General features: G+C 60.8%; 212 protein-coding genes and 2 pseudogenes (3 of these 214 cut by a window edge). 93 read left to right on the top strand and 121 right to left on the bottom strand.

Features of this window, described 5'->3' with window-relative positions; genetic code table 11:
• Positions 1 to 2: a 2-nt sliver of an ABC transporter permease gene (locus C5J22_RS02210; protein ID WP_007762107.1), read on the top strand. The gene continues 1,006 nt to the left of window position 1, outside the view; only 2 of the gene's 1,008 nt are visible here; its start codon lies beyond the left edge, outside the window; only part of the stop codon is in view: it crosses the left edge, with 2 bases visible at positions 1 to 2.
• Positions 1 to 895, top strand: partial view of an ABC transporter permease gene (locus C5J22_RS02205; RefSeq protein WP_172746480.1) — the 3' portion only. The gene continues 2 nt to the left of window position 1, outside the view; only the last 895 of its 897 coding nucleotides appear in the window; its start codon straddles the left edge of the window (only 1 of its three bases is visible, at position 1); its stop codon occupies positions 893 to 895. Before C5J22_RS02210 ends, C5J22_RS02205 begins: the two co-directional genes overlap by 4 nt.
• A 13-nt stretch (positions 896 to 908) precedes the next feature.
• Complete coding sequence (locus C5J22_RS02200; protein ID WP_105436961.1) at positions 909 to 1,796, top strand: ABC transporter ATP-binding protein; 888 nt, start codon at positions 909 to 911, stop codon at positions 1,794 to 1,796.
• The gene (locus tag C5J22_RS02195) at positions 1,793 to 2,620 is read left to right on the top strand and encodes an ATP-binding cassette domain-containing protein (protein WP_105436960.1); all 828 of its coding nucleotides are present in this window, start codon (positions 1,793 to 1,795) and stop codon (positions 2,618 to 2,620) included. The genes C5J22_RS02200 and C5J22_RS02195 overlap by 4 nt, the downstream gene beginning before the upstream one ends.
• A 559-nt stretch (positions 2,621 to 3,179) precedes the next feature.
• On the opposite strand, the gene C5J22_RS02190 is transcribed toward C5J22_RS02195, so the two are convergent.
• Positions 3,180 to 3,332 (bottom strand): cold-shock protein, encoded by a 153-nt coding sequence (locus tag C5J22_RS02190; protein ID WP_105436959.1) that lies wholly within the window; start codon positions 3,330 to 3,332, stop codon positions 3,180 to 3,182.
• Between C5J22_RS02190 and C5J22_RS02185 the strand changes: the two genes are divergently transcribed.
• Positions 3,328 to 3,744: a hypothetical protein gene (locus tag C5J22_RS02185; RefSeq protein ID WP_371412526.1), complete on the top strand. Its 417-nt coding sequence runs from the start codon at positions 3,328 to 3,330 to the stop codon at positions 3,742 to 3,744. The genes C5J22_RS02190 and C5J22_RS02185 overlap by 5 nt on opposite strands.
• Positions 3,745 to 3,786: 42 nt before the next feature.
• On the opposite strand, the gene otnC is transcribed toward C5J22_RS02185, so the two are convergent.
• Genes otnC through otnI form a run of 3 tightly spaced genes read right to left on the bottom strand, consistent with a single transcriptional unit; the run spans position 3,787 to position 6,511 of the window.
• Positions 3,787 to 4,455 (bottom strand): 3-oxo-tetronate 4-phosphate decarboxylase, encoded by a 669-nt coding sequence (gene otnC / locus C5J22_RS02180; RefSeq protein ID WP_105436958.1) that lies wholly within the window; start codon positions 4,453 to 4,455, stop codon positions 3,787 to 3,789.
• The gene (otnK, locus tag C5J22_RS02175) at positions 4,452 to 5,714 is read right to left on the bottom strand and encodes a 3-oxo-tetronate kinase (RefSeq protein ID WP_105436957.1); all 1,263 of its coding nucleotides are present in this window, start codon (positions 5,712 to 5,714) and stop codon (positions 4,452 to 4,454) included. Before otnK ends, otnC begins: the two co-directional genes overlap by 4 nt.
• A complete protein-coding gene (gene otnI / locus C5J22_RS02170; protein WP_105436956.1) occupies positions 5,714 to 6,511 on the bottom strand; it encodes a 2-oxo-tetronate isomerase in 798 nt (265 codons plus the stop codon). The genes otnK and otnI overlap by 1 nt, the downstream gene beginning before the upstream one ends.
• Before the next feature lie 247 nt (positions 6,512 to 6,758).
• Between otnI and C5J22_RS02165 the strand changes: the two genes are divergently transcribed.
• Genes C5J22_RS02165 through C5J22_RS02155 form a run of 3 tightly spaced genes read left to right on the top strand, consistent with a single transcriptional unit; the run spans position 6,759 to position 8,847 of the window.
• Entirely contained in the window at positions 6,759 to 7,442 is a 684-nt protein-coding gene (locus C5J22_RS02165) for an RraA family protein (protein WP_105436955.1), read from the top strand.
• Between the two features lie 10 nt (positions 7,443 to 7,452).
• On the top strand, positions 7,453 to 8,166 hold the full coding sequence (locus C5J22_RS02160) for a substrate-binding domain-containing protein (protein ID WP_105436954.1): 714 nt from the start codon (positions 7,453 to 7,455) through the stop codon (positions 8,164 to 8,166).
• Between the two features lie 18 nt (positions 8,167 to 8,184).
• Complete coding sequence (locus C5J22_RS02155; RefSeq protein WP_105436953.1) at positions 8,185 to 8,847, top strand: aspartate/glutamate racemase family protein; 663 nt, start codon at positions 8,185 to 8,187, stop codon at positions 8,845 to 8,847.
• 49 nt (positions 8,848 to 8,896) lie between these two features.
• Here the strand turns inward: C5J22_RS02155 and C5J22_RS30960 are convergent, their stop codons facing one another.
• The 10 genes from C5J22_RS30960 to C5J22_RS02110 form a co-directional block, all read right to left on the bottom strand.
• On the bottom strand, positions 8,897 to 9,157 hold the full coding sequence (locus C5J22_RS30960; RefSeq protein WP_172746479.1) for a hypothetical protein: 261 nt from the start codon (positions 9,155 to 9,157) through the stop codon (positions 8,897 to 8,899).
• Positions 9,158 to 9,186: 29 nt separating this feature from the next.
• The gene (locus C5J22_RS30955) at positions 9,187 to 9,366 is read right to left on the bottom strand and encodes a DJ-1/PfpI family protein (RefSeq protein WP_172746478.1); all 180 of its coding nucleotides are present in this window, start codon (positions 9,364 to 9,366) and stop codon (positions 9,187 to 9,189) included.
• Between the two features lie 317 nt (positions 9,367 to 9,683).
• The gene (locus tag C5J22_RS02145) at positions 9,684 to 10,538 is read right to left on the bottom strand and encodes an ABC transporter permease (protein WP_105436952.1); all 855 of its coding nucleotides are present in this window, start codon (positions 10,536 to 10,538) and stop codon (positions 9,684 to 9,686) included.
• Positions 10,539 to 10,550: 12 nt separating this feature from the next.
• Positions 10,551 to 11,474 (bottom strand): ABC transporter permease, encoded by a 924-nt coding sequence (locus C5J22_RS02140; RefSeq protein ID WP_105436951.1) that lies wholly within the window; start codon positions 11,472 to 11,474, stop codon positions 10,551 to 10,553.
• A gap of 2 nt (positions 11,475 to 11,476) precedes the next feature.
• Positions 11,477 to 13,129 (bottom strand): ABC transporter ATP-binding protein, encoded by a 1,653-nt coding sequence (locus C5J22_RS02135; RefSeq protein WP_105436950.1) that lies wholly within the window; start codon positions 13,127 to 13,129, stop codon positions 11,477 to 11,479.
• 127 nt (positions 13,130 to 13,256) lie between these two features.
• Positions 13,257 to 14,792, bottom strand: a complete 1,536-nt coding sequence (locus C5J22_RS02130; protein ID WP_105436949.1) for an ABC transporter substrate-binding protein — start codon at positions 14,790 to 14,792, stop codon at positions 13,257 to 13,259.
• A 302-nt stretch (positions 14,793 to 15,094) separates the two neighbouring features.
• Positions 15,095 to 15,535 (bottom strand): hypothetical protein, encoded by a 441-nt coding sequence (locus tag C5J22_RS02125; RefSeq protein ID WP_105436948.1) that lies wholly within the window; start codon positions 15,533 to 15,535, stop codon positions 15,095 to 15,097.
• Between the two features lie 30 nt (positions 15,536 to 15,565).
• Entirely contained in the window at positions 15,566 to 16,288 is a 723-nt protein-coding gene (locus C5J22_RS02120) for an SDR family NAD(P)-dependent oxidoreductase (protein ID WP_105436947.1), read from the bottom strand.
• A gap of 3 nt (positions 16,289 to 16,291) precedes the next feature.
• Positions 16,292 to 17,521: an NAD(P)/FAD-dependent oxidoreductase gene (locus tag C5J22_RS02115; protein WP_105436946.1), complete on the bottom strand. Its 1,230-nt coding sequence runs from the start codon at positions 17,519 to 17,521 to the stop codon at positions 16,292 to 16,294.
• Positions 17,522 to 17,538: 17 nt separating this feature from the next.
• Positions 17,539 to 18,822, bottom strand: a complete 1,284-nt coding sequence (locus tag C5J22_RS02110; protein WP_105436945.1) for a Rieske 2Fe-2S domain-containing protein — start codon at positions 18,820 to 18,822, stop codon at positions 17,539 to 17,541.
• A gap of 130 nt (positions 18,823 to 18,952) precedes the next feature.
• Here C5J22_RS02110 and C5J22_RS02105 point away from each other — a divergent pair, with 130 nt between their 5' ends.
• Positions 18,953 to 19,870, top strand: coding sequence for a LysR substrate-binding domain-containing protein (locus C5J22_RS02105; RefSeq protein WP_105436944.1), 918 nt, complete (start codon positions 18,953 to 18,955; stop codon positions 19,868 to 19,870).
• On the opposite strand, the gene C5J22_RS02100 is transcribed toward C5J22_RS02105, so the two are convergent.
• Positions 19,851 to 20,183 (bottom strand): non-heme iron oxygenase ferredoxin subunit, encoded by a 333-nt coding sequence (locus C5J22_RS02100; protein ID WP_105436943.1) that lies wholly within the window; start codon positions 20,181 to 20,183, stop codon positions 19,851 to 19,853. The genes C5J22_RS02105 and C5J22_RS02100 overlap by 20 nt on opposite strands.
• Before the next feature lie 69 nt (positions 20,184 to 20,252).
• Positions 20,253 to 21,731, bottom strand: coding sequence for an MmgE/PrpD family protein (locus tag C5J22_RS02095; protein WP_105436942.1), 1,479 nt, complete (start codon positions 21,729 to 21,731; stop codon positions 20,253 to 20,255).
• A 378-nt stretch (positions 21,732 to 22,109) separates the two neighbouring features.
• On the opposite strand from C5J22_RS02095, the gene C5J22_RS02090 reads away from it, so the two are divergent.
• On the top strand, positions 22,110 to 23,006 hold the full coding sequence (locus C5J22_RS02090; RefSeq protein ID WP_245440264.1) for a 2-hydroxyacid dehydrogenase: 897 nt from the start codon (positions 22,110 to 22,112) through the stop codon (positions 23,004 to 23,006).
• Between the two features lie 524 nt (positions 23,007 to 23,530).
• Here the strand turns inward: C5J22_RS02090 and C5J22_RS02085 are convergent.
• The 3 genes and pseudogenes from C5J22_RS02085 to C5J22_RS31535 form a co-directional block, all read right to left on the bottom strand.
• Complete coding sequence (locus tag C5J22_RS02085; protein ID WP_105436940.1) at positions 23,531 to 23,869, bottom strand: short-chain dehydrogenase; 339 nt, start codon at positions 23,867 to 23,869, stop codon at positions 23,531 to 23,533.
• A gap of 80 nt (positions 23,870 to 23,949) precedes the next feature.
• Entirely contained in the window at positions 23,950 to 24,363 is a 414-nt protein-coding gene (locus tag C5J22_RS31540) for a helix-turn-helix transcriptional regulator (protein WP_245440285.1), read from the bottom strand.
• Between the two features lie 15 nt (positions 24,364 to 24,378).
• Positions 24,379 to 24,809: pseudogene (locus tag C5J22_RS31535) on the bottom strand (cupin domain-containing protein); the annotation flags it as partial.
• Positions 24,810 to 25,008: 199 nt separating this feature from the next.
• On the opposite strand from C5J22_RS31535, the pseudogene C5J22_RS02075 reads away from it, so the two are divergent.
• Positions 25,009 to 25,596: pseudogene (locus C5J22_RS02075) on the top strand (ABC transporter ATP-binding protein); the annotation flags it as partial.
• A 14-nt stretch (positions 25,597 to 25,610) separates the two neighbouring features.
• Here the strand turns inward: C5J22_RS02075 and C5J22_RS02070 are convergent.
• The 14 genes from C5J22_RS02070 to adhP form a co-directional block, all read right to left on the bottom strand.
• Entirely contained in the window at positions 25,611 to 26,408 is a 798-nt protein-coding gene (locus C5J22_RS02070; protein ID WP_105436939.1) for a sulfite exporter TauE/SafE family protein, read from the bottom strand.
• Positions 26,390 to 26,821 carry a YeeE/YedE family protein gene (locus C5J22_RS02065; protein ID WP_105436938.1) on the bottom strand — a complete coding sequence of 144 codons (432 nt, stop codon included), beginning with the start codon at positions 26,819 to 26,821 and terminating at the stop codon, positions 26,390 to 26,392. Before C5J22_RS02065 ends, C5J22_RS02070 begins: the two co-directional genes overlap by 19 nt.
• Positions 26,818 to 27,228, bottom strand: a complete 411-nt coding sequence (locus C5J22_RS02060) for a YeeE/YedE family protein (protein WP_105436937.1) — start codon at positions 27,226 to 27,228, stop codon at positions 26,818 to 26,820. Before C5J22_RS02060 ends, C5J22_RS02065 begins: the two co-directional genes overlap by 4 nt.
• A complete protein-coding gene (bigR, locus tag C5J22_RS02055; RefSeq protein ID WP_105436936.1) occupies positions 27,225 to 27,572 on the bottom strand; it encodes a sulfite-sensing transcriptional repressor BigR in 348 nt (115 codons plus the stop codon). Before bigR ends, C5J22_RS02060 begins: the two co-directional genes overlap by 4 nt.
• Positions 27,563 to 28,861 carry a bifunctional sulfur transferase/dioxygenase Blh gene (blh, locus tag C5J22_RS02050; RefSeq protein WP_105436935.1) on the bottom strand — a complete coding sequence of 433 codons (1,299 nt, stop codon included), beginning with the start codon at positions 28,859 to 28,861 and terminating at the stop codon, positions 27,563 to 27,565. The genes bigR and blh overlap by 10 nt, the downstream gene beginning before the upstream one ends.
• Before the next feature lie 142 nt (positions 28,862 to 29,003).
• Entirely contained in the window at positions 29,004 to 29,735 is a 732-nt protein-coding gene (locus tag C5J22_RS02045; protein WP_105436934.1) for an ABC transporter ATP-binding protein, read from the bottom strand.
• A gap of 4 nt (positions 29,736 to 29,739) precedes the next feature.
• On the bottom strand, positions 29,740 to 30,885 hold the full coding sequence (locus tag C5J22_RS02040) for an ABC transporter permease (RefSeq protein ID WP_105436933.1): 1,146 nt from the start codon (positions 30,883 to 30,885) through the stop codon (positions 29,740 to 29,742).
• Positions 30,882 to 32,129, bottom strand: a complete 1,248-nt coding sequence (locus C5J22_RS02035) for an efflux RND transporter periplasmic adaptor subunit (protein ID WP_105436932.1) — start codon at positions 32,127 to 32,129, stop codon at positions 30,882 to 30,884. The genes C5J22_RS02040 and C5J22_RS02035 overlap by 4 nt, the downstream gene beginning before the upstream one ends.
• A 131-nt stretch (positions 32,130 to 32,260) precedes the next feature.
• Positions 32,261 to 32,611 carry a hypothetical protein gene (locus C5J22_RS02030; RefSeq protein ID WP_371412525.1) on the bottom strand — a complete coding sequence of 117 codons (351 nt, stop codon included), beginning with the start codon at positions 32,609 to 32,611 and terminating at the stop codon, positions 32,261 to 32,263.
• Positions 32,612 to 32,801: 190 nt separating this feature from the next.
• Positions 32,802 to 33,914, bottom strand: a complete 1,113-nt coding sequence (locus C5J22_RS02025) for an ABC transporter permease (RefSeq protein WP_105436930.1) — start codon at positions 33,912 to 33,914, stop codon at positions 32,802 to 32,804.
• 3 nt (positions 33,915 to 33,917) lie between these two features.
• Positions 33,918 to 36,686, bottom strand: coding sequence for a ribosome-associated ATPase/putative transporter RbbA (gene rbbA, locus C5J22_RS02020; RefSeq protein WP_105437183.1), 2,769 nt, complete (start codon positions 36,684 to 36,686; stop codon positions 33,918 to 33,920).
• Positions 36,683 to 37,792, bottom strand: coding sequence for an HlyD family secretion protein (locus C5J22_RS02015; RefSeq protein ID WP_371412524.1), 1,110 nt, complete (start codon positions 37,790 to 37,792; stop codon positions 36,683 to 36,685). The genes rbbA and C5J22_RS02015 overlap by 4 nt, the downstream gene beginning before the upstream one ends.
• A gap of 137 nt (positions 37,793 to 37,929) precedes the next feature.
• Positions 37,930 to 38,907 (bottom strand): bifunctional enoyl-CoA hydratase/phosphate acetyltransferase, encoded by a 978-nt coding sequence (locus C5J22_RS02010; RefSeq protein ID WP_105436928.1) that lies wholly within the window; start codon positions 38,905 to 38,907, stop codon positions 37,930 to 37,932.
• Between the two features lie 110 nt (positions 38,908 to 39,017).
• The gene (adhP, locus tag C5J22_RS02005) at positions 39,018 to 40,055 is read right to left on the bottom strand and encodes an alcohol dehydrogenase AdhP (protein ID WP_105436927.1); all 1,038 of its coding nucleotides are present in this window, start codon (positions 40,053 to 40,055) and stop codon (positions 39,018 to 39,020) included.
• A gap of 172 nt (positions 40,056 to 40,227) precedes the next feature.
• On the opposite strand from adhP, the gene C5J22_RS02000 reads away from it, so the two are divergent.
• Both C5J22_RS02000 and C5J22_RS01995 read left to right on the top strand, forming a co-directional pair.
• Positions 40,228 to 40,818: a TetR/AcrR family transcriptional regulator gene (locus tag C5J22_RS02000; protein ID WP_105436926.1), complete on the top strand. Its 591-nt coding sequence runs from the start codon at positions 40,228 to 40,230 to the stop codon at positions 40,816 to 40,818.
• Between the two features lie 284 nt (positions 40,819 to 41,102).
• Positions 41,103 to 41,678, top strand: coding sequence for a DUF308 domain-containing protein (locus C5J22_RS01995; protein WP_105436925.1), 576 nt, complete (start codon positions 41,103 to 41,105; stop codon positions 41,676 to 41,678).
• Positions 41,679 to 41,758: 80 nt separating this feature from the next.
• Here the strand turns inward: C5J22_RS01995 and C5J22_RS01990 are convergent, their stop codons facing one another.
• Positions 41,759 to 42,400 carry a dihydrofolate reductase family protein gene (locus C5J22_RS01990; RefSeq protein ID WP_105436924.1) on the bottom strand — a complete coding sequence of 214 codons (642 nt, stop codon included), beginning with the start codon at positions 42,398 to 42,400 and terminating at the stop codon, positions 41,759 to 41,761.
• A 148-nt stretch (positions 42,401 to 42,548) separates the two neighbouring features.
• Here C5J22_RS01990 and C5J22_RS01985 point away from each other — a divergent pair, with 148 nt between their 5' ends.
• Both C5J22_RS01985 and C5J22_RS01980 read left to right on the top strand, forming a co-directional pair.
• A complete protein-coding gene (locus tag C5J22_RS01985; RefSeq protein ID WP_105436923.1) occupies positions 42,549 to 42,905 on the top strand; it encodes a helix-turn-helix transcriptional regulator in 357 nt (118 codons plus the stop codon).
• Positions 42,889 to 43,368, top strand: coding sequence for an SRPBCC family protein (locus C5J22_RS01980; protein WP_105436922.1), 480 nt, complete (start codon positions 42,889 to 42,891; stop codon positions 43,366 to 43,368). Before C5J22_RS01985 ends, C5J22_RS01980 begins: the two co-directional genes overlap by 17 nt.
• A gap of 85 nt (positions 43,369 to 43,453) precedes the next feature.
• Here the strand turns inward: C5J22_RS01980 and C5J22_RS01975 are convergent, their stop codons facing one another.
• The 3 genes from C5J22_RS01975 to C5J22_RS01965 form a co-directional block, all read right to left on the bottom strand.
• Positions 43,454 to 43,945 (bottom strand): SRPBCC family protein, encoded by a 492-nt coding sequence (locus C5J22_RS01975; RefSeq protein ID WP_105436921.1) that lies wholly within the window; start codon positions 43,943 to 43,945, stop codon positions 43,454 to 43,456.
• A gap of 83 nt (positions 43,946 to 44,028) precedes the next feature.
• Positions 44,029 to 44,700, bottom strand: coding sequence for a hypothetical protein (locus C5J22_RS01970; RefSeq protein WP_105436920.1), 672 nt, complete (start codon positions 44,698 to 44,700; stop codon positions 44,029 to 44,031).
• Positions 44,697 to 45,275, bottom strand: coding sequence for a TetR/AcrR family transcriptional regulator (locus C5J22_RS01965; RefSeq protein ID WP_105436919.1), 579 nt, complete (start codon positions 45,273 to 45,275; stop codon positions 44,697 to 44,699). The genes C5J22_RS01970 and C5J22_RS01965 overlap by 4 nt, the downstream gene beginning before the upstream one ends.
• A 69-nt stretch (positions 45,276 to 45,344) precedes the next feature.
• On the opposite strand from C5J22_RS01965, the gene C5J22_RS01960 reads away from it, so the two are divergent.
• The 3 genes from C5J22_RS01960 to C5J22_RS01950 all read left to right on the top strand — a co-directional run bounded on the left by C5J22_RS01960 (position 45,345) and on the right by C5J22_RS01950 (position 46,599).
• Positions 45,345 to 45,722, top strand: coding sequence for a nuclear transport factor 2 family protein (locus tag C5J22_RS01960; protein WP_105436918.1), 378 nt, complete (start codon positions 45,345 to 45,347; stop codon positions 45,720 to 45,722).
• Positions 45,723 to 45,849: 127 nt separating this feature from the next.
• The gene (locus C5J22_RS01955; protein WP_105436917.1) at positions 45,850 to 46,215 is read left to right on the top strand and encodes a nuclear transport factor 2 family protein; all 366 of its coding nucleotides are present in this window, start codon (positions 45,850 to 45,852) and stop codon (positions 46,213 to 46,215) included.
• Between the two features lie 102 nt (positions 46,216 to 46,317).
• On the top strand, positions 46,318 to 46,599 hold the full coding sequence (locus C5J22_RS01950; RefSeq protein WP_105436916.1) for a putative quinol monooxygenase: 282 nt from the start codon (positions 46,318 to 46,320) through the stop codon (positions 46,597 to 46,599).
• 32 nt (positions 46,600 to 46,631) lie between these two features.
• Here the strand turns inward: C5J22_RS01950 and C5J22_RS01945 are convergent, their stop codons facing one another.
• Positions 46,632 to 47,366 carry a GntR family transcriptional regulator gene (locus C5J22_RS01945; protein WP_245440261.1) on the bottom strand — a complete coding sequence of 245 codons (735 nt, stop codon included), beginning with the start codon at positions 47,364 to 47,366 and terminating at the stop codon, positions 46,632 to 46,634.
• A gap of 145 nt (positions 47,367 to 47,511) precedes the next feature.
• On the opposite strand from C5J22_RS01945, the gene C5J22_RS01940 reads away from it, so the two are divergent.
• The 6 genes from C5J22_RS01940 to C5J22_RS01915 are packed head-to-tail and all read left to right on the top strand — an operon-like array spanning position 47,512 to position 55,103.
• Positions 47,512 to 48,825 (top strand): M20 family metallopeptidase, encoded by a 1,314-nt coding sequence (locus tag C5J22_RS01940; protein WP_105436914.1) that lies wholly within the window; start codon positions 47,512 to 47,514, stop codon positions 48,823 to 48,825.
• Between the two features lie 19 nt (positions 48,826 to 48,844).
• Positions 48,845 to 50,395 (top strand): ABC transporter substrate-binding protein, encoded by a 1,551-nt coding sequence (locus C5J22_RS01935; protein WP_105436913.1) that lies wholly within the window; start codon positions 48,845 to 48,847, stop codon positions 50,393 to 50,395.
• Positions 50,396 to 50,453: 58 nt separating this feature from the next.
• Positions 50,454 to 51,401 carry an ABC transporter permease gene (locus C5J22_RS01930; protein WP_105436912.1) on the top strand — a complete coding sequence of 316 codons (948 nt, stop codon included), beginning with the start codon at positions 50,454 to 50,456 and terminating at the stop codon, positions 51,399 to 51,401.
• The gene (locus C5J22_RS01925; protein WP_105402607.1) at positions 51,394 to 52,218 is read left to right on the top strand and encodes an ABC transporter permease; all 825 of its coding nucleotides are present in this window, start codon (positions 51,394 to 51,396) and stop codon (positions 52,216 to 52,218) included. Before C5J22_RS01930 ends, C5J22_RS01925 begins: the two co-directional genes overlap by 8 nt.
• A 10-nt stretch (positions 52,219 to 52,228) precedes the next feature.
• Entirely contained in the window at positions 52,229 to 53,860 is a 1,632-nt protein-coding gene (locus C5J22_RS01920) for an ABC transporter ATP-binding protein (protein ID WP_105437182.1), read from the top strand.
• 22 nt (positions 53,861 to 53,882) lie between these two features.
• The gene (locus C5J22_RS01915; RefSeq protein ID WP_105436911.1) at positions 53,883 to 55,103 is read left to right on the top strand and encodes a M20 family metallopeptidase; all 1,221 of its coding nucleotides are present in this window, start codon (positions 53,883 to 53,885) and stop codon (positions 55,101 to 55,103) included.
• A gap of 91 nt (positions 55,104 to 55,194) precedes the next feature.
• On the opposite strand, the gene C5J22_RS01910 is transcribed toward C5J22_RS01915, so the two are convergent.
• A complete protein-coding gene (locus C5J22_RS01910; protein WP_105436910.1) occupies positions 55,195 to 56,217 on the bottom strand; it encodes a LacI family DNA-binding transcriptional regulator in 1,023 nt (340 codons plus the stop codon).
• 166 nt (positions 56,218 to 56,383) lie between these two features.
• Here C5J22_RS01910 and iolG point away from each other — a divergent pair, with 166 nt between their 5' ends.
• The 6 genes from iolG to C5J22_RS01880 all read left to right on the top strand — a co-directional run bounded on the left by iolG (position 56,384) and on the right by C5J22_RS01880 (position 62,447).
• A complete protein-coding gene (gene iolG, locus C5J22_RS01905; RefSeq protein WP_105436909.1) occupies positions 56,384 to 57,376 on the top strand; it encodes an inositol 2-dehydrogenase in 993 nt (330 codons plus the stop codon).
• A 147-nt stretch (positions 57,377 to 57,523) separates the two neighbouring features.
• A complete protein-coding gene (locus C5J22_RS01900; RefSeq protein ID WP_105402613.1) occupies positions 57,524 to 58,447 on the top strand; it encodes a sugar ABC transporter substrate-binding protein in 924 nt (307 codons plus the stop codon).
• A 66-nt stretch (positions 58,448 to 58,513) separates the two neighbouring features.
• A complete protein-coding gene (locus C5J22_RS01895) occupies positions 58,514 to 59,620 on the top strand; it encodes an ABC transporter permease (protein ID WP_105436908.1) in 1,107 nt (368 codons plus the stop codon).
• Position 59,621: 1 nt separating this feature from the next.
• Positions 59,622 to 60,401: an ATP-binding cassette domain-containing protein gene (locus C5J22_RS01890; RefSeq protein WP_105436907.1), complete on the top strand. Its 780-nt coding sequence runs from the start codon at positions 59,622 to 59,624 to the stop codon at positions 60,399 to 60,401.
• A 10-nt stretch (positions 60,402 to 60,411) separates the two neighbouring features.
• Positions 60,412 to 61,545, top strand: coding sequence for a Gfo/Idh/MocA family protein (locus tag C5J22_RS01885; RefSeq protein ID WP_105436906.1), 1,134 nt, complete (start codon positions 60,412 to 60,414; stop codon positions 61,543 to 61,545).
• 113 nt (positions 61,546 to 61,658) lie between these two features.
• Positions 61,659 to 62,447 carry a TIM barrel protein gene (locus C5J22_RS01880; RefSeq protein WP_105436905.1) on the top strand — a complete coding sequence of 263 codons (789 nt, stop codon included), beginning with the start codon at positions 61,659 to 61,661 and terminating at the stop codon, positions 62,445 to 62,447.
• Between the two features lie 91 nt (positions 62,448 to 62,538).
• On the opposite strand, the gene C5J22_RS01875 is transcribed toward C5J22_RS01880, so the two are convergent.
• Positions 62,539 to 63,324 (bottom strand): AraC family transcriptional regulator, encoded by a 786-nt coding sequence (locus tag C5J22_RS01875; protein WP_105436904.1) that lies wholly within the window; start codon positions 63,322 to 63,324, stop codon positions 62,539 to 62,541.
• Between the two features lie 60 nt (positions 63,325 to 63,384).
• On the opposite strand from C5J22_RS01875, the gene C5J22_RS01870 reads away from it, so the two are divergent.
• Positions 63,385 to 63,921: a peroxiredoxin-like family protein gene (locus C5J22_RS01870; RefSeq protein WP_105436903.1), complete on the top strand. Its 537-nt coding sequence runs from the start codon at positions 63,385 to 63,387 to the stop codon at positions 63,919 to 63,921.
• A 162-nt stretch (positions 63,922 to 64,083) separates the two neighbouring features.
• On the opposite strand, the gene C5J22_RS01860 is transcribed toward C5J22_RS01870, so the two are convergent.
• The 9 genes from C5J22_RS01860 to C5J22_RS01820 form a co-directional block, all read right to left on the bottom strand.
• The gene (locus C5J22_RS01860) at positions 64,084 to 64,371 is read right to left on the bottom strand and encodes a YciI family protein (RefSeq protein WP_105436902.1); all 288 of its coding nucleotides are present in this window, start codon (positions 64,369 to 64,371) and stop codon (positions 64,084 to 64,086) included.
• Positions 64,372 to 64,407: 36 nt separating this feature from the next.
• Positions 64,408 to 64,989: a TetR/AcrR family transcriptional regulator gene (locus C5J22_RS01855; protein WP_105436901.1), complete on the bottom strand. Its 582-nt coding sequence runs from the start codon at positions 64,987 to 64,989 to the stop codon at positions 64,408 to 64,410.
• Between the two features lie 234 nt (positions 64,990 to 65,223).
• Positions 65,224 to 65,721, bottom strand: coding sequence for a DoxX family protein (locus tag C5J22_RS01850; RefSeq protein ID WP_105436900.1), 498 nt, complete (start codon positions 65,719 to 65,721; stop codon positions 65,224 to 65,226).
• Complete coding sequence (locus tag C5J22_RS01845) at positions 65,718 to 66,500, bottom strand: DUF2063 domain-containing protein (RefSeq protein ID WP_105436899.1); 783 nt, start codon at positions 66,498 to 66,500, stop codon at positions 65,718 to 65,720. Before C5J22_RS01845 ends, C5J22_RS01850 begins: the two co-directional genes overlap by 4 nt.
• Positions 66,497 to 67,378 (bottom strand): DUF692 domain-containing protein, encoded by an 882-nt coding sequence (locus tag C5J22_RS01840; protein WP_105436898.1) that lies wholly within the window; start codon positions 67,376 to 67,378, stop codon positions 66,497 to 66,499. Before C5J22_RS01840 ends, C5J22_RS01845 begins: the two co-directional genes overlap by 4 nt.
• A 63-nt stretch (positions 67,379 to 67,441) precedes the next feature.
• Entirely contained in the window at positions 67,442 to 67,729 is a 288-nt protein-coding gene (locus C5J22_RS01835; protein ID WP_046665609.1) for a DUF2282 domain-containing protein, read from the bottom strand.
• 199 nt (positions 67,730 to 67,928) lie between these two features.
• Positions 67,929 to 68,387 (bottom strand): hypothetical protein, encoded by a 459-nt coding sequence (locus C5J22_RS01830; RefSeq protein WP_105436897.1) that lies wholly within the window; start codon positions 68,385 to 68,387, stop codon positions 67,929 to 67,931.
• A 171-nt stretch (positions 68,388 to 68,558) separates the two neighbouring features.
• A complete protein-coding gene (locus C5J22_RS01825) occupies positions 68,559 to 70,607 on the bottom strand; it encodes a TRAP transporter permease (RefSeq protein WP_105436896.1) in 2,049 nt (682 codons plus the stop codon).
• Positions 70,608 to 70,702: 95 nt separating this feature from the next.
• Complete coding sequence (locus tag C5J22_RS01820) at positions 70,703 to 71,686, bottom strand: TAXI family TRAP transporter solute-binding subunit (RefSeq protein ID WP_105436895.1); 984 nt, start codon at positions 71,684 to 71,686, stop codon at positions 70,703 to 70,705.
• Positions 71,687 to 72,326: 640 nt separating this feature from the next.
• Here C5J22_RS01820 and C5J22_RS01815 point away from each other — a divergent pair.
• The 6 genes from C5J22_RS01815 to nhaA all read left to right on the top strand — a co-directional run bounded on the left by C5J22_RS01815 (position 72,327) and on the right by nhaA (position 79,442).
• Positions 72,327 to 73,709, top strand: a complete 1,383-nt coding sequence (locus C5J22_RS01815; protein ID WP_105436894.1) for a cache domain-containing protein — start codon at positions 72,327 to 72,329, stop codon at positions 73,707 to 73,709.
• Entirely contained in the window at positions 73,706 to 74,374 is a 669-nt protein-coding gene (locus tag C5J22_RS01810) for a response regulator transcription factor (protein ID WP_105417870.1), read from the top strand. The genes C5J22_RS01815 and C5J22_RS01810 overlap by 4 nt, the downstream gene beginning before the upstream one ends.
• Before the next feature lie 99 nt (positions 74,375 to 74,473).
• On the top strand, positions 74,474 to 75,022 hold the full coding sequence (locus tag C5J22_RS01805) for a TRAP transporter small permease subunit (protein WP_105402629.1): 549 nt from the start codon (positions 74,474 to 74,476) through the stop codon (positions 75,020 to 75,022).
• 15 nt (positions 75,023 to 75,037) lie between these two features.
• Entirely contained in the window at positions 75,038 to 76,600 is a 1,563-nt protein-coding gene (locus C5J22_RS01800; RefSeq protein WP_105436893.1) for a TRAP transporter large permease subunit, read from the top strand.
• A 78-nt stretch (positions 76,601 to 76,678) separates the two neighbouring features.
• On the top strand, positions 76,679 to 77,794 hold the full coding sequence (locus tag C5J22_RS01795; RefSeq protein ID WP_105436892.1) for a TRAP transporter substrate-binding protein: 1,116 nt from the start codon (positions 76,679 to 76,681) through the stop codon (positions 77,792 to 77,794).
• Positions 77,795 to 78,218: 424 nt separating this feature from the next.
• On the top strand, positions 78,219 to 79,442 hold the full coding sequence (nhaA, locus tag C5J22_RS01790) for a Na+/H+ antiporter NhaA (protein ID WP_105436891.1): 1,224 nt from the start codon (positions 78,219 to 78,221) through the stop codon (positions 79,440 to 79,442).
• 83 nt (positions 79,443 to 79,525) lie between these two features.
• Here nhaA and C5J22_RS01785 read toward each other — a convergent pair whose 3' ends face one another.
• From C5J22_RS01785 to C5J22_RS01775, 3 genes are all read right to left on the bottom strand, one after another.
• Positions 79,526 to 80,782, bottom strand: coding sequence for a glycosyltransferase (locus C5J22_RS01785; protein ID WP_105436890.1), 1,257 nt, complete (start codon positions 80,780 to 80,782; stop codon positions 79,526 to 79,528).
• A 168-nt stretch (positions 80,783 to 80,950) separates the two neighbouring features.
• Entirely contained in the window at positions 80,951 to 81,592 is a 642-nt protein-coding gene (locus C5J22_RS01780; protein ID WP_105402634.1) for a 3-oxoacid CoA-transferase subunit B, read from the bottom strand.
• Positions 81,592 to 82,305, bottom strand: a complete 714-nt coding sequence (locus tag C5J22_RS01775; protein WP_105436889.1) for a CoA transferase subunit A — start codon at positions 82,303 to 82,305, stop codon at positions 81,592 to 81,594. The genes C5J22_RS01780 and C5J22_RS01775 overlap by 1 nt, the downstream gene beginning before the upstream one ends.
• 77 nt (positions 82,306 to 82,382) lie before the next feature.
• Between C5J22_RS01775 and C5J22_RS01770 the strand changes: the two genes are divergently transcribed.
• The gene (locus C5J22_RS01770) at positions 82,383 to 82,973 is read left to right on the top strand and encodes a PAS and helix-turn-helix domain-containing protein (RefSeq protein WP_245440259.1); all 591 of its coding nucleotides are present in this window, start codon (positions 82,383 to 82,385) and stop codon (positions 82,971 to 82,973) included.
• Between the two features lie 141 nt (positions 82,974 to 83,114).
• Here the strand turns inward: C5J22_RS01770 and C5J22_RS01765 are convergent, their stop codons facing one another.
• From C5J22_RS01765 to C5J22_RS01740, 6 genes are all read right to left on the bottom strand, one after another.
• The gene (locus C5J22_RS01765; protein WP_371412523.1) at positions 83,115 to 84,788 is read right to left on the bottom strand and encodes an ABC transporter permease; all 1,674 of its coding nucleotides are present in this window, start codon (positions 84,786 to 84,788) and stop codon (positions 83,115 to 83,117) included.
• 53 nt (positions 84,789 to 84,841) lie between these two features.
• Positions 84,842 to 85,864, bottom strand: a complete 1,023-nt coding sequence (locus C5J22_RS01760) for an extracellular solute-binding protein (RefSeq protein ID WP_105436887.1) — start codon at positions 85,862 to 85,864, stop codon at positions 84,842 to 84,844.
• 124 nt (positions 85,865 to 85,988) lie between these two features.
• Entirely contained in the window at positions 85,989 to 87,044 is a 1,056-nt protein-coding gene (locus tag C5J22_RS01755; protein WP_105436886.1) for an ABC transporter ATP-binding protein, read from the bottom strand.
• Between the two features lie 330 nt (positions 87,045 to 87,374).
• Complete coding sequence (adh, locus tag C5J22_RS01750) at positions 87,375 to 88,886, bottom strand: aldehyde dehydrogenase (RefSeq protein ID WP_305778771.1); 1,512 nt, start codon at positions 88,884 to 88,886, stop codon at positions 87,375 to 87,377.
• Positions 88,887 to 89,024: 138 nt separating this feature from the next.
• A complete protein-coding gene (locus tag C5J22_RS01745; RefSeq protein WP_105436884.1) occupies positions 89,025 to 89,882 on the bottom strand; it encodes a helix-turn-helix domain-containing protein in 858 nt (285 codons plus the stop codon).
• 200 nt (positions 89,883 to 90,082) lie between these two features.
• Positions 90,083 to 90,997 (bottom strand): LysR family transcriptional regulator, encoded by a 915-nt coding sequence (locus C5J22_RS01740; protein WP_105436883.1) that lies wholly within the window; start codon positions 90,995 to 90,997, stop codon positions 90,083 to 90,085.
• Positions 90,998 to 91,103: 106 nt separating this feature from the next.
• On the opposite strand from C5J22_RS01740, the gene C5J22_RS01735 reads away from it, so the two are divergent.
• Complete coding sequence (locus C5J22_RS01735; protein ID WP_105436882.1) at positions 91,104 to 92,273, top strand: mandelate racemase/muconate lactonizing enzyme family protein; 1,170 nt, start codon at positions 91,104 to 91,106, stop codon at positions 92,271 to 92,273.
• Positions 92,274 to 92,282: 9 nt separating this feature from the next.
• Here C5J22_RS01735 and C5J22_RS01730 read toward each other — a convergent pair whose 3' ends face one another.
• Positions 92,283 to 93,263 (bottom strand): LacI family DNA-binding transcriptional regulator, encoded by a 981-nt coding sequence (locus tag C5J22_RS01730; protein WP_245440257.1) that lies wholly within the window; start codon positions 93,261 to 93,263, stop codon positions 92,283 to 92,285.
• A gap of 282 nt (positions 93,264 to 93,545) precedes the next feature.
• On the opposite strand from C5J22_RS01730, the gene C5J22_RS01725 reads away from it, so the two are divergent.
• From C5J22_RS01725 to C5J22_RS01715, 3 genes are all read left to right on the top strand, one after another.
• Positions 93,546 to 94,526, top strand: a complete 981-nt coding sequence (locus C5J22_RS01725; protein WP_105436881.1) for a tripartite tricarboxylate transporter substrate binding protein — start codon at positions 93,546 to 93,548, stop codon at positions 94,524 to 94,526.
• A gap of 61 nt (positions 94,527 to 94,587) precedes the next feature.
• On the top strand, positions 94,588 to 95,067 hold the full coding sequence (locus C5J22_RS01720; RefSeq protein ID WP_105437180.1) for a tripartite tricarboxylate transporter TctB family protein: 480 nt from the start codon (positions 94,588 to 94,590) through the stop codon (positions 95,065 to 95,067).
• Between the two features lie 39 nt (positions 95,068 to 95,106).
• Positions 95,107 to 96,606 carry a tripartite tricarboxylate transporter permease gene (locus tag C5J22_RS01715; RefSeq protein ID WP_172746476.1) on the top strand — a complete coding sequence of 500 codons (1,500 nt, stop codon included), beginning with the start codon at positions 95,107 to 95,109 and terminating at the stop codon, positions 96,604 to 96,606.
• Between the two features lie 229 nt (positions 96,607 to 96,835).
• Here the strand turns inward: C5J22_RS01715 and C5J22_RS01710 are convergent, their stop codons facing one another.
• From C5J22_RS01710 to C5J22_RS01700, 3 genes are read right to left on the bottom strand one after another with little or no spacing between them, the layout of a single operon-like run.
• Positions 96,836 to 97,723: an ABC transporter permease gene (locus tag C5J22_RS01710; protein ID WP_205837143.1), complete on the bottom strand. Its 888-nt coding sequence runs from the start codon at positions 97,721 to 97,723 to the stop codon at positions 96,836 to 96,838.
• A gap of 2 nt (positions 97,724 to 97,725) precedes the next feature.
• Positions 97,726 to 98,667, bottom strand: coding sequence for an ABC transporter permease (locus C5J22_RS01705; RefSeq protein WP_105436879.1), 942 nt, complete (start codon positions 98,665 to 98,667; stop codon positions 97,726 to 97,728).
• A 42-nt stretch (positions 98,668 to 98,709) separates the two neighbouring features.
• Complete coding sequence (locus C5J22_RS01700) at positions 98,710 to 99,435, bottom strand: FadR/GntR family transcriptional regulator (RefSeq protein ID WP_172746475.1); 726 nt, start codon at positions 99,433 to 99,435, stop codon at positions 98,710 to 98,712.
• Positions 99,436 to 99,550: 115 nt separating this feature from the next.
• Here C5J22_RS01700 and C5J22_RS01695 point away from each other — a divergent pair, with 115 nt between their 5' ends.
• From C5J22_RS01695 to C5J22_RS01630, 14 genes are all read left to right on the top strand, one after another.
• Complete coding sequence (locus tag C5J22_RS01695; RefSeq protein WP_105436877.1) at positions 99,551 to 101,095, top strand: ABC transporter substrate-binding protein; 1,545 nt, start codon at positions 99,551 to 99,553, stop codon at positions 101,093 to 101,095.
• Between the two features lies 1 nt (position 101,096).
• Positions 101,097 to 102,119: an ABC transporter ATP-binding protein gene (locus C5J22_RS01690; protein WP_105436876.1), complete on the top strand. Its 1,023-nt coding sequence runs from the start codon at positions 101,097 to 101,099 to the stop codon at positions 102,117 to 102,119.
• A complete protein-coding gene (locus tag C5J22_RS01685) occupies positions 102,106 to 103,137 on the top strand; it encodes an ABC transporter ATP-binding protein (protein WP_205837142.1) in 1,032 nt (343 codons plus the stop codon). The genes C5J22_RS01690 and C5J22_RS01685 overlap by 14 nt, the downstream gene beginning before the upstream one ends.
• Positions 103,134 to 103,898, top strand: a complete 765-nt coding sequence (locus tag C5J22_RS01680) for a ribonuclease activity regulator RraA (protein WP_105436874.1) — start codon at positions 103,134 to 103,136, stop codon at positions 103,896 to 103,898. The genes C5J22_RS01685 and C5J22_RS01680 overlap by 4 nt, the downstream gene beginning before the upstream one ends.
• Positions 103,895 to 105,085, top strand: coding sequence for an enolase C-terminal domain-like protein (locus C5J22_RS01675; protein WP_105436873.1), 1,191 nt, complete (start codon positions 103,895 to 103,897; stop codon positions 105,083 to 105,085). The genes C5J22_RS01680 and C5J22_RS01675 overlap by 4 nt, the downstream gene beginning before the upstream one ends.
• Entirely contained in the window at positions 105,024 to 105,410 is a 387-nt protein-coding gene (locus C5J22_RS01670) for an AGE family epimerase/isomerase (protein ID WP_172746474.1), read from the top strand. Before C5J22_RS01675 ends, C5J22_RS01670 begins: the two co-directional genes overlap by 62 nt.
• Positions 105,411 to 105,479: 69 nt before the next feature.
• A complete protein-coding gene (locus C5J22_RS01665; RefSeq protein WP_105436871.1) occupies positions 105,480 to 106,484 on the top strand; it encodes a LacI family DNA-binding transcriptional regulator in 1,005 nt (334 codons plus the stop codon).
• A 49-nt stretch (positions 106,485 to 106,533) separates the two neighbouring features.
• Complete coding sequence (locus tag C5J22_RS01660; protein WP_105436870.1) at positions 106,534 to 107,403, top strand: carbohydrate ABC transporter permease; 870 nt, start codon at positions 106,534 to 106,536, stop codon at positions 107,401 to 107,403.
• Positions 107,396 to 108,226, top strand: coding sequence for a carbohydrate ABC transporter permease (locus tag C5J22_RS01655; protein WP_105436869.1), 831 nt, complete (start codon positions 107,396 to 107,398; stop codon positions 108,224 to 108,226). Before C5J22_RS01660 ends, C5J22_RS01655 begins: the two co-directional genes overlap by 8 nt.
• Before the next feature lie 61 nt (positions 108,227 to 108,287).
• On the top strand, positions 108,288 to 109,574 hold the full coding sequence (locus C5J22_RS01650; protein ID WP_105436868.1) for an ABC transporter substrate-binding protein: 1,287 nt from the start codon (positions 108,288 to 108,290) through the stop codon (positions 109,572 to 109,574).
• A gap of 82 nt (positions 109,575 to 109,656) precedes the next feature.
• Entirely contained in the window at positions 109,657 to 111,096 is a 1,440-nt protein-coding gene (locus tag C5J22_RS01645) for an FAD-dependent oxidoreductase (RefSeq protein ID WP_105436867.1), read from the top strand.
• Positions 111,097 to 111,180: 84 nt separating this feature from the next.
• Complete coding sequence (locus C5J22_RS01640) at positions 111,181 to 112,248, top strand: ABC transporter ATP-binding protein (RefSeq protein WP_105436866.1); 1,068 nt, start codon at positions 111,181 to 111,183, stop codon at positions 112,246 to 112,248.
• A gap of 21 nt (positions 112,249 to 112,269) precedes the next feature.
• Positions 112,270 to 112,998, top strand: a complete 729-nt coding sequence (locus C5J22_RS01635; RefSeq protein WP_105436865.1) for an SDR family oxidoreductase — start codon at positions 112,270 to 112,272, stop codon at positions 112,996 to 112,998.
• Positions 112,999 to 113,008: 10 nt separating this feature from the next.
• Positions 113,009 to 114,616, top strand: a complete 1,608-nt coding sequence (locus C5J22_RS01630) for an FGGY-family carbohydrate kinase (protein ID WP_105436864.1) — start codon at positions 113,009 to 113,011, stop codon at positions 114,614 to 114,616.
• Between the two features lie 406 nt (positions 114,617 to 115,022).
• On the opposite strand, the gene ehuA is transcribed toward C5J22_RS01630, so the two are convergent.
• The 11 genes from ehuA to C5J22_RS01575 all read right to left on the bottom strand — a co-directional run bounded on the left by ehuA (position 115,023) and on the right by C5J22_RS01575 (position 126,960).
• Positions 115,023 to 115,805 (bottom strand): ectoine/hydroxyectoine ABC transporter ATP-binding protein EhuA, encoded by a 783-nt coding sequence (ehuA, locus tag C5J22_RS01625; RefSeq protein WP_105402646.1) that lies wholly within the window; start codon positions 115,803 to 115,805, stop codon positions 115,023 to 115,025.
• Entirely contained in the window at positions 115,802 to 116,494 is a 693-nt protein-coding gene (ehuD, locus tag C5J22_RS01620) for an ectoine/hydroxyectoine ABC transporter permease subunit EhuD (protein ID WP_105402647.1), read from the bottom strand. The genes ehuA and ehuD overlap by 4 nt, the downstream gene beginning before the upstream one ends.
• Before the next feature lie 13 nt (positions 116,495 to 116,507).
• On the bottom strand, positions 116,508 to 117,173 hold the full coding sequence (gene ehuC, locus C5J22_RS01615; protein ID WP_105402648.1) for an ectoine/hydroxyectoine ABC transporter permease subunit EhuC: 666 nt from the start codon (positions 117,171 to 117,173) through the stop codon (positions 116,508 to 116,510).
• 60 nt (positions 117,174 to 117,233) lie between these two features.
• Complete coding sequence (ehuB, locus tag C5J22_RS01610) at positions 117,234 to 118,085, bottom strand: ectoine/hydroxyectoine ABC transporter substrate-binding protein EhuB (RefSeq protein ID WP_105436863.1); 852 nt, start codon at positions 118,083 to 118,085, stop codon at positions 117,234 to 117,236.
• A gap of 59 nt (positions 118,086 to 118,144) precedes the next feature.
• A complete protein-coding gene (gene doeB / locus C5J22_RS01605) occupies positions 118,145 to 119,161 on the bottom strand; it encodes a N(2)-acetyl-L-2,4-diaminobutanoate deacetylase DoeB (RefSeq protein ID WP_105436862.1) in 1,017 nt (338 codons plus the stop codon).
• 4 nt (positions 119,162 to 119,165) lie between these two features.
• Complete coding sequence (doeA, locus tag C5J22_RS01600) at positions 119,166 to 120,344, bottom strand: ectoine hydrolase DoeA (protein WP_105436861.1); 1,179 nt, start codon at positions 120,342 to 120,344, stop codon at positions 119,166 to 119,168.
• A complete protein-coding gene (eutC, locus tag C5J22_RS01595) occupies positions 120,341 to 121,354 on the bottom strand; it encodes an ectoine utilization protein EutC (RefSeq protein WP_105436860.1) in 1,014 nt (337 codons plus the stop codon). The genes doeA and eutC overlap by 4 nt, the downstream gene beginning before the upstream one ends.
• The gene (gene eutB, locus C5J22_RS01590) at positions 121,351 to 122,370 is read right to left on the bottom strand and encodes a hydroxyectoine utilization dehydratase EutB (protein WP_105436859.1); all 1,020 of its coding nucleotides are present in this window, start codon (positions 122,368 to 122,370) and stop codon (positions 121,351 to 121,353) included. Before eutB ends, eutC begins: the two co-directional genes overlap by 4 nt.
• Before the next feature lie 68 nt (positions 122,371 to 122,438).
• Positions 122,439 to 123,887 carry a PLP-dependent aminotransferase family protein gene (locus C5J22_RS01585; RefSeq protein ID WP_105436858.1) on the bottom strand — a complete coding sequence of 483 codons (1,449 nt, stop codon included), beginning with the start codon at positions 123,885 to 123,887 and terminating at the stop codon, positions 122,439 to 122,441.
• A gap of 176 nt (positions 123,888 to 124,063) precedes the next feature.
• Positions 124,064 to 125,467: an aspartate aminotransferase family protein gene (locus tag C5J22_RS01580; protein WP_105436857.1), complete on the bottom strand. Its 1,404-nt coding sequence runs from the start codon at positions 125,465 to 125,467 to the stop codon at positions 124,064 to 124,066.
• Between the two features lie 14 nt (positions 125,468 to 125,481).
• On the bottom strand, positions 125,482 to 126,960 hold the full coding sequence (locus C5J22_RS01575; RefSeq protein WP_105436856.1) for an NAD-dependent succinate-semialdehyde dehydrogenase: 1,479 nt from the start codon (positions 126,958 to 126,960) through the stop codon (positions 125,482 to 125,484).
• A 121-nt stretch (positions 126,961 to 127,081) separates the two neighbouring features.
• Here C5J22_RS01575 and C5J22_RS01570 point away from each other — a divergent pair, with 121 nt between their 5' ends.
• The gene (locus C5J22_RS01570; protein ID WP_046666233.1) at positions 127,082 to 127,549 is read left to right on the top strand and encodes an Lrp/AsnC family transcriptional regulator; all 468 of its coding nucleotides are present in this window, start codon (positions 127,082 to 127,084) and stop codon (positions 127,547 to 127,549) included.
• Positions 127,550 to 127,706: 157 nt separating this feature from the next.
• Here C5J22_RS01570 and rfbA read toward each other — a convergent pair whose 3' ends face one another.
• The 4 genes from rfbA to rfbC are packed head-to-tail and all read right to left on the bottom strand — an operon-like array spanning position 127,707 to position 131,155.
• Positions 127,707 to 128,570: a glucose-1-phosphate thymidylyltransferase RfbA gene (rfbA, locus tag C5J22_RS01565; protein WP_105436855.1), complete on the bottom strand. Its 864-nt coding sequence runs from the start codon at positions 128,568 to 128,570 to the stop codon at positions 127,707 to 127,709.
• A complete protein-coding gene (gene rfbD / locus C5J22_RS01560; RefSeq protein ID WP_371412522.1) occupies positions 128,567 to 129,511 on the bottom strand; it encodes a dTDP-4-dehydrorhamnose reductase in 945 nt (314 codons plus the stop codon). The genes rfbA and rfbD overlap by 4 nt, the downstream gene beginning before the upstream one ends.
• Entirely contained in the window at positions 129,511 to 130,572 is a 1,062-nt protein-coding gene (rfbB, locus tag C5J22_RS01555; RefSeq protein WP_105436853.1) for a dTDP-glucose 4,6-dehydratase, read from the bottom strand. Before rfbB ends, rfbD begins: the two co-directional genes overlap by 1 nt.
• 10 nt (positions 130,573 to 130,582) lie before the next feature.
• Positions 130,583 to 131,155, bottom strand: coding sequence for a dTDP-4-dehydrorhamnose 3,5-epimerase (rfbC, locus tag C5J22_RS01550; protein ID WP_105436852.1), 573 nt, complete (start codon positions 131,153 to 131,155; stop codon positions 130,583 to 130,585).
• 319 nt (positions 131,156 to 131,474) lie between these two features.
• On the opposite strand from rfbC, the gene C5J22_RS01545 reads away from it, so the two are divergent.
• Positions 131,475 to 132,428 (top strand): hypothetical protein, encoded by a 954-nt coding sequence (locus C5J22_RS01545; protein WP_105436851.1) that lies wholly within the window; start codon positions 131,475 to 131,477, stop codon positions 132,426 to 132,428.
• Positions 132,429 to 132,505: 77 nt separating this feature from the next.
• Here C5J22_RS01545 and C5J22_RS01540 read toward each other — a convergent pair whose 3' ends face one another.
• From C5J22_RS01540 to C5J22_RS01500, 9 genes are all read right to left on the bottom strand, one after another.
• Positions 132,506 to 133,825, bottom strand: a complete 1,320-nt coding sequence (locus tag C5J22_RS01540) for a glycosyltransferase family 4 protein (protein ID WP_105436850.1) — start codon at positions 133,823 to 133,825, stop codon at positions 132,506 to 132,508.
• The gene (locus tag C5J22_RS01535) at positions 133,822 to 136,092 is read right to left on the bottom strand and encodes a glycosyltransferase family 2 protein (RefSeq protein ID WP_105436849.1); all 2,271 of its coding nucleotides are present in this window, start codon (positions 136,090 to 136,092) and stop codon (positions 133,822 to 133,824) included. Before C5J22_RS01535 ends, C5J22_RS01540 begins: the two co-directional genes overlap by 4 nt.
• Positions 136,093 to 136,109: 17 nt before the next feature.
• Positions 136,110 to 136,841 (bottom strand): hypothetical protein, encoded by a 732-nt coding sequence (locus tag C5J22_RS01530; RefSeq protein WP_105436848.1) that lies wholly within the window; start codon positions 136,839 to 136,841, stop codon positions 136,110 to 136,112.
• Entirely contained in the window at positions 136,838 to 138,100 is a 1,263-nt protein-coding gene (locus tag C5J22_RS01525; RefSeq protein WP_105436847.1) for a glycosyltransferase family 4 protein, read from the bottom strand. The genes C5J22_RS01530 and C5J22_RS01525 overlap by 4 nt, the downstream gene beginning before the upstream one ends.
• Positions 138,097 to 138,936, bottom strand: a complete 840-nt coding sequence (locus tag C5J22_RS01520) for a class I SAM-dependent methyltransferase (RefSeq protein WP_105436846.1) — start codon at positions 138,934 to 138,936, stop codon at positions 138,097 to 138,099. Before C5J22_RS01520 ends, C5J22_RS01525 begins: the two co-directional genes overlap by 4 nt.
• Positions 138,933 to 141,188, bottom strand: coding sequence for a glycosyltransferase family 2 protein (locus tag C5J22_RS01515; protein WP_105437178.1), 2,256 nt, complete (start codon positions 141,186 to 141,188; stop codon positions 138,933 to 138,935). The genes C5J22_RS01520 and C5J22_RS01515 overlap by 4 nt, the downstream gene beginning before the upstream one ends.
• Positions 141,189 to 141,253: 65 nt before the next feature.
• Positions 141,254 to 141,913, bottom strand: coding sequence for a calcium-binding protein (locus C5J22_RS01510; RefSeq protein WP_105436845.1), 660 nt, complete (start codon positions 141,911 to 141,913; stop codon positions 141,254 to 141,256).
• A 272-nt stretch (positions 141,914 to 142,185) separates the two neighbouring features.
• Positions 142,186 to 143,586, bottom strand: a complete 1,401-nt coding sequence (locus C5J22_RS01505; RefSeq protein WP_105437177.1) for an HlyD family type I secretion periplasmic adaptor subunit — start codon at positions 143,584 to 143,586, stop codon at positions 142,186 to 142,188.
• A gap of 17 nt (positions 143,587 to 143,603) precedes the next feature.
• A complete protein-coding gene (locus tag C5J22_RS01500; RefSeq protein WP_105436844.1) occupies positions 143,604 to 145,364 on the bottom strand; it encodes a type I secretion system permease/ATPase in 1,761 nt (586 codons plus the stop codon).
• A 195-nt stretch (positions 145,365 to 145,559) separates the two neighbouring features.
• Here C5J22_RS01500 and C5J22_RS01495 point away from each other — a divergent pair, with 195 nt between their 5' ends.
• The 7 genes from C5J22_RS01495 to C5J22_RS01465 all read left to right on the top strand — a co-directional run bounded on the left by C5J22_RS01495 (position 145,560) and on the right by C5J22_RS01465 (position 155,326).
• Positions 145,560 to 146,132: a MarR family transcriptional regulator gene (locus C5J22_RS01495; RefSeq protein ID WP_105436843.1), complete on the top strand. Its 573-nt coding sequence runs from the start codon at positions 145,560 to 145,562 to the stop codon at positions 146,130 to 146,132.
• Positions 146,133 to 146,175: 43 nt separating this feature from the next.
• On the top strand, positions 146,176 to 147,423 hold the full coding sequence (locus C5J22_RS01490; RefSeq protein ID WP_105436842.1) for a glycosyltransferase family 4 protein: 1,248 nt from the start codon (positions 146,176 to 146,178) through the stop codon (positions 147,421 to 147,423).
• A gap of 179 nt (positions 147,424 to 147,602) precedes the next feature.
• Positions 147,603 to 149,084, top strand: coding sequence for a DUF6212 domain-containing protein (locus C5J22_RS01485; RefSeq protein WP_105436841.1), 1,482 nt, complete (start codon positions 147,603 to 147,605; stop codon positions 149,082 to 149,084).
• Positions 149,074 to 151,752 (top strand): glycosyltransferase, encoded by a 2,679-nt coding sequence (locus C5J22_RS01480; protein ID WP_105436840.1) that lies wholly within the window; start codon positions 149,074 to 149,076, stop codon positions 151,750 to 151,752. Before C5J22_RS01485 ends, C5J22_RS01480 begins: the two co-directional genes overlap by 11 nt.
• 39 nt (positions 151,753 to 151,791) lie before the next feature.
• Positions 151,792 to 152,970 carry a polysaccharide pyruvyl transferase family protein gene (locus C5J22_RS01475; RefSeq protein WP_105436839.1) on the top strand — a complete coding sequence of 393 codons (1,179 nt, stop codon included), beginning with the start codon at positions 151,792 to 151,794 and terminating at the stop codon, positions 152,968 to 152,970.
• A gap of 54 nt (positions 152,971 to 153,024) precedes the next feature.
• Positions 153,025 to 154,197, top strand: a complete 1,173-nt coding sequence (locus C5J22_RS01470) for a polysaccharide pyruvyl transferase family protein (RefSeq protein ID WP_105436838.1) — start codon at positions 153,025 to 153,027, stop codon at positions 154,195 to 154,197.
• 4 nt (positions 154,198 to 154,201) lie between these two features.
• The gene (locus tag C5J22_RS01465; protein ID WP_105436837.1) at positions 154,202 to 155,326 is read left to right on the top strand and encodes a glycoside hydrolase; all 1,125 of its coding nucleotides are present in this window, start codon (positions 154,202 to 154,204) and stop codon (positions 155,324 to 155,326) included.
• 64 nt (positions 155,327 to 155,390) lie between these two features.
• On the opposite strand, the gene C5J22_RS01460 is transcribed toward C5J22_RS01465, so the two are convergent.
• From C5J22_RS01460 to C5J22_RS01415, 10 genes are all read right to left on the bottom strand, one after another.
• The gene (locus tag C5J22_RS01460) at positions 155,391 to 156,137 is read right to left on the bottom strand and encodes a GGDEF domain-containing protein (RefSeq protein WP_105436836.1); all 747 of its coding nucleotides are present in this window, start codon (positions 156,135 to 156,137) and stop codon (positions 155,391 to 155,393) included.
• A gap of 267 nt (positions 156,138 to 156,404) precedes the next feature.
• On the bottom strand, positions 156,405 to 157,781 hold the full coding sequence (locus C5J22_RS01455) for a M20/M25/M40 family metallo-hydrolase (protein ID WP_105436835.1): 1,377 nt from the start codon (positions 157,779 to 157,781) through the stop codon (positions 156,405 to 156,407).
• Position 157,782: 1 nt separating this feature from the next.
• Positions 157,783 to 159,831, bottom strand: coding sequence for a hydantoinase/oxoprolinase family protein (locus C5J22_RS01450; RefSeq protein WP_105436834.1), 2,049 nt, complete (start codon positions 159,829 to 159,831; stop codon positions 157,783 to 157,785).
• Entirely contained in the window at positions 159,818 to 161,704 is a 1,887-nt protein-coding gene (locus C5J22_RS01445) for a hydantoinase B/oxoprolinase family protein (protein WP_105436833.1), read from the bottom strand. The genes C5J22_RS01450 and C5J22_RS01445 overlap by 14 nt, the downstream gene beginning before the upstream one ends.
• Entirely contained in the window at positions 161,704 to 162,708 is a 1,005-nt protein-coding gene (locus C5J22_RS01440; RefSeq protein WP_105436832.1) for an NADPH:quinone reductase, read from the bottom strand. Before C5J22_RS01440 ends, C5J22_RS01445 begins: the two co-directional genes overlap by 1 nt.
• Positions 162,709 to 162,720: 12 nt before the next feature.
• Entirely contained in the window at positions 162,721 to 163,704 is a 984-nt protein-coding gene (locus C5J22_RS01435; protein ID WP_371412537.1) for an ABC transporter ATP-binding protein, read from the bottom strand.
• A 2-nt stretch (positions 163,705 to 163,706) separates the two neighbouring features.
• Positions 163,707 to 164,723 (bottom strand): ABC transporter ATP-binding protein, encoded by a 1,017-nt coding sequence (locus C5J22_RS01430; RefSeq protein WP_105436830.1) that lies wholly within the window; start codon positions 164,721 to 164,723, stop codon positions 163,707 to 163,709.
• A complete protein-coding gene (locus C5J22_RS01425; RefSeq protein ID WP_105436829.1) occupies positions 164,720 to 165,634 on the bottom strand; it encodes an ABC transporter permease in 915 nt (304 codons plus the stop codon). Before C5J22_RS01425 ends, C5J22_RS01430 begins: the two co-directional genes overlap by 4 nt.
• Positions 165,627 to 166,604, bottom strand: a complete 978-nt coding sequence (locus C5J22_RS01420) for an ABC transporter permease (RefSeq protein WP_105402691.1) — start codon at positions 166,602 to 166,604, stop codon at positions 165,627 to 165,629. Before C5J22_RS01420 ends, C5J22_RS01425 begins: the two co-directional genes overlap by 8 nt.
• 121 nt (positions 166,605 to 166,725) lie before the next feature.
• Positions 166,726 to 168,378, bottom strand: a complete 1,653-nt coding sequence (locus C5J22_RS01415; RefSeq protein WP_105436828.1) for an ABC transporter substrate-binding protein — start codon at positions 168,376 to 168,378, stop codon at positions 166,726 to 166,728.
• Positions 168,379 to 168,663: 285 nt separating this feature from the next.
• Between C5J22_RS01415 and C5J22_RS01410 the strand changes: the two genes are divergently transcribed.
• The 10 genes from C5J22_RS01410 to C5J22_RS01360 all read left to right on the top strand — a co-directional run bounded on the left by C5J22_RS01410 (position 168,664) and on the right by C5J22_RS01360 (position 181,278).
• The gene (locus tag C5J22_RS01410) at positions 168,664 to 169,464 is read left to right on the top strand and encodes an IclR family transcriptional regulator (protein ID WP_172746471.1); all 801 of its coding nucleotides are present in this window, start codon (positions 168,664 to 168,666) and stop codon (positions 169,462 to 169,464) included.
• Between the two features lie 176 nt (positions 169,465 to 169,640).
• Positions 169,641 to 171,362 (top strand): M28 family peptidase, encoded by a 1,722-nt coding sequence (locus C5J22_RS01405; protein WP_105436826.1) that lies wholly within the window; start codon positions 169,641 to 169,643, stop codon positions 171,360 to 171,362.
• 288 nt (positions 171,363 to 171,650) lie between these two features.
• Positions 171,651 to 173,603: an SARP family transcriptional regulator gene (locus C5J22_RS01400; RefSeq protein ID WP_205837141.1), complete on the top strand. Its 1,953-nt coding sequence runs from the start codon at positions 171,651 to 171,653 to the stop codon at positions 173,601 to 173,603.
• 39 nt (positions 173,604 to 173,642) lie between these two features.
• Positions 173,643 to 174,668, top strand: a complete 1,026-nt coding sequence (locus tag C5J22_RS01395; RefSeq protein ID WP_105436825.1) for a phosphatase PAP2 family protein — start codon at positions 173,643 to 173,645, stop codon at positions 174,666 to 174,668.
• A 33-nt stretch (positions 174,669 to 174,701) separates the two neighbouring features.
• A complete protein-coding gene (locus C5J22_RS01390) occupies positions 174,702 to 176,402 on the top strand; it encodes a S8 family serine peptidase (protein ID WP_245440255.1) in 1,701 nt (566 codons plus the stop codon).
• A 271-nt stretch (positions 176,403 to 176,673) separates the two neighbouring features.
• Positions 176,674 to 178,122, top strand: coding sequence for an HEXXH motif-containing putative peptide modification protein (locus tag C5J22_RS30950; RefSeq protein WP_172746470.1), 1,449 nt, complete (start codon positions 176,674 to 176,676; stop codon positions 178,120 to 178,122).
• A gap of 64 nt (positions 178,123 to 178,186) precedes the next feature.
• Positions 178,187 to 178,903, top strand: coding sequence for a ThiF family adenylyltransferase (locus tag C5J22_RS01375; RefSeq protein ID WP_105436822.1), 717 nt, complete (start codon positions 178,187 to 178,189; stop codon positions 178,901 to 178,903).
• Positions 178,900 to 179,811 carry a bifunctional 2-polyprenyl-6-hydroxyphenol methylase/3-demethylubiquinol 3-O-methyltransferase UbiG gene (locus tag C5J22_RS01370; RefSeq protein WP_105436821.1) on the top strand — a complete coding sequence of 304 codons (912 nt, stop codon included), beginning with the start codon at positions 178,900 to 178,902 and terminating at the stop codon, positions 179,809 to 179,811. Before C5J22_RS01375 ends, C5J22_RS01370 begins: the two co-directional genes overlap by 4 nt.
• An 871-nt stretch (positions 179,812 to 180,682) precedes the next feature.
• Positions 180,683 to 180,919, top strand: a complete 237-nt coding sequence (locus C5J22_RS01365; protein WP_105436820.1) for a hypothetical protein — start codon at positions 180,683 to 180,685, stop codon at positions 180,917 to 180,919.
• A gap of 92 nt (positions 180,920 to 181,011) precedes the next feature.
• The gene (locus C5J22_RS01360; RefSeq protein ID WP_105436819.1) at positions 181,012 to 181,278 is read left to right on the top strand and encodes a hypothetical protein; all 267 of its coding nucleotides are present in this window, start codon (positions 181,012 to 181,014) and stop codon (positions 181,276 to 181,278) included.
• A 143-nt stretch (positions 181,279 to 181,421) separates the two neighbouring features.
• Here C5J22_RS01360 and C5J22_RS01355 read toward each other — a convergent pair whose 3' ends face one another.
• From C5J22_RS01355 to C5J22_RS01335, 5 genes are read right to left on the bottom strand one after another with little or no spacing between them, the layout of a single operon-like run.
• On the bottom strand, positions 181,422 to 182,159 hold the full coding sequence (locus C5J22_RS01355; protein WP_105436818.1) for an ABC transporter ATP-binding protein: 738 nt from the start codon (positions 182,157 to 182,159) through the stop codon (positions 181,422 to 181,424).
• Positions 182,156 to 183,001: an ABC transporter ATP-binding protein gene (locus tag C5J22_RS01350; RefSeq protein ID WP_105436817.1), complete on the bottom strand. Its 846-nt coding sequence runs from the start codon at positions 182,999 to 183,001 to the stop codon at positions 182,156 to 182,158. Before C5J22_RS01350 ends, C5J22_RS01355 begins: the two co-directional genes overlap by 4 nt.
• On the bottom strand, positions 182,988 to 183,890 hold the full coding sequence (locus tag C5J22_RS01345; protein ID WP_037078977.1) for an ABC transporter permease: 903 nt from the start codon (positions 183,888 to 183,890) through the stop codon (positions 182,988 to 182,990). Before C5J22_RS01345 ends, C5J22_RS01350 begins: the two co-directional genes overlap by 14 nt.
• Complete coding sequence (locus tag C5J22_RS01340) at positions 183,887 to 184,915, bottom strand: ABC transporter permease (RefSeq protein WP_105436816.1); 1,029 nt, start codon at positions 184,913 to 184,915, stop codon at positions 183,887 to 183,889. Before C5J22_RS01340 ends, C5J22_RS01345 begins: the two co-directional genes overlap by 4 nt.
• Positions 184,916 to 184,941: 26 nt before the next feature.
• A complete protein-coding gene (locus C5J22_RS01335; protein ID WP_371412536.1) occupies positions 184,942 to 186,486 on the bottom strand; it encodes an ABC transporter substrate-binding protein in 1,545 nt (514 codons plus the stop codon).
• 385 nt (positions 186,487 to 186,871) lie between these two features.
• Here C5J22_RS01335 and C5J22_RS01330 point away from each other — a divergent pair, with 385 nt between their 5' ends.
• On the top strand, positions 186,872 to 187,840 hold the full coding sequence (locus tag C5J22_RS01330; RefSeq protein ID WP_105436814.1) for a mannonate dehydratase: 969 nt from the start codon (positions 186,872 to 186,874) through the stop codon (positions 187,838 to 187,840).
• Between the two features lie 113 nt (positions 187,841 to 187,953).
• Here C5J22_RS01330 and C5J22_RS01325 read toward each other — a convergent pair whose 3' ends face one another.
• The gene (locus C5J22_RS01325) at positions 187,954 to 189,525 is read right to left on the bottom strand and encodes a sorbosone dehydrogenase family protein (RefSeq protein WP_105436813.1); all 1,572 of its coding nucleotides are present in this window, start codon (positions 189,523 to 189,525) and stop codon (positions 187,954 to 187,956) included.
• Positions 189,525 to 189,962, bottom strand: a complete 438-nt coding sequence (locus C5J22_RS01320) for a DUF2231 domain-containing protein (protein ID WP_105436812.1) — start codon at positions 189,960 to 189,962, stop codon at positions 189,525 to 189,527. Before C5J22_RS01320 ends, C5J22_RS01325 begins: the two co-directional genes overlap by 1 nt.
• A gap of 258 nt (positions 189,963 to 190,220) precedes the next feature.
• Between C5J22_RS01320 and C5J22_RS01315 the strand changes: the two genes are divergently transcribed.
• From C5J22_RS01315 to C5J22_RS01300, 3 genes are all read left to right on the top strand, one after another.
• On the top strand, positions 190,221 to 190,472 hold the full coding sequence (locus C5J22_RS01315) for a glycine zipper family protein (protein WP_080955010.1): 252 nt from the start codon (positions 190,221 to 190,223) through the stop codon (positions 190,470 to 190,472).
• A gap of 278 nt (positions 190,473 to 190,750) precedes the next feature.
• The gene (locus tag C5J22_RS01310) at positions 190,751 to 190,936 is read left to right on the top strand and encodes a hypothetical protein (protein ID WP_205837139.1); all 186 of its coding nucleotides are present in this window, start codon (positions 190,751 to 190,753) and stop codon (positions 190,934 to 190,936) included.
• Between the two features lie 294 nt (positions 190,937 to 191,230).
• Entirely contained in the window at positions 191,231 to 193,225 is a 1,995-nt protein-coding gene (locus C5J22_RS01300) for a protein-L-isoaspartate(D-aspartate) O-methyltransferase (protein ID WP_105436809.1), read from the top strand.
• A 13-nt stretch (positions 193,226 to 193,238) separates the two neighbouring features.
• Here C5J22_RS01300 and C5J22_RS01295 read toward each other — a convergent pair whose 3' ends face one another.
• From C5J22_RS01295 to C5J22_RS01275, 5 genes are all read right to left on the bottom strand, one after another.
• Complete coding sequence (locus C5J22_RS01295) at positions 193,239 to 193,544, bottom strand: hypothetical protein (protein WP_172746468.1); 306 nt, start codon at positions 193,542 to 193,544, stop codon at positions 193,239 to 193,241.
• An 88-nt stretch (positions 193,545 to 193,632) separates the two neighbouring features.
• On the bottom strand, positions 193,633 to 195,603 hold the full coding sequence (gene fhuB / locus C5J22_RS01290; RefSeq protein WP_371412535.1) for a Fe(3+)-hydroxamate ABC transporter permease FhuB: 1,971 nt from the start codon (positions 195,601 to 195,603) through the stop codon (positions 193,633 to 193,635).
• 13 nt (positions 195,604 to 195,616) lie between these two features.
• Complete coding sequence (locus C5J22_RS01285) at positions 195,617 to 196,501, bottom strand: ABC transporter substrate-binding protein (protein ID WP_105436807.1); 885 nt, start codon at positions 196,499 to 196,501, stop codon at positions 195,617 to 195,619.
• 64 nt (positions 196,502 to 196,565) lie between these two features.
• A complete protein-coding gene (locus C5J22_RS01280; RefSeq protein ID WP_172746467.1) occupies positions 196,566 to 198,719 on the bottom strand; it encodes a TonB-dependent siderophore receptor in 2,154 nt (717 codons plus the stop codon).
• Between the two features lie 161 nt (positions 198,720 to 198,880).
• On the bottom strand, positions 198,881 to 199,765 hold the full coding sequence (locus C5J22_RS01275) for a helix-turn-helix domain-containing protein (protein ID WP_105436806.1): 885 nt from the start codon (positions 199,763 to 199,765) through the stop codon (positions 198,881 to 198,883).
• A 242-nt stretch (positions 199,766 to 200,007) separates the two neighbouring features.
• Between C5J22_RS01275 and C5J22_RS01270 the strand changes: the two genes are divergently transcribed.
• Complete coding sequence (locus tag C5J22_RS01270) at positions 200,008 to 200,823, top strand: ATP-binding cassette domain-containing protein (protein ID WP_105436805.1); 816 nt, start codon at positions 200,008 to 200,010, stop codon at positions 200,821 to 200,823.
• 98 nt (positions 200,824 to 200,921) lie between these two features.
• Here the strand turns inward: C5J22_RS01270 and C5J22_RS01265 are convergent, their stop codons facing one another.
• The 4 genes from C5J22_RS01265 to C5J22_RS01250 form a co-directional block, all read right to left on the bottom strand.
• Entirely contained in the window at positions 200,922 to 201,767 is an 846-nt protein-coding gene (locus C5J22_RS01265) for a MipA/OmpV family protein (protein WP_105437173.1), read from the bottom strand.
• A 403-nt stretch (positions 201,768 to 202,170) separates the two neighbouring features.
• The gene (locus tag C5J22_RS01260; protein WP_172746509.1) at positions 202,171 to 202,929 is read right to left on the bottom strand and encodes a DUF3313 domain-containing protein; all 759 of its coding nucleotides are present in this window, start codon (positions 202,927 to 202,929) and stop codon (positions 202,171 to 202,173) included.
• 230 nt (positions 202,930 to 203,159) lie between these two features.
• The gene (locus C5J22_RS01255; RefSeq protein WP_105436804.1) at positions 203,160 to 204,491 is read right to left on the bottom strand and encodes a HAMP domain-containing sensor histidine kinase; all 1,332 of its coding nucleotides are present in this window, start codon (positions 204,489 to 204,491) and stop codon (positions 203,160 to 203,162) included.
• Positions 204,491 to 205,162 (bottom strand): response regulator transcription factor, encoded by a 672-nt coding sequence (locus C5J22_RS01250; RefSeq protein WP_105436803.1) that lies wholly within the window; start codon positions 205,160 to 205,162, stop codon positions 204,491 to 204,493. The genes C5J22_RS01255 and C5J22_RS01250 overlap by 1 nt, the downstream gene beginning before the upstream one ends.
• A 202-nt stretch (positions 205,163 to 205,364) precedes the next feature.
• On the opposite strand from C5J22_RS01250, the gene C5J22_RS01245 reads away from it, so the two are divergent.
• Positions 205,365 to 206,495 (top strand): efflux RND transporter periplasmic adaptor subunit, encoded by a 1,131-nt coding sequence (locus tag C5J22_RS01245; protein WP_245440251.1) that lies wholly within the window; start codon positions 205,365 to 205,367, stop codon positions 206,493 to 206,495.
• 1 nt (position 206,496) lies between these two features.
• A complete protein-coding gene (locus C5J22_RS01240; RefSeq protein ID WP_105436801.1) occupies positions 206,497 to 209,637 on the top strand; it encodes an efflux RND transporter permease subunit in 3,141 nt (1,046 codons plus the stop codon).
• Between the two features lie 214 nt (positions 209,638 to 209,851).
• On the opposite strand, the gene C5J22_RS01235 is transcribed toward C5J22_RS01240, so the two are convergent.
• Together C5J22_RS01235 and C5J22_RS01230 are read right to left on the bottom strand one after the other, a co-directional pair.
• Complete coding sequence (locus C5J22_RS01235; protein WP_105436800.1) at positions 209,852 to 210,568, bottom strand: response regulator transcription factor; 717 nt, start codon at positions 210,566 to 210,568, stop codon at positions 209,852 to 209,854.
• On the bottom strand, positions 210,565 to 211,803 hold the full coding sequence (locus tag C5J22_RS01230; RefSeq protein WP_105437171.1) for a GAF domain-containing sensor histidine kinase: 1,239 nt from the start codon (positions 211,801 to 211,803) through the stop codon (positions 210,565 to 210,567). The genes C5J22_RS01235 and C5J22_RS01230 overlap by 4 nt, the downstream gene beginning before the upstream one ends.
• A gap of 237 nt (positions 211,804 to 212,040) precedes the next feature.
• Here C5J22_RS01230 and C5J22_RS01225 point away from each other — a divergent pair, with 237 nt between their 5' ends.
• The 5 genes from C5J22_RS01225 to C5J22_RS01205 all read left to right on the top strand — a co-directional run bounded on the left by C5J22_RS01225 (position 212,041) and on the right by C5J22_RS01205 (position 217,438).
• Entirely contained in the window at positions 212,041 to 213,057 is a 1,017-nt protein-coding gene (locus C5J22_RS01225) for an ABC transporter substrate-binding protein (RefSeq protein WP_105402723.1), read from the top strand.
• Positions 213,058 to 213,150: 93 nt separating this feature from the next.
• A complete protein-coding gene (locus C5J22_RS01220) occupies positions 213,151 to 214,614 on the top strand; it encodes a sugar ABC transporter ATP-binding protein (RefSeq protein WP_105436799.1) in 1,464 nt (487 codons plus the stop codon).
• The gene (locus C5J22_RS01215; RefSeq protein WP_105436798.1) at positions 214,611 to 215,552 is read left to right on the top strand and encodes an ABC transporter permease; all 942 of its coding nucleotides are present in this window, start codon (positions 214,611 to 214,613) and stop codon (positions 215,550 to 215,552) included. Before C5J22_RS01220 ends, C5J22_RS01215 begins: the two co-directional genes overlap by 4 nt.
• The gene (locus C5J22_RS01210; protein WP_105436797.1) at positions 215,549 to 216,496 is read left to right on the top strand and encodes an ABC transporter permease; all 948 of its coding nucleotides are present in this window, start codon (positions 215,549 to 215,551) and stop codon (positions 216,494 to 216,496) included. The genes C5J22_RS01215 and C5J22_RS01210 overlap by 4 nt, the downstream gene beginning before the upstream one ends.
• A gap of 24 nt (positions 216,497 to 216,520) precedes the next feature.
• Positions 216,521 to 217,438 carry an SMP-30/gluconolactonase/LRE family protein gene (locus C5J22_RS01205; RefSeq protein ID WP_105436796.1) on the top strand — a complete coding sequence of 306 codons (918 nt, stop codon included), beginning with the start codon at positions 216,521 to 216,523 and terminating at the stop codon, positions 217,436 to 217,438.
• Between the two features lie 291 nt (positions 217,439 to 217,729).
• Here C5J22_RS01205 and C5J22_RS01200 read toward each other — a convergent pair whose 3' ends face one another.
• Positions 217,730 to 217,933 (bottom strand): cold-shock protein, encoded by a 204-nt coding sequence (locus C5J22_RS01200; RefSeq protein ID WP_037079265.1) that lies wholly within the window; start codon positions 217,931 to 217,933, stop codon positions 217,730 to 217,732.
• A 300-nt stretch (positions 217,934 to 218,233) separates the two neighbouring features.
• Here C5J22_RS01200 and pstS point away from each other — a divergent pair, with 300 nt between their 5' ends.
• From pstS to C5J22_RS01185, 3 genes are all read left to right on the top strand, one after another.
• On the top strand, positions 218,234 to 219,319 hold the full coding sequence (pstS, locus tag C5J22_RS01195) for a phosphate ABC transporter substrate-binding protein PstS (protein ID WP_105436795.1): 1,086 nt from the start codon (positions 218,234 to 218,236) through the stop codon (positions 219,317 to 219,319).
• A 100-nt stretch (positions 219,320 to 219,419) separates the two neighbouring features.
• Positions 219,420 to 221,153: a Na/Pi cotransporter family protein gene (locus tag C5J22_RS01190; RefSeq protein WP_105436794.1), complete on the top strand. Its 1,734-nt coding sequence runs from the start codon at positions 219,420 to 219,422 to the stop codon at positions 221,151 to 221,153.
• 120 nt (positions 221,154 to 221,273) lie between these two features.
• Complete coding sequence (locus tag C5J22_RS01185) at positions 221,274 to 222,296, top strand: DUF808 domain-containing protein (protein WP_105436793.1); 1,023 nt, start codon at positions 221,274 to 221,276, stop codon at positions 222,294 to 222,296.
• A 58-nt stretch (positions 222,297 to 222,354) separates the two neighbouring features.
• Here C5J22_RS01185 and C5J22_RS01180 read toward each other — a convergent pair whose 3' ends face one another.
• On the bottom strand, positions 222,355 to 223,320 hold the full coding sequence (locus tag C5J22_RS01180; protein ID WP_105436792.1) for a magnesium and cobalt transport protein CorA: 966 nt from the start codon (positions 223,318 to 223,320) through the stop codon (positions 222,355 to 222,357).
• A 189-nt stretch (positions 223,321 to 223,509) separates the two neighbouring features.
• Between C5J22_RS01180 and C5J22_RS01175 the strand changes: the two genes are divergently transcribed.
• Positions 223,510 to 223,812: a YkgJ family cysteine cluster protein gene (locus C5J22_RS01175; protein WP_080955013.1), complete on the top strand. Its 303-nt coding sequence runs from the start codon at positions 223,510 to 223,512 to the stop codon at positions 223,810 to 223,812.
• Between the two features lie 112 nt (positions 223,813 to 223,924).
• On the opposite strand, the gene C5J22_RS01170 is transcribed toward C5J22_RS01175, so the two are convergent.
• From C5J22_RS01170 to C5J22_RS01155, 4 genes are all read right to left on the bottom strand, one after another.
• Positions 223,925 to 224,188: a hypothetical protein gene (locus tag C5J22_RS01170; protein ID WP_105428071.1), complete on the bottom strand. Its 264-nt coding sequence runs from the start codon at positions 224,186 to 224,188 to the stop codon at positions 223,925 to 223,927.
• A 175-nt stretch (positions 224,189 to 224,363) separates the two neighbouring features.
• Complete coding sequence (gene groL / locus C5J22_RS01165) at positions 224,364 to 225,998, bottom strand: chaperonin GroEL (protein ID WP_105436791.1); 1,635 nt, start codon at positions 225,996 to 225,998, stop codon at positions 224,364 to 224,366.
• 65 nt (positions 225,999 to 226,063) lie between these two features.
• Positions 226,064 to 226,360 (bottom strand): co-chaperone GroES, encoded by a 297-nt coding sequence (groES, locus tag C5J22_RS01160; RefSeq protein ID WP_105436790.1) that lies wholly within the window; start codon positions 226,358 to 226,360, stop codon positions 226,064 to 226,066.
• Positions 226,361 to 226,548: 188 nt separating this feature from the next.
• Positions 226,549 to 227,157 carry a J domain-containing protein gene (locus C5J22_RS01155; protein ID WP_105436789.1) on the bottom strand — a complete coding sequence of 203 codons (609 nt, stop codon included), beginning with the start codon at positions 227,155 to 227,157 and terminating at the stop codon, positions 226,549 to 226,551.
• Between the two features lie 352 nt (positions 227,158 to 227,509).
• Between C5J22_RS01155 and C5J22_RS01150 the strand changes: the two genes are divergently transcribed.
• Both C5J22_RS01150 and C5J22_RS01145 read left to right on the top strand, forming a co-directional pair.
• A complete protein-coding gene (locus C5J22_RS01150) occupies positions 227,510 to 227,719 on the top strand; it encodes a cold-shock protein (protein ID WP_105436788.1) in 210 nt (69 codons plus the stop codon).
• A gap of 395 nt (positions 227,720 to 228,114) precedes the next feature.
• Positions 228,115 to 228,336: a hypothetical protein gene (locus C5J22_RS01145; RefSeq protein ID WP_105437170.1), complete on the top strand. Its 222-nt coding sequence runs from the start codon at positions 228,115 to 228,117 to the stop codon at positions 228,334 to 228,336.
• A gap of 101 nt (positions 228,337 to 228,437) precedes the next feature.
• Here C5J22_RS01145 and C5J22_RS01140 read toward each other — a convergent pair whose 3' ends face one another.
• Positions 228,438 to 229,220, bottom strand: partial view of a dicarboxylate/amino acid:cation symporter gene (locus tag C5J22_RS01140; RefSeq protein WP_371412521.1) — the 3' portion only. The gene runs 564 nt beyond the window's last position; only the last 783 of its 1,347 coding nucleotides appear in the window; its start codon lies beyond the right edge, outside the window — the gene reads right to left on this strand; it ends in the stop codon at positions 228,438 to 228,440.

The following is a 229,220-nucleotide window of genomic DNA, read 5'->3' as shown; positions in this document are numbered from 1 at the left end:
GACCATGACGCCCATCGCTATTCCCAAGCGCACCCAGTCTGCACGGCTCGAAAACTGGAGCCGCGCTTTCTATCGCTTCCGGCAGAGCTGGCTTTCGATCATCGGACTTGCGATCGTCGTCCTGCTGGTGGTCATCGCCGTCTTCGCGCCCTGGATCGTGCCGTATCCGGAACATGTTGTTGGCGGCACCAATACCGGGGCAAGGTTCCAGCCACCCTCGGCAAACGCGTGGTTCGGTACCAATGCGCTGGGACAGGATATGTTCTCGCTCGTGGTGGTCGGCTCGCAGGTCTCGCTATTTTCCGGCCTTGCTGTGGTCTTCATCGCCATCGTCGTCGGCACGGCCGTCGGCGCCATTGCAGGTTACTTTGGCGGATGGGTGGATGAGGTCCTGATGCGCATCACCGACCTGCTGCTCACCATTCCAAGCCTCATCCTTGCCATGGCGGTGGCGGCGGCACTGGGAACCGGTGTCTGGAACATGATCATCGCCATTTCGATCACCTGGTGGCCGGCTTATGCCCGCCTCGTGCGTGGGGAGGTGATCGTCAAGAAGGAAGAGCAGTTCGTAATCGCAGCCCACGCGCTCGGCGCCAACTGGCTGCGCATCCTCGGCAAGCACATCCTGCCGAACATCGTCTCGCCGATCGTCATCAAGGCCTCGCTCGACATGGGCTTTGCGATCCTGACCGTCGCCTCGCTCGGCTTCGTCGGCATCGGCGTCAAGCCGCCGACGCCTGAATGGGGCACGCTGCTGTCCGGCGCGCGCAGCTATATGCCGGATTATTGGTGGACGGCGGTCGCGCCGGGTATCGCTATTTTCCTCGCGGTCCTTGCCTTCAATCTTCTCGGCGACGGATTGCGTGACGTGCTCGACCCGAAGGCGCGGCGTTGAGGGGAGGGATAAGATGACACTTCTCGACATCAAGAACCTCAATCTCGCAATGCGGAGCTACGAGGGCGAGACGCAGATCCTGCATGGTATCGACCTGAAGATCGAGCGCGGCGAGATCTGGGGCATGGTCGGCGAGACCGGCAGCGGCAAATCACTGACCGGCCTCTCGGTTTCGCGGCTGATCGCGTCGCCACCCGGGCGTTATCTCGCGGGCTCGATCGAGTTCCAGGGCCGGGATGTGTTGAAGGCGACCGACAAGGAGATGCGGATGCTGCGCGGCCGGCATATCGGCATGATCTTCCAGGATCCGACAACCAACCTCAATCCGGCCTTCCGGATCGGCACCCAGCTCGTCGACGTGGCGCTCCACGCCGGCCATGCGGACCCTTCGGTTCTGGGGCTCGTGGCCGGTGCCTCCCGTGGCGACTTCAAGAAAGCGGCCAAGCGCGTCGCCATCGACATGCTCGACAACGTCGGCATTGCGAAGGCGGCGGAGCGCATCGACGACTACCCGCACCAGTTTTCCGGCGGCATGCGGCAGCGCGTGCTGATTGCCATGGCGATGATCGGCAAGCCAGACCTCCTGATCGCCGACGAACCGACGACGGCGCTCGACGTCTCGGTGCAGGCCCAGATCCTGCGGCTGATCCACGATCTCGTCGCCGAGCGCAATATCGGCGTGCTGCTGATCACCCACAATCTCGGTATCGTCGCACAGATCTGCAGCCATGTGGCAGTCATGTATCGTGGTCGTATCCTCGAAGCCGGCAAGGTGGACGACGTGCTGAAACGGCCGGGCCACAGCTATACCCAGGCGCTCCTGAACTCCGTGCCGACTGCGCATACCAAGCGCGGCGAACTTATGGGGCTGAGCGGCGCGATGCCGGAGACATCTGCATGAGCCTCGACATCCAGAACGTCAGCAAGATCTTTCCCGGCCCGCGCAAGGGTTTCGTTGGTCGTGGCGAAGGTTTTACCGCGCTCGACGATGTCAGCCTGTCGATCAAGAAGGGCGCGAGCTTCGGGCTCGTCGGCGAATCCGGTTCGGGCAAAACGACGCTGACCCGCTGCATCCTGCGGCTCGAAAGCCTCTCGGCCGGCAATATCCTGTTCGATGGCTCAGACATCCACAAGCTGACGCCGGTTCGGATGCGCCGATTGCGTTCGCGGCTGCAGATCGTTTTCCAGGATCCTTACGCGTCGCTCGATCCGCGCATGACGGTCCATGACATCGTCGCTGAGCCGCTGGTGATCCATGGCGATGTCGTGAACATGACGGCGAGCCGGCGCACCGAGCGGGTGATGGAACTCCTGCTGCAGGTCGGCCTGCGTTCCGAGCATCTGTTCCGCTATCCGCACGAGTTCTCAGGCGGACAGCGGCAACGCATCGGCATTGCGCGGGCGCTGGCGGTCAAGCCGGAATTCCTGATCCTCGACGAGCCGACCTCGGCCTTGGACGTTTCGGTCCAAGCGGATGTGCTGAACCTTCTGCACCGGCTGCAGGTCGAGCTCGGCCTCACCTACTTTTTCATCAGCCACGATCTCGGCGTCATCCGCTATATCTGCGACGATGTCGCGGTGATCTATCGCGGCAAACTGGTCGAGCAGGGGCCCGTCGCTGCGATCTTCGACAACCCACAAAGCGATTATACGCGGATGCTTCTGGACGCGATGCCGGATCCGGATCCGGGCCGTTCGCCCTTCCGCAAGATCGCTGCTGTCTGATCGGCGGCGGCTTCGCATGAATTTTTGAGCAAATGTCGTTACCGTGATCACGAAGCTCTTGGAGGCAGAAGCGGAGATGGAGAGCCAGCCGTTATGCTTGCCATCACGGATTCTGGTCGCTGACTCCATCCGGGGACAACCTTCAGCTTGAGCGGACCGATGTTCCCGATACTGTCCGGGCCTGCCGTCGAACAGCGACGGCAACGCTGAAGCAATGGCTGGACGGACTGTATGCGCTCATTCACGAGGGGCGGCGAGAACTTGTCTGGCGGTGCCAGCGGCTGGGCCACGCCGCTTTTGCAATGTTCATCGCCCATCCCTTAAGCCAACCATTTTTGCACGCGCGTCCTATCGTGTGGGCAGCCTCGTAGAGCAGCTTTCGCGTCATGGCATTCTCGCGGCGAAAGATATGGTCATTCGCGGGCGATCAGCGACTAAGCCAAACAGCACGAAACGACGCTCAGATCAGCGAAGCACAGTTTCGGAATGAAGCTGCCGGAAAGCGAGGACCGGCGGCGCTGCAGCGGTTCATCAATTAGTTGAATGAAATCAGTAAGGCCTAGAGGGCGCGAACATTCTCCGCCTTTGATTTTCCCGTTTTCCGGTCCTGGCCGATTTCGTAACTCACGCTTTGCCCTTCTCTTAGAGTGCCTCCGCCCTGGACGGCCGACACGTGTACGAATACATCGGCCCCACCGTTCTCTGGCGTGATGAAGCCAAACCCTTTGTCGTCATTGAAAAGCCTGCAGGATGTAGATCGGCTTCAGTTGCGGATCGGCGCGGTCAAGGGAAGCGGCTACGAACTCTTCCTGTCGCGCAATGGTGGGGCAGGGCAGTTGACCCTGTTCGACAGCTTTCCTGAGGCGATGGCCACACTCGACCAGGGCGCTCTCGATGGTCTTGCAGGCGTCCGGCAGGCGATGAACCCGGTCGCAGCGAGCAATCCCGGCTTCGAGGTCATGGCCGAGCCTTTCATGGCTATTCCGCAAGCGGTCTGGGTCAGCGTCAAGCATGCGCTTGGTTCACAGCTTGTCGCGGCTTCTGTCCGTGAATTGAAGACGGCTGGCTTCGTTCGCCAGTCTCTCGATAAAAGCGGGCATCCAGACGTCAGTGTACCTGCTTAAAACAAAGCCGGTTTGCCTGTCACCCCTACACCAGCCCCTCGCTCAGCGGCGTGGTTGAACCTCAGGCGGGTTTGAACCGCGGAGCGTTGCGGCCTGCGTCGATGTCAGCGGGCGGATGTTTCTCCCGTGGAGAAGCAGGAAGAGCTTGGCCGTCTCCTCCAGTTCCTCGGTTGCGTATTGCGCCTCGAGAAGGGTCTTTCCGGCAACCACCGGGCCGTGATTGGCGAGCAAGACGGCATGGCTGCCGGTCGCCTTTTCGGCAACCGCCTCAGCCAAAGCCTCGTCGCCGGGCGGATAATAAGGCACCAACGGAAGTGTGCCGACCCGCATGACGTAGTAGGCCGTCAGCGGCGGCAGCACGTCGGCGGGGTCGATGTCGTCGAGGATGCTGACAGCCACCGCATGGGTCGAATGGAGATGAACGACCGCGCCGCTCATCGCCCGCTTGCAATACATGCATTGATGCAAGAAGGCTTCCTTGGTCGGCTTGTCGCCATCCTGCCAGATGCCCTCGGCCGAAAAGCGTGACAGACGCTGCGGTTCAAGGCTGCCGAGCGAGGCATTGGTCGGTGTCATCAGGATTTCGCCGCTCGAAAGCCGCGCACTGATATTGCCCGTCGAGCCGAAAGTGAGGCCGCGGTCGAACAGCGATTTGCCCACGGCGACGATCTGGTCGCGCAGCTTGGTCTCTTCGGAAAGGATCGCTGTCATGCCACCAGGCTCCAGGCCTTGAGGAAAAAATCGTCGGCGCCGAAATTGCCGGACTTGAGCGCCAGTGCAACGGGTCGGCTGCCGACACTCACCGTCCACGGCACGCCGGGATCGATTTCCGGCCCGATCCGCAAGGCGGGAACGCCGAGCGCGTTCACGACGGCACCGGACGTTTCCCCGCCGGCGACGATGAAACGGTGAAAACCCTGAGCGCGCAGTTCGGCGGCCACCTGGCCGAGCAGTTCCTCGACAATCTCGCCGGCTGCCTGCCTGCCGAGTGCTTCCTGAGCTGCGGTTACCTCGCTGGGATCGGCGCTGGAATAGACGAGCGGCAAGGGCTCCCTGCGTGATCTGATCCATTCGACTACCGCCTGAGCAGTAGTCTTCCCCGAGGCGATCGACAGCGGATCGATCTTGTGGGCTGGGACGCCGCTGGCTATCGCGGCTGCGACCTGCCGCCGCGTTGCCGCCGAACAGGAGCCGGCAAGGACAACGCCGCGGCCCGCAGGAACCTGGAAACCCATGGTGCCGGATGCCGCTCGCAGCTTGCCGGCCTTGCGAAAGTTCTCGGGCAGGCCAAGCGCGATGCCCGAGCCGCCGGTAATCAGTTTCATGTTGGCCGTGGCCTCGCCGATCAGGCGCAGATGGTCGTCGGTCAGTGCGTCGACGATCACGGCACGGTGGCCGTCTTCTATCGCTTTGTCGAAGGCAGCGCGGATCGCCGCCGCGCCGCGATCAACCGTTTTGAACGGCACCAGCCCGACGCTCGATTTCGACTGGCCGCCGAGAACCTGCACAAGGTTGGAGTCGGTCATCGGGGTCAGCGGATGGTCCTTCATCGGGCTGTCGGAGAGCAGCATGTCGCCGACGAAAAGGTGGCCCTGATAGACCGAGCGCCCATTGGCGGGAAAGGCGGGGCAGGCGATCGTGAGCGGTGCGGCGAGCCTTGTCTGCAGCGCGTCGAGAACCGGGCCGATATTGCCTTCGGGCGTCGAGTCGAAGGTCGAACAATATTTGAAGATGATCTGTTCCGCACCGCCAGCGATCAGCCATTCGGCGGCCGCAAGCGACTGGGCGACAGCGTCGGCCGCCGGAATGGTCCGCGACTTCAGCGCGACGACGATGGCATCCGCATCGCCGATATCGAGGTCTTCATCCGGAACAGCGACCACCTGGATGGTGCGCATGCCCTCGCGCGCCAGCATCAGGGCCAGATCGGTGGCACCGGTCAGATCGTCGGCCACGGCTCCAAGCAGCATTAGGCGGTCCTTTCCGGCTGCGGCACGAATGGCCGCATCCAGCCGAGCCCGTCACTGGTCCGGCCCTTTGGCACGTATTCGCAGCCGATCCAGCCGTGGTAACCAAGACGCTCCAGGGTCGAGAAAATGAAGGGATAGTTGATCTCGCCAGTGCCCGGTTCGTGGCGGCCGGGATTGTCGGCGATCTGGACATGGGCAATGCGCGGCTGCAGCCGCTCGAAATTGCGCACGAGATCGCCTTCCATGACCTGCAGGTGATAGAAATCATATTGCAGGAAGAGATTGTCCGAGCCGACACGCCTGGCTATCTCTTCGTATTTGGCGATGCTCGAGACGACGCAGCCCGGCGTGTCGTGCTGGTTGAGGATTTCCAGCAGAAGCTTGATGCCGTCCTTTGCGAACCGCTCGGCCGCATAACGCAGATTGCCGCAAAGCGTCTCCTCGGCTTCCTCATCCGACATGCCGGCCGGCTTCAGGCCGGCAAGGCAATTGAGCTGCCAGCCACCGAGCGCCTTGGCGTATTCGACAGCCGTTTCCAGTCCGTCGCGAAATTCCTCCTCGCGCCCCGGCAGGCAGGTTATGCCACGCTCGCCGGCATCCCAGTTGCCGAGCGGAAGGTTGAACAGCACCTGCTGCAGGCCATTCTTCTTCAGGCAGTCGGCGAGCACGTCCTTCGGGATATGATAGGCGGCACGGTATTCGACGCCCTTGAACCCATCCGCCGCCGCCGCTTCGAAGCGATCGAGAAAGTCATGCTCGGTATAGAGCTGCGTCAGGTTGGCATTAAATTTCAGCACAGGCGGTATCCTCGGTTCCCCTTAGCCTCAGGAGTAACGATAGGCGGCGCCTACGTCCAATTGCAACATCCTCGCCATTTATTCGATCGACATATTATTCGCGGGATAAAATCGGCCGCCTTTTATATGAGCGATCGAATAAGAGGTCGATCACTTTGAATTGGCGGAAGCGGGCTCCTGCCTCCTATTGTCTGGTGAAACTGACATTGAACCGGCGGGCGATCGGCCGCCGCCATAGGAGCGGGTGATGACGACTTTGAGAGTGTTCCAACAGCCCAGGAGACGCGTTTCACCGAAAACGGTCGATAAGTTCCGCACCGTGCCTGCGGCTGTCATCAGCGACTCGATGTCCCGGCTGGCGGCAGGCGGTGCGGCGCTGCGGCCGATGCATGCCGGCGGCAAGGTGCTCGCAGGACCGGCTTTCACGGTGAAGACACGTCCGGGCGACAATCTCTTCGTCCACAAGGCGATCGATACGGCGATGCCGGGCGATATCATCGTCGTCGATGCGGGCGGCGATCTCACCAATGCGATCGTCGGCGAGATGATGCTGACCCATGCCGAGACCCGCGGCATAGCCGGCGTGGTGATCTACGGCGCGATCCGCGATTACGGCCACGTCAAGAACCACACTTTCCCGGTGTTTGCGGCCGGCGTTACCCATCGCGGCCCGCTGCATGACGGCCCCGGCGAAATCAACGTGCCGATCGCCATCAACGGCATGGTGATCGAGCCCGGCGACCTGATGATCGGCGACGACGACGGCCTGATGTGCATTCCCTACGACGAAACCGAAATCGTCTACGGCCCCGCCGCCAAGCGCCTTGCCGGCGAGAATGCCCAGCGCGAACGGGTCCGCAACGGCACTGTCGACCGCCGCTGGATCGATGACTGCCTCGCCAAGATCGAGTACGCTGTCGAATACCTCTGAGGTCGAAATCATGTCCGCTGCCGTCGACACCAAGCCGGTGCCCGTCTCCATCATGAGCGCACTCATCCTGCGGGCGATCGTCGATGAGACGATCATGCCGGAGTTCGAAAAGACCGGCGGCGCGGCGCGGATGATCTGGGATCCGACAGTCGGCCTGATGCGGCGCATCGCAGAAGGCGAAAAGGCCGATGCGATCGTCGCGATCGATTGGGCGATCGACGATCTGCAGGCCAAGGGCCTCATCGACAATGCCTCGCGCCGACCGTTGGCGCAGGCCTCGGTCGGTGTCGCCGTGCTTGCCGGCGCCCCGAGGCCGGACATCTCCACTGCCGAAGCCCTGCGCCGGACGCTGATCGAGGCGCCGACGCTCGTCTATTCGCGCACCGGCGCTAGCGGCATTTTCTTCGAAAAGATGATCGACGATTTCGGCATCGGCGAAGAGATCAGGGCGAAGGCCCTGGTGGTCAATGCCGGCCTGACGGCGGAAAGGCTCGTGACCGGGGAGGTCGGGCTTGCTATCCAGCAGGTGAGCGAACTACTCGCCGTGCCGGGCACCGATCTTGTCGGCGCCTTTCCGGCGGAACTCAAGGCGACGACGGATTTCAGCCTGGCGGTGTTCGCCGACGCGTCTGATCGGCAAGCCGCCGGGCGGTTTCTCGACCAACTCTACACGCCGTATGCCCGCAAGGCCTATGAGGCGGCCGGGCTAGAACCCCGATTTTGACAGATATGCGAGAACCCCATGCCCGCTAAACCCCGCATCGTCCTGCTCCACGCGACGCCCGTTGCAATGCAGCCCGTCCAGGCCGCCTTCAAGGAGCTCTGGCCGGAGGCCGAACTCGTCAATCTCCTCGACGACTCTTTGAGCCCGGATCGCACGCGCGAACCCGAGCTGACCGAGGCGATGATCGACCGTTTCGTCAATCTCGGCCGTTACGGGCATTCGACCGGTGCCGACGGTATCCTCGTCACCTGCTCGGCCTTCGGCCCGGCGATCGAGAAGATGGCGGCTGAACTGCCAGTTCCGGTGCTGAAGCCGAACGAGGCGATGTTTCACGCGGCCGTCGCCAAAGGCAAGCGGATCGGCATGATCGCTACTTTCGGTCCTTCGGTCGGGACGATGACCGACGAATTCGACGAATACACCGCCGAGGTCGGCTCGTCGGCGAACCTGAAGACTATCCTCGTTGCGGATGCGATGACGGCGCTCAAGGCCGGCGACGCGGCGACCCACAACCGGCTGATCGCCGAGCGGGCACCGGAACTCGACGACGTCGACACGATCATGCTGGCCCATTTCTCGACGTCGCAGGCTGCCGAAGCGGTCCGACAGCGGGTCAGCATTCCGGTGCTGAGTGCACCTGGTGCCGCGGTCATCCGCATGCGGGAACTGATCGAGGGATAAGGCCTCGCCATCCCCGGCTCCGGAAAAGAGAGAAGGTGCCGTTGGCCTGTTATCGCGGACGCTCGGATTTCTGTGACAGTCTGGCGATGGCGGCAGCATCGACTTCCTGTATCCGCTTGGCGATCGCCGGCGGTATCTGCTGCAATGCATCGAGCGTCGCGATGTCGGCGGTTGCCGGAGAGCCGGAATAAGGAGGCTCCGGCTCATATTCCATCTGCAGCTGAATCCTGCGGGCGACGTCTTCTCCCGCGAGCCTCGCAACCAGCTCAAGCCCGAAGTTGATTCCGGCCGTGACCCCGCCTCTCGTCACTCGCTCTCTGTCGAATACGACCCGCCGGTCTATCGGCCTGCACCGTAGGCTGAAAGACGATGCCGCGCCGACCAGTGCGTGGTGCATTCGTAGCCCTTGAGGAGCCCCGCCGCTGCCAGGACCAGAGTGCCGGTGCAGACGGCCGTCATGAACTGGAAGCCGGGTTCGATATCGCGCAGGAACGAAAAGGCGATCGTTTTCCATCGCATCCAGATGCCCCGGGCCGCCCGGTACGACCACGATGTCAAGCCCGCCGCACTCGGCATAGGTCAGTGTCGGAAGAATGCTCAACCCCCCGCTGGCGCTGCGAACAGGAGCAAGATCGTTGCTCAGCAGATGGCAACTGTATTCGGAAGTCGCGTCGGGACCTCCAAGGTTCCGTCAAATCAAGCTGGGTCAGCCCGGCGAACAGGACGAAGCCTATGTGACGAACTGGTATGTTCTCGGACAAGATGCGCTCTCTCCAAACGATGCGATCCAGCATCAATACCCGGCGGTGGATGATCTATCCAGGTGAGGGGTGGTCCTATGCTCTGCCGATGACGTTGCGCGCCCAGTCGCCGATGATGCTGACCGTCAGCGTGCAGAGGAAGATGGTGATCCCAGGCACTACGGCGATCCACCAGCCGGTCAGGAGGTAGGAACGGCCGAAACCGAGCATGTTGCCGAGGCTGCTCATCGGCGGCTGGATGCCGAGGCCGAGGAAGCTCAGCGAGGTTTCGAGCAGGATCACTTCCGGAAAGTTGATGGTGGCGGTGACGAGCAGCGTGCTGGCGATATTGGGCAACACGTGGCGTAGGTAGATGCGCGGCCAGGGAAAGCCGAGCGTGTTCATTGCCAGCACATAACCGCGGCCGCGGGACGCAAGCGTCATGGCGCGCGACAGGCGGGCAAAACGCTCCCAGCCGAACATGCCGAGAATGAAGATGAACAGGAAGATATTGTTGCCGAAGAAAGCGGTCAGCGTCAGCGAGACGATGATGAACGGCACCGAGGCCTGGGCATCGACGGCGGCGACGATCAGCTGATCGACCCAGCCGCGGAAATGCGCGGCAAGGATGCCGAGCGTCGTGCCGATGAAGGCGGAGATGATCGTGGCACCGAGCGCCAGCGCCAGGCTGGTGCGCAGCGACGCCACGAGCCGCAGGAAGATGTCGCGGCCGAGGTCGTCGGTGCCGAGGAAATGTGCCCAGGTGCCGCCGAAGCCGACAGGCGGCTTGAGACGCGTCAGCAGGTTCACCTTGGCTTCGCTGACGCCGGGCAGGAAGGGCACGATGATGATCAGCGACAGACAGACGACGAGCCAGAGGATCGAAATCTGCGCCGCGAGCGGCATTCCCGGAAAGCGGCGGGCAGGTTTTTCTGAAGCGACGACGGACATGGCGGCCTCCGGTCAGTTGTTATGGGCAAGTGCGGTGCGCGGATCGAGCTTTGCATAGGCCAGATCGACGATGAGGTTGGTGGCGATCATCAGGAAGGCGACCATCATGATGATCACCTGCAGCACCGCCAAATCGCGCTGGGCGACGGAATCGACGATCAGCCGGCCGACACCGGGCCAGCCGAACACCGATTCCACCACCGAGCCGGCTGCGATCATGCTGCCGACCAGGAGAGGCGTGATGGTCACGAGCGGCAGCATCGCGTTCGGGATCACGTGGTGGAGAAAGATCTGGAATTCGCCGAGCCCGCGCGCTCGGGCTGAGGTGACGCAGCTGAGCCGCAGGGCATCAAGCACGGCCGAACGCACGAAGCGGGTGAAGATCGCAGCTTTCGCCAGGCCGATCGTCAGCACCGGCATGATCAGATTCTGCCACGAGCCGTAACCGTTCGAGGGCAGGAGGCGCAGGTTGACCGACAACAGCAGGATCAGCGCCAGGCCAAGCACGAAATTGGGGAGCGCGAAGCCGACCGTCGACAGCGACATGATCGTCCGGTCGAGCCGTCCGCCGTTGTCGATCGCGGCAAGCGCGCCGACCGGCACACCGACGACGATCATCACCACGGCGCTGCAGCCGACCAGCTGCAAGGTCGCCGGCAGGCGTTCCAGCACAACCGAAAGCGCGTCCCGATTGCTCATGTTCGAGATGCCGAAGGCGCCATGGAAGACGTTGTTCACATAGGTGAAATACTGCTGCAGGATTGTGCCGGTATAACCCCATTGCTCGCGATAGGCATCGAGCGCCGCCTGGGTCGTATCGTCCGGATTGAAGATCGCCAGGATCGGGTCGCCCGTGGCGCGCAGGGCCACGAAGACAAGCGTGACGATCACCCAGAGAGACACAGCCGCGCGCAGCAGGCGAGTGAGCAACAGCATGGTCAGATCCTCCCGTTGGTGGCGATGGCGCCATGCGGTTCGAGTTGCCGAACCTGCACGGCCGTCTTGCCAGGCATGGCGTCGATCAGCATCTGCGTATATGCGTGACGGTTGCCGTCGGTGAACAGCGACACCGGAATGTCCTCGATCACCTCGCCATTGCGCAGCACGACCACCTGGTCGGCGATCTCGAAGACGACGCGGAGATCGTGGGTGATCAAGAGGATGGCGATGCCGAGGCGTTCGCGCAGCCGCTGGAAACATTCGAGGATGTGCTTCTGGATCCGAACGTCGACCGCTGAAAGCGGTTCGTCGGCGATTAGCACATCGGGTTTCAAAAGAAGCGCGCGGGCGATGACGACGCGCTGCGCTTCGCCGCCGCTGAGATAGGTCGGCCGCCGTTCGAGCACATCGGCGCCGAGCCCGACATCCTGGATGATCTGGGCGATATGGGCCTTGCGGGCCGCGGCGTCCCACCAGCCATGCACCTTCAGCACCTCGTGGAGCTGGTCATCGACCTTCATCAGCGGGTCGAGGGAATCGCGCGGATGCTGGAAGACCATCTGGACGTTGAGCTTCGGCGAGCCGCTCTGCTCGGAGGCGTGGGTGGTGATGCGGCCGGAATCCGGCGAGACGAGGCCGAGCGCCATCTTGGCGGCGGTCGTCTTGCCGCTGCCGCTTTCGCCGACCAGCGCGACGATCTCGCCGCGATGGACGGTGAACGACATCGACTTGGCAGCCGGCACGCCGATCCCGGACTTGCGGTCGCGTGCGGTGGAATAAAAGGTCTTGTTGACGTCGTCGAAGGTCAGCGCCAGCGGGTTGTGGCGCAGCTTGCCGGTCTCGCGGTCGGGCCATTCGACACTCGCTGCATTGAAGAGCTCGCGGGAATATTCGGCCTTCGGCGCATTGACGATTTCGGCCGTCGGCCCCTGTTCGACCAGCCGGCCCTTGTGCATGACGGCGATATGGGTCGCCCGGTCGCGGACGATGCCGAGATCGTGAGTGACCAGCAGGACGGTCAGGTTGTTCTTGCGCCGCATTTCGTCGATCAGATCGAGCACTTCCGCCTGCACCGACATGTCGAGCGCGGTGGTTGGCTCGTCGGCGATCAGCAGCGCCGGATCGCCGAGCATGGCAAGCGCGATCATGACGCGCTGGTTGAGGCCGCCGGAAAGCTGGTGCGGATAGATGTCGAGCCGTTGCTCGGCCATCGGGATATGCACGCCCTTCAGTGCATCGATGGCGCGGGTGCGCAATTCGTCGCCGCGGGCCGAAGGATAATAGAGCCGGAGCGTTTCCAGCATCTGCGAGCCGATCGTCCGGACCGGGTTGAGGGCCGCCAGCGGATCCTGGAAGACCATGCCAACCGACTTGCGCCGGAACTGGATCAACTGCGATCTCGACAACGACCAGACGTCCTGGCCGTCGATGACGATCCTGCCCTTGAATTCCGGCTTGAACGGCAGAAGCCGTATCATGCTGTGACAGGTAATACTCTTTCCGCTTCCACTTTCGCCGACGAGCGCGAAATAGCCGCCCTTGGCGATTTCGAAGGACACGTCTTCGACCAGCGGGATGGGTTGGTCGCCGCCAAGGGCAATGCCCAGGTTCTCGACGCGGCAGACCCGCTCCGCAATCCTATCGGAATTCATCCGTTCAACCCTGCAGACAATTGACTTTCATGATGCAATCGCTGCGGTGCCCTCTGTCCAAGGGCGCCGCAGTATTCAAATGTGTGCATAAACAAACCCGGAAATCCATCCGTTTTGTGCAATGCACTCACGCAAGCGACGCTCCGCGGAAATCCATGTAGACCGACGGGATCGGCTTCCACTTGATGGACTTCTTCTTGCCGTAGAACACACCCATCGTATGCAGGATGATGCCCGGCGGGTCGGCGTCGAAAATGTCCATCATCTTGGCGAAGGCCTGCTTGCGTTCGTTGAGGTCGATGCTCGACTGGAGCTTGTCGCCGAGCGTGAAGAACTCCTCATTGGTCCAGACGTCCTTCTGCGACCGGTCGTAGGAACGCCACAGGCCGAAGAGCGGGTCGTTGACCAGAACCGGATCGACGCCGTTGCGCATGCCGACGCCGGGATAGGCCATCATCTGCGCGAAGTTTTCGACGATCTGCAGGTCGATCTTGACGCCGATCTGCTCCCACATCGACACGACGATCTGCGCCGTTGCGAGTTCCGGGCCGTAAGCCGCGGTGCGGATGCGGTAGGGGATGGCCTGTCCCTTGTAGCCGGCGGCGTCGAGAAGCTTCTTGGCTTCCGTCGGATCGTATTTGTAAGCCGGTCGTAACGCATCGAAGAACGGACCGTAGGCTGGCAGCTGGTGGCCGTGCGGCACGTCGACCTTGCCCTGCCAGAGCGCATCGACGATCGCCTGGCGGTCGACCGCAAGCCCAAGCGCCTTGCGGACACGGCCATCCTTCAGCACTTCGTTGCGGGTGTCGAACTTGATGATGCGCAGGCTAGCAACCGTGCCGCCGACGATTTCAAGGCTGCTGTCGCGGGTGACGGCATCGAACTGGTCGGCCGGCACGTCGGTAATGATGTCGAAATCGTTGCTGGCAAGGCCGGCGATACGCGACGACAGTTCCGGCGAGGAACTATAGGTCAGCGTCTCGATATTCGGCTTGCCGCCCCAATATTGCGCGAAAGCCTTGAGCCTTACGGCATCAGGTGAAAGGGATTCGACCGAAAACGGGCCGGTGCCGACCGGCTTGCGGGCAAAACCGGCAAAACCGCCGGCCGCTTCGAAGGCCTTCTTGCTGACGATCTGGCTGCCCCAGGCGGTCAGACGCAGTTCCAGTGCCGGGTCCGCAACCTTGGAGGTGACGCGAACGGTCTTGGCATCGACCGCATCGACCGCCTTGATGGTCGAGAGGAACTGCTGGGCAACGCCGTAGCCCGAGGACTTCGGGTCGAACATCCGGCCGAAGCTGAACGAAAAGACGACGTCGTCGACGGTCAGCGGCGAACCGTCGTGAAAGAGCACGCCCTGGCGGAGCACAAGTTCGATCGTCTGGGCATCGATACGCTTCCAGCTTTCGGCCAGCGCCGGCTTCAGGGCGCCATCACCGGCATAGTTCACCGTCAGCAGCGTGTCGTAGATGTTGAGCATGGTCCGGTAGCCCGGATTGGTTTGGTAGAGCAGGGGATCGAGCTGCTTCGGCAGTTCGTCGAGCGCGACCCTCAAAGTGCTGCTGCCGGCAGCCTGGGCGAAACAGATCGTCGGTGCGCCGAGCAGGCCGTAAGCTGCTCCCGCACCCAGGAGAGTCATGGCGGATCGTCTGGTGATTTGCATTTTTTGTTCCCCGAGAACGTGTTGGTCATTCATGACTGACATTTGTCAGGACTATTCTTATTGGATCTGTCTGCACGCGGCGGGCGTTCTGGCCATGCTGACCTGCCGGACCGCTGTCATTCTGGCTGTCGGCGGGGAACCCTGACGCTTATCGATGCGCCTTGTCCGGCTTGTCCGACGGTTGTTGATACTCACGTTAAGGGTACGGACTTATTCCAGTCCAATACGGATTGCTGCGCTTCTTATTGTCTCTCAATATATGTTCCGGGACGAAACCTCGATCGACCCAAATGAATGAGCGCCTAGCTCGCGAGATTCTCGATGAGCTCGCCGATGAATTCCTGGTCGGATGTGGTGACGAACAGATCGGCGACCTTCTGGATCGCCATCAGCGTCTTGTTCGGCTCGCCGTCGGATCGGGCGTCCGGTTCCTCCAGCACCACGAATGACAGCATCGAGGCGGTTCTTTCGGTCTGGAAGGGGAACCGGACGTCCTCGCCCTTCTGGTAGACGACGATCACCGCATTGGGCCGGATGCCGTTCACCGGCTCGTCCATCGGCTGGCGCCTGTCCGGATCGAGCGATCCGGTCGTCAGGATATTGTCACGCTTGCGGTTGAACTCGGCGATGAGGCTCTCGGCGCTCCTGCCGATCGCCAGCACCTTGACATAGCGCGGCTGCGAATTGCGGTAGTCTTCGATCCGTTGCCCCGGCCGTCCGCCGAGAAAGCTTTGTACGATCATCCATAGTCTCCCGGCGCAAGGCGCCAAATCTCAATCCATAAACCGGCCGCCCGATAGGTTCAGGCATTCACCCGTGACGAAACCGGCATTGCGCGCGGCAAGGAAAAGGACCGCATGCGCCGCTTCCTCGCTGCGGCCGAATCGGCCGACGGGAATGGCACCCTTCAGTCGCGTCCGCTTCTCCTCCGTCATAGTCTTCACCTGCGGCTCGAAAAGGGCCGTGGCGATGCCGTTGACGGTGACGCCATGCTCCGCCGTTTCCGCCGCAAGCACGCGCGCGAAGGCGAGCAGCCCGCCTTTCGCCGCCGCATAGGGCGCGACGTCGTGGTGAACGCCGGTCTTTGCCGACATGCTGGCAAACACGATGATGCGGCCATAACCCGCCTTCACCATGTGCCGGGCAGCTTCCTGCATCTGCAGCGCGGGGCTCACCATTTCCTCTTCGGCGACGCTGCGCATCTCCTCGGGCGTCATGTCGAGCACCGGCTTGTTCTTCACCGGGCGGGAGGAGACCACGAGGATATCGAGACCGCCAAGCTTTTCGATGCAGCTTTCGATGAGATCCGCAGGCAGACCAACGGAAGCGATATGCTCGCCGGCCGGCGCATTTGCGTCGTCAGTCAGCACTGTGGCTCCGGCCTCAGCAAGGGCAGAGACGACCGCAGGGCCGACGCCGTAACCCGCGCCGATGACCACGGCGCGCTGGCCGGTCAGGTCGGTTGTGGCGAGGTGGGCGATGTCGATGGCGTTCATGACTTAACCTTTTGCGAGCTGGGCGAGACTGGTCGCCGGATCGGCAAGCGCCGCATCCGGCACCGGCGTGCCGTTCAGGATCAGTTGCTTGATGAAGCGGATGTCGCGCGGATTGTTCATGCTGTTGCCGGCGACGACTTTTTCGCCGTGCATATAAATCGCCGTGAACTTGCCGCTATCGCGCTCCCCGCGCCAGACGATCCTGTCCCAGGTGGTAGGCGCACCGATGATCTGGAGATTGGTGTCGTATTGATCCGACCAGAACCACGGCAGATCCGCATAAGGGGTTGCCGTTCCGGCAATTGCCTTGGCAACCGCGATTCCCTGGTTCTGGGCGTTCTGCCAGCTTTCCAGCCGCAGGCTGCGGCCGAGCAGCGGGTTGAAGTGCCGCGTCACGTCGCCGACGGCGAAGATTTTCGGGTCGTCGGTGCGGCCGAAAGCGTTGACGATGATGCCGTCGTCGCAGGCAAGGTGGGCCGCTTCCGCCAGATCGGTATTGGGTACCGCGCCGATCCCGACGATGACGAGGTTGGCTGGAAGGCGTTCGCCCGAACCAAGCACCACGACAGCCTGCTCGCCCCCTGCCTCGATCTTTTCGATTGCCGCCGAGAAACGGAAGTCGACGCCGCGGGCGGAGTGGCCGGCTGCGATGATTTCCGCGACGGACCTATCGATCACCCGCCCCATCGCATGCGGGGCAGCATCGATGATCGTGACTGCACAGCCAGCCTCGATCGCGACCGCTGCAAATTCGAGACCGATGAAGCCGGCGCCGATCGCCACCACTTTACTCCCCGGCTTCAGCCAGGTGGCGATCTTTTCCACGTCCGCGATGGTGCGCAGCGTATGGACTTGCGGCAGGTCGGCGCCTTCGACGGGAAGCGGGCGCGGTCGACAACCCGTCGCCAGCACCAGCGTCCCGTAATCGAGGTTCGAACCGTCATCGAGCGTCAGGCTGTTGCGGTCGCGATTGATATGCCGAACCCGCCGGTTGAGCATCAGCTCGATGCGGTTGTCCGCGTAGAAGGTTTCCGGCTTGATATAGGCGCTTTCGATCCCGGCCTTGCCGGCGAGGATCGCCTTGGACAGCGGCGGGCGCTCATAGGGCGGATGGGCCTCGTCGCCGATCAGCACGATCCGCCGGTCGGGATCGAGGCTGCGCAGTGTGATTGCCACCCAGGCGCCGGCCTGTCCGGCGCCGACGATCACCACTGTTTCGCGGTCGCTTTGCATGGTGCTTTTCCGCGCGGTCAAACGGCGACGAAGGGTTCGCCCATGCGAACGACCGATGCGTCGAGTGCGGTTTCCTTGAACGGGCCGTCCTCGGGCAGGATGAAGGAGGCGGAGCGCACCTTCTGGGTTTCCGGCTCCAGGCCGGGCGGCGTGCCCTTGCCGGCTTCGAGCGCCTTGGCGGCCTTGCGCATCCGCATCCGGGCCATGATGATCGCGTTGTCGGTCGAAACCAGGTTTTCACGCGAACGGTCGGCGATGGCACCCATGCTTTCCTGCAGCGAGGAGTCCTGGATGGCGATGCCCTTGATGCCGCTATAGTGGATCTTCTGGCGCTGCGCCTCGCGGTTCATCAGGTAGTCGTTGTCGATATTGGCAGTCGGGCGGAACGTGCCGGGGATCAGGGTCGGGTGGACGCCGGCGCCGTTCTCCATCAGGTCCAGTTCCGCAGGTGTCAGCGCCCGGGTCGGATGGAAGGTCATGGTCCAGGCCATGCAGTTGTTGTCGTCCATCGGCACCCAGGCATGGCCGTTCAGCGCATTGCCCTTGTAGGGTGGGATCAGCGTGTAGAAGGGCATCATCCACTGGGTGACGCGCCAGTAATGGAAACCGGGCTCGGCCGGGCGGCGGGCGCCGATCAGGAGGCCGGCGGTCGATTCATGGATGTCGAAGGTCGTCGAGGTGCTGCGCGCATATTTCGAACCGTCGGTGCCCTTGTGCAGCGGATCGCGATGCAGGTCGCCGCTGTGCAGGAAGGAGACGTGGCTGGAATCGATGCCGCCTTCCACCGCTTGCAGATAGTTGCTTTCCTGCCAGCGCTTGGAGAGATAGCGCTGCTCCGGCGCGACCTGGGTCCATTCGAAGGCCGGCATTTCCGGCTGTTCCTCCGGCGGCCCCATATAGGTCCAGATGACCCCGCCGAGTTCGACGCAGGGGTAGGACTTGAGCTTGATCTTCTGACAGAAGCCGGAAGAGGCCGGTTCCGATGGAACTTCGACACATTGGCCCGTCGTGTCGTATTTCCAACCGTGATAGGGGCAGCGCAGGCCGCCTTCCTCGTTGCGGCCGAACCACAGCGAGACGCCGCGATGGGCGCAGAATTCGTCCATCATGCCGATCTTGCCACTGCTGTCCTTGAAGGCGATCAGCCGTTCGGAGAGAAGAGATACGCGAACCGGATCGCAGTCCGGACCGGGCAGTTCGGTCGCCATCAATGCGGGGAGCCAGTACCGGCGAAACAGGTTGCCCATCGGCGTGCCCGGGCCTGTGCGGCACAGATACTCGTTTTGCTCGGCAGTGATCATGGCGTCCATCCTCTTTGGTTGTATCGGCCCCAAGTGACCATTCGGACCTCATTCTGAACGCAGGTTGACACCCCAACACATATGTCGTCCAATATGAATTATGGATTTTTTGATTGAGCTGGAGATATAAGTGGAGCTACGTCAATTTCGCTATTTCGTCGCCGTCGCTGAAGAACTCCACTTCACAAGGGCCGCCGAACGGCTCCATATCGGCCAGCCGCCGCTTAGCCTGCAGATCCAGGCGATCGAGCGCGAGCTCGGTGTCCTGCTCCTCAAGCGCACCCGTCGCAAGGTGGAATTGACGCCTGCCGGCGAGCTTTTCCTCCAGGAGGCGCGTCTCGCGCTGATGCAGGCGGCGCGTGCCATCGATACCGCCAAGCGCGCCGCGCGCGGCGAGATGGGTACGCTCAGGGTCAACTTCATCACCTCGGTCCCGCTGGTGAATGCTTTCACCACGGCGGTGCGCCGTTTCCGCATCGCCATGCCCGACGTGCACCTCGAACTGAAGATCAAGCCGTCGCCCGAAATCATCGACGACGTGCTGCTGAGCACGATCGATATCGGCTTCACCCGACCGGCCCTGCAGGCGGTGCTGCCGTCGAAACTGAAGGCGACGCCCGTCCATCGCGACAAACTGATGCTGGTCTTGCCGATCGACCATCCCTTGAGCCGCGAGGAAGGCCCGATCCCGATCGGCCGGCTGAAAGCGGAACGTTTCGTGCTGCGCCCGCTCGGAACCGGTGCCGGTTTCTACGAGCAGGTGTTTTCGATGTGCACGGAGGCCGGTTTCACACCGCTGATCGTGCAGGAGGCGACGGAAGCGGCGACCATTCTCGGCCTCGTGGCCGCGGGTGTCGGCATCACCATCGCTCCGCAGGCGCTCCAGAGCATCATGGTTCACGACGTGGTCTGGCGGCATCTTTCGGATGCGCAGACGGACAGCGAGGTGGTGATGATCCACAACAAGACCACCTCGAACCTGCTTCGGGACCAGTTCATCGCCGGCCTGAAGCCGCTGCCGGATTCGATCAGGATCGACCGGCGCTGATATCGATGAAGATCGCCTCGTCGCTGACGATGGGCGTCCAGACCTTGATCGGGACTTCGCAAGGCGGTGCGGTCGGCTGGCCGGTCCGCACGTCGAACCGTCCCTGGTGGAAGGGGCATTCCACCTCGCATCCCTCAATGAAGCCGTCCGACAGGTAGCCCGGGCCGTGTGAGCAGAGATCGGCGGTGACGTAATACTGGTCGCCCGCCTGGAAGATCGCATAGCCGAAACCGTCGATTTCAGCGCGGAACGGAAGATCCTCGCTGACATCGGCGGTTTCGCAAAGTTTCGTCAATGTACCGATTTCAGTCATTTTCCTACCTCGAAGACCGGCAGCCGCTTCAGGGCGACTGCCGGCTCAAGCCAAGGCCTCAAATAGTCTTCAGGCCGCCGCGCTCACTTTCTGGGATTTCCAGTCGAAGGTGAGAATATCGGTGAACTCGCGCACGTTCGCCAGCGTCTCGAAGCGGGCAAGCGTCGAGACGATCTTGTCGGTGATCTCCTTGCCGGCAAACGGCAAAGCGTTGGCGGTGACCTTGTCGGCAATCTCGGCATCCGTGAACGGCGCCTTCGGATGGCCGGGGAAGGGCAGCGCCTCGCCATGCACGACAGTGCCGTCGGCAAGTTCGATCTCGACGCGCGAGAGGTAACCCGCCGCCGCACGGGCAAGCTTGCCGCCCGCAATCGTGCCGAGTTCGGGCGCCGGTACACACTTCACCTTCTCGCCTACGAATTTCTGGCGATCCGGGGCGAGCACCTTCTCAAGGTCGAAGCTGTCGACCTGGATATAACCGTCGAGCACGGCAGCGCCGACGATATAGGGCATCGAATGATCGGCGGTTTCGCGCGAAATCGGATGGTAGGGGTCCTGCCGGATGGCGACCAGGTGGTCATAGGCGCCTTCTTCGGAGAACACGCGAACTTCCTTGATCTTCGAAAGGTCGGAGATCTTGGCGCGGGCTTCGAGTGCTGCACGGATGGCGCTGAGGCCGACGGAACCGACCGGCCAGAGCTTCATGTAGGTATCGGCGATGCGCGACAGCTTGACGTCGTCGCCGAGCAGTTTCTGCAGGATCGGCAGCGGGTCGTGCTTGTTGGCGAGCTTGACGACAAAGCCGTTATTGCCGGTGAACGGGCGCACGACGCTTTCGACGCCGGCCTTGGCGAGCAGGCAGGCCTGCAGCGCGTTGCGCACGGAATCGCTGCCGTTGAAGCGCTTCCACAGCGTCAGGTCGCCGCGGCGGTTGAGCTCGCAGGACTCGACCTCGTCGCTGGCGAAATGCGAGGTGACGGTCATGCCCAAGGCTTCGCGGGCCTGGGTGGCATCGAGGCCGATGACGCGGGCGATCGCGGCACAGGCGCCGATCTGCGTCAGGTTGGTGTAGTCCCAACCGCCAGGGGCAGTGGAGAAGGCATCGAACACGGCGGCGACGACTTCGTAGCCGACGGCGAGCGCCCCAAGCAGTTCTTCACCGGACGCGTTGACCCATTCGGCGGCGGCGATGACGCCGGCGACCATGTCGCTCGGATGGCCGCTGTTCTTCTGGCCGACGAAGAAGTCGTTGTAATCGTAACAGCGCAACAGCGAACCGTTGACGAGTGCGGCCAGATCCGGGTTGACGCGCATCGACGTGCCCCAGATGACGCTGCCATTCGGATTGGCGAACTGCGAGACATATTTGCGGGCGATATGAGAGGCCGGATGGTCGAAGGCGCCCAGTGCCACGGCGATGGAATCGCTCAAAGCCCGCTTTGCCGCATGGCGCGTCATATCGCTCAGATCCGTCGAGACGGACGCGGTGAACTTGCCCAAGAGCTCTGCGATCGCGTCGCGATAGATGATGTTATCTTCTGTCGACATGCTACTCCCTTTTCGTCGCTGTCCGTTCGAAAAGGCGGTCCGGCTGCTTGACCGACAAGCCGCGCTCTCGAATATTATGTAGGTTGCGATGGAAAGAGGTATCGGCGGAAACTGAGTGTGTCCAATATCAATGCCCCGGTAAATTATTCGCCAATTTAAATATGTCTGATCGGAAAGACACGTTCAGCCCCGGCTTTCCGGCATTTCCGCCCGCGCGCCGCCTTTCGGCCGTGATTGCAAATATCGAATAAGTCTGCTGCCTGTTTATATTGGACGCAGATGACAGCCTCGTTTTAGCAATAGGACATCTTGTCCTTGAAGCGGCCGCATGGCGGGAGGCAGACCATTTCGACTCATATCCTGATTACGCAGCCTCAGGTGAAAAGCTGCATCGACGCGTTGAAGCAGCGGTTCACGGTTCACAATCTCGCCACAGCCACCGACCCGGAAGCGCTGCTCAGGGAAGTCGGGCCTGAAATCCGCGGCATTGCGGGCGGCAAGGTGTCCGCTGCTCTTCTCGAAAAGCTGCCGAAGCTGGAAATCATCGCGGTATCGGGCGTCGGTTACGATTCCGTCGATGCCGCAGCCGTCAAGGCGCGCAACATCCGCCTCACCAATACGCCGGGCGTCCTGACCGACGCGGTAGCTGAGCTGACGATCGGCATGATGATCGCGCTGTCGCGCCGCATCCCGCAGGGCGACCGTTTCATTCGCGACCGCAAATGGCTGGACGGTGCCTTCGGCAATTGGTCAGAGCTGAAGGGCAAGACACTCGGCATCCTCGGCCTCGGCCGGATCGGCAAGGAAATAGCTAATCTCGCCGCCGCGTTGAAAATGCATGTCGTCTATCACGGGCGCACCGAACAGAAGGGCGCGCCCTATCCCTATTTCGAAAACGTCGTCGCCATGGCGCGCGCTTCCGACTGGCTGGTGGTGATCGCTCCGGGCAACGCATCGACGACCGGGATCATCTCCCGCGAGGTCCTGGAGGCGCTCGGCCCCAAAGGCGTGCTCGTCAACATGGCCCGCGGCAACATGGTCGATCAGGACGCACTGGTCGAAATGCTGGTGTCGAAGCAGCTCGGCGGCGCGGCGCTCGACGTCTTCGACAAGGAACCGGCCGTGCCCGACGCGCTTCTCGATCTCGACAATGTCGTGCTTTCACCGCACCAGGGCAGCCGGACGGAGGAAACCCGCGCCGCCGTCGGCGATATGGTCGTCGCAAACCTGACGGCGCATTTCGCCGGCAAGCCGCTGATCTCGGCAATTTTTTAGCTTAGCGCTTAGCTCCCGCGGTTTGGCTCCAGATGTCAGCCCATGCGATGGCGGTCCGGCAGTCTAGTCGCGAACCTTGCCAGAGCGAGACGCATCATCGGGCAGTGTCGCTGCTCTGCTGCAGCCGTCTGGCACGCCACGGCTCAGATATGATGCGTTCACTCATGGAAAAAGATTGGTATTATAGCCTCAAACCCGACCTCTTGACCTGCGATACGCTCACTAGGGCGTCAATGAGCACCCGGACCTTGGGAAGCATGTAGGGGGACTGCGGCCATACCGCGCGGATCGGCATCTCCCCTCCGGCCGGAACCGACAGGACAGGCACCAACGCTCCGCTCTTCAGGTGATCAGCAATAAGCCATGTCGTCCCCTGAGTGCCGCGCAGCCGACAATGCAGTCCCGGCGCGTCAGCTCCTCCGGACTGGTCGGTTCGCCCTCCCGACGGAGGTAGGCAGGCGAGGCGCAAATCAGAAGTCGCTGCGAGCCGAGACGTCGGGCTCGCCTGGCCCTTTGGCGCACTTTTAGATAATTCCGCCAGCGCGTGCCAATTCTACTGCATCCGGCCCAGCCGGGAAACGAAGCTGCCCAGAGCTGTCGTTGACCGCGGCCCAGATCGCTTCGGCCACGTCTGTTTCCTTCGTTGTCAGAGCCGGCTTCGCGAATGCCGCAAAGATCGGAGCTGCAAAGTCAGCATAGGCTGGCGGGATCAGATCCTCGAGCACGGAGGAATTCTTGGCGAAACGTGTCGTTGGCGCGTATTCTGGCTCGACGAGCCGGTGATCAAGATCGTTTGCATGAGAACCTCCATTGTTTCGGATGGCCCCTTCTATGCATTTGTTGTTAGACGATCCATAATCCATCGTCCACCATTCGTCTTTAATCGTCTAAACTGACGCGTGTTTGGATCTGGATGACAACAAGCCAGACATACGGCGACGCCCTAGGCCGGCGTCGCCATCTTTGCGAATTCGCTTGGCGGGCAACCGACTCTTTGGCTGAAGGCGGTACTGAAGGCGCTGGCAGATCGGTAGCCGACCTTTTCGGCGATTTCCTTGAGCGAGCCTCGGCTATGGCGCAGCGTGTCCTTCGCGATCGCCATTCGCCATCTAAGCAGGTACTCGACAGGGGCAAGGCCGACAGCCGCTGAAAACTTTTTCGCGAAGGCGGAGCGCGACATCCCGGCGCGCTGTGCAAGTTCGGCGACCGTCCAGCCACGGCGCACATCCAAGTGAATGTCGCTGATTGCTCGAGCAAGTTGGGGATCGGAAAGCCCGCGTAACATTCCGGGGTTTGGAAGCTTCGATGCTTCTCGTCGCAATGTCTCGATCAGAAGGACTTCCAGCAATCGTGACAAAATGAGGTCGCTCCCAGCCCGCGAGTTGATTGCTTCATCGCGAATATAGGAATCAAGTTGCCGAGCCTCGCTCCAATCCCCTCTTCAGCACTGACGTGGACAAGCGTGGGCAGAAGCTCGGACAAGAGTTCACCATTCGTCGGATCGCACAGGATGCAGCCGCCAATGATGCGCGTCGGATTTCCTAACTCGACGCGGCCGACCTGAACTTCTCCATCGACTGAGTTGCGCGCTTTGAATTCCTCATCCGACAGAACGATCTCTTGGCCAGAATGGCTGAAAAATATGTCGGCAACTGGATTTCCGGATAGAATGAAGTCACCGGTTTCCAACTGCGTCGTCTCGCCTTTGTCGGCACGAAACAGCGTGGAACCTTCCATGATGAAATACAGCATAGGACCGGGCTGAGACGGAACTTGCACTCCCCAATCTCCATAGGCGGCCATGCTGCCCATGAGGACTGTCTTCGGCCTAAGGAGTTGAACGACGTCGGTCAGAGCATCCATGCTGCACGATCCATAAAATTGGATGCCAATTTAGTTATTAAACAGACTTATCGCATTATCTAGCGTGGCTGGAACATCGTCGCAACAATGCGGCGCCCTGACCCTGCGACTTTCGGCGGTGCATCCGACCGGCGCGAAGCTCTCGAACCTCGATGCAGCACTGCGTGTCCACATGCGCAAGGAGATCAGGGCACTGCATGATCGCCTGGGCGCGACCTCGGTCTATGTGACCCATGACCAGGTCGAGGCGATGACGATGGCGGATCATGTCGTCGTGATGCGCAATGGCGTTATTGAGCAGCAGGGCAGGCCGCTCGATCTATACGACCGGCCAAGCAATCGCTTCGTCGCCGGCTTCATCGGCTCGCCGGCGATGAACTTCATTCCGGCGCGATCGACCCCTGACGGTAGAGCCCTTGTTCTGGATCTTGCCGAACCGCAAACCATTCCTTTCGATTGCCCGCTGCCGGCCGGGCGTGCCTTGATCGTCGGCATCCGCCCGGAGCATCTTACGTTAGCCGCGCCTGATGCCGCCGGCTTCAAGGTCGACGTCGCGGCAGTTGAAACGACCGGCGCGGTGACGTTCATCACGACTGCGACAACGCCTGAGATCGTCATTGCCTTGAACGGCAGGAGCGTTGTGGTGGCGGGCGAAACCATTCGTCTGACGTTTTCCGGAGACCATGTCCATCTGTTCGACGCCGAGACCGAACAGCGTGTCAAATGATTGCGCCCGTGCGCTCACCTTGACACCATAGGTCCCCAGTTCTGATACAAGATGTAAGCGGCGACCACGAGGATGAGCGCGGCGAACAGGCGGTTGAGGATGTTCTTGTAGGCACTGAGCCGTGTGGCGAGGAGCATGCCGAGCACGCCCCCGACGATGCCGCCGCTGATGAACTCGATGGCGAGCCTCCAGTCCACCAGGCCTGAACTGGCATAGTTCAGGGCCGTTGCCAGCCCGAATGCCCCGACGGAGAGGAGCGAGGTGCCGATCGCGTTGATCATCGGCATGCCCGTCGCCAGCATCAGGCCCGGAACGATCAGGAAGCCCCCGCCGATGCCGAAGAAGCCGGAGGCAGCGCCGGCGGCGAGCGCCACGGCCGCTGTTGAGAGACACATCCTGAGGTCGACGGGGCGGCCCTCCACCGCCATAGCCTTCCTGGGCTTCAGCATCAGGATGTCGACGACGATCATGAGGAAGCCGAACAGGAAGATCAGGCGATCCCCATCCATCGCCTTACCAAGGCTGGAGCCGCCGAGGGCGCCAAGGACTCCGAGGGCGGAGAAGACGGCTGCGCAGCGCCACCAGACGTGACCCTTGATCGCGTGGCTTGCAAAGTTGGCGAAGGCGTTGGCCGAGACGGCAAGCGCACCCGTACCGATGGCAACATGCGGCTGTGTCACGCCAACGACATAGAGGAGCAGCGGCGTCGCCAGGATGGATCCGCCACCGCCGAGCAGACCGAGCATGAAGCCGACGATTCCGCCGGAGCCGACTGCCGCCAAGATGGAGGTGCTCACGTCCGCCTGCTCCATACTCTGTCATACAAGGTCATGCCCACGAGCATGGCGATGACGAACAGTGCTGTCTGCGGGATTCCGACCGACAGGGACGCGACCGCCGGGCCGGGACAGAAGCCACCGATACCCCAGCCCAGGCCGAACAAGGCCGAGCCGATCACCAGCGGCGCGTCGATCCGAGGGTTCGTCGGCACATGGAAGCTGTCGTCGAAGGCCGGATGGCGCATCCGCTTCATCCCCTGCACGCCGATGAAGGCGACGACGACGGCGCCACCGAGAACGAAGGCAAGGCTCGGATCCCACGCGCCGAACACGTCGAGGAAGCCCTGGACGCGGGCCGGGTTCAGCATGCCAGACAGGGACAGGCCGAAACCGAAGACGATGCCCGAGGCGAGAGCCGCCCCGAATTGGCAGATGTTCCTATTCATAGTCCCAGACCTCGAAGAACTGCGACGGCAACCACGCCGGCCGTCAGGAACGTGGCGACCGCTACCATGGAGCGCGGCGACAGGCGGGCAAGCCCGACCACGCCGTGTCCGCTTGTGCAGCCCGATCCCATACGCGAGCCGAAGCCGACGAGCAGCCCCGCGACGATGATCAGCGGCCAGCCGGCGGTGATCTGCACGGCAGGCCAGCCACCGAACGCGAACAGGTAGGTGAGCGGCCCGAGCAGCAGCCCGAGCACGAACGCAAGATTGGTGGTCAATCCGACGCCTTGGGCGAGACGCCCGACGATCCCGCTGATCCCGGCAATCCGGCCGTTGAGGAGCAGGAGCATGACGGCCGATGCGCCGATCAGCATGCCCCCGGCCAATGAGGGGAGATATGCGTTCATTTGTCTTCCTTCACGCAGAAGATGTCATAGAGGGCGGCAACCAGCAGGGCGGTCTTCTCCTCCGTCAGGCTATAGAAGATCTGTTTTCCCTCCCGCCGGGTTTCGACGATGCCGGAGCCACGCAGCACCGTCAGGTGCTGCGACAGATGCGGCTGGTGGACGTCGACCTTCTCTTCAAGCTCGCCAACCGAATACTCGCCTTCCACGAGCGTGCAGACGATCATCAGGCGCGCCGGATGGGACAACGTCTTCAGGAGGTTCGCTACCTCTCCGGCCCGGCTGGCCATCTCGGCAGGGGAAAGCCCCGCTTTTGTCATCGGCTTCAGATCGGTCGTCATTCCCATGCAGCTCCCTGCAATGCATCGAGCGGAAACTTGAGGTAGCGCTTGCCGTTGGCTTCCGGCTCCGGCAGACGTCCGCCGCGGATGTTCACCTGCAGGGCGTGCAGGATGAGCTTCGGCATTGGCAGCGTCTTGTCGCGCGTCGTCCTGAGCGCCACGAACTCTTCCTCCGTCACACCGGCAAGATGCGGGTTGAACTTCTTCTGATCAGCGACGGTGCTTTCCCAGCGAGGTGCCCGACCGTCCGGCTGGTAGTCGTGACCCGTGAAGATTCGAGTCTCGTCCGGGAGCGCAAGAATCTCCTGGATCGACTTCCATAGAACGCGGGCATCGCCACCGGGGAAGTCGGCGCGCGCCGTACCGCTGTCGGGCATGAAAAGGGTATCGTGCACGAAGGCTGCGTCGCCGATCACATAGGTGATGGAGGCGAGCGTATGTCCGGGCGAGAGCAGCACCGTCGCATCGATCGAGCCGACCTTGAAGGTCTCACCATGGGCGAACAAACGGTCCCATAGCGAGCCGTCGACCGCAAGCTCAGGCCAATTGTAGATGTCCTTCCATAGTTTCTGGACATTGACGACACGCGTGCCGATCGCTGTTTGCGCGCCTGTCTTCTCCTTCAGATATTGAGACGCCGAGAAATGATCGGCATGCGGATGGGTGTCGAGGATCCACTCGACCGTCAACTGGTTGTCGCGGACGTAGTCGAGGATCGCGTCGGCGTTGATTGTCGCCGTTGCTCCAGCCTTCTCGTCGAAGTCGAGCACAGGGTCGATGATGGCGCACTTGCGCGTGGCCGGATCCGAGACCACGTACTGAACACTCCAGGTGCGCTTGTCGAAGAGGCCCTTCACCTGCGGCCTGCGGGCAGCATGTTGCTTGAGCCAGGCAGCAGCGCCGCTGGTATCAAAGCCGCGGCTGCGTCCGAACTCGATGACGTTCTCTGCAGGCATGCGGCCGTCAAGAACCTCGCCGATCAAGTAGAGGTTCAGTGAGCGCGTTCCGGATTGGCAGTGGGCAAACACTGGACCTTCCGATTCATCGACCGCCCGCTGGAAGGCACGCACATCCGCCTCGGTGATGGTGCCGGCCGTGACTGGAATGAAGGCGTAGGAGAGATCGCAGTGCTTCGCTTCCAGGCTTTCGGCTTGGGTTCCCGGCTGGGCAGGATCCTCGTTGTCCGGTCGGTTGTTGATGAGTGTTTTGAATCCTTTGTCGCGAAGCGATAGGATGTCGTCGATGCTCGGCTGCGGCGAGACAGAAAGCTTCTCGGATATTGCGGTGACAGGCATGACTCGCTCCGTGTCTGAGATCAATATACAATATAACATATTATATATTATTACTCTTTCAAGGCGAGGCACGGAATTTTATACGTTTTGCCGCTGCCGTGATCCGGCGAGTTCGCCGATCACGGCAGCGGCAAAACGAACATCAGTAGCCAACTCCCACCGAAGCGCGCGAAAGATCGTCGCTTTCCAGCCGACCGTCGCGCAGCCGGTAAATATGGTCGAAGCGGTCGAGGATCATCTCGTCGTGTGTGACGACGATAATAGCCGCGCTCTGGTCGATTGCGATCCGTCGTAACAAATCCATCACTATACGGGCGCGGGCGGAATCGAGCGGCGCGGTCGGTTCGTCGGCGAGGATGATGCGCGGCCGATTGGCGAGCGCGCGAGCAATGGCCACCCGTTGGGCTTCGCCTCCGGACAGTTGCGCGGGCATTGCGTGCTTGCGGTGGCCGACCTCGAGATAATCGAGCAGTTCGATAGCATGCTGATGCGCTGCAGCGGCGCCCAATCCTGCAAGGTGGAGCACCACGGCGACATTGTCGGTGGCGTTGAGGAACGGCAGCAGATTGGGATACTGGAAAATGAAGCCGATCTTGTCGAGCCGCAACCGGCGCAGGTCCGCCTTGAGCCAATGGTCGTCGTAGACGGCTTCGCCGTCGAGCCTGAGCCGGCCGCCGCTTGGCTCCAGAATGCAGGCCATGCAGTTGAGAAGCGTGGTCTTGCCCGAACCGCTCGGCCCCATAAGACCGACGACCTGGCCGGGAAAGACTTCCATGTTGATATCAATAAGCGCGTCGACCCGCGCACTTCCCGAACCGAAATGCTTCGAGAGGTGTTCGACACATACAACCGCTTGTGTGCCTGTCTCGATCATGATCCTACCCTGCAGCGGAGAGTGCTTCGGCGGGGTCCACTTTCAGCGCGAGCCGAATGCCCAGGGTGCTTGCGGCAAGGCAGACCACGATCGTGATAGCGAACACGGCCATAACGCTCTCCGGGTCGAACACGAGCCGCCGCGGGAAAAAGGGCCTGAAGGTAAAGACAAGCGCGAGCCCGGCGATGTAGCCGGTAATCCCCAATGACAGGGATTGCTGAACGATGAGGCCGATGATGGTGCGATCAGGCGCTCCGACAAATTTGAGCGTGGCGATCGACCGCACCTTGTCCATGGTCATCGTGTAAATGATCAGCGCGATGATGACGGCCGAAACGATGACCAGCAGAACCATGATCAGAAGCTGCTGCTTGCGCGCTTTTTCGATCACGAACTTGCTCAGAAGGGTCTCCTGCTGAGCCTGCGTGAGGGCCGTCAGGTGTTTCCACCGCGAGAGTGCCGCTGCCGTCTCGGTGACCGGGATATGGGGTGACACCTTGGCGATGACGGCATTGATCTGATCGTTGGTTTCCGTGGATCCGCTGCGCGCCTGCTCGCGCCGCGAAGCCGGGGGCGCCAGTTCGAACTGGAGCGCTTGCGCGTCGCGCAGGGTGACATAGGCGACGGGATCGCCGGATGATGTGAGTTCGTTCCGCATCAGGCCGACAACGGAAAACTTGTGATCTCGGGTTCCCAGCAGGACCTCCTGGCCCAGCGCCAGACCGGCGGAACCATCGACGATCATTTCGTAGTGGCCGCGCAAGATGTCGCGGCCGGCCGAGAGTTGACGTGGCCCACCGGGTCTGCCCGGCTCAAAGCCGATGAGAAAGAGGCGGTGTGGAACGCCGTTCAACTCGGTCTGGACCGACTGGTAGGTGACAGACCCGGCGCGCTGGACGCCATAGAGCCGGCTAACCAGTTCTCTGGTGTCGCCCGGAATACGCGAGGATTCGGCGAACGGCCCATTGGTCCCGGCCTCGACCACCCAGAGATCTGCATTGGCCGCGCGGGCCTGACGCAATGCGTCATCGATCAGGCCGCCATAGACGCCGCTCATCATGATTACGATGCCAAGGAGCAAGCTTAAGCCGACGTTGGTCAGCAAAAAACGCAGGAGATTGTGCTTGATGTCCCGGTAGGCCAGATTCATCGACTTGTCCCTTCGGCGACCTTCGCGGCACGGCCGATGCGCAGTCCACTGCGCAATGTCGTGAGGACGAGGGCGTGCTCGGGGACACCACCGGTGATCTCAATACGACCGTCGAGCAGCCGGTGCCCAAGTGTCACGTTGCGCTGCTCCAGGGATCCATCCTCGACGGTCCATATGGTTCCCTGATTTTTGCCGAGGCCGATGATGGCCGCCTCCGGGACCAATAGGGCCTGCGGAAGCCGAACGGTCGTGATGTGGGCCTCAGCCTGCTCACCGAGATACAAATCGGCGGGCGGCGTGTCGAACGTGATCTCGACCCGCCGCTCCTCGTTGACCCGGTCGCTTTCCGGCTGGATGCGCGCGACGTGGCCGGCGATACGCTTCCCAGGCTGAGAACGCAGCACGATCTCGGCGGGCTCGCCGACGGTGATCTCGCCGGCCTTGCTCTCGTCGACGTAAGCGAGCGCCCACACGGTCTTTGGGTCGATCAGCGTGAACACCGGTTCACCGGCGCCGAGCGCCGAGCCGAGTTCCCTGAGGCGCGTGGTCACCATGGCATCGTAGGGTGCCATGAGGGTGTAGAAGTCCAATATGGTTGATTGCAGTTGCTGTTGCGCCTTGGCGTCGCCAATATTGGCCTTGGCCACCAGGAGATCGCTTTCCGCCAGGTTCACATCGGCCAAGGCTGCGTCCTCTGCCGCTTCTGCCGTCTGCGCGGCTTCAAGCGAGGTGGTATTGCCCTTTAGCAGCGATTGCCGGCGCTCATTGATGCTCCTGGCATTCGCATGGTTCACCTGAGCCTTTTCGACGCTTGCGGTCGCTCTTTGAAGATTGGCTTCGGCCTGTTGGACCACCGCGTTTGCCCGAGCGACCTGTGCGTTCTGCTCACGGTCATCAAGACGGGCCAGAACCGCGCCCTTGGAAACGCGATCGCCGACATCGGCGCGCAAATCGACCACTACGCCAGACACCTTGAAGCCAATCCTCGATGTCACCCGCGCCTCGACCGTCCCGAGGCCGAAGACCTGCACGGGCACGTCTTGCTCGGTGCTTGCGACTTGAACTTCGATCGGGCGCAGGAACATCGCCCATGCGCCGAAACCTGCGCCCATGGCAACGACCAGCAAGATAGAGAACGCGTAGACACGAGCGGATAGTCGCAGCGTCTTTCCGATGGCTTGGACCTGTGCCTTTTCGACGACTGAAGGGATCTCCTTCATGATCGGCTTTGGAACTTCAAGCATATGCGTTCCCTGCGGTAAGGATGGAGACAGCTCATGCTATCTTTGCTGCGCCTTGGCCGCGGTACTCGCAATGATCTCGATCAACTGCGGCGTCTGTTTGGTTGGCGGGATTGCGGCGCGCCTGCTGCCGCTTACCTTGGCGGGAACGCCGCATGCCAGGTTCGGACGTCCTCCGACGTCACGTGGACGTGCCCACGGGAATCGAGCAACCTTTCATCGAATTTCGCACTGGCGATCCGGCTGAAGACGTCGATGTATTCCTGTAATCTGAATTCGTCCACGCGAGGGGGATCGGCAACTGCCTCAAGCGCCTCGCGGGCAACGATGACGATTTGATCGCCGACGCCCGAATCCATCACGAGCCGGCCTTCGTCGCCGGACGACATCAGGAATCCGGATTTCAGTTTCAGTGGCATGACACCCTCCTTCTCTGTTTCCTGCAGAGTAGTGATTGGGAAGGTATTGGCAGTGACGTAGATCAACGCTCAATTTTCGAAGCCGCAAAAGCCCTTCTCGAAGGCTTCCACGCCGTCGCCGTACTCGCCGAGGCCTGGCCGGGTCACAATCGGCTCTAAGGGTCACGATCGATCCCACTGTCAGCACCGTCTCTTGGGTTAGGTCCAGTGTAGGGCCGCGGCAGGGCTGTCCTCGATGTTCGTCAACGAACCGCTGTCATCGCAACGACCGACGAAATCCGAGCAGCGAAAACACGAAGAGGCCGGCAGAGATGCTCGCGAGCCAGAGGAACTGCGGCCAGACCACGGAGAACCCGGCGCCGCGATAAAGGATCGCCTGGGCGAGCAGGATGAAATGCGTGTTCGGCGCGGCAAGCATGATCGTCTGGATCGCTTCCGGCATGCTTTCGCGGGGCGTGGTCGCGCCGGAGAGGATTTGCAGCGGCAGGAGCACCAGCATCAGCAGCAGGCCGAACTGCGGCATTGAGCCCGCAAGCGTTGCAAGCGCTATCCCCATGGCGGTCGCCGCCAGCAGGTGGAGCGCCGCCCCCGCCATGAACAGCACGATCGATCCTTCGATCGGAACCTTCAGCAATCCCTGCACCACGAAGATCAGCGAAAGCAGAGTGGCAACGAACACCACCAGCCCCATCGACCACACTTTTGCGGCCATGATTTCGAACGGCGTCAAAGGCATCACCAGAAGATGCTCCACCGTCCCGTGTTCCCGCTCGCGGATGAGCGCGGTGCCGGTCAGGATGATCGCCAGCATGGTGACGTTGTTGATCACGTTCATCACCGATGCGAACCACATCTGGTTGAGTTGGGGATTGAACCGGGCGCGCAATGCCAGATCCACCGACGGTATACGATCATCAATATCCGCGGCGGCAAAACCGGCGACTTCGGTCGAGACGATGTTCTGCACATATCCGGATCCCGAAAACGCCTGGGTCATTCGGGTCGCATCGACATTGAGCTGGACGACCGGTGCCTTGCCGGCGATCAGGTCGCTCTGGAAATTCGGCGGGATATCGAGCGCGAACGTGTCGGTGCCGGCATCCATGCGAGCATCCATCTCGCCCGAGGTGATCATTGCCGGCGGCTTGAAATAGGGCGTCAGGAAAGAGTCAGCGATCCGGCGCGAGACTGGCGAATTGTCCTCGTCGACGATTGCGATCGGCGCATTGTTCAATGTTTCGGGAACGGCTTTTGCTTCGGTATAGACCGCGATCGTGAAGGAATAGACGATCAGCCCGAGCAATATCGGATCGCGCAGCAGGCCGCGCAGTTCCTTGATCCCGAGGTGGAAGATATTGGCGAGCCGCATGCGTCACCGTGCCTGCTTCTTGAGAAAGACGGTGCTTGCCGCAATCAGCAGCGGAGCGGCGACAAGGAGCGGCAGGAAAGCCTCGAAGAGGTTTTCGAAGCCGAGGCCCTTCGAGAAAGTGCCGCGGGAGATAATGTTGAAATAGGTGGTCGGATAGATCTGGCCGATGACCGCCCCGATGCCCTGAAGCGAGGAGACCGGATCGATCATGCCGGCAAACTGCACCGCCGGTATGATCGTCATCAGCGTCGTCCCGAAGATCGCGGCGATCTGGCTCGACATGAAAGTCGAAACAAGCAGGCCGAAGGCGGTCGCGAAAGCGACATAGAGAAGGGCTGCCGCCGTGAAGGCAGCTAGGCTGCCGGTGAACGGCACCTGGAACACCAGGACTGCAAACAGCCACAGGAGCACCGCGTTCATCATGCCGAGTGCCAGATAGGGAAGCTGCTTGCCGATGAGGAATTCGAGCCTCGTCACCGGCGTCACGTAGAAATTGACGATCGAGCCGAGTTCCTTCTCCCGCACCACCGACAGCGCCGCCAGCATCGCCGGGATCAGCAGAAGCAGCAACGGAATGACGGCCGGCACCATCGCCACCAGACTTTCGATGCCGGGATTGTAGCGGAAACGGGTCTCGATCGAGAACTGTCCCTTGGCGGCATCGCCGTAGATCTCGCGCGCCTTTTGCGCCAGCCAGTGGGCGTGCATGCCCTGCACATAACCGCGCGTCGTTTCCGCCCGTTGCGGCATGGCGCCGTCGATCCACGCGCCGATTTCCACGTCGTGGCCGCGTGCGACATGTTCGGCAAAGCCGGCGGGAATCTCGATCGCCAGCTTCAGCGAGCCGTCGCGCATGCGCCTGTCGAGGTCGGCGTAATCGCCGAGCGGCGGCTGCTCGATGAAATAGCGGGAACCGGCGATGTCGGCGGTATAGTCGCGGCTGGCGACCGTGTCGTCCCGGTCGAGAACCGCGAATGTCAGGTCCTTGACGTCCATGTTGATGCCGTAGCCGATCACGAACATCAGGATGACGCTGCCGATCAGCGCCAGGGTGGCCCGGATGGGGTCGCGGCGGATCTCCAGGGTCTCGCGAAGACTGTAGCTCCAGATGCGGCGCAGGTCGAAGGAACGGTGCGGCCGTGCTCCGGCGAACTTGCGTCTGTCGTCCGCCGTCGAGGGCGTCGATGCGGATGAGGAGGCGGCCGTCCCGCCGATCGCATCTTCGAGATAGGCGATGAACGCCTCCTCCAGCGTCGTGGCATAGCGGTTTTTGCGGATCGCATCGGGCGTATCGCTCACCAGCACCTTGCCGGCATGCATCAGCGATATGCGGTCGCAGCGCTCAGCCTCGTTCATGAAATGGGTGGAGATGAATATGGTGACATGGTCTTTGCGCGACAGCTCGATCAGCGCGGCCCACAGCTGGTCGCGGGCGATCGGGTCGACGCCCGAAGTCGGTTCGTCGAGGATCAGCACTTCCGGCGAATGGATCAGTGCTACCGCCAGCGAGAGCCGCTGCCGGACGCCGAGCGGCAAAGCGTCAGGGAGCGTGTCCATGACCTCCGTAAGCTCGAAACGCCGGCCCATTTCCTCGATCCGGGCCGGGATCGTGTCGGCCGGCAGCTGGAACAGCCGCGCATGCAGGTCGAGGTTCTGCCGGACCGTCAGCTCTGTATAGAGCGAAAAGGCCTGGCTCATGTAGCCGACACGTCTCCGGACATCCATGTCCTTCGGATCAACCGTCCTGCCGAACAGCTTCGCCGTGCCCGCGCTTGCCGGCAGTAGGCCGGTCAGCATCTTCATCGTCGTGGACTTGCCGCAGCCGTTGGAGCCGAGGAAGCCAAAAATCTCGCCCCGGCGGATGCGGAAGCTGACGTTATCTACTGCGGTGAAATCGCCAAAGCGCATCGTGAGGCCTTCCGCCTCGATGGCGAAATCAGCCTCGGTGAAGTCCGCAGGCTGGATCGCGACCGCGTGGTGGGCAGCGCGTTTCTCTTCGGGCATAAGCTGGATGAAGGCCTCGTCGAGAGTATGCGCGCGGGTACGGGTCAGAATCTGGCGCGGCGTTCCGGTCGCCAGCACCTTGCCGGCATCCATGGCCGCCAGCCAGTCGAAACGCGCCGCTTCCTCCATATAGGCGGTTGCGACAATCACGCTCATCTCCGGCCGCTCCCTCCGAATATCGTCGACGAGGCTCCAGAACTGCCGGCGCGACAGCGGGTCGACGCCGGTGGTCGGCTCGTCGAGGATCAAGAGGTCCGGATCGTGGATGAGCGCGCAGCAGAGGCCGAGCTTCTGTTTCATGCCGCCCGAAAGCTTGCCGGCTGGGCGGTCCTCGAAGCCCGACAGGCCGGTGCGCTTCAGCAAGTTGGCGATGCGGTATTCCCGCTCCTCGCGGCCCTGGCCGAACAGGCGGGCGAAGAAATCGGCATTTTCGAACACCGATAGCGTCGGATAGAGGTTCTTGCCGAGCCCCTGCGGCATATAGGCGATGGCCGGGCAGGTGCGGTCGCGGTGACGGGCGTTGCGCATGTCGCCGCCAAGCACTTCGACCTCGCCCGTCTGGACCTGGCGTGCGCCGGAAATCAGCGAAAGCAGCGAGGATTTGCCTACCCCGTCCGGGCCGATCAGGCCGATCATCCGCCCTGCCGGCAGATCGAGGGTTATGCCGTCGATCGCGCGCGTCCCGCCGTACGAATGGCTGACGTCCCTCAACCGCGCCACATAGGCGGGTTCCGCCGGGGTGCCCTTCGCCTGCTGCTCCGGGCTCATGGGGTAATCGGCCGTGACAGGGCCGCCGGCCACTCTGCGGCGGGATCGAGCTTCACATAGGTCCGGCCCGGCAACCCGGTCTTAACCTGCGCGATATATTTCTGAAGCAGTTCCGGAGAGACGCGCGCCCGCAGGCGGAACATCAGCTTCTGTCGTTCCTCCTCGGTCTCCACCGTCTTCGGCGTGAATTGCGCGACATCGGACACGAAGGATATCCGGGCCGGAATGACATATTGAGGGGCGGCATCGAGAACGATGCGAGCTTCGCCGCCGATCGGGACGCGCCCGGCCTCCCCGGTCGGCAGGAAGAAGGTCATGTAGACATCGCCGACATCGAGGATGTTGAGCACGCGGCCGCCGGCGGCGACCACTTCGCCCGGCTGCGCCACGAGATATTGCACCCGTCCGTCGCGCGGAGCCTTAAGTTCGGAATCGCGCAGATCGGCGTCGATCCGCGCGACGGTTGCCTGTACCGCCTCGACCGCGGCCTCGGCATCCACGACCTGAGACTGCGCCGCACCGATTGCCGCATCGGTCGCCGCAAGGTTGGCTTTGGCGGCCGAGACGGTCGCCACTCCTCCCTCGACCCTGGCGCGGTCGTCGTCCAGCAATTGTTCGGAAACCGATCCGCTGCGGCTCATCTGCTCGCTGCGGGCAAGTCGCTTGCGGGCCGATTGCAGCTGGACCTCGTTCTGGGAGACGGTTGCGGCCGCGGCTTCCTTTTCCGCCTGGCGCTGGACGACGAGGCTTTTCGCGGTTTCGATGGCGATCCTGGCCCTAGCAAGCTGGGCCTCCGCTTCCCGCTTCTGGGCGGCGAGCTGTTCGATATCCATGCGGGCGACGACTGCGCCGGCTTTGACCACGTTGCCTTCCTTCACCAGAATATCGGAAAGCCGTCCGGCCGTCCGCGCCGCGATATCAATCTCGACTGCCTCGATGCGGCCGTTTCCACTGGCGATGCCCGGCATCGCCTCTGCCGAAAGTCGCATGTCGTAGTAGCGCCACGCGAAATACCCAATACCCGCAGCGGCGATGATGGCGAGGCCAAATCTCAATTTACGGCTCAACACAGGCTCTATTCCTTTCCGGTGGGAACAGGTGTTCATCGGCCATTCCCGGAGGAGCCACCTTGACCGCGATCAATCTAAGGCGGGCCGGCTCGCTTCGAGGCGCGTTTGCAGTTGGCGCTGCCGTTGAACAAGGATCAAATTCCACGTCCAGCTCGACCGCCACTCCCTTTGCATCACAGAGGCATCCTCGCTTCAAGTCGTTTCGCAGCGCTGAGCCTCGCAAGAGCGGCCGACGCCGTTCGAACCTTTGCCGGGTCTGCGCGGCTTGTCAGTATGATCGGAACCCGGGCGCCGAGGACCAGTCCCGCAGCGTCTGCACCGGCGAAATAAATGAGCTGCTTGGCCAGCATGTTGCCGGCTTCCAGATCGGGAACCAGCAGGATGTCTGCATGCCCGGCAACTGGAGAGGTGATGGATTTCGCCTGCGCGGCCTCGATGCTGATTGCGTTGTCGAAGGCGAGCGGCCCGTCGACAACCGCGCCTTCGATCTGCCCGCGCGCGGCCATGACGGTCAAGGCCGCCGCGTCCAGCGTCGAAGGCATCTTGCTGTTGACGGTCTCGACGGCGGCCAGCACCGCCACCAGCGGTCTTTCGACGCCGAGAAGATGCATCAGGTCGACGGCATTCTGGCAGATATCGCGCTTCTGATCGAGGTCCGGCTGGATGTTGATTGCCGCGTCGGTGACGATTAGCAGCTTGTCATAGGCCGGAATGTCCATGACGTAGACGTGGCTCATGCGCCGGCCGGTCTTCAGTCTTGACGCCGGCGCGACCACGGCCGACAGCAGTTCATCGCTGTGCAGGCTGCCTTTCATCAGGGCGGCGACTTTGCCGATTGCGGCAAGTTCGACGCTGCGGTCGGCTGCGGCATGGCTGTGCTCGACAGGCTCGATGTCGATGCCGGCGAGTGAAAGTTCGGCGGTGTCGGCTATCGCCCTGATCTTGTGCTCCGGGCCGACCAGGACGGGATCAAGAAAGCCCTGTTCCTTGAGTTCCACGGCGGAACGCAGGGTTTCCGTCGAACACGGATGGACCACCGCCGTCCGCATCGCTGGCAGTGAAATCGCTTCGCGGATGATGGCCTCGTAACGGCCGTGATGTCTGAGCATGATATCCACGGGATCGACCTGTTCCTCTCTCCGAGAGCGCATGAGAGGGCGCCCACGGTGGCCTATGTCGCCTGGAATGGCGTCGCTTTCCTTGACGCAGCTCAATGTGCCGACGCCGCGATCCGCGAACTGTCGTGTATCGTGTATGATGATCAGGATGCAGATGAGAAATCCAGCACCATACGCCCGTCAATCTTACCGTCCTTCAGGCGTGCGAAGATGTCGTTGATGTCTTCGAGCGGCGCCTTGTGGATCTCCGCCTTGACCTTGCCCTCGGTGGCAAAGGCGATAGCCTCATCGAGATCACGTCTTGTCCCGACAATCGAGCCGCGCACCGTGATGCGTTTGAGTACGACGTCGAAGATCGGCGTCGGGAAGTCGCCGGGCGGTAGGCCGACCAGGCTGACCGTTCCCTTGCGTCTTACCATCCGGATTGCCTGGGAGAAAGCCGGCGGCGAGACGGCGGTGACCAGCACGCCATGCGCGCCGCCACCGGTTGCCTCCAGCGTTTCCTCAACGGCGTTCAACGAGCGGGCATCGACGGCGAGATCGGCGCCGAGGCGGCGGGCAAGCTCCAGCTTTTCCGGGCTGACGTCGAGCGCCGCCACATGGAAGCCCATCGCCTTGGCATATTGAATTGCGACATGGCCGAGCCCGCCGATGCCGGAGATTGCCACCCACTCGCCGGGTTTCGCCTCGGTTTCCTTGAGGCCTTTGTAGGTGGTCACGCCGGCGCAGAGGATCGGCGAGATCGCCGCAAAATCGACGTTCTGCGGCAGTCTTGCGGCGAAGGCGGCGGATGCAATGACATATTCGGCAAATCCGCCGTTGCAGCTATAGCCGGTATTGTGCTGGTGCTCGCAAAGCGTCTCCCAGCCGGTCTCGCAATATTCGCACGCGAGACATGCGTCGTGCAGCCAGGCAACACCGACGGCGTCACCTTCCTTCAATCCCGTCACGCCCGGGCCGAGCTCGACGACAATGCCGGCCGCCTCGTGTCCGGGAATGAACGGCGGGCTTGGCTTGACGGGCCAGTCGCCATCGGCGGCGTGAAGGTCGGTGTGGCAGACGCCGCAGGCCATGACCTTGACGAGGATTTCGCCTGGGCCCGGTACGGGCACCGGCACGCATTCGATCGCAAGTGGCCTGCCGAATTGATGCACAACAGCGGCTTTCATCGTTCGCGTCATGTTCGTCTCCTGTCGTGGAAGGCATGAATGCCGCAACGATTATCCCGGGTAAGGGCCGTTTCATTGACCCAACGCAATCGCGGGGCCGATGGTTTGGCCTTGGGCGGGGGCATCAGGAAATTGATGACACCATGCCGTTGACAGACTCCCTACTAGAAGGTAGACAAAAGGAATGAGCAACCTTTTGACAACCGCCGACGAAATCCTTGCTTCTGCGCGAACCTTGATCATGAGCGGAGGCTATAACGGTTTTAGCTATGCCGATATCGCTGAGACCGTTGGAATCCGGAAGGCCAGTATCCATCACCATTTTCCGAGCAAGGTCGATTTGGTTCGCACGCTTGTACAGCGATACCGTGAGGAGGGGGAGGCAGGCGTGGCGGCGCTGGAGCAGAACGTGCAGAACCCGCTCGAACTCCTCAAGATCTACGCGGGCTATTGGGCCCAATGCATTGAGGACGCGAGCAGGCCTTTTTGTGTTTGCGCTCTGCTTGCGAGCGAGCTGCCGTCTCTACCGCCGGAAGTCGCAGCAGAAGTAAGAGCTTTTTTCCGCTTTGTCTCGACGTGGCTGACCTCGGTCATGGAGCGCGGCTCACAGCAGGGGGCTTTGAGGCTTTCGAGCGAGCCTCGCGTTGAAGCGGAAGCGTTCATGGCATCCGTCCACGGAGCTATGCTGTCCGCGCGTGCCTACGGCGCTCCGGAAATGTTTGCCGCCATTCTGGCGCCCACTCTGGAGCGTCTGTCTCCAGCGGTCGTCCAATAACGTTCCGGGCGGAGACAAACCGCCCGGCGGATTTCTACGGCAAAGAAAACTACCAACTAGTAGGAAGGATTGGCATGATGAAGAATATTCTCCCCGAGAAGGCAGCAACCGGCCTCGTCGCTCACCAGCTCCTTGTCGGAAAGAATGGCGTGGTTCCCTCAATGTAAACCACATCGTCGTCGCTGGTCGGATCGGCCCGCCCTACCGGTTCGACCGGCTGGTTGCGATCTCCAATACAACTCGGCGTGTAAGCCAACTTATTCAAATCAGATAAGGATTTCACCATGGCACACTACCAAACGAGCTTCGCCGTGAACGGCAAGGATTATTGGTTGAAGCGATACTATTTTGCGCGAGCCGCCTTCTCCGTCATCTGGGTCGCGGCAGCATTGACGGTTGGCCGCCAGTCCTTCTCCGCAGCGGCGGTCTTGCTGATCATCTATCCCGCCTGGGATGCTGCCGCCAACTACGTCGATGCCAAACGAAACGGCGGTCTGGCACATAACAGGAGCCAGGCGATCAACGTGGCGGTCAGTTCGGTGATGACCGTTGCGGTCGTCGTCGCTCTCACAATGAGCATGAACTGGGTGCTTGGCGTTTTCGGTCTCTGGGCAATATTTTCCGGCCTGTCGCAGCTCAGCACAGCGGTTCGGCGGTGGAAAACAAGCGGGGGACAGTGGGCAATGATCCTGAGCGGCGGTCAGTCCGCCGTGGCGGGCACATTCTTCATCGCGCAAGCGCTGAAGCCCGACACACCTTCGATTGCCAATGTTGCGGGTTATGCTGGTCTCGGTGCCTTCTATTTTCTTGTCTCAGCCGTTTGGCTCACCGTCAGTCATATGCGGCAGAAGAGTGCCTGACACGGTTGTGCCTGCCGATTGCTGAACAGGTGCATCCTCGAACATCCACTTCGCAAATCGCCGAGGTCACAGGCGAGCGGCTAGCGTTGGAAGGTCAGGTGGACGGTGCCACTCGGTGCCGTTTCTGCCTTGACTGTACAGCCAGCTTCCAAGCCGCGCAGATCGTCCCACAGGCGAATGCCGCGCCCCAGCAAAATCGGAGCGATGGCAACATGAAGACGATCGACAAGGCCCGCCCTGAGGAAGTCGCGAACGATGGTGGGGCCGCCGCCAACCCGCACGTCCTTGCCGCCCGCTACACTAACAGCCCGCTGGAGCGCATCAGCAGGCGTGGTGTCGATGAAATGAAAAGTCGTCCCGCCGGCCATCTCCAAGGAAGGCCGTGGCCTGTGAGTAAGGACGAAGACCGGAACCCGGAACGGTGGCTCGCCGCCCCACCAGCCACGCCAGTTCGGATCATCGGGAAAGTTGTGGAGTCCGAACATGCCAGCACCCATGATCTCGGCACCCACGTTATCGAAATACTCCTTCGCGTATTCGTCGTCGACACCTGTGGTCCCCGCTCCCGTCGTATCCTTTAGCACGCGCTCGCGGAACGTTCGCGTTGCAGCATATGCTCCGACGAGACGCGGCCAGTCCTCGCCGAACGGGGCTTCGGGCGTCTGGTCCGTCGTTGTCGCGAAACCATCGAGCGAGATCATGAGGTCGACACGAACTACCACTGGAGTCCTCCTTGTGAGTGGCTGCATAACCGCCTCATTATCAAGTGGGGCCGGATACTAAGGTATGTACCTTTGTATCTAAGGCCGAACAGTAAGGCAAGTGCCTTCCTGTTCTTGACCGGAACCCCAGGCTGTTTTAATAAGTCGCATGCCTTACCATTCGACTCCGCTCGACCTCGCCTTTCATGCTCTCAGCGACCCGACCCGCCGCGCGGTGGTATCGCGGCTGGCTGAGGGCGAGGTGCCGGTCAGCGTCTTGGCAGAGCCTTTCGACATGGCACTGCCCTCCTTCGCCCAGCATCTCAAGGTGCTGGAAGATTGCGGACTGATCGTCAGCCAGAAGCGCGGGCGCAGCCGCTGGTGCCGGCTGGTGCAGGCGCGCTTCGACGAGGCGGCGGACTGGATGGTATCGGAGCGCCGGCGCTGGACTGAGCGGTTGGATCGGCTCGAAGTTTACCTGGAAAAAACCGAAGAGGACGGTGAAGGACATGGCAAGCCTGTTTGAGACATGGTCGCTCGACCGCGAAATCGTGCTGGTGAAGCTGCTGAATCACCCCCGCGAGAAGGTCTTTGCCGCCTGGATGGACCCCAAGGCGCTTGGCGAATGGTACGGCCCGGCCGGCCTCAGCATCGAGACCCACGAAGCCGATATCCGCGAGGGCGGGGTCTGGCGGTTCGACATGGTGGGCGTGTTCGAAGGCAAGGAGCAGCGCTTCCCGAACCTCATGCGCTTTCTGGAGATCGTGCCGAACGAGCGGATCGTGATGGACTATGGCACGCCCGACCCCGATGACCCCGATCGCTTCCGCGCCACGGTGACCTTCGATGAGCAGGCCGACGGCAAGACCGTGCTGACAATGCGCCAACTCCACCCCAGCGCCAAGCGGCGTCAGGTGGTCATCGGCTTCGGCGCGGTGGAATACGGGCTGCAGACGCTGGACGGCCTCGCCGCTTGGCTAGAGGGCTGACGAGATCTTTCTCAAAATGCCCTTTCGCGGAGGTAAAATTCTGAGATTCTGTAATCGCGTCCGCCGCGACCAATTCCGCTCGGCCTCATTCAAACTGTTGGTCTTCGATACCCTTCGGATAACGATCGAGCGTCAGGTTCAACTGGATACCGTGCTCAAGCCATGCCTTTAACCCCGCAAGCAAAAGCGTGAAGCCTTGCGTGGAATCAGCGACGTAGCGCATGAGCTTATCGGCATCTCCCGTCCATCCGGACTCCTGGACGCGTACAAAAGTCGTACCATCCGGAATGGATTGAAACGTCCATTCCACGGTCGTCGGGCCGCTATAACCGGGCCATTCTATCACGACGCGCTTGTTGGGCTCTACGACCTTCGGCGTGACCTCGATGGAGACGTCGTGGCTCTCCCAATCCCACTTGGCGGCCTTACCAGTCTCCAGCCTTCCGCTACCTTTGCTGAACCAGAATTTCGTCGTGATGTCCGGGTTCACGATCGCTTCGAACACATGCTCGACCGGCTTGCGGACGAGCATTCCGGTCTTGGCGATCGGTATACGCGTGATCTGAGGATTGTTCATCACTCTCTCCCACTATCTAGCGAAAACACTATTTCATATGGCTGGCTCCTCTTCGCAGCCAAGGGTCTGTCCTGGGCGGTTATTCAGTTTTGCTCATCGCTCAGCATGTGATCCGCCAGGCTGTAGCAATGGCTTGCCTGATAGGCGTTCCGGCCCCGGTTCATGTGCGTGAGGTTGAAAGCCCGGATGGCCTGCAACGCACGGCGCGTCGTCAGGAACTTGCTGATTGAGGAGAAACCGCGGACCTTGATGCCGAACATGTCCTCGCCGCGGGGGAAGAAATAGCTGACATCTTCCGGCGTCACGACACTGCTCTCAAGAAAAGCTTCGTCCACCCGGCCGTGATCGAGCGAACGATCGGTGGTGAAATCGGAAAGGTGCACCACGAAAAGCGCGCGGATGTCCTCGCCGTCTGCATAGAGCGAGAACAGCTCCATCCAGCTCGCATTGATGCGAATGAGAGCCTTGCCCGCCGTCGAGGGCAGGCAGGAAACGGACCAATAATATCGCTCGGTCCGGCGCGGGATGGGAATGCAGTCGCGGCCGTAGCGCCTGAGGATCTCCAGAACCTCCGGCGCTTGTGGGCGGCGCAGCAGCTTCTCAAATCGCGCGATATACTTGAAACGCAGTTCGAGGGATTCCAAGCGCTCGTCGGCGTCGCGCAGCATCGTTTTGCCCTCCATCCAATCGTGCTGGAGCTGGAGATCCAGAAACTGGCGCAGGCCGGTGCTGCTTGGGCTGCGAGCGGCGCTCATCGGCGGTCCAGCAGTCTCGCCACCGCCTCGCGGACAAGGGCGGGGACGCTTTCGGCGTCATCCAGATAGGCCCTTTCCAGCAGGCCGTCAGAAAGCGCGACGAGGAGGGAAGCGGTGACGGAAGGAGCGGGATCACCGTCCTCCGCGAGAAGGTCTTTAAGGCTGTTGTGATACCAAACGCGGCGCGCATTGATCGCCTGCCGCACAGGGCTGGCTGGATCGGGGTATTCGGCCGCCGCGTTGAGGAACGGACAACCCCGCCAGCCTCCCGCGGTCACAGCTTCGCTGATACGCCCCATGATAGCCGAGATCATTTTCCGAGGCGGTTGCTTCGGAAGCGCGGCCACTGCCGCCCGCCCGAGCCGGTCTATCTCTTCGAGATAGGCGACGACGAGGTCATCCTTCGACGGAAAATGCTTGTAGAACGTCGCCTTGGCCACGCCGGCTTCCGCGATGATGCGGTCGATGCCGACAGCGTGGATGCCTCCCTGGTAAAAGAGCCGGGTCGCAGTGTCGAGCAAACGGCGCCGTGCGGAACCTGTTTCGGGAGGGTTGAGAGAAGTTTTCTGATCCATCGGTTGACTATAACAGACAGGTCTGTATATTGCAACTTACAGACAGACCTGTCTGTATAGGAGGATATTATGAAAATCGGCAAAACATCTGAAATCGTTCACCGGTTCAATCGGGCCTTTGAGGAGCACGATCCTGAACTCCTCGATGACATCATCGGCCAGAACTGCGTCATGGAGTCGATCCAGCCAGCACCGGATGGCACCCGGTACGAGGGCTACGATGTGAATCTGGCATTCTGGCGGGCCATGGCGGCCGACCGCGCCAACCGCTTCGAGTCGGAAGAAATCTTCGTGATGGGTGATCGCGCCAACATCCGCTGGCGCTTCCATTTCGGCGACGGCGGCTCGCTGCGCGGGGTCAGCCTGATCCGTGTCCGTGACGGTCGGATCGTCGAAGCCCTGGCTTATGCCAAAATACCCGGTCAGTCGGCGCCCTTGCCTGAGTAGTTGTGGCAAGGACGACAAGACGAACGAGAGTCGCAATCATCTTCATTTTTTGTTCAACCGGAGCCTGGTTCATCATCGGCCACACGCAGGCGATCGACGGCGGCTCCATCGCTCTATGAGGTGAGAAATGACCAGTGACAGCAAAGTTACCCGCCAAATCGTGGAACGCTTCCACAACGCATTTGAGAAGCATCGCCCCGAAGACCTTGATGATCTCATCGGCGACGGCTGTGTTCTCGAAAATACGGCGCCGGCCCCGGATGGAGCGCGCTACGAAGGACGTGAGGCTTGCCTCACCTTCTGGAAGGGTGTTGCGTCCTCCGCCAACCTTGTCTTCAAAGCTGAGGAAATCTTCGTGATGGGCGATCGCGGGATCGTCCGCTGGCAGCTTCGCTGGAGCGATCGCGAAGCGGACCGGGTTCGAGGCGTCAACATCATGCGCGTCCGGGACGGAAAGATCATCGAGGGTCTGGGGTACGTGAAGGGGGGCTGACGTTCCGATCACGAACCGGCGATCCCAGCGGGTCGCTATCCAGGACCACGCACTGCGGCGTGCTGCCCGAGCAAGGCGCCAGCCCAAAGGAGGAGTAGACCCATGATCATCATAGCCGGCTACACCCGCACCGATGCCAAGAAGCGGGACAGCACCGTGGAAGCCTTCAGGGGCATGGTCGAACGCGCGAGGGCGTATGACGGCTGTCTCGACTTCTCCATAAGCGCGGACGCGGTCGATCAGGAGCGCGTCAACCTCTTCGAATGCTGGCGCGACCAGACCACGCTGGACGCCTGGCGCAAGATCGCGAAGGGGCCGCGCGGGAAACCTCGAGAGGTCGCCGTGAGCCTCTATCGCGCGGACAAGGCCGAAAAACCTTTCTGAGGACCAGCCATGTCGACTGCGAAGACACCGCCTTACTGCACCTCGTTGACATAGCGGTGGTTGGCGGTGGTTGCCCGGTGCGCTGAAATCAAAACCGGTACAGCCATCTGGTCATAGGCCACTTCGTCGATCGTTAGGACCGCTGCTGGCCGGCTCAGGTCCAGCCAATGGGCATCGCACTCGGCCGCAAGGTCGGCACCGATCTGCTCGCGTATGGCCGAGATGCGGATCCCATAATTTTCCAGCAGATGCAGGTAGAAGAGCTGAGGGATTTCCTCCGGCGTTTCCGGGAAGTCGGGGACCCGTTCGCGGGAAAGCGTCAGTGTCTCGTGCATGATCGGCCGCTCGTCGACGTAACGCACCCTGTGGAAAGTGACGATCGGCGATCCTTCGTCGATCTGAAGTTTTCGCGCATCGGCAGCGGAAGCAGCGCTCCTGTCGAGCGAAGTCACCTTCGTGACCGATTTGCTGAGCGAACCATCCAGCCCGTGCAGTCGAAAATACTGAAAAAACAGGCGCAGGCTGTGCTGCGGCTTGCGGCCGGTCACGACGGTGCCGGTCTTGCGACGGCGGCTGAGAAGGCCGTCATTGGTGAGATCCATCAGCGCCCGCCGGATCGTGCCCACGGCCACGCCGTAGGTTTGCGACAGCGCCACTTCGCTCGGCAGAACCGCACCCGGTTCCAGTTTGCCAAGCATGATCGCTTCGGTGATCTGTCGTTTGACCACTTCATAGAGCGGCAACGACAATTCCGTCAACTTGATCACTCCTGATGAATTATTGGGCAGTTCCGGCAATGATTTGCCTCTTCTTTGGAGTTGACTCGGGGTCTCGATCTACGCAGTATTACTATATAGTTTATATTAAAGCGCAAGCTGGGAGGCTGGCGCGACGGGTACCGAGGACACTGCCATGAACGCGCCGCAGCCACCTTCTTCGCAACAGATCCTTGGACCTGCCATGGCAGCGATTGAGCGGGATGTCGAGGTTGCTGTCGATGATCTGGCCCGGATGATCGAAGTTGACACCTCATTCCCGCCGGGTCTGGGCTATGACGCTTTTGCCGATCTGATGGCCGAACTCCTTTCGCCCTTGGGGTTTGCGTTTGAGCGGGTCGTCGTGCCGCGTGATCTTTGGTACGTGGCCGGTGGGCCGGCATCCGGCGAGCGGGCCAACCTCATTGCCGCCCGCGAAACGGGAAAGCCTGTCTGCGGTCTTTATTATCATGTCGATACGGTCCCGGCCGCGCCTGGCTGGGCACGCGATCCGCTGAAACTGACGGTCGAGGGTGACGATCTGTTTGGGCTCGGCGCAGCGGATATGAAGGGCACGATCGCAGCAACTCTGCTGGCGTTGCGCGCCGCCAAAAAATGCGGGCTGCCTCTCTATTACGATCCGATGCTGCTGCTGTGCACCGATGAGGAAGGGGGCCTATATCCCGGCATTCGCTATCTGGCGGAGCAGGGCAAGTTGAAAGGTCATATCCTCAATTTCAACGGGTCCGCGGCGCCGCGCATCTGGGCGGGCTGCTTCGGCGTCTTCCATCTGCAGGTGACGATCAGGGGGCACGCCGTTCATGCAGGCGAAGGCAATCGCACCGGCGCCGGCATCAATGCTATCGAAGGTGCCTTGCCCTTGCTCAATGCCTTGATGGCATTGAAGCCGGACGTGGCAAGCCGGGCATCCGCACTGACGCCGCCGCCGCACGCGTCAGGTCCGCTGCGACCGCAGCTTTCGATTTCGGCCGTCAACGGCGGCACCGCCGGCGGACAGGTGCCGGCGGAGATCAAGATTCTCGTAAGCCGGCGTTACGCTCCGGAAGAAAGCTATGAGGATGCGCGCGCCGAGATCGAAAGCGTGATCCGCGACAGCGTTGCCGACACGGGGCTGGGGTTCGAGATGGATCTTGTCGGCCACCTTATCCCGACGAACGATCCGGAAGGTCCGCATTGGCCACGCTGGCAAAAGGCGCTGTCGCTGGGCTTCGGCTACAAGCCGGAAGACTTTCAAAAATGGGGCGCCGCAAGCTGCTCCGATTTCGGCTACGTGCAGAAGTCCGGCTTTGCACAGGAGGTGCTGCTGGGCGGGCTCGGCCGCCCGGAAAGCTGCATCCACAGTCCTGAAGAGCATACCACCCGTCAGGACATCATCGCCTTGGCGAAAAGCATACTGGCCTATCTCGCGGCGGACTTCGCCGCCGACGCCATTCCTGAAAACCGCGCCTGAACCATAAGGGAACTGAAAAATGCTGGAAATGAAACGTCGCTTCTTCCTCGCCGGCACCGCCGCCGTCTTTGCTGCACCGGCGCTTGGCCTGGCGCAGACCGCAAAGCCGGCCAAGGGCGGCACGCTGCGCATCTCCGTTGACCAGGCTGCAAGCGTCATCCATCCGCTTTTGACCCGCGTCAATCCGGAATACCTGGTGACCGAACTGCTCTACAGCAACCTGACGCGCCTGAAGGTCGACATGTCGGTCGAGCCGGATCTGGCCGAAAGCTGGACGCCCAATGACGGACTGACCGAATGGACGTTCAAGCTGCGCAAGGGCGTCACCTTCCATGACGGCTCGCCGTTCACGGCAAAGGACGTCGTCGCCACCTTCAAGGCAATCCTTAATCCGGCAACCGCGTCGCCCGGCCGCAACAATGTCGGCCCGATCTCCGATATCGTCGCCGTCGACGATACGACCGTGCTGTTCAAGCTCTCCGGCGCCTATGCCGACTTGCCGGTCGCCATGGCCTACACCAACGCTCGCATCATTCCGGCCTCGATCGCCACCGGCGATCTCAAGAGCCTCTCCACCAAGGCTGTCGGCACCGGCCCGTTCAAGCTGGTATCCTACGAGCCGGACCGCCTGATCGTCGTCGAACGCAACCCGAACTATTACGACCCGGCCCGCCCTTATCTCGATCGTATCGAGGTCCAGGTATTCCCGGATATCTCCGCCGAAGGCTCGGCGATGATCGCCGGCAATGTCGACATCATCTCGACGCTGCAGCCGACCGAATACCTGCGGCTTGACGGCAATGACGGGGTCGAGGTCCTGCGCACGCCGTCCGGCCAGTTCTGCAACATCAACTTCGGTTGCGACACCGCACCGTTCAACGACGCGCGCGTCCGCCGTGCGATCGCGCTCGCGGTCGATCGCGAGGCGATGGTCAACTTCGTTACCGAAGGATTTGGCACGCCGGGCAACGACACGCCGCTGAACCCGTCCTACCAGTTCTTCAAGGCTGCCAAACAGCGCCAGAAGAATATCCAAGAAGCCAAGAAGCTGCTTGCGGAAGCCGGTTTCCCGAATGGCCTGCAAGCGACGCTCATCGCCTCCGACCGCCCGGCGGTGCGCACCCAGCTTGCCGTCGCCCTCAAGGAAATGGCCAAGGAAGCCGGCATCACCATCAACGTCCAGACGATGCCACATGCCACCTATCTGGAGCAGGTGTGGAAGAAGGGCAGTTTCTACGTCGGCTTCTACAACATGCAGCCGACCCCGGACGGAATCTTCAAGCTTCTCTATACTTCGGATGCCTCCTGGAACGAGACTCGCTGGAACAACAAGGTCTTCGACGCCCTGGTCGCCGAAGCTCGCGGCACGATCGACGCGGCCAAGCGTACCGAGCTTTACACCAAGGCCCAGGAACTGATGAACGAGGAAGTGCCCTCGATCATCCCGTCCTTCTTCGACGTGCTGTCGGCCAAGCGTAGCTGGGTCAGCGGTTATCAGGCGCATCCGCGCGCCTCGGTCTTCCGCCTCGATTACGCCTCCCTGACCGACAAGGCGCCCAAGCGCGGCTGACCCCGAACAATGCCGGGCGCCCTTTGGGCGTCCGGCTGGTGGAACAAGGAACACGACCGTGTCCCCGAACTATATAGCCAAGCGGCTGGTGATGATCGTCTATACGCTCTTCATCGTATCGCTCATCGTCTTCGCCATCACCCAGATCCTGCCGGCCGATGCCGCCGTCATGATGCTGGGCGAGAATGCGACACAGGACGCCCTCGCGGCGTTGCGCGAAAACATGGGGCTCAATGCCCCGGTGTGGCAGCAATATGCAGCGTGGCTCGGTCACGTGCTGCAGGGCGATCTAGGCACCTCGCTGCGCACCGGCCAGCCCGTCGGCCCGGTCATGTTCGAGGCGCTCGGGCGGTCGCTGCTTTTGGCCTTCCTGTCGATCGGGCTGATGCTGGTTCTTGCCATTCCGCTCGGCATCATCGCCGCCGTCCGTCGCGGCAAGATCGCCGACATGGTCGTCAGCCTGATCTCCTATGCCGGCGTGGCGCTACCCGAATTCGTCACCGCAACGGTCGCCGTCCTCGTCTTCGCCGACCTGATGAAATGGTTGCCGCCGACCGGTTATGTGCCGCTCACCGAAAATTTTGCCAGCGGCATCGCGCATCTGGTCCTGCCGGTCTGCGTCATTTCGGTGATCCTGATCGCCCACGTCTCGCGGATGGTTCGCTCGGAACTCGTCGATGTGCTGCACACCGATTATATCCGCGCCGCCCGGCTGAAGGGGATTTCACGCGGGCAAGTCCTGCGTCGCCACGCGCTGCGCAATGCGCTGTTGCCGACCATCACCATCGTTGCGCTCGATGTGGGTTACCTGCTCGGTGGCGTCATTGTCGTCGAAGAGATCTTTACCATTCCCGGCATCGGCCGCCAGTTGATCGTGGCGATCCAGGCGCGTGACCTGCCGGCCATCCAGGCCGGCGTGCTGATCATGGCGGCCACCTATTCGATCGTCAATTTCATCGCCGACATCCTCTATGCCTGGCTCGACAAGAGGATCCAGTATGACTGATTTCATCAAACGCCTCCTGCGCACGCCGCAGGGCGCGATCGGCGTGTTGCTTGTTCTGCTGGTGCTGGTGATCGTGCTGTTCGGACCAATGCTCGCGCCGCACGACCCGGAAACTCTTGCACCGCTTACGCGATACAAGGGCCCGAGCGCTGCCTATTGGCTGGGAACTGATCAATACGGCCGCGACATCTTCAGCCGCCTGCTGATCGGCGCCCGCGCCACCGTCGTCATGGCCGTGCTCGCAACCATCGCCGGCACGCTGCTCGGCGCCTTCGTCGGCACCACCTCCGCCTTCCTCGGCGGCCGGGCGGACGAACTGATCATGCGCACCATCGACGCCGTCATGTCGATCCCGAGCCTGCTGTTTGCGCTTCTGGTGGTCAACCTCCTGGGGTCCAGCACGGTCAACGCACTGATCGCCGTTGCCATCGCGTTCGCGCCGGGCATGGCCCGCATTACCCGCAGCGTCGCGCTGTCGGTGCGCAAGCAGGATTATGTCAATGCGGCGGTCGCTCGTGGCGAAAGCTCTGCCTACATCATCCTGCGGGAAATGCTGCCGAACGTCATTGCGCCGATCATCGTCGAGATGACAATCCGCATTTCCTTTGCGGTCATGCTGTTTGCGACGCTCAGCTTTCTCGGTCTCGGTGCACAGCCGCCGGCGGCCGAATGGGGCCTGATGGTCTCGGAGGCGCGCCGCTACATGCATCTGAGTGCCGGTATCCTGATCTGGCCGAGTGTGGCGATCGCCGTTGTCGCCGTCGGCTTCAACCTTCTGGGCGACGGTCTTCGCGATGCCCTCAATCCGCGAACCTGAGGCCGCCATCATGACAACAAAACCAGAAACTCCGGTTCTCGCGATCGAGAATTACTCGTTGGATTACGACACGCCCTCCGGCGTCTTCCATGCGCTCAAGAACATCGACCTTTCCGTCCACCGGGGCGAAATCCTCGGCCTGGTCGGTGAATCCGGTTCCGGCAAGACCTCGCTTGCCTGGTCGATCATGCGCTATCTGCCCAAGAACGCGCGCGAACCAGGCGGCCGCATCCTGCTGAGCGGCGAGAACCTTCTCGAAAAGACCGATGCCCAGATCGAGGCCTTTCGCGGCCGGCGCATCAGCATGGTGTTCCAGGATCCGAGCACGTCGCTCAACCCGACCCTGTCGCTCGGCACGCAGCTCGCCGAAGTGCTGGTCCGTCACCGCGGGCTGACGCGGCAGCAGGCCTGGAAGGAAGGCGAGGCGATGCTTCACCGCGTCGGCCTGAAGACGCCGGCCGCGATGATGAACCGCATGCCGCACGAGGCATCGGGCGGTGAGAAGCAGCGCGTCGTCATCGCATCGGCATTTGCGTGCAATCCCGAATGCATCATCTTCGACGAACCGACGACGGCGCTCGACGTCATCACCTCATGCCAGATCCTCGACCTGTTCGTGGAACTGCAGGCCGAGACCGGTGTCGCCTCGCTCTACATTTCCCACGATCTGGCGCTGGTGTCGCGCACGGCCAGCCGCGTCGCCGTCATCCGTCGCGGCGACATCGTAGAGCAGGGTGCGGTGCGTGATATCTTTGCCAATCCGCAGCAGGATTATACCCGCGAGCTGATCGCGGCGGTTCCCGATCCGGCCCGCAGGCTGGTTGGCGACATTGTCGTTGACGCGGACAAGCCGCTGGTGCGTATCGAAAACGTCAGTGTCCATTATGGGCGCAAGCCGTTTCTGGCGGCGCTGACCGGCCGCGCCAACGAACGCGTTGCTGGCAACAATGCCATCAGCCTCAGCATCAATCCGGGGGAAATTCTCGGCATCGTCGGTGAATCCGGCTCCGGCAAGTCGACCCTGGCAAAAGCGATGACCGGTCTCAACCGCTTCGAGGGCAAGATCTGGTTCGACGGTCGCGAGATCAGGAACCTTGGCGACATGGACAATGCCTATCGCAAGGACGTGCAGATCATCTTCCAGCACCCCGACGCCTCGCTCAATCCCCGCCAGAAGATCAGCGAAATCCTGTCGCGGCCGCTAAAGCTGTTCGGGGACGCGTCTCATCTCGACCAGAAGGTCGGCGACATGCTGGAGCAAGTGCGCCTGCCGCGCACCCATGCCCAGCGGTATCCGCATCAGCTGTCGGGCGGCGAGAAACAGCGTGTGGCGATCGCCCGTGCGTTTGCCTCCAAGCCGAAATTGGTGATCTGCGACGAGATCACCTCGGCGCTCGACGTATCGGTGCAGGCGTCCATCGTCCAGCTGCTGCTGGAACTGCAGAAGGCCAGCGGCACCGCCTACCTGTTCATTACCCACGACCTCAACCTTATCCGCCAGATCGCTCACCGGATCGCCGTGATGTATCGCGGCAATCTCGTCGAGATCGCACCCGCAGCAGACATCGATAGCCAGGATCGCGCCGAATATACCCGCCGCCTGATCGAGGCGGTGCCGCGCGCGGCCGGCCAATACCTATGACAATGCATCAAGGAGTATGACAATGGACCCGAAATCCCTGGTGGATCGGATCGACGAAAAAGCCTGCATCGATTTCCTGTCGAAGATGGTCCAGCACAAGAGCCATTCGGAAACCGATGGCGAGCGTGATCTTGCGCGCTACATGGCCGGCGAACTGGAAAAGATCGGGGTTGAAGCCGAATTGCAGCCGTTCGACGAAGGCCGCCGCTTCAACACGATCGGACGTCTCAGGGGCGCCGGCGGCGGCAAGAGCCTGCTGTTCAACGGTCATCTCGACACCAACCCGGTCACCGAAGGCTGGACGGTCGATCCCTATGCCGGCCTCGTCGATGACAAGTTCATCTACGGTATCGGCGTGTCGAACATGAAGGCCGGCGATGCCGCCTATTTCTGCGCGGTCAAGACGCTGCTCGATGCCGGCGTCAGGCTCAAGGGCGACGTTATCCTGACCTTCGTGGTCGGCGAACTGCAGGGCGGCGTCGGCACGCTTGCGGCGATCAGGCACGGCGTCAAGGCGGACTATTTCATCAACAGCGAGCCAAGCGATCTCGTCGCCGTCACCATGCATGCGGCAGCTCTCAGCTACGTCATCGAACTGACCGGCGACACGCGCCATCTCTCCAAGCGCGAGGAATCCGTCGACGCGATCGCTGCAGCTTGCGACATCATCCCGCGCATCAACGCCATGACCTTCAGCGGCGCCAGGAGCGACGTGCACCGGTCGATCAACCGCGGCCATGTCGGCGTCGTCCATGGTGCGCTCGGGCGCGGTCTCGAAGAATGGCGCCCGCCGCAGGTCGCGGATTTCGTCCGCCTCAAGGGCTCGTGCCGTTATGCGCCGGGGCAGACGCAGGAGGGCGTGCTGGCCGATCTCGAAAAGGAACTGGTGGCTCTCGAAGGCCGCTTCCCCGGCCTCAAGGCAAAGCTGGTTCCGGAACTGATCGAGGGGCGCCCGCTGATGCCGCCCTTCGAGGTCTCGCCGACATCGCGCATCGTCAAGTCGATCAACGCGGCCTATGAAGCCGTGCGCGGCGAAAAACAGCCGACCGGCGCGATCACGCCAACCCGGTTCTACGGTACCGATGCCGGCCATCTCTACAAGGAGCTGGGCATGGAAGGCATCGTGTGCGGCCCCGGCGGCCGTTACAACACCATGCCCGACGAGCGTGTTGACATCGTCGACTATCTCGACATGATCCGCGTCTACATGCTGACCATCCTCGATATCTGCGAGGTTGCCTGACCATGTTCTCCCGGGCGGAATTCGATCGCCGTATCGCATGCGCCCGGGACGCCATGGCGTCCGCCGGCGCCTCTTACTCTCAAGCTAGTCCCTAAGCGCTGTGTCGCGGTATCAATCTTCCCGTGAAAAGACGATTGAGATCCCGCTCTTCCGGATCCGCCAAGACCTTGACGAGGCATTCAACCATTTCCGTAAGGGGCTGCCGATAGGTGGTGAGGCGGTAGTTTGGATTGTCCGCCTGGGGCACGTCGTCGAAGCCCGTAATGGCAATATCCTTGGGAATTTCCAGTCCCAGCTGGTGCCGGATAACGTCGCTTGCCCCCATGGCGAGGGCGTCATTCTCGCAAACGATAACATCCGGCAAGTCTGATGGCCCTCGATGGCTTAACGTTTCCATCACGATAGTTCCGGCCAGCGCGGGATCGTAGGCAGGAACCGTCACCGACTCGGGTCGGAACGAGAAATGTTTTCCCCAGTATTCGAGAAATGTTTCTTTCCGGAGCAGATGTGCCGAATAGCTTTGCGGCCCTGCAAGGAATAGAGGACGTCGATATCCACGTTGATGCACGTAACGCGCCAGTTCGGTCATTGCTCCGACATCATCGACCGCGATCGAGATAGTGTTCGGATTCTCCGAACTGCGGGCGAAGACGATCAGCTTGCGGAAGCGGCGAGCCTGGAGCGCGGTTTCCAGTACGTCGTCGTCAAACTGGATGCCGATCAGGATTACTGCGTCGACGCGCCGCTGGCTTGCATTCAAGAGCGCATGGCCTGCATCGTCTCTGTTCAGCGTATTTACCAGCAGGATATCCCAGCCCTCGCGCCGCAGGATACGGGTGAGGTGCTCCATCATGACCAGTTTGTGCGGATTGGCGAAGTCGTCGATCAGCAGCGCTACCAGGTTGGATCGGTCCGAGGCAAGGCTTGCGGCACGCAGATCAGGCAGATAGCCGAGGCGTTCTGCCGCAACCATCACCTTCTGGAGGCTTTTCGGCGAGATGGATGCATCCTTGCGGAAGGCGCGATTGACCGTCCAGCGCGACACGCCTGCGGCGATTGCGACATCGTCCGCCGTGACGTTTTCGGCAAAAGGGTGTCTCTTTTCGTTTGGCATTCCGATCTCCCGCCTCTGTTTTGTATTGGTTTAGCCTCCATTGATAGCGCCTTTTTTGTTTATCCCATCTTTTTTGCTCGCGAGAGCAGATTTTTCTTGCTCGCGCGAGCAAATGTAGAGATAGTCCATTCCAAGGCGGCGGGAGGCCGCTTTCAGGAGGATATCAGTGCTGAGAATTGGACTGCTGGGTGCCGGCCGCATTGGCCGCGTGCACGCCATTAATATTGCCGGTCATGCCAGGAGCGAACTGGTCGCCGTGTCGGACGTTAACGAAGAGGCTGCCCAGTCTCTGGCCAGCTCCTATGGTGCGAAGGCACTGAGTTCCGAGGCGATCCTCAAGGACACCTCGATCGACGCCGTGCTGATCGCGACCTCGACCGATACCCATTCCGACTTGATCGAGGAGGCCGCAAAGGCCGGCAAAGCCGTGCTCTGCGAAAAGCCGGTGGATCTCTCGCTGCAGCGGGCCAAGGCATGCTTGGCCGTGGCTTCGGCCACCGGTGTCCCGGTCATGATCGGCTTTAATCGTCGCTTCGATCCGAATTTCGCGAGGATCAAGGCGGCATTGGACGCCGGCGAAATCGGCAAGCCGGAATTGCTTTCGATTACCTCGTTCGACCCGGCACCGCCGCCGGTCAGCTATATAAAGGTGTCGGGCGGGCTGTTTCGCGACATGATGATCCACGACTTCGACATGGCGAATTTCTTGATGGGAGATGCGCCGAAGACCATTCACGCGACTGGCACGTCGATCGTCGACGCCGAAATCGGCGCGGCTGGCGACGTCGATACCGCCGTCGTGACGCTGACCTATGCCGACGGGCGCATCGCGGTTATCAAGAACAGCCGCCGTGCCGTCTACGGTTATGACCAGCGTGTCGAGTTGCTGGGCGCTGAGGGCCTGCTGTCGGCGGCAAACGTGCTCGAAAACACGGTGTCCAAGGCGACGAAGGCTGGCGTGACAAGCGCCAAGCCGGAGTTCTTTTTCCTCGAGCGCTACATGCGCGCCTATGCTGCGGAATGGGATGCCTTCCTGCGCGCCATTCTCGACGGTGCCCCCATCCCGGTCACGCTGGCGGACGGCGTCGCGGCGCTGGCGATGGCCGAGGCTGCGACCCAATCGGCAAGGTCGGGCCAATCGGTTGATCTGGCGCCTTAAACATTAGCGCGATGGCCGTGGCCATCGCGCACGCATTGCCGCGGCACACGGGAGGTGTCGCCGCCGGCTTTCGGTTCCGGCCTGCCTGGCCGGAGGAATGGACGTACGGGAGTGACGTCCAAAGGGGAACTTAATCGGGAGGTTAGCATGAAGAAATTATTAGCATCCGTCGCCATCGCCGCGGTAGTCGCCATGGCGGGTCCGGCCCTTGCAACCGACATCATCGTCGTGGCTCACGGCCAGGCGAACGATCCGTTCTGGTCGGTGGTGAAAAACGGCGTCGAAAAGGCGGCCAAGGACACAGGCGTTAAAGTCCAGTTCCGCTCGCCGGAGACCTTCGACATGGTCCAGATGGGCCAGATGATCGACGCCGCGGTCAACCAGGACCCCGATGGCCTCGTCGTCTCGATTCCTGATGGCGACGCGCTGGGTCCGGCGATCAAGCGCGCAGTTGCCGCCGGCATTCCGGTCATTTCTATGAATTCCGGTTCGGATGTCGCGCATAAGCTCGGTGCGTTGCTGCATGTCGGTCAATCGGAATTCGACGCCGGAAAGGTCGCCGGCCAGAAGCTTGCCGAGTTGGGCGGCAAAAAGGCCATTTGCGTAAACCAGGAAGTCGGCAACGTTTCGCTCGACCTGCGTTGCGCCGGCTTCAAGGAAGGTTTTGGCAAGGCAGTCAAAGTGCTCCCGACCACCAACGATCCGGCGGAAGTCGAAGCCAAGGTGCGCGCAGCGCTGGAATCCGATCCTGACTTGAACGTAATCCTGGCACTCAACGCCTCGCTCGTTGGCGAGCCCAGCGTCAAGGCGGCGCAGGCGGTTGGACGCAACGGCGTGCTGATCTCCACCTTCGATCTGTCGGCCGGTTTTCTCAAGTTCATCGCGGACGGCAAGGCGGCATTCGCGATCGACCAGCAGCAGTTCCTGCAGGGCTATCTGCCAGTCGCCTTCCTCGCGCTCAATGCGCAGTATGGCCTTGTTCCGGGTGGCGACGTTCCGTCCGGACCGAACCTCGTGACCAAGGAGGCTGCCGCCAAGGTCATCGATCTTTCGGCCAAGGGCATCCGTTAACCGCAGTTGATTGCCGGGCCGCAGCGTTCCACGTCGCGGCTCGGCCACCGATCAGGAGACAGGTCAATGTCGACAGAAACGCTGGCGCGAGCGGACGAACGGATCAAAACCGAGTCCTTTGCAACGAAACTCATGAAGCGGCCGGAATTGGGGGCGATCGGAGGGGTCGTTCTCGTCACCGTGTTCTTTTTCCTGACCGCAGACCGCACCATGTTCACGCTATCCGGGATCATGAACTTCATGACCCCGGCCGCACAGCTTGGCATTCTCGGCATCGCCGCGGCCATGCTGATGATCGGCGGCGAATTCGATTTGTCGATCGGCTCGATGGTGGCCTTTGCGGGCATGGTCTTTGGCGTCTTCGTCGTCAATGTCGGCATGCCGCTCATCATCGCAATACCATTGACGATGGGGCTCGCCGCGGCACTTGGCGTGACCAACGGGCTGATCGTGCTGCGCACCGGGCTGCCTTCCTTCATCGTCACGCTCGCAGGTCTTTTCGTGCTGCGGGGCGCATCACTGGTCGGCCTGAAAATGTTCACCGGCGGTTCCACCCAGTTGCGCGGCATCCGCGAAGCGGTCGAGGGGGATTTCCTGGCGCCGATCTTTTCGGGCGACGCCTTCGGATTTATTCTGACATGGCTGGCAAAGGCGGGTCTTGTCGACAGCTTCAAATCCGGCGTGCCAAAAGTGCCGGGCATCCCGGTCGAGATTCTCTGGTTCATCGTCTTCGCGCTGGTCGCAACCTATGTCCTGCTGCGCACGCCGGCCGGCAACTGGATTTTTGCCACGGGCGGTGACGCCTTGGCGGCGCAGAATTCCGGTGTGCCCGTACGTCGGGTCAAGATCTCGCTGTTCATGCTGACGGCCATGGCCGCCGCGCTCGTTGCCATCATCACTGTGATCGATGCCGGTTCCACGGATGCCCGCCGCGGCTTCATGAAGGAGTTCGAAGCGATCATCGCCGCGGTCATCGGCGGCTGCCTCCTGACCGGCGGCTACGGTTCCGCGATCGGTGCCTTCTTCGGTGCGATCATCTTCGGCATGGTCACCATCGGGCTGACCTATACCCGCTTCGATCAGGACTGGTTCCAGGTGTTCCTCGGCTCAATGCTGCTGCTCGCCGTGATCTTCAACAACGTCATCCGCCGACGTGTGACCGGAGAACGCTGAGATGTCCGCCCCTATCATCCATATGGAAAACATCAAAAAGCACTATGGCAACGTCATCGCGCTCAACGGCGTGACCTTCGACCTGCTCGCCGGGGAATGCCATTGCCTGCTCGGCGACAACGGAGCCGGCAAGTCGACCTTCATCAAGACCATGTCGGGCGTGCACAAGCCGACCGAGGGCTCCATCACTTTCGAGGGAAGGCCGCTTTCCTTCGACAGCCCGCGCGACGCCATGGAGGCCGGCATCGCCACGGTGTTCCAGGATCTGGCAATGATCCCGCTGATGTCCGTCACTCGCAACTTCTTCATGGGACGCGAGCCGACCAAGGGGCGGGGCCTGTTCAAGCGCTTCGATATCGACACCGCCAACGAGATCACCATGGCGGAAATGCGCAAGATGGGCATCAACCTGCGCGGCCCCGACCAGGCGGTCGGCACGCTTTCGGGTGGCGAGCGGCAGACGGTGGCGATTGCTCGCGCCGTCTATTTCGGAGCCAAAGTGCTGATCCTCGACGAGCCGACCTCGGCGCTTGGGGTGCGACAGACCGCCAATGTGCTTGCGACCATCAAGCGTGTGCGCGCTCAGGGAATAGGCGTCGTGTTCATCTCGCACAACGTCCGCCATGCGCTTGCCGTGGGCGACCGTTTCACGGTGCTCAACCGCGGGCAGACGCTCGGCACCGCTATGCGCGGCGAAATCACTGCCGCCCAGTTGCAGGACCTGATGGCCGGCGGCCAGGAAATGGCCGAGCTCGAAGGCTCGCTCGGCGGAACGATCTGAGGTAACCCGAATGGATAAATCGTCTCTAGTGCCTCAGCGTCCGCTCGGGGTCGCCCTGATCGGAACAGGCTTCATGGGCAAGTGCCACGCCATGGCCTGGCGCAACGTCGCCGCTGTATTCGGCGGCGCGCATCACCGGCTCGAGATCCTGTCGGATGCCACGCCGGAGAGTGCCGAGGCCTGTGCCCGCCAGTTCGGCTTTGCCCGCGCCACCGCGCGCTGGGAGGAAGCGGTCGCCGATCCGAGGGTTGACATCGTCTCGATCACTGCCCCGAACGGCATGCATCGCGCGATGGCCGAGGCGGCGCTCAGGGCCGGCAAGCACGTGTGGCTGGAAAAACCGATGGCGCTAACGCTCGCAGACGCCGAGGCGATGGCGGCGACGGCGGCCGCATATCCGGGCCAGGTGACCATCCTCGGCTACAACTATCTCAGGAGCCCGGCCTTCCAGGCGGCGCGCGGCCTGATCCGCGACGGAGCGATCGGGCGGCCGGTCGCCTTCCGCGGCGTCTATGACGAAGACTATTCGGCCGACCCGCTCCTCCCGTGGTCGTGGCGGATGACTCACGAGGGTGGTGGACTGGGCGCGCTCGGCGACCTTGGCTGCCACCTCGTGAGCCATATGCTGGCGTTGATGGGGCCGGTCACCGATGTGGTCGCCCAGACCCAGGTCACTATCCCCACGCGTCCCTCTCCGGATGGGCCGAAAAGGGTCGAGAACGAGGACAGTGCTCTGGCGCTCCTGCACTTCGCGTCGGGCGCGCAGGGTTCGTTCGCCACCTCCCGCGTGGCGCGGGGCCGCAAGTGCCGGCTGCAATGGGAGGTGCATGGCAGCGACGGCACGATCGTGTTCGATCAGGAGAACATGAACGAATTGTGGGTACACCGCGCCGGCGAGGCCGGCTTCGTGCGTCATCTGACCGGACCCGGGCAACCGGACTTTACTGCCTTCTGTCCGGCGCCGGGACACAATTTCGGCTTCAACGAGCAGAAGGTGGTCGAGGCGCGCGACCTGCTGGTGGCGATCGCTGGCGGTCCGAACTCAGGTCCCGATTTCGCCCAAGGGCTGGACATCGAGAAGGTCATTCACGCCATGGCTGCCTCGAATGGCGCCGTTATCCGTATCGAAAGGCAGAAAACGTGAGGGGCGCGCCCGATGTCATCGGCATCGGCACGCTTGCCGACATAGCCTGCGGCAGCGCCAGGCCTGATTGAAGACGCATCTTCTTTCGCCCCATAGCAATCGAGAGAGTAAACATGGATCAACCCTTCACGCTCGCCGCCTGCGCGGAAATGCTCTGGCGCGACAAGCCGATCGAGTGGCGCTGCGCGCGGCTGGCCGACCTGGGCTTTCAAGTCGGCCTATGGAACTGGCCGGACCACGATCTCGCCGGGCTGGAGAGATCGGGGGCCACGTTTTCGATCATGAATGGCTACCTTACCGGCCGGCTTGCAGACGACGAGGGCGCCGACGAGCTTTTGCGTTCCGCGCGCCAGACGGCCATGGTCGGCAAGCGGCTAGGCGTCGCCCGCCTCAACCTGCATGGAACCGGGCTTGGCGAGGGCGGGCTCCCGGCCCGACCCAGCGATGTGGTGACAGGACGGATGTGGCTGAAGGCAAGGGACACGCTTTGCCGCATCGCAGACATGGCAGAGGAGGAAAATGTTGTCTTCACACTGGAAAACCTCAATCTGCCGGTTGATCATCCCGGCACGCCGTTCGGACGTGCCGAGGATACCTTGGCTCTGATCGCGTCGGTCGACCATCCGCGTTTACGCCTCAACCTCGACCTCTATCACGTGCAGATCGGCGAGGGGAACCTGATCGAAACCTGCCGTGCCTGCCTCCCATGGATCGGCGAGGTGCAGGTGGCCGATGTACCCGGTCGGTGCGAGCCAGGTACCGGCGAGGTCAATTACCCGATGATAGCGCGCGCGCTCCACGAGATGGGTTATCGCGGGCCCGTCGGGATGGAGGCTTTTGCAAAGGGCGACCCGGAAATTGCCCTCGAGGCATTTCGCGCTGCGTTTACCCTTCGCGGCTAGGAGAGTTTCCGTCCCCGCCTGGCGCCTTTGCCGCCCGGCACCAGTCGATGCGCGAAGACCATAGGAACAGGCGGGCGTCTCGATCCCGCACCTAGGAACGGACTGATGGCCAGTCGCCAAATTTTCGAAAGAAAGCGCGAGAGAATGCGGCCGCACTGCCAAATCCAACCTGGCGCGCCACAGCCTTCACTTTCGCCCCTTTATCGAGCTTCCGTCGAGCAAGAATCAGCCGCCATCCGGTCAGGTAAGCCTGCGGCGTCGTGCCGACCACGTCGCGAAACAGGGCCATGAAATGGCTTCGCGACATCCCCGCAGCCGTAGCAAGGTCATCGCTGTTCCAGGCTCGCGCTGGCGCATCATGCATTGCTACCAACGCCCGGTGTAACGCGGGATGGGACAGACCGGCCAGCAAACCCGGTCCAGTCGCCCCGCGGTCGATCGCTGACCTCAGGATAAGTAGGACGATGACTTCGCAAAGCCGGTTAAGGGCGGCGCTACGTCCGCAGCGCGATTCCAGCGCTTCCGCCATGAAGGCGGCCGTGGTGTCGCGAAGGGTAGGAATGTCATTGACGTCGACCACGACCCGGTCCGGCAAAGCGTTCATCAGCGGGTTATGCGTCCCCTCGAAATCGACCGCCGCGGTTATCAAAGCCGATGGCTCGGGAGACGTGTCGCCCCGTGGGTGGAGGACGATCCTTTCGGCAGGGCCGCCCGGTTCTCCAATCACAAACAGCCGGGCACGCCCATCGCTGATCGGTGGCGGTTCCAGCGAGGCTTCCAGCTCGAACGCATCAAAGAAGGCCGTTAGGCGATCGACTTTCGGAAGAATTTTCAGACTTTGGATCATGATTCCTGGACCAATAATGATCATGATCATGGGATGCTAACGCCGTGACGTCAACATGGCGTCGGAAGTTTCACCTAAAGGAATTGATCGATGTTGGTCCCGAGAACACTGGCCCCCAATTTGACCGTCAAGACTCTTCGGCATGGAGAGTTCGATCTCACGCACGAAACTCCATCGCTCATGACACTCGTGTGCTTCTACCGCGGGCTTCACTGCCCCGTCTGCGGAAACTATCTCAAGGAATTGGAACGGTTGACGCCGGCCTTCCAAGAGCGCGGTGTGCACACAATTGCCATGAGCTCCGATGGGGAGGAACGCGCCCGGCAAATGGCAGACAAGATCGGTGCAGAACATCTGCGTATCGGTTATGGCCTGCCCTTGAGCACGGCCCGGCAATGGGGTCTCTATATCTCCGCCTCGCGCGGAAAAACGTCGATCGGCATCGAGGAGCCGGAGCTTTTTTCAGAGCCGGGCGTATTCTTGATCAGACCGGACCAGACCGTCTATTGGCTCTCGGTGCAATCCATGCCGTTTGCGCGGCCGATTTTCGCCGAGATGGTGCAGGCGTTGGACTTCGTGATCAAGAACGACTACCCGGCGAGAGGCGAATATACGGGTGAGGTTTAACTCCGCTTGGTCGCAGCCGGACGCCGAAAGGTTGCCCTGGCTGCCGCCGCCTTGTCTCGGATGACGCAGCCCTCCGTGTGATAAGGGCATGAATTCCGGAGCGGCGGCACACCAACGGCAGCCCGGCTGCCCGTCCGGGCCTGGGATGGTCGCGCTCAGACCTCAAACCTTGAGAAAAGCCAGGCGGTCATCTGTGCGGCCGGGTGCGATTTCGAGGATGTCGGCGGTGACGACATCTTCCACAACAAAGGGATCTTGCTGAACGCGTGTTTCCAGATCGGCGCGGGAGGTATTGTGGGCGAGAACCGCTCCGCCTGCGCTTGGCTGAATGCTTCCGCTCAGGAGGAAAATGCCCTCGTCGAAGCCTCGCTTGAGCCAGGCATTGTGTCCTTCCATCAAGGCAGGCGCTTTGGCCTTGTTGGCAGAGAATTTGAGTGTAACGACGAACATAGGCGACCCCTCGGGAATTCTGGACGGAAACGGTTTCTACTTGGGTGATGACGTGGGTTGCTGCGCTGCCAGCCATTGGCACATGTCTTCAACCTCACGGCGCACGAACGCCTCATCGCGAAACGCGGTTGCGAGCGCGGCCACACCCTGGCTGCGCATGAGAATGTGCATGGCGAGCTCATCGGCGCCGGTGTCGTGGCCAATGTCCCTAAACTGGCGCGACAGCCAGTCGCGGAACAAAGTGAACAGCTCGGCCGCTCTGTTCTTGGCAACATGATCGAGCTTGGCGAGTTCATTGCATAGCGTTCCGACCGGGCAGCCGTGGGCTATGATCTTCGCCTGGTTCATGATGAGGATGTTGATGAAGCTGCGGATGCGGTCGGTCGGCGTTTTCCCCTCAACCTCCCACGCCTCAAGCATCGCCCTTGTCTTTGAAAGGCGATGGGCGATCACGGCTTCGAGAATCTCGTCCTTGGTCTTGAAGTGATAGTAGAAGTTCCCACGCGAAAGCCCCACGACCGCCGCGATGTCTGCGAAGGACGTCGCCTCGAAACCTCGCTCGTAGAAGAGCCTGTCGGCTGCTTCGACAATCTGCTGTCGCGTAGTCGTGGCGACCAAAATTCCGGCTCCTCTGAATGCGCTTTGTTAAAAGCGCATTCGTTTCATTAGGACGATTGACCTAGAGCCTTTTAGGACATTTGACCTACAAATATCAAGAATTTTTTTGGGCGGAATGCATAATTGCGAGAGTGGAGCTGTCGAACAGCTTAGCCGATTGACGCTGCCCCTTGGGACGTCTCCAGGTTAGGCGGATTGAAAGTATTCAACCGGTTCGAGATGGGCCGAGCTTCGTCATTCGCCGCGAAGTTTGACCAAGGGATCAAGTGCGATCCTGCCGCCGCCGTACACCACAAGGGTCAGCGCCATGGCGGCCCAGGGAAGATGGAAGTTGGCCCAGCCGTCCGGAATAGTGAGCTGGATCACTGCCGTCATCGCCAGCAGGCCAAGAGCCGCATAGCGGGTGAAAAGGCCCAGTACCAGCAGGACGGGCAGGGCAAGTTCGGCAATCCCGGCCGCCGCCGCCATGGTCAACGGCATAGGATAGGAGAATTGGCTGCCGAATATATGCAGTTTGAATTCCTGTTCGAACAGAAATCTGGCGCCGGTCGAGAGGGTCAGGAAACCGTCCCACTTCGTCAACCCCGATTTGAAGAACGGGATGGCCAGGCCGATGCGCAGCGCCAGCAGCGGCAGCGACTGTGGAATTGATGCGAGCAGGTGTTCGGCGCGATGATGAAGCGAGACAAGTGCTACGCCGAGACCGCGGGAGGAAGCACGTTCGATGGTCATGGATGTTCTCCTTCAACAGGTTCAAAGGCGCTGAATACGCCAAGGCCGATCAGACCGATCAAAGCCGATCCGAAATCGAAATCGGGCGCGGCGGCGAGTGCCGTCTGCGCCGCCTCGCCGAGGGTCGCCCCCTCAAGGAGGCAGGCCGCGAACGCCGCGTCCCGCGGAGGCAGGACATGTATCTCGACGTGCATTGCCGGCCGCACGATCAGCACGGTCTCGGCCTGCCAGTCGGCTACCGTTGCCACGGTCTCGCCCTGATGGGCGCTCCAGATCGAGCCCACGGGAAAGTCCGACCGGACGAGCCGAGCCGAGGGATGCGGAACGAGCGCCATGTCGGAAATTCGCTCCGGCGCCACGCTGGCAAGTGCGGTGACGCCGAGCGGCAATCTGTCCGCCGCATGATAGGCCCGGGTCCAGGCAACCTCGATCCGTGCGACATCGGGCAGATAGACGAGAGATGCCGCGGGCGAAAACCCTGCGATGAAATCCGGGAAGTCATCGCCATAGTGCATGATCAGTGGTGACGTCGGCTTGTGATCTGCGGCGTAGGCGCGGGCCATGCCGGCGAAGAAGTCGGAGCCGACGAGCCGCTTCGTCACCGGGAAGCGCTGGCCGAGTGCCGTCGTCAGCCCGACATAGACATTGTTGCGGTAGACGGCGAAGCGCGATGAATCGGCCGCGCCGCGGGCAGTGGTGATGCCGCGCGGAAGCGGCTGATCCGGATGGAGCAGGGCGGTTGCAAAGGCGTTCTGGCTTTCGTTGAAACCCATGGTCATGCCGCCCGGTTGGCACGGCGTTTTACGGCCGCAGCGTTCAACATGGCATCGGTGCGGACCGCCTCCGCCTGAAGGGTGGCAAAATCCGGGACATCGTTGTCCCACTCGATCAATGTCGGCAGGGGACCGCTCAGGGACAGAGTGTGTCGGTAAAGCTCCACCACATCGGTTCTGACGGTGCTGCCATGGGCGTCTATCAGCAGCCGGTCACCCACGCTGTCGACAGTTTCGTCATAGCCGGCCAGGTGGATTTCACCAACCAGTTCGATCGGGAAACGGTCGATATAGGCGACTGGATCGAGACGGTGGTTTACGGCCGAAACCATGACATTGTTGACGTCGAGGAGCAGCCCGCAGCCGGTGCGGTCGGCGATCTCCGTCAGGAAATCCACTTCGTCGATCGTGCTCTCGGAGAACAATAGATAGGTCGACGGATTTTCGAGCAACATTTGCCGGCCGAGCCATTGCTGCGTCTCATCGACATGGTCGACGACCCGCGCCAGCGTTTCGGCCGTATAGGGCAGCGGCAGAAGGTCATTGAGGAAGCCGGTCTCGTGGGTCGACCAGGCCAGATGTTCAGAAAAGCTCTGCGGCCGGTAACGATCGATGAGGTCGCGAAGCCGCTTCAGATGTTCTTTGTCGAGGTCGCGCGCTGCACCGATCGACAGTCCGACGCCGTGGAGCGACAGCGGATAGAGGTCGGCGACGGCCTCGAGATAGCGGTGCGGTGGCCCGCCAGCACCCATGTAGTTTTCGGCATGGACCTCGAAAAAGCCGACATCCGGCTTGATGGCGAGAATGGTTTCGTAATGCTCCGGCTTGAGGCCGAGGCCGGCGCGTGGCGGCAAGGCGATGGCGCGGTTTGCGGAAACGGTCATTGCTGTTCTCCCTGTATCGACGGATAAGGCGGAGGCCCGGCCAAACCGGGCCTCCGCCGGGGATCAACCCTTCATGGGCTGCAGCATGCCCTTATGGCCGTTGACATTCATCGAGGTGCAGGTGCCGGCGGGGACGGCCTTCCAGGCATTGCCCTGATAGTCGGCCGTCGAGGTGCCTGCGCAGGTGGTGCCGGGGCCGGCGGCACAATCGTTCTGACCCTTCAGTGCGATGCCATAGCATTTCTCGTTGCCGACCATTTTTTCCGGCGCCAGCGGTGCGGCGAAGGAAACGGATGCGATTGCCGATGCGAGCGAGCCGGCGAGGGCGAGGGTGAGCGTGGAACGGTTCATGGATGATCTCCTCTTTGAAGTCCGCAGGCCGGTGATCGGCTGCGTAATCACCCATTCGATGGGGAGAGCCCGACGTTACGCTTTGCCGCGAACACAAGTTCGTGATCGCTTTTTGGTCTTGACGCCCGACACCACCCTGGTGCGCGCCCACCAGCAGGCCGCGGCCGGAAAAGGGGAGCAAAACTTAGGTGCTGACGGCTTACGGGCTCGCAAACCGGGTGAGGGAAGTTTCGCCCGTCCAATCCAATTCTCGCGGGTCATAGCGGACAGTGCGGATCGCAAAGGAAAGCGGGTTTAGTCCGTAACACGTGGAGAAGGTATCTCCCGGCGCGATGGCTTCATCACTCGTATGGGACGCCCTGTAAACGATCGAATTGCGTTGCTTGGCAACTAGGCTGAACGAGACAGTCTCAAGGGCTCTGTCCGCATGGTTGGTAATCCGGACCGAGACCGGCATATCTGGATTTGGGCACAACTGGGGATCGGAGTTCGCTGAGATGGAGACAGACTGGTTCGAGGGCTCCTGCTCGCTTTTCCGATCCGTGGCGAGCCAAAACCCGACCCAGGCAACGGCGAGCAAAGCGACCACAACGGCGCCAGCTCTGCGCGAAAACAAAAAGACTATCAAAACTATCGCGCCGCCGATCAGCCAACCCATTGTGGCCTCGCGGCATTGTGGCTGATGATTGTCTTCATCGCTCCTACCTAGGTTTGAAGCAGGTGCAACGCAATGGAAGGAATTGGCATGGGTATTCTTTCGCTCCCGATGTCAGACGCCGCTGCGTATTGACCACTCCTCAGCGGTCTCGGTTGGGGTGCTGGCCGCCTCTTAAGCGTGCACCCGGCGGACCGCAGTGAGCTGCCGACCCAAGACAGGAACGACCAAAAGCAGCCCCACCAGCGACGACACAAGTTCAGGAACGACCAACAGGATCGCGGCTAAAATCAGCAGTGCTCTCTCCCACCAGACGGTTCTGACAAGCAAGAAACCGGAAAGGGCGGAGCCGAGGCATGTGATGCCCAAGACGCACCCGACGAAGGCGATCGTGAAGTTGCTCCAGGAGAAGTTGGCGGTCACGAGCAGAAGGGAAGGCGAGAACACGAACACGAACGGTACGAGCACTTTTCCCAAACCCAGGCGAAATGCGGTGTTGCCTGTCTTGAAGGGATCGGCTCCCGCCATGCCGGCCGCGGCATAGGCCGCGAGCGCTACGGGAGGCGTGATGTCGGCAAGGACGCCATAATAGAAGACGAAGAAATGCGCGACGATCGGCTCAACGCCGAGCAAGCCAAGTGTCGGGGCGGCAATCGTTGCCATGATGATGTAATTGGCAGTCGTCGGAATGCCGCAGCCCATCAGAATGCAGACGACACCGGTCATGATGAGGGTGAATAGCAATGTCAGTGTCTGCGGCCCGAACCAGGCGGTTGGAACCATCGTACCGACCCAGCTGGCCATTTCCGCCGCCGTCGTCGTGACGATGTAGGAAATCTTGAAGCCGACGCCGGTCAGCGTCACGACCCCCACGATAATGCCAACCGTTGCCGCCGCCGCGCCGACGGCGAGCGCATATTTTGCACCGTCCCGCAGGCCCTCGAAGACTTCCGTCACCGACATGCGCCGGCGCGGATTGATGAGGCCAACGGCGATGCAAAGCGTGATGCCCCAGAATGCAGCGAGGTAAGGCGTGTAGCCGGAAAGCAGGATGCCAATCAGCACAACGAGAGGGATGATGGTCGGCCAGTCGCGCTTTAAGGCTTCCTTCAGATCCGGCATTTCGTCATCGGTCATGCCTCGAAGACCCTCCCGCTTCGCCTCGAAGTGAACCTGAACCAGGACACCGAAGAAATGCATGAAGGCCGGAACGATCGCCGCCAGGATGATCGTCGTGTAGGGGAGATCAAGGAACTCGATCATCAGGAATGCCGCGGCGCCCATGATCGGCGGGGTAATCTGGCCACCGGTGGACGATGCGGATTCGACGGCCGCTGCAAATGTGCGCTTGTAGCCGAGCCGGATCATTGCCGGGATCGTCAGCGAGCCGACAGTCACCGTATTGGCGACGGACGAGCCGGATATCATGCCAAACAGTGCCGATCCGAAAATCGATATCTTGGCCGGACCACCGGCGTAGCGACCAGCGACCCATGCCGCGCAATCGAGAAAGAGCTGGCCGAGCCCGATGCGTGTCGCAAACACCCCGAATAGCACGAAATGGAAGACGTAGGTGGCAACGACGCCGAGCGCGATGCCGTAAATGCCCTGGCTGGTCAGATAGAGGTGATTGATCAACTGCGAGAAGGTCGCGCCGGGATGGACCAGAATTCCCGGCATGGACGGCCCGTACAGGGAGTAGACCATGAACAGGACGGCGATGATCGGCAAGGGCCAGCCCACCGAGCGGCGCGTTGCTTCGAGAAGGACCAGAACCAGCACACCACCCAGCACAACATCCGTCGTCGTCGGATTTCCGACACGGAAGGCGAGGTCATCGAGCGGAATGAATGGCACGTGCATGACGGCGATGACCGCACCGATTGCCAGCGCCCAATCGAAGAGCGAAATGCCGAGCGGCCGCAGCACAGTCGAAGGTGCCGGCTCGCCGTAACCGCGCCTTGAGAAGGGAAATACCAGGAATATCAGGCCAAGGACGAAAGACAGGTGGATGCCGCGATGCAGCACCTCAGACAGAAGGCCGAAGCCGGCAGTGTAATAGTGAAAGAGGGACAACGCGATCAGCAGGCCCCCGACCAGCCGCGCAACAAGCGGCGCCAACGGCCGAAACCGAATTTCGGCATCGAACTGCTCTTCGAGCTCGCGCGCCTTTGCTTCGTCAAGCTCCATCGGAGAGGTCTTGCCGGCTGTGCCGTCGCTCATGTCGGAAATCCTTAGCGATAATACTGCTATAACGGCCGATGCGGCGGCCTGCCTCAGCCTGCCGCCGCATCACCAATCACATGTTCGACGCCTGCTTACTTCAGGACGCCGGCTTCCTTGTAGAATTTCTCTGCGCCCGGATGGAGGGGAATGCCCAGGCTGGTCGTTGCATTTTGAAGAGTGATCATCTTGCCCTTCGCATGTCCAGCATCGAGCGCAGCGCGCGTCGCTCCGTTCCACATGACCTTGGTGATCTTGTAGACCAGCTCGTCCGACTGCTTCGCACTGGTAACCCACTGTGCCGCAACCGAGATCGTCGGTGTTTCAGCAACACCCTTGTAGGTATTGGCCGGGACAGTATCCTTCGAAAAGAAGGTGTAGTCCTTGATCAGCTTGTCAACTTCCGGACCACTGATCGGTACAAGCGAGATGCCACTGGACGTGGCCAGTTCGGAGATAGCCCCGGTCGGATAACCACCAACAAAGAAATACGCATCCAGTCCCCCGTCACGCAGGCGGTCGCCGGCCGGGCCAGGCTTGAGGTGCTCGGCCTTGATATCGCTTTCCTTCAATCCGTAGGCACCGAGCACGATACGGGCGTCGACGATCGTCCCCGAGCCTGGTTCATCAATGGAAACGCGCTTACCCTTAAGGTCTGCAACCGATTTGATGCCCGCATCCTTGCGCGCAACAAGATGGATGGTTTCCGGATACAGCGTGGCGATCAGGCGAAGGTCTTCGACTTTGCCCTTTCCTTCGTAGAGGCCCGTGCCACTGTGCGCCCAATAAGCGACGTCCGACTGGGTGAACCCGGATTCCATCGATCCGCCCTGGATCGCGTTGATGTTGGCCACGGATCCGTTCGACGCAACAGCTGTGGAAACGAGGCCGGCAACACCCTTGTCGCCGGCGCCTGAAATTGCGTTGGCGATCAATCCCCCGATCGGATAGTAGGTTCCAGCAGTCCCGCCCGTACCAATTCTAAAAAAGGCCGGCGCCTGTGCGCCTGCTAAGCTGGCACCGAGAGCGAGCACCCCCACGATGGCGCCGATCGACATGAAACGTTTGCTGATGTTCATCGATGTCCCCTTTTACCTGTTTCGGTGAACATGATGAATGTGCCCAGTGGTTGTCAACCAAAAGTGATGCTGTCAGGATGCGGTCAGGTTCGATCAACCTGGAGCTAGATCTCAAGTGCCAGTCTCGCCTCGGGTCTGGTCGAAGACAAGATCGGTTGACCACACCACAGCCACCACGCGTGGCCATTGGTAACACCGTGCGTCTCAGGTCTGACGTTTGGCGGCGGCCGGAGCATCCACACGTCCCCGGCCGCTTTGCTCGCCACAAGTATCTCACCACGTGTACACGAGCGGATCGAACCTACGAACACGGCGTTGTCAGTCAATAGGGCCTTAAGGCTGAAGATGAAGCGGCCGTAATCGCCAGTTGCAGTCACTGTGATCTAAGGGGCATGGCAAGGCTGATTGCTGGATCGATGGCGGCATTGAGGATTTCGCCTGCGCGCCCCGGCAGTTACTGGAGCCTCGCAAGCTGATGGTCTGCTCGTGATGGAGAGGATGCGAGGCAGATGTCGCTGTTTTGCGTTGGTGCAAGCCGATGATCCTGATAATGCTGCGAGCAAGCGTCGACGGCTCGAACAATCTCTGATCGCCCGGCGGCCTGTATTCGCCCATTTATGCCTCGTCGGGGGGACACGCCTTGCACCTGCGTCATCAAATCGTGGCCCTGGCAATCGTGCCACTCATCGTCGCGATCCTGACCGTCACGGCGTTTATCACCTGGCAATCCACAAGGCTCGCCCAGAGCAGTATCGACACGTTCGAGCGCAACATGCTGAAGGCGAAGGAGACCGAGCTTCTTAACCTCACAAATCTGGCGATTTCTGCAATTCAGGAGATTTATGCAGACGCCGGAGAGCAGGACGAGGCTGCCAAGGAGAGGGTCAGATCGATCCTGACCGCGTTGGATTACGGGACCGACGGTTATTTCTTCGTCTACGATTATGATGGCAACAATGTTGTCCATCCACGCCAGACCTTCCGTCCAGGGCACAATTGGCTCGATCTCACCGATCCTGACGGAGACAAGGTGATCGCCAATCTCATTGCCAAGGCAAAGGAAGGCGGTGGATTGCATCAGTACAAGTGGGAAAAACCATCAAGCGGCGAGATAGCCGATAAACTCTCTTTCGCTGTCGGTCTCGAGAAGTGGAAGTGGATGGTCGGCACGGGCGTATATCTTGATGATGTTTACGCGCAGACCGCTGCCGCGAACGCCGATACGCGGAGGAACATCCGGGCGACATTCACGATTGTCGCTCTGATTGCGGTACCGGCCGTTCTCCTGGTCTTTGCGACCTGCCTATGGATCACCCTTCATGAGCGCCGCCTCGCCGATGACAAGCTCACCGCCCTTACCCAGCGGGTCATCGATGCTCAGGAGGAAGAGCGAGCAAGGCTTGCGCGAGAGCTGCATGACGGCATTTCGCAGAGCCTTGTCGGCGTTCGATACGCAATCGACCTCGCCAGCCGAAAAGCGAAAGGTAACGCAGACGATGCGTCTGCCGCGATTGATCGTGGAGCCGAGGCTCTGACCCAGGCGATCAAGGAGGTAAGACGTCTTTCGCATGAATTGCGGCCAAGGGTGCTGGACGATCTGGGAATAACGCCGGCGCTGAAATCACTGGCGCAAAATTTCGGCGAGAGAACCGGTATCGAAATCGACGTGCAGGCGGACGGGCCTGACGTTTTGAAGGCCGAAGCAAGTACTGCGCTTTACAGAATAGCGCAGGAAGCTTTGACCAATATAGAAAGACATGCGGGGGCCAGTCGGGTGAACGTCCGGCTTTGGCGGGAACGCCAACGCGTTCGGATGACCATTTCCGACAATGGCGGTGGTTTCGATGGGAGCTCCGCTGGCGCTTGGCCCAAGAGTGGCGGCTTGGGCTTGAGGAATATGCAGGAACGCATGTCCCATTTTGGAGGCATACTACTGGTCAAATCCTCGGCGGATGGGACAACTTTGACCGCCATGCTTCCGAAATCTGCCAATCGACCGGAAGATAAGCAGGTGGCGGCTTGACGGTCCCGGATCGGATTAAGGTCCTTCTCGTGGACAATCACCCGCTCGTACTCGAGGGGCTAAAGGCGCTGCTCGAAACCTACGGGCACATAGAGGTCGTGGGAACGGCCATCCAGGCCAGCACAGGCTTAGACGCGGCACGGCGGACCTTGCCGCACGTCGTCCTGATGGATATCAACATGCCGCAATTGAACGGCATCGAGGCCATCGACCTATTCAAGGCGGCGGTTCCCGAGACCCGGATCCTGATGCTCTCCATGCATGAAAACCGTGAGTATATCTCGGCCTCGGTCTTGAGGGGGGCGGCAGGATATATCCTGAAGGATGTTCCGACGGAGGAGATTGTCGCCGCGATCGAAGCCGTTGCCTCCGGTGGCAGATATTTCTCGTCAGGGGTTTCCGAAGCGCTTCTTTCACGCAAGGGCACCGAGGGTTCCGACGGTCTGACAGCGCGGGAGCGGGATGTGCTCATCAAGATCGCCGCCGGAAGCAGCAATCGTGATATTGCGGATGTGCTGGCTATTTCAGCCGCAACTGTTGAAACCCACCGCAAGAACATAAAGAAAAAGCTCGGGATCGCTACGACGGCGGGACTGATCCGGTATGTGATGGAGAATGGCGTGTCGTCGCCTGACGTTTCCTCGGCTCTACCCACTTCTGGGTAGCCTCGTTCATTTCACCTCACCACGCTCTTGTTCGCTCCTCGCCGGCGACGTAGCACTGCCTCGTAGTTCCCGCGAAATCGGGGCTTGGGAGGAAATTTCATGTCCAACTTGCTGTCGCTGTCGCGTCTCATAGACGCGGCGAACACGATCATCGGTAAGGCGGTTTCGTGGCTCATACTGCTCGCCATCGTGATCAGTGCGGCGAACGCCACCACGCGAAAGCTGTTCAATCTCAGCTCCAACGCATGGCTTGAGGCTCAGTGGTACCTGTTCTCCGCGGGATTCCTGATTGCGGCCGGCTACACGCTTCTCAACAATGAACATGTCAAAGTCGACCTCGTCTACGGGCGTCTGTCGCGCAAATCACAATTGTGGATCGAGATCCTCGGCACGCTGTTCTTCCTGTTCCCGTTCTGCCTCATCACGATCTACCTGTCATGGCCAAGGGTTACGTCAAAGTTCATCAGCGGCGAGATTTCCAACAATACCGGAGGGCTGCTCCTCTGGCCTGTGTGGGCGATGATCCCGCTCGGATTCGGCCTGCTGGCTCTGCAGGGGCTTTCCGAACTCATCAAGCGGATCGCAATTCTTCGCGGCGACATACCGGACGCAATCGCGCTGGCTGACGCTGAAGCACATACCCTCTAAGGCCGAGGCATCCGAATGTTTGCATTTTTCGCGGAAAACCTCGCGCCGATCATGTTTCTTTCACTGATCGTCGTGCTGTTGATAGGCTATCCAGTCGCCTTCGCACTGGCCTTTGTCGGTTTCGTTTTCGGCTTCATCGGCATCGAGATGGGGCTTCTGCCCGTCAATCTGTTCGGCGCCATTCCCGACCGCATTTTCGGCCAGATGTCGAACGAGACACTGCTGGCGATCCCGTTCTTCACGTTCATGGGTCTGATCCTGGAGCGAAGCGGCATGGCCGAGGAGTTGCTGGATACCATCGGCCAGCTTTTCGGGCCCGTCAGGGGTGGGCTCGCTTTTGCCGTCATCTTCGTCGGCGCGATCCTGGCAGCAACGACAGGGGTCGTTGCCGCCTCCGTCATTTCCATGGGCCTGATCTCACTCCCGATCATGATGCGCTACGGCTACGACCGGCGAGTTGCGGCCGGTACCATCGCGGCTTCCGGAACGCTGGCCCAGATCATTCCGCCAAGCCTCGTGCTGATCATCCTCGCGGATCAGCTTGGCCGATCAGTCGGCGATATGTACAAAGGTGCGCTTGTTCCGGGCCTGCTTTTGGTGGCGGCCTATGCCGGCTATATCATCCTGATGTCGTTCATTCGGCCGCTGAGTGTCCCGGCTTTGCCGATCGAAGCGCGCTCGCTGCGTGGTTGGAAGCTGCTGCGGAAGGTGATCATCTCGCTGGTTCCGCCGCTTGTCCTGATCTTCCTGGTGCTTGGCACGATCTTCATCGGTCTCGCAACGCCAACCGAGGGCGGCGCCATGGGAGCAGTGGGCGCCCTTGCACTTGCGGCTATCAATCGCCGTCTCAATCTGGCGATGGTCAAATCCGCACTTTATGCGACGGTGAAGCTATCGTCGTTTGTGATCTTCATTCTGCTCGGGGCGCGCGTGTTCTCGCTGACCTTCTATGGTGTTAACGGCCACATCTGGGTCGAGCACTTGATGACATCGGTGCCAGGTGGTGAGATCGGCTTCCTGATTGTCGCCAATCTCCTGGTCTTCTTCCTGGCGTTTTTCCTCGACTACTTCGAGCTTGCCTTCATCATCATACCCTTGTTGGCGCCAGTGGCCGACAGCCTCGGAATCGATCTGATCTGGTTCGGGGTCATGCTGGCGATCAATATGCAGACCTCGTTCATGCATCCGCCATTCGGGTTTTCCCTCTTCTACCTTCGCTCGGTTGCGCCCAGCCGCGCTTACAAAGACCGGCTCACGGGCGCTACGATCCAGCCCGTAACGTCCGGCCAAATCTACATGGGAGCGCTGCCTTATCTCGCAATCCAGCTGGTGATGGTCATTATCGTGATCGTGTTCCCGGGCCTGGTGACGCACTACAAATCCGGAGCGGTGGCAGTCGATCCGAATACCATTCAGATCAACGTGCCGATGCCTGGAGAGGGCGGACTGAGCCCATTTGGAACACCGACCCAACCATTCGGGGCACCGGAACCATCTAGCGGAGGTACCGCCCCGCCAAGCTTTGGTTCGCCGACACCCAGCTTTGGCGCTCCACCCGCGAGTGGAACCAATCCCTGACGACGACCCGACGAACGTCGGCGTCTATGCCCCTGGCCTTAGGCCTGGCCAGAGAAACAACAACCGAGGAGGACTGACATGCCAAATGACGTAAGCCGCCGTGGCTTTTTGACCAAGGGGGCGATCGCCGGAGCTGCCACGGCAGCCGGTGCGACGCTTGCAGCACCTGCCATTGCACAGGAAATGCCGTCGATCCGTTGGCGATTGACATCGGGGTTCCCAAACAATCTCGACACCATCTATGGCGGCGCGGTCGTCATGTCCGAGGCGCTTTCGAAGATCACCAATGGCAAGTTCCAGATCCAGGTATTCCAGGCAGGCGAAATCGTGCCCGGTGCCCAGGCGATCGATGCCGTCAAGGAAAACACCGTCGAACTCGCCCACACCTGCGGCTATTATTTTACTGGAAAGGATCCGACTTTCGCAATCGGCTCGACCATTCCATTCGGCCTCAATGGCCGCCAGCAGAATGCTTGGCTTTACCATGGCGGCGGCAATCAGGCCTATAATGAATTCCTGTCGAACTACGGGGTGGTCGGTATTCCCGGCGGCGCGACGGGCGCTCAGATGGGCGGTTGGTTCCGCAAGGAGATCAAGAGCGTCTCTGACCTCAAGGGCATCAAGATGCGGATCGCCGGTGTCGCCGGCGAAGTCATGTCCCGTCTTGGCGTCGTCCCGCAGCAGCTTCCAGGTGGGGACATCTATCCAGCTCTTGAGCGCGGCACGATCGACGCCGCCGAATGGATCGGCCCCTATGACGACGAAAAGCTCGGGTTCTACCAAATTGCCAAGAACTATTACTATCCTGCGTACTGGGAAGGCGGTTTGACGATCCACTTCTTCATCAACCAAGGTCAGTATTCCGCCCTTCCGGACGCCTACAAGGCAGCGCTCGACACGGCGTGCAAGGCCGCCAATGTCAATATGCAGGCGCTCTACGACGTCAAGAATACCGCCGCGATTCGCTCTCTTGTGGGCAAGGGCGTCCAGCTGCGTCCGCTGCCACGCGACGTCATGGATGCAGCCTACAAAGCGTCCTTTGAACTATACGCCGAATATTCGCAGAAACACCCGGCATGGGCAAAGATCTATCCTGGCTGGAAGAAGTTTCGCGACGAGAGCTTCGAGTGGTTCCGGGTCGCCGAGTATAGCTATGACAGCTACATGTATGCAGCCCAGTCAGCAGGGAGATAACTGAAGAGCGCCATGGTTATCTCAGTTCGGTGGCCGCTGCGAAGAAGGCCGGCGTCTGAGTTCGGCCGAGGCTTTCTCGCGACACCGGGATCGCAAGACCAACCAAAAGGCCGCGTCGATTTGGACGCGGCCTTTTGGATTCATGACGCGGTCAGCCGCGGCGCACGATGTCGGGAGGTGACCGGGATCTAGGAACTCTTTTTTGGCAGTAGCTGCCAGTTTGCGCCATGCCCGTTGGATTATTTAGCGGCTCTCATCCCCGTTGACGCCTCACAGAGGTCGTTGACTGACGCCGATTGCTGCCGCGGAGAGTTGGCAGTGAACTTATGATCATATAGACACGATCCGCTTGGCGTGTGCTGCGTGCGCCAGGGTTTTCCCAAAATTACGGAGACTTGAACAACCTGAGCAGGATCGCGTAGCTATGTCTTCGAACAAAAAACAATCGATCTTCACGACGGGAAGAATAAACTCCACACTTCGCAAATTCCTCCATAGTGAAGCGTCAGGCGGATTGCTTTTGATGGCGGTTGCGGCTGTGGGTCTTGCCGTGGCGAACTCGCCGTTCGCACCAACTTATTTTTCCGTGATGAAGAGCTACATCGGTCCGCTTAGCGTCCAGCACTGGGTCAATGACGCCCTTATGGCCATATTTTTTCTGATGGTGGGCCTGGAAATCAAGCGCGAGATGCTCGATGGCCAGCTCTCAAGCTGGCCGCGCCGAATTCTCCCCGGTGTGGCGGCACTCGGTGGCATGATGATGCCCGCGGCAATCTACGTGTTTTTCAACATCAACGACCCCGCAGCAACACGAGGTTGGGCGATTCCGACTGCGACTGATATCGCGTTTGCGCTCGGAGTCCTTTCACTGCTTGGCCCACGTGTTCCGGTGACGCTCAAGGTCTTCCTGACGGCGCTTGCCATCATAGACGATCTCGGAGCAGTGGTGATTATCGCTCTGTTCTACACTGCGGATATAAATCTCTGGGCTTTGGCCGGAGCCGCCTTGGTGTTCCTCAACCTCTGCCTCTTTAGCCGGATCAAGGTAGTGGCGCTATGGCCCTACCTTATGCTGGGGGCTGTTCTTTGGTTTTTCGTCCTGAAGTCGGGTGTTCATGCAACGATTGCCGGTGTGCTTCTCGCACTCACGGTTCCGATCAAGCTAACGCCGGGTACTCCAGAGGCCAACCAGGATGTGTCCCCGCTTCATAAGCTGGAACACGCGCTCCATCGTCCGGTATCATTCATTGTCATCCCTATCTTTGGGTTTGTGAACGCAGGGGTGTCGTTCGCGGGACTATCGCCGTCTGTTATCCTTGAACCCTTGACCCTTGGTATCGGCCTCGGCTTGGTCCTCGGCAAGCTGATCGGGGTTTTTGGCTCGGTCTTTCTTCTGGTGAAAACCGGGATCGTGGAGATGCCGGGATCCGCCAGTTGGGCCCAGGCTTTCGGCGTTTCGCTTCTCTGTGGCATCGGTTTTACCATGAGTCTGTTCGTCGCGCTGCTGGCGTTTGATGATCCGGTGATGCAAGATCGGGCAAAGCTTGGCATTCTTGCGGGATCAATCATCGCAGGTATCGCTGGATATTTCATACTGAGGTTTGCGCCCCGTCGGCAGGGGTGCCAGTACGCCGATGTGATTGAATAGCCAGAAACCTGGTTCTCGTCGCTCCGGCATTCTGGCGACATCGAGACCAAGTTCCCTTCTGCGGTTTTCCACGCGCCGGGCTATCAGGATAAGGATCTGCCGAGGTCCTGGCCTAGACGCTCGAGCAAACGAACTGCCGTCGCGGTTCCGGTCTCTTGCGCAACCAGGTTCGCCAGTGTTGTCGCTCGTTCCCGCATCTTCGGATCATCCATGGCGTCGATCGCCCGAGCGAGCCGATCGGCGCTCAAATGCTTTCTTGCGAGTTTTGCCGGAGCTACTCCCATGTTCCGCATTCGCAGAGCCCAAAACGGCTGGTCTCCCATGAATGGGCAAATAGCCGCCGGGATACCCGCTCGTGCGCATGCCATGGTCGTCCCAGCGCCGCCGTGATGGAGCGCCATCGCGGTGAGAGGCAGTACTCGATCATGAGGAAATTCATCCAAATGCATGGTAGTCGATGTTGGAAGAGACGCCGAGAGGGCGCCCCCGCCGGTTGCAAGCAATCCTCGGCGACCGGCCAGAGCCAGTCCGCTAACAACGATCTCCGTCAGTTGTTCTGGGTCCAGCCCGGGCATGCTGCCGAAGCCCACATATACAGGGGCCTCACCACCCGCAATAAAAGCTTCCAATGTACTTGGCATTTCCCACTCGGGGCTATCCAGGAACCAAGCCCCGGTAACGTGGACATCAGGCGGCCAGTCGGATGGCGCAGGAACGATATGCCTGCTGAACGCGTAGAGCGTCATCGACGGGCGCGGTCGCCGTGCTGGCCGGCCAGGTAGCTTCAGGCAGCTCTCTCTCCAACGGGCGATAGTTCCGGCAAAGAGAAGGTCAGCGCCATTTACCACGAGGCTATGGCTCAGCCGGTTGAGCGGTCCCAGGGTTCTCACCGGAAAGACCGGACTGGGAAAAGCAGAGGTCGGTGTGGAGATCGGCAAAGGTGAGCCGAGAACGGCGCCACATCCCAGTCGTTCTGCGATGTGAAGCGACGCAAGTGACTTGGGGTGATAGACAATCAGGTCGGGCGCAAAATCGCGCGCGGCTTCCCATTCACGTCTTAGCAGATCCTCCATAAGAGGCCTTACGTGCTTGAGTAATTTGAACCCGGCAAGAAAGCCACCGCCCTCGGCGATGGCCTCCTTGCCCTCGCGCGTTTCGATCAGGTTCAACATCTCCGGCGGGAGACAGTGAAAGGGAACCGATCTGGCGACAGCAAGTGGAGCATATGGTGCCGGCCCCGCGAGCTGGACCTCGTGGCCGGCGGCCAGGAGCGCAACTGAGAGCGCCACAAAGGGCTGGACGTCTCCTCTCGTGCCATATGCATGGATCGCGATCCGCATCACGCCCGTCCTCCCCTCGATGGCGCCCGAAGCTTCCAAGCCTGACGCGAACTTTGCCTGGCGTCCGAGTTCGGAGAGTGACTTAAGCAGCGCCAGAGAGACGGTTGGTTAGAGGTCAGCTCAGGCGTGGGGCGAACACCTCGCGGGATGTATTGCCCTATACGCCGATCAAAGACCGACCCTGAAGTCAGCTCTGGTCTTTGCCTTGATTTCTTCAAGGGTCACCCCCTCGGCGATTTCGACCAGCACCATTTCCGGAGCGCCCGTCCTTGCGATCGTGAAAACGCCGAGGTCGGTGACGACGAGATCCACGACGCGCTTGCCCGTGAGCGGAAGATCGCATTCCGGCAAAAGCTTCGACTCGCCCTTGGCCTCGTGCTCCATCAGCACGACGACGCGTTTGACCCCGGCGACGAGGTCCATCGCGCCGCCCATTCCCTTGGCCATCTTGCCCGGGATCATCCAGTTCGCGAGGTCGCCGTTGCTGGCCACCTGCATGGCGCCCAGGATCGACAGGTCGATGTGACCGCCGCGGATCATCGCGAAGCTGTCTGCCGACGAAAAGAAGCTCGTCATCGGCAGTTCGCTGACGGTCTGCTTGCCGGCATTGATGAGGTCGGCGTCGACTTCATTGTCGAGCGGGAAAGGGCCGATGCCGAGCATGCCGTTTTCGCTCTGCAGGACGACATTGATGCCGGCAGGGATGTGGTTGGCCACCAGCGTCGGGATGCCGATACCGAGGTTGACGTAAAAACCGTCCTGAAGCTCACGCGCGGCGCGCGCAGCCATCTGATCCCGTGTCCAGGCCATTACACCGCCTCCGTCTGTGCGGCTCTAACGGTCCGCTGTTCGATATGTTTCTTCGCATCGGGAACGTGGAGAATTTTTGATACGAAGATGCCCGGCGTATGGATATGGTCGGCGTCAATCTGGCCGACCTCGACGAGATGTTCGACCTCGGCAACTGTGAACTTGCCCGCGGTCGCCATCATTGGATTGAAGTTTCGGGCCGTCTTGCGATAGACGAGATTGCCTTCGGTGTCGCCCTTCCAGGCATGGACAAGCGATACGTCCGCCGTCAGCGCCATTTCCATGACATATTGCTCGCCGCCGAACTCCCGTATCTCCTTGCCCTCCGAAATGATCGTACCGACACCCGTCTTTGTAAAGAACGCCGGGATGCCTGCGCCGCCTGCGCGTATCCGTTCCGCAAGCGTACCCTGCGGATTGAACTCGAGCTCGAGTTCGCCGGAAAGGAACTGTTGGGCGAAGAGCTTGTTCTCGCCGACATAGGACGAAATCATTTTCCGAATCTGGCGCGTTTCCAGCAACAGGCCGAGGCCTATTCCATCGACGCCAGCATTATTCGAAATGACAGTGAGGTCCTTTACACCCGACAGCTTGACCGCCTCAATCAGGATTTCGGGTATTCCGCAAAGCCCGAACCCTCCCGACATGATCACCATGCCGTCCTTCAATACGCCTGCCAGCGCCTCAGTGGCGCTTGATACTATCTTTCGCATCCTGACCCTCCCACGGAATTCCGCTGGTGCGAAACTAAGGCTTGATCGACCTTGGCGGCTAGCCGTATTAATACTGCATGCCTGAAGCTCCAGCATCAATTCCGGATCCGGATCAGATCCATCGTTTTCCGCTGGCGGATATGCCGGTGCCCATGGTTTATGCAAGGCATCGCATCATTCGTGATTGTAACGTGGAATTCGCTACGCTTTTTGGGCTTCGCCGGGAAGAGATCCTGGACACCAGTTTTGCACGTCTCTATCCGAAGATCGCGGACTTTGTGCGCATCGGTCATTTGTGGCGCAGTCATCTGCCCGCCGGGCAGGTCTTTTATGACGAGCGGATCATGACGAGGGGGGATGGCGGACGCTTCTGGTGCAGGGTGAACGGCCGTAGCCACCATCTGGCCGATCCGTTTGCCGAAGCACTCTATTGTTTCCAGGCGATCAACCGGCCGATCAAGAGTTCCGACCCGACCTTTACCGACCGGCAGCACCAGATCATCACCCTGGTTGCGCAGGGAAAGAGCAACGCAATGATCGCTGACGAACTCGGACTTTCGAAGCGTACGATAGAATCCCATCGCGCGCGGCTTATGCAAGCCGTAGGCGTACGCAATTCAGCTGAGCTGGTAGCATGGTTTACGGCAGGCCATAAACGGCAAGGATGAGTTCATTTAATTTGGCTGAGTAGAGATCCTATCCTCAATCGGTCTTTTCCAAACACGAGGTTGGCGCATCATCCAGCGCCCGACGGATAGGCGTCGCCCCTGCCTAGTCTGTCTGACGGGCCTCGGCTTGCTCGGGCAACGTCAACGATCCGAGCGACCGATGCGCGAAAGCAGGATGACCGGTAGCATGCCGATCAGAAGGATGGCCAAGGCGGCGACAGAAGCCTCCTCGTAGGTTCCCCTCGCGGCCTCGCCGTATAGGTGGGTGGCAAATGTTTCGATGTTGAGCGGTCGCAGCAGGAGCGTGGCCGGGAGTTCCTTGACGCAGTCGACAAAGACCAGCAGGCCGGCTGCCGTTAATGCGGCTTTCGACAACGGCAGATGTATGTGGCGCAGGGTCCCGGTCGGAGACTGGCCGAGCAAACGTGAGGCTTGGTCCAGTGACAGGGGAATGCGTGCAAGCCCGGCGTCAATGCCTCCAGCCGAGATAGCCAGAAACCTCATCGTATATGCGTAGATCAGCGCAGCGCCCGAACCGATGAACAACAGGCCGGTGGAGACTCCGAACCAATCGATGGCGGCCTGGTCAACTAGCCGATCTGCCGTCGCCAGCACGATCAGAACGCCGATGGCAACCACCGTGCCGGGGGCCGCATATCCCATTGTCGCGAAACGATAGGACCATGACGACACCGCGCCCGGGCGGAGGCGGTTCGCATAGGCGATGACGAGGCCAAATGCGATGGTGGTCGCGGTTGCGATGACGGCTAGGGCAATCGTGTTTACCGCCTCGTTCAGCAGGTTCGAGGATACGCCGGCGAAGCGGATGCGTTGCCATGCGGATGCCAAAAGGTACAGGGCCGGTCCGGCAAAACCGATCAGGATCGGGGTTAGGCCGAGCATCAGCAAAAGCAGGCCTTTCGGCGAAGAAACTCGGAGCGGCTCAAAACCACGATTGCGCTGCGCAGTTGCGGAATAGCGCTGCCTTCGCCTCGCCCACCGTTCGAACGACACGAGAGCGACGACCATAAGCAATAGCAACAGGGCGATCTGTGACGCGCCGGGCAGGTCTGTTCGCGTGATCCAGGTCGTATAGATCGACACGGTCAGCGTGCGAACACCGAGAAATTCCGAGGCGCCGACATCATTCAGGGTTTCCATCAGCGCCAGACTGACACCGACGGCGACCGCCGGCCTTGCAAGCGGCAGAGCGACGTTCCAGAAGATGGCGCGGCGGGAGATGCCAAGCGTTCGTGCCGCGTCGATGAGATTGGCTGATTGTGTCAGGAACATTACGCGTGTGGGCATGTAGACGTATGGGTAGAGAACGAAACCCAGAAGAAGGATGCAGCCGGGCATCGAGCGCACGTCCGGCAATCGGAACTCGCGCGGGCTCGAATAACCAAGCAACCAGCGGATTGCGCTCTGTACAGGACCGATCGGGTGCAGAATATCGAGATAGGCATAGGCGATGATGTAGGTCGGCACGGCGAGCGGCAGCAGCAGTGCCCATTCCAGCGTCCGCCGACCGGGAAAGGAATACGCTGTAACCAGCCATGCCATGGTTGTGCCGATGACAGCCGAAACGATGCCGACGCCCAGGAGAAGGATGATGGTATCGACCATGGAAATCGGCAGGATAGTGGTTGCCAGATGCTGCCAGAGGCCGGGAGAGCCCTGAATAGCCTGCAGGAAAAGGCCCACGACGGGAAGCGCCACAAGTGCTGCGACTATAACTGTACAGATCAGCCAACGGTTGCCTGGACGACGTTTGGGCCAAGCGATCGCGGCGATAGGGGAGGTCACGTTATTCACCAACTGGCCAGACGAAAGGCGCCCGCGAACACAAGGGCGCCTTTCTGTCCATGTTAGTTGTCGAAGCCAACCTTATCGACCAGCGTGCTTGCTTGCTTGCGATGGCCGACGATCTCCGTCAACGACTTGGAATCGATCTTCAATTGACCGAAGGATGCGATGATCGGATCGGTGGCCGCGCCGGCCTTGACCGGGTATTCGTAATTGGCTTCGGCATAGATCTTCTGGGCTTCATCGGAGACGAGATATTCCAGGAGCTTGACTGCTTCGGCTTTGTTTGGCGCATTTTTGGCGACAGCTGCACCACTGATGTTGACCTGCGTGCCGCCATTCTTGAAGGTCGGAAGAATGACCTTGATGGCCTCACCCCACTTGACCTGATCCGGACCGCCCTTGCCCGATCGCATCAGGCCGACATAATAAGAGTTCGCGATTGCAATATCGCAGATACCGCCAAGGATGTCCTTGGCGCCGTCACGGTCGCCACCACCGGCCTTGCGGGCCAGGTTGGCCTTAACGCCCGTCAGCCACTTTTCTGCTTCAGCCGCGCCGTAGTGGGCGATGTAGTCAGCGAAGAGAGCCGTGTTGTAGGGGTGCTGGCCGGCGCGAATGCATACCTTGCCCTTCCATTTGGGGTCGGCAAGCTCTTCGTAGTTGAACGATTTCAGATCCAGGTCCTTCGCGGCATAGAGCACGCGTGCACGCATCGAAAGCGCGTACCAGTTGCCTTTGGGGTCGCGCAGCTGCGCGGGAATGGCAGCATTCAGCACCGCCGACTCGACGGGCTGGGTGACACCTTTCTCGACCAGGTCGACCAGGCTACCGGCATCGACGGCCATCAGGATATCCGCGGGCGAGCTGGCGCCTTCTGTTGCAACGCGTTCCGCAAGGCCATCCTTCAGGAAAACGGTGTTGACCTTGGTGCCTGTGGATTTGGTGAATGCATCGAGAAGCGGCTGGATTAGCCCCGCCTCACGCGTCGTGTAGATGTTGATCTCGGCGGCAGTGGCCGCGCTTGCACTCAAGAAGAGCGAGGCGACGAGAAAGGTCGATGTTGCGATGGCATGCGTGTTCATAAGTCCCTCCGTGTTTTGCATGCTTGCAGCAGTTTATGACCGTTTTCGTCAAGTTTTAATATTCAACTTGCAGTCACAATCACGGTTTGTTGATCCGCATTTCTCACCCAATACAATCTTCGATTTAATCGCTCGGAAATGCCAGCACTTGATCGTTGGCGATGGAGACTCGCACCAGATCGACATCCGGCGGCAGTCGTCTGGTCGATCTCACTCGCAATGGTGTTTCAAGGTGATCGACACGAACAAGGAACTGCTCGAATTCTCCATGAAAGCTTCGCCCTTCGATGCGGCCGGAAAAATCTCCGTCATCCTGCGAGATCGAAATCGCCTGAGGGCGGATGTAAAGCGTCGACGGACTGCCTTCCGGGATAGCCAGAGCCTGTGAGAAGACGCCCATCGCTGTTGCAATCACGCCGCCCTTGTAGACGCCCGGCACCTTGTTGAAGTCACAGAAGAATTCTGCCGCATACGGGGTGAGGGGTCGATCGTGCAGATCGTAGCCTGAGCCTGCCTGAACGATTTCGCCAGCCTTCATCAGAACCACGCGGTCCCCGGCCGAAAGCGCCTCGTCGGGGTCATGAGTGACCATGATCACGGTGGTACCCAGCGTTTTCAGAAGCGACAGCGTGTTGTCGCGCACCCTGTCCCTCAGGCTCTGATCCAGATTGGAAAAAGGTTCGTCCATCAGCAGGATGTGGGGCCGGGGAGCAAGCGCCCTTGCCAGCGCTACGCGCTGTTGTTCGCCACCGGACAGCATATGTGGAAAACGGTCGATGAGATGCGTGATACCTATCCTGCCAATCACCTCCGAGCTCTTCCTGATCGCCTCGGCTCTATTGTAGCGCTTGAGACCGAACAGGATATTCTGCTCCACTGTCAGGTGCGGGAAGAGAGCATAATCCTGGAAAACGAAACCGATATTGCGCGCCTCGGGCTCGATGAAGGTCGATGGGCCTGAAATCTCCTTGCCAGCAAGAAGAATACGGCCGCCGTCCGGCGTGTCGACGCCGGCGATCAGTCTGAGTAGTGTTGATTTGCCGCATCCGGAGTGGCCGACGAGGCAGATAATTTCTCCCTTGCGGACCGATAACGAAATGCCACCGACGGCTGCCGTCGGTCCGAAACGTCGTGTCACGTCTCGGATCTCCAGCGCAAACTCGTCAGTTTCGGCAACCATTCTGATCTCCTCTCGATCGTGGGGCGATTGGGGCTGGTGCCTTGATACAGAACCAGGGTAGCGCTGCAAACCGTCGGCCTGCCATTCTGATGGCGGTTGCGGATCTGAAGCGTCAGAGCGCAACCCAGTAGTCGCATAGGTAGCCGTTCCCAACAGTCCCCTTGATCCGCCCGTGGACGGTAGCGGAACTGGAAGACAGCTTGTCGGCGTTGGCAATCGGCGTGACTCTCGAAGAGGCTCGATGTCTGGAAGACGGCACATGAGCGAAAAGAGCGGATGGAAACCTTAGAGGTGGGCCTGTAAAGACCCACCCCTTGGCAAATCCTCGGCTCAGAAGAACCCAAGTTTGTTTGGGTTGTAGCTGACCAGCATGTTCTTGGTCTGCTGATAGTGGTCGAGCATCATCTTGTGCGTCTCGCGCCCAAAGCCCGACTGCTTGTATCCACCGAACGCGGCGTGGGCCGGATAAGCATGATAATTGTTGATCCAGACGCGGCCGGCCTGGATTGAGCGACCGAAGCGGTAGCAACGGTTGGCGTCGCGGCTCCACACACCGGCCCCAAGGCCGTATATGGTGTCATTGGCGATTTGCAGCGCCTCCGCCTCATCCTTGAACGTCGTGACAGAAACCACTGGGCCGAAGATCTCTTCCTGGAAGACCCGCATCTTGTTGTGGCCCTTCAGGATCGTTGGCTGAACGTAGAAGCCGCTGGAAAGGTCCCCGTCAAGGCGCGCGGCATCCCCTCCGATCAGTACTTCTGCTCCTTCTTCCACGCCGATCGTCAGATAGGACAGGATCTTGTCCTGCTGTTCCTGGCTCGCCTGTGCCCCCACCATCGTCTGCAGGTCGCGAGGGTCACCCTGTTTGATCGCGCGCACCCGCTCGATGCAGCGTGCGATGAACGCCTCGTAGATGTCCTCCTGGATAAGCGCACGACTGGGGCAAGTGCAGACCTCACCCTGGTTGAAGGCAAATAGGACGAACCCTTCGACGGCCTTGTCAAGGAACGCGTCATCCTCTGCCATCACATCGGAGAAGAAGATGTTCGGGGACTTGCCGCCCAATTCCAGGGTCACGGGGATCAGGTTTTCGGTTGCCGCCTGCATGATGATGCGCCCGGTCTCGGTGGAGCCGGTGAAGGCGATCTTTGCAATGCGGCGGGATCTGGCCAGCGGGCCTCCTACCTCGGGTCCCATCCCGTTGACGATGTTCAGGACGCCGTCCGGCAGGAGGTCGGCGATCAGTTCCATGAGCACCATGATCGCCGCTGGTGTCTGTTCGGCAGGCTTCAGTACGATGCAGTTGCCGGCGGCAAGTGCGGGGGCCAGCTTCCAGGCGGCCATCAGGATTGAAAAGTTCCACGGAATGATCTGGCCGACGACGCCCAGCGGCTCGTGATAGTGATAGGCGACCGTGTCGGCGTCGATTTCGGACATGGTGCCTTCCTGGGCACGCAACACGGAAGCGAAATAGCGGAAGTGGTCGACTGAAAGCGGGATGTCTGCCGCCGTGGTTTCGCGGATCGGCTTGCCATTGTCCCACGTCTCAGCCTGCGCCAGAAGCTGGAGATTGTCTTCCAAACGGTCGGCAATCTTCAAGAGGATGTTGGCGCGTTCGCCTGCTGAGGTCCGGCCCCAGGCCTCCTTGGCATTGTGGGCCGCATCCAGCGCCAGCTCAACGTCGGCCACGTCCGATCGAGCAACTTCGCAGACCTTTGCGCCAGTGATCGGGGTGATGTTGTCGAAATATCGGCCGTGGACTGGGGGAACGAACTTGCCACCAATGAAATTGTCATAGCGGTCCTTGAAGGGCGAGACGTAGATGCTTGTCGGCTTGGTCATGATGTTCATGGAAATACTCCTCCGTGTGATCGGATCCTCCACCCGATCACATCTAGATGCGCCAGAAAGGTCAGCTGGTCAGCCTGGGGAGAGAGGGTCAGGACCGAAAACGTCCCAAATCTGAGACAGGTGGGCGCGCTATTCGCCGATATGCAGCCGTCTCATGCGCCGGTAAAGGGTCGCTCGACCGATCCCCAACTGCCGGGCTGCCTCCGACACGTTGCCCTCGGTACGAGCAAGGGCACGCATCACGGCGGCTCGTTCCGCGGCATCGAACCCCAAGCATTCCTCTCCCCCGCCGAAGAGGTCGGACGCAGGGCGGGGTTTAAGAAAACCCGTGGGCTCCAATCTGAATACGCGACGTGCGCCCCGTGTTGCTCCGACGACAAGATCGTCGGCATCCACAGCCAAAAGCACCGACATCTCGCTGTCGTCCGTATGTGCCACCACGATCCGAGATTTTGGAAACGTAGCGCGGAAGTAATCGGTCTCGATGGACCGCGCGGTCTGCGCCACCATCGCCGAGATGAGCCGATTGAATCCTTCCGTCTGGTCGACCCGGGCAGAAGACACATCGAGCGCGGCGATGATGCCGCCATCGGCACCGAAGACCGGAGCATCCATGCAACTCATTCCGGTATTGCGGGCGAAGAAGTGTTCATCGCGGTGGATCGTGACGCTTCTTTTCTCGGTCAGGCAGGTGCCTATTCCGTTGGTGCCTTCGCTGGCCTCGCTCCAGTCCGCGCCGGGCCACAGGCCCCATTCCTGGAAGGCTGTCAGATCGGAATCCTTGCAACGCTGATCCAGGATCACACCGTCGCAATCGGTCAAAAGAACGCCGCACCCTGAGGCACCCACCAGGCCAAAGAGATGATCAAGCCTTGCTGTTGCAACCCTCATGAAGCGATCCAGGCAAGCTCGTCGGTGGTCGAGTTCCGCCTCATCGACCCGATCGTTCGGTCGGCGCGCCGCCGGATCCAGCCGGTGATGTTCCATTGATCGTCGCCAGGAAGCTGCAAGCGGACTCCGCGCCGCGTCCGATCCGGACGCGATAACCTTTGCGACCCTGTTCACGTGATCGGTTTCGCCGCGGATGATACGTCCTCCCTGGCCGTAAGCTTACCACCTCCTCGGGCTGCGGCAACATGAATCCCACCGGCATGCCTGTAGTCGACGCGCCGGTTTCCCACAGTCATTCAAAGGCGCCTTCCGGCGAGATCACCGTCACGGGCTGCCGTTTGCACTGCTACCTCGCGGATGTCCTGCAGCAAGCGATTGCGATTGTCCGGTCTCCAGATGGCGTGGAGTTCGGCTATGCATTCTTCGCGGAGGTCGATCGGGCGAAATACGACACTGTCGAAGCAAGCGGTGCGGGTCTCGCCCGGCACGATTGCTAAACCTATACCAGCGCTCACCAGGGACAGAATGGCCTGTGAATGCGTCATGTGCTGCAGGATGCGCGGGGTGATCCGGGCTTCGGCTAGTAGCCTGGCCAGCTTTTCGTGCAAATATCGCGCCTGGGCGGAAAACATGATGAAGGGCTCGCCATCGAGTTTGTTCAGCGCGGGACGACGATCGGCGGCCAGGGGATGAGTCCGAGGTATCGCAAGCATCATGGGTTCGCGCGCCACGCAGGCGCTTTCGAGATAATGCGAACCTATCAACGGGCGCGACAGGCCCAGATCGATACGGCCGGTGTTGATTGACTGGAGTTGTTCCGCCGTCTCCATCTGCACCAATTCCAGCTCTACCTGAGGAGCGGTGGTGCGTGCGGCACTGATGAACTTTGGCAAAAAACTATAGGTTGCTGCTCCCACAAATGCGATGCTCACCGATCCCGCGCTGCCGCGTGCCGCTCGCCGCGCCGCTGTTGTGGCCGCATTGCCCTGCTCGATCAACTTTTGGGCTTCCACCAGGAATACCATGCCGGCAGGGGTTAGAACGACCCGCCGGCTCGTCCTTTCCAGCAGCGTGACGTCCAGTTCCTGCTCCAAGAGCTTGATCTGCCGGCTGAGGGGCGGCTGCGTGATATTCAAGCGCCGGGCGGCACGGCTGAAATTCAACTCTGACGCCAGCACGACAAACGATCTGACCTGCGTCATATCCAGCATCTATCCAACTCCGGTATAGATTCTCTACAATAATCAATCTGGACTTAAATGGGTGAGATCGGTAACGGTCAAGACCAGACGCGAAACCTTTATGGGCGTGAGACGAATGGATACGCACTCGACAACGGGCTCAACGCAGCAAATCGGCGGTGGAGACAGCATTGCCTGGATCAAGCTTTCCTCGATCTTCCTGCCGCTGAAAACGCCGATCAGCGATGCAAAGGTGCTGACCGGCCGGCAGAAGCCGCTGACCGAGGTCGCATTCCTGTTCGCAGAGATAGAGACCCGGCAGGGGCATAGCGGCATCGGGTTCAGTTATTCCAAGCGGGCAGGCGGCCCCGGCCAGTACGAGCATGCAAAGGAGATCGCCGAGGTTTTAATCGGTGAAGATCCGAACGATATCGGCAAGCTCTGGAACAAACTCTGCTGGGCCGGAGCCTCCGTCGGTCGTAGCGGTCTTGCCATCCAAGCGATCGCCGCTTTCGACGTGGCCTTGTGGGATCTCAAAGCCAAGCGCGCGGGTCTGCCGCTCGCAAAGCTGCTGGGCGCGCACCGTGATTCCGTCAGATGCTACAACACCTCCGGCGGGTTTCTTTCTTCTCCGATCGAAGAGGTTCTCGAAAACGTCGAGCAGTCGATCGCGGCCGGCATCGGCGGCATCAAGATCAAGGTCGGTCAGCCGGACATGAATATCGACCTGAAGCGCGTGGCGGCAGTTTACGACCGCATCGGTGGCCGGGCAGCCATGATGGTCGACGCAAACCAGCAATGGGACCGGCCGAGCGCCATGCGTTTCGGCCGCCTGATGGAGCCTTATAACCTTACCTGGATCGAGGAGCCGCTCGACGCATATGATGTCGAAGGGCATGCGGCGCTTGCGGCGCAGCTGGATACGCCGATCGCGACCGGTGAAATGCTGGCGAGCGTTCTTGAGCATGCATCTCTTATCCAGAACAATTCCGTTGATTTCATCCAGCCGGACGCGCCACGGGTAGGCGGCATTACCCAGTTCCTGAAGATCTGTGCGCTGGCGGAGGCGAAAAAGCTGCAGCTGGCGCCGCATTTTGCCATGGAAATCCATTTGCACTTGGCGGCAGCTTACGAACTTGAATCTTGGGTCGAACATTTCGACTGGCTCGATCCGCTGTTCAACGAGCGGCTGGAGATCAAGGACGGCCGCATGGCGGTGCCGACCCGTCCGGGATTGGGAATCACGCTTTCCGAGCAGTCGCATCATTGGACAAGGGGAACGGCGGAGTTCGGCAAGCGACCTTGAGGTCGCATGTCAGGCGGTTCCCCGCGCGACGATGTGGAAATCGATATTGATCATGGCGCCCACATCCTCGCTGCCGGCGATTTTTTTCAAGATCGATTGCGCCGCCTTGGTGCCGATGTCGCGGCGATCGATGCGGACGGTCGTTAGCGGAGGATGCGTGTGCGGAGCAAAATCGAAATCGCCAAAGCCGATGATCGCCAGGTCCTCAGGGATTCTGCAGCCTTGGAAATGGGCCTCGGCCAGTGCCCCGTGGGCTACCACGTCCGACGAGCAGAAGACGCCGAGCGTGCCGTGTCCCCGGTCCAAAAGCTGCGCCATCGCGGCTCGTCCGTCGCTAAACGTCGATGGAGAGTTCATATCGAGCGCCGGCAATTCTACCTCAGCAATTCCCGCCAGACGATTGATGAAGCCGTCGCGGCGTTGGACTGCGCGCGGGTCATTCGCGCCGATCTGGGCATAGCGGTCATATCCCCTGGCCAAAAGATGCTCGGCAACCAGGGCGCCCACGGCCAGGTGCGAGAAACCGACGGCGGTATCGAGCGGCGACGGCGTCGAGTCCCAGATCTCGACGATCGGCAATCCTGCCCCGGTCAGCATCGCGCGCGTCTCTTTCAGATGAGAGATTCCAGTCAGGATAATGCCGTCGGGACGGCGGGCGAGGATTGCGCGGGTCAGTTCGAGCTCTCGTTGGGCATCGTAGCCGGACAATCCAAGCAAGAGTTGGTAGCCGGCGGAAACAAGCTCGGCGTTGAGACCCTCTATAGTCTCTGCAAAGATCGTGCTGGCGACCGACGGCACGATCGCAGCGATCAACCTCGTTCTTCGTGAGGCGAGCCCCCCGGCCAGGAGATTGGGCACGTATCCGGTCCTTGCGATGACGCGGCCGATTGCTTCCAGCGTTTGCGGCTTGACCAGATTGGGCGTGTTGATAGCCCGTGAGACGGTGACAGGAGATACGTCGGCAAGCCTTGCGACGTCGGCAAGCGTCACCGGCCCATTCGTCGGATTTCTTCTGTTTTTGTCGTGACCTGTCATATTCGCCATCCCTGCTAAATGAGTTACGCTTTCATTGGACTCACAGGCAAGTGCCTAAACTGCATAATCTTCAAGGAAGCCAGCTAACATACTGAATCAAAGCGGTATAAATTTTGCCACTCATGCTTGCGGAGCAGGATTTTGAGGCTACAATGAAAGCGCTTCCATTGCTCTCCGGGAGGTGTGGAGAGAGTGGGTTTATGAGGCTGGCTGGAGGCCAGGCAAGGAGGAAGTTCTATGCACTTCAAACGTTTCACGACGTTTGCGGCCGTTGTGGCTGCAATATGCGCGACAGGCATACAGTCGAGCCGCGCCGATGACTATCCATCCAGGACCGTGACGGTGGTCGTGCCGTTCGCCGCGGGAGGGAATACCGATACATTCGGCCGCCTCGTGGCCGAACAATTGGACAAGCGGCTGGGGCAGCGATTTATCGTCGAGAACAAGCCCGGTGCGGGCGGCAATGTGGGTCTTGGCGATCTCGCGCGGTCGAAGCCGGATGGCTATACGATCGGCATGGGCACGGTAAGTTCAAACGCCATCAACCAGACGCTTTACAAGACCTTGCCCTACGACAAGGAGAAGGGTTTTGCGCCGATCTCGCTCATCGCGACCTTGCCGAACGTTCTGGTGGTCAATCCGGACAAGATCAAGGCGACCTCCGTCGAGGAGCTTATCGAGCTTCTCAAGAAGGAGCCAGGCAAGCACACCTATGCTTCGTCGGGCGTCGGCACGTCGATACATCTAGCCGGCGAGCTTTTGGCCACCAAGGCAGGCATCAAGATGACCCACATTCCCTACAAGGGAAGCAGCCAGGCCATTCTCGATGTGGTTGCGGGCCACGTTGACATGATGTTCGACAATATTCCGACGGCAGCGCAGCAGGTGAAGGCCGGCAAGGTGCGCGCACTCGCTGTGACCAGCCTCGATAAAGCGGCTCTTCTGCCGGAAGTGCCGACAATGGCGAGCATCATTCCCGGGTTCGAAGCAACGTCGTGGCACGGCATCTTTGCGCCTCCCGGCACGCCGCCGGAAATCGTCGAGAAGCTCAGCAAAGAGGTTCAGGCTATTCTTGCGGAGCCGGCCATGAAGGCAAAGCTGGAAGGCATGGGTGCGACCCCGGTCGGCAACACGTCGGCCGAGTTCAAGGCCTTCATTGCCACGGAAACGGCAAAGTGGGCCGAGGTGATCAAGGCCGCCAACGTTCCGCCTCAATGAGTACGCGTGCCGGTCGGAGCAGATGTCCGACCGGCTCATCTTTCCACGCGAGTGTCATGCCATGTTGAAGATAAGAAATGGCCGCGACTTCGTCGGCGGCGTGACGATGATCTTTGCGGGTCTGCTATTTATCTGGTTCGGCCGCAATCTGGAGGTCGGAAACTCTTTCCAGATGGGGCCGGGCTATTTTCCGACGGCACTGAGCCTGGTTCTGATGGCGATCGGCACGCTCATCATCCTTCAGTCCCTGGTGGTCGAGGCTGAGAGAGTGGAGCCCCAGAGGCCGAATTGGAAGGCTTATTTTCTCGTCATCCTCGCGCCAGTAGGATTCGGTGTGCTGCTCTCCGGACTGGGGTTGGCGCCGACAATCTTTCTCCTGATCGTTGGCGTCGCGACTGCTAGCCGATACGCCAACTGGCGCCATTCCATTCTCCTCGGCCTGTTCCTGGCGGTCTGCTCGGTCTTGCTGTTCACGCGGCTTTTGTCGCTCCCCATCAGCGCGTTCGGACCGTGGGTCCCTTTTCTCGGCGACCTTTCATAACCCTCCCAGCGAGGCCGACGAAACCGGATTGGATTGCTTATGGATATCTTCTCGAACCTCTGGCTCGGCGCCTCGACCGCATTCCTGCCGATGAATCTGCTCTACGGCTTCGTCGGGTGCCTGCTTGGGACAGCGATCGGCGTGTTGCCGGGGCTCGGGCCAACGGCGACGATTGCCATGCTCCTGCCGATCACGTTCGGACTGCCGCCGGAATCAGCGCTCATCATGCTTGCGGGCATCTTCTACGGTGCGCAATACGGCGGTTCGACAACGGCCATTCTCATCAACCTTCCGGGCGAGAGTTCGTCCGTCGTGACCGCGATAGACGGCTATCAGATGGCGCGAAACGGGCGTGCCGGTGCGGCTCTGGCGACGGCTGCACTTGGCTCCTTCTTCGCCGGAACGGTGGCGACAATCCTACTTGCGATGGCAGCCCCCCCTCTGGCTGCGGTCGCACTGAATTTCGGGCCTGCCGAGTATTTTTCGCTGATGGTTCTGGGGCTGGTTGCCTCTGTGGCGCTCGCCAGCGGGTCGTTGCTGAAGGCTATGGCTATGATCGTTTTTGGGCTGATGCTTGGCACCGTCGGCACCGACGTCGAGAGCGGTACCCCACGTTATGTCTTCGACATCCCCGAACTTTACGACGGGCTCAACTTCGTCGCGGTCAGCATGGGCATATTCGGGATCTGCGAGATCCTTCGCAATCTCGAAAGCGAGCAGGAACGTTCGGTTGGCGTCAAGCGCGTGACCGGCCTGATGCTGACGATGAGCGATTTCAAGCGCATTATCGCCCCGGTTCTGCGCGGCACGGCGCTCGGATCCCTTCTTGGTGTTCTGCCCGGAGGCGGCGCGATGCTCGCATCCTTCGCATCCTATGCAATGGAAAAGCGAATATCCCCGAACCGGGCCGAGTTCGGCAAGGGGGCGATCGAGGGGGTCGCGGCACCCGAATCCGCCAACAATGCTGGTGCGCAGACTTCGTTCATTCCGATGCTGACGCTCGGAATTCCCGGCAACCCGGTCATGGCCCTGATGGTGGGGGCTATGATCCTGCAGGGCATCACGCCCGGTCCTAACGTTATCTCGGACGAGCCGGAATTGTTCTGGGGCATGATCGTTTCGATGTGGTCGGGCAATCTCATGCTGGTCATCCTCAACCTGCCGCTTATCGGGCTATGGGTACGGATGCTGACGGTGCCTTACCATCTGCTGTTTCCCGCGATTATCGGCTTCTGCTGCATCGGCGCCTACAGCATCAATAACAGCGTCTTCGACGTGTTCGTCATGGCAGGTTTCAGCGTCATTGGATTTGCGCTCAGCAAGATGCGATTCGAGCCGGCGCCGCTGCTCCTCGGCTTCATTCTCGGGCCGATGCTGGAGGAGAACCTGCGGCGTGCCATGCTCATCAGCCAAGGAGATCCGTCGATCTTCTTGCGCAGCCCGCTCAGCCTTTCGCTGTTGATCTTCGCCGTCGTTGTCCTTGCGCTGGTGCTGTCGCCGAGCATCAGCCGTAAACGGGAAGAGGCTTTCACGGAATAGTACTGAGCACGATCAGGAAGTTGCCGCTCGGCACAAGGAAGCCGTTATGGCGGTCAGAGAGACTCCCGACCAATTGCGCCCGGCGGGCTGGATGATGTCCAGCGGCCCAGTTCGTATTGGCTATTCCGATCGGGCATCACAGCCGGGCCGTGCAGGCGAACCAGGACAATTCAATTCGCTTGCCGAATGAGGCTTTCAGGGACGATCCCAAGAGGATCGCCCTGCCAATTCAATCCTGAAGGCGGCTGTCGAGCGCATCGCGGAGAGCGTCGCCGAGGAAATTCAAAGCCAGTACCGTCAGAAAGATAGCTGCGCCCGGAAACACGCCCATCCACCAGGCGTCCCAATATTGCATGGAGACGGACAGCATCGATCCCCAGGTCGGCGTCGGCGGCTGAACCCCCAGGCCGAGGAACGAAAGTGCGCTCTCGGTGATCAAGGCGGTCGAGGCCTTCAGCGAGGCGAAAACGATCACATTGCTTCGCACGCTTGGCCAGACGTGGCGCCATATAATGCGGGAATTGGAAAGACCGGCAGCGCGCGCCGCCTGTATGAATTCCACCTCCCGCAGGGCCAGCACCTGGCCGCGCACCAGGCGTGCAAAGCCTGGTACGTTGACGATTGCGATCGCGATGATCGCATTGCTCAGGTCTGGGCCGAGTGTAGCGATGATCGCAAGCGCAAGGACGAGCATCGGGAAGGCTAGCAGTCCGTCCATGATCCGCATGACCACATCATCCAACCAGCCGCCGACATAGCCTGTCACCAGACCGACCGCGACGCCGAGCACGAGCGCAATGATGATCGACAGCGCCATGACCTGCAGCGAAGCGGTAGCCCCATGGATGATGCGAGAAAGGATATCGCGGCCCAGCTCGTCAGTGCCCAGCCAATAGCGTGCACTGGGCGGCTGCAAGATCGCGTCGTAGTCGAGCGCCAAGGGGGAATGGGGACTGATCCAAGGGGCGGCAATGGCACCGACGAGGAAAATACCGAGAATGATCAGGCCGATACGTCCCAATGCGTGATGCCAGACCTTGCGCATGGCGACCCAGGCGGGACTGCGCTCGACTTTCGCCGCGGCCGGCGCGCCCAGTACTGCGGTTTCACTATGCATGATCAGAACCTCACACGACGGTCGACAAGGGTGTAGCTGAGGTCGGTGAGCAGGTTGACGATGAGCACGCCAAGCACAACGACAAGGATGGCGCCTTGCACGACAGGAAAATCGCGCTCAAAGATTCCGTCCACGATCATGCGCCCCAAGCCTGGCGGAGAAAATACCGTCTCGGTGACAACCGCGCCGCCTATCAAGGCGCCCATCTGCAAGCCGATCACAGTAATGACCGGTATCAGCGAGTTGCGCAGGGCATGTCCGAAGACAACGCGGATCTCGCTCGCCCCCTTTGCGCGAGCAGTGCGCACATAATCCTGCGACATCACTTGCAACATTGCCGTCCGGGTCTGGCGCATCACGAGCGCGGCCTGTGCGGTGCCGATGGTGATGACCGGCATGATCATCAATCGGAGATTGCCGAAGGGATCCGAAAAGAACGGAACATAGCCGGATGGCGGCAACCAGCCGAGCTGAATAGACAGCAGCATGATCAGTAGGATGCCCACCCAGAAATAGGGAATGGCCATGCTCGAGAGGGAAACCGCACTCACGAGACTGTCGATCCAGGAGTTTCGCTTCAGAGCAGCGAGGATACCGAGAGGTATACCGAGCATCAACGATAAGAGGACTGCGAGAAGGGCGAGTTCGAACGTGACAGGTACCCGTGCGGCCAGCATTTCCGCTACCGGTTCGCGCGTCTTGAGGGAAAGGCCCAGATCGCCCGAAGCGGCTCGCGCCAGCCAGCGGCCATACTGGACGGGTATGGGCTGATCGAGCCCCAGTTCTTGTCGCAGTGCGGCCCGATCCTGCAGACTCGCATCCTCGCCAAGAACAGCCGTTGTCGGATCTCCCGGCAGCATCAACGATATTGAAAAAACCACAATGCTCATAACCAGCAATACGGGTATGAGTTGCAGCAAACGCCGCACTATGAATGGTATCATTCGATGGCTCCTCCCAGACTGCCCTTCGACCTGTCTCGGCTGCTAGGTTTCCGTTTCTCGCGACAGAACCGCGACGATGGCCGGTTCCGTGGCATCGAAATGACGCTGCATCGCCGCGAATGCGGCTTGCGGGTCGCGCGCAGCGACCGCATTCAGGATGTCCACATGGCGACGGAAGGTTTCGTCAGGATCGCGCACGGCCCGCTCCGAATGCAGCCGCCGCATGCTCTCTTCGATTGGCCCGCTCAGCGCTTCGAACAGCCGCGTCATCAGCACATTTCGGCTGGCTTTGACGAGGATCATATGGAAAACCGCGTTGGTCGGTATCCAGACCTGCGAATTGGTGCGGTTGGCATCGAGGATGTCTACCTGGCGGCGTAGTTCGTCGAGCTCGGTCTCGGTGATATGGCGAGCGGCCAGCGAAACCGTATTCGTTTCAAGCGCACGGCGCAGCTCAACCACCTCACGCAGGCCGTTTGCCGATGTTCGAACCGCGAACTGAAAATACTGGGCAAGCGGCTCCGAGCCCTGCTCGCGAATGGTGGTGGATTTGCCATGGCGGATTTCGACTACGCCCATTTCCCCCATACGCTGCAAAGCTTCGCGCACGACGGCCTTGCTGACGGCGAAGCGCCGCGCGAGCTCGGCCTCTGCCGGCAGCTCATCGCCGGGCTTCAGGCTGCCGTTGCAGATCCATCCCGCCATATGTTGCACGACCGTGTCGGAAAGGCGTGCCCTTGCGAGATTTTCGACCTTGACATCAAACATGTGATCCCTCCAAGCTGTAAACATATTCGATCAGTTGATATCTGGTGTCAAGTTGACAGTCGTCTTCTCAACAGTTAAGTTAACTGCCTATCGATATGCCAGGGGAGGAAAGCGCATGTTCGGTAAATTGGGTTTGGCGCTCGGCGTGGCCGCGGCGCTTGCATTTTCGCACGGCCATGTTGCTGCGCAGGAAAAGCTGCAAAGGGGGAGGATATTGACGGCCGCCATGGACCTGGAGCCGGCAAGCCTCGATCCGGCATTCGGCAACGCGCCGGGCAAGGATCGCTCCGTCTACAATCAAATCTTCGAAAACCTGTTCTATCAGGCCGCGGACGGGACCCTGACGCCGCAGCTGGCTGAAAACTGGAAGATCGCCGATGACGGCAAATCCATCACCTTCAACCTTCGACACGGTGTGACCTTCCACGATGGCACGGCCTTTAATGCGGAGGCCGTGAAGTTCAATTTCGACCGTGTCATCAACCCGGACGTCAGAGCGCGGGCTCGCCAGTTTGTCGTCAACCTGGCTTCCACCGATGCCGTCGATGAGTACACGGTGCGCGTCAATTTTGACGCGCCGTCGGGTGCCGTGCTGGCAGGGCTTGCGAACGAGGCCGGGATGATCGTTTCGCCGACCGCGCTCAAGGCTGATCCCCAGGGGTTCGCACGAAAACCAGTCGGCACCGGTCCGTTCCGATTTGTGAGCTGGCGCGGCGGCGACCGCATCACTGTGGAGCGTTATCCGGATTATTGGGGTGAGGGTGCCGACGGAAAGAAGCTACCCTATCTCGACGGGGTCGTGATCCGCTTCATTGCGAACTCAGCCGTGAAAATTGTCGAGGTCCGTTCCGGCAACGTGCAGCTCGGCGACACCATTCTTGACAAGGACTACGGTCAAATCGAGGGCGACCCCAATGTCGATTTCTTCCCCAACCATGTCGGGACGGCACAATTCAGCTCCTTCAATCTGACGCGGCCGCCTTTCGACAATATCGAACTGCGAAAGGCCGTGGCGCTGGGCATAAATCGCGAGGTCCTTTCGCGGGTCGTCACCGGCGGAACGGGCGTCGTGACTGCCACCTTCGAGCCACCCTCGTCCTGGGCCAGCGATCCGAACCTCAAGCCGCATGCGTATGACCCGGAGGCTGCCCGCAGGCATTACCAGGCCTCCGGCCACAAAGGACCGATTACGCTGAGTGTCATCAATCGTGATCCCGACACTCGCATCGCCCAGATCATCCAGGCGCAGTTGGCCGAGATCGGTATCAAGCTGAATATCGAGACGTTGGAGCGGCAGGCATGGCTTGATAAGGTGCTCGGCTACAAATACGAGATGGGGCTGCAGCGGGCGGGTACGCCGCGCGTCGATCCCGACATGAGCTTCAGCACCTATTACAGCCGCAATGCCGGATCGAACTATCCGGGCGTTCGCGACCAGGCCATCTATGACGCTGTCGACAAGGCCCGCTCGATGAACGATCAGCAGCAACGGGCAAAGCTCTACAGCGACATCCAGCGCAGATTGCTGGACAACTACTATCAAACCTTCTTCTTCTTTCGAAACAATGTCGAGATCATCCGTACCAACGTCCACGACGTCGGTCGCGACTTCAGTGGCCAATGGTTCTTCGCGCGCGCTTGGCTCGGTAAGGCTGACTGACATGAGCTCGACCCCAAAATCGCTGCCTCTCCTTGATGTGCAGGAGCTGACGGTAGCCTTCCCTCGGCCTGATGGTGTCACCAGACCGGTCGAGCGGGTTAGCTTCACCATCGGCCAAGGAGAAACAGTCGCCATCGTGGGTGAATCGGGCTCCGGAAAGTCAGTCACCAGCCTGGCGATCATGGGGCTCCTGCCGCCCAGTGCCGAGGTGTCCGGCAAGATTTTATGGCGTAACGGGAATGGGATGGAAGATGTGACGCGCCTCAGTGCCCGCGCCATGCGCGGTCTGCGTGGCAAGGAGATCGCCATGATCTTCCAGGAGCCCATGACATCGCTCAACCCGCTGCATTCCGTGGGCAAGCAGATCATGGAGGCGATCCGCCTTCATCGGTCCGTTTCCCGCACGGAGGCGCAGCGGCTTGCTCAATCCCTTCTTGAACTGGTGGGCCTGCCGGAGCCAGCCCGTCAGCTCAATCGCTGGCCCCATGAGATGTCGGGTGGCCAACGACAGCGGGTCATGATTGCCATGGCGCTCGCCTGCCGGCCCGCGCTTCTCATTGCCGACGAACCGACGACGGCGCTTGACGTCACGATCCAGGCTCAAATTCTGGACCTGCTTCGCCGTCTCCAGGCCGAGCTCGGCATGTCGATGCTATTCATAACCCACGACCTCGGCGTGGTCGCCGAAATCGCGGACCGCATGAATGTCATTTATGCTGGCCGGATCGTGGAAAGTGGCCCCGTTGTGGATGTCCTTTCACGACCCGACCACCCGTATACGCAGGGGCTGCTCCGCTCTGTGCCGTCCGTAGACGGATCGGCGCGGAGACTGGAGGCGATTCCCGGCATGGTGCCCGATCTTGCCAAGCTGCCCACAGGTTGTCGGTTTGCGCCTCGTTGTCCGCACGTGGTGGCGGAGCGCTGCGAGCCTCAGGATCCGGCGCTGGAACCGGTGCAAAACGATCGGGCAGTACGCTGCATTCGCTGGCGGGAACTGGGGGAGCGGGCTGATGTCTTCGCATGAACCTATGCCCTCAACAGCGCCCTGCGATATTCTGGTTGAGGCGCGTCATCTCCGCAAATGGTTCCCGATCCGCGAAGGCGTGTTCCAGCGCGTCACGGGTCATGTGAAGGCGGTCGAAGACGTCTCCCTTTCAATTCGCCGCGGCGAGGTTCTTGCGGTGGTGGGCGAAAGCGGCTCGGGAAAGTCGACGCTGGGCCGGCTGATGCTTCGACTGCTGGAGCCGACCGAGGGCGAGGTCATCTTCGGCGACGTCGAACTTACGAAGCTGAGGCAGGCTGAGCTGCGCGCAATCCGCCGGCGTATGCAGATTATATTCCAGGATCCCTTCTCGTCGCTCAACCCCCACATGCGCATAGGGGATGCCCTGCACGAGATCCTATCGGTGCAGAGGATCGGGAAAGATGCCGCGGAACGGCGAGTGCGCGTTTCCACGCTGCTCGAGCAGGTTGGCCTCCGGCCGGCAGTTGCGCAACGATTTCCGCATGAGTTCTCGGGAGGGCAGAGACAACGCATCGGTATCGCGCGAGCCCTCGCGGTCGAGCCTGATTTTATTGTCGCCGACGAGCCGGTGTCCGCGTTGGACGTTTCCATTCAGGCCCAGGTGGTCAATCTGCTGCAGGATCTGAAGGAACAGCTCGGCCTGACCGTCATGTTCATCTCCCACGACCTGGCGGTAGTGCGTCATATCTCTGATCGCGTGGCGGTTCTCTATCTCGGCCGGCTGATGGAGATCGGTCCGGCCAAGGATGTGTTCGACAATCCGCTTCACCCCTACACGGACGCGCTTTTGGCCGCCGTGCCGGACCCACGTCGGAGCCCGCGCAAGAACCGGATCCTGCTGACCGGCGACATTCCCTCACCCGTCAAGCCGCCAGCCGGCTGCGTGTTCCGCACTCGCTGTCCTCATGCGCTGCCGGCATGCACCGAAACTGTGCCGGCACTGCGTGAAGTCGCGCCGGGACGGATGAAAGCCTGTATCCGCGATGACCTGTCCCTTAAATCCAGAGGTTTGCAATGACTGAGACCCCTCAGGCGGAGTTTCCTCTCGCCGATGAAGTCCGCGAGAAGCTACGCAAAGTCAGCACGGCAACATTGACCACATTGCTCCTGCGCCGCGGCTTCAAGAATACCTTCATGAAGGCGGTTTATCCTATTGCGCCGGGAAAGCGTCAAATGGTGGGCGAGGCCTATACGCTGCGGCTGGTGCCTTTTCGCGAAGATCTGGGCAGTATCTTCAGTCGCGACAATAGCCGCGACGTTCAGCGCGTTACGGTCGAGACCATACCACCAGGCCATGTGCTGGTGATCGATTCGCGTGGCGACGCCGGCGCCGCCTCCTGCGGTGAGATTCTGGTCATGCGCATGATGGTCCGGGGCGTGGAGGGTATCGTCACCGACGGCGGGTTCAGGGACAGCCCCTCGATCGGTGCGCTGGACATCCCGACTTATCAAAGCGCCCCTGCCGCGCCACCGATCATGGTGAAACACTATCCTGTTGAAGCCAATGGCGTGATCGCCTGCGGCGGATTGACGGTCTTTCCAGGAGATGTGGTCGTTGGTGACCAAGAGGGCGTGGTGGTGGTCCCACGAGCCATCGCCGCCGAAATCGCCGACGAAGCGGTCGAGAAGGAAGACATCGAGGAATTCATCGCCCTTTGCGTGCTTGCGGGTGAACCCATCAACGACATCTATCCCCCGACACCCGCGCTACTGGAGCGGCATGCCGAATGGGCGCGCAATGGGCGCAAATCAAACGCAATGGAGAGGATGAAAGCATGAAAATCGTCGACCTCAAGGCCCGCTGTGTCGCCATACCTCTGTCTGCACAGTTGCGCAGCAATACCGGCGTCCATCCCGGCTATTTCATGCGGACTATCATCGAGCTTGTCACGGACGAGGGGATAGTGGGTCTTGGCGAGGTCGGCGGAGGCGATCAGCGGGGCGCGCTGGCCAAGCTGAAAAGCCGCCTGATAGGCCTTGATCCGTTCCATACCGAACTGATCAAGGCGAAGATTCTGCGCAATACCTACTTCCAGTCCAATGCACGTATTTACGCCGCTATCGAGATCGCCTGCCTTGACATCCAGGGCAAGGCGCTCGGCCGACCGATGCACGATCTGCTTGGCGGTCGCATCCGCGACAGCGTTGCCTTCATCGGCTATCTGTTCTGGCGGTACGACAGGCCCGGCGGCGGTGACGACAATACGGCAGAAGACGTCGCCGAGCACTGCCAGGAGCTTGCCGAGACGCTTGGCGTAAAGGCAATGAAACTCAAGGCGGGCGTGATGGAGCCGCGTGAGGAAGCGCGCGTGTTGGAGCTTTGCCGCGAGCGGCTAGGTCCCGATTTCGGGCTGCGTATTGACCCAAACGGCACATGGTCGATCGGAACTGCTGTGCGCATCGGCAAGCGGCTCGAAAGTCTAGACATCGAATATTTCGAGGATCCGTCCTGGGGCATAGAAGGCAATGCCGCGGTGCGCTCGCGGGTGCGCGTACCCATCGCCACCAACATGTATCCGGCGCGCTTCGACGATCTCGGACCAGGGATCCGGCTTGGTGCGGCGGACGTCATCCTCACCGACCTGCATTATTGGGAAGGACCGCGCGGCGTGAAGGATCTTTGTGCCGTGTGCCGCAGCTTTGGCATCGGCGTTGCGATGCATAGCGGCTCGGAATTCGGCATTGAATTGGCGGCGATGATCCATACGGCAGCCACTGTGCCGGAGATGATTTATGCAGGTGACGCGCATTATCACTACCTCACCGACGACATCATCGCCGGCGGTCCGATGCGCTACGTCAACGGCGCGATCGCGGTACCCACGGGCCCTGGCCTGGGGGTCGAGCTCGATCCCGAAAAGATGGACAAGTACGAGCGCTATTTCGAAGAGAAGGGGGATTACTATGCGCGTTTTAGGACTGATCCCCGACGTCCCGACTGGCATCCTGTCATCGGCGGGCGATAATCCGGCCGCCACCTTGCGCCTGCGTCATTGGGCGAGCAACGGCCTGCTGCTGGCGAACAACGCCGTCACGCCGTATGGGCTTTTCGTCGAGGAGTTCGACTTGGCGGGCAGAGCCTTGATGGTCGATCTCCTGCATACACGGGTGCAGGCCCGAATGATCTATTCCTTCGCCCATATGGCACTCCTGCTCGGTGAGGATCGCTACGCTGATATCGCTCTGGCGGCATTCGCCCCATGGGTGGAGCGTCTATGGGACGAGAAGGAAGGCGGGTGGTTCCATGCCGTCACACCGGAGGGCAGCACCGCAATGATGGTTAGCGCTTGACAACGGGAATTGGCGTGGATAAACGTTTAACACGAGCGTAAAACGTTTAACTGAGGTTCGACCACCTTAATGCCCAAGGCTACGATCAAAAATGTTGCCGAACGCGCGGGAGTGTCCATTGCGACGGTCTCCAACGTGTTTACAGGCCGCAAACTGGTCACGCCGGAACTGACCCTGAAGGTCATCGAAGCGGCGAAAGCCTTGTCTTATCAGGTGGACCGTGCTGCATCCCAGCTGAAATCGGGCAGGACGCAAATCATCGGAATGCTCATTCCGAACTTCAACGATACATTCTTTACGTCCCTCGTCTCGCGCATCGAGCAGCTTGCCGCTCAGGCGGCCTATCAGGTGATCGTGGTTTCATCCCAGGATGACCCGGGCATCGAAGCGGCGCGGCTTGATGCGCTGATGGGATGGAGGCCTTCGGGGATCATCGCGGTTCCTGCGACCAATGCGGTGCCTGAACTTCTTCGCCGCGAGGCCGAGAGCATGCCAATCATCCTCGTCGACCGCGTGGGGCAGGACGGCCTGGCAATCGATACCGTTACTGTCGACAATCATGCCGCCGGATGGGCGGCTGCCGAACATCTGGCCAGCTGCGGCCATCGGTCGATTGCGATTGCCGCTTCGATCACCGAGTTTCGTCCCATTCGCGATCGTATCCGCGGAGTGGCCGACAGTTGCGCAGCGCATGGCCTGGACGAACCCCGGGTGGTCGAGGTCGGCATCAATCATGAATCGGGTGCCGAGATCCTGTGCCGGTGGCTCGATGCCAATCCGCACCCGACCGCCATCATCGCCACGACGAACGTGACAACCTTGGCGGCCTTGTCGGCGCTGGCGCGGCGGCGCCTGGAAATACCCGATGCGATCTCGCTCATCGGCTTCGACGATTACACCTGGATGACGGCGCGCAAGGTGCCGCTCACCGCGGTGCGTCAGCCGCTCGAGGCGATCGCCGACCGGTCCTGGGAACGGTTGATAAGCAGAATTCAGGGAGCAGCGGTGGAGCCGGAGAATGTCGTTCTGGCCGCCACGCTGCAATTGCGGGATTCGGTCGCCCGATTGGGCTGACCGGCCAAGACCAGGGCCGCGCGTCGGGAGCGTGCGGCGGGAGGAATGAATGAGAAGTTCTACGCTGTGGCGCGCCATGCCGTTGCTGGCTCCAGTCCAATTGCTGCTGCTCGGCGTGATCGTCATCCCGTCGATCTACGTGATCTGGCTGAGCTTTCAGTCGTCGACCTTCGGGCAGAGCGCCACCTTCGTCGGCTGGGACAACTATGTCCGTGTCTTGACCGATCCGGGCTTCCACAGCGCTCTCTGGAACACGGTCATCATTGTCGTCGTGGCTGTCCACCTCGAACTGGTCGTCGCACTCGGCATGGCCTTGCTGTTTAATTCCGGGCTCTGGTTTCGCCGCCTGCTGCTGGTGGCTGTGCTTGCGCCCTACGCCGTGTCCGAAGTGGTGGGCGTTGCCATGTGGCGCTTTCTGTTCGATCCCGATGTCGGACCGTTGACCACCTTTCTCCAGGCGCTCGGCATACCGCCCCTGGAATGGTCGTACGAACCGTTGCACGCCATGATCATGATCGCCGTCCTGACCATCTGGATGCATCTGCCTTTCACCTTCATCATTCTCTATGCGGCTCGGCTGGCCCTACCGTCCGATCTCTACGAGGCGGCCCGCATCGATGGGGCGACCCGTCTTCAGTGCTTTTGGCGGGTGACAGTTCCGCTGATGGCTCCGGCAATCCTGGTGGCGCTGCTCTTCCGCTACATCTTCGCGTTCCGCCTGTTTTCGGAAGTCTGGCTGCTGACCGGCGGCGGACCTGCGCGGACGACCGAGGTGGTCGCGGTCTATCTCTATCAGGAAGCCTTCAGCTTCAACGCCTTCGGTCCGGCTTCCGCGACGGCCTGGATCATGGTGATCGTCTCGCTGCTGCTGGCTTCCGGATATATCTTCCTTCTTCGTCGGCAGGTGCGTCATGCTTGAGCGGGTTCTCATCAAATCGTGCAAGACGCTGGCGGTCATTCTTATGCTCGTCTGGTCGCTGTTCCCGATCGTTTTCATCATGACGTCGTCGTTCAAGCCCGGCCGCGAAATCTTCGCCGCTCCTCCGCAATGGCTCTTCCAGCCGACGTTCGAGCATTATGTGAAGCTTTGGGATCGATGGGGCGCGTTCTTCGTCGGGCTCCTGAACTCGACGATCGTCACCATCGGCGCGGCGGCGCTGGCCGTCATCGCCTCAACCTGTGCGGGTTATGTCTATTCCCGGCACTCCAACCGGTTTCTTGACGCGTCGCTCGTCGGCCTCATTGCCGTGCGCCTCATTCCGCCGATCGTCGTGACCCTGCCGCTCTTCCCGATCATCAACAATCTTGGGCTGGCCGACACCCATTTCGTCCTGTCCGTCCTCTATGCAACGTTCTTCGTGTCGCTCGGCACCGTGTTGATGCGCACCTTCATCGACCAGATCCCGCGCGAGCTGGACGAGGCCGCCGCCATAGATGGCGGCACGACGCTGATCATTCTCAAGCGTGTCATCGTGCCGCTGGCCGCTCCCGGGATCATCGCGGTGGCCGTGTTCGTCGTCGTGTTCGCCTGGAACGAATTTCTCTTCGCCTTCATCTTCACCAGTACCAAAGCCAAGACCGCGCCGCTGGTGATCTCGGAGATGATCGGCTCCATCGAAGGCGTCGATTGGGGCGTACTGTTTGCCGCATCCACCATACAGCTCCTGCCGGTCCTGCTCTTCGTCATGGTCATGAACCGCTACCTCGTAGCGGGACTGACGGCGGGGGCGACCAAGGGATGAATCGAAACCCTTCGGGGAGGAGCCCGGAGGAAATGAAACCGCAATCTCAAGGGAGGAATACATGTCCAAATTCAACGCATCACGGCTGAGCCGCCGTCAATTTCTCGGAACTGCAGCCGGCGGCATGGCGCTTGCGGCGGCGGGACCGGTTCTCGCGCAATCCAAGACGACCCTGCAGGTCTTGAGCCACAAAGTCCACCAGACCTCGCTCGGCGAAGGCGAGAAGGATCTGCTGGCCGCCTGGAAGAAGGAAAACAACATCGACGTCGCATTCACGACGCTCGATTCCAATCCGCTCATGGACCGGCTATTTCGCGAAGCAAGCCTCGCGCAGACCGATTTTTCCGTCGGTTTCATGGTCGATAACCGCCCGACGAAGCAGAACGCGACGCTTTTTGAATCCCTGCGCGAGTGGCAGGCGAAGGATCCGATCGAGGCGTTCGATGACATCGCACCGGGGTTGGTGAAAGGCATGACCGTCGATGGCAAGTTGATCGGCATTCCGGTCCGTACCGCGACACAGGGCCTGTTCTACAACGAGGAACTGCTGGCTGATGCCGGAATCAAGACGCCTCCGACGACGCTTGAAGAACTCGTCGAGCAGACCCTCATCATTTCGAAAGCCGGCAAGGCGACCGGTATGATCCTTGCTTCCGACCTGGCGGTCTTCCCCGTCATGTTCGCGCGCGCCTTCGGCGGTGATTTCATCAGTCAGGACCTCAAACTGTTGCCCGATCCAACCGCGATGGAGCAGGCACTGACGGTTCTGGCCGGGATGTTCGAAAAGGGAGCATTGCCTCGTAGCTATGCGACCAACAAGAATGAGGAATTGCTGACCTGGATGCAGCAGGGACGTGCGGCGTTCAGCGTGCTGCCGTTCGCACGATCTGCACAGCTCAACAGCGCCGAAACCTCGAAATACCCTGGCAAGATCAAGGCGATCGCGTTTCCCATCTCACAGGCCCTGAAGGGCAAGCAGGAAATGGCAAGCGTCGTCGAGGCATGGGCCATGACGATCCCGGCCAATGCCAGGGACAAGGCGGCTGCCTGGAAGTTCATCAAGGAGGTTTCCTCCAAGAAGAATACGCTTGGCATGGCCGTGAATGGCAACGGCCCGGCGCGAGTTTCGACCTTCCTTGAGCCGGAACTTACCGCCAAGAGCTCGGTCGCATCTGTCGAGGCCAAGGTTCTGGCGAATGCGCGTGGCGCCTTCCCGCCCTTTGCCGAGGCCGCCCGTGCCCAGCAGCTTTTCGTCGAGGAAGTGCAGCTTGCCGTGCTCGGACGCAAGACCCCAAAGGATGCCGTCGCTGCCATCCTCACTCGCGTCCAGCCCTTGCTGCCCGCCTGATCAATATCATGGGGCGGCGATCCATCTTAATGGCCGCCCCATCCATCACCGCCTTGTCCCTTTACCCTTCAGGACTACGACCATGAATATTCCGCTGAGCTTTACCGAACCCGCCCGAGAGATACCGGTTAGCGCCGACTACGACGTCCTTGTCGTCGGCGGCGGTCCCGCCGGTCTCACCGCCGCCCTTGCTGCGGCTGAAGATGGGCTGCGGGTCGGACTTCTCGAAAGCCGCAGCTTTGTTGGCGGCAACATGACGATCGGCCTGCCGGTCCTTGGTTTCCTCGGTCAGAAAGGCAATCAGGTCATCTATGGTCTGCCCCAGAAATTCATCGACCGTCTCAAGGAGCGCAATGCGGCCTCCGAGCACCGCCCGTGCCCGCTGCACATGGGCATCACCCTCGTCGAGCCGGAAGCGGTCAAGACGGTCGGCCTGGAGATGCTGACCGAGGCTGGCGTCGATGTGGTCTTCTACACGTTCGTCGCGGGCGTGATCATGAGCGATGACGGCTCGTCCATCCGCGGTGTCGTCACAGAAAGCAAGAGCGGTCGCAGCGTCGTCGTCGGCAAGATCGTGATCGACTGCACCGGCGATGCCGATGTCGCCCACCGGGCGGGCGTCGCGACCGAGAAGGGCGACGAGCATGGGGGCATGCAGCCGCCGACGTTGATGTTCTGCCTTTCGAACGTCGACACCGAAAAACTGAGGATGTCCATCGCCGTCGAAAAACGCACCTATCTTACCGACTTCATTCCGGCCGAATATTTCGGTCAGAATCAACAGTTCATCGTCGTCGGCCTGCGGGAACTGATTGCCAAGGCGCGCACCGAGCGCAATCTCGACATCCCTAACGAGCGCACCATAATCATCACGGGACTTAAGAAGGGCGAAGTCTGGATCAACATGACCCGCGTGACCGGGACCGACGGAACCGACGCGCGTTCGCTGACGCATGGAGAGATCGTCGCACGGCATCAGATCGACGACATCGTCGAATATCTCATCAACTATGTCCCGGGCTTCGAGGAGGCTCATTTTACCAAGACCGCGCCGTTCCTCGGCATCCGCGAGACACGCCGCATCGTGGGGCGTTACACGATGAACGAACAGGATGTGCTCGGCTGCCGGCACTTCGAGGACGCCATCGCCGTGGCATCCTACCCTATCGACATTCATCGCCCCGGCGACGAGGGCTGCACGCTGATCTGGTGCGGTGATTGCTATGATATCCCCTATCGATCCCTCCTGCCGAAGAGCATCGAGAACCTGATCGTCGCCGGGCGTTCCATCTCGGCGACCCATGAAGCCATGGGCGCGATCCGCGTGATGGCAACCTGCATGGCGATGGGCGAGGCTGCCGGCCGTGCGGCGGGAATCGCGATTTCACAAGGCGTTCGGCCGTCGGATGTCGATATCCATGCGCTACGCCGAAAGCTGCTCGAAAAGGGCGCCTATCTGCGCGGCCTCGAAGGCGAACGGCTGACTCCGGAAAACGAAAAGGTGTGCATTCCCACCGCCTGACAACCCATTCCCCACACATCCCCTCCGGCACGGAGGGGATCGCACAACCTTCGGAGCGCGGCAACGCGACAGGGAGATAAGCCTATGGCTCGCTTGAAATTGAGCGGGGTGAAGAAGAGCTTTGGTGGCCTGGAAGTCATCAAGGGCGTCGATCTCGATATCAAGGACGGCGAATTCGTTGTCTTCGTCGGCCCCTCGGGCTGCGGCAAGTCCACGCTTCTGCGGATGATCGCCGGCCTCGAGGATATTTCCGGCGGAACGCTGGAGATCGACGGAACCGTCAGCAACAAGGTGGAGGCGCGCGACCGCGGCATTGCCATGGTCTTCCAGTCCTATGCACTCTATCCGCATCTGACCGTGGCCGAAAACATGGGGTTCAGCCTCTCGCTGCGAAAGACACCTAAGGCGGAGACGACAGAACGCGTTCTGAAAGCCGCCCAGATTCTCAAGCTGGATCATTTGCTGGATCGGAAACCCAGCCAGCTTTCGGGCGGGCAGCGGCAGCGCGTTGCCATCGGCCGCGCCATTGTGCGTGAACCTTCGATCTTTCTCTTCGACGAGCCGCTGTCCAACCTGGACGCCGCCTTGCGAATGGAGACCCGCACGGAAATCGCCAAGCTGCACCGCCAGCTCGCGGCGACCATGATCTATGTGACGCATGATCAGGTGGAGGCGATGACGCTTGCCGACAAGATCGTGGTTCTGAATGGTGGCGTCGTGCAGCAGGTCGGCGCCCCGATGGAGCTTTATCAGAATCCCTGCAACGCCTTCGTTGCCGGCTTCATCGGCTCGCCGAAGATGAACCTGCTGACAGTCGATGTGACATCCATCGAGCGGGGCGGGGCACGGATCGAGTTTCCCGGTCTTGAACCGTTCCCGGTTCCGGCCGGTCGCGTGCAGAACCCCGGCAAGGCGCTGCTTGGTATCCGGCCGCAGGCTTTTTCGCTGACGGGTGGCTCAAGGAAGCTGAGCGGTCGGGTCGTTCTAGTCGAGCGCATGGGGCCTGAAACGGTGGTGAATTTACGTCTCGCCAACGACGCGCAGGTGCTGGCCGTCCTGTCAGGAGATGTCGAGTTGCCGCTGGATTCGGACGTCAGCATCTCCTTCTCGGAGATCGACGCGAAGCTTTTCCCCATCAGTGATCTGCACTGAAGAAAAGGAACAGGACAGAAAATGGTTCAGAACCTTGCCGGCAAAACTGCCGCAATCACTGGCGCGGGCTCGGGTATCGGCTTCGAATGCGCCAGGCATCTCGTAGCCCATGGCGTCAAAACCTTTCTGATTGACCGCAACGTTGCGGCCCTGCGCGAGCGGGCCGATGAACTTGGCGAGTTGGCAGTCCCGATCGAGATCGACCTTCTGCTCGGCGAAAGCCAGTCGCAGATGTTGCCGCGCATCCTGCAGCACACCGACCGGCTGGACATTTTCCACGCCAATGCGGGCGCCTATGTCGGCGGGCCCATCGCCGACGGCGATCCGGATGTCTGGGACCGGGTGCTCAATCTGAACATTAATGCGGCCTTCCGCTCCATCCATGCGGTGATCGGCCACATGATCGCCAATGGCTCCGGCGATATCATCGTCACGTCCTCGGTTGCCGGCGTCGTTCCCGTCGTCTGGGAACCCATCTACACGGCCTCTAAACATGCGGTTCAGGCATTTGTGCACAGCGTCCGGCGGCAGGTCGCTCCCCACGGGGTGCGGGTAGGGGCCGTCTTGCCGGGGCCTGTGGTGACGCCGTTGATCGATGACTGGCCAAAGGCCAAGCTCGATGATGCGCTTGCCAATGGCAGCCTGATGGAGGCCAGCGAAGTGGCGGAGGCGGTCGTCTTCATGCTGACCCGCAACCCCAAGGTGACCATTCGCGATCTGGTCATCCTGCCAGCCGCCCTCGACCTTTAGAGCGACGCCCATGACCACATATTTCGTTGGCATCGACGTAGGAACAGGGTCGGCCCGCGCCGGCCTCTTCGACGGCTCCGGCCGCCTCGTCGCCACCGCCAGCAGGCCGATACGGATTTGGCGCCCCCGCGCCAGCCATGTCGAACAATCGAGCGTCGATATCTGGGAAGCCGTATGCGACGCGGTTCGGGACGTCATGCGGCAGTCCGCCATCCCACCCGCCGCCGTTGCCGGCATCGGGTTCGATGCGACGTGCTCGCTGGTTCTCATCGATGAGGCGCGCAAGCCGGTCGCCGTCAATGCTGATGGCATCGACGAGCGCAACATTATCGTCTGGATGGATCAGCGGGCGACGGCCGAGGCCGCCTACATCAACGACAAAGGCGCCAGCGTCCTCGACTATGTTGGTGGCCGCATTTCTCCGGAGATGGAAACGCCGAAGATCCTGTGGCTCTCGCGCAATCTGCCAGACAGTCTGCACCGCGCCCGCCATCTCTTCGACCTGGCGGACTTCCTCACGTGGCAGGCAACCGGCAGCCTTGAACGCTCGACCTGCACCCTGACCTGCAAGTGGACCTATCTGGCCCACGAAGCCTCTTGGGATCCTGATTATTTTGAGCAGATTGGGCTGAGTGGACTGATGGACGCCGGCTTCGCGCGGCTCGGGGTCGATGTCGTCGAGCCCGGCACGTGTCTTTCGCACGGGTTGACCGCCGATGCGGCGGCACAGATGGGACTGGTGTCCGGAACACCTGTTGCCGCCGGCATGATCGATGCACATGCCGGCGCCGTCGGCACCCTTGGCGCCGCGGGTCTCCCCGGAGAGCTGGAGCAACGGCTGGCCTATGTCTTCGGCACATCGGCCTGCACGTTGAACGTCACGCGCGCCCCCGTCTTCGTCCCGGGCATATGGGGGCCGTATTTCTCGGCGCTTCTGCCAGGCATGTGGCTCAATGAGGGTGGCCAGTCGGCAGCCGGGGCGGCCATCGACCACTTGGTCCAGCTTCATCCCTACGCCTCGGAGGCGGTTCGCCTCGCGCAACACGAGGGAATGGGTCTGGTGCAATGGCTGGAACGTCGAGCGCAGGGGCTCTCATCCGACCTCTCGATCACCGACATCGTAAAGGGACTGCATATCGTGCCCGAATTCCTCGGCAATCGTGCACCTCTTGCAGACCCGCAGGCTCGGGCCGTCATCGCCGGGCTCGGCCTTGATGCGGACGAGCTCAGCCTCGTGCGCCTCTATCTTGCCGGTCTGGCGTCCATTGGTTACGGCCTCAGGCAGATCCTCGATGCGCTCCGTGCCAAGGGCATCGCCATTACAACGGTCGTGGTCAGTGGAGGGGCGGCACGAAGCCGGTTGGTCCGGCAGATGCTCGCCGATGCTGCCGGCATCGCCATCGCCACCGTCGATACGGACGAGCCGGTCCTGCTTGGCGCAGCCATGCTGGGTGCGGTTGCGGAGGGACACGTGCCCAGCCTCGAGTCAGCCATGTGCAGAATGTCCAATCTGGGTGAGAGTATCGGCCCCGATCTGTCGGCGCAGGACATTCATACGCAGCGCTACAGGACGTTCCTCGCCCTGCAGGAAGCCTACCGCGGCATGCGCGATCATTGATGCAATTGGTCCTTGATGCGATTTAGCGCTGAATGCCGACCGGCAATCGGATTGCTAGATGCGAGCGCACGGTCGGCTCGCTGATGCCGAGCAGGTCAGCCGCCTCTTTCCCGCCCAATCCCTGGGCAAGTGCCATGCGGCGGGACCGTCGGATGCAATTGCTGCAAGACCAGGCAATCGCAAACGAACATGCGAAGCGCTTCCCAGAGCATTCGTTCGCCTACGTCCTCGATCCTATCGAGCAGGGCGTGAAAGCGAAGGGGCGCGCGAAGTATCCTGACCGGACGCCTACGAAGATATGGATTGTGGCCCACAGGATCGTGGGTTCCAACCCTATCCAGAGCTTCTTTCCAGCGGTTTTTTCTAAGCCTTCCGCCCCTGTCTCTCCCCCTGCGGGGTTTCCTGGTTACCCTAGAACCGATGACAGAAATTCGCGCGTCCGCTCCATTCGCGGCGCGCCGAATATCTCTTCAGGTGCACCCTGTTCGCAGATGCGCCCCTTATCGAAAAAGCAGACGCGATCTGACACCTCTCGGGCAAAGCGCATCTCATGGGTGACCATCAGCATGGTGAGATCATGTTCATGCGCCAGAGCGCGGATGACCGAAAGCACTTCGCCCACCAGTTGCGGATCAAGCGCGGATGTCGGCTCATCGAAAAGCAGAACCCGTGGGCGCATCGCAAGCGCACGGGCAATTGCCACACGCTGCTGCTGCCCGCCGGAAAGCTGGACCGGATAGTGGTCCTTCTTGTCCGCGAGCCCCACCATCTGCAGCAGGTCCAGCGCACGCCCTTCGGCTTCCGCGCGCGCCATTCCCAATACCCGCACCGGCGCTTCGACAACGTTGCGAAGCACCGTCATATGCGGAAAGAGATTGAAACTCTGGAAGACCATGCCGACATGATTGCGGATCTGGCGCAGGTGTTTTTCCGAGGCCTGGAACCGGCCCTTGCCGCCCTGCTCGTGGTAGGACGTGCCAGCAAGCGTCAGCTTGCCTTCCTGGAACGGTTCGAGTGTCATAAGAATGCGCAGGACCGTCGATTTACCGGAGCCTGACGGTCCGATAAGCGTGACTTTCTCGCCCTTCGCGACGCAGAAATTGAAGTGGTCAAGCACCGTCAGAATCCCGAAGCGCTTGGTGACATCGGAAAACTCGATGATGGGCGGCGGATCGATATTGTTGGTCATCGCAAGGGTATTCCTGCCTTTGGAAGAGCTTTATGCAAGCGGTGGAGGCCTGCTGAGCAGATCAGCGTCAGCAGAAGGAAGATCAGGCCGACAAGCGTCAGCGGCACGAGATATTCGAAGGTGCGTTCGCCGATCATGTTGGCAAGCCCCATCATCTCAAGAACGGTGACCACCGAGAGAACCGGGGTTTCCTTGATCATGGCCACGAGATAGTTGCCCATGGCAGGGACTATTCGCGGAACGGCCTGGGGCAGGATGATATCGCGATAGGCCTGCATGCGCGTCATATTGAGCGCGGTTGCCGCTTCCCATTGCCCGTGATGCACCGCTTCGATGCCGCCGCGATAGACCTCCGACGTGTAGGCCGCATATTGCAGACCGAGCGCCAGGGCACCGGTCAGAAAGGCGGGGAGCACGATACCGAAATCGGGCAGCACGTAGTAGAGGAAGAACAGCTGCACCAAAAGCGGCGTATCGCGCAGGAACTCAACGATAACGGCGGTCGTCCAGGAGATCACCTTGACGCGGCTTCGGCGCAAGAGGGCGAACACCAGGCCGAGCACCAGTGCAATCGCGAACCCAGCGGCTGCAGCCTTCAACGTGACGGTCAAACCAATCAGAATGATTGGCAGGATCGAGGTCGTGTAGGTAACCCAGGTTGTCGTGTCCCATTCGTAACCATACATCATGGCGGTAAGATCCTCACGAATGAGCCGAGCGAGGGAAGACATCGCCGCGCCGGACGAAATGCTCGATCACGCGCACGGCTGCCATCAGGACGAGCGACATGGCGAAGTAGCATACGAGCGTGATCGAATAGATGCTCGCGCTGTCCAGCGTGATGTTGCGAATGGATTGGGCCGCGAAGGTGAGATCGGCGATCGAGATCAACGACACCAGCGAGGACAGCTTCAGCGTTTCGATGGCGAGGTTTCCGAAGGCCGGCATCATTTCGACGATGGCTTGTGGCAGCGAAATGCGAAAGAGGGTCTGGGCACGGTTGAAATTCAACGCTCGGGCGGCCTCCAGCTGCTGCACGGAGACTGATGCGAGGGCGCCTCGAACGATTTCGGCCCCATAGCCGCCGACATGGGCGGCCAATACCAGAATGCCGGTGGTGATCGGATCGAAGCTCAGACCGACCAGTGGCAGCGCGTAATAGAACCAGAACAGCTGAACGAACAGCGAGGTCCCACGAAACACCTCCGTGTAACAGAGCGCGACGGCCGACAAAATCGGTCCTCCCTCGACGCGCAGGATGCCGAAAACGAAGGCGAGCATCGCGCCGCAGACGATCGCTGCCAAAGTGATCGTCATCGTCACGGTAGCGCCTTGCCAAAGCATCGGCAGGTAGGCTGTCCAGCTCATCTGGCAATATCTCCGAATGAAAGCAGGTAGCGCCCGGTCCGGGACCGGGCGCTTTTTTTGTTACTTCCCGGAGCAGAGATCAGCGACTTTCTTCTCCGCTGCTGCCGCAATGCTCTGTTCCGACAGGCCATACTTCATCAGGGTCTTCTTGTAGCCATCCGTCTTTCGGAACGCGATGAGCGCAGTGTTGAACGCGTCGCGCAATTCCTTGTCTTCCGGACGGAAGGCAAAGCCGCCATAGTTGCGGACGGGTGCGCCCTTGACGATCGGGTCCTTGAACGGCGCAACCTGCTCGACATTGGCCTGTCCCTTGGCGAGTTCGGAAACGGTCAACTCGGTCGCCGCATAGGCATCGACCCGGCTCTGCACGGTCGGGATCGCATCGGCATTCGCCGGAATGAAGACGATCTGCTCGTCCTTGACGCCGACGGCACGCAGGAAGTCGACATTGTTTGCACCGGAAACCACGGCAACTTTCAAGGACGGGTCTTTTGCAATGTCGCCATAGGTCGTCAGGCGCTTCGGATTGCCCTTCTTGACCAGCAGTCCCTCACCGTAGGACGAATTGGGCTCGGTAAAGGCGACCTGCTTGCAGCGCTCCGGGGATATGTTCTGCTCTGCGGCGGCAAAATCGAAGCGACGAGCCTTGAGACCTGGAATGAGCGTGCCGAAGGGCGTTACGGTCCAGTTGACCTCCTCAATGCCCATGGACTTTAGAACGGCATTGGCGACGTCGGGGCCGATACCGGCAGAAGTGCCGTCCGGCTGCATATACGAGTAGGGTACCTCGTTGGCCGTCGCGGCACGGATAAATCCCTGTTTCTTGGCTTCTTCGACGGTCAGTGCGGTGGCCGACGTGACGCCGATGCAAAGCGCAAGTGCGGTAAGGCAAATGGTTTTAGAGATGCGCATTCGAATTCTCCTCTGGTTAAGGTTCTTCTGGTCCGTTTTCGGATCTCAGATGGTTGCGTTTATTTGATCTTCTCCGTGATCGTCGCGATCACGGAAAGGCAGTCGCCGGCCTTGATGAGGCCGGGCACGTGGCGAGCCGCCAGAACGCCATCCATGGCAGCGCGGCAGTGGATCGGCGCAACACCGGTCTTTCCGACCGGGTAGATGCTGGCGATGATGTCGCCGGTAATGATCGGATCGCCGAGATCGTGCGCGAACGCCACCAGTCCGTCATCTGCAGCGAATGTGAAGCAATCGCTTGACGGCATATCGAGCCAGCGGGTCGGCTGGGTATATGGCGCGCCCTCCAGGATTCCGACGTGGCGCAGGAGGTTGAGACTGCCCTTTCGCGCGATCTCGATCGTTTTTGCGCTGGCAGTGCCAGCACCGCCGAGCTCGGTGGTCACGAAGACCTTGCCCAGTTCCTCGACCGTCGTATCCAGCATGCCGACCGCATCGATCTCCAGCATCTTCATCGAGTAGGGCGCAGCGAAAGCCGCAACGGCATCAAAACAACGCGCCTCCTGATCCTTGTCGGGCAGTTCGTGTGCTGCTGCATAGGGAAGAAAATCGAGCGTCTTGCCGCCCGAATGGAAGTCGAGCACGATGTCGGCGAGCGGTACCAGATTGCGGGTGACATAGTCCGCGATCTTTTCCGTCACCGTTCCATCCGGGCGACCCGGAAAGCTACGGTTCAGATTTCCGCGATCGATCGGCGACGTGCGGGTTCCGGCGCGAAACGCGGGATAATTGAGCGCCGGGACGATGATGATGCGTCCACTCACCTGCGAAGGATCCAGCGTCTGTGCCAGTTCGAAGAGAGCCGCCGGACCTTCATACTCGTCGCCATGGTTGGCACCGGTGAGGAGGGCGGTCGGGCCTTCGCCGTTGGAGATGACACAGACCGGGATCATCACCGAGCCCCAGGCGCTGTCGTCACGGCTGTAGGGCAATCGCAGATGCCCGTGCTGCACGCCCTTCCCGTCGAAATCGACGGTCGGCGTTATCGGCGAGGGGCGGGGCGCACTCGTCAGCATGGCCTCAGCCTTTCACGAACAGCTGGCGCGGCACATTCGACAGGCATTCGACGCCCGTTTCGGTAATCACGATGCTTTCGGTGATTTCCAGCCCCATGTCTTCGAGCCAGAGACCGGTCATAAAATGGAATGTCATGCCGGGCTTCAACTCCGTGCGGTCGCCCGGGCGCAGGCTCATGGTGCGTTCGCCCCAGTCCGGCGGATAGGACAGACCGATCGGATAGCCAGTCCGGTTGTCCTTGATGATCCCGTATTTTTTCAACACGGCGAAGAAGGCGTTGGCGATGTCCTCGCAAGTATTGCCAGGCCTTGCCGCGGCAAGGCCCGCCTCCATGCCTTCGAGCGTCGCCTTTTCCGCGTCGAGAAAGGCCTGCGTCGGCTTGCCCAGGAATACGGTCCGCGACAATGGGCAATGATAACGCTTATAGGCGCCGGCGATTTCGAAGAACGTCCCTTCGCCCGAACGCATCGGCTTGTCATCCCAGGTCAGGTGCGGCGCGGAAGCGTCTGCGCCCGATGGCAGGAGCGGCACGATCGCCGGATAATCGCCGCCGAATTCCGGCGTACCACGAATGCCGGCATCATAGATCTCGGCGACGAGATCGCATTTGCGCATGCCGGGTTCGACAACCTCGACAATGCGCTTGTGCATCAGTTCGACGATCGTGCCTGCCTTGCGCATATAGTCGAGTTCGGTCGTGCTCTTGATCGCGCGCTGCCAGTTGACGAGGGCAGCCGCATCCTTGAAACGGGCATTTGGGAGATGCTTTTGCAGAGAGGCGAAGGCTGCGGCCGAGAAATAATAATTGTCCATCTCGACGCCTATCGCGAGGCTGGACCATGCGCGCTCGCCGATGATCTGCGCCAGAAGATCCATCGGGTGGCGTTCGCTCGACTGAACGTAGTGATCCGGGTAGCCGATGATATTGTCATGGTCCAGATAAGCGGTGCGCTTGGCGCCGTTGGAATCCTGCTTGCGGCCGTACCAGATCGGCTCGCCGCTCGGCGGCACCAGCACGCATTGATGCACATAGAAGGACCAGCCGTCATAGCCGGTAAGCCAGTGCATGTTGGATGGATCGGTGACGATCAGGAGATCGATCCCCGCCTTTTCCATCGCGTGACGGGTTTTGGAAAGGCGAGCGGCATATTCCTCGCGGGTAAAGTTCAGCGTCACACTCACGCTGCATCTCCCATTTTGATGTCGTTTTCGATCGTCTGGCCACGTCCGGCATCTGTCGCGCGGGCAAGCGCCAGATTGGCGATGGCTGTGTCCTGCACGCCGGTACCCGTAAGGTCGGCAAAGGTTATTTCGTCTGCGTTCAAGCGGCCAATTGCCTTACCGGCGATGACAGCTCCGAGTTCCGCAAACTGCCGGTCCGGCATGACTGCGCCGGTCTTGATGGCATGGTGTAACTCACCGAGGATGCTGGTCTGCGATATTCGATCCGGGACGTAAATCGCGCGAGCAAAGACGGCCGGATCAATCTCGTTCTTGTGCTCTGCATCCGATCCCATCGCGGTCAGATGCTGACCGGGTTCAAGCCATTCGGCCATCAGGATCGGCCGTTCGGCCGGCGTCGTTGTGACGACGATATCTGCTCCGCGCACGGCCTCGCGCGGATCGGCAATTGCGGCGGTCTCTATCCCGTGGCTACGCGCGAAATCGACAGCAAGCGTCTGCGCCTTTGCGTGGTCGCGTGCCCAGATGCGCGCCGATTTGATCGGGCGCACAAGCATGAGAGCCGCGAGTTGCAGCTGTGCCTGAACACCTGCACCCAGGATCGTCGCGACGCAGGCGTCTTCACGCGACAGATGTCGTGCGGCGACGGCACCGGCCGCTGCGGTGCGCACATCCGTGAGATAGCCGTTGTCAAGAAGAAGGGCTTCGACCAATCCGGTCTTCGCGCTGAGCAAGATCATCAACCCGTTCAGGCTTGGCAGACCGATCTTGGGGTTGTCGAAGAATCCCGGACTGACCTTGATGGCGAAGCCGTCAAGGCCTGGCACATAGGCTGTCTTGACGTCCACTTCACCCCGAAATTCCGGGATGTCGAGGCGCAGGATCGGCGGCATCGCAACGGCTTCGGTGGCGAGCGCCGCAAACGCCTGTTCGATGCAATCGACCGCGGAGACGTCGAGCTTGACGATGGCGTGAAGATCCTTTTCCATCAAAATAGTGATGCGGCTCATAGGGTGGTCCCCTCGACGATTTTCTGGTGCATCTTCGGGTCGATGTTGCCGCCTGAGACGATGACGGCGGTGGGGCCGGACAGCTCGGCCTTGTCTGCGAGGATAGCGGCAATGCCGACCGCGCCGGCGCCCTCGACGGTTATGCTCTCGTTGCGCGCCGCATGGCGGATGCCTTCGGCGATCTCATCCTCGCTGAGAAGGATGATGTCGTCGAGGAGATCGCGGCAGAGCGCAAAGGTGACATGGTTTTGGAGGCCGATGCCGCCCCCAAGCGAATCCGCCAGCGTTTCCTCTTCGCGGATTGCGACAGGCTTGCCGGCGGCAATCGCTGCATGCATGGCTGCCCCGCGCTTCATCGATATGCCGATGACCCGGGCCTGTGGTCTCAGGGCCTTGACGGCAACGGCAATGCCACCGGCCAGACCGCCGCCGGAAAGGGGAACAAGCACGGTCGCAAGGTCAGGCAGGCTTTTCACAATCTCAAGGCCGATCGTGCCTTGACCGGCAACGACGTCCGCATGGTCGAAAGGCGGGATCGGCGTCAGGCCGCGGCTCTTGGTCAGGCGTTCGACTTCCTCTTGTGCATCGTCCTGCGACAGGCCGACAATGCGGATTTCGGCGCCGAGCAAGCGGATGGCTTCGATCTTGTTGGCCGGAACGAGCGATGACATGCAGATGATGGCGGGAACGCCAAGCTCACGTGCGGCGTAGGCCACGGCGCGACCATGATTACCTGTCGAGGCGGTGACGAGGCCGCGTTCGCGTGCCGCATCATCCAGCAACAGGATAGCGTTCATCGCGCCGCGCAGCTTGAAGGCGCCGACGGGCTGGCATGTTTCGAGCTTTAGGTGGACGAACTGACCGGTGTATTCAGAAAGCGTGCTGGAGCGAACGAGCGGCGTGCGCGCCACCCTGTCGGCAATGCGGGTCGCAGCCTGCTCAATGTCTGCCAGGATGACTGGCTGGACGGTTTCTTCGGTCAATCTGGACTGGACGTCGCTCTTCATGATTGTCATGTTGTGAGCGAAGTAAAATCATGTCAATTATTATATTGTAATGATTCAATGATTGTCCTGGGGTTGCTCTAGCCGATCGAACCGACGTCGTAGACCGGCGGCAGTTGCTCAAAGGCCTGCCGCACGGTTGTCAGCGCCTTGGCCAGGCTTGCATGGTTCAGGCGTCCGCCCAAACAGATACGAATGCCGCCACCATGACCCGGTCCGGCAATGAAGGGTTCGGACGGCGTGACGGCGACTTTCTGGTTGGTGAGCGAACGGACCAGGCCTTCCTCGGACCAGTGCGGCGGGACCTTGAGCCAGGCGCAGAGCGAGAGCGGATGACTGGAGGCGATATGGTCGCCGAGGATTTCTGTCGCGATGTTTTGGCGTGCCTTTGCTTCGTCACGCTGGATTTCGAGCAGACGCTGCGCCGTGCCGTTCTCGACCCATCGTGTTGCGATTTCGCCGGTCAGATAGGTGCCGCTCCAACTCGATACGCGCAGGATTGAGGCGGCGCGAATGGAATAGGCGGGTGGCACAACGAGATAGCCAACGCGCAACCCTGTCAGCACCACCTTGGTGAAGCTCGTGACGAAGAAACCGAGATCAGGCAGCATTTCCGTGATCGAAGGCAGGTCCTCTTCGATCAGTGGTCGATAGACCTCGTCTTCGATGACGAACACGCCATGACGTGCCGCAATCGCGGCTATCTGATGCCTGCGTTCTGCACCCGAGACGTGACCTGTCGGATTATTGAGGGTTGGAATAAGCACCAATGCCCGGACACCGCCTGCTGCGCACGCGGCTTCCAGTGCATCGGGCAAAATGCCCTCATTGTCGGTAGGCAGGCCCTTCAGGCTGAAGCCGAGTATATTGGAAAGTCCGATGATGCCGTGATCGGTGAGATTTTCGCTCAAGACGACATCGCCGGAGCGGACGATGCAGCTCAGGGCGAGAAAAATGCCGTGGGCGGCGCCGTTGGTGAGGAGAACGCGTTCCACCCCGGCCGCGACGCCGAGCGTGCATAGCCAGATGCGCGCCGTCTCTCGATGACGATCAAGGCCGGCGATCGGGCGGCATGGGCGCATGAAGCTTGCATTGTCGCCTTCGGAAAGCTCACGAAGGATCTCGCGAGATGCGGCCTCGTGCGCATCGAGATAGACGCCGCGAATAATGGAAAGGTCGTGCACTTCGTTGGCACTATGGTCAAGCATCATGCGGCCGGCGCGGTCGGTCACGCGTGTCTTGACGAAGGTACCGCGACCGATCTCACCACTTAGATAGCCGAGCCGCTCAGCCTCCTTGTAGGAGAGGCTGACCGTCTGGACCGAAAGTCCGAGTTCGCGCGCCAGATCGCGATGCGTCGGCATGCGATCCATCGGCTTGAGAACGCCGGCATCAATATCGGCGATGATGCGCTCGGTGAGCGCCGCATGTTTCGTCTCACCCCTTTGCTTGGAAAGGTGCGGCCGCCATGCCACCGGCTTGGTCGCCGCGATCGGAACAAGGTTGAGGGGATTGGCTTGACGTCGCATGAAATTGGCTCGTTTTGAGGACGGCTATTTCATGACATTATGCACGCTTCGTCTCAAAGATGAAGCATTATGCAGCCTGGGCCGCAATTGCATCCGGAATAATCACGATCGCTGCGATTTGCTCGGTAACAGGCATGGCCGAGCGGGACTTGTCCCGCCCGGCAGTCATGCCTGCGTCAAATCGTTTCGCCAGCCTGGACCAAATCGTCCATGACCGAGCGCACAGCGGATTCGGCGATGGCAATGATCTCGTCGACCTCTTCCTTCGTCGTGACGAGGGGCGGCGCAAAGCCCAGAATATCGCCATGCGGCATGGCACGGGCAATCAGTCCACGATTGCGCGCTGCCTTCGAGATACGTGCACCGACAGCAAGGCCGGGCGCAAAGCGCGTCTTCTTTTCCCGATCCGCCACAAATTCGATGGCGCCCATCAAGCCGACGCCTCGCACTTCGCCGACAATGGGAAGCTGAGCGAACTTTTCCTTCAGCTGTGCTTGGAAATAGGTGCCAACCGTGCGTGCATTCCCGGGCAGATCCTCCTTCTCGACGATGTCGAGAACGGCGTTGGCTGCAGCAGCGCCAATCGGGTGGCCGGAATAGGTGTAGCCATGCGAGAAAGCGCCGACGCGGTCGGCACCTTCTTCCATCACCTTGTAGACCTTTTCGCCGACGATGGCGGCCGACAGGGGGAAGTAGGCCGAGGTAAGGCCTTTGGCGACTGTGATCAGATCAGGTTCGATGCCGTAATGCTGCGACCCGAACATTGAGCCTGTACGTCCGAAACCGGTGATGACTTCGTCGGCGATGAGCAGGATGTCGTATTTCTTGAGGACCTTTTGCACTTCGTCCCAATAGCCCTGCGGCGGTGGAGTGATACCGCCGGTGCCAAGTACGGGCTCGGCGATGAAAGCGCCGATGGTGTCAGGGTCTTCGCGCAGGATCAGCGCTTCAAGTTCGTCGGCACGGCGCTTGGAGAATTCGAGTTCCGTTTCGCCTGCGTCGGCGCCCCAATAATGATGCGGCGCGCCGGTGTGAAGAATGCCGGCACGCGGCAGGTCCATGTGGTCATGGTAAAAACTCATGCCGGTCATCGAGCCGGAGACGACGCTGCAACCATGGTAACCCCGTTCGCGGGAGATGATCTTCTTCTTGTTCGGCGTGCCGCGCAGGTTGCTGTAGTACCAGACGAGCTTGGCTTGGGTTTCGTTGGCGTCGGAACCCGACATGCCGTAGAAAACCTTGCTCATCCGGCCTGGCGCCATTTTCACCAGACGGTCGGAGAGGATCGCAAGTTCATCCGTCGTGTGGGCGGCATAGGTATGGTAATAGGCGAGGCGATAGGCCTGGCGCGAGATGGCCTCGGCAACTTCGGTGCGGCCATAGCCGACATTGACGCAGTAAAGACCGGCGAAGCCGTCGATCAGCTGGTTCCCCTGTGCATCCTGAATGCGGATGCCCTTGCCGGTTTCGACGATCGTCGGATCGCCCAATTTGCCGCTGGCGAAATCTTTGATCTGCGTAAAGGGATGCAGGACCGATTTGCGGTCCATCTCGGCGATCTGATCGAGGTTGGTGGTCATAGCAGCGGATCCTTTCATGCAGCGAGATTGCCGAAGCAGACATATTTTGCTTCGAGATATTCCAGGAGGCCGTGGCGCGAGCCTTCGCGACCAAGGCCGGATTGCTTCCAGCCACCAAAGGGTATCGAGGCGCCGGTGAATTTCGGCGTGTTGACGGCGATCATGCCGTATTCCAGCCGGTCGGTAAGGCGCATCGCGCGACCAAGATCATTGGTGTAGACGTAGGCTGCCAGCCCCATTTCGGTGGCATTGGCACGGGCGAGCACGTCCTGCTCGTCATCGAACGGCAGTATTGCGGCAACTGGGCCGAAGGTCTCTTCGCGTGCGATCAGCATGTCATCGGTGACATCGGCAAGCACGGTCGGTGTGACGAAATTGCCGCCAAGCGGGCTGTCCTGTCCGCCGCAGACGAGGCGTGCGCCGGCGGAGAGTGCCTGTGCAATCTGCTGGCGGCATTTTTCGGCTACCGAAGGGCGGGTCATCGGCCCGATATCGGTGTGGGGTTCGAGGCCGTGACCGACTTTAAGCTCCAGGGTCGCCTTGGCGAAGGCGTCGACGAACCGATCGTAATGCCCGCGTTGGACGTAAATCCTGTTGGCGGCGAGGCAATCCTGCCCTGACGTGGCAAATTTTGCGCCGATACAGCCCTTTACAGCGTCGGAAAGCCCGGCGTCGTCGAACAGGATGAAAGGTGCATGGCCGCCAAGTTCCAACGAGGCCTTCTTCACGGTTGCGGCCGACTGCGTGAGCAAGATGCGCCCGACCTCGGTGGAGCCGGTAAAGGAAAATGCGCGCACGTCCGTGTCTTCCAGCAGACGGCGTGCAAGCGGGGCAGCTTCGCCGGTGAGAACCTGGAATACGCCAGCGGGCATCCCGGCCTCCTGCGCGAGCTTTGCCAGAGCAAGCGCCGATAGCGGCGTTTCCGGAGCAGGCTTGACGATCATGGTGCAGCCGGCCGCGAGAGCCGCGCCCGCCTTGCGGGTAATCATGGCGGAGGGAAAGTTCCACGGCGTGATCGCAACGGTGACGCCAAGCGGCTGCATCTGTACCGAGAGGCGGCTGCCTGGCAGGTGGCTCGGGATCGTTTCGCCATAGGCGCGCTCACCTTCGGCGGCAAACCAGTCGAGGAAATTCGCGGCATAGGAAATCTCGCCAAGTGCCTCTGCCAGCGGCTTGCCCTGTTCGGCCGTCATGATAACAGCGAGATCCTGCGCGTTATCGCGCATCAGCTTGCCCCAGATGCGAAGGATCTGGCCCCGCTCGACGGGAAGCTTGTCACGCCAAGCGAGAAAGGCGTTCTTCGCAGCGTCGACGGCAGCATCGGCGTCTTCAAGCGAGCAGGCCGCCACATCGACGAGGTGTTCGCCGGTTGCAGGATCGACGACGCCCAGCGTCTCCGCGCGTGCTGCCCATGTGCCGCTCAGAAAGGCACGGCGCTCGATCAGATCGGGTCGTTTCAGGTTGTTCAGCGCAGCGCTGGCGATACCTTTCATGCGGGGCTCCAAATTAGGTTTACAAAGAGACTAGTCGTAGGACATGATCGCCTGGCTGCATTGATTTGACCTTCCGTGCAGGAATTGTGCTCAATTTTGGCTCTTGGCGCAGGATTTCTGCATGACTACTCTCGATAGAGCGGACAGAGCGCTGCTTGAGGCTGTTCAAAAGAACAATCGCATGACGTCAGAAGAGCTGGCGCAAATTGTCAATCTCTCACCGACGGCTTGTCAGCGGCGCCTGAAGCGGCTGCGTGAAGAAGGGGTGATCGAGGCAGATGTGTCGATCGTCTCGCCAAAGGCCGGGGGCCGCGGTATCACCATGATCGTGCTTGTCTCGCTAGAGCGCGAACGCGCGGACATCGTTGATCGATTCAAGGCAGCGATCCGCGCCACTCGGGAAGTCATGATCGGCTACTACGTGACGGGCGATGCCGATTTCATTCTGGTTATTACCGCGAAGGACATGGAGGACTACGAAGCCTTCACACGTCGGTTTTTCTACGAGAACCACGATATTAGAGGTTTCAAAACCATGGTGGTAATGGATCGAGTGAAAGCTGGCTTTGCTTTCCCGATCGAGGATTGATCGCCGTCTGCGCACAGCCTTGCTCCGCATGTCGTCCGGCACATATCCGGCTAGCGGGTCATCGAAGGTCCATCTCTTCGACCAACAAAGCGAACAAGGGATAAACTGAAGGGCGGACGGGCGAACAACGACGAACCCACATCAGATTTGCTTGAACCTAGGTACAAAGCGTTTGTAGATATCTACCATATTCGCTCTTGCCCAGCTTCTTGCCGACGGCCTCCAGTTGCTTGTCATCTATAAAGCCCCTGCGCCAAGCGACCTCTTCAGGGCTGTTGATCTTGATGCCCTGCCGCTTCTGCAGAGTGCCGACAAAATTGCCTGCTTCCAACAAACTCTCAGGCGTCCCGGTGTCGAGCCAAGCAAAACCGCGGCCCATTTGTTCGACGTTCAACTTGCCACGTTCGAGATAGACTCGGTTGATATCGGTGATCTCCAGTTCACCGCGCAGCGATGGCTTGAGGTTTGCGGCAATGTCGACCACGTCCTTGTCGTAAAAATAGAGTCCGGTAACCGCCCAGTTGGATTTCGGGACAGTCGGCTTTTCGACGATCGAGATCGCCTTCATTGCCTTGTCGAACTCGACAACGCCATAACGTTCCGGATCGTGAACATGATAGGCGAACACTGTCGCACCATCGTTGCGCGCCGCAGCGCTTTCAAAAAGCTTTGTGATGCCATGGCCGTAGAAAATGTTATCACCGAGAATGAGACAGGACTGATCCGATCCGACAAAATCGGCACCGATGATGTAAGCTTGAGCAAGACCTGCAGGTGAAGGCTGTTCCGCATAGGAAAGCGAGATTCCCCAGGCCGAACCGTCACCTAACAGGCCGCGAAAATCGGGCAGATCATGCGGCGTGCAGATGATGAGGATGTCGCGTATTCCGGCTAGCATCAACGTCGAGAGCGGATAATAGATCATCGGCTTGTCATAGACGGGCATTAGCTGTTTCGACGTGACAAGCGTCATCGGATGCAGCCGCGTCCCGTTGCCGCCAGCCAGAATGATACCCTTCATCGACAATTCTCCTCAAAATGCCTCTTCCATGCCGGCCTGTTTTCCGGCGCACCGCTGGCCAAGAGCCGTTGCAACGTGGTCGCGGTCGCGATTTTCCAGTTGGGCAGTCGAACACCGTGAATCCGTTCGAGCTTGCTGCAATCCAATCTCGAATTGGTTGGCCTGCGAGCCGGTGTCGGATATTGCGCAGTCGGGATCGGATGGACGATCGCAGACGGGCCACCCATCTCGGCAGATATGCGGAAGATCTCGGAAGCAAAGTCTGCCCAGCTGGCTTCACCGCTTCCCGCTAGGTGGAATATACCGCGCAGGCGCTGGTCCCGTGACGACAGCAAATTGTCGGCAACCGTTAATATGGCATCGGCGATATCGAGTGCAGATGTTGGATTGCCGTATTGATCGGCGACGACAGCGAGTTCGTCACGACTTCCGGCAAGATGTAACATCGTGCGCAAAAAGTTCTTGTTAAAGGGGCTGTAGATCCACGCAGTCCTGAGGATGACGTAATCCGCCCCCGACGCGTCGAGACAACGTTCGCCTTCAAGCTTCGATCGACCATAAACACAGAGGGGCGCGACAGGGTCGCTCTCTTGATAAGGCGAAGACTTATCGCCGTCGAAGACATAGTCCGTCGAAAAGTGAATAACCGGCACATTAAGCTTGGTCGCTACGCGACCGATCTCATTTATGGCCGCACTGTTGACGACAAAAGCTTTGGCCGCGTCGCTTTCCGCTTGGTCGACGGCGGTATAGGCGGCAGCGGAGATGATCAGTTCAGGTCTCGCTTCCACAAGAGCTTTTTCGATCGTTCCGATATTGGCAAGGTCGAGATCGGGTCGAGCTAGCGGGATAATTTTTATCTCGCCGTGGCGCTCGGCTCGCTCGATCAGAGACTGTGCGACCTGCCCGCCACGTCCGGTGACCACATACCGCCGCGCCATCATTTGCCTCCGGATCGATGAAGGAGGCCGAGCCGGCCACCACCGTAGCCCTGACGAAGCGGTGCCCACCACCATTCGTTTTCCAGGTACCAGTTGACGGTCTTTTCGATCCCGGTATCGAAATTTTCTTCTGCCTTCCAACCCAATTCCGCCTCCAGCTTGGTGGCGTCGATCGCGTAGCGTGCGTCATGCCCGGGCCGGTCCGTGACATGGGTAATCAGTCGCTCGTGTGGGGCATTCTGCGGCCGCAGGGTATCCATGATCCAGCAGATGTGCTTGACCACCTCTATGTTGCTCCGCTCATTACGGCCGCCGATATTGTACGTTTCGCCGATCCTCCCGCGTTCGGCGATGAGGTCCAGCGCCCTTGCGTGGTCCTCGACAAATAGCCAGTCGCGGATGTTGGCGCCGTTGCCGTAAACAGGCAGCGATTTGCCCTCAAGAGCATTCAGCACAATCAGCGGGATCAGTTTTTCAGGGAAGTGATAAGGGCCGTAATTGTTCGAGCAGTTGGAGACAATAACCGGCATGCGATAGGTGCGGGCCCACGCTTTTGCCAGGTGATCAGAGGCTGCTTTGGACGCTGAATAGGGAGAAGAGGGATCGTAGGGGGTTTCTTCGGTGAACAATCCGCCCTCGCCGAGAGAGCCATACACCTCGTCGGTAGAGACGTGGAGAAAGCGGAATTCTGTTTTAGCTTTGCCGAAGAGATCCTGCCAGTGGTGCCGGGCTGCCTCCAGCAAGGTAAATGAGCCGACGACGTTGGTTTCGATGAAGTCGCGGGCGCCAGTTATAGAGCGGTCCACATGGCTCTCCGCCGCCAGATGCATGACTCGGTTGGGTTTGAAACTGTCGAACGCCTCCTGCATCGCCGCTCGATTGCAAATGTCTGCCTGAAGGAAACGATGCCGCGGATTGCTTTCGACGGTGGCGAGCGACGCCACGTTGCCGGCATAAGTCAGCTTATCTACGGTCAAGACGTCGTAGTTTCTGACGAGAACCAGATGACGCACGACAGCCGATCCGATGAACCCGGCTCCGCCGGTAACGAGGACGCGCATTGCATGCTCCCTAGCTGCCACTTGCTATTGTGAATGAAGTCGCCTCAAGCTCGGCGAGACGTGGTTGCATCCGATCTCTCTGCGAAAGCACGGCGCTTTCTGCTGTCACCGGCCACCTGATGCTGAGCTCGGGGTCATTCCACAATATTCCGCGGTCATGGTCGCGGCTGTAGTAGTCCGTTACCTTGTAGGAGATGATGCTGTTAGGCTGGAGAGTGCAGAACCCATGTGCAAACCCGGCGGGAATCCAGACTTGGCAACCGTTCTCGGCGGTCAGTTCCGCTTGGACATATTGTCCAAAAGTCGGTGATCCTCTCCGGATGTCGACTGCGACGTCGAGGATGGAACCGGCGATGCACCGGACCAGCTTTCCTTGAGCGCGAGGTTCAATCTGAAAGTGCAATCCTCTCACCGTTCCAGCGTCTACGGAAAGCGACTGGTTATCCTGGACGAAATTGAAGGTACCGATGTTTTGACCAAAGACGTCAGAACGAAAAGTCTCTGAAAAGTAGCCGCGATGGTCTCCATTTCTTTGCGGCGTCACCAGCACGACGTCGGCGATTTTCGTCCGTTCAAATTGCATGTCTTCCTCGCACTCAGATCGCTAGATCATCTCAAAGAGCTTTTCGTTTTTGTGCCGTTGCAACGAAGCCGGTCTCGTCTTCTCCAGGGGAACGCATGCAGGCGAGAAACATCTTGTGTGAACGCAGGGTGCGGTTGGTGTTTTCCGAGCCGGATAAAATTCCCATAGCCAAGAATGGGAGATTAACAAATAGATATTCCTATAGAGCGTGTAAATATGTTATTGATGTTAAGCAACATTTTACGAAAATCGCGCGATGGAACAAATATAGTTCAAAAATTGAATTATTTTTATTCCATAATTGCTTGATGGTGACCGTATGATCATATTTTCGGATGAAAACCTAGAGGTGATACATCATTCCGGGTCGTCTCCATATCTTCTCGTCACGTTTAACGAAATGGAGATGAGGGCGAACGGCAGTCGTTTCTGGGGGCAGCGATTGTGCGAGAAGGCCGGCATTTCGGCGCTCGGCTTCATCAGCAGGCGGCCGAACTGGTTTCCAGCGGCGAGCGTCGTCAAGGCGGTCGAGGCGGCCGCGCCCATACTTCACGCGACATCGGAGCGGATCCTCTATGGGCATTCGCAGGGCGGCTATGCGGCATTGCGCTATCGGAGGCGCTTCAACGCCACAGTTGCCGTCGCCTTCTGCCCGCAAGTCTCCATCGATCCGAAGGCTGTTCCCTTCGACGGCAGGTTTGCGCGCCATTTCTCGCCCGACCTTCATGCCAATATGGGGATCGCGCCTGATCACGCGGCAGGCCGGGCCTATCTGTTCTTCGATCCGTTTCACACCGTCGATCACCAGCACGCGGTTCGGATCACGGCGCTACAGGAGAGGACCCGACTGGTGCCTGTCCATATGACCGGCCATGGCACCGTTCGCGCCTTTACCGGGACCTCGCGCGCGCTGTCGCTGATCGAGGCCTGCCGCGCAGACGATCTTCCGGGTCTGCGCCGTCTCGCCCGTGCAGCGCGCGTGACCGCGCCAATGCGGCCCTATCAGATCGCCATGACGGCGATTGCTCGGCATCGGGCCTGGGCCGACAGGTTTCACGCGCGCTTCGGACCAAATTTTTCTCCTGTCGAGCAGGCAAACTTCCTCTACCATCGGGCCAACCGCCATATTCGCGACGGTGAGCTTGTGACGGCGCGGGCCATGCTTGCAGACGCCATGGCGTATCAGCCGGACAATCTCGGCTTCGGCCGCCGGCTAGAAGAACTGGACGGCCGTATCGCGCGTCTCAGAGCGGCAGGGGCCGCGCATTCGTAACCGAATGTTGCTGAGCCTGCCGAGGCAAGGCAGCCTTCGCGAAGAAGGGACTCTTAGCGTTTCTCGAAACGAGTGTCTTAAAGCACGGGCGAGAGAAGCTTGGGGCTCTCGGCGATTGCGGCATCGAGTTTCCGCCGTAGCAATGTGCGATAGAGTTTGACGTGTTCGCGCGCGCAGGCGGCGCGGTCCGCGGGTTGGCGCATGGAACCGCGCAGCCGCTCCCAGATCTTGCCATCGCCCAGCACCTCAACGATGCGATCCGCGAGATCCTGGCTGCTGCCTGCCCGGAAGTGCAGCCCGTCCTTTCCGTCGCGCACCTTCTCGGCTATTCCGCCGATATCGGAGCAGATCATCGGCCTGCGGTGGAGCAGAGCTTCCTGAATGACAACGGGCGAGTTTTCCCACCAGACGGACGGCAGAACCACCCAGTCGACGGAACGCATGAGACGCGGCACGTCCGCGTTCTGGTAGGCGCCGTAGAAGCGAACGCGGTGGCCGGCGTCGGCGATGAGCTTCTTGATACGTTCCTGGAACTCGGCCGGCTGTCGCTCAAGATTGCCGCCAAAGATCATCAGGCAGGAGTCTTCGCCCCACATTTCCTTTGGGATGCGCGAGACGGCCTCGATCAGCAGATCGGCGCCCTTGAACGGCGTCATTTGTCCGAAATAGGCAAACCGGTTGCGGCGCGGCTTGAGACCTTGAACCTCGCGCGCGGGCGCCGCCGTTTCCATGGCGATGCCGTTTTCGATCACGCTGATCTTGTCTCTTTCGATGCCCCATGCGGCGTAACGATCCGCCAGGAACCGGCTGGGGGAGATGAAAGCGTCGGCAAGGCCGAGCATGCCGCGGGCGAACAGTTCCCGCTTCAGGAAGCGCGAGACGGGGATATCTGGAAAGCAGCCGTGGCAGGCGACCGGGGACGCGGTTTCACAGAGCTGGCCGGAAGGCCGTTTCACCATCTGCCCGTGATTGTGGCAGATCGACAGATATTCATGGAAGGTGACGATGATGGCGGCGTGCGGAAACGCTTCTCTCAAGGCGTAGAGCGCTTCAAGGCCGATACCGAGAATATGATGGAAATGGATGACATGGGGCCTGAGATCGCGCGCAAAACGCAAGAGGTCCCGGCTGATCGCCTGCGTATCGCCGTTGGAAAGGAAGAAGTGGTCGTAATCATCCGTGTGGAACAGCAATTCGTCCTCGACAAGGCGCAGGCTCATCAGCGCGGATGCGGCGTGCCGCGGCACCGGGTGTCCGATCCGAGCCAGATAAACCGATTCCACGTTCGGCAATGCTTTCAGGCCGAGATGCAGGTTGTGGGACGCGATTTCCGCCCCGCCGAGCGAGACCGACGGATGTGCATGCGAGACGACAAGGACGCGAAGCTGCTCGTTCATGCGGGCCTCTTTTCCAGGTGCTTTTCAACGGTGAGGATAGGCAGCCATTGGCTCTTGAAGATCTTTCGGTCGATCTCCTCCACCAAAGCCGCCATCGCGGGACTGTCGCCGGCGCGTGCGTCGTCGCAGCCCCACATCTGCACGGACGGCAGCAAATAGGAGTCGAACCCGGACCGGCTGAGACGGAGGCCGAGATCCAGACCCTTTTCCTGCGTGCCGAGATAGCCGCCGGAAAAGCCGCCCGCGCGCGACAGGGCGTCGCGGGGCATGATGCAGCATTCGAGCGATGCCGCGGCGATGCCGGTTACCTTCATGTCGGTCACCGCTTTGAGCGGGTATCCGGCGTAGCGGCCCACGACCGGTTGGTCGTCGTTGCCGTCGTCGATCCAGGTTCCCGCCCAGCGAACCGAATGGTCTTCGTAAGCCAGGACGGGCGAGACGATGCTTCCTTTCATCGTGGAAGCCGCGGCGACAAGCTTGCCATACCAGCCTGTCCCGTGCGGAATCAACGAGGCGGAGAGCGACACGACCGTTTCACAGGAAAGCGCCTGCGTGCCCGCTTCCAGCATGTCGTAGACGTCGCCCGTTCCCTTCGTCGATACCATCCTGACTGAAAGGCGATAGAAACGTGCGAGTTCCTTGAGGCGGGCGGCCTGCCTGCGAAACCGCTCGGCGGGCATGGCGATTACGATCGGAGCGCCCCGGGTTTCCGGATCGAGCGCAAGCAGGGCGAGCAGCGGGGAGATGTCTTCCTCGCTCTCGCCTACGGCGATGATAATCGGCGGGCCGTTTTCTTCATCGAAGAATCCGGCATCTATGATGGTTTCGATGACCGGCGCCGATCGTCCTGATGATTGTTTGAGGAACGGAACGATGTGTGTATCAACGATCCCTGGCAGTGCGCTGTTGGCGGGATCGATCGAGCCGATCTGGCGCAATGCCGCCGAACGTGCCGAAAGGCGTGTCGGTTTTATCGGCAGAAACGCACGGCGCGAATCCTGCAGCGTCAGTTCAAAATAAGTGGGGGCACCGGGATCTTCAGCCGATAACTGGGCGTGGGCGATGAAGCCGTGGGCGCGCTGATCTCCGCGGAGACCCGGCACAAGATGCGCCTGGTCGTTGAAACTGTCCGTGACGTCGGGGCGATCGAAGCGCGTCCAGTGTTCGTCGAGGCGGGTCGCAGCATCGCATCGGCGCAGTCTAACCGTCGCGACGTGGCCATCGGGGTCATAAAGCCAGCCGGAGATGAGGAGATTTCCCACATCGGCCTCGAATATGCTGTCTATCCCCATCCGGACGGGATAGGGCAGGCCGGAGATGGTTTCCTTGCCCTCAAAGCTGTTGGCGGCGGCCCGCAGCGACAGGAGCACGTCCGGCGTGCCATGAGTGCGCATCAGGACCGACCGGATATGTTCGGGAGTTTCCTGCGGATCAGCGATGCGCTTGCGAGGGTGGACCGCAACATGCCTCCAGCCGGTGCGCCCTCGAAAGATCAGACCTTCAATGTCGGCCGCACGGGCAGCCTCGTCCGTCTCGAGAAGGCCGACAAAACCGGTGGCGCCATCAGGAGCGTCGGGACGTGCAAAGGTGGCTATACCGCATTCCGCGACCACCGGTGTCGCCCTTCCGATCAGGGACATCCGGCAAGACCCGGGCGCCATGCCGCGGCTCCAACCCTGCAGGAATGTCACGCCGTCATGGCTCTCGCCGATCAACTCGACGAAGCCATCAGTGGCGTGGGTCGCCTGTAAAAGCGCAGTTATGGTGAGAAGCCTGCGGCGGCTGAGATTGCCGGTCATCAGCGCGTCCACGAGCCGGTTTATGACGGCGGTCGACTGAGATCCGGCGGCCTCGAGCACGAGCGCGGCTGCTTCCTCCGTTGAGGCAAGGCGGGACGCAAAGATGTAGGGCGTGCTCGTCTGCTTCTCTCCAAAGCGGATCGTGGTCATGGCAAGGTCGGTGTCCCCTCCCGGAAGGAGCGCCGCAAAGCCGTGCTTGGCCCGCGGTGAGGATGCGGCCGATCGCCATTCCGACACAAATGCATTTCGCGTGTCGGCCTGGTCTTCGCCGACGCCAACCGTCACGTCACCGGCCGGGACTTGGCCGAGGCCGATAACGAGCAGGGTTGTCTCGTCGACGCGGCAGCCGATGACCCTTCCGGAGCGCATCGCCCTGCTCGTCCCCTGCTTGGCGGGCGCTGGTTTGGCGACCAGGGGGCTGGTGACCGGAGGATTGGTAACCGTGGGGGATTGTTCCGTAACCAGCATGCATTGCCCTCCCTCGGTCAAATCCTGGCAATCAGCGCAAGGCCGGCGCCAGCGGCAAATCCGACCAGAACGAACAGCAGCAACAGCATGGGTTTGAATTCAGCGCTCGCCCGCTTCTTCAATGTATTCAGGTTCTTCTCCATCCCCGCCACGACCCCGTCCAGCCGCATCAGGTGGACATCGAGGTCATTCAGTCGTTGGCTGACCTCCACCTTGAGGTTTTCGACGGCGTTGCCGATTTCGGTCAGGCCGGTGGTTTCGGCCTTGTCTCCATCGATTTCCGGTGCGCGCTGCAGGGCGCGCTGCGAGACCTGCAACTGCCGCTGCGACGCCATCAGCACATCGAGCTTGTCGAGCACTTTTGCCAGCGGCGCTGCGATCAGGGCTTCAGCCGCCTGCTCGTTCGGCTGCGGAACACGCAGAGCCTGTTCGGAACCGCTTCCATTGCGCGCCATGACGACGACATCGTTGGCCCGCGAATGGAGGGGATCGGGCAGCGCGATTTCGAACGCGTGTTTGCCGTCGCCGATACCGTTGCGCCGCAGATCGGGACGGTTGCGATCGGCAACGGCCTCTGCAATTACCTTGCCATCGAGAAGGACACGAATGGACAGCCGTTGATCCGGCGCCATCGGGTCGAATGCCCAGCCGAAGATCGTACCCATGTCGACGGCGTCCACCCGGCCGTTCATCGGCTTGACGTTGTCCTGTTCGGATGCGGCATCCGGTCGTTCGGCGGGACTGGTCATGCGCTCTCCAATGCCTGAACCTGTGCCGTCTCCATCCACTTGAGATAGCGGCGGGCAGTCGTGTCGATGTCGTCGGGCTTGCGGGCGTTTTGCGCGAACAGGTGCAGCAGTTTCGGATCTTCCAGGATGTCGCGCATCGCCGCGGCGAGCGCCCGGGCATCATTGGGCGGGACGGTCAGGCCGTTGACGCCATGCTCGACCATTTCAGCCATTCCGCCGATATTGCTGGCGATGACCGGACGGCCTTGCGCCTGGGCTTCCTGAATGACCAGCGGTGCGTTCTCCCACCAGACCGAAGGAACGATGGTGCAATCGACCGCGGCCACCAGATCGCCGATATCTTCGCGTCGATAGGGGCCGCGGGCCTGCACGGATCCGGATGTTTCGGCAAAACGACTGTTGATCTCCTCGACGAACGCCTCGCTCTGGAAGGGCGCGCCGCCATGGACGCGAAGTTCGAAATCGAGGCCGTCGGCCAGAAGCTGACGCGCCGCCTCGAGCAAGACGGTCACCCCTTTCCAGGGGTTGAGATTGCCGAAATATCCGAAGACCGGCTTGCCGCCCTGGAGCAGATCTCTTCGCACGCCGGTCTTGCGGACGGGAATGCCATTGGGAATGACGCTGATCGTATCTGCCTCCAGTCCCCATTGCACGTAGCGGTCCCGCAAGAAGGCGCTCGGCGAGACGAAGTGGTCGACCGTGCTCAACAGAGCCTTCAGGTGGCGTTCGCGCAGAGCAAAGCGATCAAGCGGGATGTCCTTGAAGCAGGCATGGCAGCGGTCTGGGCTGGACTGGTGACAAAGCTCCTTGGTGCCAGTGCGCACCATCAGGCCGTCATGGTGGCAGATGGGGTAGTAGTCGTGGAGTGTCATGACGATCTGGCAGTCCGGCAGGGTGCGGCGGACGATGTGGGGAAACTCGGCGCCAAGCAGCAGCATGTGATGGAGATGAACCACATCCGGCCGGAAATCGCGCAGCAGCTCCGCTATGTCAGGCACGACACCATAGAGGTCGATCTGGCTCATGAAGAAGCGGTCGAAATGTCCGGACCACAGCAGGATTTCGTCTCCCGCCGAGCCGATGCTCTGGAAGCTCGTGCCTGGTCTCGCTTCGCGATGAATATGGTTCGTGGCACCGAGAAACAGAGCTTCATGGCCCTCGCGCTGATAGGCGCGGAACAGGTCATGGGCGAATATCTCGGTGCCGCCCGGGTGAAGGGACGGATGGTTGTGGGCAGCGACCAGAATGCGCTTGCTCATCGGCCATTTCCCCGGCGCTTCGCCACGATGAAGTCCTGATGGTGAGCCGCTTTGGTGCCGCGCCAATGGCCAAGCGATTTCAAGGCGACGGAGAGGCCAGCCCGTTCGAGCGCCTTGTCGAGAAAGCCGTCTTCGAAGCCGACTGCCGCAAGTGGCGCCTGGTTGGGTACAAACCAGCACGGGCTTTCGCCATAACGGCGGAACGCAAGGCGCGGATCGCGCCGCCCGTGCTCGTTTGCCGCCGCGATCCGGTCGACCACGAAGGCTGTCATGAACAATCGCCCACCGAATGCCAGGACCCTGCGAACCTCGGCGAGGTAGACGAGGACTTCCGCAGGAGGTAGGTGAGTGACCACCGACGTCATGATGACGAAGTCGAAATGGTGATCCGGAAAGGGAAGCCTCAGGGTCTTGCCGCTGACCTTGCCGGTCGGATTGTAGAGTTCGTGCGCGATATCCAGTCGCTGGAAGGCGAAATTGGAATAGGCGGGCGTGATCGTCCGCTGGCACCAGTCGATGCCGCCCTCGACCGGATCGATGCCGTCGTAGCGGCTCGTCTGCGGATCGAGATACTGGGTGAGCGGCACGGCCATCCGGCCGATACCGCAGCCGATGTCGAGCACGCGGGCCTCTTCGCGCAGGCCGCCGATACGGATGAAGTGCCCGAGGAATTCCGCGCCGATCGCACGAAAATCACCGTCACCTACGAAGACATTGGTGGGTTCCGGCTGCGGCAGAAAACGGTTGCCCCGAACGACGTCGAGCAGCCAGCGAACACGGTCCTCGTCGACCAGCCGAGCCGGCCTGGGAGGGTGCACGAGTGCTACCTGTGTCACGCTGCGTTCCTTTCCTGGTTTCTGCCGTTGGTGGCGGCGAGGCGATCTTGATCTCTGCCGAATTGGTTCGCCATCAGGTCGGTGATGTCGTCCTCCCAGCGTTGCGTGTGCAGCCACGAATTGTATTGGCTGGCGACGCCGCGCATATAGTCCTGGCTGCGGCGGATCGAGCGACGCTCGAAATGATACAGGCAGGCGGCCGGCTCATAGGCGATCTGGAGCCCGAGACGGCGGATCTTGAGGCAGAGGTCACTGTCCTCGTAGTCGCCGATTATGTAGTCCTCGGTGAAGCCGCCGACGCGCTCGTAGGTGGCCCTGCGGGTCACGAGGCAGGCGCCGGTGACGCCGGGAACTTCGCGGGCTTGTTGGGCGGGAGCATAGTCGCCGGGCATGCCCTTGTTGAAATGGTGGTTCAACCAGATTCCGCGCTGGTCGCGGCCAAAATACAGGCCCGCATGCTGCAGCGATCCATCTTCGAAGAGCAGTTTCGGACCGATGGCGCCGAGCCTGCTGTTTTCCAGCAGCGGGCGCGACAGCACCTGAAGCCAACCTGGTCCCTTTGGCACGACATCCGAATTGAGCATGACCAGAATGGCGCCGCGGGCAAAACGTGCGCCGGCATTGCAGGCCCGCGCGTAGCCGCTGTTGCGGTTCATGATGACCAGCTTCATCGGCAGCCCGTGCAGCAGGTGCAGGCCGCCCAGCATATGCTCCGTCTCATCCTGGATTTCCGGTGAATCGAGGACGAAGATGATCTCGGCATTGGCGACGAGCCATGGATCGGTGGCCATTCCCGACAGTTGGAAGCGCAGGAAATCGAGAACCTTGTAGAGGGGTATGACAATCGAAACGAGGGGTGTGGTTTCGGGCAGGCTGTAGTCCTTGGTGGAATCGACCTCTATGGTCTTGCCCAATCGCCGTTCTATGTCCTGCAGGGCGGGCGCGAGGATCGTGCGGAAGGCACTGTCGACTGCATGCTGCGGCGGCACGGCGCGCAGGACATGGTTTCGCTGCGTTGCGGGCTCGAAAGGCTGCGGCTTTGGTATCAGCGGCCTGACCGCTCCCGAAGCAAGGCGCAACTGAAATCGCGGCTGCAGGAGCGGGCCGGGGGATTCCGTCAGCGGGATCCAGGCAACGAAGCCGGTCACATCGGTCTTGCTCTTTTCATCCTTGCCTTCCGCCCATGCCGGGAATTTGTAGCTGTTTGCGTCAAGCGGCACGGCCGTGCCGTCCTCCTTGACGTAGTCGATGCCGGCGAAGGCGGATGACGGTGCATGAAACCAGCCGCCTGCCAGAAGGCCGTCGTCGAGCGCCAGGGCGAGATCGACCTCGCCCGACGGATGCATCGACGACTTGGCAATACGGGTTGCAGGCAATGGAGCGTTGACCTGAAGGTCGATCGCCGTCGCGGCGCTGCCTTCCGGCAAGGTGGCGAGACAACGGACGACCATTTCGCGCAGTTCCACGGCCTCACGGTTCTTGCTCCACCAGGTCTGAAGGCTGGGATGGCGAGGTTTGTCGTCAGCAAGCTGGCGGATTGCAGCACCATTCTTGCTCAGGAGGACGATCAGAAACGGAGGAGAGGGAAAAGGCGCCTCTGCAATGAAATGGCAGGGTTGCAGGCCGCTTTTCATTTTGCGTCCGAGGACAGGCCTTGCGGCCATGCGTGCGATCGAAGTCGCGCCGATCGCATAGATCGCTACGATGTCGCCGAGGTCCGGATTGATCGCCGTCTCGATCAGATGGCGTCCCTGGGCAACCTGGCAGACGATGCCGGCGGCCTGCGGTTCGGGCACGAGCGCATGAAGGGCGTCTTCGACGATCATATGGAATAGATGGTCACCGGTGATGCGAAAGGCGCTTCGCCAGACGGTCAGCAGGTTGTTGACGAACTTGATACGGGAACCCGGCGCAAGATCGGTAAACAGCGCTTCCACATCGAGGGGCGTGAGCATGCGTGCCGGCTGCATCATGACGGTTTCGACGATGCCGCCGTGTTCCGTGCAGATGTCCACATTCACCGGCTGCTGTTCCGGCCGCATCGCCCAGAACATGCGTTGCCTTCCGTGGCCGAGCGGAAGCATCATGCTGACCAGCGGTACCGGCGAGCGATTCATCGACAACAGGCACTTGGTGGTTGCGGGAAGGGCCGGGGGGAGATCCCAGACAAGGATGGCCAAATCCGTGCCGAGCCGAAAGATTTTTGCGTTTCTAAAAACGCCGGTGGCGTCTATCGCTTCGTCGAACGTCACACGCTGCCCCTCTGGATCGGAGTTGCGCGCCCCACGGGAGGAGGCAGGGCGCGCAGAAATCATGCTCAGTGAACAGTGAAGTAGTTCTCGGGATTGGCATGAATGTCGTCAGCGTCGACGTTGACCAATGTGAGCGTATCGCCATGGCCGAGATCCACGACGACATTGCCGCCGACCTGCGTGATGCGCGAGGCCAGATCGTCCGGCGAAGTCACGTCGAGGCCATTGATGCCCTTCGAGATCTGCAGGATATCCTCGCCAGCGGTGAAGTCGAGAATGACGTCATTGCCGCCGCCACCGCCGAAGACGAAGACGTCATTGCCAGCACCGCCGACAAGGAGGTCGTTGCCAGCGCCGCCATCGATGATGTCGTTGCCGTCGCCGCCGTAGAGGATGTCTGCACCCTTGCCGCCGGACAGAAGGTCACTGCCATGCCCGCCGAGCAGGGTGTCATTGCCCTTGTCGCCGTAAAGAAGATCATCACCCCAGCCGCCGACAAGATTGTCGTCGCCAGCTTCACCGTTCAACAAGTCGCTACCCTCGCCGCCGAACAGGGAATCATGTCCCTTTCCGCCGAACAGGATATCGTCACCCTCGCCGCCGAACACCATGTCGTGTCCGTTGCCGCTGTTTACGAAATCATCGCCCGCATGGGCGCGGATGAAGTCGTTGAAGCGGGAACCGAACAGGGCATCGTCGTATGCTCCGCCTTCCAATGTGGCCATCTGCCTCTCCTCTTCAGGTTTGTATGAGTGCGTTGTCGGCGCAGGGTGCGACGATTTCGCGCTTGAAATGTGCACTGCAAAAAACAGAAGTGCAAGCATAACCCGGAGCTAAAATGTCAGATGTTGGGAAATATATTTCCTGAATTGAATATTAATGGCACATTGTTTCGATAATGGGCCATCTTATAAATTAAAGTTGCCGTATTTTACTTTGGAATAACTTCAATATTTGAAATAATTTCTGCTATGCAGCATTTCTTGTAGCCTGGACACTAATCTTCCCTGAAAGCGCGATGGAAACTTTCGAGGACGGGAGAGGTGATGTAGTCGATCGCGCGGCGTGACGCGTGAATGATCAGCACTTCTGCCGGCATGCCGGGATAGAGGCGCACATCAGGGTTTGCCTCAAGCGATGCCGGGTCGAGTTTGGCGCGCGCGACGAAATAAGCACTGTTTGATTTCTCATCGACTGACTGGTCCGCGGCGACATACGTGATTGTACCTTCCATCGGCAGGCGGGACCGTTGGTTATAGGCCGTCAGCCGGACCTGGGTATGCGAGCCGACGGCAATGCTGTCGACGTCGCGAGGATTGACGCGCATCTCGACCAGCAGCGGTTCGTTTTCCGGGACGATCTCAAGCAACGGCTGGCCGGGCGTGACCGCGCTGCCGGGGGTGCGCAACAAGATGTTGCTGATGATGCCGTCCTGCGGAGAGCGGATTTCAAGCCGCCGCAGCACGTCCTTCGAAGCGGTGATCTGTTGTTCGACATCGGCAAGATCGACGCGTGCGGTGGTGATTTCGCCGGCAATCGTCGACTGAAAGTCGCTTTCGATCCCGGTCAGCGCAAGCTGTGCACCGGCTGCGGCCTTTTCGGATTGGGCCTTGTTGCCGACGAGCTCGCCCCTTTGCCTCGCGAGATCGCTGAGTCTGGAGTCGATCTCGATGACCTGCGTACGCGGTACGGCGCCTATCTTCACCAATGAGTCCATCGCCGCGCGGTGCTCCCTGATGAAGCCGATTTGCCGGTCGATCGCCTCGATCTGGATATCGTATGACGCTGCCAGTTCGAGGTGTTCCTCGATCGTTTTTCTCTGGACCTCGACGCGTCCGACCTTGGTCTCGCGCCGCTTTTCAAAAAATATCGTCTCCGCCCTGACGGAGTCATCCATCGCAACATCCCAGGCGTCGCCGAAATCGCTTGGAAAACTGATTTGCGGAGCGTCGTTCTGTTCGGATTTCAGTCGAGCCAGTTTGGCGATCAGGCCGATGCGCCGGGCCTGGAGCGACCGGAGGCTGGAACGGGCACGCGTATCCTCCAGTTCGATCAGGGGCTGACCGACTGTGACCTTGTCGCCCTCCTGGACGAGCAGTCGGTTCATCACCCCGCCTTCGAAATGGCTGATGGTTTTTCGTTTCGAATCGACGATGATCGTGCCGTTGGCGACCGTCGCGCTGCTGAGCTCAACCGAAAATCCCCAGGCAAAAAATCCCCCGAAGGACACGAGGATCGTGGCAAGCCCCGCAATGACGAGACCGCGCAGCGGTGAGCGGTTGTCGAATTGGTCGGACTCCAGGTTCGACGGGGAGGCATCCGGCAAGGCCGGCTGATATCGCTGGATTTGGCGCTCGGAAAGATCGGCGCGGATCGCGAGCGGCTTTTTCTCAACCAGGAGGGGTTTCTGCGCGGTCATATTGCGGATACCTCCCGGGTTGTTTCGCCCGGCGCCGCTACCGGAATCACGGACGTACGCGGTCCGAACTGGGTGATGCGGCCGTTTTCGAGCACGAGCAGCTTGTCGGCAACCTGCATGATGGCCGGCCGGTGAGCGATAATGATGACGATGGCGCCACTTTCGCGGGCGCGCTCGATCGCGCGGATAAGGGCCCGCTCGCCGATCGCGTCCAGATTTGCGTTCGGCTCGTCGAGCACGATGAGGCGAGGTTGATTGTAGAGGCAGCGCGCCAACGCGATGCGCTGCCGCTGGCCTCCGGAAAGGGTCAGATGTCCGTCGCCGACCGGCGTGTCGTATCCGAGCGGCAGGCGCCCGACCATTTCATGGATGTCGGCCAGTCGCGCCGCCTCCAGGACCTTGTATGGATCGCTGTCCGCCATTCGCCCGATGTTTTCCCGAATGGTGCCTTCCAGAAGCGAGACGGATTGCGGCAGGTATCCGACCACCTGGCCGAACGAGCTGCGCTCCCAGAGATAGGTATTGTTGCCGTCAAGGAAGACGCCACCGGATGTGGGGCGCAGGATACCGACCAGCAGGCGCGCAAGCGTCGATTTGCCCGCGGCGGAAGGGCCGATCACGCCCAGAACCTCGCCCGGAGAGAGGGAGAAAGAAATGCCCTTGATGATCGGCACATCCAGGCCGGGGGCCGCGTAAATGAGCTTGTCGACGACGATGTCGCCCGACGAATGCGGCGTCGGCATCGTCTGGCGGATCGCAACGTCCGCCGTGAGGATGGCCTCAAGGCGATGCCAGGCCGCTGCCGCCAGCACCCACTGCCGCCAATTGTCGATGAGCGAATCGAAAGGGATCAGGAGGCGCCCGGCCAGGATGCTCGATGCCATCATTGCACCGGGCGTGATTTCCTGCTGCAGCACCAGATAGGCACCGGCCGCCAGGGTAACGATCTGGATGGAATAGCGCAGGCTGCGGGTAATGGATGACATCGCCTTGCTCCTGCTCCCGCTCGTTTCATACGCGCTAAGGGCTTGCAGCTGCAGGGCACGCCAACGGGCCGCCAGGGCCGGCAGCATGCCCATTGCCTCGATTGCCTCGGAATGTCGCAGCGAAGCGCCAATCTTTGAGACCGCCTCGATATTCGTCTGATTCGCCTCCTTGGTGAGTTGGCGTGTCAAAATGTCCGTAACCAGTCCGCCGCAGAGAAGCAGAGCGGCGGAAACGGCTCCGATGAGGCCAAAGAGCGGATGCAAAAGGAAAAGGGCGCCGAGGAAAATCGGTGACCACGCCGCATCGAGAGGCGCAGTGACCGCTGACGAGGTCAAAAAGCTTCGCAATTCCGAGATGTCCCGAAGCGACTGGGTCGCGCGCGACAGGCCCTGGTCGACCGAGGCCTGAACGGCAGCCGCCAGGATGGGCATGTTCAGTCGGCGCACAAGCGCACTTCCCATGGCCTGGAACGAAAGGGCGCGGATGAATTCCAGAACACCGAGCACGATCAGGGCGCCTATGGCCAGGATGACGAGCATTCCCAGCGTGTCCATGCTCTGACTGTTAAGCACTCGGTCATGAACCTGCAGCATGAACAGAGGCATCGTCAGCTGTAATAAATTCAGACACACGCTGAGCGCAGCGGCATAAAGCAATCCCGACAAAAATACACGCTTGGCTTGCGATACTAGCAACCCTGGGCTGCTTTCTTTCCGACCTCTGCGAATTTGCCCCTTGATTGTTGTCTCATTTTGAACAGTATCGCGCATGGCAATTTGCCTCAGGTTAACGTTAGATCAATCAGTCGGAGGACGTTTTGGTTATAGCTAAACCGAAGGATAGTATTGCTTCCTCCAATCTGGCACATAACGGAGGGCTTGTGCAAGCTCATGGCGATTGGGGGGATTGGGCGTAGTTGAATATTACTTCAATTTTTGAAGTAGTTTCCTGAAACGGAGATTGGGATGAAAGAAGAAGTTGTGCTTAATTTGCCTGTAGAGCTGAGCGGCGAACTAACAGTTCAAATGGGTCAGGCGGCACAGACAGACCCCAAGCATCCTCAGGATGCCGAGTTTGGGGCCCTCCAACAGGTTACATATTTCGAACTCGCTCGCCTCATGGAGCGGGCAAGCAGGCGGTTCTCGGGTCTGATCCGTGCGGAGCTGACCAAGCTTCGGGTTGACGATATCGGGCCGGCACAGGCGATGATCCTGCTGGCAATCGGCGATTCGGAGCTCTCGGTCGCCGAGCTGCTGGATCGGGGCCATTATGTCGGCTCCAACGTTTCCTACTATCTGAAACAGCTTGGTGATGGTGACTACATCGATCGGGTTGCCTCCCAGCGCGACAAGCGGTCCGCACGCATCAAGTTGACGGAGAAGGGGCGGCAGCTCAGAGCCAATCTCCGGGAGGCCGCGATGACCTATGAGCGCGCGGTGAATCGGGGCGACCAGGAGCAGCGGATGCTTGAAACCGCCTTCCAGACACTGCATCAGCTCGAACTGGCCTGGGGCAGCACCTCACGGTACGGCGTTTGAGTAGTGGTGAGGCCGTGCGCCTCGCCGTGGGGGAATAGACGCGATGCACGTGGCGTTTGTTCATCGACGGGGTTTCGGCCAGTTCGCTGCCCTGGCCGCCCAGCTTGCACAGCTGGGCAATGAGGTCAGCCTCATCACCGAGACCATAGATCAGAAGATCCCTTCCGTTCGCGTCATTCGACATCGAGCGGAAGCGGGTCCGCGTGCGGATCCGCATATGGCCCGACACATGGCTACTCCCGATCACCATGCGCGAATCGGCCATCGCGTCGCCGAGACGCTCGATGCCATGGTGCGGCAGGGGCTGGTGCCCGATGTCGTCGTCGGCCATATCGGCTGGGGAAGCATGATGTTCCTGAAGGATGTGCTCCCGCAGGTGCCCGTATTGGGGTATTGCGAATTCTTCTATCGGTCGGAAGGGGCGGATATCGGGTTCTCCCCTGACGATCGGCCCGATCTGGAGACCCGCAAGAGACTGCGGCTGCGCAATATCGCGCAACTCCTGTCCCTTGAGGCCATCGAGGCCGGCATCAGCCCCACCCATTGGCAGAGAAGTCTTTATCCTGCCGACGCCCAGGGGCGCATTTCGGTGTGTCACGAGGGGATCGATACGGCGCGGTTTCGACCCGACCCGACAGCTTCGGCCACGCTTCCGGATGGGCGCGTACTGAGTGCCGATGGTCCTCCCATCGTCACCTTTGTCGCGCGCGATCTCGAGCCGTATCGCGGCTTCCCGCAGGTTCTGGAGGCTGCCGCCAAGGTCGTGCACCAGCGCCCCGATGCCCTGTTCATCTGCGTGGGAGGAGACGGTGTCAGCTATGGCGTGCCGCCGCCGGGCGGCGGGGCGTGGAAGGATCATCTCCTCAAGTCGCTGGACATACCGCGGGAGAATATAATCTTTCCCGGTGCGGTGCCGCATTCGCTCTTACGGCAGATCTACCAGATCTCCTCCGCGCATCTGTACCTGACCTATCCCTTTGTCCTGTCCTGGTCGGTGCTGGAGGCGATGGCCTGTGGCGCGCTGGTCATCGGGTCCGATACCGCACCCGTTCAGGAGGTCATACGCTCCGGGAAGAATGGTCTTTTGGTGCCGTTCTTCGACACCGATGCGCTCGCCGAGGCGATTCTCGGCGCCCTCGCCAATCCGGAACGTCACTTCGGGATGCGCGCTGCAGCGCGCCGGACTGTCGAGAGGCGTTTCCGGTTAGCGGAATGCCTCAACCGGCAGCAGAATATCATTGAAAAGCTGACCGGAAAGTCGTTTAGAGGCGATCAAGGAGCGGCTGCATAATTATTGCTTCAATTTTGAAAGTATATTTGGAGTTTATTTCTTTATATCGGTTGAATTTTGTTATTGTGCACTGCAATGTTAGTTGTTAGGCTTCCCTCGCAGACGCAGGATGACTTTGATAAAATTCGGTTATCCGGAATATTGTTCTTTGTTACAGGGTAATTCTTCAGGGGCGGTGCGTGCTAAATTTGACGTCTTCCGGCATTGGGAAACAACTGGTGACGAGAAAGCTGATCGCGGCATCGGCCCGGGATCGCTCCTGCTTCGAGGGAAGCGATATCGAACATCAGGTCGTTTTCCTCGATGCCGATGGCCTTCCTCCGGTGACATTGCAGAATGCTTTTCCATTGGTTGCCGTCGCCTATTCGGACGAGGGCGAGGCGGATCTGCAGGCGGGTTTGGCGCTGCTTGGACCACTGGGGACGATCCCGGCCGTTCCTATCCGGCGGCTTGATCCCGCAAACAGGCCGGAAAGCCTCCCGCTTCTGCAGGCTTTGACTGAAGGCAGTGTCGGCCGGCTTGCGCGATACAGCGCCTCGATCACCTCCGAGCTTGCGATCCTGAGAAGGGAACGAGAAGCGCTGCTGGAAAACTACAGAGCGCTCGAAGATGCGTTCCAGGCGCGAAACTGGGAGCCGGTTTCGGAGATTTTCTCCCACGATCCTTATGCCGATCCGAAGGACGAGGGGATCGGTCCGCTGCTTGCCGCGGCCTTTATCGAACAGCTTCTGCCGGTATCCAGCCTTGGCGTGGCGGGGTTTGCCCTTCACTTTCACGCGGTGCCCAGAATCAGCGGAGAGCTTGTCGTCGCGTTGAGCTATCTCGAGAGCGGCGAAGGGGTTGCCGAATGGACTGTCCCCTATGCGCAGCTCGTACCGAACTGGAATTTCTTCTCGTTGCCCCGCGCCTGTGGAGGAGCTGCACGTACGTTGAAGCTGCGGATTTCCGCGACCGGGCCGGAGACCGTCGGCCTTTCGCTCGGCTATCCGATCGCCGGCGAACGTTATTCGGCGCGCTCGGAACTTCCGCATCCGGATCTCGACCTGCGCCCGCTGGCGTTCAAGGTGTTCACGGGGTTGCCCGGGGTCAAGCCGACCAGAACACCCAACATGATAGCCCCGAGCAACCTGCTCGAAGGCCAGTACACTGTCGACTATCGCCTGGCGGTCGCGACCTTGAGCCAGATCGCCGACGTTTCGGTCACGCCCATCGTCCCGGAATTCCAGACGGTGCGCTTCCTCGAACATGAGCATGCCATCGTCTGCCATCCGTTGCCGAGCGGCATATCGGCCGGCGCAGTCAGCGGCGCCATCGAGCCGGGAACGATATCCTTTTCGGTGAGCGCCTTTATCGATCATCCGGAAGGCAAGCCCGCGGCGGTCAGCTTCCTGCTTGCGCCGGCAAATTCGAATGCGCGTTCCGAAGTGGCCGAGATCGCGCGAAAGGGCACGGCCAGACCGTCGGCATTCTTCAGCGGATGGCGCGAAGTCAGCTCCAGCGAGGTCGTCAACATCAATATCCAGCTGGATGAGCCCGTACGCGGCCCGATGGATCTGATGATCCTTAGCCGCGCAGTGACGGATTCTGTCGACTTCTCCTGGCTTAAAGTGTCCGGCTTCAGGATGGTCAAGCAATTTACGGAGGCCGCCGATGTCCGGTAACAGGGAGCCAGCGGACCTGATCGCCGTGGCCATGCCTCTCTACGGTCACGCGGCACTTGCTCTTGAGGCAATCGAATCGGTGCTTGCCTCGAATCCCGGCAACTGCCGTGTTGTCATCGTTGTCTCTGTCGACGGCGATCCTCGGCATGAGACGTTCGATCAGCTGCTGCTCTACGCCGCTGCCCATCCTTGCGTCCATGTCATATTCGGCCGCAACGCCGGCCCGGGCGGCGCACGCAATCGCGCCATCGATTACGTCATCGAGCATTTTCCCGAGGCGAAGGCCCTCTATTTCCTCGATGCCGACAACCGCATTCTTCCCGGCACGATCAAGACGCTTTACCAGCAGCTCGTCTCCAGCGGCTGCGGGTGGGTTTACACGAATATCGACACATTCTCGGTCAGCTGGCGCGCCCATTACGGCAATCGCTATTCGCGGCTGGTACACTGCATCACCGACAATATCTGCGATACGGGATCGATGATCTCGATCGAGGTTTTCAAGGACGGCGTCCGCTTCAATGACGACCGGCAGAACGGTTTCGAGGATTGGGAATTCTGGCTGTCGTGCATCGAGCACGGTTTCGTCGGCACGCCCTGCCACGACACCGTCTTCGAATACAGGCTGAGGGCGGAAAGCCGCTTCAAGGAGGCGAACCGCGACCGCGCCACATCGGTCAGCTTCCTGCGCAAGCGTCATATGCCGTTGTTCCAGCGCCCGATGCTGGTGGATTTCGAGCATGAGGATTGCCCGCGCTACCTGTTTGCGCGGACGGAAGACACGGCGATCTCCTTCTTCACCGATCCCACCAAACCACCGACGATGCTTCGCCTCGACGACATCATCCCGGCCTTCTGGGGCAATATCGGCGAGCCGGACAATGAACATTTTCCGCCATTCCTGGTCGCCGGAAGCGGCGCGGCGCTCGACCTTCTGCGGCGCTCGCGCATGCTGCCGAACGTGCTTGCTCATCTCGAGCGACTGAGCGAGGTGAGCAACGTCGTCTTCGTCCAGCTCGCCAACGATGCCGCCCAGCGCAAGATCGAGCCGGTCATTCATGGTCCGGGCGCACAAAAAATCGGCCCCGCCGATCTCGTTTTCCTGTCGACCCGGATCGCCCAGGACGTGGTCCAGAACAATGCTGTCGACTGGTTCGCCTCGATCGCAAGCCAGCAGGTATGGCCGACATCAGCCATTCTGAAAGTGCGCTTCCCTTTTCCAAGAAGCCTCCCGCGCCGCTCCCTCATCACGCCTCAGCAGGTGATGATCAATTGCCTCAACGCAATTGCCTCGAGCCCCCTCCGCGAGACGGCGGGTAGGCGGTGGACCTGGCGCCCCGCGCGGCTGGTACCCTATACCGATCTCCACAAGGCATTGCGCAAGGAGATCGGAGGATCGCCCGTCCTGCCGCTCGGGCATAACGAGGGCAAGCGCACCGTGGCGCTACTCGTGCCGAACGCCTCGTTCGGCGGGGCTGAAAAGGTCGTTTATGCCGCCGCCCGGGAGTTGAAGGCGGCCGGTTACGAAACCCACCTCTTCGTGCTCGGCACGTCCCGGATGGACGTGATCGACGAATTCGATTCCTGCTTCGATTACATCCATTTCTGGGAGGCGGGAATTCCGGCCTGGGGAGGGTCTGGTTCTTTCCTGGGACAGGACTTCATCGCCGAGGAGCATTCGGTCGACTGGCAGGCGCTCAAGGGGCAGCTTTCCGGCTTCGACCTGGTCATCAACAACCACGTGATGGCCGTCCATCCCCTTATCGCGCGACTGCGCTCCGAAGGCACGCGCACGGCCTGCTACCTGCACGTCGTGGACAACACGGCCTTCAAGAGGCCCGCCGGCCAGCCCTTCGCAGCGATTGCCCACGAGCATTGCTACGATGCCTTCCTGACCTGCTCCGAGCAGCTCAAGATCTATCTGCACAGCTACGGTGTCCCGCACGAGAAGGTCTTCGCCGTTGCGAACGGCGCGAGCTTCTCGGTGCCGCCCAAAGCCTTGGCGGAGGTCCTGGCCGTCAGGCGGATTGAGCGCAAGGACGACCGCTTGCGGATTCTTTACATGGGCCGGTTCGACCAGCAGAAGGGCATCGACAGGCTGGCGGCAGTGCTCGCGGAATTGCGGGCCTCCAACGTCGCCTTCGACGCCCGGGCCATCGGAGGGGAAATCCTCGCCGATTCCAGGGTCTCCTGGAGTGAGCGGCTGAAAGACCTCGGTGTCGACGTGCGTCCGCCGGTCTTTGCGAGCAAGGATCTGATCAAGGCGCTCGGCTGGGCCGATGTTCTCCTCATGCCGTCACGGTGGGAGGGCGCGCCGCTGATGATCGCCGAGGCACAGCAGCTCGGCTGCGTGCCAATCGCGACCGCGGTTGGCGCGGTGGACGAGCTCATTTGCGACGGCGAGGACGGCATACTCATCGATGCGGCTTCCGATCCTCAGATGGTGAGGGAGATGGCACGCATCATTGAAGAGGTCGCGCGCAATCGCGCACGCCTTGCGCCGCTCATGGAGGGCTGCATCAGAACCGCCGCGCACCGGTCTTGGACGTCCTCCTTCTCGGATTTCATCGCGTGGAGCGATCGGTCCGTGAAAAATTCGTCACTGTCCCGCGCCGCGATCTTTCGCGAGCAGGCGACGGCAAATCCCGTGGTCGCGGCAGCTGGCTGATCGCCGAGCCGCTTCTTTGAAACAGAAAGGTCTAGTCGAATGCGTCCGCGAATTCTCGTGACGGGTATTCCCGGTCACTACACGCGCCTTGCCAATGGCGCCCATGGTTCGACCGTCTCCTATTCGGAGCGGCAGAAGCAGCCGGAAACGAAAGAGGAGTTCCTGCAGGAGCTGGGCAACATCAGCAATACCGGGAACTACCTCATCGGCGAAGGCGCCCTGCGGGCGCTCGCTCCGCATGCCAAACAGGTTCCCTTCTGGCATCTCTACAATCTGAGCAAGAGCGGCAGCGGATTCGATGAGTTCAACGCCAATTTCGATATCTGCGTCTTCACCTGCGCGAACCTGTTGCGCAAGGGGCTTTCCGCGGATGCCGAGGCGGATGTTCTCAGCCGGCTCAACATGCCGATCGTCATGCTGGGCATCGGGTTGCAGAACCGCAAGGACCTGGAAAACAATCTTCCGGAAGGAACGAAGCGGCTTCTGGCCGTCCTGAAGGAACGAGAGCACTATTTCCTGACACGCGGCTACGAATCCGCCGGCTTCCTGAAGGATCAGGGTTTCTCCTTCGTGCGCCCGACCGGCTGCCCCTCCGTCTATTTCATGCCGGACAATATGCGCCAGTCGATGAGGAAGCTGTCGAGCGTCAAGATCGGTAAGGCGAAGACCATTTTTTCGGGCTATCTCGGCGGCAATCAGGATGCGATCCTGGATGCGAACGCGCTCGCTCCTGAGGATACCGTACCGCCATACGTCGTGCAGGACGAGTTCCTTCACTTCGATATGAAGGTGGAACCCAATGACGAGGGACGTGTCTATGATTCCGCGTCGGGCCGGATGATCGGCGATCTGACTTATCCCGGTACTGAACGGGAGAAGCAGCGGTTCGAGGTTCGCACCTTCTTTGACAACAACCAGTGGCGCGGCTGGGCCTCGTCAATGGATTTTAATTTCGGCCGGCGGTTTCACGGCTCGATCATCGCCATGCAGGCGGCCGTTCCCAGTCTGATGGTGGCGGTGGACGACCGCATGCGCGAGATGCTGGGCTTCACTGGCCTGCCGGCTGTCGACATCATGGAGGTCGACAAGGCGGAGAACCGCGCCGAGTTCGTGGCCGACCATCTGTCGCAGCTCAACACGAGCGAACTCGTCGACCGGTATTCCGATCGCGAGCGCGCCTTCCGCACCACGCTTCGCGAAATCGGCATCGGTCTCTAGCGAGGCCCTATCCACGGGCCTGCGGGCCATCACCCTTCGGTTCAGAGGACAGTCATGCGTATCTTGCTTACAGGCATTCCTTCCTATCTGCAGCGAACGATTGCGGACGTCTCTGGTACGACCGTTATCCATCGGCCCTATTTCGACGAGACGAGGACAAAAAAGGATCTGATCGCGCAGGTCAGGAAGATCGCCAATACCGGCAACTACCTGATCGGCGAGGGAGCGGCCGAGAGCCTGCGCGGCCACAACGTCACCTATCTGCCGTTCTGGCATCTGGCCAACAATCGGGAGTCGAACGAGATTTTCGAGCAGGTGAACCGCGAGTTCGATCTGTGCGTCTTCGCCTCCGCCAATCTGCTGCGCCCCGGCTATTCCGCCGATCTCGAGGCGGAAATCTTTGCGAAGCTGACGATGCCGGTCGTGGTGATGGGCATCGGCATCCAGCGCAAGGAGGGCCTCAAGGATCAATTGCCAGCCGGTACGCTCAAGTTCCTGGACGTGTTGCGGAACAAGGAAAGTTTCTTCCTCACGCGCGGTTACTTCACCGCCGAATTCCTGAGGGAGCAGGGGATGAAGTTCGTCAAGCCGACGGGCTGCCCGTCACTCTATTTCTCTCCGAACGACATGAAACGTTCGCTGACCGCGCTCGCCAACCCGGCGCTGGCGGAAGCCCAGAAGATCGCCTTCGGCGGTTATCTTGGCAGCGTTGCCGATACGATCGTCGACGCCCATGCACTGCTCAAGCCCGACAGCGTCGCAAGCTATGTCGTTCAGGACGAACTTGTTGCCTACAACCTCTCCCTGACCGGTGGCGACAGTGACATCGCCTATGACCGGTCGAGTGCGCGGATCACCGGGGGCACGGAATACAAGCATTCGGAGAAATGGCAGCGGAAATACGAGTTGCTGGTCTATTTCGATACGAACCAATGGCGCGGGGCGATGTCCGAGCGCGATCTCTGCTTCGGTCGCCGCTTCCATGGCTGCATCATCGGCATGCAGGCCGGCACGCCCGCCCTGATGATCGCCGTCGACGACCGCATGCGGGAGATGCTGGAATTCATCGGCTTCCCTTATATCGAGGCCTCCACCTGGAACAGGGAGGCGGACAAGCGCGCCTATCTTGCCAACTTCCTCGGCAAGATCGACACCCAGGCCGTAATCGACCGGTATTCCGCTTGCGAGGCGAATTTCCGCAGCGCCCTGGCGCAGATCGGACTTTGAGCGGATGAAGGTCGCGGTGCAGATGCGCGCGATCTTTGCCTGTGCGCTGGCGGTGTTCTGGGCGTTTGCCCAAGTGCCGCCGACGGTCGCCCGCGATGTGGCTACCGATCGCATCGGCGTCAACCGGGTAAACCTCGCCTGGCTTTCTCGCGCCGATCAGGAGCGTATCCTGAAGGAAATCGCGGCGAATGGCGTCACCCATGTCCGGCTTTCGCTGTCGAGGCCGGTGGACAAGAGCATCGATGCGCTCGAGATCGCCGATCGGTTAGGGCTGAAAGTCCTTCTCGAGATCCAGCTCGGGAACAAGGATTATTATCCCCCGGGGGCGCGGCCCCGAACCGGTTTCGGCCGTATCTGGGATGTTCAGCGGCTTTCGGATCTCGACCTCGATCTGTACCGGTCGCAGTTGCGCTCGGCCCTTCGCCGCATCGACGGCATGGGCATCCGCATCGACGCCGTAGAGCCCGGAAACGAGATAAACTACAGCGCCTATAACGGCGACCTCGCTGTCTACGAAAAGCCCGGGCGACGGACGCCGCGCAACGTTTCGGAAGTCGCAGACCGCACGGCCTTCGGGCGGGGGCTAGACGCATATGTCGGTGCCGTCCGCATCACCCGGGAGGAGTTGCGGTCGACGGTGCATAGCCGCGAAACGCTTTTGATTTCGGCCGGGCTGTCGGATGTCGGCACTGGCGAGGCCGATAGCCGGGGCATGGAACGGCTCGACCCCAGCGAATTCATTTCACACCTGCGAGAGCGGGGTATCGATGCCCTGATCGATGGCTATGGAATTCATCTTTATCCGGGGCGCAAGGATGACGCGGGACTTGCGCGCTATGTCGGAACGCTTCTCAACTTCTGCCGGCCCGAAGGGGAGGGCAAGCCGTGCTGGGTGACCGAGTGGGGCATCGCCAACACCGCGCTTTCCTGCCCCCTGGACGATCGCGCGCGGGAAGCGGCGGTTCGTGCCGTGCGCCGCAGCTTCGACGAACTGATGGACGAAGGAAGGTTGAGAGCGGCCTTCTATTATGACTGGGACACCCAAGCGGTCTATAGCGTCTGGCGTTGCGGCGGCTTAAGCCCGGCCGGCGTTGCGGCCACGAGAACGGGAAAGGTTGAAGCGAAGTAGGAAAATCCACGCTCTCAAAGATCGCAAAGACCGGATATGCGCGGCAGACGCTGGAGTTTCCCGTTCAAGAGAACCGCTCCCGGAATAGGGGCGAACCAGCTTCCTCCTCCGCAATGGCAGCCTCGCGCAACGCCTGAAAGTCGGCTTGCTGCTCGACCCTGGTACCGCCAAGCCGCACCGTCACCAATATCTGGCGCTCCTGTCCGGCTGTGAATATGGTTTCCTTTACCTGCACGCGAATACGCTCGCAGATGTCGTTGGCATTTTCCATCGTCGTGCCGGGCAGATAGATGCCAAGTTCGTCTGAGGCAAGGCGGGCGACAAGGTCACCATGGCGCACGGAAGAATATACGATCCGGACCATCGATTGAAGCAGCGTATCAGCCCATTGTGGACCGTAACGGCGATCGATGGCATCGAAATCATCAATCCTGAGAACGAGCAAGACGCCATCGGAGCTTCCGGTGCTGCTTGTGCGCCTGCGTTCTATCGCATGCTCGACCGAATTCGCAAATTCGCCGGCGCGCATCGTGCCTGTGACGGGGTTGCGACCGAGCGCGTGCCGCAGCTCTTGTTGGGTATCCCGAAGCGCTTGGTTACGGAGATAAAGCGCCAATTGAAGCGGAAATGTAACGGCCGCCGATATCAATGCCACGGCTGTCAATTCCGCCCAGAACGGACGTTGGGGAATAAGCAGGCTTAATAGCCAAACAATCGCGATCGCTCCAATCGCAGCCGCGAGGGTGCGGAGCATTGCTATCTTGATATGCGGTGTGACTAAGGCTTGGCGAAAACGGAAATACAGGGTCATTGGTTGAGGGAGCTTTTGCGGTGGTCTCTATCTTTGAGATATTGCGTGAAAATACCACGTGAATAAACCTTATGGTATTTTAACAATGGGCATGAAGAATTTGATCGGAAGGCGATCGGGCTGCAGCGGCGGAATGGCTGGGTGCGGTTCGTATCGATGCAGCCTCGCTAAAACCTCATGCACCGGGAGGAGGAGTGCGAATGCTGCCGTTCTGCCTCAGCGCCTGGCAAGATTTCTCTCGGCACCAAAGCAGAGAGACTCTTCGCATTACCGCTTCATCTCACCGAGCTTCGTCAGCAGCGCCGCCCCCGTCTTGATGCCTGCAATGAACAAATCCAGCTTCAGGTTCTCGTTCGGCGCATGGTTCGCCTCGTCCGCATTGGCGTAAGGCACGACGAACGCCGGTTTCTTCAGGATCTTCGTGAACACGTAATCCGGAAGTGATCCGCCAACGGTCGGGTAGAGCAGCGGCTCGACGCCGCGGGCGGTGAAGATCGCGTCCTGGATGATCGGCGCGAACGGGCTATCCATCGGCGTTTTCGAGGGCAGCATGGCGTTGAGCGGTACGAACTCCACGTCCGGTGCATGGGCTGCGACATGCGCCCGCACCTTTTCGAACACGTAATCCGGCGTGAGGCTTTCGACCAGGCGGATATCACACTTGGCAAACGCTTCGCAGGGCAGAACCGTCTTCTGGCCGGGCCCGCCGTAACCGCCATGCAGGCCGTTGATGGTCAGCGTCGGGTGGAACATCAGCCGGTCAAAATAACCGCGGTCGAGCGGCGCATCGAGTTCCTTGATGCCGAGATCGGCCTTGATCGCATCGAGGTCAAGCGGCAGCTTGCTGACCGCCTCGCGCTCCATGTTGGTCGGCGGCACGACAGCCTCATGCAGGCCGTCGATGGTGATCTCGCCCTTGTCGTTCTTCATCGTTGCCAGCAGATGGACGAGCTTCCAGATCGCGTTCGGCATCACCCCGCCGAAATTGCCGGAATGGGCATCGCGATTGGCGGTCTTTGCACGCAGTTCGAAGGAGGCAACACCGCGTACGCCAAAGGTGATGATCGGCGTATCGGATTCATGCAACGGACCGTCGGAGGTGACGACCAGATCGGCGGCATCCAGCTTGTCGGCGTGTTCGGCGACGAACTCGGCGATATGCGGGCTGCCGATTTCCTCTTCGCCTTCCAGCAGGAAGATGACGTTGCAGGGCAGTTCGCCGGTTACCTTCAGATGCGATTCCAGCGCCATCAGCTGGGCGAAATGCTGGCCCTTGTTGTCGCCGATGCCGCGGGCATAGATTCGCCCGTTGCGGATGGTCGGCTCGAAGGGCGGGCTGTCCCAGAGTTCATAGGGCTCCGGCGGCTGCACGTCGTAATGGCCGTAGAGAAGCACGGTCGGCTTGCCCGGCTGCTTTTCCATGCGACCCAAAACCATCGGATGGTTCCGGGTCGGGATGGTAACCGCCTCCATGCCCATGCCGTTCAGCATCTCGACGAGGATGGCCGCGACTTCCGCGATGCCCTTGTTCTGGGCGCTGATCGAGGGATGGCGGACATAGTCCATAACCCGTTCGATGAAGCTTTCGCGGTTTTCCTCGATATGCGCGAAGACGCGCTCCAGATCGCTCTTTTGCTCAGTCATCTCATGCATCCTGCTTGGCTGTCAGAAGGAGGGCACCGGAACCGTGCACCGTGCCGGTCCAGCCGGGTGCGACCAATGTCGTCGTGTCGAGTTGGGTGAGGATCATCGGGCCCTGGATGGTGGCGCCCGCACCAAGCGTCGAACGGTCGACGACCGGAACGCTCGTCACGCCGCTTTCGAAATGCACCGGCACATGGTCGAACGGGGTAACGTCGGAACTCTCCTCGAGGATTGCGGGCGGCGGTTCGACTGTGATGCCGGCTGCTTCAACACGCAGGGTCACGAGCTCGATCGCCGCTTCCAGGGCAAAACCGTAGAGCGCCTTGTGTTCGGCGGCGAAGGCGGCCTCCACTGCCTCGCGGGTCTCGCCCCAGGTAACGGCAAGCTCACCGCCTTGGCCGTGATAGCGCAGCAGCGCCACAGTCGCGATGCGGCGGTCCTTTTCGGCCACGCCTTCGGTCTCGAACCAGGCGGATGCCTGGGTCTTGAGCTCGGCGATGATGCCGTTGGCGGTCGCCACATCTACGGCACCGGCTTTCGGCAACGTGCGGCTGAACTCCGCCTTGAGGTCGGCGGCCAGCAGGCCGTCGGCGCAGAGAATGCCGGGAGCCGGCGCGATCATCACGCGGGAAATGCCGAGCAGGTCGGCAAGCGCGCAGCCATGCAGAGGTCCGGCGCCACCGAACGGCACCAGCGTGAAGTCGCGCGGATCGTGGCCGCGTTCGACCGAAACGACGCGCACCGCGCCGACCATGTGGTTGTCGACGATCGCCAGAATGCCGCGGGCGGCCGTCGCCGTCGAAAGACCGAGCGGGTTCGCGACCTTGCCGTCGACCGCCTTGCGGGCGGCTTCGACATCCAGCGCCATGCGACCGCCAAGGAGACGGGCCGGCAGGTGGCCGAGCACGACATGGGCGTCGGTCACCGTCGGGTTCTCCCCACAATGGCCATAGGCGGCCGGCCCCGGACGGGCGCCGGCGCTCTGCGGGCCGACGGTCAGCGTGCCATCCGCTACCTTGGCGATTGAGCCGCCTCCCGCGCCGATCGTTACCATGTCGACCATCGGAAGCGGCAGCGGCCATTCGCCGACCTTGCCGTGTTGGGTGAGCCCGATCTTACCATCCTTGATGAGGCAGATGTCGGCACTGGTACCGCCGATATCGACGGTGATGATATCCTTGATGCCGCAGGCGGCGGCGACCGAGCGCGCGCCGACCACGCCGGCGGCGGGACCGGACAGTGCCGTCAGCGCCGGAGCCTGCCGGATGGTGGCCGCACCGGCGACACCGCCATTCGACTGCATCAGCAGCAGCGGGGCTGCGACCTTCTCGTCCTCAAGCCGCTTTTCCAGCCGTCCCACATAGGTGGTGACGCCGGGCATGACGGTGGCATTGAGCACGGTCGTCAGCGTGCGTTCGAACTCACGCACCACAGGCAGTACATCGATCGAGGTGGTGACGGCGAGATGCGGCAGTTCTGCGCGAAGGATCTCCGCCGCGCGTTTTTCATGCACCGGGTTGGCAAACGCATGCAGCAGGCAGATGGCGACAGCCTCGACCTCCATGCCGCGGATCGCTTCGGCCGCAATCCGCACGCTGTCTTCGTCCAGCGCATCGAGAATGGCGCCGCCGGCGGCGATGCGCTCGTCGATCTCGACTATGCGCGAGGCCGGCACCGGCCGCTCCGGTTTCACCCAGGTATAAAGGTTCGCCTTGCGGGGAATATCCTGGCGGCCGATGTTCAGCACATGGCGAAAACCCTTGGTGGTGACCAGCGCCGTGCGGGCGCCCTTGTCCTCCAAGATCATGTTGGTCGCGACCGTCGTGCCATGCAGGACCTGACCGAGCGAGGAGGCCTCGCGGCCGGCATCGGTCAGCGCCAGGCGGATGCCGTTGAGGAACGCTTCCGAAGGATCGGAAGGCACGCTGGGCGTCTTCGCCCGCCAGACCTTGCCCGTGGCACGGTCGAGAAGCGCAACGTCGGTGAAGGTGCCGCCGATATCGACTGCGACGGAAAGGGACGTATCGATAAAGGTCTCAGGCGAGGACATCGACATACTCCTGACGATGGAATGCACGGGTAGCGGGACGGTTGGCGCGAAGTGCGGCCGTAGCCGCGTGATCAACCTTGGTGCCCTTCACGACGACGCCATAGAGGCGTTCGGCGGACTCGGCGCTGACGAAACCGCCGAGCACGTCTTCGAGAATGGCATCGAGATTACGGTCGAAGGGATGGCCGAAGCCTCCGCCCCCGCCGGTCTCCATGCGCAGCACGTCGCCCTTGACCAGCCTGTTGCCGTCCGAAAGCGGCGGAACCATGCGCTGGTCTGGCCGGCCCGGATTGATGGTGACGCGCCCGGTACCGCCGCCCATGCCGCCATTGATGCCCCAGGGCGGGTTCTTGACGCTGTCGATGCGCACCGCAAGCATCATGTCTTCGGCAAGAATCTCGTATTCGCGGATGATGCCGCAGCCGCCGCGGTATTTGCCGGCGCCGCCGCTATCCTTGACGATGCCGTAGGTACGCAGCCGCACCGGATAACCGACTTCGAGGAACTCGACCGGATAGTTCTCCTGCGCCACGAAATAGACCGCGTCGATGCCGTCCGAATCCGGCCGCGCGCCGTAACCGACGCCGATGCCGTCAGCGAGCAGGAAGCGCTTCAGGTCGCCCGCGTCATCCTTGTAGTTGCCGCGCATGATGGTGATGACATAGGCCGAATTGGAGGCAGGCGCCTTGCCGCCTGCCGTGTTGACGAGGCCGTTCAGGGCGGACAGCACACGCATCATGGTCAGGCCGCGCATGCCGAGCGAGGCCGGGAAATTCGGCTGCAGGAATGAGCCCTGGCGCAGGTTCACGGCATCCAGCGCCTGCGGACCGCCCGCGTTGCAGACTTGGCCCGGATCGCCACCAAGATAGAAGAGACCGAGCGCCATGCCCGGCACGCCGCGGTTCATCAGGAAATTGATCGGACCGGGCGCCTGATCGTCGGATTCGGTCGCATCGAAAGTGAATTTGTCCTCGCCATTCGCCAGCCTCTCGCGGGTCAGCGAGAGGCGCATCTTGAACGGGCCGTTGCCATGTCCGTCGCTGTCGATCGCATCGGTGAATTTGTGCGTGCCGTAGTCGAAGGTCTCGGCCAGCTTGGAGCGCACCAGCTTGCGGGTGCGGGTGAGCAACTGTACCAACGCATCCTCGACCACATCGGAGCCGAAGCGGTCGAGGATCTCGCCGATGCGTTTGACGCCGACGTCGACGCTTGCCATCAGCGCCCGCATGTCGCCGATGCTCTGCTCGGGGAAGCGGGAGTTGCGATGGAAGATCGACAGCGTCGCCTCGTTGGTAACGCCCTGGTCCATCAGCTTGGTGACCGGGATGATGATGCCTTCCTGATAGATGTCGGTCGCATCCGGGCTGATCGAGCCCGGCCGCATGCCGCCGATATCGGCGAAATGCGCCCAGCTCATCACGAAGGCGCAACGCTTGCCGTCCTTGAAGACCGGCGCCAGCAAAACCTGGTCGTTGGAGTGGGAAACCGCGCCGCGCGAGCCGTAGCAGTCATTGTACCAGTAGAGATCGCCGGGCTTCATCGTATCGGCCGGGAACTTGTCGAAGACCGGGCCGGTCATGTCGCCGAACACCGGCACCATCGAGCCGACCGCCATCACGCCTTCACCGTCGAACAGCGCGGTATAAAAGTCTTTTTTCTCGCGGATAAACGCGGAGATCGCGGTGCGCTCGAGCAGCGCTTCCATTTCCGACTGGGCGGCGGCAATCGCCCCGCGGATGATTTCGAGCGAGACGGGATCGCAGAGGGACTCTTCCGGTTTTACGGCCCTTGCGGGCGAGCTTTCGCTTTCCTTGGGATTGTACATCTTGGAATCCTCGTTGGATGCTGTGGAATGGATCGATCGGGTGCTCACTAGGCACCTCCGATCAGAACGACGACATTGCCGAGGCCGCCGTGCTCGACGCGCTCATGGGCCTTGGCGATATCGTGAAGGGGAAGTGTCGCACCGATGGCGACCTTGAGTCTCCCGGCATCGGCAAGCTCGGCGATCGTCCTTTCACCCGCCAGCCGCTGATCCTCCGGGATCAGGAAACCCTGGATGAAGCGAAGGTTGGCGCCCTTGGCTGCGAAAGCGTAGTAGGGAAGCACAGGCGTCGGATTGCTGCTCGACGAATAGGAGGCAACGGTGCCGTTGCGTTTCAGGACGGCCGCGTCGAGCTCCAGGTTTGCCCCGAAATCGACCTCGACGATACGATCGACGCCCTGTCCTTCGGTCAGTTCGAGGATGCGGGCCGAGACGTCTTCGCGCTTGCGGTCGATCGTCGCAAAAGCGCCGGCTTGCCTCACGTGCGCCGCAGCTTCCGGCGTGCTGACCGTACCGATCACCCGCGCTCCGCCGGCAACCGCCATCTGCACCGCGAAGTGCCCGACCGCACCGGCAGCGCCGTTGACGAAGATCGTCTGGCCATTCACCGGGCCATCGGCAAAGACGGCGCGATAAGCGGTCATCGCCGGCACGCCGAGATTGGCGCCATCGGCGAAACTCAGGCTATCGGCAAGTTTCACCGCCTGATGGGAGGCGATTGCGATAAATTCGGCGGCGGTGCCGAAAGCGCGGCCCGCTTCGCCATATCCGCCTTGGGCATTCCACATCCAGACCCGTTCGCCGATGCGCGCCGGATCAACGCCCGCGCCGACACCGACGATTTCGCCGGCACCATCCGTATGCGGGATGATCAACGGGTGATCCATGCCCATGCCGCGCCAACCGCCCCGGCGTTTCACGTCGGCCGGGTTGATGCCGGACGCATGCACGCGCACCAGCACCTCACCGGGACCGGCGATCGGTGTAGCCATCTCAGCCACGGAGAGAACCTCCGCGGCGGGACCGGTGCATGTGTAGGAAGCGGCTAACATCGATAACTCCAATCAGTACAGATGGCAGGCGATAGTGCGGGTACCGACCGGCTTCGGCAGAGGTGTCTCGGCCGCACAGCGCGCATGGGCCGCCGGACATCGGTCGCGGAAGACGCAGCCGGAGGGTGGATTGCGCGGGTCCGGCGCACCGCGACCGATCGGCAACGGCTCGTGGCTCTGGTCGGGATTCGGCACGGGGACGGCAGCAACCAGTGCCTTGGTGTAGGGATGCAACGGCTCGCGGACGATATCCTCGGTCGGTCCGTCTTCCATGATCCGGCCGAGATACATGACGATGGTCCGCTCGCAGACGTAACGCACGAGCGCCAAGTCATGACTGATATAGATGGCGGTGAGGCCTAGCCGGTCGCGCACGTCGCGGAAAACGTTGAGCACGCCGGCACGCACCGAGACATCGAGCATCGACACCGGTTCGTCGGCCACCACGAATTCCGGCTGCAGGATCAGCGCCCGCGCCATCACAACGCGCTGCAACTGTCCGCCGGACAGGTGATGCGGATAACGGTCGAGAAACTGCGCAGGGCCCGGCAGCTTGACCAGTTCCAGCGCCGTGATGATCCGCCCCTCGCGTTCGCGTTTGGGAATGTCGGCATTTTCCAGCGGCTCGGCCAGCGTCTGGCGGATGGTGAAGCGTGGATTGATCGCATCGAACGGGTTCTGGAAGATCAGTTGCGCCTTGGAGCGGAATTTCTTCAACCCGCTGCCGCGCACCGAGCCGATCTCCTCGCCGTCGAAATGGATCGTGCCGCCGGTCTTTTCTTCGAGCTTCAGCAGCAGCCGGCCCATCGAGGTCTTGCCGCAGCCGGATTCGCCGAGCAGGCCGACGCTTTCGCCGCGCCGGATATCGAAGCTGACGCCATCGACAGCTTTCACCACCGTCGACTTGCCGCGCATCGCCGCGAACGCACCGCCGACAGCATAATGCAGCTTGGCATCGAAAACGGAGACCAGAACATCCGGCTTTTTGGTGACCATGCTCATGCGGGGGCCATCCACGTCTCCGTCTTGGCGGCTTCGATACGCAGGGCAGCGCTCTCGTGGGCGCGGTGGCAGAGCACCGGGTGATCCGGAGCAACGTCAACGATCGGCGGCTCGGTGCCGCAGATGTCCTGCGCGAACGGACAGCGCGGCTTGAACCGACAGCCGGCCGGCGGGTTGGCAAGGTTCGGCGGCGCGCCTTCGATCGGCGTCAGGATGCCGGAGGCTGCCCCCTGCAGATCCGGAAAGGCGTTGCGCAGGCCCATCGTGTAGGGATGCGACGGTGCTGTCAGCGCCGCCTGCATCGTGCCGGATTCCGCGACCTTGCCCGCATACATGACGACGGTACGGTCGCAGATATAGGCGACGACCGAGATGTCGTGGGTGACGAGGATGACCGAAACGCCGAGCCGCGTCTGCAGCTCCTTGAGCTGATCGAGGATCTGCCGCTGCACGATGACGTCGAGCGCCGTCACCGGCTCGTCAGCGATGATCAGCTTCGGATCGAGCGCGAGCGCCAGGGCAATCGCGACGCGCTGGCGCATGCCGCCGGAGAACTGATGCGGATAGTCGGCCAAGCGGTTGGCATCGATGCCGACCATCTCGAACAGTTCCTCGGAACGGGCACGGGACTGTTTTCGGCCCAGGCCGCCGCGGCGGCGCAGCACCTCGTCGAGCTGGTATTCGACCGTATAGACCGGATCGAGCGAGTTCATGGCGCTCTGGGGAATGAAGGCGATGTCGCGCCAGCGCAGCGCATTCATCTCCTTTTCGGGGATCTTTGCGAGATCCTTGCCGTCGAACAGGATCTGGCCGCGGGTGATCGCCGCATTCTCGGCAATCACCCGCGTCAGTGCCCGGGCAACCGTCGTTTTGCCGCAGCCGGATTCGCCGACCAGGCCGGTGATCGAGCCGCGCGGAATGTCGAAGCTTGCGCCGTCCACGGCATGGACGAAATTGCGCCCCACCTGGTAGCTGACCCGAAGATCTCTGACGGAAAGAAGAGGTTCGCTCATCGGCTCAACTTCGGGAAGAGGATGTTTTCATAACCGCGGGTAATGAAGAAGCCCGCGCTGACGACGAGGATGATGCAGATGCCCGGAGGCACGAACCAGTAGAAGGCCTGTTTGGCGAGCGCCTGGCTGGCAAACGCATCCTGCAGCATGTAGCCCCAGCTGATCGAATCCGGATCGCCGAACCCCAGGAAACTGATCGACGCTTCGGTCAGGATCGCCCAGCCGATGGCGATGGATCCGTAGAGGAAGGAGAGCGGCAGGATGTTGGGCGCGATATGGCGCAGGATGATCTTGAAATCTGAAGACCCCGCCACCCGCGCCGCCTCGACATAACCGCGGGTCCGCAGCGTCAGCACCTGGCTACGGATGACGCGGGCGGTATCGCGCCAAAGCACCAGCGCCATGGCGATCACCACGTTCCAGATCGACGGCCGCAGGAAGGCGGCAAGCACGATGACGAAGGGCAGGAAGGGAATGCCGAAGGCGATATCAGCTAGCCGCATCAGGATGGCGTCTACCCAGCGACCGAAATAACCGGCGACGAGGCCGATGACCGAGCCGATCAGCGCCACCATGAAGGCGGCGGTGATGCCGATCAGCAGCGCCGAGCGGCTGCCGTAGACGAGCTGCGAGAAGATGTCCCGGCCGAGGCTGGTGGTTCCCATGATGAAACCATCCTGCCCCGGCCGGAGGTCCGCCGCGAGATCGTAGGCTGGCGTGTAGAGAATTTCGGTCGGGTCATGTGTGGCGATCTGATCGGCGAACACGGCGACGACGACGAACACCAGATAGATGAGGAGACCGGCGACCGCGAACGGGTCGTTCATCGGCAGTCTCAGTGCGCGAAACATCCGGGCAATAATATTGGGGCGTCTCGGCTTGGTGATGGCGGGTGCGGCGATCTCAGGCATGGGAAATCCTCGGATCGAGGAACGCATAGAGCAGGTCGGCGAGCAGATTCATGAAGATCACCACGAGCGCGATCATCAGGAAGGCACCCTGCGCCAGCGGATAGTCGGAAGCGGCAACGGCGTTGACCAGTTCGCGGCCGAGGCCTGGCCAGGAGAACACCGATTCCACCACGACATTGCCCTGCAGCTGATAGCCGACGGCGATCGCAAACGAGGTCATCACTGGCAGCAGCGCGTTGCGGGCGGCGTGACGCACCACCACGGTCCAGGTCGACAAGCCCTTGATGCGGGCCATGGTGACGAAATCCTCCTTCATCACGTCGAGCATGTTGGAGCGCATCAGGAGAAGCGGCAGGCCTTGGCTGTAGATCGCCAAGGTCGCCGCCGGCAGCGCCAGATGGGCGAGGAAATCGCGCGAGGTATAGAGATCGAGAAAGCCGGAATATTCGTTGCCCGGGGCGCGCGTGCCGCCGGCCGGCAGCCAGCCGAGCGAAAACGAGAAGATCGCCAGCATCACCATGCCGAGCCAGAACTCCGGCATGGCGCGGGTGGTGAGCACCAGCGGAATGGCCGCCTGCTCCACCCAGCTGCCGCGGCGCCAGGCGAGATAGGCGCCAGCGAGAATGCCGAAGACATAGGCGACGATCAGCGAGGAGAAGGTGAGGATCAGTGTGTTCGGCAGCAGGATCCAGATGCGCTGGCCGACCGGTTCGCGATAGCGAAAACTCTGGCCGAGCTCGCCCTGCAGAAGATTACCGAGATAGATCAGGTATTGATGCCACAGCGGTTTGTCGAGGCCAAACTGGGCCATCAGCTGCTGCTGCTGCTCGAGCGTAAAGGTCGGGTCGATATAGGCGGCCATCGGATTGCCCGGCATCAGCCGGAACATCAGAAACAGGATGGTCACCACCGCCCATAAAACAAGTGCGAGCTGCAGCAACCTGCTGCCCACAGCCTTGAAATTCTTCATCTGAAAAAATTCCTTCTCTTGGCTCGGCGCCGCCTTGGGAGGACAAGGCGAGGCTGCCGATGTCAAGCGTCAGGCAAAAAGGGAGGCGGCGCCTGGGAGAACTCACCGCCTCCCATGAAGATTACTTGGCGGCGATGGTTTCCTTGGTGTCACCCGGATAACGCAGCTTGCCGCCTTCCAGCGTATAGCCGGCATCCTTCAGGGTCTTGGCCGCAACGGCCTGACCGGTCTTGAAACTGTCGACGACCGACTTGTCATGCCAGAACTCGAGCGCCGGCGAGACGATGGAGTTCGAACCGACCGCGAAGCTCTTGTAGGCAGCCTTGACGATCAGCTGGCGGTCGACCGCTTCGGAAAGTGCGCGACGGAAGGCCGGGTCGTTGAAGGGCGCGCGACGTTCGTTGAAGGCGATGTAGCGGAAGCCCATGTCGACGGTGGAAACCACTTCCAGGTCGCCATCTTTCTTGGCCGCATCGATGAGCACCTGCGGATCGCCGGTGAACTCGCCCATGAAGTTGATTTCACCCGAGCGCAGCATGCCGAGCGCGGCTTCGGCATTCGGTACGATACGCAGGATCCAGCGATCGACTTTCGGCGCCGCGAAGTGATCCTTGTTGGCTGCAAGCGTGACGGATTCGTTTTTCGCCCAGCTGGTGAACTTGAACGGGCCGGAGCCGATCGGCATCTGTTCCTGATAGCTTTCGGCAGTCTCTGGCTTGGCGGCGAGGTCCTTCAGGATCGGTTCCCAGATGTGCTTCGGGATCAGGTTGACCTTGGCAAGGCTGGAGGTAACGAAGGAGGCGGCCGGCTTCTTCAGCTTGAAGGTGATGGCGTCGCCATTCGTGGTGATCGAGTCGATGTTCGTCGCGAAGGGCTTGTACATCGGGGCTTCGCCGCCGACCGCCGCCTCGAACGAGAACTTGACGTCATCAGGCGTGACCGGCTTGCCGTCATGCCACTTCATGCCGGACTTCAGCTTCACGTCGACCGTGGTGCCGTCCTTCCAGGTGAAGCTCTCGGCGGCCCACGCCTTCGGCAGGCCATCCGGGCCGACGCGCAGCAGGCGGTCCCAGACGAGTTCGGTGATCCAGCTGTCGACGCTGCCCGAGATATAGAGCGGGTTGATAGCCTTGATATTGTCGGACGAGTTGATGATCAGGTCCTTCTTCGGACCGGCCGGCTCGATGCCGAGGAAGGTCCAGGTGTTGCGGATGCCGATGCCGCTCTGGTTGATGACCGATTCCGGCTTCCAGACCGTCTTGTCGAAAGCGAAGGTCGACTTCGGATGCACGAGCATCATGTAGGGCTGATCCTTGGAGAGGATCTCCTGCGCCTTGAAGACCAGCGCCTTGCGCTTGGCCGGATCGATCTCGCCGCGCTGGGCTTCGGCGGTCGCGTCGTAATCCTTGTTCAGGTAGCCCGCGAAGTTGTAGCCATCCTTGGCGGTAGAAGAATGAAAGAGGTTGAAGATGAGCTCGTCCGGATCGGAGCGCTCAGGACGGCCGACCATCTGCCAGGCAGTCGAGTCCCACTGGTCGCGCTTGTACCAGACTTCGTCGGACATCTGTTCCCAAGGGATCGCCCGGACTTCGACATCGAGGCCGAGCTTGCGCCATTCCTGAGCAATCAGCTGGACGGACTGGAATTCCGCCTGCTGGCCGGCCTGCGGACGGGACAGGATGGTGATCTTGCGGATCGGATCGCCGGCCCAGGCGGGCAGAGCGATGGCCGTCACCACAAAAGCTGCAAATGCACTTCTCAAAACGGACTTCATGATCGTTCTCCTCTGAATAGCTTGACTATTCTCTTTGTTGGCAAAGGGTTTTCTCCCTCCGCATCGCAAATCCGAAATCGGCCTTCGAACACGTTTCCCGCGCGTTCAATGCCGACACTCAATCCACAGAATAAATTCACGAGCGCCTTCGAAAGGTTTGCAACCCGGCCCTCAATGTTTTATTGTGTGAAACATCGTTTCGCATTGATGGCGAGTAAAACACATTCCAAGAAGATTGCAAGAAGCTTCAAGCAATCCAAATCACATGCCGGAGGAGACCATCCGATGACCGAACCAAAAGACTACAAGATCGCGGCCGTGGACCGGGCGCTGGCCCTTCTCGAAGCCCTTGCCGATCGTCCGGACCAGGGCGTGACCTCGCTTGCAAAATCGCTGGGGATGACCAAATCGCTGGTCTTCCGCCTGCTGCACACGCTGGAGGAGCGCGGCTTCGTATCGCGCGATCCGGAGCGTGCCGAATTCTCGCTCGGCTACCGCATCGGCGTACTCGGCGAGCGCCTTGGCAAGGACGGCGCCCTGCTTTACGCGGCCCGGCCGGTCATGGATGCGCTCCGCGACCGGACATCGGAGAACGTCAACCTTGTCGTGCGCGAAGGCCTGAAGACCTACGTTCTGGCAACCCGCGCCGGTCGCCATTCAATCCGGCTTTTTGCTCAGGCGGGACGCAATGGCCCATTGCATGCGGGCGGAGGTTCGCTACTTCTGCTGGCTTACGCAGATCCGTCGGTCATCGACGCGGCACTTTCCCAGCCGCTCGAAGCCTTCACGCCCTACACGATCACCGACCGGGCGAAACTACGCCAGGCACTCGAACGCATCCGCGCCAACGGCTACAATATCGTGCTCAACGATCTCGATGAAGGGGCCTTCTCCGTCGCCGCCCCGATCACCGGCGCCGACGGCACGATCATCGCCTCGATCTCGGTGGCCGGCGCTGTCGCCCGCTTCGACGAGGAGCGGCGCGAAAGCCATTTGAAGGCCGCCCTCGACGCCGCTGCGGAAATATCTGAGCGACTTTCGATCCACGGCCCTGGCGAAAACGGCCTCGTGAAATCAAGGGCTTGAGGCGCGACCAAGCCGATCTCCAATCATCCGGAAATAGACGGGCGCCTTGGCGCTCGTTTTCGTCAGGGCGATTTTTAGCCCTTCGAAGCCGCTTGCGGGGTCCCCCAACCTCTGTTAGCGTTTTATGTTTGTGAAACATCGTTTCATTGGATAAAACAAATTGGGGAGTGCCGGATATGAACGAGATCGAATCTGCCGTTCTGGGAGCGGTGACGCTGGATGAACCCTGGGCTCTGGTAGAGAGCTTTGCGACCTACAAGCGCGAGCATCCGACCGACGTGAACCGCGCCATGGACGAGGTCGCCGCGCGGCTCGCCAAGCACGGCGTCGAGGTCAAGATGCATGAGGCCGACCTCTTCCTCAGTTTACCCGGCCTCGCCCGCGTCGAAGCAGGGGATAAGACCTTCCGCGCCAAGCCGCCGTCCTATTCGCTGGATGCATCGAAGGGCGTGAAGGGCGAGATCGTCTACATTGCCAGCCTGCAGCCGAAGGCGATCTCGACCATGTTCGAAAAGACCGTCGACGGCATCGGGGAGCTCGCCGCCCGGGTCCGCGGCAAGGTGGTTCTCTCGGAAGGCTTTGCCAATCCGGGTCTTGTTTCGCAGTTCACGGAACTCGGCGCGGTCGGCGTCATCGCCATCAATCCCGGCGTGGATATCCACTGGGGCACCTGCACCACCGTCTGGGGCACGCCCGATCTCGACGACCTGCCGCGCAAGCCGTCGATCCCGGCCGTTGCCGTCAACCGCGAGAGCGGTGATGCGCTGATCGAGCTTGCCAAGACCGGCACCGAGGTCACCGTCTTCGCCGATATGGAAGAAGGCTGGTTCAAGTCGAAGCTGCCGGAAGTGTTCATCAAGGGTACCGAGGAGCCGGACAGATACGTTCTCCTGCACGGCCATCTCGACAGCTGGGATGTCGGCGTCGGCGACAATGCCACCGGCGACGCGACGCTGCTCGAAATCGCCCGTGTGCTGTGGGCCAACCGCGACAAGCTGAAGCGCTCGATCCGCATCTGCTGGTGGCCCGGCCACTCGACCGGCCGTTATGCCGGCTCCACCTGGTTCTCGGACAATTTTGCGCTCGATCTCGATGAAAACTGCGTCGCCTCGGTCAATTGCGACAGCCCCGGCTGCCGCTGGGCGACCGAATTCATCAATCTCTGCATGATGACCGAGACGGAAGCCTTTCTCTCCGACGTCATCGAGGAAGTGGCCGGCAAGAAGGCCGAAGCCGAACGCCCGCATCGCGCCGGCGACTATTCCTTCAACAATATAGGTCTGTCGAGCTACCTGATGCTGTCCTCGACCATGACGGAACGCGACCGCGAGGAAAAGGGCTACTACACGGTTGGCGGCTGCGGCGCCAATATCGCCTGGCACACCGAAAACGATACGCTGGAGATCGCCGACAAGGACATCATGCTGCGCGACATCAAGGTCTATCTGCTGGCCGTGTTGCGCAATGCCAATGCAAAGATCCTGCCCTTCGACTGGCGTGCGACGGCACGAGAGTTCATCCACACGGTTGACACCTACCAGAAGAAGGCCGGCGACCGCTTCGACCTTTCGCCGAGCCGCAAGGCGGTCGAGTCCTTGGCCGAAGCACTCGCCGCATTCTACGCCGGGATCGACAGCGGCAAGATTGAAACGAAGAGCGCCAACCACGTGATCCAGAGGCTCGCCCGCATCCTTGTGCCGCTTAACTACACCCGCGAGCAGCGTTTCCGCCACGACCCGGCCCTGCCGATCCCGGAACTGCCGGCCATCTCGACGGCAGCCGATCTCGACAAGCTCGGCCCTGAGAAGCTCGGTTTCGCCAGGACCCAACTCGTGCGTGGCCAGAACCGGGTGATCTCGGCGCTGCGTCAGGCAGAACAGCTGGTTCGCGCTGCCTGATCATCAACACCTGGACAAAAGCCCGCGCCGGGAGACTGGCGCGGGCTTTTTTGCTCACGGCTTCACGTCGACGATCTGGCATCTGTCATTCTCTTCTCATGGCTGCATCTGTCGGCTGCCCTTGCAAGCCTGATGGCAATATAGAGTTGCATTTGTCTGAGTTGAATTCATGGATTGGTGTCCGTCGCCGGCATTCGCAGAGCCCGCCGTCTCGACTTTAACGCTGTTTTGACGCTGCTTTGACAGCGGCGCGCTAGGGCAGATTTGCGGTTTCCAAGGATGCTTTTTATGCTTCAGTTCGTCGATGGTCACAACGCTGACATGCGCTACCGAATCGCAGGTGCGCCTGTAGCGCTCTTGTCAAGGGCAGCTTTTGTGTCAGACTGTCTGCTGGACGGGCAGCCCAGGTTCGATGAGATGATCGAGAGGGGCACAAGACGAGTTGGGCCAATGGATCGCATGGATGCAAAACATGCAGTGTTCCGGATGTACCTGCTTGGCCCGTTCAGTCTCGTCGACAGCAAGGGGAAATCTGCCACACCCAGGTCCCAGAAGGCCCAGGCAATTCTTGCAATGCTTGCTCTGTCTGCGCGGGGATCGCGCTCGCGGGTTTGGCTGAGAGACAAATTGTGGAGCGACCGGTCCGAGGACCAGGCGGCTGCCAGCCTAAGGCAGGCCCTGCTGGATATTCATAAAGCCCTGGGTTCGTCTCGCGATCTGATCATCGCCGACAAGAACACCGTGTGGCTGGACATGGACCGCATCGCGCTCGACACCGAGGAGATGCTGCGCAGCGAGCGCCTGGTCGATCAGATCACCGACGAATTGCTCGAAGGCATGGATATCCGCGATCCTGAATTCGAGGACTGGCTGACGGTCGAGAGACAGAACTGGTACCGACGCATCGAAGAAGGGCGCGTCGATGATGTGTTCGAACCTCGGCAGCAACCTCGCCGCGACGTCAGCACGCTATCAGCGCTCTTGCCTTTGACAGGCCTGCCTGACCAGCGCCCGACCAATATTCCCTCAGTAGCGGCAGGCAGTGATCCGGATAAGCCGCCGTCCCCGGACAATATTCAGTGGACCATCGCTCTCCAGCCGCCAATCGTCCTCGGCGCCGGGGATGGGGGGCAGATCGCGGCATTGCAGTTTCAGAACCTGCTTGCCAAGGCGATCTTCGACGGATTGGGGCTCGGTGTTACCGATCTCTCCTTCGATCCGCATCTTGGTCAACCGGATCGAAAGATGGGCCTTCCGCTGTGCCTTCAACTGCGGCTGACCTTCGATGGCAGTCAGGTGCTGGTGGAGCTGGCGATCAAGCATCTGCTCGACAACCGGATCATATGGCTTGGCAGCCGTATGATCGGTCGCACCCAGATGGAGCGGTCCGAATACGGGATCGCCGCGGCTCTGATCAGCCAGGCGGTCGACCAGTTGTCGCTGTTTCAGGAGTTGAGCGCCGGCGATGGTCGCCTGACCCGCGATGGTCTCTTCATCGATGCGGTCAACGCGATCTTCCGGCTTTCGAGAGGCGATCTCGAAAAAGCGGAAAGGCGGCTGCAGGAGCAGATTCAATATCAGCCGCGATCGTCTGCCTTCGCCTGGCTGTCCTTCATCCGCACATTCCAGGTCGGCCAGCGCTTTAGCGCGCTGGATGCGCATGTGATCGAAGAGGCCCAGGCCTATGCGCGAAAGGCTCTCGAACTCGATCCCAACAACTCCGTCTCGCTGGCGCTGGTCGGGCATGTGCATTCTTTCCTATTCCGGGAATACGATTACGCAGCCGGTCTGTTCGAGAAGTCGATCCGTCTGAACCCGGCCTTGCCGCTGGGTTGGGATCTCTATGCCATGCTGCACTGCTATGCGGGGCAGCCGGAGAAGGCCAATGCAATGGCGCGGTGGGTGCAGGAACTCGGCGTCTACAGCCCTCATAAATACTACTTCGATACGACGAAATGCATCAGCGCCGGGTTGGCGGGAGACCACGTGGCGGCAATAGCGGCAGGCGAGGATGCCCTGCATTCCCGCCCGAACTTCAATAGCCTGTTGCGCTATCTCGCTTCCAGCCACGCTCACACGGGCAATTTGGAGGCTGCACATCAGTATGTGGAACGGCTTGATAAGGTTGAAAACGGGTTTTCCATAACCTCGTTTCGCGGCACGGGCTATCCATTGCTCAGCACCGGCGGCGGCAAGCTGTTGCTCGACGGCCTGATCAAGGCTGGTGCCAGAATTCGCTAAGGCAACATTCACGATGATCTCATTTGGGGAGGTTGGGGTATGGTAGGGGAAGCAAATTTGGAAGAACAATCAAAGATTGTAGATTTTCTGAATTCTTATAAATTTAGAGTTGAACCGGATACGGTTCTCCCTTGCGAACCGAGGCCTGTCGAGGCCATTCCGGTGGCGGTGGAGCCGTCTTCCCCCGTTCCACCTGCGCCGGCCCATATGCCTGAGGAGGACCTATCCATAGACGAGCCTCCGTTGATGATGGCGACAATGGCGGCAGCTGCCTCGGTCCTCAACAAGGGCGTCGCCAACAAGTCGGTTCTCAACAAGGCCACGCTGAACAAGAACAAGAATAAGAACAAAAATAAGAATAAGAACAAAAACAAATCGACGATGGATGGCGCGAGCCTCGGCGTATCGCAACTCATTCCGGCGTTCGAATTGCGCCGATTGCACCAGCAGCCGTCGCGCAACGCGTTCACGGCCGCGCGGCGCTTTACATGGGAAATGCTCGACATCCCGCCACCACCCGGTCCGGACTACACCCGGCTGGAAGCGGCGGTGCTGCTTTCCATGCAGCGGCGCGATCGTGAGCGGGCGCGGCGATTGCCCGACATCCAGGCCGAGGCGACCATTTCTGTGTCGGAATTTACCCGCGCCTTGTATATCGAGGACATCGGCGGGTACGAACAGACCGAGGGCTTGTTTCAGGCGATCTTGACCGCCTGCGAATATGTCGGGCTTCTCTACAAGAGCCAGTTCAACAGGCTCCGGCCGAACCAGTTCGAATCCCTGTTGCGACCGCTTCTGCCCGTGCCGGTGCACGAATCCTATCCCAGCAACCATGCCTTCCAGTGTTTTTCGATTGTATTCGCTTTCTCGACGATCCTGCCCGAACATCCGGCAACGGACGAACTCGCCCGTATCGCGCAGAATGTTGCCGAAAATCGCGAATGGGCCGGATTGCATTATCCGAGCGATACGCAAGCTGGCCGGGACTTGGCGCGGCGGTTCGCTCCATACCTCCACGATGCGTTCGGGCCGCTTTTCCAGGCGGTCCACGACGAATGGGTTTGAGGCCGATTTTATTCTTTGGGGAGAACGAAGATCATGACGTCCGCCGACATGGAAGCGCCGCAGGCCGCGCCGATGAACTACTATTATCTCTGGCATCTGACGGCGTTGGGCGTCATCGATGCCGACTACGGTTCGCCGCCGTTCGTACCGCCGTCCGAGAACGAGACTGCGGCGCGTCCGGTCCCCGACCCGGAGATCGGGGGAAGTGTCTGGGATACGATCGCGGCTGCCGGTCTCATCCATCCCGCCCGCGTGGCGCTCATCGATGTTGGGATAGCGCCCGATCATCCGAATTTGGCGACCCGGCTTGACCGTGAAGCCTCGATCGACCTTACGAGCCACCGCTACGGTTCGCGCGTCGCCGAAATCCTCGATGCGACCACATCCTTCGACCGTGAGGAAAAGCAGGCGTTCTTCGCGGGGCTTGATATCGCGCCGTTGGGAAATCTCGGTCTATCCAACGATGATCGGGAATATCTCGACGACATCGTCGCGGAATATGCAGCCTCGCAGGGCGTCGTGCGACGGCTGTTCCACCCGGAGTCGCTTTTTGCTTCCCATGGCACCTGCTGTGCCGGCCTGATTGCCGGTGAACCGGCCGTGGCGACGCAGGAGGGAGGTCCTTCGGCTCTTCCCGAGGACGTATTCTCCGGTGCTGGCGGCACGCCATGCCCAAGCGCCAACCGCAACGTTCTTCCCTATTTCGGTGTCGATCCCTTCTCCCGGGTGATCTCGATCAGGACGTCTTTCGAGGACGATGTGCTGCAGTTCATCGCCGCATTCCTCTACGCCTATCATCAGCGGGTCGATGTCATCGTCCTGCCGCGCGGCTTGCCGGACCCGAAGCGCAGTCGGGTTATTCCGAAGAACGAATTGAAGGCCGATCTCGAACGCTGGAAAAATCAGATCGCTGCCGATCTGTTCGCCCGTATATCTCTGGCCGAGCAGGGCGGCGCCGAGCTGGAGCCCAAAGCCCCGCAAAAGGGGTCAAACCCCGATAGAGCGTGGCATATCCTCAAGCAGCTCATCGTCGCCATCAGCCATCATATTCCAATCGTTTGCGCTGCGGGAAACAGCGGCGAAAGTCAGTTGATCTATCCGGCCAATCTCGCTGCCGATGACAATGGGATAATCGCCGTCGGCGCGGTCACGGTCGAGGGTTACCGCTCCGGATACAGCAATTACGGAGAAGGGCTTACGGTCGTCTCGCCATCCGATGACGGCGAAGTCTTCAATCGTCATCAGTTGCGCGTCGACCGCCTGTCCCCTTTCGCCGCCCAACATGACCATGAGGCATTCGGGCTGCGGGAATACAGGTATTCTCACTTCTCGCTGCTGACGACCGACCTTCCCGGCGCATTCGGTTACGACCGGGGCGCGGATCCGTGGTCGTCCATGGTGCCATCCGCAGCCAATCCCGGCATTGGTGGAGGTTACTACACCACGTTCGGGGGCACGTCGGGAGCCTCCGCCCAGGTAGGGGGCATATGCGCCTTGATCCAGCGTGCCCATAAGACCCAGAAGAACGGTGGCGATGCACGGCTCTCCGGCCCTTCCGTCAAGTCGATCCTCCAATCCACGGCTCGGCTGGATGCGATGGTCGCACCGGGAATGCGCGCATTGACCGCCGACTGCATGAATGCGGATGGCGAAGATGCTCTCGACATGAGCTATTTCTTCGGGTTTGGCCTGCCCGATGTCCCGGCAGCCATCGCTGCCGTATTGTCTCCGTAAGGCCGATTCTCGGCAAAGGTCACCAGGATCGAAGCCCCCTAAAAAAAGGGGGCTTTTTTGTCGATTAAGCTTCCTTTTCACGGAAGTTTAACGCGGTGCTGGCGTGCCGATGACGGGTCCACAAGAAGCTCCTCTCAACGGAAGACTAGACGAGATCGTGGTTTCAAGCCGGAGGGCCGTCGGTACGGCCGGTTCTGGCGGCAACTAATCTTCCCTGAAGTGGCGCGCCTCATGATGAGGTTCGAAGCGTCCGGGGCGAGGAGAGCTTGAGATGTCTGCTTATCAGATCGAGCCGTTGGCGGATCAGGCGAGAGCCTTGCTCCAGCGCAATCCGCTCTTTTCAAAGTCCGGTTTCGTCAATGCGGCTGCAACGGGCAACATGCTGAAACAGCGACCCCGTTATGCCCGAATTCTTGCCGCCGCTTCCGAGCTGCCGGGTTGCGGAGAAAGGGTCGAGGCGTTGGCACGTTATTTCCCAGGTCTTGCTGATGGCGGATATCATGATGCCGACGCGTTCCTGCCCACCACCGCCTTCCTGCCCGTGCGAAGCGACCCTTACCGGTCTCCCGCACTGGCGGCTTGGATGGATGAGCTTCAGCGCGGGCTGGAAAGCTACGTCGACGGCGCCAGTTCTGAAGTTGTAGACCACAGCCTGCAGCCTGATCTCGTGGCTGAGGACCTTGCTCTCGAGCGCCGTCCCGCCCGCCGGCTTGCCTGTGGTATCGGTCTCGTCCCGATCGACAGTCTGGAAGCGAGCCGCACCATGCGCAGGCGCATCGCTCATTGCCGGCCGGCCGATCCCGGCTTCGAGCAGGCCCAGATGAGCGACCACGACCTGGACCGGATCGACGATCATCTCACCAAGGCAATCGAATTGATTTCGACCGTCGATCCCGGTGGCTATCAACGGCTGACTGCAGGGCTTCACACACTTTATATTGGCACCCGGCGCGGTGCGATAAGCTCGTTCTCCAGCTCCGGCGACCTGCCGGGGAGTGCCATCGTGGTCCTGTCGCAGGAAAAGCTGGACGCCGAAGACTATCCGGCGACTGCCTCTGAGCTTCTGCGCGAAGCAGGGCATGTCCTGCTGCGGCTCTATACGGCAGCCGCGCCGTTATCGCTGCCCGTCGAGCTGCGATACGTATCGCCATACACACACAGTTTACAGACGCTCGAAAGCATCGTGCATACGGCCTACGCCATTCCCTGGGAGTGCGCCGTCCGCATCGCATGCTTGCCTTTAAGAGCACCGCCTGAGCACCGCGCGCGGGAAGCAGCTTTTGTCATTGCGTATGCTGCCCGCCTAATTCCGCTCATCGATATCGCCCGCGAGGGGATCGAGCGTCTGGGCGGCGATGTTCTTCTCGATCTCCGGGACATCGCCGTCATTCCATCCTGGGGCGCCGCAATCCTGGCGCTCATCGACCGGCTTCTGGAGTGCGAGCCGCTGGCTCGGCGCAAGGCCTATTATGCCCAGCGCCTGTGTGTCGTGGATCGTCAGGCCTGGGATCTCGGGCAGGTGCTGCTGCGGGGGGAGCAGCCCATCGACCCGAGAATGGGCCGCCCGATGCTGCAGAGCAGCGGCGATGGCCTGAGCCTCTGGTACGATGGCCGGCTCCATATGATCCGCAAAGCCGCCAGGCAGCCTCCCGATGAGTTTTGCTTCCAGGATGTCGCGCTGGCGGGAACGTCAAGTTCGACGGTGATGGAGCATGCGTGATGGGTGGGCGCGGTTCCTGTGAATTCTCAGCAGTTCCCGACCGGTTCAAGCAAGGTAAACGATCATGAGAGCCTTCGAATATCATGCCGATCTCTTCGATGTCATTCACGACACGGATTTCATAATTGTCGGATGCGGAGGCCTCGGCTCCCAGATTGCCTCCCAGCTTGCCGCACTCGGGGCTCGCAATTTCTTCCTCGTGGACGGCGACCGCATCGAAGAGAGCAGCCAAGAACAGATGCGCTGGGCGGCGGCGGAAGATACCGGTCGATTAAAGAGCGACCGGTTAGCAACTTATCTCGCCTCCCGCTTTTCCGCTGCGGTTGCAATCATGACCCAGTTCGCCGATGGGGCGGAAGCTGCCCGGCTCACTCTGGCCCGGACACGTAAACCGTTTCTGATACTTGCAGAGGACGATATTTCCCTGGCACGCCAATTCCTGGCGGAATATCACGCGACGGCGCCGGAGCCTCTGCCTTACCTGCATGTCGGCCAGATTGGACCGTTTTGTGTCGCCGGGCCACTGGTGGCGCAGCCGGATGAAGCCTGCCCTTTCTGTTGCTCGACATTGCCAGCATCGGTCGACACGGGGATCGCAGCGCCGCCGTCGCCGGCCGATAACGCCCTGATCGCTTGTTTTGCGGTTTCGCAGATCGCCATCGAACGCCTGACCCACCGCAGTTCATTGCGCGGCCATCACTGGCTCTTCAATCCGGCCACGGGCCACGCTTCGCTCCATCCTGTTTCCAAGAACCTCGATTGCAAGGTGTGTCAGCCATGAAGCCCCTCTCTTCCCAGGACTACTATTTCTCGATCGTCGCGGCTTTGAAACAGAAGAACGTACCGCCTGGCGGGGAAACAATGATGGAGGCGATCCTTGCCGCCTTTCCCAGCGACTCGCGCAAAATCGTCGACTTCGGCTGCAATACCGGCTGGATCAGCCGCAGGGTTGCACGGGCTTTTCCGCAAGCCGAAGTGATCGGTGTGGACGAAAATCCGGCGATAATCGAGGTCGCGCGAGAGGTCGCACGGCGGGAGGAGTCGGCGGCGATTTTTTCCTGCGTCGACATTGCCGCGCTCCCGGACCTCATGTCGGAGGCAGATGTCATCATCTGCGGAGGAAGTGCTGCCTTTTTCGAGCGGCCGCTGGATCTCTACCGAATGGTTGCGAGATGCCTGAGGCCCGGCGGCCTCCTGATGGATTGCCACTATGTCTACGACGCCGATGCGCCCCCTTCTCTTCGCCAGGAGGAGAAAGAAACGTTCGGCCTGGGGTGGATGCCTGACGGACTGGACGACATCGTGTCCGTTCACGAAGACGCGGGATTGAGCGTCGGGAAGATCAAGCGGCTGCCTAGGTTTCATTTCGAAGACAGCGCTGCAGCCCGTCTGGCGCGCGATATCCTGCACACCGTTCCGAAGATGGAGGAATTAGCGGAAGCGATGGCGAAACGCCGCCGGCTGATCAGCAAGCTGGCGCATCACCGACACCCTTATCTGCTGATAGCGCGCGCCGGCGAACAGATCGTCGCCGAAGGCGTGACGCACCGCAAACGCGCAGAAGTCCCAATGGCGTTTGAAGCGGTCACGTCCAATCGTCATGCTTCCGTTCGCCGCTCGACCGTGGTCGGATGCAGCTTTTGGAGGGAGGCCGCAAGGGCGGTCGGCCTGCGAAGCGCATATTCATAAAAACGGGATCGACATCAACCCAAATTGTCTCCCACGGATTCCTGAAAACAGCAGGCGCGCTCAGACAACCTCCGTCGTGGAAGCCGAACTTTTACGACGGCAATGCTGCGATAAATTTTCGGTTTTTGGCCACGGTTGCGCCGTTAGTCACGCCGGGAGAGCCTCCGATCCAAGGTCCGGCGCGCATTCCATTTCAGTTGCAGCGGCTCATTTCCCATAGCATCCGGCTCTGCGGCACCGCCTGACACAATCATAATATCAAACCCCTTCACATTTTGCGCGAGATGGTATCGGGAGGCCTTTAGGCATCACGGGAGATCATGGCGTTGTCTTTGGGTATAACTGAAAAGATCCTGAGTTTATGTCATGTCTGCGCCAAGCATGGCGGCGTCCAATGACAAAAACCGTTTCGCAATATTCGTAATTGTTGCGACATACTATCATAATATCTTGTTTGGTTCCGTGGTGCGTGGAATTATAGTTGATGAGCCCTCTCCATTGTTTTCTCATCACCACAATTTTTTACGGAAGTTTAACGCCGCGCTGGCGGGGCGATGACGGGTTCGAGAGAAAGTCTCATCACGAAAGACGGTGGAGAACACGGTCCGGCTGGCTGGCATTGGCCGTCCCCGGCAGCACTCAACCGATCGGCAGGGGAACGCTCACAAACGCTTCAAGCCGGTGGGCAGATCCTCAGCCTACTTTCGTCTCCGAAGGATGAGCTCACGGGAGCTTCGGCAACACCGTTCAACGGGCCGAGAGGAGATCCTCCAGTCATTCGGAAATCGATGACAGCGATGGCTGTCTCGCCAGACTTAAAATCAAGCACGACGTCCGCAGAAGCGGGTTTCGCCAAACAATGGAGTGAAAAATGACTGTGCCTATAGAGAAGATTGCCTTCCTCGTCGCCGTGGCGTGCATGGCCTCGTTTGCCGGACACGTCCTGGCCTATGACGGCCATCGGTTGACTTCGGGAAACGAGGCTTCGTTCGCCGCCCCGGCGGATGCCGCCAAAACCGAGGCAAAGGCCGATGCCACGCGTGACGTGGCGCAGGTCCGGACCCCGACTCGTCGCGACAACCGGCTTATCGGCGACGAACGACAGTAGACCCCGGAAGCAAGCATCCAAACAGTTCATTCAAGACATCGATCGGCTGGGTCGCACCAGAAGCCGATCAGGCTAAACAAGGAACAACGACTATGAAAAACTCTGTCATCTCCACCATCCTCGCCACCCTGATGGCATCCACCTTTGCAGGCGGCAGTGCCTTTGCCCAGGAAGGCGAATATTATGAGGGCGCCTCTCGCGACCGCGACCATCTGGGGGTCACGGCGGATTCACTGGGCATCCCCTCGGTCACCCGTTATGGCTATCCGCCGCTGAAGCGCGATCGGCGTCTCGATATTCCTGCGTCTCCGGTGATCGACAGCGGTGACTATTACGACGGCCAAATGCGCGCCCGGTAATACCGAAGGTTCGAGTATAGAGCGCCGGGATTTCCCGGCGCTTTTTCTGTCGCTGGTGGCTCTCGCCATCTTTTTTCCTGCTCCCCACCATATGCGGCTCAACGAACTCGAATCATAGCCGGGTGAGGTTCGGAGTGGATGGGCTACAAGAAGCTTGCGTCGAACAATTCGCGGGAATAGCTCGCGTGGGTCACGCCCGCCTGCAGATCCTGCCTGGTGAGTTCGTCGACAAATACGCCATTCTGCATGACGAGGACCCGATCACACATGTGGGAGATGACGGACAGATCGTGACTGACAAGGATGAACGTCAGATTGCGCTCCTCCCGCTGGTCTGCCAGCAGATTGAGTACCTCCGCCTGGATCGAGACATCGAGCGCCGAAGTCGGCTCGTCAAGAAGCAGGATCGGCGGCGACAGGATCAGCGCGCGTGCAATCGCCACGCGCTGACGCTGGCCGCCGGAAAGTTCATGCGGGAAACGGCTGGCGAAATGCGCCGGCAGGCCGACCTGTTGCAGTGCCTCTGCGACCCTTGCCCAACCGTCGCCGGCGCCCATCGACCTGATCGGTTCGGCGAGTGCGGTGCCGATGCGGTGGCGCGGATGCAGCGAGCCGTAGGGGTCCTGGAACACCATCTGGGCAAGCTTCAACTCGTCGCGTGTCCGCACCTTGCCGACCGGCTTGCCGTTAAACGATATCGATCCTGTCCATGCCCCCTCGAGGCCGGCAAGCGAGCGCAGCACCGTCGACTTGCCGCAACCGGATTCACCGACGATGCCGAGCGTTTCGCCGCGGCTCACGGCGAAGCTGATACCGCGTACGACATGATTGCTTTTATCCTTGGAGCCATAGACGATATCGAGGTTTTCGACCTTGATCATGGATTGGTCTCCACTTCGATGGATTTGCGGTCGAGGACTTTCAGACGTCTGACGGGATGTTTGGGATCCGGCATCGCGGCTATCAGGCCTCGGGTATAGGGGTGCGCCGCATCTTCGAGCCTGCTCAGCGTTTCGACGACGCGGCCGGAATACATGACCAGAATGCGCTCGCAAAAAGCGGCGACCATGCGGATGTCGTGGCTGATGAGGATCAGGCCGGAGTTGTTCTCCCGCACCAGTTCATCAAGCAGCATCAGAACGTCCTTGCGGACGCTGACGTCGAGCGCAGACGTCGGTTCATCGGCGATCACGAGCTTGGGGCGGGCCAGAAGCATCATCGCAATCATCACGCGCTGGCCCATGCCGCCGGATATCTGGTGCGGGTAAAGAGACAGGACGCGATCGGGATCGTTGATACGCACTCTCGCCAGCATGTCGCGGGCGCGCGCAACGGCATCCTTGCCCCTGGCGCCAAGATGCAGCTTTGCAGCCTCGGCAACCTGTTTTCCAATGGTCAGAACAGGGTTCAGCGAATAACGCGGATCCTGCATGATCAGGGCGATGTCTTTGCCGCGCAGGCCTCCCATCTGCCGTTCGGTCTTTTCCAGCAACGGGCTGCCGAGGAAATCCATCCGCTCGGCCGTCACGCCGGCGCGTTGCGGTAAAAGCCGCATGATGGCGCGGCCGGTTGTCGATTTGCCCGAACCGGATTCGCCAACGATGCCGATGCGCTCCCGTCCCACGTCAAAGCTGACATTGGAGACCGCCGGAATGGAGTTTCGGCCGAAACGGACGTTCAGGTCGCGAACGGAGAGGACGGGCGTTTCATCAAGATCTGGCATGGCGCGGGTCCAATAGATCGCGAAGCGTGTCTCCGGCGATGTTGAAGGCAAGGCTGGTCAACAGAATGGCGAGGCCGGGCATCACCGCGACCCACCAGTAATCGAGCATGAACTTTCGACCGCTGGAAATCATTGCGCCCCATTCCGGCAGCGGCGGCTGCGCGCCGAGACCGAGGAAGCCGAGGGAAGCTGCCGTCAGGATGATGCCTGCCATGTTGAGCGTCAGCCGCACGATCACGGAGGGAATGCACATCGGAGCGATATAGAGAAACAGGATGCGCAAGGGTGAGGCGCCGTAAAGCCGGGCCGCCGCCACGTAATCCGCATTGCGCACGACGAGCGCCTCCGCGCGTGCGAGCCGGGCGATCGGTGGCCAGGCCGTCAGCGAAATGGCGACGATCGCGGTTCCCAAACCTGCCCCGAGAGCCGCGGCGAAGGCGAGCGCCAGGATCAAGGACGGAAACGACAGGACTATATCGGTGGCACGCATCAGGATGGCATCGGTGCGCCCGCCGAAAAAGCCTGCAACAACCCCGATCACCAGACCGATCGGGCCGACGATCACCGAGACCGATAGGACCGTCTGGATCGTGATACGCGTGCCGTGGACGAGACGGCTGAAGATATCGCGCCCGAATTCGTCCGTGCCGGCGAGATGCGCGAAGCTCGGGGGCTGAAGCGCGTCGCTCAATGTCTGGGCCGCGGGATCGTAGGGTGCGATCAGCGGCGCAAAGATCGCGACCACAACCAGGATGGCGAGGATGATGAAACCCATCATCCCAAGGGGTTCATCGGCGAGCTTGTGCAGAATGCGGGAGGTCGAGTTCCATATCCTGGTGCCGATTGCCGGTGGACGGATGATGGCGTCGTCCTGGGCGATATTGCTCATCGTGCGGCCTCCCGGGTACGCGGATCAAGAAGCGCGTAAGCAATGTCTGCGATGAAATTCAGGAACATGAAGATGAAACCAACAATGATGGTCGCCGCGAGGATTGCGTTCATGTCACCGATCATGAGGGCATTGGTCATGTACTGACCGATGCCCGGCCATGAAAATACGATCTCCGTCACCACCGCGCCTTCCAGCAGGTTGCCGTAGGAGATCGCGAGGACCGTGATCAGCTGAACTGCTATATTGGGCAGGACGTGGCTGATGACGGTGCGGACCGGACCGACGCCCTTGGCGCGCGCGGCGATGACATAGTCCTGATTGAGCTGCTCCAGCGTGAACGCGCGGGTCATGCGGGTGATATAGGCCATGGCCATATAGGCCAGGATGCAAGCCGGCAGGATGATGTGCGACAGGGCGTTCCAGAATATGTCGGTCTCGCCTTCGAGCAGGCTGTCGACGAGCATCAGCCCGGTGGTCGGCTCGATCAGGCCTTCGTAGAAGACATCGACGCGGCCCGGCCCGCCGACCAAGTTGAGGCCGGCATAGAAGATGACCAACCCCACGATACCGAACCAGAAGACCGGGATCGAATGTCCGACCAGCGCGAAGACGCGGGCGAACTTGTCGATCGCGCTATCCCTGAAAAGACCGGCCGCCAGGCCGAGAGGAACGCCGATCAGTGTGGAAATCAACACCGCGAGCGTTGCAAGTTCCAGCGTTGCCGGGAATGCCTGGGACAGGTCCTTGGTGACCGCGTTGCCGGTCAGGATGGCTGTGCCCATATCACCGTGCAGCAGTCCCCAGACATAGACGAAGAATTGCTGGTAGAGCGGCAAATCGAGCCCAAGCCTGATGCGCATGGCCTCGTAGGCTTTCGGATCGGCGAGTTCGCCGACAATGGCCCCGACCGGATCGGTCGGCATAACGCGGCCGATCACGAAGGTGACGCACAACAGGATGAACAGGCTGACGATCAGATGGAGAAGTCGTCGTCCCAGCTCGCCTAACGAAAGTTCCTTCATGATCGGCTGCCTGACCTGACGTTAAGTTACTTATCGGTCTTGGTGACACCTTCCAGACGTGTCGTCTGGCTCGGATGCCCGACATAGCCCTGCACACGGCTCGTTAGGACGATCGGCTCATAGCGTTCGAAAAGTGGCAGAACAGCAGGTTTTTGGGCAACGAACATTTCCTGCATCTGAACGTAAAGCGCTCCGCGCCTCTTCGCGTCCGGTTCCAGCGCAGCCTTGGCGGTGATGGCCGTCAGTTCGGGAATGTCCCAGCCGGAGCGCCATACAAAGTTGCCGGCATTGTTGGCCTTCAGCGAATTGTCCGGATTGCTCGAGAATTGCTCCATCGCGCCCAGGACATTCGGCATATAGGCCCCTGTCTGTGGGATCAGGAGATCGAAATCTCGGGCTCGATGCGCGGCGATGATATCCGCACCATTGCCCTGCATGATATTGATCTTCACGCCGATCTGGCCGAGCGAGGCCTGGATCGCGGTTGCAAGATCGATGCGCGGCGTCTGGGCAATGGTCTTGAGGTTCAGCGTGAAGCCGTCCTTGTAGCCGGCTTCCGCCAGCAACGCCTTTGCCTTTGCCACGTCCAGCTTCCAGTCCGGGCTCGGAATGGCATATTCGAAGTTTTCCGGAACGGGAACCGTGCGCGCCCGGCCGTATGGCCCCATGATCGCCTTTTCCATGCCCTTGTAGTCAATGCCATAGGCAATCGCTTCGCGGACCTTCGGATTGGAGAGCGGCTCCTTGCCGGCGTTCATCGACAGGACATAGAAACCCCCTGTCGGGACGCGCTGGATTTGATAACCCTGCTTGCCGTTGAATGTCGCAAGGTCGGTCGCGGTCAGGGCGCTCGCGATGTCGATATCGCCACGCTCGAGCATCAGCCGCTCGACCTGGCTTTCAGGCACATGGCGAACGACGACGCGGCGCATCTTCGGCTGACCGGCGACGTAATTCTTGTTCGCGTCGAGGATGACGATCTCGTTCGGCGTCCACTTGTTCAGCGTGAAAGGGCCCGAGCCTGCCGAATTGGTGCGCAGCCATGCATTGCCCCAGTCGTCGTTGACGACATGGCTCTTCAGTTCCTTGCTGTCGACAACGCTCGCGATGACCATCGCCAGGCGATAGAGCAGGAGCTCCGACGTGACCTCGCCGGAAAGGTCTACACGCACAGTCCTCTCGTCCGGCGCCGTCACCAGCTTTTCAACGTTGCCGCCATTGTAGCCGACACGCTTGAGATTGGCGGCCGCGGCCTGGTCGAGCTTCAGGAGGCGGGTGATCGAGTATACCACGTCCGCGGAGGTGACCGGGTTGCCCGATGCGAATTCCGCCTTGCGCAGATGGAACGTGATCCCCTTGTCATCGATCTCCCATTTTTCGGCAAGTTGCGGGGAAATCTTTCCGGAACCGTCGGTCGAAACGAGGCGATCGTAGAGGTTTGCCATGATCTCATTGGCCTTGGCTTCCGTCGCCTGATGCGGATCCAGCGAGAGAACCTGGGCAAGCGAAGTCGCAATGACGAGTTGATTGGCCGGCGTCTCGGCAAAAGCCGCTGGCGTGCCGAAAGACATGACGGCAAAAGCCGCGCCAACGAGCAATCGGGTGCAAAGGTATTTCATTGTAACTCCTCCCAGAGTGAACCAAAGACATAGCCGGTTGTTCAAATGTTGTATGATGACTTAGCCAACTTTTCTGGGGATGGCAAGCTTGCCGCACGAGCCTTCCGCAAGCCTACATTTTACAGAGCGTGGTGAGTTAACGATAAACCTTTCTAATAATGCGTATTATCAGTTGATTTTCTGCGGGAATCTCAAGAAAAATGGAGCGATCGCAGCTAGCTGTTCAGGTATAGTTCCGCCATCCGATCTCCACGCTTGCCGCACGAAGATTCTCGACAGCCGGTAAAAAATCATATTAGGTCGTATGATATATGATACGCTTAGGGAGGATGTGAAAATGTATGTTGGCACACAAGTTGGCGCGAGAGATGATGACGACTACCGCGTTTTCGCCCAATTGGGATTGAAACACATCTGCGCAGATCCGCCCGGCGCGCCGTCGAGCTGGAAACTGGAAGATCTCGAACGTCATCGCGACAAGATTGAAAGCTTCGGGCTCATCCTCGACATGATCCAGCTTCCACTTCCGTCGCAGCCCATCGAGAAGGCATCCTATCCGGATATCCTCCTTAAAGGCCCCGATCGCGACCAGCAGATCGACGCGGTATGCAGGTTGATCGAGGAAACCGCCAAGGCGGGAATCCCGTCGGTGAAATACAATCTCAACCTGATCGGCATCCCACGTACGGAGATGGAACCCGGGCGGGGCGGGTCGCTCAACGAGGCCTTTCGATGGGACAAGGCCGACCAGCAGGCTGAGCCAGGCCTAGCGGGCGTGCTGTCCGAGGACGAAAACTGGGAGCGGATCGACTATTTTCTGGGACGCGTCGTGCCCGTCGCAGAGAGCAACAAGGTGCGGCTTGCCTGCCATCCGCATGACCCCTACACCCCGCCCGGCTACAAGGGTGTTACCCGCGTGCTCGGCACCGTCGAGGGTCTGAAGAAGTTCGTGCTCATGCGCGAGAGCCCCTACCACGGCCTCAATTTTTGCCAGGGCTCGATCGGCGAGATGTTGGAGAACCCCGGGCAAGAGATCGACGATATCATCCGCTGGTTCGGGACACGCGGCAAGATTTTCAACGTCCATTTCCGTAATATCGCGGGCGGAAAACTCTCCTTCATGGAAACTTTTCCGGACGAGGGCGACATGGACATGGTGCGCTCTCTCAAAATTTATAAAGAGGTCGGCTATCGTTACATGATCATGCCGGATCACGTTCCCAAGATAAGCGGTCGCGATCCCACGGGCGTAGCCTTTGCATTTTGCTACGGCTATATCGCGGCCTTGCTCGAAGCCATGAAATAGTGGCTTTTGACGGTCACTTAGACGCGACGTCCTTGATGGAAGCTGCCGGGTTCGGCGGCTTCCATCCCGAAGCGTTGCAGCAGGTTCCTTCCTTGATCTTGCGGTCTAAGTCGTCAAGGGCCTGTCGCGGGAGCGATCTGCATCTGGGCGGGCACGAGCTTATCCGGTTGGCCGGAAAGCGGCTTCTGACCGGTCAGGCGCTCGTCGGCAGATGTCGGAGGCCGCGCGGATTGCGTGGTCGACGCGGTGATTTCCGTTCCGATACCGGATACTCCGTCAGGAAGTCTGTCGGTCTTCGCCGGCGATGACAGTTGCTGATTGACAGACACCTGGTCCGTGCCGATCGGTTGTGGCGTGACCCGACCGTCGGATGACGCAACGCGCCAGACGGTATTGCCGGCGTCATCGGCGACGAGCAGCGCTCCGGTCCCATCGATCCCGACGCCGACCGGCCGTCCTTTCGCCTGATCGCCCTGGATAAAGCCTGTGACGACATCCTGCGCCTTGCCAGATGGCTTGCCATTCTGGAACGGTACGAAGATGACTTTGTAGCCATTGAAGCTGTCCCGGTTCCAGCTGCCGTGCTCGCCGATGAAGGCGCCGTTGGCGTATGCAGTTGGCAGCGCGGAATTCATCGAGAACGTCAGTCCGAGCGCAGCGACATGACTGGACAGGGCGTAATCCGGCTGGACTGCTTTTTCGACCATGTCGGGACGTGGCGGATGAACGCGAGCGTCGACGTGGTTGCCGTAGTAGCTCCACGGCCAGCCGTAGAAAGCGCCGTCCTCAACCGAGGTCATGTAGTCGGGAACGAGGTTGGGGCCGAGCTCGTCGCGCTCATTGACGACGGTCCAGAGCGCACCGGTTTCGGGGTTGAAGGCGAGGCCGTTCGGGTTGCGCAAACCCGAGGCGAAAACGCGCGCGGCGCCGGTCCGCCGGTCGACCTGCCAGATCGCCGCACGGCCCTTTTCTGCTTCGAGCCCGTTCTCCACGATGTTGGAATTCGATCCGACGGAGACGTAAAGCGTCCGGCCGTCCGGGCTGAGGGCCAGATCTTTTGTCCAATGGTGATTGATCGGGCCGCCGGGCAGCGGCGTCAGCGTTTTCGGTTGCGCGGTGATCCCGTTCTGGCCGAGTTCGTAGGGGTAGGCAAGGATGGCGCTCGTCGTGGCGACATAAAGCGTGTTGTCTATCCAGGCGAGGCCGAAGGGAGAATCGAGCTTCTTCAGGAGGTCATGGCGTTCATCGACCGTGCCGTCGCGATTGGTGTCACGCAGCAGGGTGATGATATTGCTTTCTTTCTGTTCACCGCCGCCGCCGTGGGCGATCGACATGATCCAGTCGCGGATAAAATCCTTCGGTCGCGAGGTCGGCTCGCCGGCGGGGCCGCGGGACTGGACGACGAGCACGTCGCCATTTGGCAGGGTATGGACGGTGCGGGGATTGGCAAGGTCCTGGGCATAGGCCGTGACCTTCAGGTCATCGGGAATGGCAGGCGTCTCGCCGTCCTTCCAGCCGGCCACTTCCGCGACCTTCAGATCAGGTATCAGGGAAGGAGAGGGGTCAGGCAGAACCGGGTTCGGGCCGATCTGCTGGGACAGATCGAATGTGGTTTCCTGCGCCGACGCGCCGAGCCCGAGGGAAAGCGACAGAACCGAAGCGCCGAGAATAACGGACCTCATCATCATATCCTCCAGGCCAATCTGGCATATTTGCGGGCGGAAACGGCGGCTGCCACCAGGCAAAGCACGAATGTAACGGCAGAGAGCGCCAGTCCATAAGGGACCACGGCGGTCCATCCGTCGCCGGCATGGACGAGGCTGTTCAGGACGGCAAGGGCGAGGATAATCAGGTAGAGAAGCGCCGACGGGAATGCCGGCCGCAGCGGACGGGTGCGGGGCCGCGCGAGGTCGATGAGCCCAGCCAGGATTGCGATCACGCCGAACACCAGACCGGCGCACAACAGCCATGCGGAGAAGTTCTGCCACATGAGGTTGTTGCTCTGCCAGAAGGCGATATCGGTTGCGAGCGCAAGCGTGAAGCAGACGAAGGGGAATGGGACGAAAAGCGACTGGATCGGATAGGCGGCCGCGTCTCGATCATTGGAGGAAAGTACAGCCATGGCATGCTCCCAGGGGCAAGAGCGCAAAATATGCCATTCAACCCGCGGAGGCAGGGGATGGTTCCGTTCCGGCGTCGCAAAGCCTTGAAGCCAGCGGCATTCTTCGCCGGCAGAGCTGTCCCTCAATTGCCTTGGAACTTTCGGCATCAGACTTGGTTCGGAGACCTTAGCGCGACGTTCCAGCCAAAGCCGACACTCGTCGCGTCGCCATGCCCAACAAGCCAATCTATCAGTGAGAAAACTTGAACGGAGGTTCCAATGAAAAAGTTTTTCGTCATCGGATGTGTAGGGTTGTGCCTCACAGCTTGCACGTCGACTGAACGTGGGGCGGGAATCGGCGCTGCCACGGGTGCCGTCGTCGGAGGCGTGGCAACGGGTAATGTTCGCGGTGCCGCGGTTGGTGCGGCCGTGGGTGGCGTGTCCGGTGCCTTGATCGGGAATGTCGCGGGGCAGCCCGGCCGCTGCTATTACCGCGACCGCGATGGGAACCGCTACGTCGATCGATGCTGAGTTCTTTCCGGCCTTCGCCGGCAGGCTCGATGCCTCGACGATGCTCTCGAGCAATACAACACGCGCGGATTCGGGTTCACGTCCATGACCAACGGACGCCGCCTCAGCCGTTACTGAGGCCGCCAACCCTTTCAACGATTCCGCATCGTAGCCATGCCGGTGATAGCCATTCGCTTTAGCCGCAGACGGCGGACTTGCAGACTATGGGGTAAGCCATGGCCTCCGTTGAGAATATTGAAAACGAGCCGATCGGAGATTTGGTAGCCAGGATGGAGACCATGACCGATGAGGAGGTTTTCATCGCCATGCGTCAGCTGGAACTGGCGAGCGAGGTAGCGCGGGAAGAGGGCCGCGACGACATCCTTGCCAGAATTGCCCTGGTCGAGAGCGAGATCGAGCGGCGCTATCCGGGACAGGTTCTGGCGCCATATCGTGAATGGAAGCGGCGCGGGATTGTCCAGTAACCGGACCGTTCGGCAGTGCCGCCTGAGGAGATAAGTTATGGAAGAGAAGCAGGAGCGGCGTGTGCCGCCTGAGCCGGGGACGGATGACGCAAGGTGCGCGGACACGGAGCGGAGCCGCAAGGAACGGGAGGCGGCAATGGAGAGGGCTCTCCGAGTGGCGGAGAAAATTCTGCAGGACGAGAGACGATCTCCGAGCGATGCCCAGGGCACGACTCGATCGTCACGCCCTTACTGAATGCGGCACCGTCGCCTGGCGGGAACGATCGAGAGGTGAGCAGAAGGAAGGAGGCCAAGATGGTCGACTACCAGCGCATGCGCGATCACATGGCCGAGGTTCACATAAGGCGACGTGGAATAAGGGATGAGCATGTCCTCAATGCGATGCGTGCCGTGCCGCGAGAGCGCTTCGTCGCCGAAGGCATGGCCGAATTCGCCTACGAGGATGCGCCTCTGCGCATAGAGGAGGGGCAGACTATTTCGCAGCCCTACATCGTCGCGGCGATGATCGAGGCGGCCGAACTGCGGGCGGGCGATCGTGTGCTCGAGGTCGGAGCCGGTTCCGGCTACGCGGCCGCGGTGATGGGCCAGATCGCGGAGCGCGTCTATGCGATCGAGCGCCATGAGGTCCTGGCCGCATCGGCAAAGCAGCGCCTGGCTGATCTCGGCTATGACAATGTCGAGGTTCTTGCTGGCGACGGCACGCGAGGACTTTCCGAGCAAGCGCCGTTCGACGCAATTGTGGTGGCCGCGGGCGGTCCGGCGGTGCCGGAAGCGCTGAAGGAGCAGCTCGCAATCGGCGGGCGGCTCGTGATCCCTGTGGGTGGGGAGTCTAGCCAGACGCTCTGCAAGGTTATCCGGCGCACGGCGACCAGCTATGAGGAATCGAATCTCGGGGCGGTGATGTTCGTGCCGCTCATCGGGGAGCAGGGCTGGGCCGAGGATGGCCGGCGCTCCGCGAGCAATCACAAGCCGGGCATTTCTCGCAAGCAGAGCCTGCCGACAATGATTGCCGAAGCGGCCGAAGACCTGCCGGATTTCGACGATCCAGCATTCGGCCGCCTGTTCGACCGCTTCGGCGACCGACGCGTGGTTCTGCTGGGGGAAGCGAGCCACGGGACCGCTGAATTCTATCGGGCCCGTGCCGCGATCACGCGTCACCTGATCGTCCATCGGGGATACACGATTGTCGCGGTCGAGGCAGATTGGCCGGATGCGGCGAAAGTTGATCGATACGTCCGACACCGATCCGCGTCCGAATGGGATGAGCCTCCGTTCCAACGCTTCCCGACCTGGATGTGGCGCAACACGGACGTTCGGGCACTGACCGAATGGATGCGAAAGCACAATGCGGGTCTCGACGCCATGGAAGAGCGGGCGGGCTTCTACGGGCTCGATATCTACAACATGTCCGCCTCGATCGGAGCCGTGCTTGATTATCTGGATCGGGTCGATCCGCAGGCGGCGGCTGTGGCGCGCGAGCGCTACGGCTGCCTGACGCCCTGGCAGCAGAACCCCGCGACCTATGGCCGGGCGGCGCTCAGCCGCGGTTATGCCGAATGCGAGCAGGCGGTGATCGAGCAATGCCAGGCGCTGCTGCGCAAGCGGCTCGACTATGCAAACAACGACGGCGATGCCTTTCTCGATGCCGCCCAGAACGCCCGGCTGATCGCGTCCGCCGAGCGCTACTATCGCATCATGTATTATGGCGGAGCGGAAAGCTGGAACCTGCGTGATACCCATATGTTCGAAACGCTACAGCATCTTCTTGATGCCAAGGGACCGGATGCCAAGGCGATCGTCTGGGCCCATAACAGTCACATCGGCGATGCCCGGTCCACCGATATGGGCGCAATCCGTAACGAGCTCAATATCGGACAGCTCTGCCGCGAAGCTTTCGGAAGCGAGGCAGCACTTGTCGGTTTCGGCACCCATGCCGGCACGGTGGCCGCCGCGAGCGACTGGGACGGAGACATGCAGGTCATGCGCGTCAATCCTTCCCGCCCGGATAGCTACGAGCGGCTGTGCCATGAGGCGGGTAAAACCCGGTTCCTGCTTGATCTTTCGCCTGCCAAGCACGATCCGCTGAGACGCCGCCTCTCGGAGCCTCGGCTTGAGCGCTTCATCGGCGTCATCTACCGGCCCGACACGGAGCTGTGGAGCCACTACAGCCAGGCAATCCTTCCCGAGCAGTTCGATGCCTATGTCTGGTTCGACGAGACCCAGGCGGTGACGCCGCTCGGACCGGAGCACCATCGCGGCATGCCGGAAACCTATCCCTTTGGCGAATAGGTTGCGCTGCCGCTCAATTGAAGGAACGAGACGTGGCGAGCAAGCCGGCCGCCTCGGCGAGTTTTTCAGGATCCTTGAGGCCGCGGCAATAAAGGTCGTACACGATAGGTGCGACTGAATCGGCGCTGCGTTCTGATTTTTCGGCTGCAACAATGACAGCGTGTCGGAGGAGGGAAATGTCTCCCATCGTCATTGCACGCGCTGGAAAAGGATTGTGATACGTCATATCGGCCTCCTTGAAGCGGCGAATTCTAATCCCCGCGAAACGCTTTTTCCACAGATAATGACTTCCTGCCGCCTTCTGTGCGGTGCCGTACAAACCTTCACCCAGCCGGGAATCAAGATAGCCGAGGGCACAGGGCTAGCCAAACATTGATGGCTGCCGGACAGCGTGAAGCGTTCGGCCATTACGGGGAGCGTTGCTTTAACCCAAGCAGCCAGAGAAGATAAGGCCCGCCGATCAGCGCCGCGAAGAGGCCGGCCGGGACCTGATAGGGATAGATGACGACCCGCGACAGCCAGTCGGCCATCATAAGCACGCAAGCGCCGATCAGGATTGCCGCGGCAAGCTGGTGATGTAGTTTCTGGAAACCGAAGAGCCTCGCGAGATGCGGCGCGATCAGTCCTGTCAGGCTCAAGGGGCCAACGAGGAAGGACGAGATCGCCGTCATCAATGCCGCAAGGATCGCGAGCACGAGGCGTGACGGCAGGACGCGAAGACCGACGCTGCGGGAAAGGCTAGTCCCGAGCGGCAGGATGGTGAGCCAGCGGATCATGAAGAAAAGCGGCGCCGTCAACACCACGAGAGCGATCATCGCCGTCGAGGCTTCGAAGATGCCGGCGCGATTGGTGGATCCGGCCATCCAGGTGAGCAGGATATAGCTACGCATGTCGCCCTGGGCGAGCACCATGCTGACGATCGCCATGCAGAAAGCGCTGATGGCGATGCCGGCGAGCAGCAGTCGTTCGGCCGAAAAACCCGAGCGGCCGGCGATCGCAATCATCACCAGGAAGGCGGCGAGCGAGCCGAGCGCCATGCTGAGAAGCATGATGGCCGGCGATGGGATGCTGAACAGGAAGAGAGCAACCGTCAGCCCGGCACCGCCGCCGCTCGAAACGCCGAGCACTTCGGGGCTGGCGATCGGATTGCCGGTCACGCGCTGCATGATGAAGCCGGCTGCTCCGAGCATGGCGCCGGCACCGCCGGCTGCCAGGATACGCGGCAGACGAAACGGCAGAAGTTCGGAAAAGAGTGAGCCGATTGCGACGTTCCAGCCGTGATCCGTCGGACCTAGCGCAAGTACGAGGACGAAGATGATGAAAAGCGCCAAGGCAAGTAGCGACAGTGCGCCAGCAGGCTTTCGAAGCTGTCGGCAGGCGGCGTCAGCCGTCGTGGTCACGGCAGAAAATCCGTGGACGCGCGGCAGCAGAAGGAGAAGCAACGGCCCGCCGAGCAGAGCGGTTGCGGCACCCGCCGGCACGAGATCGGAAAAACCCGGCCCCAGCAGCTGGGTCAGGCTATCGGCGAGGAAAAGCACCGCGGCGCCCGTGAGAGGCGCGGCCATCATCACCTGTCCGGTGGTTCGTGCTCCGCAGAACCTGGTCATGGCGGGTGCTGCGAGCCCCAGGAAGCCGATGATGCCGACTGTTGCCGTGACCGAGGCGGACAGCCAGACGGCGAGGACGAGGATCGAAAACCGGACACCATGCAGCGCGACACCGAGGCTTTTGGCACTGGAATCGTCGAGCGCCAGAACATTCAGGGGCCGCAGCAGCAGTGCCGCGGCGATGATGCCCGCCGCAAGCCGCGGCGCCAGCGAGGTGACACCACTCCAGTCCTGCTGGTTGAGCGCGCCCGCACCCCAGATATGGATCGACATGGCATATTCGCCGCGCGCCAGGATCAGCATCACGCTGAGCGAGGCCGCGATCAGGCTGACGATCATGCCGCAGAGCGCGACCGTGACCGGATCGAGCCCGCGCCGCCAGCTCAGCGCCAGCACGATCGCCACCGCGGTAAAGCCGCCAACAAAGGCGAGCAGCTCGCGGGAGATGCCGGTCATGAGCGGCAGAAAACTAAGGCCGAGCGTCAGCGCCAGTTGTGCCCCCGAGGCGATGCCGAGAGTTGAGGCATCGGCAATCGGATTGCGCAATACCCGTTGCAGCAGCGCACCGGAAAGACCGAGCGCTGCCCCGGCGATCAGCGCAATCGCGGCACGAGGCAGAAGGCTGTTCCACAGCAGGATCGCATCGAGAACCGTAGCGGTGGCCGCTGCCCCGGGGACCTGTGGGCGAAATGCCAGAAGCAGAATGAAGGAGACAACGCAGGCGATGCCGAGCAAGGCTGCAGGAAGAACGTGGGGCAGGCGTGCGCGCATGGGCATTGGGAGACTAGCCGTTGCGGGCATGGGAAAACCCTTCCGCCAGGAAATCGGCAAAACGGCTGGCGGCCGGCAATGCCCCATAGGGATTGATCGATCCGACCGTCAGCACGCGATTTTCCCGCGCCGCAGGCAGGGCCTTCCAGAAGGCGCTTTCGGTCAGCGCCGCAAAGGCATCCTCCGGATGCGGAGGAATGAGGACGATCAAGGCCTCGGGCATGGAGGCCAGCGTCTCGATGCCCATCGGCGCCATGGCCGAATAACTGGTCGCGCCCGTCCAGGCATTGGCAAGCCCGACGCGTTTCAACACCTCGCCGAACATGCTGTCGGAACCGAAGACCCGGTAATGGCGCGCATCGCCGAGGTTGATCGGCAGGACAGGGCGGCCGTCACCCCCGGCAAGTAGGTTCTTGTAGCGATCGAGCCGGGCAGCGAGGTCTTCGACCATCCTGCGGGCCGCCGGGCGCTGCAGCCGCTCGCCGATCGCCAGCGTTGCCTGTTCTGCAAGGATGTACGGGTTTTCACCGGGTTTGTAGATCGAATGGTTTTCGACCGGTGCGATCCGGCTCATCAGCGGGTCGGCCCAGGCGTAGAAATTCGAGTTGAGGATCAGGTCCGGGCGGGCAAAGCGCAGCACCTCGAAATTCGGTGTACCGCGCAGGCCGAGATCGGCAACGCCCTCCGGGAGATCGGGTTTGATCGCAACCTGGCGGAACTGGCGAAGCTCCGTCGCCGCCACGACATTGGCGCCGATTGCAAGCAGCGTTTCGAGAAGTGCCCAGTCGAGCGTTGCCACCCGCGGCCCCGTTTCCTGCGCCCGCAGAGTGCGCGCCGCCGCCAAGGTGGCTGCGGCTGAAAGCATGGTTCTGCGGGTAAATTGCTGCACTATCGGCATGTCTCCAAAGGCACAGGAAGGCCCGAGCCGGGCCTTCCTGAAAGACTTGTTTCAGATCGTCGAACTACCAGACCTTGCTGATCTTGAAGTTGACGGTGCGGGCCTCGCCGTAGCCGCAGAAATACTCCGTATTGCAGCCTGCGACATAGTTCTTGTCGAGTAGGTTGGTGACGTTCAGGGACGCCTTCCAATCGTTCTTCTCGTAGCGGATCGCCGCGTCGAAGACCGTCGCATCCGGAACGCGCAGGGTGTTCGCATTGTCCGCCCAGGATTTGCCGCGATAGCGGGCGCCGGCGCCGAAGCTGAGCCCTTCCAACGGGCCTTCCGTGACGGTGTAGTCGAGCCAGAGAGAACTCAGAACGTCAGGCACGACGTTTGGTGTATTGCCGACGAGCGTGGGATCGTCCTTGGTGATCTCTATATTCGTATACGACGCCGCCGCGATGACCTTCCAGTTCTCGTCCAGATTGAATTTTCCTTCCACTTCGACGCCCCTTGAGCGAACTTCGCCAAGCTGGCTGGTTACTACGCCGGTGGTGATCGTGTAGTTCTTCTTGGTAATGTCGAAGACGGAGGCCGTCAGGCTGCCGTCGAGCCAGGTCGGCTCGTACTTCACGCCTGCCTCGAACTGGTAACCTTCCTCGGGCTTCGGCGCCGCGCCGCCCGTCAGGCCGACGATCGGGCTGAAGAAGGTAGCAGCGCTGACATAGGGCGTCAGGCCGTTGTCGAACTCATATGCCAGGCCCGCGCGGCCGCTCCAGGCCCGGTCGTTGCTGGAATAATTCCACGTTCCTCCCGGCATGAGGTCATCGATATCGTTGTGGACATAGTCGTAGCGGCCGTTGAACGTGGCGATCCAGCCATCGCCGAACTTGATCTGGTCCTGCGCGTAAACGCCGACCTGGTTGATCGTGTAGACCTGGTTGAGGTTACGGGCGAGCGGCGGCAGAACCACACCATAGGCGGGGTTGGCGGGGTCGAAGTCGGGAACCGATCCAAAGAGGCTCGCGAATTGGTCGGTGTGGAGGCGATAGTACCGATAATCCAGGCCCGCCATGATCTTGTGCGATGCTCCGCCGAAATCGAATTCGTTTTCGATCCGGTTGTCCACGTTGAAGGCATCCGCAGTCGAGGTGATATCCTCGCTGTAGCGGCCGACCACCGCATCCGTTTGGTTGAGGTCGAACGGATAGACATACTGTTCGCGCTTGAAGAGATGCCCGTAGCGAAGGTTCTGGGTGAACTTCCAACCGTCTTCGAATTCATGCTCGAACTCGTAGCCAATCATTTTCTGAACGACCGTGCCATCGTCAAAGTTCGGGTCGCCGAGGAACATGTCGCGCGGTATCTTGCCGTAGCGGGCGTCGACGACCGTGCCGCGGTAGGGCAGCAGACCGTTGGTCGTGTGGACCTGGTCCAGGCCGCTTAAATAGGCCCAGACCGTCAGGCTGGTGCCAGCGTCCGGCGAGAAGGTGAATTGCGGCATGATGAAACCGCGCAGGTCCTCGCTGTAGTCGGTATAGTTGTCGCCGCCGGCGATCTTGCCGGTCAGGCGATAGCTGAAGGTGCCGTCCGGGGTGATCTTGTCGGAAATATCGAAACCGAAGAAGGCGTTGCCATTCGTGTTGATGCCGGTCTCGGTGTAGGAGTAGGGCTCGTCGGTCGGGCGCTTGCGGATCAGGTTGACGACCCCGCCGGCATTGGCCCCGCCGAGCAGGACGGAGGCCGGCCCCTTGAGGACCTCGACGCGCCCCAGCATGAACGGATCGATCTGGAAGCCGCCATAGGCGTGACTGGTGAGCGCGAGGCTGTCGAAGAAAACGCCCGTCTGCGACGCATTGAAACCGCGAACGTAGATCCAGTCGGTGTCGGGATCCGAGCCGTAGGGCTGGCCGAACACGCCGGGCGTATAGAGGAGCACCTGGTCGATCTTGCTGACGGTGCCGCGGTCGTCCATCTCTTCCCGGCCGATGACCGACACGGACTGCGGGATTTCCTTGAGCGGCGTATCGGTCTTGGAACCGGTGGTCGTCTGCCTCGCGACATAACCTTTGACGGGACCGGTTCCGTCGCCTTCGCCCTCGCCGCGAATGACGATCGGCGCCAATGTCGTATCGGCGTCCTGGGCATGAGCCGCCCACGCGCTGCAAAGGGCGACAAACGCCACACGCGCACCCAGGCCGAGCCTTGCCCCCAAGGCTGTTTTTCTCTTGTTCATTCTATGCCCCACTCACACGAACTTTTCGCCGCTCTCCGGAAGCGGCGCCACAATAAGGTGAGCAGTTAACTCATATTTAAAGTTTGGGCTTGCTTCGATCGGCGGCAATTGGACGTTTTTGGGCAATTTCTGAAGGAGTGAGCAAATATTTGCGAAGTGCATCACGACTGCCTGGCCTTCCGCCAGCGGGCGGGGGTGGTCCCCACATGTTTGCGGAAGACCTTGGTGAAATGCGCTTGGTCCGAGAAACCGGTTTCGGCGGCAATTTCGGTCAACGCGCAGGCCTCCGACGCCAGCAAGGCTTTTGCGCGTTCCAGCCGGGCATTCATCTGCCAGTCGTGGGGGGCCATTCCAGTCGATGCCTTGAACGAATGGCTGAAATGCGATGGCGACAGTCCCGTCAGGTCGGCGAGTTCCTGCAGGCGGATATTGCGCATGCAGTTTTCGGTGATGAAATCCGTAGCGCACCGCAGCTGCGCTCCGGCCAGCGTTCCTCGGCGCCGGGGCGGTACCTTTGCCATCTTCAGGACATCGATGACGAGCGCCAGGGCGAGCCCGTCCCCATAGAGATCATGCAATGGCTCGGGGTTGGAAATCTCGGCGGCGATCAGTCCGGCCAGCGCCATGACGCGCTGGTCGGAGAACAGCAATTGGGGATCCTTGAGCTTTTTGGGGTTGATGTCTTCCATCAACCGGCGGCCGAGGATGTCCGCGTCGAAATGGATATCGAGGTGGCGCACATACTGCACGTCGGCAATGTCCAGCCAAAGGTCCATGTCGGCGGGAATGTAGGAGATCGGGCTCTGATTGCTGTCCTGTGGCGTGCCGCGGGATTTCGGGGAGAGCTTTACGACAGGGCGCCCGCGGCCGCGCTGGTCGAGCAGGATGAACAGTCGCGGGTCCCGCGCCACGTAATGGCCGCCCGCATAGGCGGCGCATTCCACCTCCCAGAGGTCGGCGGTGATGCCGTTCCAGTAACGGCGCCTCAGCCCCCCGATGACCGAAAAACCCTCGATCCTGTTCTGCATCCGCGGTTGAAAGATCATGCAGCTACCCGAATAAATAAACTTGCATATTTTTATCAACTTTAATGCAGCGTATCAATCCCGCGGGCGTTGCAGATGCCGCATCATCCCGATCTGCGTGCCACGCAAGTGCAAATACACACACTGGCCGACCGGCAACGCGACCAACGGCCCGGCAAAGGACGTCGGTTGACCGGAGCGTCAGATTCGGAGAAACATGAGTCCAATTTTCCGGTTTGAAAGACGACATACGGATGGTAACCATGCCGCTGAACCCAAACGAGCGTGAGATCGCCAAGGCAAATCTCCCTCTCCTGTCATTGAAGGCGGCGAGCTTTGCGATCGAAGGCCGCGTCCTCTTACATCCGCTGACGCTCGATCTTCGGGCTGGCAGGTCGATTGCTTTGATCGGTCACAATGGCTCCGGCAAATCGACAATGTTGAAATTGATCGGCCGGCAGCAGGCGTTGAGCGGGGGCATTATCCAGTTCGAGGGCAAACCGCTTGAAGACTGGAGTGCGCGCGAATTCGCCCGCCGGCTCGCCTATCTGCCGCAACGGACGCCGGCAGCGCCCGGCATGTTGGTCAAGGAACTGGTGGCGCTCGGTCGGTATCCATGGCACGGCGCGCTCGGCCGGTTCAGCGCCATCGACAAGCAGAAGGTGGAGGAGGCAATCGAGCTCACCGGTATCGGCCCTTTTGCAGAGCGCATGGTGGACAGCCTGTCGGGCGGCGAACGCCAGCGTGCCTGGCTTGCCATGCTCGTGGCACAGGATGCCGCCTGCCTTCTGCTCGACGAACCCATCGCCGCGCTCGACATTGGCCATCAGTTGGAAGTCCTGTCCTTGACGCACGACCTTTGCCGCGAAAAGGGCATCACCATCATCACCGTGCTGCACGACGTCAACATGGCCGCCCGCTTCTGCGATGAGATCGTCGCACTGCATTCCGGCCGGCTGATTGCCCATGGCACACCGCAAGAGGTCATGACGACCGAGGAACTGGCTCGCATCTACGACGTCCGGATGGATATCCTATGCCAACCCTCAAGCGGCCGGCTGGTGGCGCTGGCCCAGTAATTTCGAGTATACAGTCAGCCAGTGGGGTTTCGTTAGGCGGTAACCCCACTACGGAATAGCGGCAGCCGTCATGGCTGCCGCAGGATCTCACTCGTTTTCTAGAACCTGTATCCTACTCCCAGCATTGCGAAGGGTTGAACGTCGTCCTTGACGATCGGGCTGTCCTTGGCATCCCCGAGCAGGAAGCCGGCCCCGCCGGCGCCTGTGACGCTCCAGTTCTCGGTCATCATATAGGTGATGGAACCCTTGAGATCGACGCGCTTGATCCCCGCCTTCGCTTCGTATGCCCCCAGGCCGGACCGAGCCGACTGGATCGAAGTCACCCCGAAATACGACTCCATGTGCTTGTCGTCGGCCCATGTGCCGGACACATCGGCGGAGAAGATGAACCGTTCGTAGCGATGGGAAACCTTCGCGCCGAAAGTGCCGGTCAGTCCCTCGCTGCCGCCTATGGTCTTGTCCAACTTGGCGTAGACGCCGAATGGGCCGACCTCATAGCTGACGATCCCTCCGATGACGCCGCCCATGTCGATGTCGCCCAGACCACGCAGGTAGTCCGAGTCGTCCTCCTTGCGGCCCATCTCGACACCACCGGTCACGCCGATCCTGAAGCCGTTTGTTTCGAAAAGATCGACGGTGAGGCCACTGGTATCGAGATGCACGCGGTCCCCAAACTGGGCGGAGACGAGCGGAAACGGCTGCACCTCGAATTCGTCGGATCCTTCGTATTCGGGCAGGTAAACCGCCCCGACGCCGATCGTTACCTTCCAGTCATGCAGTTTGCCGCGAATGCCGCCGTAGCGTGCGGTATCGAACTGCTGCGGAGGGGCAATCGCCGCGTCGGTTGCTTTAAGGTCGGCCGCGAGTGCCGTGACCGGCAAGAGTGCCGAGGCTGCGGCCAACGCCGCGATCGAGATTTTTATCGTCCACCGTCGCTGAATGATGTCGGAAGCCCCAACTCCGCTTAAGACCGTATTGCGGTGCCGGTCTTCCGGATGATGTTGATCGTGCTGGCTCACCAAATTAACTCCTGATTATAAAAGCTAAAGAAACCGGGTCTGGTTTCGGTGAGACGTTGCGGTTGAAGAATTGCCGCAGCATTACAAGTCGAGATGAAAACCAGCCGGCAATGTCGGTGCGGCAGGGCGAAGCGTTAGCGGCAAATCCTGCTGCCAATGCCGGCGAGCAGCGGACGAACGGAGCAAGACTTTGGGGGTGCCGGCCAGCGCTCCGTCCGTCCATGCCGCCTTACGGAGGCAGCCGGTCGCTGGAGGGTCCGACCGCCGTTCCTCCGTAAAAAGTGCAACGGCCTCGCTGACGCGTGTGCCGGTCCACTCGGATGATATGTCAGTGCGTAATGGCCGCTTTCGGCTTCCTGTCGGTCCAGTCCGGCGGCGCGCCGTACTTGGCCGCCACGGCTCCCACCAATCCAGGCGCCCGCCCGAAGGCGTCGCACGCCGGGTATTTTGGTTTTCCGCCGAGCCAGGACTGCATCCGCTGCCCTGAAGGAAGGGCGATGTTCAATCCTTTCGGCTCCTTGCCGGAAATGAGCACGCGCGAAAAGTCGGACGCGAACGTGGAGGCGAGGCCATAGGCGTCCCCTACTTCGGAAACACGGGGTTTGTCCTGGATCGAATTTGCGCCGCGGGCCCACACCATCGCCGCGCTCTGCATGCCGCTGCCGTCGACAGCCTCCGCCTCGACGGCCAATCCTCCGAGGCCGATGGGCAGGCGCGGCACGCTGACCGGCAGGACAAAACCGGTGCCGACGGTGACGGCGGTTGCGACCCCGGCCACGGCCCTGTTTGTCGGTACGATATCGGTGACGACGGACCGTATTGTCAGATCCGCCGGTTGGCCGGCTGAGACCATCTGGTACTTGTCGCTGAGCGCGATGCAGAGCGCTCGGTCCAGAACGTTAGACACCAGCGAGCGGTCGGCTTCCGTTTTGATGCGGGATGCGGCGCTGAAAGAGAAGGTTGTCGGCACGATGCTGACCGTCTTGACCGTAGCCAGATGGCGCCCATCGACATAGAGGCGTTTCTTGGCCAGCGTTCCCTTCGGCGCGCCAAGATTGCTGTAGGAAGTCAGGGTACCTGCTTCCATCAGCGGCACCGAGGTGCATCCCGCTACCGCCAGGGTCAGAGGCAGGGCGAAACATAGAGATCTGAAAGCTGACGTGGATGGAGATCCTGCAAATCGGAGAAATGGTTCAATGGATAGATTGCTGCGCACGCCGTCGGGCCTCCGTCATGGGTGTACCAGGTTGACAGTGCGGGGGAAGGATTGCCGCAGCATTACAGAGGATCGGGATGGGGCGAGCATGGTGCCGTCTGTCAGAGTTCGATTGCAACCTGGGTTCCGATTGTGCCGCTTTGAAGGCTGACCCGCCCCTGATGGTTTGCGACGATCTGTTTCACCAGGCTCAAACCAAGGCCTGCGCCTCTGCTTTTTGGGGTGACGCGGTAGAAGGGTTCGAAAACCAGTTCCTGGTGTTCGGCGGGTATGCCTGCCCCTTCGTCGGCCACGGTGATCCGCCCGCCGGCTGAGACCGAGATGGTGATCATTCCCCTGTTGCCGCCGTGGTCGATCGCATTGCGGACCAGATTGCCGACCGCTCTTGGCAGGGCAGAAGGGCTGCCGCGCCGTTCAACGCTTTCCACCTCGCTCTGGAAGGAAATCTGATAGCCCGCAGCGATCGCCTGAGGCGCCAGGTCGGCAACCACCGTCCGTGCAATCTCGACGAGATCGACCGCTTCATGGAGCTCGCTCGCCTGGTCGTTGCGCTCAAAGTCGAGGAGTTGTTCGGCGGTCTCGGCCAAACGCGCAACGTCGTTCAACAATCGCCTGCGTTCCTGGCCCTCGGGCGTCCCATCGATCCGCGTCTGCATGATGGCGATCGGTGTTCTGAGCTCATGCGCCGCGTCGATCAGGAAGCGCTGGCGTTTCTTCAATTCGTTCTCAAGCCGCTCGAGCGTACCGTTGAATGCAATCACCAGCGGGGCAACTTCTTTGGGAATACCTGCCACCGGCAGGCGTGCTCCACGCTGGCGCGGTTGGATCTGCGATGCTTTGTCAGCGACATCGCTCACCCGTGCAAGCGCGCGCCGTACAATTTGCGGGACGGCGAGGAAGATCGCAGGCAGAGCGACCGCCAGCAAAGAGACGTAGATCGGATAAGCCCTTGCCAGAAGGGTGAAGACTCGCGAGCCTTTGTCGGCCACGCCGCCAAACAGAATCCGAATCTCGCCGACGGCCGCCTCGGCACTGTCAATCGTCGCGACCTCCTTTGTCGCAGTGGATCCCCGTATGTCCGCGTCGTCGAACAGATGGACCAGATGGGTCAGCTCAGCATAAGCTGGAGGGATGGTGCCATAGGACACCGACGCACCATCTATTGTGGCCACCACGTACCAAAGGGAGCTGTTCTGCTCCTTGAGTGCCCTCAGCCCCGGCGTATCTCGTAGCTCCAATCCCCCTTGACTGTCGCGTGTCGCGGCCGCGGCTATCGCAGAACCGATCTTCTCCTCCATGGCAATGTTAGGCGACATGATCGTAGCAGCCCATATACAAAGCCCGAGGATCACCGCAGCAACAACAGCGATAATGACCAGGCTGAGTTGCCAACTCAGTTTCCACCAAAGAGAAGGGGTAGCCTTGTCGTGCATCACTCTTCCTTCAGGAGATATCCGACGCCGCGGATATTGTGGATCGTGATACCGGCGCCGGCATCCAGCAGTCGTTTGCGCAATCTTGAAATATGCGCATCGAGCGCGTTCGACTGAATTTCTTCTTCATAATTGTAGACCGCGGCCTCAAGGGTCGATCGAAGGACGGTTTTGTCTTTCCGCTTGGCCAGCGCCGCCAGAACGAGAAGTTCGCGCCTCGGCAGATCGAGCGGGATCGATTCGACGGTCACGCTCAAATGCAGGGGATCAATCACCATCCGGCCCACCGAGATTTGAAGTTCCGTCAGACTTGGCGGCCGTCGCAGAACCGCTCGCAACCGGGCCATCAGCTCGTCGACAAGAAACGGCTTGCCCAGATAATCGTCCGCCCCGAGATCCAACCCTTCGACCCGCTCCAACGGTTCGTTGCGCGCCGTCAGCACAATGATCGGCGTGTCGGTGCCCGTCCGCCTCAGCATCGGAATGAAGGTCAGCCCTTCGCCATCAGGCAGACGCCGATCCAGGAGAATCGCGTCGTAGCTATTCTGGCGCGTCAATTCGAAAGCGTCCGCAAGATGCGTGGTGTGATCGGTGACGATGCCGTGTTTGCTCAGCGCCCCCGAAAGAGCGTCGGCCAGCTCCCTCTCGTCCTCTATCAATAGAAGTCTCATCGTCCCTTGGCTCTCCTGTCCCGTCCTTCTCCGCCGCGAAGATTGCGGCAGCATTACGGGGGACAAAGGAACCATCAGGTAATGCTGCTGCAATTGTCGAAGCCTAGCAACCGGAGCCATCCAGTCGCGAAAACGCGAGGCGCCGCCCGCAGGTGGCCGTGCATTAAATCCAAGGAATGTCGCTATGGCTTTGAAATGGACGATGAGATTGACCAAGGCGGGGATACTTCTGGGAGGCGTCTACCTCGCTGTCGTGTTTATCGATCCCGCACGCGGAACAGTCGATGCGAATGAGCGGGTGAAGGAGGTCGTCGCGGCGAACCAGCTCGATAGACCGCTGGAACTGGCCCTCTCGGAGATAGCTGATATCAGGCCCACGTCGATGGCGGAACGGCTGCGCGTCAGCGGGGACCTCGAGCCGATCAATCGCGCCGCCCTGCACGCCAAGGATGGAGGCAAGATCATCGAGGTTCGCGCAGTCGCGGGACAGGCGGTCAAGGCAGGGGACGTGCTGGCACGTTTCGAGACGGACGATCTCCAATCGATCCTCAAGCAGCGTGAAGGGGATCGCGATGTCGCGGCGGCGGAGATGCTGCTTGCCATGCAGTCGCTCAACAGGATCGAACAACTCACAGATAAGAACATCGCGAGCCAGGAGCAGCTCGACAAGGCACGAAGCGAGGTCGCCGCTGCGACCGCCAGACTGAAAAGCCTTTCAGCACAGGCGGATATCGCACGCACCGCTTTGCGGGACGCCGAAGTTCGGGCGCCGTTCGATGGGGTGATCTCAAACCGGGCAATCAATCAGGGCTCCCGCGTCGGCGCCGGCGCAGAACTTTTCATGATCGTCGATACGAGCATTCTGGAAGCAAAAGTCCTGGTCTCCACGCGCGACGTGCACCGCGTTGCGATCGCCCAGCGGGCAGAATTGCATATCGACGGGCTTGATGGGCAAACCGTTGTCGGACGCGTGGATCGTATCAGTCCCGTCGCCGACCACGGCACGCGCTTCATCCCGGTCTATATCCGGCTCTCCAACGGTGGCGCCCGGCTGCGGGGCGGATCGTTCGCGACGGGCACGATCCTGGTCCGGCAAAACGAAGACGCGATCGTCATACCGGCCATCTCGCTGCGCAAGGACGAGACGGGAGACTATGTCCTCAAGTTGAAAAAAGGCCGTCTCGTCCGCCAACCCGTGACTGTCGGATCGGGATGGGGCGGGAGTGACAGCCTGGAGATTTCCGAAGGTCTGGCTTACGGCGACACGATCGTGACCGTACCGCTGCCCGAGTTGCGACCGGACGTCACCGTCACGATCTCGAAGGCGGGCTGACATGTTTCTCACCCGCATTTCGATCGCTCATCCCGTCTTCGCCACCATGATGATGGTGGTGCTGCTTGTGCTTGGCGCGTTTTCCTACGAGCGCCTCGGCGTCGACCAGTTTCCGAATGTCGACGTTCCGGTTGTCGTCGTCACGACGACCTACCCGGGTGCGACGCCCGAAACCGTCGAGACGGGGGTGACCAGGCCCATCGAGGAGGCGCTCAATACGATCAGCGGCCTCGATGAGATCACGTCGACCTCCTACGAAGGACGGTCGGTCGTCATCGCCCAGTTCAAGCTGGAGGTGGAGAGCACGACGGCAGCACAGGACGTCCGCGACAAGATAGCGGCCCTCGAAGCAGACCTCCCGGAGGAGGCCGACAAGCCGGTCGTGGCGCGGTTCAATCCATCGGACGAACCGATACTGTCGGTGGCGATCAGTTCGCCCTCGCTCGAAATGCCGGAACTTACAACGATCGCCGACCAGCGCGTGTTGCGCCAACTGACGACGATAGCCGGGGTAGGGCAGGCGACGCTGATCGGCGGTCAGAAACGGCAGGTCGACATCAGTATCGACGAGACGCGAATGCGCGCGTTGGGCATCGGCATCGACGAGGTCATCGAGGCCCTCCGGACCACCAACCGGAACAGGCCCGCCGGGACCGTGACCGGCGGTATCACGGATCGCACCATTCAGGTGCAGGGACGGATTGCAGAGCCGAAGGACCTTCTGGATATGATCGTTGCCCGCCGCGGCAACGGGGCTGTCTATCTCCGGGATGTTGCCACCGTAAGGGATGGCGCAGCGGATCCGGAAAGCCATGCGATCTATAACGGCGAAACAGCGCTTGCCGTGGCCATCGTCAAGGTCCGGGATGCCAACACCGTGCAGGTGGTGAGCGATGTGCGAAAGCGGCTCGATCAGCTGAACGCCGAACTGAGCGCCCAAAACATTCGGCTTCAGATCATCACGGATGCCTCGACCCCCATTCAGGAGTCGCTCGGGCAGGTGCAATCGACACTGATTGAGGGAGCGGCATTGGCGGTCGCCATCGTTTTCCTGTTCCTCAATTCATGGCGAAGCACGGTGATCACCGGGCTGACGCTTCCGATCGCCATGATTGGCACGCTCGCTGTCATCGATTTTCTCGGCTTCACGCTCAATATGCTCAGCCTGCTGGCGTTGACGCTCTCGATCGGCATCCTTGTCGATGACGCGATCGTGGTGCGCGAGAACATCATGCGCCATCTGCATATGGGCAAATCGCACTTGAAGGCGGCTCTCGATGGCACCAACGAAATCGGGCTCGCCGTGACGGCGACGACCGCCACGATCGTCGCGGTCTTCCTGCCCGTCGCATTCATGGAAGGCATGGTTGGCCGTTTCTTCTACGAATTCGGCGTCACAGTTTCCGCTGCCGTGCTGATCTCGCTATTCGTCGCCTTCACCCTCGACCCGATGCTTTCCAGCGTCTGGCATGATCCCGATGCTGAACCCGGCGCAAGGCGCGGACCGGTCGGACGGCTGATTTCGCGCTTCGATGCCGGGTTCGAAAGGCTCGCCGAGCGCTATCGAGAGATCATCCGCTGGACGCTGCAACATCGTTTGGTCACGCTCGGGTTGACTGGCGGCATCCTCGTCGGCAGCATTTTGATGGTTCCTCTGGTGGGTGTCGAATTCGTTCCCAATGCGGACGAAGGTCGATTCCAGATCAACGTAACGACGTCGGCCGGTTCTTCGTTGGACTACACGCGCACCAAGGTTGGGCAGATCGAGAAGGCGCTGCATGAGTTTCCGGAGGTCGCTTCGATCTACTCGACGATCAACACCGGTAGCGCCATGGGCAAACACAAAGCCGCCATTCTCGTCAGCCTCGTGCCGCTGGAGCAGCGCGAACGGGCGCCCGCCACCATTGCGGGTCCCGTCCGGGAGCGTCTTTCCGTCATACCAGGGATCGAGATCGCCATCATCCAGGAGGGCCTGGGCGGAGGCGCCAGTCCGGTCCAACTGAGCGTCCTGGGTGACGATCAGCGGGTGCTGGAAAAGATCGCGGCGGATCTGACCACCGACATGCGCGGGATGCCCGGCATGGTGGACATCAATTCAAGCGCTGGCGAGGAAAATTCCATCCTTTCCGTCCGGCTCAAGCGCGAGCGGGCGAGCGATCTGGGCATCGGTATCTCCGAACTGGCCGGAATGCTCTCGCCGCTGATCGGCGGTGAAGACGTTTCCAGCTGGACCGATAGGAGCGGAGAAACCTACGACGTTGTCGTCCGGCTTCCCCGCGACCAGCGCACCAATGCTGCCGCCCTCGGGGAGTTGATGATCAAAGTCCCGGGCGATGACGCAAGCGGCAGCCCGCGCATGGTCCGGCTGGATCAGGTCGCGGACATCGCTGTCGTCCCGGCGGCTTCCGAGATCCGTCGTCTCGACATGTCCAGAGAGATCCTGATTTCGGCGGATGTATCCGGTCGGGCCGCGGGGGATGTCACAGCCGAACTGGAGGCCATGGTAGCCAAGCAAGATTTGCCGCCGGGCTACCGGATAAAATTCGGCGGCGATTCCGAGGACATTCAGGACGCGACAGGCGGGATGTTCAAGGCGCTGACCATGGCGGTGATCTTCATCTATGTCGTGTTGGCGTCGCAATTTGGAAGCTTCACCCAGCCGATCGCCATCATGGCTGCACTTCCCCTGTCGCTGATCGGCGTGCTCATAGGCCTCATGGTCGCGGGAAGTACCATCAACATGTTCTCGATGATCGGCTTCATCATGCTGATGGGGCTCGTTACCAAGAACGGCATCCTGCTGGTCGATTTCGCCAACCGGGAGCGCCGGCAGGGGGCGACCCTCAGCGAGGCGCTTGTCAATGCAGGCGCCGTACGGTTCCGCCCGATCATCATGACATCGCTCGCGATGATCGCCGGCATGATTCCGCTCGCGCTGGCGGCCGGTGGCGGCGGCGCACAACGGGCGCCGATGGCGCATGCCGTCATCGGCGGCCTTGTCAGTTCTACTCTCCTGACGTTGATCGTGGTGCCTGTAATCCTCTCCTACGTCGACAGTCTGACGCTTTGGATTGCGGGGACGGTGCGGACGCATTCGGCCAGCGAAAACGAACTTCACTCGCCGAAATCGGCACGGCCATGACCCGGAAAACCGTTCTCCGCCTCTTCGGCAGGTTTCTCTTGTCTGCGATCATGCTGGCGGCCCTTCTGGGAGGACCGCTTGTCCTCCTGATTTTTCTCTCGAGGCGGCTCACCCTGTAGAGACGTCACACTTGGAGGAAAACCGAATCCTGTTGATCGCAGGGCCGCCGCCGGCACCGAAACGCTGTGCTGCGATAGGCAGTCAGCCCCAATGCCTAGTTCCCGCGCGCGCTGCGCAATTCACGCTCGCCTCTTTCGAGCGCGCTGGCATTCAGTACCTTGCGGAGAAGGGCGACGGCGACCGCGCGCATGCGAAGATTGTACCAGCCCTCTGGCCCATTGCCTGGCTCCTCGTAGACGTCCAGTTTTTCATAGAGCTGCTGAAGGCGGTTCTGGACGCTTCGTAACGAAAGCTTTTTCCGCTGGGCTATCGCCTTGTCGGTCAGGCCGAGTGCCACATCCACCAGGATTTCGTATTCCGCGTCGCTCAGGCCATGCGCAGTCCCGAGGCTTTTCTGCTGGATGCCCCGGACCTCGCGGTCGATAACGCATTGTGATTCAATGAAGACGCCGCGCAGTGCGAGCTTCAGCCGTTCGTCGGAGGTGGATTTCAGCACATATCCGTATGTCGCACCTTCTGGAACGATACGCGCCACGCCACGCACATAGGCCTCATCGGAATAGTTCGACCAGAACAGGATCTTGGTGTCCGGCCGTTCGCGCCAGATGGTGCGGGCCGCCTCGATGCCGTTGCGCTCGCTCATCTGCAAATCCATGACCACGTGCTCAGCCCGGGATTGGCGCGCCTGCACCTCACCGACGTGGCCGTTTTCCGCCTCCAGGACCATGTCGCATTCTGGCAATGCTGCCCGCACCGCCTCGTGCAGGTAGGACCGGTGCAGCGGATCGTCCTCAATGATCAAGACTTTCATGCCGATTTCTCCGCAACATGCCGGCGTTCCATCGACAGCAGGACCTTGGCTGTCGTGCCGCGCCCGCCGGGATTGACGCCGATCTCGAATTTTGCCGAGATCAGCCGCGCTCGCGTCTTCATATTGCCTATCCCGTGCCCCGCCTTGTCGCGGGCGTTGCGCAGGCCGCTCCCGTCGTCGCTGATCTCGATCGACAGCGCGTCGCCCTGGATACGCAGATGCACCAGGATCGTCTTCGGTTGCCCATGACGGATCGCGTTGTTGACCGCCTCCTGGACAATGCGGAACAGCGCGGTCGCCACGGTCCTGTCGAGGTCGAGCAATGCTCCACCCGTCTCGTCGACCATCCGCCAGGCAACGGGCAGGCCGCTTTCGCGTACCGAGCGTTCCAGGTGGTTCTCGATCGCCTCCGCCACGCCGAAAAGCTGCAGCACGGTCGGCTTGGCCTCCTCGATGATCTGGCGAAGGTCGTGCATGCATTGCTGGAGGGTGCGGCAGAGCGGTTCGAGCGCATCCCCATGCATGTCCGGAAGTCCTGAAAGCCGCTCCATGCGCCGCGCGAGCCGGGTCAGGTCGGCGAGCGTCTGGTCGTGAAGGTCCATGCCGATCCGCTGGCGTTCGGCCTCCAGCGCCTCGGTCAGCTTTAGCGCACCCAGCCGCAATCCCTCTTCGCGGGCGCGGGCCTCCGTCTCGACGATCGCCGAGCGTTTGGCCTGTTCGGCAGCCCTCAGCGCAAAGAAATAAGGTGCCAAAAGGTCGGCGATCGAGCGGGCGTTCTCGACATCCTCCATCGAATACTTGTCGTGCTCATGGCTGGAGCAGCTCAGGGCACCGATGATATCGCCCTGGACCTTGAGCGGCACATGTAGCCGGCTTCTCAGGGACAGTTCGATTATCGGGCTCGAAAACGCGCCGTCGAAATGAAAGCGCGGATCGGCACAAGCGTCCGGCGAAAGCAGGAAATCCACCTCGCCGGACAGGAGCGTACGGATCGGACTACCGGTCAGCAGCGCCGGGGGCTGCTGACTCCAGGCGGTCGCAAGCCCGCTCTCGTAGGCGATGTGGTATTTCCCATCCAGCATCTTGATGCAGACGTCAAGATGATCGTGCGGAATGATATGGCTGATCTCAGCCGCCACCGCCTGGATGATCGAGTTGAAATCGAGTTGGCCTGCCAGCAGCCGGGAAATTCCGAGATAGCGGTCAAATAACGCATTTGGCGCCGGATTGAGCATGACGGACATCCTCCAGTCCTCCAATTATTAGACGCCTCGCTACTGCTCTTGTCTTGCGGGAACCCGCAAATTTTGCGCGAATACCCGCAGAGAGGTTGCTTGTATGCGCCTATACAACATCTGATTTCTCCTCCATGCTCGCTTTACTGAGCAAACGGGGCTCAGCGCAATCACTATCTTCGGACAACCGTTGAGGAGCGGCCCGAAGAACCCGTCGAGAGCTCTAGGGAGGAAATCATGATCATCAGGAAGATGCTTTTTGCATCTGTCGCTATCGCTTGTGTTGCCGGGCCGGTCTCCGCCCTGGCCGATACTTCGGGCAAAAAGATCGCCCTTTCCAACAATTATGCCGGCAATTCCTGGCGTCAGGCCATGCTCACGAGCTGGGACAAGATCACCAAGGAGGCCGTCTCCAAGAAGATCGTCGCTGCCGCCGATCCGTTCACGACGGCCGAGAACCAGGCGACCGAGCAGGCCGCCCAGATCCAGAACATGATCCTGCAGGGCTATGACGCGATCGTCATCAACGCAGCGTCGCCGACCGCGCTCAATGGCGCTGTCAAGGAAGCCTGTAACGCCGGCATCACCGTCGTGTCCTTCGACGGCATCGTGACCGAGCCGTGCGCCTGGCGCATCGCGGTGGATTTCAAGGCGATGGGCGAAAGCCAGGTCGAATATCTCGCCAAGAAGCTGCCGAAGGGTGGGAACCTGCTCGAGATTCGCGGTCTCGCAGGGGTTTCGGTCGATGACGAAATCCATGCGGGCATCCAGGCTGGCGTCCGGAAAAACCCGCAGTTCAAGGTCGTCGGTGCCGTCAACGGCGACTGGGCGCAGGACGTCGCGCAGCGCGCTGTCGCCGGCATCCTTCCGAGCCTTCCGGAAATCACCGCCGTCGTAACCCAGGGCGGCGACGGTTATGGCGCGGCCCAGGCATTCGCCGCCGCCAATCGTCCCACTCCGACCATCGTCATGGGCAACCGCGAGGACGAACTCGTCTGGTGGAAACAGCAGAAGGACAAGAACGGCTACGAGACGATGTCCGTCTCCATCGCTCCCGGCGTTTCGACGCTCGCCTTCTGGGTGGCCCAGCAGATCCTCGACGGCAAGCAGGTGAAGAAGGACCTGGTGGTGCCCTTCCTGCGCATCGACCAGGGCAATCTCGAAACCAATCTCGCCGGCACCCAGAAGGGTGGCGTCGCCAATGTCGAGTATTCGCTGGAAGACGCCCAGAAAGTCATCAGCGCAGCCAAGTAAGCTGATCCTCCCCAAGACAGGATGCGGCGCCGTTGCGCGCCGTGTCCCGATCCGTGCCCGGCCGCCTCCCGAACTGTCGACGACGTGTTTCGCATGAATGAAGTGACAACAAGACAAGAGGTCGTTGCCGCCCGCGGCATCAAGGTGACCTTCGGCGCCGTCAAGGCACTGGACGGCGCCGACCTTGTCATCCATGCCGGCGAATGCGTCGGATTGGTCGGACATAACGGTGCCGGTAAATCCACGATCGTCAACGTCATCAACGGCGGCCTGAACCCGCATGCTGGCGAAATCAGCTATGGCGGCGTCAGCACCCAGCACGGCATTTCGACCGCGCGAGCCAATGGCGTTCGCTGCGTCTTCCAGGAACTGTCGCTTTGCCCCAACCTGACCGTCAATGAGAACGCCCGCATCATGCACGCGGAACTCGCCGGCTGGAACTGGCGCAGCAGGGCGGGCGTCCTCGTCAAACTGCAATTGCAGGATATTTTCCCCGGCCACGGCATCGACTGCGACAGCACGATCGATGACCTTTCGATCGCCGAACGGCAGATGGTCGAGATCGCCGTCAGTTTCGCCGGCATGAACCAGAAGCCCAAACTCGTCATTCTCGACGAACCGACATCTTCGCTCGACGCAGGGCTGGCGGCGCAGCTGATGGCCTATATCCGGAGGTTCGTCGGCGAGGGAGGCGCGGTCCTGTTGATCTCGCACATCCTTGGCGAAATCCTCTCCACCTCGGACCGCATCGTGGTGATGAAGGACGGTCGGGTCGTTGCCGACCGCTCCGCATCGGAGTTCAGCAAACGCAGCCTCGTCGAAGCGATGGGCAATGTGGCGCGAGAAAAGGAATGGCAGCGCACCGGCGACAAGCGCAACGGCGCGCCGGTGCTTGCCATGCCCGCGCGACGGGGTCACGGCCTTGCCTTCGAAGCCCATGGCGGTGAGATGATCGGCCTTGCCGGTCTCGGAGGCCATGGCCAGACGGAAACGCTTCTCGACCTCTATCTTTCCCGCAACAGCAACTGGTGGCCGGCCAGCCGCAAGGAGATCGCTTTCGTTGCCGGCGACCGCAGCCTGAACGGCATATTCCCGCTCTGGAGCATCCTGAAGAACCTCAGCGTCGCCTCGCTCGGCGATTTTTCCTCGCGGAGCATCGTGGACCATGACCGCGAAAGCGCGCTCGCCAACGGCTGGAAGAAGCGCATCGAGATCCGCACGCCGGAAATGGAAAACCGCATCCTGTCGCTCTCCGGGGGCAACCAGCAGAAAGTGCTGTTCGCCCGCGCATTGGCGACGAGCGCGAGGATCGTGCTGATGGACGATCCCATGCGCGGCGTCGATGTCGGCACCAAGCAGGAAGTGTATGACATCCTCCGCTCTGAAGCGGCAGGTGGCCGCACCTTCATCTGGTATTCGACCGAAATGGACGAGATACGCCTTTGCGACCGGGTCTATGTCTTCCGGGAAGGAGCGATCGTCGCCGAGCTCGCAGGCGACGAGATCACCGAGAAGAATGTGCTTGAAGCCTCCTTCAGCGGAGGCGAAGCGGCATGAGGATATCCACCGGCACGATCCGCCTTGTCATCCCTGCCGCGTCGCTGGCACTGCTGCTCGCCGCAGTCTTCTACATGCAGCCGCGCGCCATGAGCTATACCGGCCTGAACCTGCTCTTCAATCTCGCCGTGCCGATCGCACTCGCGACGGTGGCGCAGATGCTTATCATGGCGGTCAACGACCTCGACCTGTCGATGGGCGCCTTCGTCAGCTTCTGCGCCTGCGTGACGGCGACGTTTCTGCAGGCCTCCCCGGCGATCGGAGTGCTGATTTTCCTTGGCGCTATTGCGGCCTACGCCGTGATCGGCGTTGTCATCCACGTTCGAGAATTGCCCTCGATCGTCGTGACCCTCGGTATGAGCTTCGTCTGGGGCGGGCTTGCGGTCCTTATGCTGCCATCTCCGGGCGGCGAAGCTCCGGGCTGGGCCCGCTGGCTGATGACCTCCCGGCCACCCTTCGTGCCGATGGCGATCGTCGCGAGCATCGTCATCGCGCTGTTCACCCATTTCGTCATCATGCGCTCCTCCGTCGGTGTGCTGATCCGCGGCGTCGGCGGAAACGTCCGCTCGGTCGAACGCGCCGGTTGGTCGGTCATCCGCATCCGTGCGGGAACCTATGCACTGGCCGGTTTCTTCGCCGTGCTGTCGGGCATCGCGCTCGTCGGCCTTACGACTTCAGCGGATGCCAATATCGCTCTGCGCTATACATTGCTGTCGATCGCGGGTGTCATCCTCGGCGGCGGCGAGTTCGTCGGCGGCAAGGTCTCACCGATCGGCGCCGTCATCGGGGCGTTGACCTTGACGCTCGCCGGTTCGTTCCTGTCCTTCATGCGCATTTCTCCCGACTGGCAGATCGGCGCCCAGGGAGCAATCCTCATCGTCGTGCTGGGGCTGCGCCTCCTCCTCAACCGGCTGGAAAAGCGGGAGAAGAGCCGATGAACGGCGCGCGCCTTCTCTTCGCCAAACCCTGGATCTGGTCTTTCGCGGCCACGATTGCCGTCTGGATCGTCACCGTCCTCTTCACCGGCGGAGCAAGCTCGCTCGGTCTGTCGCAGGCGGCGCTTACCTTCGCAGCCTTCTCCGTCATCGTCGGCCTCGGCCAGATGTTCGTCATCACGCTCGGCCCCGGCAATATCGACCTCTCCGTGCCCGCCACGATGACGCTTTCGGGCACGCTGGCGCTGAAGCTGATGGACGTGCAGGACGGCATGATCGTCGTCGGCCTGCTGGTTTCGATCCTGCTAGGCTTCGGGATCGGTATCGGCAATTACGTGCTTATCAAGCTGCTGCGCATCCCGCCGATCATCGCGACGCTGTCCATGAGCTTCATCATCCAGTCGACGGCGATCTGGACGAACCGCGGCCTGCGCATCAAGCCCCCGGAGATATTGGCGAGCTTCACCACATCCAACCTGTTCGGCGTCCCCAACATCGCCATCGTCGCGCTCATCCTCTCCGTCATCGCTTGGGTGCTGCTCGAAAAGACGATCTATGGCCGGTGGATCTCGGCGATCGGTCAAAGCACGTTTGCCGCCCGCATGACGGGCATCCCGGTCGACGGCACGCGGCTCGTCACCTACATTCTTTGCGCCGTTCTCGCCTCGATCTGCGGCTATTTGCTTGCGAGCTTCTCCGGCGGCGCGGCACTCAATATGGGTTCCGAATACCTGCTCATGTCGATCGCCGTCGTCGTGATCGGCGGTACCGCCGTCGCGGGCGGCAATTCCAACATTCCGGGCATATGGGGCGCCTCGCTCTTCATGTTCCTTGTCGTGTCGATGCTCAACACCTATGGCTTCGGTGCCGGGTTCCGCCTAATCCTCACGGGCCTCATCATCATCGCCGTCATTCTCCTCGCCGGCGGCCGTCAAGCCAACCGATGAACAACTCCAATCGGACACATTCCCATGCCGCAGAAAACCTCCATCTACGAGATCCACGACGAAGCCTTCCGGCAGCTGATCGTCGGCAGTGCAGCGATCGAGGAGCTTTATTCCGACTGCCGCTGGGCCGAGGGACCGGTCTGGTTCGCGGACCTGAATTGCCTGATCTGGAGCGACATCCCGAACCAGCGCATGATGCGCTGGGCGCCGGAGGGCGGTGTCTCGGTGTTCCGCTCGCCATCGAATTTCGTCAACGGCAATACGCGCGACCGTCAGGGCCGGCTCGTTTCCTGCGAGCACGGCGGCAGACGCGTGACGCGTACCGAGATCGACGGTTCGATCACCATTCTGGCGGACCGCTACCAGGGCAAGCGGCTCAACTCGCCGAACGACGTCGTCGTGCGCTCGGACGGCAGCGTCTGGTTCACCGATCCGACCTACGGCATCAAGTCCGACTACGAAGGTTACCGGGCCGAGCCGGAGCAAGATACACGCAACGTCTACCGCCTCGATCCGGTGAGCGGCGACCTTGAGGCGGCCGTCACCGATTTCGGACAGCCGAACGGCCTTGCCTTCTCCCCGGATGAAACAAGACTCTACGTCGCCGACTCCGCCTCCAGCCACGACATCAAGGCGCCGCGGCACATCCGGGTGTTTGATGTCATCGACGGCAGGCGTCTTTCCAATGACCGGATTTTCTGCAGCCTGGACAACGGCCTGCCGGATGGTTTCCGTGTCGATGTAAAGGGAAATGTCTGGACGAGCGCCGGCGATGGCGTGCATTGCTTCTCGCCAGACGGAGTGCTGCTCGGCAAGATTCTCGTGCCGCAGACGGTTGCGAACCTCACCTTCGGCGGCCCGCGCAGGAACCGGCTTTTCATCACCGCCACCAAATCGCTCTATTCCGTATTCGTGGCGACCAACGGCGCGGCATTGGGCTAGTTGGCAGCTTGGCCTGGACGGTCTGGCTTTTGCTTGACACGACGAAGCCGTCTGCGCTCTTGCAAAGAGACGACTTCTGCCGACGCGACCTGCGTGGTCGGGAGCGTGCAAAGCGATTATACGGGAGGACCTGAAATCCAATCCCACTGCTTCTCAGGCACGGTATCGTGCTTCGGCGTCTGTGTTCAAAAAGGTGGGAGAGGCCGGCGGCTGTCATTTGATGCGCCGGCATCTCACTGGCTTCGCCTTTTCGGCTCGACCCCGTTTGGTAGTCTAAACGCGCATTGCCGATTAAAGGGCGCTGACGTTTTCGGCTTTCGACTTTCCAGTCTTGCGGTCCTGGCCTAGCTCATAGCTTACCTTTTGTCCCTCTCTCAAAGATCCGCCTCGTTCCAGTGCAGAGACATGCACAAACACATCCGCTCCACCATTCTCGGGCGTGATGAAGCCAAACCCTTTGTCTTCGTTGAAAAATTTGACAGTACCGGTAGGCATGAAGGCTCCTGATTTTTTGCACGGCCGTTGCCGCGAGCGGGAGCCTATAGCGCATTCTTCCCGCTTTCAAGGCGTGAGCGCCTTGGTTGTTAAGTAGAGTGGCTTTGTTGGGGGCTTGGCGGCCAGGCCGAGGTTGTCGGATGTGAGCCGTCATCAGGATGTTAACAAAGGTAAATACCTAAATTCCCGGGATATCTTTTCCGATGCTGCATGGGGCGGGGCAACTCGCTGCGGAATAACTATGTCCGGCCGTCGGGCCATTCGGTCGGGCACAGATAACGGCCATGAGGGGAATAACCGATGGAACGTTTCTTTCGACAGATGCGGGGACTGAGTGCGGCCACCGCCCATCTTCGCGGTGTCATCGCTATCGCTCTGGTGCTTTGCCCAACAGTGGTCACGGCCGATCCGATCCGCGGGGCTGGATCGACCTTTGCTGCGCCGATCATCGCCAGATGGGCCGAGAACTATGAAAAGGCGCGCATGGACGATGGCGACTTCAGTTCGCCGGACTGGACCGTGGACTATGAACTGGTGGGCTCCCTGGCTGGCCTGATGCGCCTCGACCAGCCAGAACTCGACTTTGCCGCATCAGATGTGCCTGTTTCGCATGAGGAACTGGCAAAGCATGGTCGTCAGCAGTTTCCGATCGTGCTTGGCAGCGTGGCTGTCGCCGTCAACCTCGACGGGTTCGAGAAAAGCGGGATCAACCTTACCGGACCTGTTCTTGCCGACATCTATTTGGGAAAGATCAAGTCCTGGGCCGATCCTGCGATCAAGGCCGTAAATCCCAATATCGCGCTCCCCGACTTGGCGATTAGCGCCGTCACGCGCAAGGATGGCTCGGGTACCACCTTTATCTTCACGGAGTATCTGTCGTCCGTCAGCCCGGAATGGAAGGCGACCCATGGTGCGGATACCCTGATCAAGTGGCCCGTCGGAGCCTCCGTCGAGGGGACCCAGGATCTCATACGCGCCGTGCAGGCGACCAAGGGCGCCATCGCCTATGCCGATTTCGGCCAGGTGAAACGGGCAAATCTCCCTTACGCGGCGATCGGCAACAAGGCGGGCAAGTTCGTGAACCCGGGGCCGGAAGGTGTGCGGGCCGCCGCAAGCCCGGCCTCCTGGGATGAAGCGAAAGATTTCGCCGTGTCGTTGACCGACCAGCCGGCGGAGGGCGCCTATCCGATCGCCGGGGCAACGTTCGCAGTCGTTTCCAGGAAAATAGGACCGCACAGGTCCGGGCGGGTTCAAGACTTCTTCCGCCTCGCATTCGAAAACGGTGGCAAGGACGCCGAGGCGCTGGGCTACGTGCCCGTGACGCCGCAAATGGTCAGCCGGATCGTCAAGTACTGGCTGAAGAAGGACACTGCCGCCAGCCAGTAGGCTGGTGCTTTCGTAGCCAGGTTTTTCACTCCGGGCTCCGGCCGGTTGCGAAAGACCTCATTGGATCGTGCCGCCACGGCGTCAAAAGGGGTTAGGCGTTATGAATATTGATATCTTTAAGGATATCCTGGTTCCGGTCATCGGCGGCCTCGGTATTTTCATGCTCGGTCTCGAGTTCATGTCGAACGGCATCCAGGCACTCTCCGTCAACAAGATGCGGGCGTTCCTCGCCAAGGCTGCGGGTACGCCGATCAAGGGCGTAATTGCGGGTACGGTCATCACCGGCGTCATTCAATCCTCCACGGCCATGACCGTCATGGTCGTCGGCCTCGTGAATGCGGGCGTCGTCGGCCTGCGACCGGCCATCAGCGTCATCATGGGTGCCAACATCGGCACGACCCTTGGGAACGGTCTGATCGCCCTGCCGCTTGGTCCCCTCGGTCTGATCTTCGCCGGCACGTTCTCGCTGGTCTATTGTTTTGCCAAGAGCGAGAAGGTGCGCAACATCGCGCTGGCCTGCATGGGTTTCGCGCTGATCTTTTATGGCCTCAATCTGATGACGGGAGGCCTTCGGCCTCTGCGCAACATACCCGAGGTCATGGCCGTTCTGTCGACGTTGACGGCGGACTCCTATTATAACCTGATCAAATGCGTGCTGATCGCCGCCGGCGTCACCGCGATGATCCATTCCTCGTCCGCGACGATCGGGATCGTCATGGGTCTCGGCGCGGCCGGCGTCCTCGACTGGACGACGGCGGTTGCCTTCTCGCTGGGTGCAGATCTGGGGACCACGATCACCTCGTGGATCGCCTCCCTCAATCTTTCGAAGAATGCCAAACGCGCCGCCTATGCGCATATGTCCTTCAACATTATCGGCGTCTGCATCACCGTACCGTTGTTCTTCGTCTCGATCGACGTGCTGGCATGGGCGATGCAATGGTTCGGCGGCGATCCGGGTGTCGCCGTCGTGATCGAGGGCAAGGAAACGTTTCCGCTGGTTCCTGTGGCCGTCGGTCTCTATTCCACGTTCTTCAACGTCTTCAACACGGCGCTGCTGTTTCCCTTCGTCGGCGTGTTCGACCGGGTCCTATCGCGGATCGGGCGCACGGATTCCGAGGATGCGGAGGATTATTCGACACCGAAATTCCTCGACCGCAAGCTTGCCGGCAACTTTGCCCTTGCGGTTCCGGCCGTGCAGAAGGAAACCGCTCGGCATCTTCAGGCCGGCGCCATGTTCCTGGACATCGCTCGTTCCGCCAAGTCGGCACCGTCCGATCCGGGCGAACACTATCTCGCCACTGATATCCTCAGCCGCGATATTCGCGACTATACCGCCTCGCTGATGAAGGAAGACTTGCCCTACGAGCAGCTCGATCTCGTAGCAAGCCTGATCGAGGAGGCGGATTTTACCGCGGCCCTGACGGAATCGATGCATCAGGTCGCCCGGCGGGTAAGGCGTGAAAAGTTCAGCAGCCAGGCCCAGGCGATCGTCGATGTCGCGTTGAACAAGCTGGGCACCGCCCTGCAGGAAATCATGCCCGATCACGGCGTCACCCGTCCGGACATGCCGGCCGGCCATGTCAGCCTTCCCGAAGTCGAGGAACTGCGTGCTCGCACGCTGGCGCTCGGACCCAATGCCGGCGCTGCGGAACGCGGCACCATCCTTGCGCTGCTCGGTTCGATCGAACGGGCGCAGATCCTGATCCATCGGATCGATGCGGAGCGGAAGTCTGTGAACCGGCAGAGCATCCTGTCGCGTGTGCCGCGCAAGCGCGACGAACAGGTTCGTCCCGTCAGCAACGAGGGCGGGTTCAGTCCGATGCCCGCCGAGTAACGGACATTGCCGTCAAGATCCGCACGTGGCATCTTCGCGATAGAAGATGCCACGTCCTCGCGTTAAGGGATGACGGCTACCCGTTGCCGCTGCGCAATCTCTTAACCCCCGGAGGCTCGAATGAGCGTTGGCTTGATCGCCCTTCTTGACGATGTCGCGGCCTTGGCGAAAGTGGCTGCCGCCTCGCTTGACGATATCGCCGGACAGGCGGCCAAGGCCGGTGCAAAAGCGGCAGGCGTCGTCATCGACGATGCGGCGGTCACGCCCCGCTACGTGACCGGATTTTCGGCCGAACGCGAATTGCCGATCATCGGCAAGATCGCGCTCGGTTCGCTGAAGAACAAGCTTCTGATCCTGCTCCCCGCCGCGCTCGTCTTAAGCCTGGCGGCACCCCAGGCCATCACGCCGCTGCTGATGATCGGTGGACTCTACCTCTGTTACGAGGGTGTTGAGAAAATCTACGAAATGCTGCTGCCGCATGCCGCTCACACCCATGAAACGGCCCTCGAAACGGCAAGTCTCGGCGCCCAGTCGCTCGAAGACGAGAAGGTTTCCGGCGCGATCAAGACGGATTTCATCCTGTCGGCCGAAATCATGGCCATTACGCTCGCCGCGGTGCCGTCAGGCAGCGTCATCACGCAGGCCTTTATCCTTGCGGCCGTGGGATTGAGCATAACGGCCATGGTTTATGGTGGCGTGGGGTTGATCGTGAAGGCCGACGATCTGGGCCTGATGATGGCGCGTGCGCAGACGGCGCCTCCGATAGGGTCGTTCGTGCGCGGCATTGGACGAGGGCTTGTCACCGGCATGCCTTATTTCCTGAAAGTGCTGGGTATCGTGGGAACGGCCGCGATGATCTGGGTCGGCGGCGGCATCATCGTTCACGGGCTCGAGGCTTATGGTCTCGGTGGCCTTGCGCATCTGATCCATGATGCCGGGGAGGTGACCGCGCATGCGATCCCCGTTCTGCCCTCGGTGCTGCGCTGGGTCGTCGAAGCGGCAGGAGCGGGCATCGTCGGTATTGTCCTCGGCTTTGTCACGATCCCGGTCGCAAGCTACGTCATCTCGCCGACCTGGCGATACTTCAAATCGTTCCTGCCACGTCGCTGGCGCAAGCAGGCGTTGGCGGACGAGAAGAAATGAGGCTGGGTCCATTGGCAGCAATGATCGATGGGTGGACGGCGCGGCATCGTTGAAGGCGTCAGATCCAACGAGCGCGCTTGAACCGAATGAAAAGCGCGATGCACATGACGGCGATGACTGCCAAAACGACAAAATACCCGTAGCTGGTTTTCAGCTCCGGCATATTGTCGAAATTCATGCCGTATATGCCGGCGATCGCCGTCGGAACGGCGAGAATGGCGGCCCAGGCCGCCAGTTGCCGCGTGATCGTGCCTTGTCTTTGCTGTTCCAGCAGATTGCTCGCCTCGAAAACGGACGTGATCACGTCGCGCAAGCTTGCGACCATCGTTTCGACGCGGTGCATGTGCTGCAGTGCGTCCCGGAAATAGGGCTTGGCTTCCCTGTCAAGCGACGGCAAATCGAGGTGGTAGAGTTTTCCGCAAAGGTCGAGCATTGCGTCCAGCACCCGCTGGAACAGGATGATTTCCCGCCGCAGCTTGAAAATGCGCTTGATCTGGTTGCGGTCCAGAAACGCATCGAGCATCTTTCTTTCCATGTCGAGCACGGAATCCTCGATCGTGCGCACAATGGGAAGATAGCCGTCGATAATGAAATCGAGAATGGCGTGCAGGATGTAGTCGGTGCCATGGCACAGCGTCTGCGGCGATGTTTCCAGCCTGCCGCGCAGCTCTTGATGTCCGCGCTCCGAGCCATTGCGGACCGTTATGATATAGCGCTTGCCGACGAAAATCGCTGTTTCACCATAGGTAATATGGTCGGCTTCCAGCTGCGCCGTCTTCGCGATGACGAACAGCTGATCGTCATAGACGCTGAGCTTCGGCATCTGCAGCGGACTGAGCGCGTCGGCGATCGAGAGTTCGTGAAGGCCAAAACGGCTTTGCAGCATCAAAAGGTCGTCGCGGATGGGCTTGTGCAGCCCGATCCACACGAATTCGTTGTCCGTTGCGGGGATCGCCGCCTCGTCGAACGGCACGGCTTCAACTCGCCGGCCGTCACGATAGAGAAAAGATGCGGCGACGCTCATGCAGCCTCCTGGATTACCATGATCATGCGGCGCCCTTCGGGGCATGCCTTGCGCTGTGATACCCGCTATCTCACGACCCTTTTGTGACTATGCGACACCGACCGCCGGGTTTGCCGGATCGTGGTCAGGTATCATCACGTGTGGCGCACCTTTGTGGAGTTTCGGTCGGCGCCGTGATAAGAGACGGTGATGACCCTATCGAACGATTTTGATTGCCAGTCATGCGGTGCGTGCTGTTCGTTTTCCGCCGATTGGCCACGATTCTCCATGGAAAGCGAAGCCGCCCTCGATCTGTTGCCGGCACGTTTCGTCGCTGCGGACGAAGGAGGAATGCGTTGTGAAGGATCCCGTTGTTCTGCCTTGTCAGGGCAGGTCGGTGTCGGCACATCCTGCATGGTCTACGATATCAGGCCTGACGTTTGTCGCGAATGCCTTCCGGGAGACGATGCCTGCTTGATGGCGCGTGACGCTTTCGCATTGAATTCCGCGTAGAACTCGCCGACATTTCTATCCCGTCCCCGGCGATCGGATGCAGATTATTCACCGCCGCCGGCCGATCCGCCCGAGGCGTAGGGATACGGATCGCTCATGGACCGCCAAAGGGCTACATCTGCGACATGTCATCCAGCAGGTTCTGCGCCAGTTCGCTGATGGCGGTTTCCGCTTCTTCTAGGCTCCAGCCGACGTTTTCGGCGCGTTTTGCAAGGCCGGCCAACACGGGCGGCAGATTGCCGCCGGCCGTCGCCACGATATCGTCCGGCGTCAGTCCCTTTGCAAGCTGAAGAAAGACTTGCTCCAGGGCTTCCTGGCAACCGATATCCCTGTCCGGATAGGGTTCGGAACTGCGCGGCCTGTTCAATACAACCATTTGACCCTCATCTTATGCTGCAGCCTGAGCGGCTAGCAGATAACTACGGCCCAGACCGCGTCCGCTGCCACCAGGGCTGCTGATCGATATTTTTCTGCCTATACGAACGAAGGGCCCCGATCGATCGGAGCCCTTCATAACAGAAGACGTGATCGAGTTCCCGATGGGAACCCGTTTACATCATGCCGCCCATGCCGCCCATGTCAGGCATGCCGCCGCCGGCAGCATCCTTCTTGGGCAGGTCGGCAATCATGGCTTCCGTCGTCACGAGCAGGCCGGCAACCGAAGCCGCGTTCTGCAGAGCCGTGCGAACGACCTTGACCGGATCGACGATGCCCATGGTGATCATGTCGCCGAATTCGCCGGTCTGGGCGTTGTAACCGAAGTTGTCGGTATCACTTTCCAGGATCTTGCCGACCACGATCGAGCCTTCGCTACCGGCATTCTCGGCAATCTGGCGAACCAAGGACTGCAAGGCCTTGCGGATGATGCTGATCCCGGCATTCTGATCGTCATTCTCGCCCTTGATGTCGAGAACGATCGAGGCGCGAAGCAGGGCCGTGCCGCCGCCAGGCACGATGCCTTCTTCGACTGCTGCACGCGTTGCATTGAGGGCGTCGTCGATGCGGTCCTTCTTTTCCTTGACTTCGATTTCCGTCGAGCCGCCGACGCGGATCACGGCAACGCCGCCGGCCAGCTTGGCCAGACGTTCCTGCAGCTTTTCGCGGTCGTAGTCCGAAGTGGTTTCCTCGATCTGAGCCTTGATCTGGCCGATGCGTCCGTCAATATCCGCCTTGGTGCCCGCACCATCGACGACGGTGGTGTTCTCCTTGGTGATCGAGACCTTCTTGGCGCGGCCGAGCATATCGAGCCCGACGTTCTCGAGCTTGATGCCGAGGTCTTCCGAAATCACGGTGCCGCCGGTCAGGATCGCCAGATCCTCCAGCATGGCCTTGCGGCGATCGCCGAAGCCCGGAGCCTTGACGGCCGCGATCTTGAGGCCGCCACGCAGCTTGTTGACGACGAGCGTCGCAAGAGCTTCGCCTTCGACATCCTCGGAGATGATCAGCAGCGGCTTGCCGCTCTGGACGACGGCTTCCAGGATAGGAAGCATGGCCTGCAGGTTGGAGAGCTTCTTTTCGTGCAGCAGCACGTAGGCATCTTCCAGCTCAGCCACCATTTTTTCGGCATTGGTGACGAAGTAGGGCGACAGGTAGCCGCGGTCGAACTGCATGCCTTCGACGACTTCGAGTTCGGTTTCTGCGGTCTTGGCTTCTTCGACGGTGATCACACCCTCATTGCCGACCTTCTGCATCGCGTCGGCGATATACTGGCCGATTTCCTTCTCGCCGTTTGCGGAGATCGTGCCGACCTGGGCAATCTCTTCCGATGTGTTGATCTTCTTGGCCTTGGCGAGCAGGTCCTTTACCACGGCGGTAACGGCAAGGTCGATGCCGCGCTTCAGGTCCATCGGGTTCATGCCGGCGGCAACAGCCTTGCCGCCTTCGCGAACGATCGCCTGGGCAAGAACGGTCGCCGTCGTGGTGCCGTCGCCGGCGACGTCGTTGGTCTTCGAAGCAACTTCGCGGACCATCTGGGCGCCCATGTTCTCGAACTTGTCGTCAAGTTCGATTTCCTTGGCGACGGCAACGCCGTCCTTGGTGATCCGCGGTGCGCCGTAGGATTTGTCGATCACGACGTTGCGGCCCTTCGGACCGAGCGTGACCTTGACTGCGTCGGCGAGAATATCGACGCCGCGCAGCAGCTTCTCGCGTGCATCACGGCCGAATTTGATCTGTTTGGCAGACATGGAAAAACTCCCGGGCCGTTGGCCCCATGGTCTTCGTCAAAAGGAAATAAGGAAGCGGCCGAAGATCAGGCGATGACGCCCATGACGTCTGCTTCCTTCATAATCAACAGGTCTTCGCCATTGAACTTGATCTCGGTGCCGGACCACTTGCCGAACAGGACGCGATCGCCTGCCTTGACATCGAGGGGAACGATCTTGCCGCTCTCGTCGCGGGTGCCGGTGCCGACGGCGACGATTTCGCCTTCCTGCGGTTTTTCCTTGGCGGTGTCGGGAATGATGATCCCGCCCTTGGTCTTGGCTTCAGCCTCGATACGGCGCACGACGACGCGGTCGTGCAACGGCCGAAAATTGGTATTGTTCATTTTGGGTTCCTTAGCGAGAGCGCAGCCCAATGGCGGGTTCCCGATCGGATATCTTTAGCAGTCTTATGCCGGGAGTGCTAGCGCCATTCGTGCCTTGGTGGTGATCCGGCATCCGCGGCGACGCCGTCTCTCTTTGCCAGAGGAGGGGCGGCCGACATCGAGACCGCGCGCGGGTCACTCTCGCACGTTTAGCAGAAGCCGTTGAGCTTGAGGATCTTATGGGCGTCGATCGACGCCTGAAGCTGATCCTCCGAGTTGCGCTCTCCATGGTTCGCGTCCGGATGATGCATCTTGAGCCTTTGCTTATAGCGGCTTCTGATCTCCTCCGGCGTTGCATCCGGCGAAAGGCCGAGCGTCTCGAAAGCCTTGGCCTCCAGTACCTTGAGTTTGCGTCGCTGAAGATCCACGTTTGCGGCCTGGCGTTGTGCAGCGCTTTTGCGCGCGTTCGTCGCCTTTGCGGAACCGGAGCGAGCCATGGAGGGGAGCGGCATCTCCGAAGCCTTATTGATACCGGTGCCCCAGGTCGGGCGGCTGCCGCTTGCCGCTTCCCTCTGATAGCGGGCGATCAAAGGGTCGGAGAGGTTTGGCGCAAAGTTATAACCTTTGCCGTATTCCTTTACATGCTCGGGACAGAACAGCAGATAAAGCCCTTCGGCATCCCGCCCGACAGGAGCGCGATGAGTGCCACCCTTTTCGCATCCGTCCCACTGGCATTTCGGATGGTTGGGTTCGTGGTGCGGAGCCGGTTTTTTGCGGATCGACCGTAGGCCGACAAATATCTTTGAATCAGACGTCATCGCGCCTTATATGGCGGTCCTGCGCCAGCAGGCAAGGAGTATGGACAGGCCAACCACAGAGCAGTCCGTTGCTGCGGCAGTTCTGCGCCCAGCCGAGCGGGCTGAGGGTCCACCTGTGAGAACCCTTTTGCTGTGCCCGGAATGCAAATCCACCGAGGCGCCCAAACTAAAAGTTGACTTATGGGCGGATAGCCCCTATTTACGGTTTATCGATCTTTTGCTTGCTGAACTTTGGTTTCCGCGCGATTGGCACCGCGCCTGACGAACTTCCCTTTCAAAATCAATCGCTATCACCATCCGCAGGGCTTTGGCTCTGGGGTCACTCAATCTTGCTTTGAAAGGGTTCATCATCATGACCACAGGCACAGTTAAATGGTTCAATTCCACCAAGGGCTTCGGCTTTATCCAGCCTGACAACGGCGGCGCTGATGCGTTCGTACACATTTCCGCCGTCGAGCGCGCCGGAATGCGGGAAATCGTCGAGGGCCAGAAGGTCAGCTACGAACTCGAACGCGACGCAAAGTCCGGTAAGATGTCGGCTTGCAACCTGCAGGCTGCCTAACCAAAAGCGGCTTCCGCTTTGACCACGGATGTACTGGCACCGCTGGAAGCTGATTTTTTTAAGGGCCGGGCATCATGTCCGGCCTTATACATTGAGAGGCCGGAACATTGTGATGATGTTCCGGCCTCGTTTGTCATTGGGGTGACGCAATACCGGCGCCGCGCACAGCCGCTGAACATCCCGACCGGGGACTGGAGCAATTGCGCAGCGCAATCCATGTGGCGAGCGTTATGGACGGTCGCGGCTTTGCTCTCCGGAATGTCACATGATGTTGCCCTAACGTTCGGGCACATGTCCGAGAAAATACATCCAGCCGCTTGAATAGTATGCTGATAGATGCTGGCCATCATTGCCGAGGCGATATAGAAGCCAGGTTCAGCAACAGGCAGATCGCGATGGATGACTCGATCAAGATAGACAACCGCGGCGACTTCGGGCTCTGGGCCATCGAAGTGGCCAAGCAGATCGTCAGCGAACAGGGTTTCGACCTGGCCAACGCGTCGCGGAGCGGCACGGAGGAGGAGCTCCGCGTCGCCGGCAACGCGCTGGGGCAGGCGATCACCAAGGCACTCATCGAGGTGTATGACGGTCTGCTCGAAGGCGTGCCTGAAGAATAGCGCCGCGCTTATCCCGAAACAAAAGCACGTGTATTCTACGGAAACGGGAAAGGCCGCCGGCTGGCCAGCGACCTTTCTTCGGCTGCGATAGAAACAGGCGATTATTCGGCAGGCTGGCCCGACGGTATTAATACCGCGGTTTCGGCGTCGGCGCCGCCTGCCATGGCGGCTGCAAACTGTGTCCGGTCCAGCTCGTTTTCCCAGCGCGCGACAACGACGGTCGCGACCGCATTGCCGATCAGGTTCGTGAGCGCCCGGCATTCCGACATGAAACGATCGATGCCGAGGATCAGCGCCATGCCGGCGACAGGCACGGAGGGAACGACCGAAAGGGTCGCCGCCAGGGTGATGAAGCCGGCGCCGGTAATGCCTGCAGCTCCTTTCGAGCTCAGCATCGCGACCAGCAGCAGCAGGACCTGGTCGCCGAGCGTGATCGGCGTGTCGGTCGCCTGGGCGATGAAGAGCGCGGCAAGCGTCATATAGATGTTGGTGCCGTCGAGATTGAAGGAATAGCCGGTCGGAATAACCAGGCCGACCACCGAGCGCTTGCAGCCGGCGCGTTCCATCTTTGCCATCAGGCCGGGCAATGCCGCTTCCGACGAGGAAGTGCCAAGCACAAGAAGCAGTTCTTCCTTGATGTAGCGGATAAGCGAGATAATCGAAAAGCCGTTATATCGGGCGACGGCACCAAGGACGACCAGAACGAAGAGGAGCGAGGTGAGGTAGAAAGTGCCGATCAGCATGGCAAGGTTGGCAATCGAACCAATGCCATATTTGCCGATGGTAAAAGCCATGGCGCCGAAAGCGCCGATCGGGGCAGCCTTCATCAGGATGGTCACGAGACGGAAGATCGGCGCGGTCAATGCCTGCAGGAAATCGAGAAC

The organism is Neorhizobium sp. T25_13 (assembly GCF_002968675.1).
GTDB classification, from domain to species: domain Bacteria; phylum Pseudomonadota; class Alphaproteobacteria; order Rhizobiales; family Rhizobiaceae; genus Neorhizobium; species Neorhizobium tomejilense.
This window is presented reverse-complemented; position numbering and strand designations above follow the sequence as displayed.

Coding starts and splice junctions, on each gene's coding strand:
- C5J22_RS02200 (WP_105436961.1), top strand. CDS start 909: ATGACACTTCTCGACATCAAGAACCTCAATCTCGCAATGCGGAGCTAC.
- C5J22_RS02195 (WP_105436960.1), top strand. CDS start 1,793: ATGAGCCTCGACATCCAGAACGTCAGCAAGATCTTTCCCGGCCCGCGC.
- otnC (WP_105436958.1), bottom strand. CDS start 4,455: ATGACAGCGATCCTTTCCGAAGAGACCAAGCTGCGCGACCAGATCGTC.
- otnK (WP_105436957.1), bottom strand. CDS start 5,714: ATGCTGCTTGGAGCCGTGGCCGACGATCTGACCGGTGCCACCGATCTG.
- C5J22_RS02165 (WP_105436955.1), top strand. CDS start 6,759: ATGACGACTTTGAGAGTGTTCCAACAGCCCAGGAGACGCGTTTCACCG.
- C5J22_RS02160 (WP_105436954.1), top strand. CDS start 7,453: ATGTCCGCTGCCGTCGACACCAAGCCGGTGCCCGTCTCCATCATGAGC.
- C5J22_RS02155 (WP_105436953.1), top strand. CDS start 8,185: ATGCCCGCTAAACCCCGCATCGTCCTGCTCCACGCGACGCCCGTTGCA.
- C5J22_RS30955 (WP_172746478.1), bottom strand. CDS start 9,366: ATGCGATGGAAAACGATCGCCTTTTCGTTCCTGCGCGATATCGAACCC.
- C5J22_RS02145 (WP_105436952.1), bottom strand. CDS start 10,538: ATGTCCGTCGTCGCTTCAGAAAAACCTGCCCGCCGCTTTCCGGGAATG.
- C5J22_RS02140 (WP_105436951.1), bottom strand. CDS start 11,474: ATGCTGTTGCTCACTCGCCTGCTGCGCGCGGCTGTGTCTCTCTGGGTG.
- C5J22_RS02135 (WP_105436950.1), bottom strand. CDS start 13,129: ATGAATTCCGATAGGATTGCGGAGCGGGTCTGCCGCGTCGAGAACCTG.
- C5J22_RS02130 (WP_105436949.1), bottom strand. CDS start 14,792: ATGCAAATCACCAGACGATCCGCCATGACTCTCCTGGGTGCGGGAGCA.
- C5J22_RS02125 (WP_105436948.1), bottom strand. CDS start 15,535: ATGATCGTACAAAGCTTTCTCGGCGGACGGCCGGGGCAACGGATCGAA.
- C5J22_RS02120 (WP_105436947.1), bottom strand. CDS start 16,288: ATGAACGCCATCGACATCGCCCACCTCGCCACAACCGACCTGACCGGC.
- C5J22_RS02115 (WP_105436946.1), bottom strand. CDS start 17,521: ATGCAAAGCGACCGCGAAACAGTGGTGATCGTCGGCGCCGGACAGGCC.
- C5J22_RS02110 (WP_105436945.1), bottom strand. CDS start 18,822: ATGATCACTGCCGAGCAAAACGAGTATCTGTGCCGCACAGGCCCGGGC.
- C5J22_RS02100 (WP_105436943.1), bottom strand. CDS start 20,183: ATGACTGAAATCGGTACATTGACGAAACTTTGCGAAACCGCCGATGTC.
- C5J22_RS02095 (WP_105436942.1), bottom strand. CDS start 21,731: ATGTCGACAGAAGATAACATCATCTATCGCGACGCGATCGCAGAGCTC.
- C5J22_RS02085 (WP_105436940.1), bottom strand. CDS start 23,869: ATGGATTATGGATCGTCTAACAACAAATGCATAGAAGGGGCCATCCGA.
- C5J22_RS02070 (WP_105436939.1), bottom strand. CDS start 26,408: ATGGAGCAGGCGGACGTGAGCACCTCCATCTTGGCGGCAGTCGGCTCC.
- C5J22_RS02065 (WP_105436938.1), bottom strand. CDS start 26,821: ATGAATAGGAACATCTGCCAATTCGGGGCGGCTCTCGCCTCGGGCATC.
- C5J22_RS02060 (WP_105436937.1), bottom strand. CDS start 27,228: ATGAACGCATATCTCCCCTCATTGGCCGGGGGCATGCTGATCGGCGCA.
- bigR (WP_105436936.1), bottom strand. CDS start 27,572: ATGGGAATGACGACCGATCTGAAGCCGATGACAAAAGCGGGGCTTTCC.
- blh (WP_105436935.1), bottom strand. CDS start 28,861: ATGCCTGTCACCGCAATATCCGAGAAGCTTTCTGTCTCGCCGCAGCCG.
- C5J22_RS02045 (WP_105436934.1), bottom strand. CDS start 29,735: ATGATCGAGACAGGCACACAAGCGGTTGTATGTGTCGAACACCTCTCG.
- C5J22_RS02040 (WP_105436933.1), bottom strand. CDS start 30,885: ATGAATCTGGCCTACCGGGACATCAAGCACAATCTCCTGCGTTTTTTG.
- C5J22_RS02035 (WP_105436932.1), bottom strand. CDS start 32,129: ATGCTTGAAGTTCCAAAGCCGATCATGAAGGAGATCCCTTCAGTCGTC.
- C5J22_RS02025 (WP_105436930.1), bottom strand. CDS start 33,914: ATGCGGCTCGCCAATATCTTCCACCTCGGGATCAAGGAACTGCGCGGC.
- rbbA (WP_105437183.1), bottom strand. CDS start 36,686: ATGAGCCCGGAGCAGCAGGCGAAGGGCACCCCGGCGGAACCCGCCTAT.
- C5J22_RS02015 (WP_371412524.1), bottom strand. CDS start 37,792: ATGAACACCTGTTCCCACCGGAAAGGAATAGAGCCTGTGTTGAGCCGT.
- C5J22_RS02010 (WP_105436928.1), bottom strand. CDS start 38,907: ATGCGCTCTCGGAGAGAGGAACAGGTCGATCCCGTGGATATCATGCTC.
- adhP (WP_105436927.1), bottom strand. CDS start 40,055: ATGACGCGAACGATGAAAGCCGCTGTTGTGCATCAATTCGGCAGGCCA.
- C5J22_RS02000 (WP_105436926.1), top strand. CDS start 40,228: ATGAGCAACCTTTTGACAACCGCCGACGAAATCCTTGCTTCTGCGCGA.
- C5J22_RS01995 (WP_105436925.1), top strand. CDS start 41,103: ATGGCACACTACCAAACGAGCTTCGCCGTGAACGGCAAGGATTATTGG.
- C5J22_RS01985 (WP_105436923.1), top strand. CDS start 42,549: ATGCCTTACCATTCGACTCCGCTCGACCTCGCCTTTCATGCTCTCAGC.
- C5J22_RS01980 (WP_105436922.1), top strand. CDS start 42,889: ATGGCAAGCCTGTTTGAGACATGGTCGCTCGACCGCGAAATCGTGCTG.
- C5J22_RS01975 (WP_105436921.1), bottom strand. CDS start 43,945: ATGAACAATCCTCAGATCACGCGTATACCGATCGCCAAGACCGGAATG.
- C5J22_RS01970 (WP_105436920.1), bottom strand. CDS start 44,700: ATGAGCGCCGCTCGCAGCCCAAGCAGCACCGGCCTGCGCCAGTTTCTG.
- C5J22_RS01965 (WP_105436919.1), bottom strand. CDS start 45,275: ATGGATCAGAAAACTTCTCTCAACCCTCCCGAAACAGGTTCCGCACGG.
- C5J22_RS01960 (WP_105436918.1), top strand. CDS start 45,345: ATGAAAATCGGCAAAACATCTGAAATCGTTCACCGGTTCAATCGGGCC.
- C5J22_RS01955 (WP_105436917.1), top strand. CDS start 45,850: ATGACCAGTGACAGCAAAGTTACCCGCCAAATCGTGGAACGCTTCCAC.
- C5J22_RS01950 (WP_105436916.1), top strand. CDS start 46,318: ATGATCATCATAGCCGGCTACACCCGCACCGATGCCAAGAAGCGGGAC.
- C5J22_RS01940 (WP_105436914.1), top strand. CDS start 47,512: ATGAACGCGCCGCAGCCACCTTCTTCGCAACAGATCCTTGGACCTGCC.
- C5J22_RS01935 (WP_105436913.1), top strand. CDS start 48,845: ATGCTGGAAATGAAACGTCGCTTCTTCCTCGCCGGCACCGCCGCCGTC.
- C5J22_RS01925 (WP_105402607.1), top strand. CDS start 51,394: ATGACTGATTTCATCAAACGCCTCCTGCGCACGCCGCAGGGCGCGATC.
- C5J22_RS01920 (WP_105437182.1), top strand. CDS start 52,229: ATGACAACAAAACCAGAAACTCCGGTTCTCGCGATCGAGAATTACTCG.
- C5J22_RS01915 (WP_105436911.1), top strand. CDS start 53,883: ATGGACCCGAAATCCCTGGTGGATCGGATCGACGAAAAAGCCTGCATC.
- C5J22_RS01910 (WP_105436910.1), bottom strand. CDS start 56,217: ATGCCAAACGAAAAGAGACACCCTTTTGCCGAAAACGTCACGGCGGAC.
- C5J22_RS01900 (WP_105402613.1), top strand. CDS start 57,524: ATGAAGAAATTATTAGCATCCGTCGCCATCGCCGCGGTAGTCGCCATG.
- C5J22_RS01895 (WP_105436908.1), top strand. CDS start 58,514: ATGTCGACAGAAACGCTGGCGCGAGCGGACGAACGGATCAAAACCGAG.
- C5J22_RS01890 (WP_105436907.1), top strand. CDS start 59,622: ATGTCCGCCCCTATCATCCATATGGAAAACATCAAAAAGCACTATGGC.
- C5J22_RS01885 (WP_105436906.1), top strand. CDS start 60,412: ATGGATAAATCGTCTCTAGTGCCTCAGCGTCCGCTCGGGGTCGCCCTG.
- C5J22_RS01880 (WP_105436905.1), top strand. CDS start 61,659: ATGGATCAACCCTTCACGCTCGCCGCCTGCGCGGAAATGCTCTGGCGC.
- C5J22_RS01875 (WP_105436904.1), bottom strand. CDS start 63,324: ATGATCATGATCATTATTGGTCCAGGAATCATGATCCAAAGTCTGAAA.
- C5J22_RS01870 (WP_105436903.1), top strand. CDS start 63,385: ATGTTGGTCCCGAGAACACTGGCCCCCAATTTGACCGTCAAGACTCTT.
- C5J22_RS01860 (WP_105436902.1), bottom strand. CDS start 64,371: ATGTTCGTCGTTACACTCAAATTCTCTGCCAACAAGGCCAAAGCGCCT.
- C5J22_RS01850 (WP_105436900.1), bottom strand. CDS start 65,721: ATGACCATCGAACGTGCTTCCTCCCGCGGTCTCGGCGTAGCACTTGTC.
- C5J22_RS01845 (WP_105436899.1), bottom strand. CDS start 66,500: ATGACCATGGGTTTCAACGAAAGCCAGAACGCCTTTGCAACCGCCCTG.
- C5J22_RS01840 (WP_105436898.1), bottom strand. CDS start 67,378: ATGACCGTTTCCGCAAACCGCGCCATCGCCTTGCCGCCACGCGCCGGC.
- C5J22_RS01835 (WP_046665609.1), bottom strand. CDS start 67,729: ATGAACCGTTCCACGCTCACCCTCGCCCTCGCCGGCTCGCTCGCATCG.
- C5J22_RS01830 (WP_105436897.1), bottom strand. CDS start 68,387: ATGGGTTGGCTGATCGGCGGCGCGATAGTTTTGATAGTCTTTTTGTTT.
- C5J22_RS01825 (WP_105436896.1), bottom strand. CDS start 70,607: ATGAGCGACGGCACAGCCGGCAAGACCTCTCCGATGGAGCTTGACGAA.
- C5J22_RS01820 (WP_105436895.1), bottom strand. CDS start 71,686: ATGAACATCAGCAAACGTTTCATGTCGATCGGCGCCATCGTGGGGGTG.
- C5J22_RS01805 (WP_105402629.1), top strand. CDS start 74,474: ATGTCCAACTTGCTGTCGCTGTCGCGTCTCATAGACGCGGCGAACACG.
- C5J22_RS01800 (WP_105436893.1), top strand. CDS start 75,038: ATGTTTGCATTTTTCGCGGAAAACCTCGCGCCGATCATGTTTCTTTCA.
- C5J22_RS01795 (WP_105436892.1), top strand. CDS start 76,679: ATGCCAAATGACGTAAGCCGCCGTGGCTTTTTGACCAAGGGGGCGATC.
- nhaA (WP_105436891.1), top strand. CDS start 78,219: ATGTCTTCGAACAAAAAACAATCGATCTTCACGACGGGAAGAATAAAC.
- C5J22_RS01785 (WP_105436890.1), bottom strand. CDS start 80,782: ATGCGGATCGCGATCCATGCATATGGCACGAGAGGAGACGTCCAGCCC.
- C5J22_RS01780 (WP_105402634.1), bottom strand. CDS start 81,592: ATGGCCTGGACACGGGATCAGATGGCTGCGCGCGCCGCGCGTGAGCTT.
- C5J22_RS01775 (WP_105436889.1), bottom strand. CDS start 82,305: ATGCGAAAGATAGTATCAAGCGCCACTGAGGCGCTGGCAGGCGTATTG.
- C5J22_RS01770 (WP_245440259.1), top strand. CDS start 82,383: ATGCCTGAAGCTCCAGCATCAATTCCGGATCCGGATCAGATCCATCGT.
- C5J22_RS01760 (WP_105436887.1), bottom strand. CDS start 85,864: ATGAACACGCATGCCATCGCAACATCGACCTTTCTCGTCGCCTCGCTC.
- C5J22_RS01755 (WP_105436886.1), bottom strand. CDS start 87,044: ATGGTTGCCGAAACTGACGAGTTTGCGCTGGAGATCCGAGACGTGACA.
- adh (WP_305778771.1), bottom strand. CDS start 88,886: ATGACCAAGCCGACAAGCATCTACGTCTCGCCCTTCAAGGACCGCTAT.
- C5J22_RS01745 (WP_105436884.1), bottom strand. CDS start 89,882: ATGGAACATCACCGGCTGGATCCGGCGGCGCGCCGACCGAACGATCGG.
- C5J22_RS01740 (WP_105436883.1), bottom strand. CDS start 90,997: ATGCTGGATATGACGCAGGTCAGATCGTTTGTCGTGCTGGCGTCAGAG.
- C5J22_RS01735 (WP_105436882.1), top strand. CDS start 91,104: ATGGATACGCACTCGACAACGGGCTCAACGCAGCAAATCGGCGGTGGA.
- C5J22_RS01725 (WP_105436881.1), top strand. CDS start 93,546: ATGCACTTCAAACGTTTCACGACGTTTGCGGCCGTTGTGGCTGCAATA.
- C5J22_RS01720 (WP_105437180.1), top strand. CDS start 94,588: ATGTTGAAGATAAGAAATGGCCGCGACTTCGTCGGCGGCGTGACGATG.
- C5J22_RS01715 (WP_172746476.1), top strand. CDS start 95,107: ATGGATATCTTCTCGAACCTCTGGCTCGGCGCCTCGACCGCATTCCTG.
- C5J22_RS01710 (WP_205837143.1), bottom strand. CDS start 97,723: ATGCATAGTGAAACCGCAGTACTGGGCGCGCCGGCCGCGGCGAAAGTC.
- C5J22_RS01705 (WP_105436879.1), bottom strand. CDS start 98,667: ATGATACCATTCATAGTGCGGCGTTTGCTGCAACTCATACCCGTATTG.
- C5J22_RS01700 (WP_172746475.1), bottom strand. CDS start 99,435: ATGTTTGATGTCAAGGTCGAAAATCTCGCAAGGGCACGCCTTTCCGAC.
- C5J22_RS01695 (WP_105436877.1), top strand. CDS start 99,551: ATGTTCGGTAAATTGGGTTTGGCGCTCGGCGTGGCCGCGGCGCTTGCA.
- C5J22_RS01690 (WP_105436876.1), top strand. CDS start 101,097: ATGAGCTCGACCCCAAAATCGCTGCCTCTCCTTGATGTGCAGGAGCTG.
- C5J22_RS01685 (WP_205837142.1), top strand. CDS start 102,106: ATGTCTTCGCATGAACCTATGCCCTCAACAGCGCCCTGCGATATTCTG.
- C5J22_RS01680 (WP_105436874.1), top strand. CDS start 103,134: ATGACTGAGACCCCTCAGGCGGAGTTTCCTCTCGCCGATGAAGTCCGC.
- C5J22_RS01675 (WP_105436873.1), top strand. CDS start 103,895: ATGAAAATCGTCGACCTCAAGGCCCGCTGTGTCGCCATACCTCTGTCT.
- C5J22_RS01670 (WP_172746474.1), top strand. CDS start 105,024: ATGCGCGTTTTAGGACTGATCCCCGACGTCCCGACTGGCATCCTGTCA.
- C5J22_RS01665 (WP_105436871.1), top strand. CDS start 105,480: ATGCCCAAGGCTACGATCAAAAATGTTGCCGAACGCGCGGGAGTGTCC.
- C5J22_RS01660 (WP_105436870.1), top strand. CDS start 106,534: ATGAGAAGTTCTACGCTGTGGCGCGCCATGCCGTTGCTGGCTCCAGTC.
- C5J22_RS01655 (WP_105436869.1), top strand. CDS start 107,396: ATGCTTGAGCGGGTTCTCATCAAATCGTGCAAGACGCTGGCGGTCATT.
- C5J22_RS01650 (WP_105436868.1), top strand. CDS start 108,288: ATGTCCAAATTCAACGCATCACGGCTGAGCCGCCGTCAATTTCTCGGA.
- C5J22_RS01645 (WP_105436867.1), top strand. CDS start 109,657: ATGAATATTCCGCTGAGCTTTACCGAACCCGCCCGAGAGATACCGGTT.
- C5J22_RS01640 (WP_105436866.1), top strand. CDS start 111,181: ATGGCTCGCTTGAAATTGAGCGGGGTGAAGAAGAGCTTTGGTGGCCTG.
- C5J22_RS01635 (WP_105436865.1), top strand. CDS start 112,270: ATGGTTCAGAACCTTGCCGGCAAAACTGCCGCAATCACTGGCGCGGGC.
- C5J22_RS01630 (WP_105436864.1), top strand. CDS start 113,009: ATGACCACATATTTCGTTGGCATCGACGTAGGAACAGGGTCGGCCCGC.
- ehuA (WP_105402646.1), bottom strand. CDS start 115,805: ATGACCAACAATATCGATCCGCCGCCCATCATCGAGTTTTCCGATGTC.
- ehuD (WP_105402647.1), bottom strand. CDS start 116,494: ATGATGTATGGTTACGAATGGGACACGACAACCTGGGTTACCTACACG.
- ehuC (WP_105402648.1), bottom strand. CDS start 117,173: ATGAGCTGGACAGCCTACCTGCCGATGCTTTGGCAAGGCGCTACCGTG.
- ehuB (WP_105436863.1), bottom strand. CDS start 118,085: ATGCGCATCTCTAAAACCATTTGCCTTACCGCACTTGCGCTTTGCATC.
- doeB (WP_105436862.1), bottom strand. CDS start 119,161: ATGCTGACGAGTGCGCCCCGCCCCTCGCCGATAACGCCGACCGTCGAT.
- eutC (WP_105436860.1), bottom strand. CDS start 121,354: ATGAGCCGCATCACTATTTTGATGGAAAAGGATCTTCACGCCATCGTC.
- eutB (WP_105436859.1), bottom strand. CDS start 122,370: ATGACAATCATGAAGAGCGACGTCCAGTCCAGATTGACCGAAGAAACC.
- C5J22_RS01585 (WP_105436858.1), bottom strand. CDS start 123,887: ATGCGACGTCAAGCCAATCCCCTCAACCTTGTTCCGATCGCGGCGACC.
- C5J22_RS01580 (WP_105436857.1), bottom strand. CDS start 125,467: ATGACCACCAACCTCGATCAGATCGCCGAGATGGACCGCAAATCGGTC.
- C5J22_RS01575 (WP_105436856.1), bottom strand. CDS start 126,960: ATGAAAGGTATCGCCAGCGCTGCGCTGAACAACCTGAAACGACCCGAT.
- C5J22_RS01570 (WP_046666233.1), top strand. CDS start 127,082: ATGACTACTCTCGATAGAGCGGACAGAGCGCTGCTTGAGGCTGTTCAA.
- rfbA (WP_105436855.1), bottom strand. CDS start 128,570: ATGAAGGGTATCATTCTGGCTGGCGGCAACGGGACGCGGCTGCATCCG.
- rfbD (WP_371412522.1), bottom strand. CDS start 129,511: ATGGCGCGGCGGTATGTGGTCACCGGACGTGGCGGGCAGGTCGCACAG.
- rfbB (WP_105436853.1), bottom strand. CDS start 130,572: ATGCGCGTCCTCGTTACCGGCGGAGCCGGGTTCATCGGATCGGCTGTC.
- rfbC (WP_105436852.1), bottom strand. CDS start 131,155: ATGCAATTTGAACGGACGAAAATCGCCGACGTCGTGCTGGTGACGCCG.
- C5J22_RS01545 (WP_105436851.1), top strand. CDS start 131,475: ATGATCATATTTTCGGATGAAAACCTAGAGGTGATACATCATTCCGGG.
- C5J22_RS01540 (WP_105436850.1), bottom strand. CDS start 133,825: ATGAACGAGCAGCTTCGCGTCCTTGTCGTCTCGCATGCACATCCGTCG.
- C5J22_RS01535 (WP_105436849.1), bottom strand. CDS start 136,092: ATGCTGGTTACGGAACAATCCCCCACGGTTACCAATCCTCCGGTCACC.
- C5J22_RS01530 (WP_105436848.1), bottom strand. CDS start 136,841: ATGACCAGTCCCGCCGAACGACCGGATGCCGCATCCGAACAGGACAAC.
- C5J22_RS01525 (WP_105436847.1), bottom strand. CDS start 138,100: ATGAGCAAGCGCATTCTGGTCGCTGCCCACAACCATCCGTCCCTTCAC.
- C5J22_RS01510 (WP_105436845.1), bottom strand. CDS start 141,913: ATGGCCACATTGGAAGGCGGAGCATACGACGATGCCCTGTTCGGTTCC.
- C5J22_RS01500 (WP_105436844.1), bottom strand. CDS start 145,364: ATGCGCGATACTGTTCAAAATGAGACAACAATCAAGGGGCAAATTCGC.
- C5J22_RS01495 (WP_105436843.1), top strand. CDS start 145,560: ATGAAAGAAGAAGTTGTGCTTAATTTGCCTGTAGAGCTGAGCGGCGAA.
- C5J22_RS01490 (WP_105436842.1), top strand. CDS start 146,176: ATGCACGTGGCGTTTGTTCATCGACGGGGTTTCGGCCAGTTCGCTGCC.
- C5J22_RS01480 (WP_105436840.1), top strand. CDS start 149,074: ATGTCCGGTAACAGGGAGCCAGCGGACCTGATCGCCGTGGCCATGCCT.
- C5J22_RS01475 (WP_105436839.1), top strand. CDS start 151,792: ATGCGTCCGCGAATTCTCGTGACGGGTATTCCCGGTCACTACACGCGC.
- C5J22_RS01470 (WP_105436838.1), top strand. CDS start 153,025: ATGCGTATCTTGCTTACAGGCATTCCTTCCTATCTGCAGCGAACGATT.
- C5J22_RS01465 (WP_105436837.1), top strand. CDS start 154,202: ATGAAGGTCGCGGTGCAGATGCGCGCGATCTTTGCCTGTGCGCTGGCG.
- C5J22_RS01460 (WP_105436836.1), bottom strand. CDS start 156,137: ATGACCCTGTATTTCCGTTTTCGCCAAGCCTTAGTCACACCGCATATC.
- C5J22_RS01455 (WP_105436835.1), bottom strand. CDS start 157,781: ATGACTGAGCAAAAGAGCGATCTGGAGCGCGTCTTCGCGCATATCGAG.
- C5J22_RS01450 (WP_105436834.1), bottom strand. CDS start 159,831: ATGTCCTCGCCTGAGACCTTTATCGATACGTCCCTTTCCGTCGCAGTC.
- C5J22_RS01440 (WP_105436832.1), bottom strand. CDS start 162,708: ATGTTAGCCGCTTCCTACACATGCACCGGTCCCGCCGCGGAGGTTCTC.
- C5J22_RS01435 (WP_371412537.1), bottom strand. CDS start 163,704: ATGGTCACCAAAAAGCCGGATGTTCTGGTCTCCGTTTTCGATGCCAAG.
- C5J22_RS01430 (WP_105436830.1), bottom strand. CDS start 164,723: ATGAGCGAACCTCTTCTTTCCGTCAGAGATCTTCGGGTCAGCTACCAG.
- C5J22_RS01425 (WP_105436829.1), bottom strand. CDS start 165,634: ATGCCTGAGATCGCCGCACCCGCCATCACCAAGCCGAGACGCCCCAAT.
- C5J22_RS01420 (WP_105402691.1), bottom strand. CDS start 166,604: ATGAAGAATTTCAAGGCTGTGGGCAGCAGGTTGCTGCAGCTCGCACTT.
- C5J22_RS01415 (WP_105436828.1), bottom strand. CDS start 168,378: ATGAAGTCCGTTTTGAGAAGTGCATTTGCAGCTTTTGTGGTGACGGCC.
- C5J22_RS01410 (WP_172746471.1), top strand. CDS start 168,664: ATGACCGAACCAAAAGACTACAAGATCGCGGCCGTGGACCGGGCGCTG.
- C5J22_RS01405 (WP_105436826.1), top strand. CDS start 169,641: ATGAACGAGATCGAATCTGCCGTTCTGGGAGCGGTGACGCTGGATGAA.
- C5J22_RS01400 (WP_205837141.1), top strand. CDS start 171,651: ATGCTTCAGTTCGTCGATGGTCACAACGCTGACATGCGCTACCGAATC.
- C5J22_RS01395 (WP_105436825.1), top strand. CDS start 173,643: ATGGTAGGGGAAGCAAATTTGGAAGAACAATCAAAGATTGTAGATTTT.
- C5J22_RS01390 (WP_245440255.1), top strand. CDS start 174,702: ATGACGTCCGCCGACATGGAAGCGCCGCAGGCCGCGCCGATGAACTAC.
- C5J22_RS30950 (WP_172746470.1), top strand. CDS start 176,674: ATGTCTGCTTATCAGATCGAGCCGTTGGCGGATCAGGCGAGAGCCTTG.
- C5J22_RS01375 (WP_105436822.1), top strand. CDS start 178,187: ATGAGAGCCTTCGAATATCATGCCGATCTCTTCGATGTCATTCACGAC.
- C5J22_RS01370 (WP_105436821.1), top strand. CDS start 178,900: ATGAAGCCCCTCTCTTCCCAGGACTACTATTTCTCGATCGTCGCGGCT.
- C5J22_RS01365 (WP_105436820.1), top strand. CDS start 180,683: ATGACTGTGCCTATAGAGAAGATTGCCTTCCTCGTCGCCGTGGCGTGC.
- C5J22_RS01360 (WP_105436819.1), top strand. CDS start 181,012: ATGAAAAACTCTGTCATCTCCACCATCCTCGCCACCCTGATGGCATCC.
- C5J22_RS01355 (WP_105436818.1), bottom strand. CDS start 182,159: ATGATCAAGGTCGAAAACCTCGATATCGTCTATGGCTCCAAGGATAAA.
- C5J22_RS01350 (WP_105436817.1), bottom strand. CDS start 183,001: ATGCCAGATCTTGATGAAACGCCCGTCCTCTCCGTTCGCGACCTGAAC.
- C5J22_RS01345 (WP_037078977.1), bottom strand. CDS start 183,890: ATGAGCAATATCGCCCAGGACGACGCCATCATCCGTCCACCGGCAATC.
- C5J22_RS01340 (WP_105436816.1), bottom strand. CDS start 184,915: ATGAAGGAACTTTCGTTAGGCGAGCTGGGACGACGACTTCTCCATCTG.
- C5J22_RS01335 (WP_371412536.1), bottom strand. CDS start 186,486: ATGTCTTTCGGCACGCCAGCGGCTTTTGCCGAGACGCCGGCCAATCAA.
- C5J22_RS01330 (WP_105436814.1), top strand. CDS start 186,872: ATGTATGTTGGCACACAAGTTGGCGCGAGAGATGATGACGACTACCGC.
- C5J22_RS01325 (WP_105436813.1), bottom strand. CDS start 189,525: ATGATGAGGTCCGTTATTCTCGGCGCTTCGGTTCTGTCGCTTTCCCTC.
- C5J22_RS01320 (WP_105436812.1), bottom strand. CDS start 189,962: ATGGCTGTACTTTCCTCCAATGATCGAGACGCGGCCGCCTATCCGATC.
- C5J22_RS01315 (WP_080955010.1), top strand. CDS start 190,221: ATGAAAAAGTTTTTCGTCATCGGATGTGTAGGGTTGTGCCTCACAGCT.
- C5J22_RS01310 (WP_205837139.1), top strand. CDS start 190,751: ATGACCGATGAGGAGGTTTTCATCGCCATGCGTCAGCTGGAACTGGCG.
- C5J22_RS01300 (WP_105436809.1), top strand. CDS start 191,231: ATGGTCGACTACCAGCGCATGCGCGATCACATGGCCGAGGTTCACATA.
- fhuB (WP_371412535.1), bottom strand. CDS start 195,603: ATGCGCGCACGCCTGCCCCACGTTCTTCCTGCAGCCTTGCTCGGCATC.
- C5J22_RS01285 (WP_105436807.1), bottom strand. CDS start 196,501: ATGCCGATAGTGCAGCAATTTACCCGCAGAACCATGCTTTCAGCCGCA.
- C5J22_RS01280 (WP_172746467.1), bottom strand. CDS start 198,719: ATGAACAAGAGAAAAACAGCCTTGGGGGCAAGGCTCGGCCTGGGTGCG.
- C5J22_RS01275 (WP_105436806.1), bottom strand. CDS start 199,765: ATGATCTTTCAACCGCGGATGCAGAACAGGATCGAGGGTTTTTCGGTC.
- C5J22_RS01270 (WP_105436805.1), top strand. CDS start 200,008: ATGCCGCTGAACCCAAACGAGCGTGAGATCGCCAAGGCAAATCTCCCT.
- C5J22_RS01260 (WP_172746509.1), bottom strand. CDS start 202,929: ATGGAAGCAGGTACCCTGACTTCCTACAGCAATCTTGGCGCGCCGAAG.
- C5J22_RS01255 (WP_105436804.1), bottom strand. CDS start 204,491: ATGCACGACAAGGCTACCCCTTCTCTTTGGTGGAAACTGAGTTGGCAA.
- C5J22_RS01250 (WP_105436803.1), bottom strand. CDS start 205,162: ATGAGACTTCTATTGATAGAGGACGAGAGGGAGCTGGCCGACGCTCTT.
- C5J22_RS01245 (WP_245440251.1), top strand. CDS start 205,365: ATGAGATTGACCAAGGCGGGGATACTTCTGGGAGGCGTCTACCTCGCT.
- C5J22_RS01240 (WP_105436801.1), top strand. CDS start 206,497: ATGTTTCTCACCCGCATTTCGATCGCTCATCCCGTCTTCGCCACCATG.
- C5J22_RS01235 (WP_105436800.1), bottom strand. CDS start 210,568: ATGAAAGTCTTGATCATTGAGGACGATCCGCTGCACCGGTCCTACCTG.
- C5J22_RS01230 (WP_105437171.1), bottom strand. CDS start 211,803: ATGCTCAATCCGGCGCCAAATGCGTTATTTGACCGCTATCTCGGAATT.
- C5J22_RS01225 (WP_105402723.1), top strand. CDS start 212,041: ATGATCATCAGGAAGATGCTTTTTGCATCTGTCGCTATCGCTTGTGTT.
- C5J22_RS01220 (WP_105436799.1), top strand. CDS start 213,151: ATGAATGAAGTGACAACAAGACAAGAGGTCGTTGCCGCCCGCGGCATC.
- C5J22_RS01215 (WP_105436798.1), top strand. CDS start 214,611: ATGAGGATATCCACCGGCACGATCCGCCTTGTCATCCCTGCCGCGTCG.
- C5J22_RS01210 (WP_105436797.1), top strand. CDS start 215,549: ATGAACGGCGCGCGCCTTCTCTTCGCCAAACCCTGGATCTGGTCTTTC.
- C5J22_RS01205 (WP_105436796.1), top strand. CDS start 216,521: ATGCCGCAGAAAACCTCCATCTACGAGATCCACGACGAAGCCTTCCGG.
- C5J22_RS01200 (WP_037079265.1), bottom strand. CDS start 217,933: ATGCCTACCGGTACTGTCAAATTTTTCAACGAAGACAAAGGGTTTGGC.
- pstS (WP_105436795.1), top strand. CDS start 218,234: ATGGAACGTTTCTTTCGACAGATGCGGGGACTGAGTGCGGCCACCGCC.
- C5J22_RS01190 (WP_105436794.1), top strand. CDS start 219,420: ATGAATATTGATATCTTTAAGGATATCCTGGTTCCGGTCATCGGCGGC.
- C5J22_RS01185 (WP_105436793.1), top strand. CDS start 221,274: ATGAGCGTTGGCTTGATCGCCCTTCTTGACGATGTCGCGGCCTTGGCG.
- C5J22_RS01180 (WP_105436792.1), bottom strand. CDS start 223,320: ATGAGCGTCGCCGCATCTTTTCTCTATCGTGACGGCCGGCGAGTTGAA.
- C5J22_RS01175 (WP_080955013.1), top strand. CDS start 223,510: ATGACCCTATCGAACGATTTTGATTGCCAGTCATGCGGTGCGTGCTGT.
- C5J22_RS01170 (WP_105428071.1), bottom strand. CDS start 224,188: ATGGTTGTATTGAACAGGCCGCGCAGTTCCGAACCCTATCCGGACAGG.
- groL (WP_105436791.1), bottom strand. CDS start 225,998: ATGTCTGCCAAACAGATCAAATTCGGCCGTGATGCACGCGAGAAGCTG.
- groES (WP_105436790.1), bottom strand. CDS start 226,360: ATGAACAATACCAATTTTCGGCCGTTGCACGACCGCGTCGTCGTGCGC.
- C5J22_RS01155 (WP_105436789.1), bottom strand. CDS start 227,157: ATGACGTCTGATTCAAAGATATTTGTCGGCCTACGGTCGATCCGCAAA.
- C5J22_RS01150 (WP_105436788.1), top strand. CDS start 227,510: ATGACCACAGGCACAGTTAAATGGTTCAATTCCACCAAGGGCTTCGGC.
- C5J22_RS01145 (WP_105437170.1), top strand. CDS start 228,115: ATGGATGACTCGATCAAGATAGACAACCGCGGCGACTTCGGGCTCTGG.